Annotated in this window: 212 protein-coding genes, 1 other RNA gene, 3 pseudogenes and 1 riboswitch (2 of these 217 cut by a window edge); of the genes and pseudogenes, 97 read left to right on the top strand and 119 right to left on the bottom strand. The window is 60.9% G+C overall.

The genetic code is table 11. The annotated features are described in order from the left end of the window. On the top strand, positions 1-1374 hold the 3' portion of the coding sequence (locus BOP93_RS05430) for a dermonecrotic toxin domain-containing protein (RefSeq protein ID WP_104501820.1). 3807 nt of this gene lie to the left of the window's left edge; 1374 of the gene's 5181 nt are visible here — the last part of the coding sequence; its start codon lies beyond the left edge, outside the window; the stop codon is at positions 1372-1374. Here BOP93_RS05430 and BOP93_RS05425 read toward each other — a convergent pair whose 3' ends face one another. From BOP93_RS05425 to BOP93_RS05405, 5 genes are all read right to left on the bottom strand, one after another. Continuing rightward, positions 1375-1857 carry a CS1 type fimbrial major subunit gene (locus BOP93_RS05425; protein ID WP_104505240.1) on the bottom strand — a complete coding sequence of 161 codons (483 nt, stop codon included), beginning with the start codon at positions 1855-1857 and terminating at the stop codon, positions 1375-1377. 5 nt (positions 1858-1862) lie between these two features. Further along, the gene (locus tag BOP93_RS05420) at positions 1863-2621 is read right to left on the bottom strand and encodes a pilus assembly protein (RefSeq protein WP_104501819.1); all 759 of its coding nucleotides are present in this window, start codon (positions 2619-2621) and stop codon (positions 1863-1865) included. A gap of 59 nt (positions 2622-2680) precedes the next feature. Further along, positions 2681-3913: a hypothetical protein gene (locus tag BOP93_RS05415; RefSeq protein ID WP_104501818.1), complete on the bottom strand. Its 1233-nt coding sequence runs from the start codon at positions 3911-3913 to the stop codon at positions 2681-2683. A 31-nt stretch (positions 3914-3944) separates the two neighbouring features. Further along, a complete protein-coding gene (locus BOP93_RS05410; protein WP_104501817.1) occupies positions 3945-6467 on the bottom strand; it encodes a CS1-pili formation C-terminal domain-containing protein in 2523 nt (840 codons plus the stop codon). 108 nt (positions 6468-6575) lie between these two features. Beyond that, the gene (locus tag BOP93_RS05405; RefSeq protein WP_104501816.1) at positions 6576-7073 is read right to left on the bottom strand and encodes a CS1 type fimbrial major subunit; all 498 of its coding nucleotides are present in this window, start codon (positions 7071-7073) and stop codon (positions 6576-6578) included. A 493-nt stretch (positions 7074-7566) separates the two neighbouring features. Here BOP93_RS05405 and BOP93_RS05400 point away from each other — a divergent pair, with 493 nt between their 5' ends. Further along, positions 7567-8076: a PadR family transcriptional regulator gene (locus BOP93_RS05400; RefSeq protein WP_104501815.1), complete on the top strand. Its 510-nt coding sequence runs from the start codon at positions 7567-7569 to the stop codon at positions 8074-8076. Next, positions 8073-8840: a siderophore-interacting protein gene (locus BOP93_RS05395; RefSeq protein WP_104501814.1), complete on the top strand. Its 768-nt coding sequence runs from the start codon at positions 8073-8075 to the stop codon at positions 8838-8840. The genes BOP93_RS05400 and BOP93_RS05395 overlap by 4 nt, the downstream gene beginning before the upstream one ends. Position 8841: 1 nt before the next feature. Here BOP93_RS05395 and BOP93_RS05390 read toward each other — a convergent pair whose 3' ends face one another. Together BOP93_RS05390 and BOP93_RS05385 are read right to left on the bottom strand one after the other, a co-directional pair. Continuing rightward, positions 8842-9465 carry a Pr6Pr family membrane protein gene (locus BOP93_RS05390; RefSeq protein ID WP_104501813.1) on the bottom strand — a complete coding sequence of 208 codons (624 nt, stop codon included), beginning with the start codon at positions 9463-9465 and terminating at the stop codon, positions 8842-8844. Positions 9466-9469: 4 nt separating this feature from the next. Continuing rightward, a complete protein-coding gene (locus tag BOP93_RS05385) occupies positions 9470-9703 on the bottom strand; it encodes a VF530 family DNA-binding protein (RefSeq protein WP_065885949.1) in 234 nt (77 codons plus the stop codon). A 169-nt stretch (positions 9704-9872) separates the two neighbouring features. Between BOP93_RS05385 and BOP93_RS05380 the strand changes: the two genes are divergently transcribed. Next, complete coding sequence (locus BOP93_RS05380) at positions 9873-11891, top strand: TonB-dependent receptor (RefSeq protein WP_104501812.1); 2019 nt, start codon at positions 9873-9875, stop codon at positions 11889-11891. A gap of 452 nt (positions 11892-12343) precedes the next feature. Next, the gene (locus tag BOP93_RS05375; protein ID WP_104501811.1) at positions 12344-14761 is read left to right on the top strand and encodes a glucose/quinate/shikimate family membrane-bound PQQ-dependent dehydrogenase; all 2418 of its coding nucleotides are present in this window, start codon (positions 12344-12346) and stop codon (positions 14759-14761) included. A gap of 116 nt (positions 14762-14877) precedes the next feature. On the opposite strand, the gene BOP93_RS05370 is transcribed toward BOP93_RS05375, so the two are convergent. The 8 genes from BOP93_RS05370 to BOP93_RS05335 form a co-directional block, all read right to left on the bottom strand. After that, a complete protein-coding gene (locus tag BOP93_RS05370) occupies positions 14878-16053 on the bottom strand; it encodes an ABC transporter substrate-binding protein (RefSeq protein ID WP_104501810.1) in 1176 nt (391 codons plus the stop codon). Further along, positions 16050-17024, bottom strand: a complete 975-nt coding sequence (locus BOP93_RS05365) for a CobW family GTP-binding protein (protein ID WP_104501809.1) — start codon at positions 17022-17024, stop codon at positions 16050-16052. Before BOP93_RS05365 ends, BOP93_RS05370 begins: the two co-directional genes overlap by 4 nt. Continuing rightward, complete coding sequence (locus tag BOP93_RS05360) at positions 17021-17320, bottom strand: hypothetical protein (protein WP_104501808.1); 300 nt, start codon at positions 17318-17320, stop codon at positions 17021-17023. Before BOP93_RS05360 ends, BOP93_RS05365 begins: the two co-directional genes overlap by 4 nt. 13 nt (positions 17321-17333) lie before the next feature. Next, on the bottom strand, positions 17334-18083 hold the full coding sequence (locus BOP93_RS05355; protein ID WP_104501807.1) for an SDR family NAD(P)-dependent oxidoreductase: 750 nt from the start codon (positions 18081-18083) through the stop codon (positions 17334-17336). Positions 18084-18219: 136 nt separating this feature from the next. After that, positions 18220-18981 carry an SDR family NAD(P)-dependent oxidoreductase gene (locus tag BOP93_RS05350; RefSeq protein WP_065885942.1) on the bottom strand — a complete coding sequence of 254 codons (762 nt, stop codon included), beginning with the start codon at positions 18979-18981 and terminating at the stop codon, positions 18220-18222. Positions 18982-18991: 10 nt separating this feature from the next. After that, positions 18992-20332: an MFS transporter gene (locus BOP93_RS05345; protein WP_065894857.1), complete on the bottom strand. Its 1341-nt coding sequence runs from the start codon at positions 20330-20332 to the stop codon at positions 18992-18994. A 143-nt stretch (positions 20333-20475) separates the two neighbouring features. After that, complete coding sequence (locus BOP93_RS05340) at positions 20476-21354, bottom strand: polysaccharide deacetylase family protein (protein ID WP_065894856.1); 879 nt, start codon at positions 21352-21354, stop codon at positions 20476-20478. 11 nt (positions 21355-21365) lie between these two features. Next, complete coding sequence (locus BOP93_RS05335) at positions 21366-22688, bottom strand: amidase (RefSeq protein ID WP_104501806.1); 1323 nt, start codon at positions 22686-22688, stop codon at positions 21366-21368. Between the two features lie 334 nt (positions 22689-23022). Between BOP93_RS05335 and BOP93_RS05330 the strand changes: the two genes are divergently transcribed. The 5 genes from BOP93_RS05330 to cmoB all read left to right on the top strand — a co-directional run bounded on the left by BOP93_RS05330 (position 23023) and on the right by cmoB (position 29450). Continuing rightward, the gene (locus BOP93_RS05330) at positions 23023-24012 is read left to right on the top strand and encodes a GntR family transcriptional regulator (RefSeq protein WP_104501805.1); all 990 of its coding nucleotides are present in this window, start codon (positions 23023-23025) and stop codon (positions 24010-24012) included. A 158-nt stretch (positions 24013-24170) separates the two neighbouring features. Continuing rightward, entirely contained in the window at positions 24171-26588 is a 2418-nt protein-coding gene (gene lon, locus BOP93_RS05325) for an endopeptidase La (RefSeq protein ID WP_104501804.1), read from the top strand. Between the two features lie 637 nt (positions 26589-27225). Then, on the top strand, positions 27226-27615 hold the full coding sequence (locus BOP93_RS05315) for a protease inhibitor I42 family protein (protein ID WP_104501803.1): 390 nt from the start codon (positions 27226-27228) through the stop codon (positions 27613-27615). Positions 27616-27753: 138 nt separating this feature from the next. Beyond that, entirely contained in the window at positions 27754-28497 is a 744-nt protein-coding gene (cmoA, locus tag BOP93_RS05310) for a carboxy-S-adenosyl-L-methionine synthase CmoA (RefSeq protein WP_104501802.1), read from the top strand. Next, positions 28494-29450: a tRNA 5-methoxyuridine(34)/uridine 5-oxyacetic acid(34) synthase CmoB gene (gene cmoB / locus BOP93_RS05305; RefSeq protein ID WP_104501801.1), complete on the top strand. Its 957-nt coding sequence runs from the start codon at positions 28494-28496 to the stop codon at positions 29448-29450. Before cmoA ends, cmoB begins: the two co-directional genes overlap by 4 nt. 140 nt (positions 29451-29590) lie before the next feature. Here the strand turns inward: cmoB and tadA are convergent, their stop codons facing one another. From tadA to lptF, 10 genes are all read right to left on the bottom strand, one after another. After that, positions 29591-30085 carry a tRNA adenosine(34) deaminase TadA gene (gene tadA, locus BOP93_RS05300; RefSeq protein WP_104501800.1) on the bottom strand — a complete coding sequence of 165 codons (495 nt, stop codon included), beginning with the start codon at positions 30083-30085 and terminating at the stop codon, positions 29591-29593. After that, on the bottom strand, positions 30085-31467 hold the full coding sequence (locus BOP93_RS05295) for a multicopper oxidase family protein (protein WP_065885933.1): 1383 nt from the start codon (positions 31465-31467) through the stop codon (positions 30085-30087). Before BOP93_RS05295 ends, tadA begins: the two co-directional genes overlap by 1 nt. A gap of 209 nt (positions 31468-31676) precedes the next feature. After that, positions 31677-32420: a pyridoxine 5'-phosphate synthase gene (gene pdxJ, locus BOP93_RS05290; protein ID WP_104501799.1), complete on the bottom strand. Its 744-nt coding sequence runs from the start codon at positions 32418-32420 to the stop codon at positions 31677-31679. 51 nt (positions 32421-32471) lie between these two features. Then, on the bottom strand, positions 32472-33161 hold the full coding sequence (recO, locus tag BOP93_RS05285; protein WP_104501798.1) for a DNA repair protein RecO: 690 nt from the start codon (positions 33159-33161) through the stop codon (positions 32472-32474). Between the two features lie 141 nt (positions 33162-33302). Continuing rightward, complete coding sequence (gene era, locus BOP93_RS05280) at positions 33303-34205, bottom strand: GTPase Era (RefSeq protein ID WP_005785147.1); 903 nt, start codon at positions 34203-34205, stop codon at positions 33303-33305. After that, positions 34198-34887 carry a ribonuclease III gene (gene rnc, locus BOP93_RS05275; RefSeq protein ID WP_003188856.1) on the bottom strand — a complete coding sequence of 230 codons (690 nt, stop codon included), beginning with the start codon at positions 34885-34887 and terminating at the stop codon, positions 34198-34200. The genes era and rnc overlap by 8 nt, the downstream gene beginning before the upstream one ends. 147 nt (positions 34888-35034) lie before the next feature. Beyond that, positions 35035-35889: a signal peptidase I gene (gene lepB, locus BOP93_RS05270; protein ID WP_104501797.1), complete on the bottom strand. Its 855-nt coding sequence runs from the start codon at positions 35887-35889 to the stop codon at positions 35035-35037. A 5-nt stretch (positions 35890-35894) separates the two neighbouring features. Continuing rightward, positions 35895-37694, bottom strand: coding sequence for a translation elongation factor 4 (lepA, locus tag BOP93_RS05265; RefSeq protein WP_003210439.1), 1800 nt, complete (start codon positions 37692-37694; stop codon positions 35895-35897). Positions 37695-37950: 256 nt separating this feature from the next. Next, positions 37951-39030 (bottom strand): LPS export ABC transporter permease LptG, encoded by a 1080-nt coding sequence (gene lptG / locus BOP93_RS05260; RefSeq protein ID WP_057724724.1) that lies wholly within the window; start codon positions 39028-39030, stop codon positions 37951-37953. Next, complete coding sequence (gene lptF, locus BOP93_RS05255; protein ID WP_104501796.1) at positions 39023-40141, bottom strand: LPS export ABC transporter permease LptF; 1119 nt, start codon at positions 40139-40141, stop codon at positions 39023-39025. Before lptF ends, lptG begins: the two co-directional genes overlap by 8 nt. Positions 40142-40426: 285 nt before the next feature. Here lptF and BOP93_RS05250 point away from each other — a divergent pair, with 285 nt between their 5' ends. From BOP93_RS05250 to rlmF, 5 genes are all read left to right on the top strand, one after another. Further along, positions 40427-41917 carry a leucyl aminopeptidase gene (locus tag BOP93_RS05250; RefSeq protein ID WP_104501795.1) on the top strand — a complete coding sequence of 497 codons (1491 nt, stop codon included), beginning with the start codon at positions 40427-40429 and terminating at the stop codon, positions 41915-41917. 148 nt (positions 41918-42065) lie between these two features. Next, positions 42066-42494: a DNA polymerase III subunit chi gene (locus BOP93_RS05245; protein ID WP_104501794.1), complete on the top strand. Its 429-nt coding sequence runs from the start codon at positions 42066-42068 to the stop codon at positions 42492-42494. 7 nt (positions 42495-42501) lie between these two features. Continuing rightward, positions 42502-42876 (top strand): DNA polymerase III subunit chi, encoded by a 375-nt coding sequence (locus BOP93_RS05240; protein ID WP_104501793.1) that lies wholly within the window; start codon positions 42502-42504, stop codon positions 42874-42876. 211 nt (positions 42877-43087) lie between these two features. Continuing rightward, on the top strand, positions 43088-45934 hold the full coding sequence (locus BOP93_RS05235; protein WP_104501792.1) for a valine--tRNA ligase: 2847 nt from the start codon (positions 43088-43090) through the stop codon (positions 45932-45934). Between the two features lie 238 nt (positions 45935-46172). Continuing rightward, the gene (gene rlmF / locus BOP93_RS05230) at positions 46173-47189 is read left to right on the top strand and encodes a 23S rRNA (adenine(1618)-N(6))-methyltransferase RlmF (RefSeq protein WP_065885923.1); all 1017 of its coding nucleotides are present in this window, start codon (positions 46173-46175) and stop codon (positions 47187-47189) included. Positions 47190-47370: 181 nt separating this feature from the next. On the opposite strand, the gene BOP93_RS05225 is transcribed toward rlmF, so the two are convergent. Then, positions 47371-47652 (bottom strand): HU family DNA-binding protein, encoded by a 282-nt coding sequence (locus BOP93_RS05225; protein ID WP_005785131.1) that lies wholly within the window; start codon positions 47650-47652, stop codon positions 47371-47373. 397 nt (positions 47653-48049) lie between these two features. Between BOP93_RS05225 and yejK the strand changes: the two genes are divergently transcribed. Both yejK and BOP93_RS05215 read left to right on the top strand, forming a co-directional pair. After that, positions 48050-49054, top strand: coding sequence for a nucleoid-associated protein YejK (yejK, locus tag BOP93_RS05220; RefSeq protein WP_065885922.1), 1005 nt, complete (start codon positions 48050-48052; stop codon positions 49052-49054). After that, a complete protein-coding gene (locus BOP93_RS05215) occupies positions 49054-49404 on the top strand; it encodes a glutaredoxin family protein (RefSeq protein ID WP_104501791.1) in 351 nt (116 codons plus the stop codon). The genes yejK and BOP93_RS05215 overlap by 1 nt, the downstream gene beginning before the upstream one ends. Positions 49405-49636: 232 nt before the next feature. Here the strand turns inward: BOP93_RS05215 and BOP93_RS05210 are convergent, their stop codons facing one another. From BOP93_RS05210 to BOP93_RS05190, 5 genes are read right to left on the bottom strand one after another with little or no spacing between them, the layout of a single operon-like run. Then, positions 49637-50614: a FecR family protein gene (locus BOP93_RS05210; protein WP_104501790.1), complete on the bottom strand. Its 978-nt coding sequence runs from the start codon at positions 50612-50614 to the stop codon at positions 49637-49639. Continuing rightward, on the bottom strand, positions 50611-51189 hold the full coding sequence (locus tag BOP93_RS05205; protein ID WP_104501789.1) for an RNA polymerase sigma factor: 579 nt from the start codon (positions 51187-51189) through the stop codon (positions 50611-50613). The genes BOP93_RS05210 and BOP93_RS05205 overlap by 4 nt, the downstream gene beginning before the upstream one ends. A gap of 7 nt (positions 51190-51196) precedes the next feature. Next, entirely contained in the window at positions 51197-51523 is a 327-nt protein-coding gene (locus BOP93_RS05200) for a DUF3325 domain-containing protein (protein WP_104501788.1), read from the bottom strand. Further along, entirely contained in the window at positions 51524-53098 is a 1575-nt protein-coding gene (locus tag BOP93_RS05195) for a PepSY-associated TM helix domain-containing protein (RefSeq protein WP_104501787.1), read from the bottom strand. Continuing rightward, positions 53095-53397, bottom strand: coding sequence for a DUF3649 domain-containing protein (locus BOP93_RS05190; protein ID WP_065894836.1), 303 nt, complete (start codon positions 53395-53397; stop codon positions 53095-53097). Before BOP93_RS05190 ends, BOP93_RS05195 begins: the two co-directional genes overlap by 4 nt. Before the next feature lie 170 nt (positions 53398-53567). Between BOP93_RS05190 and BOP93_RS05185 the strand changes: the two genes are divergently transcribed. The 3 genes from BOP93_RS05185 (at position 53568) to fecA (ending at position 57421) form a co-directional block, all read left to right on the top strand. Then, entirely contained in the window at positions 53568-54056 is a 489-nt protein-coding gene (locus BOP93_RS05185; protein ID WP_065894835.1) for a sigma-70 family RNA polymerase sigma factor, read from the top strand. Continuing rightward, positions 54053-54994 carry a FecR domain-containing protein gene (locus BOP93_RS05180; protein ID WP_104501786.1) on the top strand — a complete coding sequence of 314 codons (942 nt, stop codon included), beginning with the start codon at positions 54053-54055 and terminating at the stop codon, positions 54992-54994. Before BOP93_RS05185 ends, BOP93_RS05180 begins: the two co-directional genes overlap by 4 nt. A gap of 90 nt (positions 54995-55084) precedes the next feature. Beyond that, complete coding sequence (fecA, locus tag BOP93_RS05175; protein ID WP_104501785.1) at positions 55085-57421, top strand: TonB-dependent Fe(3+) dicitrate receptor FecA; 2337 nt, start codon at positions 55085-55087, stop codon at positions 57419-57421. Positions 57422-57591: 170 nt separating this feature from the next. Here the strand turns inward: fecA and BOP93_RS05170 are convergent, their stop codons facing one another. Next, complete coding sequence (locus BOP93_RS05170; RefSeq protein ID WP_104501784.1) at positions 57592-58464, bottom strand: LysR family transcriptional regulator; 873 nt, start codon at positions 58462-58464, stop codon at positions 57592-57594. A 104-nt stretch (positions 58465-58568) separates the two neighbouring features. Between BOP93_RS05170 and BOP93_RS05165 the strand changes: the two genes are divergently transcribed. Next, complete coding sequence (locus tag BOP93_RS05165; protein WP_104501783.1) at positions 58569-60080, top strand: MFS transporter; 1512 nt, start codon at positions 58569-58571, stop codon at positions 60078-60080. Positions 60081-60134: 54 nt separating this feature from the next. On the opposite strand, the gene BOP93_RS05160 is transcribed toward BOP93_RS05165, so the two are convergent. Both BOP93_RS05160 and BOP93_RS05155 read right to left on the bottom strand, forming a co-directional pair. Next, on the bottom strand, positions 60135-60545 hold the full coding sequence (locus BOP93_RS05160) for an HPF/RaiA family ribosome-associated protein (RefSeq protein WP_016978251.1): 411 nt from the start codon (positions 60543-60545) through the stop codon (positions 60135-60137). Between the two features lie 213 nt (positions 60546-60758). Next, positions 60759-61706, bottom strand: a complete 948-nt coding sequence (locus tag BOP93_RS05155) for a LysR substrate-binding domain-containing protein (protein WP_104501782.1) — start codon at positions 61704-61706, stop codon at positions 60759-60761. A gap of 137 nt (positions 61707-61843) precedes the next feature. On the opposite strand from BOP93_RS05155, the gene BOP93_RS05150 reads away from it, so the two are divergent. After that, positions 61844-63220, top strand: a complete 1377-nt coding sequence (locus BOP93_RS05150; RefSeq protein WP_104501781.1) for an L-serine ammonia-lyase — start codon at positions 61844-61846, stop codon at positions 63218-63220. A 305-nt stretch (positions 63221-63525) separates the two neighbouring features. Then, positions 63526-63843: a DUF3509 domain-containing protein gene (locus tag BOP93_RS05145; RefSeq protein WP_065895761.1), complete on the top strand. Its 318-nt coding sequence runs from the start codon at positions 63526-63528 to the stop codon at positions 63841-63843. Here BOP93_RS05145 and BOP93_RS05140 read toward each other — a convergent pair. After that, a pseudogene (locus BOP93_RS05140) lies at positions 63840-64094 on the bottom strand (phosphate-starvation-inducible PsiE family protein); the annotation flags it as partial. The gene BOP93_RS05145 and the pseudogene BOP93_RS05140 sit on opposite strands and share 4 nt — an antisense overlap. Before the next feature lie 346 nt (positions 64095-64440). On the opposite strand from BOP93_RS05140, the gene BOP93_RS05135 reads away from it, so the two are divergent. Then, complete coding sequence (locus BOP93_RS05135; RefSeq protein ID WP_104501780.1) at positions 64441-65406, top strand: DGQHR domain-containing protein; 966 nt, start codon at positions 64441-64443, stop codon at positions 65404-65406. After that, positions 65403-66350 carry a hypothetical protein gene (locus BOP93_RS27275; protein ID WP_157943445.1) on the top strand — a complete coding sequence of 316 codons (948 nt, stop codon included), beginning with the start codon at positions 65403-65405 and terminating at the stop codon, positions 66348-66350. The genes BOP93_RS05135 and BOP93_RS27275 overlap by 4 nt, the downstream gene beginning before the upstream one ends. A 385-nt stretch (positions 66351-66735) precedes the next feature. On the opposite strand, the gene BOP93_RS05130 is transcribed toward BOP93_RS27275, so the two are convergent. From BOP93_RS05130 to BOP93_RS05105, 6 genes and pseudogenes are all read right to left on the bottom strand, one after another. Next, a complete protein-coding gene (locus BOP93_RS05130; protein WP_104501779.1) occupies positions 66736-67692 on the bottom strand; it encodes a hypothetical protein in 957 nt (318 codons plus the stop codon). A 63-nt stretch (positions 67693-67755) separates the two neighbouring features. Beyond that, the gene (locus tag BOP93_RS05125; protein WP_104501778.1) at positions 67756-68205 is read right to left on the bottom strand and encodes a phosphate-starvation-inducible protein PsiE; all 450 of its coding nucleotides are present in this window, start codon (positions 68203-68205) and stop codon (positions 67756-67758) included. An 85-nt stretch (positions 68206-68290) separates the two neighbouring features. Then, a pseudogene (locus BOP93_RS05120) lies at positions 68291-68590 on the bottom strand (phosphate-starvation-inducible PsiE family protein); the annotation flags it as partial. Between the two features lie 168 nt (positions 68591-68758). Then, positions 68759-69028, bottom strand: a complete 270-nt coding sequence (locus BOP93_RS05115) for a type II toxin-antitoxin system RelE/ParE family toxin (protein ID WP_104501776.1) — start codon at positions 69026-69028, stop codon at positions 68759-68761. After that, positions 69018-69206 (bottom strand): type II toxin-antitoxin system RelB family antitoxin, encoded by a 189-nt coding sequence (gene relB / locus BOP93_RS05110; RefSeq protein WP_104501775.1) that lies wholly within the window; start codon positions 69204-69206, stop codon positions 69018-69020. The genes BOP93_RS05115 and relB overlap by 11 nt, the downstream gene beginning before the upstream one ends. 153 nt (positions 69207-69359) lie before the next feature. Continuing rightward, on the bottom strand, positions 69360-69605 hold the full coding sequence (locus tag BOP93_RS05105; protein ID WP_104501774.1) for a DUF6124 family protein: 246 nt from the start codon (positions 69603-69605) through the stop codon (positions 69360-69362). Between the two features lie 426 nt (positions 69606-70031). Between BOP93_RS05105 and BOP93_RS05100 the strand changes: the two genes are divergently transcribed. Continuing rightward, complete coding sequence (locus BOP93_RS05100) at positions 70032-70292, top strand: YebG family protein (RefSeq protein ID WP_003171979.1); 261 nt, start codon at positions 70032-70034, stop codon at positions 70290-70292. Between the two features lie 54 nt (positions 70293-70346). Here the strand turns inward: BOP93_RS05100 and BOP93_RS05095 are convergent, their stop codons facing one another. Beyond that, positions 70347-71366 (bottom strand): Leu/Phe/Val dehydrogenase, encoded by a 1020-nt coding sequence (locus BOP93_RS05095; RefSeq protein WP_104501773.1) that lies wholly within the window; start codon positions 71364-71366, stop codon positions 70347-70349. Positions 71367-71553: 187 nt separating this feature from the next. Between BOP93_RS05095 and BOP93_RS05090 the strand changes: the two genes are divergently transcribed. Beyond that, on the top strand, positions 71554-72357 hold the full coding sequence (locus BOP93_RS05090; RefSeq protein WP_104501772.1) for a SirB1 family protein: 804 nt from the start codon (positions 71554-71556) through the stop codon (positions 72355-72357). Between the two features lie 85 nt (positions 72358-72442). Here the strand turns inward: BOP93_RS05090 and BOP93_RS05085 are convergent, their stop codons facing one another. From BOP93_RS05085 to hmgA, 4 genes are all read right to left on the bottom strand, one after another. Beyond that, positions 72443-73816 (bottom strand): MFS transporter, encoded by a 1374-nt coding sequence (locus BOP93_RS05085; protein WP_237140398.1) that lies wholly within the window; start codon positions 73814-73816, stop codon positions 72443-72445. A 145-nt stretch (positions 73817-73961) separates the two neighbouring features. Continuing rightward, the gene (maiA, locus tag BOP93_RS05080; protein WP_104501771.1) at positions 73962-74597 is read right to left on the bottom strand and encodes a maleylacetoacetate isomerase; all 636 of its coding nucleotides are present in this window, start codon (positions 74595-74597) and stop codon (positions 73962-73964) included. A 12-nt stretch (positions 74598-74609) separates the two neighbouring features. Next, complete coding sequence (gene fahA / locus BOP93_RS05075; protein WP_104501770.1) at positions 74610-75896, bottom strand: fumarylacetoacetase; 1287 nt, start codon at positions 75894-75896, stop codon at positions 74610-74612. A 3-nt stretch (positions 75897-75899) separates the two neighbouring features. Continuing rightward, entirely contained in the window at positions 75900-77183 is a 1284-nt protein-coding gene (gene hmgA, locus BOP93_RS05070; protein WP_104501769.1) for a homogentisate 1,2-dioxygenase, read from the bottom strand. Positions 77184-77301: 118 nt separating this feature from the next. On the opposite strand from hmgA, the gene BOP93_RS05065 reads away from it, so the two are divergent. Beyond that, positions 77302-78081 (top strand): IclR family transcriptional regulator, encoded by a 780-nt coding sequence (locus BOP93_RS05065; RefSeq protein WP_104501768.1) that lies wholly within the window; start codon positions 77302-77304, stop codon positions 78079-78081. 1 nt (position 78082) lies between these two features. Here the strand turns inward: BOP93_RS05065 and dacB are convergent, their stop codons facing one another. The 8 genes from dacB to BOP93_RS05025 form a co-directional block, all read right to left on the bottom strand. Beyond that, positions 78083-79540: a D-alanyl-D-alanine carboxypeptidase/D-alanyl-D-alanine endopeptidase gene (gene dacB / locus BOP93_RS05060; protein ID WP_104501767.1), complete on the bottom strand. Its 1458-nt coding sequence runs from the start codon at positions 79538-79540 to the stop codon at positions 78083-78085. A gap of 229 nt (positions 79541-79769) precedes the next feature. Continuing rightward, positions 79770-82184, bottom strand: a complete 2415-nt coding sequence (locus tag BOP93_RS05055; RefSeq protein ID WP_104501766.1) for a TonB-dependent siderophore receptor — start codon at positions 82182-82184, stop codon at positions 79770-79772. Positions 82185-82289: 105 nt separating this feature from the next. Further along, on the bottom strand, positions 82290-83225 hold the full coding sequence (locus tag BOP93_RS05050; protein WP_104501765.1) for a glutathione S-transferase family protein: 936 nt from the start codon (positions 83223-83225) through the stop codon (positions 82290-82292). 71 nt (positions 83226-83296) lie between these two features. Next, positions 83297-83572 carry a GIY-YIG nuclease family protein gene (locus tag BOP93_RS05045; protein WP_104501764.1) on the bottom strand — a complete coding sequence of 92 codons (276 nt, stop codon included), beginning with the start codon at positions 83570-83572 and terminating at the stop codon, positions 83297-83299. A gap of 36 nt (positions 83573-83608) precedes the next feature. Further along, on the bottom strand, positions 83609-84079 hold the full coding sequence (locus BOP93_RS05040; protein WP_104501763.1) for a nuclear transport factor 2 family protein: 471 nt from the start codon (positions 84077-84079) through the stop codon (positions 83609-83611). A gap of 98 nt (positions 84080-84177) precedes the next feature. Beyond that, positions 84178-84819 (bottom strand): DUF1120 domain-containing protein, encoded by a 642-nt coding sequence (locus tag BOP93_RS05035; RefSeq protein WP_237140397.1) that lies wholly within the window; start codon positions 84817-84819, stop codon positions 84178-84180. A gap of 207 nt (positions 84820-85026) precedes the next feature. Beyond that, a complete protein-coding gene (locus tag BOP93_RS05030) occupies positions 85027-85662 on the bottom strand; it encodes a response regulator transcription factor (protein WP_104501761.1) in 636 nt (211 codons plus the stop codon). A 197-nt stretch (positions 85663-85859) separates the two neighbouring features. Next, on the bottom strand, positions 85860-86675 hold the full coding sequence (locus BOP93_RS05025) for a response regulator (RefSeq protein WP_104501760.1): 816 nt from the start codon (positions 86673-86675) through the stop codon (positions 85860-85862). A 395-nt stretch (positions 86676-87070) separates the two neighbouring features. Between BOP93_RS05025 and BOP93_RS05020 the strand changes: the two genes are divergently transcribed. The 8 genes from BOP93_RS05020 (at position 87071) to BOP93_RS04985 (ending at position 94754) form a co-directional block, all read left to right on the top strand. Then, a complete protein-coding gene (locus BOP93_RS05020; protein ID WP_104501759.1) occupies positions 87071-87700 on the top strand; it encodes a DUF1120 domain-containing protein in 630 nt (209 codons plus the stop codon). A gap of 40 nt (positions 87701-87740) precedes the next feature. After that, complete coding sequence (locus BOP93_RS05015; protein ID WP_104501758.1) at positions 87741-88355, top strand: DUF1120 domain-containing protein; 615 nt, start codon at positions 87741-87743, stop codon at positions 88353-88355. 11 nt (positions 88356-88366) lie between these two features. After that, a complete protein-coding gene (locus BOP93_RS05010) occupies positions 88367-88987 on the top strand; it encodes a DUF1120 domain-containing protein (RefSeq protein WP_104501757.1) in 621 nt (206 codons plus the stop codon). Positions 88988-88990: 3 nt separating this feature from the next. Next, positions 88991-89641 (top strand): DUF1120 domain-containing protein, encoded by a 651-nt coding sequence (locus BOP93_RS05005; RefSeq protein WP_104501756.1) that lies wholly within the window; start codon positions 88991-88993, stop codon positions 89639-89641. 32 nt (positions 89642-89673) lie between these two features. Continuing rightward, on the top strand, positions 89674-90378 hold the full coding sequence (locus tag BOP93_RS05000; RefSeq protein ID WP_104501755.1) for a fimbria/pilus chaperone family protein: 705 nt from the start codon (positions 89674-89676) through the stop codon (positions 90376-90378). 119 nt (positions 90379-90497) lie between these two features. After that, positions 90498-92933, top strand: a complete 2436-nt coding sequence (locus BOP93_RS04995) for a fimbria/pilus outer membrane usher protein (RefSeq protein WP_205885793.1) — start codon at positions 90498-90500, stop codon at positions 92931-92933. 11 nt (positions 92934-92944) lie between these two features. Next, positions 92945-94084, top strand: a complete 1140-nt coding sequence (locus BOP93_RS04990) for a DUF1120 domain-containing protein (protein WP_205885789.1) — start codon at positions 92945-92947, stop codon at positions 94082-94084. Positions 94085-94109: 25 nt separating this feature from the next. After that, positions 94110-94754: a DUF1120 domain-containing protein gene (locus tag BOP93_RS04985; protein ID WP_104501753.1), complete on the top strand. Its 645-nt coding sequence runs from the start codon at positions 94110-94112 to the stop codon at positions 94752-94754. Here the strand turns inward: BOP93_RS04985 and BOP93_RS04980 are convergent. Further along, entirely contained in the window at positions 94751-96016 is a 1266-nt protein-coding gene (locus tag BOP93_RS04980) for a CynX/NimT family MFS transporter (protein ID WP_104501752.1), read from the bottom strand. The two genes, BOP93_RS04985 and BOP93_RS04980, sit on opposite strands and share 4 nt — an antisense overlap. Positions 96017-96278: 262 nt before the next feature. On the opposite strand from BOP93_RS04980, the pseudogene BOP93_RS28095 reads away from it, so the two are divergent. Next, positions 96279-96395 (top strand): annotated as a pseudogene (locus BOP93_RS28095) (type II toxin-antitoxin system MqsR family toxin); the annotation flags it as partial. Continuing rightward, positions 96392-96871, top strand: a complete 480-nt coding sequence (locus tag BOP93_RS04970) for a type II toxin-antitoxin system MqsA family antitoxin (protein ID WP_104501751.1) — start codon at positions 96392-96394, stop codon at positions 96869-96871. The pseudogene BOP93_RS28095 and the gene BOP93_RS04970, both read left to right, overlap by 4 nt. 51 nt (positions 96872-96922) lie before the next feature. On the opposite strand, the gene BOP93_RS04965 is transcribed toward BOP93_RS04970, so the two are convergent. The 4 genes from BOP93_RS04965 to BOP93_RS04950 all read right to left on the bottom strand — a co-directional run bounded on the left by BOP93_RS04965 (position 96923) and on the right by BOP93_RS04950 (position 101092). Further along, positions 96923-97687, bottom strand: coding sequence for an amino acid ABC transporter ATP-binding protein (locus tag BOP93_RS04965; RefSeq protein ID WP_003171943.1), 765 nt, complete (start codon positions 97685-97687; stop codon positions 96923-96925). A gap of 11 nt (positions 97688-97698) precedes the next feature. Continuing rightward, a complete protein-coding gene (locus BOP93_RS04960; protein WP_016978216.1) occupies positions 97699-98796 on the bottom strand; it encodes an amino acid ABC transporter permease in 1098 nt (365 codons plus the stop codon). A gap of 10 nt (positions 98797-98806) precedes the next feature. Next, complete coding sequence (locus tag BOP93_RS04955) at positions 98807-99988, bottom strand: amino acid ABC transporter permease (RefSeq protein ID WP_104501750.1); 1182 nt, start codon at positions 99986-99988, stop codon at positions 98807-98809. A gap of 72 nt (positions 99989-100060) precedes the next feature. Continuing rightward, positions 100061-101092 carry an amino acid ABC transporter substrate-binding protein gene (locus tag BOP93_RS04950; RefSeq protein WP_016978213.1) on the bottom strand — a complete coding sequence of 344 codons (1032 nt, stop codon included), beginning with the start codon at positions 101090-101092 and terminating at the stop codon, positions 100061-100063. 345 nt (positions 101093-101437) lie between these two features. Between BOP93_RS04950 and BOP93_RS04945 the strand changes: the two genes are divergently transcribed. After that, a complete protein-coding gene (locus BOP93_RS04945; protein WP_104501749.1) occupies positions 101438-102094 on the top strand; it encodes an alpha/beta hydrolase in 657 nt (218 codons plus the stop codon). Positions 102095-102189: 95 nt separating this feature from the next. Next, a complete protein-coding gene (rhlB, locus tag BOP93_RS04940) occupies positions 102190-103650 on the top strand; it encodes an ATP-dependent RNA helicase RhlB (protein WP_104501748.1) in 1461 nt (486 codons plus the stop codon). Positions 103651-103715: 65 nt separating this feature from the next. Here the strand turns inward: rhlB and BOP93_RS04935 are convergent, their stop codons facing one another. The 7 genes from BOP93_RS04935 to BOP93_RS04905 all read right to left on the bottom strand — a co-directional run bounded on the left by BOP93_RS04935 (position 103716) and on the right by BOP93_RS04905 (position 113937). Continuing rightward, complete coding sequence (locus tag BOP93_RS04935; RefSeq protein WP_104501747.1) at positions 103716-108473, bottom strand: RHS repeat-associated core domain-containing protein; 4758 nt, start codon at positions 108471-108473, stop codon at positions 103716-103718. A 42-nt stretch (positions 108474-108515) separates the two neighbouring features. After that, positions 108516-109532, bottom strand: a complete 1017-nt coding sequence (locus BOP93_RS04930) for a hypothetical protein (RefSeq protein ID WP_104501746.1) — start codon at positions 109530-109532, stop codon at positions 108516-108518. A gap of 229 nt (positions 109533-109761) precedes the next feature. Further along, complete coding sequence (gene moaE / locus BOP93_RS04925) at positions 109762-110211, bottom strand: molybdopterin synthase catalytic subunit MoaE (RefSeq protein ID WP_104501745.1); 450 nt, start codon at positions 110209-110211, stop codon at positions 109762-109764. Between the two features lie 2 nt (positions 110212-110213). After that, on the bottom strand, positions 110214-110456 hold the full coding sequence (locus tag BOP93_RS04920; protein ID WP_104501744.1) for a MoaD/ThiS family protein: 243 nt from the start codon (positions 110454-110456) through the stop codon (positions 110214-110216). Beyond that, complete coding sequence (moaC, locus tag BOP93_RS04915; protein WP_046071003.1) at positions 110453-110926, bottom strand: cyclic pyranopterin monophosphate synthase MoaC; 474 nt, start codon at positions 110924-110926, stop codon at positions 110453-110455. Before moaC ends, BOP93_RS04920 begins: the two co-directional genes overlap by 4 nt. 151 nt (positions 110927-111077) lie before the next feature. Then, positions 111078-112472, bottom strand: a complete 1395-nt coding sequence (locus BOP93_RS04910; protein WP_032877681.1) for a PhoH family protein — start codon at positions 112470-112472, stop codon at positions 111078-111080. Between the two features lie 340 nt (positions 112473-112812). Beyond that, entirely contained in the window at positions 112813-113937 is a 1125-nt protein-coding gene (locus BOP93_RS04905) for a polysaccharide deacetylase family protein (protein ID WP_104501743.1), read from the bottom strand. A gap of 244 nt (positions 113938-114181) precedes the next feature. Between BOP93_RS04905 and yaaA the strand changes: the two genes are divergently transcribed. From yaaA to BOP93_RS04820, 16 genes are all read left to right on the top strand, one after another. Continuing rightward, a complete protein-coding gene (gene yaaA / locus BOP93_RS04900) occupies positions 114182-114961 on the top strand; it encodes a peroxide stress protein YaaA (RefSeq protein WP_104501742.1) in 780 nt (259 codons plus the stop codon). An 878-nt stretch (positions 114962-115839) separates the two neighbouring features. Then, on the top strand, positions 115840-117156 hold the full coding sequence (locus BOP93_RS04895) for a nucleotide sugar dehydrogenase (protein WP_057724657.1): 1317 nt from the start codon (positions 115840-115842) through the stop codon (positions 117154-117156). Between the two features lie 83 nt (positions 117157-117239). After that, positions 117240-118721 (top strand): mannuronan synthase, encoded by a 1482-nt coding sequence (gene alg8, locus BOP93_RS04890; RefSeq protein ID WP_162303207.1) that lies wholly within the window; start codon positions 117240-117242, stop codon positions 118719-118721. A gap of 36 nt (positions 118722-118757) precedes the next feature. Next, a complete protein-coding gene (locus BOP93_RS04880) occupies positions 118758-119924 on the top strand; it encodes an alginate biosynthesis protein Alg44 (RefSeq protein WP_104501740.1) in 1167 nt (388 codons plus the stop codon). A 131-nt stretch (positions 119925-120055) separates the two neighbouring features. Continuing rightward, the gene (algK, locus tag BOP93_RS04875; protein ID WP_104501739.1) at positions 120056-121432 is read left to right on the top strand and encodes an alginate biosynthesis TPR repeat lipoprotein AlgK; all 1377 of its coding nucleotides are present in this window, start codon (positions 120056-120058) and stop codon (positions 121430-121432) included. After that, positions 121429-122916 carry an alginate export family protein gene (locus BOP93_RS04870; RefSeq protein ID WP_104501738.1) on the top strand — a complete coding sequence of 496 codons (1488 nt, stop codon included), beginning with the start codon at positions 121429-121431 and terminating at the stop codon, positions 122914-122916. Before algK ends, BOP93_RS04870 begins: the two co-directional genes overlap by 4 nt. Then, complete coding sequence (gene algG, locus BOP93_RS04865) at positions 122916-124484, top strand: mannuronan 5-epimerase AlgG (protein ID WP_065885858.1); 1569 nt, start codon at positions 122916-122918, stop codon at positions 124482-124484. Before BOP93_RS04870 ends, algG begins: the two co-directional genes overlap by 1 nt. Positions 124485-124495: 11 nt before the next feature. Next, a complete protein-coding gene (locus BOP93_RS04860) occupies positions 124496-125944 on the top strand; it encodes an alginate O-acetyltransferase (RefSeq protein WP_065886443.1) in 1449 nt (482 codons plus the stop codon). Positions 125945-125952: 8 nt separating this feature from the next. Then, positions 125953-127062, top strand: coding sequence for a mannuronate-specific alginate lyase (locus tag BOP93_RS04855; protein WP_065885857.1), 1110 nt, complete (start codon positions 125953-125955; stop codon positions 127060-127062). A 219-nt stretch (positions 127063-127281) separates the two neighbouring features. Next, on the top strand, positions 127282-128814 hold the full coding sequence (locus BOP93_RS04850; protein WP_104501737.1) for an MBOAT family O-acyltransferase: 1533 nt from the start codon (positions 127282-127284) through the stop codon (positions 128812-128814). Positions 128815-128825: 11 nt separating this feature from the next. After that, on the top strand, positions 128826-130013 hold the full coding sequence (locus BOP93_RS04845; protein WP_104501736.1) for an alginate O-acetyltransferase: 1188 nt from the start codon (positions 128826-128828) through the stop codon (positions 130011-130013). A gap of 16 nt (positions 130014-130029) precedes the next feature. Continuing rightward, positions 130030-130686 (top strand): alginate O-acetyltransferase AlgF, encoded by a 657-nt coding sequence (locus BOP93_RS04840; protein WP_043049782.1) that lies wholly within the window; start codon positions 130030-130032, stop codon positions 130684-130686. A gap of 221 nt (positions 130687-130907) precedes the next feature. Next, on the top strand, positions 130908-132359 hold the full coding sequence (locus BOP93_RS04835; protein ID WP_065895311.1) for a mannose-1-phosphate guanylyltransferase/mannose-6-phosphate isomerase: 1452 nt from the start codon (positions 130908-130910) through the stop codon (positions 132357-132359). A gap of 449 nt (positions 132360-132808) precedes the next feature. Next, a complete protein-coding gene (locus tag BOP93_RS27765) occupies positions 132809-133024 on the top strand; it encodes a DUF3077 domain-containing protein (RefSeq protein WP_346330234.1) in 216 nt (71 codons plus the stop codon). Positions 133025-133191: 167 nt separating this feature from the next. After that, a complete protein-coding gene (locus tag BOP93_RS04825) occupies positions 133192-133656 on the top strand; it encodes a multidrug transporter (protein ID WP_104501735.1) in 465 nt (154 codons plus the stop codon). Between the two features lie 14 nt (positions 133657-133670). Next, complete coding sequence (locus BOP93_RS04820; protein ID WP_104501734.1) at positions 133671-134483, top strand: SDR family oxidoreductase; 813 nt, start codon at positions 133671-133673, stop codon at positions 134481-134483. Here BOP93_RS04820 and BOP93_RS04815 read toward each other — a convergent pair. Further along, positions 134480-135337 carry a LysR family transcriptional regulator gene (locus BOP93_RS04815; RefSeq protein ID WP_104501733.1) on the bottom strand — a complete coding sequence of 286 codons (858 nt, stop codon included), beginning with the start codon at positions 135335-135337 and terminating at the stop codon, positions 134480-134482. The genes BOP93_RS04820 and BOP93_RS04815 overlap by 4 nt on opposite strands. A gap of 111 nt (positions 135338-135448) precedes the next feature. On the opposite strand from BOP93_RS04815, the gene BOP93_RS04810 reads away from it, so the two are divergent. Further along, a complete protein-coding gene (locus BOP93_RS04810; RefSeq protein WP_104501732.1) occupies positions 135449-136633 on the top strand; it encodes an MFS transporter in 1185 nt (394 codons plus the stop codon). After that, positions 136630-137031, top strand: coding sequence for a DUF4440 domain-containing protein (locus tag BOP93_RS04805; RefSeq protein WP_104501731.1), 402 nt, complete (start codon positions 136630-136632; stop codon positions 137029-137031). The genes BOP93_RS04810 and BOP93_RS04805 overlap by 4 nt, the downstream gene beginning before the upstream one ends. 119 nt (positions 137032-137150) lie before the next feature. Here the strand turns inward: BOP93_RS04805 and BOP93_RS04800 are convergent, their stop codons facing one another. From BOP93_RS04800 to BOP93_RS04785, 4 genes are read right to left on the bottom strand one after another with little or no spacing between them, the layout of a single operon-like run. Beyond that, the gene (locus tag BOP93_RS04800; RefSeq protein WP_104501730.1) at positions 137151-138011 is read right to left on the bottom strand and encodes an efflux RND transporter periplasmic adaptor subunit; all 861 of its coding nucleotides are present in this window, start codon (positions 138009-138011) and stop codon (positions 137151-137153) included. Between the two features lie 10 nt (positions 138012-138021). Continuing rightward, positions 138022-138222, bottom strand: a complete 201-nt coding sequence (locus BOP93_RS04795; protein ID WP_057724643.1) for a DUF1656 domain-containing protein — start codon at positions 138220-138222, stop codon at positions 138022-138024. Continuing rightward, the gene (locus BOP93_RS04790) at positions 138212-140389 is read right to left on the bottom strand and encodes an FUSC family protein (RefSeq protein ID WP_104501729.1); all 2178 of its coding nucleotides are present in this window, start codon (positions 140387-140389) and stop codon (positions 138212-138214) included. The genes BOP93_RS04795 and BOP93_RS04790 overlap by 11 nt, the downstream gene beginning before the upstream one ends. A gap of 10 nt (positions 140390-140399) precedes the next feature. Next, positions 140400-141911, bottom strand: a complete 1512-nt coding sequence (locus BOP93_RS04785) for an efflux transporter outer membrane subunit (protein WP_104501728.1) — start codon at positions 141909-141911, stop codon at positions 140400-140402. Between the two features lie 230 nt (positions 141912-142141). On the opposite strand from BOP93_RS04785, the gene BOP93_RS04780 reads away from it, so the two are divergent. From BOP93_RS04780 to BOP93_RS04755, 6 genes are all read left to right on the top strand, one after another. After that, complete coding sequence (locus tag BOP93_RS04780) at positions 142142-144337, top strand: hypothetical protein (protein WP_157943444.1); 2196 nt, start codon at positions 142142-142144, stop codon at positions 144335-144337. 74 nt (positions 144338-144411) lie between these two features. After that, on the top strand, positions 144412-145380 hold the full coding sequence (locus BOP93_RS04775) for a LysR family transcriptional regulator (RefSeq protein WP_104501726.1): 969 nt from the start codon (positions 144412-144414) through the stop codon (positions 145378-145380). Positions 145381-145592: 212 nt separating this feature from the next. After that, complete coding sequence (locus BOP93_RS04770) at positions 145593-146567, top strand: 2-hydroxyacid dehydrogenase (protein ID WP_104501725.1); 975 nt, start codon at positions 145593-145595, stop codon at positions 146565-146567. A gap of 193 nt (positions 146568-146760) precedes the next feature. Next, entirely contained in the window at positions 146761-147663 is a 903-nt protein-coding gene (locus tag BOP93_RS04765) for a chemotaxis protein CheV (RefSeq protein WP_104501724.1), read from the top strand. A gap of 3 nt (positions 147664-147666) precedes the next feature. Beyond that, positions 147667-148149, top strand: coding sequence for a GNAT family N-acetyltransferase (locus BOP93_RS04760; protein ID WP_104501723.1), 483 nt, complete (start codon positions 147667-147669; stop codon positions 148147-148149). 109 nt (positions 148150-148258) lie between these two features. After that, the gene (locus BOP93_RS04755; protein ID WP_104501722.1) at positions 148259-149002 is read left to right on the top strand and encodes a YkgJ family cysteine cluster protein; all 744 of its coding nucleotides are present in this window, start codon (positions 148259-148261) and stop codon (positions 149000-149002) included. Here BOP93_RS04755 and BOP93_RS04750 read toward each other — a convergent pair. Then, positions 148980-149789 (bottom strand): transporter substrate-binding domain-containing protein, encoded by an 810-nt coding sequence (locus BOP93_RS04750; RefSeq protein ID WP_104501721.1) that lies wholly within the window; start codon positions 149787-149789, stop codon positions 148980-148982. The genes BOP93_RS04755 and BOP93_RS04750 overlap by 23 nt on opposite strands. 164 nt (positions 149790-149953) lie before the next feature. Then, positions 149954-150169: a hypothetical protein gene (locus BOP93_RS04745; RefSeq protein WP_065892608.1), complete on the bottom strand. Its 216-nt coding sequence runs from the start codon at positions 150167-150169 to the stop codon at positions 149954-149956. A 213-nt stretch (positions 150170-150382) separates the two neighbouring features. Between BOP93_RS04745 and BOP93_RS04740 the strand changes: the two genes are divergently transcribed. The 6 genes from BOP93_RS04740 to BOP93_RS04715 all read left to right on the top strand — a co-directional run bounded on the left by BOP93_RS04740 (position 150383) and on the right by BOP93_RS04715 (position 160097). After that, positions 150383-151549, top strand: a complete 1167-nt coding sequence (locus tag BOP93_RS04740; protein WP_104501720.1) for an efflux RND transporter periplasmic adaptor subunit — start codon at positions 150383-150385, stop codon at positions 151547-151549. Then, a complete protein-coding gene (locus BOP93_RS04735) occupies positions 151546-154641 on the top strand; it encodes a multidrug efflux RND transporter permease subunit (RefSeq protein WP_104501719.1) in 3096 nt (1031 codons plus the stop codon). Before BOP93_RS04740 ends, BOP93_RS04735 begins: the two co-directional genes overlap by 4 nt. Before the next feature lie 31 nt (positions 154642-154672). After that, complete coding sequence (locus BOP93_RS04730; RefSeq protein ID WP_065892611.1) at positions 154673-155350, top strand: heavy metal response regulator transcription factor; 678 nt, start codon at positions 154673-154675, stop codon at positions 155348-155350. Then, positions 155340-156704 carry a heavy metal sensor histidine kinase gene (locus BOP93_RS04725; RefSeq protein WP_104501718.1) on the top strand — a complete coding sequence of 455 codons (1365 nt, stop codon included), beginning with the start codon at positions 155340-155342 and terminating at the stop codon, positions 156702-156704. Before BOP93_RS04730 ends, BOP93_RS04725 begins: the two co-directional genes overlap by 11 nt. 387 nt (positions 156705-157091) lie before the next feature. Continuing rightward, entirely contained in the window at positions 157092-158414 is a 1323-nt protein-coding gene (locus BOP93_RS04720; RefSeq protein ID WP_104501717.1) for an OprD family porin, read from the top strand. A gap of 186 nt (positions 158415-158600) precedes the next feature. Continuing rightward, entirely contained in the window at positions 158601-160097 is a 1497-nt protein-coding gene (locus BOP93_RS04715) for a sensor domain-containing diguanylate cyclase (RefSeq protein ID WP_104501716.1), read from the top strand. 85 nt (positions 160098-160182) lie between these two features. Here the strand turns inward: BOP93_RS04715 and lpxC are convergent, their stop codons facing one another. The 18 genes from lpxC to rsmI form a co-directional block, all read right to left on the bottom strand. Further along, a complete protein-coding gene (gene lpxC, locus BOP93_RS04710) occupies positions 160183-161094 on the bottom strand; it encodes a UDP-3-O-acyl-N-acetylglucosamine deacetylase (RefSeq protein WP_003171886.1) in 912 nt (303 codons plus the stop codon). A 112-nt stretch (positions 161095-161206) separates the two neighbouring features. After that, positions 161207-162412 (bottom strand): cell division protein FtsZ, encoded by a 1206-nt coding sequence (ftsZ, locus tag BOP93_RS04705; protein ID WP_012722300.1) that lies wholly within the window; start codon positions 162410-162412, stop codon positions 161207-161209. A 75-nt stretch (positions 162413-162487) separates the two neighbouring features. Further along, positions 162488-163750, bottom strand: a complete 1263-nt coding sequence (gene ftsA, locus BOP93_RS04700; RefSeq protein ID WP_057724626.1) for a cell division protein FtsA — start codon at positions 163748-163750, stop codon at positions 162488-162490. A 15-nt stretch (positions 163751-163765) separates the two neighbouring features. Continuing rightward, positions 163766-164635: a cell division protein FtsQ/DivIB gene (locus BOP93_RS04695; RefSeq protein ID WP_065885829.1), complete on the bottom strand. Its 870-nt coding sequence runs from the start codon at positions 164633-164635 to the stop codon at positions 163766-163768. A gap of 3 nt (positions 164636-164638) precedes the next feature. After that, positions 164639-165595, bottom strand: a complete 957-nt coding sequence (locus BOP93_RS04690; protein ID WP_065885828.1) for a D-alanine--D-alanine ligase — start codon at positions 165593-165595, stop codon at positions 164639-164641. After that, positions 165592-167037: a UDP-N-acetylmuramate--L-alanine ligase gene (murC, locus tag BOP93_RS04685; RefSeq protein WP_065936815.1), complete on the bottom strand. Its 1446-nt coding sequence runs from the start codon at positions 167035-167037 to the stop codon at positions 165592-165594. The genes BOP93_RS04690 and murC overlap by 4 nt, the downstream gene beginning before the upstream one ends. After that, entirely contained in the window at positions 167030-168100 is a 1071-nt protein-coding gene (gene murG / locus BOP93_RS04680; RefSeq protein ID WP_065892616.1) for an undecaprenyldiphospho-muramoylpentapeptide beta-N-acetylglucosaminyltransferase, read from the bottom strand. The genes murC and murG overlap by 8 nt, the downstream gene beginning before the upstream one ends. Then, on the bottom strand, positions 168090-169313 hold the full coding sequence (gene ftsW / locus BOP93_RS04675; RefSeq protein WP_104501715.1) for a putative lipid II flippase FtsW: 1224 nt from the start codon (positions 169311-169313) through the stop codon (positions 168090-168092). Before ftsW ends, murG begins: the two co-directional genes overlap by 11 nt. Continuing rightward, positions 169310-170656 carry a UDP-N-acetylmuramoyl-L-alanine--D-glutamate ligase gene (gene murD / locus BOP93_RS04670; RefSeq protein WP_104501714.1) on the bottom strand — a complete coding sequence of 449 codons (1347 nt, stop codon included), beginning with the start codon at positions 170654-170656 and terminating at the stop codon, positions 169310-169312. The genes ftsW and murD overlap by 4 nt, the downstream gene beginning before the upstream one ends. Before the next feature lie 6 nt (positions 170657-170662). Beyond that, positions 170663-171745 (bottom strand): phospho-N-acetylmuramoyl-pentapeptide-transferase, encoded by a 1083-nt coding sequence (gene mraY, locus BOP93_RS04665; protein ID WP_057724619.1) that lies wholly within the window; start codon positions 171743-171745, stop codon positions 170663-170665. After that, a complete protein-coding gene (locus BOP93_RS04660; protein WP_104501713.1) occupies positions 171745-173115 on the bottom strand; it encodes a UDP-N-acetylmuramoyl-tripeptide--D-alanyl-D-alanine ligase in 1371 nt (456 codons plus the stop codon). Before BOP93_RS04660 ends, mraY begins: the two co-directional genes overlap by 1 nt. Further along, on the bottom strand, positions 173108-174571 hold the full coding sequence (locus BOP93_RS04655; RefSeq protein WP_104501712.1) for a UDP-N-acetylmuramoyl-L-alanyl-D-glutamate--2,6-diaminopimelate ligase: 1464 nt from the start codon (positions 174569-174571) through the stop codon (positions 173108-173110). The genes BOP93_RS04660 and BOP93_RS04655 overlap by 8 nt, the downstream gene beginning before the upstream one ends. Continuing rightward, positions 174571-176313: a peptidoglycan D,D-transpeptidase FtsI family protein gene (locus BOP93_RS04650; RefSeq protein ID WP_167400622.1), complete on the bottom strand. Its 1743-nt coding sequence runs from the start codon at positions 176311-176313 to the stop codon at positions 174571-174573. The genes BOP93_RS04655 and BOP93_RS04650 overlap by 1 nt, the downstream gene beginning before the upstream one ends. Next, positions 176313-176606 carry a cell division protein FtsL gene (gene ftsL, locus BOP93_RS04645; protein ID WP_057724615.1) on the bottom strand — a complete coding sequence of 98 codons (294 nt, stop codon included), beginning with the start codon at positions 176604-176606 and terminating at the stop codon, positions 176313-176315. Before ftsL ends, BOP93_RS04650 begins: the two co-directional genes overlap by 1 nt. Continuing rightward, a complete protein-coding gene (gene rsmH, locus BOP93_RS04640) occupies positions 176603-177550 on the bottom strand; it encodes a 16S rRNA (cytosine(1402)-N(4))-methyltransferase RsmH (RefSeq protein WP_065936818.1) in 948 nt (315 codons plus the stop codon). Before rsmH ends, ftsL begins: the two co-directional genes overlap by 4 nt. Further along, entirely contained in the window at positions 177547-178002 is a 456-nt protein-coding gene (gene mraZ, locus BOP93_RS04635; RefSeq protein ID WP_004371993.1) for a division/cell wall cluster transcriptional repressor MraZ, read from the bottom strand. Before mraZ ends, rsmH begins: the two co-directional genes overlap by 4 nt. Positions 178003-178356: 354 nt before the next feature. Beyond that, positions 178357-178710, bottom strand: an RNA gene (rnpB, locus tag BOP93_RS04630) — RNase P RNA component class A. 96 nt (positions 178711-178806) lie between these two features. After that, entirely contained in the window at positions 178807-179679 is an 873-nt protein-coding gene (gene rsmI / locus BOP93_RS04625; protein ID WP_104501710.1) for a 16S rRNA (cytidine(1402)-2'-O)-methyltransferase, read from the bottom strand. Positions 179680-179887: 208 nt separating this feature from the next. On the opposite strand from rsmI, the gene BOP93_RS04620 reads away from it, so the two are divergent. The 4 genes from BOP93_RS04620 to BOP93_RS04605 all read left to right on the top strand — a co-directional run bounded on the left by BOP93_RS04620 (position 179888) and on the right by BOP93_RS04605 (position 183334). Further along, the gene (locus BOP93_RS04620; protein ID WP_104501709.1) at positions 179888-181699 is read left to right on the top strand and encodes a penicillin-binding protein activator; all 1812 of its coding nucleotides are present in this window, start codon (positions 179888-179890) and stop codon (positions 181697-181699) included. Then, entirely contained in the window at positions 181699-182070 is a 372-nt protein-coding gene (locus tag BOP93_RS04615; protein ID WP_104501708.1) for a YraN family protein, read from the top strand. Before BOP93_RS04620 ends, BOP93_RS04615 begins: the two co-directional genes overlap by 1 nt. Before the next feature lie 92 nt (positions 182071-182162). Then, positions 182163-182756 carry a phosphoheptose isomerase gene (locus tag BOP93_RS04610; RefSeq protein WP_003216190.1) on the top strand — a complete coding sequence of 198 codons (594 nt, stop codon included), beginning with the start codon at positions 182163-182165 and terminating at the stop codon, positions 182754-182756. Then, on the top strand, positions 182753-183334 hold the full coding sequence (locus tag BOP93_RS04605; RefSeq protein WP_065885819.1) for a BON domain-containing protein: 582 nt from the start codon (positions 182753-182755) through the stop codon (positions 183332-183334). Before BOP93_RS04610 ends, BOP93_RS04605 begins: the two co-directional genes overlap by 4 nt. Positions 183335-183456: 122 nt before the next feature. Here BOP93_RS04605 and BOP93_RS04600 read toward each other — a convergent pair whose 3' ends face one another. Continuing rightward, the gene (locus tag BOP93_RS04600; RefSeq protein ID WP_065933758.1) at positions 183457-184230 is read right to left on the bottom strand and encodes an OmpA family protein; all 774 of its coding nucleotides are present in this window, start codon (positions 184228-184230) and stop codon (positions 183457-183459) included. Between the two features lie 272 nt (positions 184231-184502). On the opposite strand from BOP93_RS04600, the gene BOP93_RS04595 reads away from it, so the two are divergent. The 4 genes from BOP93_RS04595 to BOP93_RS04580 are packed head-to-tail and all read left to right on the top strand — an operon-like array spanning position 184503 to position 187939. Continuing rightward, positions 184503-185093, top strand: coding sequence for a paraquat-inducible protein A (locus tag BOP93_RS04595; protein WP_104501707.1), 591 nt, complete (start codon positions 184503-184505; stop codon positions 185091-185093). Beyond that, positions 185090-185734: a paraquat-inducible protein A gene (locus BOP93_RS04590; RefSeq protein ID WP_104501706.1), complete on the top strand. Its 645-nt coding sequence runs from the start codon at positions 185090-185092 to the stop codon at positions 185732-185734. The genes BOP93_RS04595 and BOP93_RS04590 overlap by 4 nt, the downstream gene beginning before the upstream one ends. Then, entirely contained in the window at positions 185715-187364 is a 1650-nt protein-coding gene (locus BOP93_RS04585) for an intermembrane transport protein PqiB (RefSeq protein WP_104501705.1), read from the top strand. Before BOP93_RS04590 ends, BOP93_RS04585 begins: the two co-directional genes overlap by 20 nt. Beyond that, positions 187361-187939 carry a PqiC family protein gene (locus tag BOP93_RS04580; RefSeq protein WP_237140396.1) on the top strand — a complete coding sequence of 193 codons (579 nt, stop codon included), beginning with the start codon at positions 187361-187363 and terminating at the stop codon, positions 187937-187939. Before BOP93_RS04585 ends, BOP93_RS04580 begins: the two co-directional genes overlap by 4 nt. A gap of 9 nt (positions 187940-187948) precedes the next feature. On the opposite strand, the gene BOP93_RS04575 is transcribed toward BOP93_RS04580, so the two are convergent. The 5 genes from BOP93_RS04575 to BOP93_RS04555 form a co-directional block, all read right to left on the bottom strand. Next, positions 187949-190678: a LuxR C-terminal-related transcriptional regulator gene (locus BOP93_RS04575; protein ID WP_104501703.1), complete on the bottom strand. Its 2730-nt coding sequence runs from the start codon at positions 190676-190678 to the stop codon at positions 187949-187951. A gap of 251 nt (positions 190679-190929) precedes the next feature. Continuing rightward, positions 190930-192294 (bottom strand): DUF1329 domain-containing protein, encoded by a 1365-nt coding sequence (locus BOP93_RS04570; protein WP_104501702.1) that lies wholly within the window; start codon positions 192292-192294, stop codon positions 190930-190932. 42 nt (positions 192295-192336) lie between these two features. After that, positions 192337-194196, bottom strand: coding sequence for a DUF1302 domain-containing protein (locus BOP93_RS04565; RefSeq protein ID WP_104501701.1), 1860 nt, complete (start codon positions 194194-194196; stop codon positions 192337-192339). 334 nt (positions 194197-194530) lie between these two features. After that, positions 194531-196213 (bottom strand): fatty acid--CoA ligase, encoded by a 1683-nt coding sequence (locus BOP93_RS04560; protein ID WP_104501700.1) that lies wholly within the window; start codon positions 196211-196213, stop codon positions 194531-194533. Between the two features lie 267 nt (positions 196214-196480). Beyond that, positions 196481-197113: a LysE family translocator gene (locus tag BOP93_RS04555; protein ID WP_104501699.1), complete on the bottom strand. Its 633-nt coding sequence runs from the start codon at positions 197111-197113 to the stop codon at positions 196481-196483. Positions 197114-197197: 84 nt separating this feature from the next. On the opposite strand from BOP93_RS04555, the gene BOP93_RS04550 reads away from it, so the two are divergent. From BOP93_RS04550 to BOP93_RS04540, 3 genes are all read left to right on the top strand, one after another. Continuing rightward, a complete protein-coding gene (locus tag BOP93_RS04550; RefSeq protein ID WP_104501698.1) occupies positions 197198-198163 on the top strand; it encodes a 2-hydroxyacid dehydrogenase in 966 nt (321 codons plus the stop codon). A gap of 30 nt (positions 198164-198193) precedes the next feature. Then, complete coding sequence (locus BOP93_RS04545) at positions 198194-199192, top strand: class I SAM-dependent methyltransferase (RefSeq protein WP_104501697.1); 999 nt, start codon at positions 198194-198196, stop codon at positions 199190-199192. Positions 199193-199242: 50 nt separating this feature from the next. Beyond that, a riboswitch (yybP-ykoY riboswitch) is annotated at positions 199243-199364 on the top strand. A gap of 88 nt (positions 199365-199452) precedes the next feature. Further along, positions 199453-200037: a TMEM165/GDT1 family protein gene (locus BOP93_RS04540; RefSeq protein ID WP_005784895.1), complete on the top strand. Its 585-nt coding sequence runs from the start codon at positions 199453-199455 to the stop codon at positions 200035-200037. A 150-nt stretch (positions 200038-200187) separates the two neighbouring features. On the opposite strand, the gene BOP93_RS04535 is transcribed toward BOP93_RS04540, so the two are convergent. The 4 genes from BOP93_RS04535 to BOP93_RS04520 form a co-directional block, all read right to left on the bottom strand. Beyond that, positions 200188-201006 (bottom strand): M48 family metallopeptidase, encoded by an 819-nt coding sequence (locus BOP93_RS04535; RefSeq protein WP_057724598.1) that lies wholly within the window; start codon positions 201004-201006, stop codon positions 200188-200190. A gap of 122 nt (positions 201007-201128) precedes the next feature. Further along, positions 201129-201749 carry an SOS response-associated peptidase gene (locus BOP93_RS04530; RefSeq protein WP_104501696.1) on the bottom strand — a complete coding sequence of 207 codons (621 nt, stop codon included), beginning with the start codon at positions 201747-201749 and terminating at the stop codon, positions 201129-201131. 37 nt (positions 201750-201786) lie between these two features. Beyond that, complete coding sequence (locus BOP93_RS04525) at positions 201787-202047, bottom strand: putative signal transducing protein (RefSeq protein WP_104501695.1); 261 nt, start codon at positions 202045-202047, stop codon at positions 201787-201789. A 14-nt stretch (positions 202048-202061) separates the two neighbouring features. Beyond that, entirely contained in the window at positions 202062-202244 is a 183-nt protein-coding gene (locus tag BOP93_RS04520) for a CPXCG motif-containing cysteine-rich protein (protein WP_104501694.1), read from the bottom strand. A 131-nt stretch (positions 202245-202375) separates the two neighbouring features. Between BOP93_RS04520 and BOP93_RS04515 the strand changes: the two genes are divergently transcribed. Continuing rightward, entirely contained in the window at positions 202376-203539 is a 1164-nt protein-coding gene (locus tag BOP93_RS04515) for a 1-acyl-sn-glycerol-3-phosphate acyltransferase (protein WP_162303206.1), read from the top strand. A 118-nt stretch (positions 203540-203657) separates the two neighbouring features. Here BOP93_RS04515 and BOP93_RS04510 read toward each other — a convergent pair whose 3' ends face one another. Then, on the bottom strand, positions 203658-203906 hold the full coding sequence (locus BOP93_RS04510; protein ID WP_104501692.1) for a hypothetical protein: 249 nt from the start codon (positions 203904-203906) through the stop codon (positions 203658-203660). A 182-nt stretch (positions 203907-204088) separates the two neighbouring features. Here BOP93_RS04510 and BOP93_RS04505 point away from each other — a divergent pair, with 182 nt between their 5' ends. Next, positions 204089-204298 carry a hypothetical protein gene (locus BOP93_RS04505; RefSeq protein WP_065885804.1) on the top strand — a complete coding sequence of 70 codons (210 nt, stop codon included), beginning with the start codon at positions 204089-204091 and terminating at the stop codon, positions 204296-204298. A gap of 57 nt (positions 204299-204355) precedes the next feature. Here the strand turns inward: BOP93_RS04505 and BOP93_RS04500 are convergent, their stop codons facing one another. Next, a complete protein-coding gene (locus BOP93_RS04500; protein ID WP_057724591.1) occupies positions 204356-204940 on the bottom strand; it encodes a YajG family lipoprotein in 585 nt (194 codons plus the stop codon). 182 nt (positions 204941-205122) lie between these two features. On the opposite strand from BOP93_RS04500, the gene BOP93_RS04495 reads away from it, so the two are divergent. Further along, on the top strand, positions 205123-205356 hold the full coding sequence (locus BOP93_RS04495) for a hypothetical protein (RefSeq protein WP_065951627.1): 234 nt from the start codon (positions 205123-205125) through the stop codon (positions 205354-205356). A gap of 701 nt (positions 205357-206057) precedes the next feature. Continuing rightward, entirely contained in the window at positions 206058-207596 is a 1539-nt protein-coding gene (gene mqo / locus BOP93_RS04490) for a malate dehydrogenase (quinone) (protein ID WP_104501691.1), read from the top strand. A 103-nt stretch (positions 207597-207699) separates the two neighbouring features. Here the strand turns inward: mqo and BOP93_RS04485 are convergent, their stop codons facing one another. The 3 genes from BOP93_RS04485 to BOP93_RS04475 all read right to left on the bottom strand — a co-directional run bounded on the left by BOP93_RS04485 (position 207700) and on the right by BOP93_RS04475 (position 209204). Continuing rightward, positions 207700-207987: a PA4642 family protein gene (locus BOP93_RS04485; RefSeq protein WP_065933746.1), complete on the bottom strand. Its 288-nt coding sequence runs from the start codon at positions 207985-207987 to the stop codon at positions 207700-207702. A gap of 188 nt (positions 207988-208175) precedes the next feature. Next, positions 208176-208643 carry a WbuC family cupin fold metalloprotein gene (locus tag BOP93_RS04480; RefSeq protein WP_104501690.1) on the bottom strand — a complete coding sequence of 156 codons (468 nt, stop codon included), beginning with the start codon at positions 208641-208643 and terminating at the stop codon, positions 208176-208178. Between the two features lie 3 nt (positions 208644-208646). Next, complete coding sequence (locus tag BOP93_RS04475) at positions 208647-209204, bottom strand: hypoxanthine-guanine phosphoribosyltransferase (RefSeq protein WP_065885799.1); 558 nt, start codon at positions 209202-209204, stop codon at positions 208647-208649. Between the two features lie 163 nt (positions 209205-209367). Here BOP93_RS04475 and upp point away from each other — a divergent pair, with 163 nt between their 5' ends. Beyond that, positions 209368-210006: a uracil phosphoribosyltransferase gene (gene upp / locus BOP93_RS04470; RefSeq protein ID WP_003188608.1), complete on the top strand. Its 639-nt coding sequence runs from the start codon at positions 209368-209370 to the stop codon at positions 210004-210006. A 2-nt stretch (positions 210007-210008) separates the two neighbouring features. Next, entirely contained in the window at positions 210009-211283 is a 1275-nt protein-coding gene (locus BOP93_RS04465; RefSeq protein WP_104501689.1) for a uracil-xanthine permease family protein, read from the top strand. Between the two features lie 128 nt (positions 211284-211411). Here the strand turns inward: BOP93_RS04465 and hisC are convergent, their stop codons facing one another. From hisC to BOP93_RS04415, 10 genes are all read right to left on the bottom strand, one after another. Further along, entirely contained in the window at positions 211412-212464 is a 1053-nt protein-coding gene (gene hisC / locus BOP93_RS04460) for a histidinol-phosphate transaminase (protein WP_104501688.1), read from the bottom strand. A gap of 3 nt (positions 212465-212467) precedes the next feature. Further along, on the bottom strand, positions 212468-213784 hold the full coding sequence (gene hisD, locus BOP93_RS04455) for a histidinol dehydrogenase (protein ID WP_104501687.1): 1317 nt from the start codon (positions 213782-213784) through the stop codon (positions 212468-212470). A 128-nt stretch (positions 213785-213912) separates the two neighbouring features. Continuing rightward, positions 213913-214548, bottom strand: a complete 636-nt coding sequence (gene hisG, locus BOP93_RS04450; RefSeq protein WP_003188599.1) for an ATP phosphoribosyltransferase — start codon at positions 214546-214548, stop codon at positions 213913-213915. A gap of 216 nt (positions 214549-214764) precedes the next feature. Then, the gene (gene murA, locus BOP93_RS04445) at positions 214765-216030 is read right to left on the bottom strand and encodes a UDP-N-acetylglucosamine 1-carboxyvinyltransferase (RefSeq protein ID WP_104501686.1); all 1266 of its coding nucleotides are present in this window, start codon (positions 216028-216030) and stop codon (positions 214765-214767) included. A gap of 23 nt (positions 216031-216053) precedes the next feature. After that, the gene (locus BOP93_RS04440; RefSeq protein WP_104501685.1) at positions 216054-216293 is read right to left on the bottom strand and encodes a BolA family protein; all 240 of its coding nucleotides are present in this window, start codon (positions 216291-216293) and stop codon (positions 216054-216056) included. Between the two features lie 115 nt (positions 216294-216408). Next, positions 216409-216714, bottom strand: coding sequence for an STAS domain-containing protein (locus BOP93_RS04435; RefSeq protein WP_104501684.1), 306 nt, complete (start codon positions 216712-216714; stop codon positions 216409-216411). Further along, the gene (locus BOP93_RS04430) at positions 216711-217358 is read right to left on the bottom strand and encodes an MlaC/ttg2D family ABC transporter substrate-binding protein (protein WP_104501683.1); all 648 of its coding nucleotides are present in this window, start codon (positions 217356-217358) and stop codon (positions 216711-216713) included. The genes BOP93_RS04435 and BOP93_RS04430 overlap by 4 nt, the downstream gene beginning before the upstream one ends. A gap of 11 nt (positions 217359-217369) precedes the next feature. Further along, positions 217370-217837 carry an outer membrane lipid asymmetry maintenance protein MlaD gene (gene mlaD, locus BOP93_RS04425; protein WP_057724579.1) on the bottom strand — a complete coding sequence of 156 codons (468 nt, stop codon included), beginning with the start codon at positions 217835-217837 and terminating at the stop codon, positions 217370-217372. Then, a complete protein-coding gene (gene mlaE, locus BOP93_RS04420; protein WP_104501682.1) occupies positions 217837-218634 on the bottom strand; it encodes a lipid asymmetry maintenance ABC transporter permease subunit MlaE in 798 nt (265 codons plus the stop codon). Before mlaE ends, mlaD begins: the two co-directional genes overlap by 1 nt. Further along, positions 218634-219443, bottom strand: coding sequence for an ATP-binding cassette domain-containing protein (locus BOP93_RS04415; RefSeq protein ID WP_057724577.1), 810 nt, complete (start codon positions 219441-219443; stop codon positions 218634-218636). The genes mlaE and BOP93_RS04415 overlap by 1 nt, the downstream gene beginning before the upstream one ends. 309 nt (positions 219444-219752) lie before the next feature. Here BOP93_RS04415 and BOP93_RS04410 point away from each other — a divergent pair, with 309 nt between their 5' ends. The 10 genes from BOP93_RS04410 (at position 219753) to BOP93_RS04365 (ending at position 226761) form a co-directional block, all read left to right on the top strand. Next, positions 219753-220727, top strand: coding sequence for a KpsF/GutQ family sugar-phosphate isomerase (locus tag BOP93_RS04410; RefSeq protein WP_104501681.1), 975 nt, complete (start codon positions 219753-219755; stop codon positions 220725-220727). Continuing rightward, positions 220728-221252, top strand: a complete 525-nt coding sequence (locus tag BOP93_RS04405; protein WP_005784847.1) for a KdsC family phosphatase — start codon at positions 220728-220730, stop codon at positions 221250-221252. Between the two features lie 8 nt (positions 221253-221260). Beyond that, positions 221261-221833, top strand: coding sequence for an LPS export ABC transporter periplasmic protein LptC (gene lptC / locus BOP93_RS04400; protein ID WP_057724575.1), 573 nt, complete (start codon positions 221261-221263; stop codon positions 221831-221833). Further along, on the top strand, positions 221820-222353 hold the full coding sequence (gene lptA / locus BOP93_RS04395) for a lipopolysaccharide transport periplasmic protein LptA (RefSeq protein WP_034102200.1): 534 nt from the start codon (positions 221820-221822) through the stop codon (positions 222351-222353). Before lptC ends, lptA begins: the two co-directional genes overlap by 14 nt. Next, positions 222353-223078 carry an LPS export ABC transporter ATP-binding protein gene (lptB, locus tag BOP93_RS04390; RefSeq protein ID WP_104501680.1) on the top strand — a complete coding sequence of 242 codons (726 nt, stop codon included), beginning with the start codon at positions 222353-222355 and terminating at the stop codon, positions 223076-223078. The genes lptA and lptB overlap by 1 nt, the downstream gene beginning before the upstream one ends. A 184-nt stretch (positions 223079-223262) precedes the next feature. Further along, complete coding sequence (locus BOP93_RS04385; RefSeq protein WP_104501679.1) at positions 223263-224756, top strand: RNA polymerase factor sigma-54; 1494 nt, start codon at positions 223263-223265, stop codon at positions 224754-224756. Between the two features lie 76 nt (positions 224757-224832). Beyond that, on the top strand, positions 224833-225138 hold the full coding sequence (gene hpf / locus BOP93_RS04380; RefSeq protein WP_065885787.1) for a ribosome hibernation-promoting factor, HPF/YfiA family: 306 nt from the start codon (positions 224833-224835) through the stop codon (positions 225136-225138). Positions 225139-225147: 9 nt separating this feature from the next. Then, the gene (gene ptsN / locus BOP93_RS04375) at positions 225148-225612 is read left to right on the top strand and encodes a PTS IIA-like nitrogen regulatory protein PtsN (RefSeq protein WP_104501678.1); all 465 of its coding nucleotides are present in this window, start codon (positions 225148-225150) and stop codon (positions 225610-225612) included. A gap of 2 nt (positions 225613-225614) precedes the next feature. After that, positions 225615-226472: an RNase adapter RapZ gene (gene rapZ, locus BOP93_RS04370; protein WP_065951618.1), complete on the top strand. Its 858-nt coding sequence runs from the start codon at positions 225615-225617 to the stop codon at positions 226470-226472. A 16-nt stretch (positions 226473-226488) separates the two neighbouring features. Then, positions 226489-226761, top strand: coding sequence for an HPr family phosphocarrier protein (locus BOP93_RS04365; protein ID WP_104501677.1), 273 nt, complete (start codon positions 226489-226491; stop codon positions 226759-226761). 37 nt (positions 226762-226798) lie between these two features. Here BOP93_RS04365 and BOP93_RS04360 read toward each other — a convergent pair whose 3' ends face one another. The 3 genes in view from BOP93_RS04360 to BOP93_RS04350 are tightly spaced (at most 32 nt apart) and all read right to left on the bottom strand, a layout consistent with a single transcriptional unit that may run on beyond the window. Further along, positions 226799-227692 (bottom strand): ZIP family metal transporter, encoded by an 894-nt coding sequence (locus BOP93_RS04360; protein ID WP_104501676.1) that lies wholly within the window; start codon positions 227690-227692, stop codon positions 226799-226801. Positions 227693-227724: 32 nt separating this feature from the next. Then, entirely contained in the window at positions 227725-228336 is a 612-nt protein-coding gene (locus BOP93_RS04355) for a superoxide dismutase (protein ID WP_104501675.1), read from the bottom strand. Position 228337: 1 nt separating this feature from the next. After that, on the bottom strand, positions 228338-228643 hold the 3' portion of the coding sequence (locus BOP93_RS04350) for a hypothetical protein (protein ID WP_065892644.1). Its footprint extends 123 nt past the window's final position; 306 of the gene's 429 nt are visible here — the last part of the coding sequence; the start codon falls outside the window, past its right edge; its stop codon occupies positions 228338-228340.

Below are 228643 nucleotides of genomic sequence, written 5' to 3'. Positions count from 1 at the left end.
GGCAACCCATTGGGGCAACCGCCGGATATCAGCCAGATGCCAAACTTGACCTTGCTGAACCTGCGCGACACACAAATCAAGGATTGGCCTGCCGGGCTGGTGGGCCAATCCCGCCCACGGGGGTTCCAATTGGACCTGAGCGAGAACCCGATCACCCAGTTACCCCATGTGGCGCCAGGCTCGGATGATGCCGACATCATCGCTCGTACACGCCTGGACCAAGGCAAGCTCACCTCGGACTTTCAAGACTTGCTCGCCGAATACCGCGAGTCCGTGGGGTTGGACCCGCTGCGCTTCTACGCCCCCAAAGGCGAGAGCACGCCCTGGCTCACCTACATCAAGCCTGAAGAGGTTGAACGTCACCGGCAACTCTGGAATGAGATTGAAAAAGAGCCGGGCTCCCAGGGCCTGTTTGAAGTGATCAAGTCCCTTGAGGAGCCGGATGCATTTCAAGCCGAGGCGGACCGCTTGGCCTACCAGAGCAATCGCCCTGAACTGAGCCAGAGAGTCTGGCGACTGCTCAGAGCAGTGGAAGCCGACAGTGAATTGCGCGAACGCGTGTTCAAGGATACCCGCTACCCTGGATTGTGCCCCGATGCGGGCGCGCTGATCTTTCAGAAACTGGGCATCGAAGTACTCGCCAGCGAAGCCTATCGAACCAGCACATCACCGGCGGAGCTTGAGGCCAGGCTGGTGGTATTGGCCCGCGGAGCCGCGCGCGATGCTTATATGGGCAAAGCCATTGGCGAAGATATCGCCCACCGCCTCAAACCCAAAGAACAGGGCGGGCTGGGACAACGACTGTGGTCGCAGGTCGTCAACGGCGAGCATGGAGAGGTCGATGAGGCCGGCATTCACCTGGCCTATCGCAGCACATTGGCAGACCGCCTGGAGCTACCGTGGCTATCTACCCATATGACCTACCGTACCCTGGCTGATGTCACACCCGAGCAGATCGAAAAAGTTGCCAGCGCAGTCGCCAGGCTTGAAGAAGGTGACGGGCTGGTGAATCAGATGCTGCTGGACACCGGCTGGGAGCGTTACCTCGAGCAGCACTACCCCACCGCCAAATGGAACAATGACACCGCCTTCGACCTGAAATATGCTCAGCTCGACGAACTGCAAGCGCTGCAACAGCAATACGCAGACTCGCAAGACCTGCCTGAGACCGATCTGGAACCCCAGCGGGAAAAGCTGCGCAGCTTGGCATGGGTGCTGGAGTTGGACGAAAGCAGCGTGTTATCCGGTAACCCCATGAGCTCGACACTGTACGATACGACTCTCAACGAGCTGGGCTACCGTCACAACCAGTGGCTGCGAGATCTGACCCGCGAAGCGTTGAACCGCGCAGGCCCCCGCAAGAAACGGACTTGATCAAGGCGCCGGAAAATCAAACACCAGCTGCACCGTGCCGTAATACTCGCCGCCCTTGTAACCGTCCGCCGGTTCGATGGCGGCAATTTCCAGCTCGGCGCGGCGGCCGGTACGTGCCTCGTCGGCGCTGAGGACCTGGGTCGAATCCAGCGTCAGCGGCACCCGGTTGAACAACACCTGCAGTTCGATACGGTTGCGGCCACTCAACAGGTAAGGCGTATCCCCCAGGCGCGCGGTCACCCCGCCATTGATGTTTTTCACGTCGAAATTCTTGCGCAGGCGGCCCAACCGGGCAGTCGCCAGGTCCCAGGCCAGCACCTGGTCATGCCCCATCCAGTCGGGCTCGGAGGGCAGCACATAAGCCTCATGGATCGGGATGGTCACCGACACATCGAACGTGTGGCGCTCCTGGAACGCCAGCGCCCGCTCGCCCATCAGCACGGGCGCCATCAGTACCGCCAGTACCGTCAGTTGCTTGAACATAGTCATCACCCGTTACTGCTGACCGACATCGGTTTTTTGTTGCGGCCCTCGATCATCTGGAAGTTGAACTGGCGCCCCGGCTTTTTCTCGAGCACCAACTGGCGACCGGGCAGGATGTGGTGCTTGGTGGTGGCCTCACAGTCGGTCTTTTTCGCCACCGAACAATCGCGGAACTCATCAAGCACCACCACGCTGTTGCCGGCATTACGCAAGCTGTACTGGCTGGCGGTCTCGCTGATCCGGGTATCAAAACGGGTGTCTTGCGGACGCACGAAGAACACCGTGCCATACCCGGCCATGACGTTGACCCCGGCTGCCAGGGCGTTCTTGTATTCGGCGCGCTCGGCATCGGTGACAGCGAAGTCATCTTCCTTTTCCGGCACCACCGGAATGAAGCGCACGCGGAAATAGCGCTCCTTGTCTCGCTGGCCCATGTACAGCAAACGCGTGCCCTGACGCCCGCCGGCCGGTACGATCAGACGCGCCGGGCTGGCCATCAGGCCGTCGCGATTGGTGGTGCTGCCTTTGGCGTCGGTCATCGACGCGACGGGCACTTCCCGGGACGTGCCGTCGGCGTTGTAGACGATCTCCAGCACATTGACCTTGATAAACGCGGTACTGGTGCCGCCGTTGTAGACCCGCTTGAGGTAGGAACTGCGATCGCCCTCCAGGTAGTCATAGACCACCCCAACGTTGATCGCCGGCCCTGCATAAGCGCTCAGCGACATCAGGAACAGTCCCACCGATAACACTGCATGTTTCATGTTTGATTACGCCTTATTGAATGAGCCCAGCCAGGGGCTGAGATGCGGCCAATACCCGCTCAGACTTCTGAATCCCAGATCACCGTGACCACGCCCGAATAGGTGCTGCCCGGATGTTCGAGCATCCCTTTGACGTCGTCGTTTTCGACTTCAAAGTGCAGTTTTCCGGAGCGGTTGTTCACATAAAACACCGGCTGGAACAGCTCGGTGCCCACGCCATCCAGGCGCAGGGGCAGCTTGTTGACGGCTTGCCCGGCCTGGTCCTGCATGCCAAATGGCAGGCTGACAGCCACCTGCAACGGCACCTGGTCCCCCGCGTCATTGCGCAAGCCACAGGTGTTGCCCACCGCAAGGCCGCATTCGAGCTGCATCTTGAAACGCCCACTGGCGGAAATGACGAAGGTCTGGTCACGGAATAACCGCGCTGGCTGGCGCCCACGGTTGAGCCAGGCTTGCCAGCCACCTTCGGGTAGCAATTCGATGCGGTTGCCGCCTGGCGGCAGGTCAACCTTGAGGTTGTGCTCGACCGACAAGGTAAAGTTGAAGGTGAGTACGTTGTCATCCGGGATCATCGCATCGCCGAAATCGACGTCACCGCCCGGCCCCATACTGTAAGTGATGCTCCCCTCATACACACCGGCGTCCATCCCCAGCGGGTTGGGAGTCTTGAGTTCATAGCCATACTCAAGCGTGGAGTAGCTCATACGCGCGATTTCGTAACCGTTGGTCACACTGCAAGCCCCGGCGTTTTCAGGCACGATCCAGAAAAACAGCGCGAAGTTGGTCCCTGCCGCAATGTAATTGATCGGCATACACGGCGAGGGCGCCCCGTACCAGTAGCGGTTCCAGCTTGCATCCGTAGTCGCCCAAGAAGATACCGGCGCATTCCACCGCCCTCCAATTCCAGCCATGCGCATCTGTACCGTTTCCACTCTGCCGGTGCCTCTGTGCGTCACTTGCAGATCACGGAATGCTGAAGGCACCTTGAAGTAGGCGCTCTTGCGTGGGTCGTCGGGATAGGCCGGTATGGGTCCAGTCGAATAGGCCCTGAACGAGCTATTACGAATACTGAAGGTATTGACCGCCTCACATTTGGCCGGAACGTGCCAAGGGCATAACCCACTTTGCGGCGTCGTGTTGATGAACTTGTTGCTCATGGGGTTAGAGGGGTCAGGGCGAAAGACTGCGGTAATCTCCTCCACGATGGCCAGCGCCGGCTGGCTGAACGCCCCCAGGGCCACCGCCAACACGCAAGGTCCTGCGAACTGTTTGATTGCTGTATTAACACTCATAAAAATCCCGGTTCTTTTATCCGAACCGCCGTTAACCAGCGGTTTCGGCGTTGTGGGTCGCTTCTGCGAGCGTGTCCTTGGTGCAGCGCAAATCGCCGATCATCAACACGTCGTTTTCGTTCGGCGCATTGCTGGGGTCCAAGCGAAACTGGCAAAGCAACTGGTTTTGGTAGCGCACTTGCAAGGTGGGTGCGCTGGAACTCATTTCCATCGAGAAGAACCCGTCCACTTCGCTGACTCCACGGCTGGCATGGTTGATCACGTGATGGCCCTTGAGCGGTGCACCGCGTTCATCCAACAAGCGGCCGAGCACGGTGACGGTTTTCATCACGGTGATTTTCCGGTAGTCCACGCCGCCTTTGTTCAGGTGATAGCTGGCGCGGGTCGGCTGGATATTGGCGGCGGGCGGATGATTGCCTTCAAAGTCGAAGCTCACACTGCTGCTCTTGTAGGCCGAGACCGGTACGTAATTGCGCCCCGGACGCAAGATTGCGCCACCACCGCCGAGGTCGTCGGCGCGCAGGGCGATTTCGTCGAGGTCGGTTTCCACGTCGATGATCATGCCGGCGCCGTTGCCTTGGTATTGGCTACTCAGCAGCATCTTGCCGGCACCGGCAACGAAGGTGCTGTTGAGGTTCAAGCCACCGCTGAGGTCGCCATTGAAGGAACTGCGCTGTACAAAACCGTCACCGCTGAGCGCGTCCGTATTGAAGCTGGCCATGCTCGACAGGCCGACGCCATAGGTGTCGGTGATCGCCGTCGCCGAAACGCTTTGCAGGAAGTGATCGGAGAGGTCCTGGCGCAAGGTCACCGAGGCGTTATTATCGCGCCCGCCATCACGGGCAGTCCGTGTGCCGATGCTGCCGGAAATCTGCCGGCCTTCACTGCCCAGATTGACACTCACGCTCACATCCACACCCCGGTTGCGCGCGTCGTTGGTACCGGCGCTGCCGGGTCGGTCGAACACCGAAAAACGCCAGTTGGCATCGCTGCCGAACAGGTTGTCGTGGCGGCTCCAGCCCAGGTCAAGCCCCGCGCCCTCGATATTGCCCTCACTGTGGGACAGGCGCATGTTCAGGGTGTTTTTCGCGTCGAGCCGGTGGTTGACCGACAACGCGGTGTTGCTGGCCTCACCCACGAAGGTATTGCGGCGCAGACGCGTACCGTCCGGCAGTGTTTCGTAGGTGTCACGAGTGTCCAGCCAACTGCGGTTATGGCTGAACACCAGGTTGGTTGAGCCCAGGGTGTAGAGCCCTTGCAGGTCCATGCCGATGCCATGTTCCTGGGTCTGGTACAGGTTGGCATAGACGCTGGTGTTATTGGCCACCGTCCAGTCCATCGACCCGCCGTACTGGAGTTGCTCGCGCACCTGGCGGGCCGACAGGCCGAGGATCACGCGCGGGTGTATCAGATAGTTGAGCGACGCACCGGCCGTCATCGCGCCCGAGGCCTGCTCATCCCAGTTGCTGAAGAGTTTGGTCTCGCGCCCGGCGAACAGGTTGTAGCGCCAGCGGTCTTCGGCGTTGCGCCAGTTGCTGGGCTTGTAGACCAACTCCTGGGTAGTACTGGTGGTCAGGCCGTCTTCCACCAGGCGCACTTCCACTTCATAAATGCCGCCGGGCAGTGGCCGGGTATCCAGGGTTTGCAGGCCGGCCGCTACCGCCTGAGTGTTGATCAACAAGCCGTTGCGGTAGATCTCCACCGCCGCCTGGCGGTTGGCGGTGACGTAGATCGGGTACACGCTGGGCTTGGAATTGTTGATGGCCAGGCTGTCGGAACTGCCATACATCAGGCCCAGCGCCGTATCGGGGCTGGCGCCGAAGCTGCGCAATTGACGGGTCAGACCATCGGAATTGGGGGTGAAATGGCCAAGGCGGAAAAACTGCCCTTCCAACTCACGCTGGGTATACAGCTCGTGGATCGCATGGCGCACTTGTTCTTCATCGCCACTCTGCCGCGCCAGTTGCAGGTTGAGCACCTGGCTCCAGTTGCCAAGGCTGGAGCTGGCTTGCAAGCCGTAGCGACCGCCCAGGCTGTCTTCCTGGCTGCCGTTGAGGTTGAGCTGGTTGTTAATGATCAGCCCCAGGCTGCCGCCTTCGGGTTGGTCATAGAAACGCGGAATGTCGTCACTGCGTTCGACGTCCTGGGTGAGGATCGACAACTGCGAGCTTTCCAGGTTGTAGAACGCCGAGATCATTTTTTCCGGGCAGGCCTGGGTGCAGGCGCCCAGGGCCACGCCTTTTTCCAACAGGGCTTGCCAGGTATCACGGGTAGCGGCCGGGACTTTGCTGTCGCCGGTGTCGGTGAATTCGAGCAAGGTCACGCGATCATCCCGTGACAGCACAATCAGAGCCTCGCCCAGCGGTTGCTGGTCAAGGTCCACCCGCACCGCCAAAGGCACGTCGAAAAAGTGATCACTGAAACCTGCGGGCAGGCCTTGGGCCTGGGTAATCAAGCTGCCAGGGGTTGCAGCGCCGGAGGCAGCAGGTGCAGCCAGCGCACTCGTACACATCAACAGCGCAAGCGCAGCCGCGATAGGCGTCATCGGAAACATGAACGGATACCCTGAATGCCAAGAGATAAAAAAACCAGGTCGGCGGACAGAGAAGGGAATCAGCCGACCTGCAAGTGAATGCCCGTGATTAACAGGCACTCATTGGCATCACAGGGCTGGCAGTACGGCGTCGAATACCAGCGGTATCACGGCAGTGTAGGAACCACGCTGAGTCGCCGTAGGCTTGGCAGCGGAGATGTGCAGTTCAACACCCGCACCTGGAGTGGAGTCGGCTTCGTTGAGCACTTCCTGCGGGGTGCCGGACAGGGTCACACGATTGAGGGTGGTGGTAACCGGGATGTTCTGCGCGGCATCACCGTTGAACAGCACCGCCGGGCCACCTTCGATGTAGGCGGCAACCGAACCGTTGGTGTTCTTGATGTCGTAGATGGCGCTCAAGGGAGCCAATTCACCGCTGACCAGGTTGTAGGTCATGGTCTCGTCACGGCCCCAGTTCGGATCACGCGGCTGGGCGTGGAAAACGGTGGTCGGGATGTTTGCCTTGAGGTTGACGGTGTGGCTGGCTTCACCGGCAGCGATAGCGGTTACCGAGGAAGACAGCGCCAGAACAGCCAGGGGAACAGCAACAGCAAACTTCTTGAACATGGTCAATACCTGTAGTTGACAACATTGATTGGTTCATTGCCAAGGACATCCCCAACAACGAATTACATTGCCGATTAGTTGGAACAAGCAATGCCAAACAATGATCAATCGAAACTAGAGGCAGGTATGCAGGCGCATTCTAAAATGAGCGTAGCCCTTGTAAACAAGGGTTGAGCGAAAAAGATGGCATTTCGCCAAAACTTTAAAAGTATCCGTAGGAAACAAGCTACACACTTAAAAACACGATAAGGAAGTTACTGTAAGAGGCAGACCACACAAAGTAAAAAGCGCCTGCGCAATACCGGACCAGACAAGAATTCGAGCTATAACTCTAATTAAAGTTATAGCTCTATAAATAAAAAAGGTCCAATCGGACTTGTTTCACTTATGACCGAAACCCGTGCCTACCCCATTGACCGTTGGTCGCCAAGGACTATCCTCCACGTAAAGATATATCTTAAGTTATATCTAAACCTGTACAGAGGACTTGCGCATGAAACACGAGCATCGCGGCGAATTTGAAAAACGCGGCGGCCGCGGCCCACGGGTATTCGCTCCCGGCGACCTGAAGCTGCTGCTGTTGTCATTGATCGCCGAGCAACCTTGCCATGGCTACGACCTGATCCGCCGCATCGAGAGCCTGTTCGACGGCGCCTACAGCCCCAGTCCCGGCGTGATCTACCCCACCCTGACCTTTCTTGAAGAGAGCGAGCTGATCAGCGGCGACGCCGATGGCGGAAAAAAACGCTACACAATCACCGACGCCGGTCGTCTCTTCTTAAGCGAACAAGCCGTTGCCCTGGAGGGTGTGCGCATGCGCCTGGATGTCAGCAAGCGCTCGCTGCGTGGCCACGACCGCCCACCCCAGATCCATGAGGCGGTGCACAACCTGCGCCACGCCTTGCATTCGCACAACGGGCACTGGAGCCCGGAAGAAATCATTCGTGTCGCGGCGCTGCTCAATCGCACCGCTCAAGCCATTGCCGACGGGACAGACCAATGAACACACAAGCCATTCATCGCGTGACCCACGAAATCAAACGCCGCCGCCTGGAAGTTCTGCGGGTGGTGGACATCACCCCACGCATGCGTCGCATCACACTGGGCGGGCCTGAACTGGAGGGCTTTATCAGCCTGGGCAGCGACGATCACATCAAGCTGCTGTTCCCGCAGAACGCCGCCGAGCAAGCAGCGCTTGAAAGCCCGACGTTCGCCATCAAGGGCGACGGCCCGCAACCGGCCATGCGCGACTACACGCCACGGCGCTACGACCTAGAAATCGGCGAGCTGGATATCGACTTCGTGCTGCATGGCGATGGCCCTGCGTCCACCTGGGCCGAGCAGGCGCAGGTCGGGCAGCACCTGTATATCGGTGGGCCACGGGGCTCGATGATCGTGCCGGACATTTTCGACAGCTACCTGCTGATCGGCGATGAAACCGCCCTGCCCGCCATTGCGCGGCGCCTGGAGGAGTTGCCCGCTGGGCGCAAGGTGCTTGCGGTGATTGAAATCGCCGATGCGGCGGAACAACAGACGCTGCAAAGTGCGGCCGATGTGGAGGTGATCTGGGTGCTGCGTGGCCACGATGACCTGCTTGAGGTGGTGCAAAACCTGAAGCTGCCCGGCGGCAAGCTGTACATCTTCGTGGCGACCGAAACCAGGTTGTCGCGCCAAGTACGGCGGGTGCTGCTGGACACCTACGAAGTCAATGAAGAATACCTCAAGGCCGTGGGTTACTGGCGCGCCGACGGCAGCCCGCAAGAGTGAGTCAGGACCGGGGCTTGATGAATTTATCCAGCCCCACCATCACCAACGCTGTCGCCACAAACCCCGCCAGAATCCCCCCGGCATTCACAAACACTTGTGGATAACCGAGGCGGTCCACATCGATGAACGGGTACTGATATTGCCCAAGCAAACGCCCACGCATCAGCACATACGCGAAGTACATCAATGGGTAAATCACCCAGGCGCCGATGTGCTTGAGGCGCAGATACCCCTTGGGCACACAGCGCCACCAATAAATCAGAAACAGCAACGGCATCACGTCGTGCAGCAATTCATCGGCAATAAATTGAAAGCCTTCAGGGCTCCACAAATGCCGCAGCAGCAGGTTGTAGGCCAGGCTCACCACCACAATGCTCACGGCGACTCCACTGCTGATGTGAGGTGCCAGGAAAAACCGTTTGCCGGCTGACTCCCGGTTGACCCAGGCGTAGCTCAACACCACCACCACCAGGGTGTTGGTCAACACGGTGAAGAAACTGAAAAAACTCACCACCCCACCCAGCAGGCTGGCTTCAATGGACCAGCGTGAATAAAGGATCAGGTATTGCTGGATCGCCAACCCCACCCAGCCGGCAAGCGCCGCCGTCGCGACAAAACGCTTCATGGGTTCAGTCCAGCGGGCGTTTGGTGCGCATCAGCTTGACGTACAACCCTTCGACTTTTTCACGGGCCCAAGGGGTCTTGCGCAGGAAGGTCAGGCTCGACTTGATACTGGGATCGCTCTTGAAGCAGCGGATATCAATACGCTCGGCCAGGCCGCTCCATTCGTAATGCGCCACCAGCGTGGTGAGGACGTGTTGCAGGGTCACGCCGTGGAGTGGGTCGTTGCTTGTCGCGGTCATGCCGGGCCTTTTGCAGGAGAGGAAACACAGCCGCGCACCTTAGCCGACGGGGCGTAACGGTGGAAGCACTGCATTGAATATAGCCGGCCGGAAAAAGTTCCCCTTCTCAGGCTAAAAAGAGATGTTATATTGTAACATCTCTTATCAAAATCCTGCCAAGGAATGTCCGATGTCCGTCTCCTGTTTCTGGCGTTTGTCCCCGCTCGCCGCCGCCCTGCTGATCTGCTCCGAAGCCCACGCCCTGGAGCTGCAACCGCAAATCATCACCGCCAATCCCCTGGGCAGCGAACAGCTCGCCTCGCCCACCACCGTGCTGGAAGGCGATGAGCTGACCCTGCAGCAAAAAGGCAGCCTTGGCGAGACCCTGAACAGGCAGCCGGGGGTGTCGTCTTCCTACTTTGGCCCGGGCGCCAGCCGGCCGATCATTCGTGGCCAGGACGGTGACCGTATTCGCCTCCTGCGCAATGGCGTGGGTGCGCTGGATGCATCGTCGCTGTCCTATGACCATGCCGTGCCGCTGGACCCGATCAACGTCGACCGCATTGAAATCGTGCGCGGCCCGGCGGCCTTGCTGTACGGCGGCAGCGCCATCGGCGGCGTGGTCAATACCTTTGACAACCGCATCCCCACCGCCGCCATCGAAGGCATCCACGGTGCCGGTGAACTGCGCTACGGCGGCGCCGACACCACCCGCAGCAGCGCGGGCAAGCTGGAGGCCGGCGATGGCACCTTCGCCTTGCACCTGGACGCCAACGCGCGGGAATTCAACGACTTGAAAATCCCGGGCTCTGCGCGTAGCCGCCATGCCCCCGACACCGAGGATGGCCCCGGCAAGAACGGCCGCCTGGGCAACAGCGACGGGCGCCAGGATGGCGGTGCCGTAGGCGGTTCCTACACTTGGGATGACGGCTACGCGGGGCTGTCCTACAGCAACTACGACAGTAACTACGGCTCGCCGGCCGAGCAGGATGTGCGCATCCGCATGCAGCAGGAGCACTACGCCTTCGCGTCCGAGATCCGTAACCTGCAAGGGCCGTTCACCTCGGTGAAACTCGACGCGGGCTATACCGACTACGAACACCGCGAAATCGAAGGTGGCGAGACGGGTACCACCTTCAAGAACAAAGGCTATGAAGCCCGCGTTGAAGCCCGTCACCAGCCTGTCGGCCCATTCGATGGCGTGGTCGGCGCCCAGGTGACCCGCAACGAGTTCTCGGCCCTGGGCGAAGAAGCCTTCGTGCCCCAGACCGACACCAACGCCGGTGCACTGTTTATCCTTGAAGAGATGCAAGCCAGCGAACGCCTGAAGCTCAGCCTCGGCGGGCGCCTGGAACACACCAGCGTCGACCCGGATGCCAAGGGCAACGCGCGCTTCGCCAATGCCGACAAGGCCAGTGACTTCACCGCGGGCAGCCTGTCCTCCGGCGCGGTTTACAGCCTGACGCCGATCTGGTCCCTGGCTGCAACGTTGGGCTACACCGAGCGTGCGCCCACGTTCTACGAGCTGTACGCCAATGGTGCCCACGTCGCCACCGGCACCTACGAATTGGGCGATGCCAACCTGTCCAAGGAAAAAGCCGTGTCCAGCGACCTGGCCCTGCGCTTCGACAACGGCACCCATAAAGGCAGCTTCGGCGTGTTCTACAGCCGCTTCTCCAATTACATCGGCTTGCTCGGCACTGGCCGTACGTTGAACGACGAAGGTGAAGAGGACGCCGGCGGTATTCCCGAGTACAGCTATTCGGGCGTACGCGCCCGTTTCGCCGGCTTCGAAGCCCAGGATCACTGGAAACTCGGCGAAGGCGCCTACGGCAAGTTCGCCCTGGAGCTGTCGGGCGACTACACCCGCGCGACCAACCTGGACACGGGCGAAGCCCTGCCGCGCATTGCGCCGCTGCGCGTGAACAGCGGGTTGCTCTGGGAACTGGACCGCTGGCAGGCGCGTATCGACGTAGAACACGCCGCCGGCCAGGGCCGTGTGCCGAGTAACGAAAGCGGCACCGATGGCTATACCACCCTCGGCGCCAGTGCGGGTTACCACTTCAATGTGGGTGGCAGCCAATGGCTGGCGTTCGTCAACGGTGAAAACCTGACCAACCAGACGGTGCGCTATGCCAGCTCGATCCTGCGCGACATCGCGCCGGCACCGGGGCGCAGTGTGCAGTTCGGCATCCGCACCACCTTCTAACCCCCACCTCGCCTCCTGTAGGAGCGAGCTTGCTCGCGAAAACCGTCAACGATAACGCGTGCTTCCTGAACACACGCGGCGCCAGTGGTTTTTTCGCGAGCAAGCTCGCTCCTACAAAGGCTATTCAGGCAGCGACTATCTGTCACTGTTACCAAATCTGAAATGATGCATCTTGCGATTCACCCTTTCTCAAAATGCCCCGCCGCATTATCCTTCGCAACAATCTGAAACGCCTCACCTCCCGGTCGACCCTTTTTGCCGAACCTCCCTGTACGCAAAGACAGCGCTGTCTGAAATAGACCTGCGCATGGGGTGTTATTGCTTGCCTGTGGATAACCCGTTTATCCACAGAAAAAACCAAAAAAAACGATGAACCAAGCCCGTGCCGAATCGTCATCTACAGTGAATGAAGCACGGGGTTACATAATTCCAACGTAACGGAGAAACACACTATGAGCACTGATGGTGCCTCAAGCCCAAGCCGCCTGCTGCCCAGGTTGCTGGGCGTATTGCTGCTGATCATGGGGCTGGCCTTACTGGCCGGTGGGGTCAAGCTGAGCATGCTCGGCGGCTCGCTGTATTACCTGCTGGCCGGTATCGGCATCGCCCTGACCGGCGTATTGCTGCTGGCCACCCGCCGTGCTGCGCTGGGCCTGTACGCATTGGTGCTGTTCGCCAGCACCGTGTGGGCACTGTGGGAAGTGGGCCTGGACTGGTGGCAACTGGTGCCGCGCCTGGCCCTGCTGTTCGCCCTGGGCATCGTCATGTTGCTGCCGTGGTTTCGCCGTCCGTTGCTGCGTGGTCAGGCCGCGCCGCTGGGCACCGGCGCGCTGAGCGTAGCCGTGGTGCTGGCGGGCGCTACCGCCCTGGCCAGCCAGTTCACTAATCCAGGTGAAATGGTCAAGACCGGCCAACTCGACCGCGACGCGGTGCCTGGTATGGCCAGCGCTGCGCCGACCCAGGCCGACGGTGACTGGAATTCCTATGGCCGCTCGGCCTTCGGTGACCGTTACTCGCCACTGGCGCAGATCACCCCGGAAAACGCGCACAAGCTGGTGCCGGCCTGGACCTTCCGTACCGGTGACATTCCCGGCGCGGGCGATCCCGGTGAAACCACCGCGGAAAACACCCCGCTGAAAGTCAACGGCATGCTGTACGTGTGCACCCCGCACAGCCAGGTGATTGCCCTGGACCCTGACACCGGCAAGGAAATCTGGCGTTTCGACCCGAAGATCACCACCCAGGGTGCTGAAAACTTCAAGGGTTGGGCACACATGACCTGCCGTGGCGTGTCGTACCACGACGACGCCGCCTATGCCTCCGAGCAGAGCCCGACCGGCAGCGCCAGCCTCGCCGCCGCGCCGAACGCCTGCCCGAAACGCATCTTCGTGCCGACCGCCGACACCCGTCTGATCGCCCTGAACGCCGACACCGGCAAGATGTGCGAAGACTTCGGTGACAAAGGCCAGGTCGACCTGCGTGCCAACATCGGCAGCTTCGCGCCAGGCGGCTACTACTCCACCTCGCCACCGGCCGTGACCAAAAACCTGGTGGTCATCGGCGGTCACGTGACCGACAACGTTTCCACCGACGAGCCAAGCGGCGTGATCCGTGCGTTCGACGTGCACACCGGCAAGCTGGTGTGGAACTGGGACAGCGGCAACCCGGACGACACCACCCCGTTGGCCGAAGGCAAGACTTACACCCGCAACTCGCCGAACATGTGGTCCATGTTCGCCGTGGATGAAAAACTCGGCATGCTCTACCTGCCGATGGGCAACCAGATGCCCGATCAATACGGCGGCGACCGTACTGACGACTCGGAAAAATACGCTGCCGGCCTGACCGCCCTGGACATCGACAGCGGCCATGTGAAGTGGACCTTCCAGTTCACCCATCATGACCTGTGGGACATGGACGTGGGCGGCCAGCCGTCGCTGATCGATATCAAGACTGCTGACGGCGTCAAGCAAGCAGTGATGGCATCGACCAAGCAAGGCAGCATCTACGTGCTGGACCGCAGCAACGGTCAGCCAGTGGTTCCGATCAACGAAATCCCTGTACCGCAAGGCGCAGTGGCCGGTGATCGCACGTCCCCGACCCAACCCAAGTCTGACCTGAACTTCATGCCACCGCCCCTCAAGGAGCGTGATATGTGGGGCGTGACGCCGTTCGACCAACTGATCTGCCGGATCGACTTCAAGTCGCTGCGCTACGACGGCCCGTTCACCCCGCCATCGTTGCAAGGCTCGATCGTTTATCCGGGTAACTTCGGTGTGTTCGACTGGGGCGGCATCTCGGTTGACCCGGTGCGCCAGATCGCCTTCGTGAACCCGAGCTACATGGCGTTCAAATCGAAGCTGATCCCGGCCGCCGACATCGCCAAACAAGGCCCGCGCGTCAGCGAAACCGAAGGCATACAGCCAAACAAAGGCGCACCGTACGGTGTGATCCTCGAAGCGCTGCTGTCGCCGATGGGCCTGCCGTGCCAGGCGCCGGCGTGGGGTTACGTGGCAGCGGTCGACCTGACCACCCATCAGACCATCTGGATGCACAAGAACGGCACCGTGCGTGACAGCTCGCCGATCCCGATCCCGCTGACCATGGGCGTGCCGAGCCTGGGCGGTACGTTCACCACCGCCGGTGGCGTCGCGTTCCTCAGCGGCACCCTCGACCAGTACCTGCGTGCCTACGACGTGAAAAACGGCAAGCAACTGTGGGAAGGCCGCCTGCCTGCAGGCGCGCAAACCACCCCGATGACGTACACCGGCAAGGACGGCAAGCAATACGTGCTGGTCATGGCCGGCGGTCATGGCTCCCTGGGCACCAAGCAGGGTGACTACGTGATGGCGTTCAAACTGCCGGAATAAGCAAGACTGGCGGTATTAAAAAGGCGGTTACCTTCAACAGGTAACCGCCTTTTCTTTGCGCCGCTGAAGGCTCGTTCCCTTGCTCCGCGTGGGAATGCATCCCGTGACGCTGCGCGTCAGCCTCGCCGGGCCCGCATGAAATCCCCCCAGCGCCGCACCAGGTAGTTGTGCTCATCCATGACCGAATTCCATACCGCAATATGCCCCATGCGCTGTTCATAGGAGCCGCCGTCGCGCACTTCGCCAATATCGATCAGCGGCAGACCATCGCTTCCCGGCAGTTGCTCTCGCGCAGGCTTGCCCGCGTACCAGTAATCCCACTCCGCACGGCTCAAGTGATCGCGACTGCGCGCCGGATTACCGATGTAATAGCCCTGCCGAGCCATCACCGCCCCGGGCCAGCCCGACAGCCACCAATTCAAGTAAGCATAGGCCGCATCCAGCACCGCGCCTTGGGCATGGCGCGATAATGACAACCCACCAAACCAGGCCCGATAGCCTTCACGTGGCACCGCCAGGCGGTATTTCACCCCGGCGCGGTGCAGGCGCATCAAGGTCGGCGACCACAGGCTCTGGATATCGATGCTGGGGCTGAGCATCAATTGCGCGGCTTCTTCGTCATCGGACCAGAACGCCGCAAAGTGGCCTTCCTTCTGCTTGCGCACCAGGACGTCGGCCAGCAAATCGATCTCTTCGATGCTCATGTTGCCGATGTCCTTGAAGCTGGCCAGCCCTGCCCCCTGCACCGCCAAGGCGGCGTCCAGGGCGCCGATGGCGGCGTCGCTTTGCAAGGCCGTGCGCGCGCGCCACGCGGGGTCCAACAGCCAGCCCCAGCTTTCATTGCCGTGGCAAAACCCGTCGGGCATACGCTCGGGACGGTAGGCAAAGCTGTCGGCGTTGTGGGTCAGGGGCAGCATGCTGATGCGCTCGGTAACCGTGCTGCCCAGGCTGCCATCGCGCTGCACGAACAACCGCTCGCTGGGCACGCTGCCGCTGCCCAGGCGATCATCGGGCGACAGGCGTCCGCGCTTGGGCAGGTCATTGATCTCGTGCCACAACGCGACGCGCCGGGTGTCGATGGGTTGGATCGCCCGGGCCGGCCACACGAAATCGACATTGTGAAACCACTGGTCGTACAGGTCGTAGCTTTCGGGCTGCATCACCGCGATGCGCTGGGCCTGTTCAACGTCGTGCACCTGATACACCAGGCGGATACCCAGTTCCTGCTCGGCCCGCACGCGCAGGCATTCGAGCAAGGTGACCGACGTGCCGAGGACCCTCAACGTGATCATGCTGCGAACCGCCGCGAGAACACATCAAAGGAGCGGCGCAACAGCGCAGGGTCGAGGCCGCGCAGGATAAACACCAGGCGCGATTGCCGGTCGCTGCCCGGCCACGCAGGCAGATGCACCGGCGCATGCAGGCAGTGCTGCACGCCATGAATGACGATGGGGGTGTTACTGGCGTTCACGTTGAGCAGTCCTTTGACACGAAGGATTCGTTCGCCGTGGCATCTTAACAGCATCGACAACCACACCCCGAAACCGACCCAATCCAAAGGCTGGTCGAAGGTCAGGCTGCACACTTGCGCGGTGCCGTGGCTGGCCGTGGTGGTCTGATGCAACTGCCAGCGGCTGACTTCAATGGCCGGTTCGGCGCTGCGCAGGCCTTCGCCAAGCAGCAGTTGGTCGCCGCTGTGAATGGCATGGGTATCGAGGATCGGCGTGCCGGCATTGAGCGCCCGCAAATGTGCGCGCAGTGCCGTGCAGTCGCCCGCCAGATCGGTCTTGCTCACCAACACACGATCCGCCGCCGCCACCTGGGCCAGCCACTCCGGGTGCAGGCGTTCCTGCAGGACGGCGTGGCTGGCGTCCACCAGGGTAATCACCAAGCCGATGTGCAAACGCCCGCGCAGTTGCACGTCGTTATTCAAGGTGGCGAGGATGGGCGCCGGGTCGGCCAGGCCGGTGGTTTCCAGGATTACCCGCTTGAATGCCGGGATTTCACCGCGCTCGCGACGTTGCAGCAAGGTCAGCAGCGCCTCCTTCAGCTCGCCACGGATCGAGCAGCACACGCAACCGCTGGGCAGCAGCACCGTGTCGGGCGCGATGTCTTCCACCAGCAGATGGTCGATGCCGACGTCGCCGAATTCGTTGATCAGCAACGCGGTGTCGCCCAGGCTTTCACCCTGCAACAGGCGCTTGAGCAAGGTGGTCTTGCCGCTGCCGAGAAAACCGGTGATGACGTTGAGGGTGATGCTCATGGGGTGGACTCCAAGTGATCCAACAGGCGTGGGTCGAGGGGGTCCAACGGACGACCGAGCATGTCCTGGGCCGCCTGCCACAGCTGATCCAGGCCGCTGGCCAGGGCCTGTTTGCCGGTAGCGCCCAGCAGCAGATAGGACGCACCCTGGAAGTCTTCAACCTTGAGCCGGAACACCGCCAGCACCTGGTTGATCGCCGCGATCCGGCGCAGGCGTTCGCGGCGCCTGGGCAACTCGTCGCCCAGGGGGTCGCTCCAGTGCAGGTCTTCGCCGAGCAATCCGCAGAGTCCGCACATGGCTACACCCCGCTCATGGCATGACATCGCCGGAATTCGGGCCCAGGGTCTGGCCGACAAACAGGTTGCCACCCGGCTCGCTGGCCAGCAGCACTGCCGTCGGCCCCACTTCGTCGGCCAGCCCGAAGCGGCCCAGGGGCAGCTCCCTGGCCTTGGCACGCTTCCAGTCATCGCTGATGCCGCTGACCAATGGCGTCTCAATGGGGCCGGGGGCGATGGCGTTGACCAGCACATTGTCCTTGGCGACTTCCAGCGCCAGGGACTTGGTAAAGCCAATCACGCCGGCCTTGGCGGCGGCGTAATGCGTCAGTTCGGCGCCGCCCTTGATCCCCAGTTGCGAGGCGACATTGATGATCCGCCCCCAACGCTGCGCAACCATGTGCGGCAAGGCGCGCTGGCTGGCGACGAAGACGCTGGTGAGGTCGACGCGCAGCATGTCGTTCCACATCGCGATGGACAGGTCGACGCAGCGCGCCTGGGTGAGCATGCCTGCGTTGTTGACCAGGATATCGATACCGCCCAAGTGCTCGACGCAACAGTCGACACTGGCCTGGGCGCCTTCGACGGTGCCGACGTCAGCCAGGCATTCGAACACCTCGGCACCGAGGTTACGGCAGGTGATCGCGGTTTCGGCGAGGCTGGCGGCGTTGCGGTCGGCCAGCACCAGGCGTGCGCCTTCAGCGGCGTAGGCGCGGGCGATAGCGGCTCCGATGCCGCTGCCGGCGCCGGTGATCACGGCGCGGCGGTGGGCGAGTTGGTTCATGTAGACGATCTCCCGAATAAACACAGTTCCAATGTGGGAGGGGCTTGCCCCCGATGGCGATGGCTCAGAAAAACAACTGTGGCTGACCCACCGTCATCGGGGGCAAGCCCCCTCCCACATTTTTGAGCCAGTACAGTCAGTCAGGCCAGCGTACGGTCAGGCCACCATCAATTACGATGCTCTGCCCGGTCAGGTAACTCGATGCATCACTGGTTAAAAACTGCACCAATGAAGCCACTTCATCCGCGCGCCCTACCCGCCCCAGCGGAATCGCACGCGCTGCTTTCGCCAGGCCCTGCGGCCCCAGCGAGTTCTTCGCATCCAGCGACTGCGGCGTCTCGATCAACCCTGGAATTACCGCATTACAGCGTATGCCCTTTGCCGCCAACTCCACCGCCAACGAGCGGCACAACCCCGGCACGCCGGCCTTGGCGGCCGCGTAATGCGAATGCTCTTGCCAGCCATACACGCCTCCGGCAATCGACGAAATCGCCACCAACGCGCCGCCTTCGTGCATGTGCCGGGTCGCCGCGCGAAAGGTGCGCATGACCCCCGTCAGGTCGACATTGAGCATCTCGTCCCACAGCGCATCGGTCATCTCCAGCAACGGCGCACGACGCAGCAACCCGGCGTTGGCCACGGCGTAATCCAGCCGACCAAAATGCTGCACGCCCTGCGCGGCCAGGGCATCCACCGAGGCGGTATCGCCCACGTCCAACGGCAACATCAGGCATTCGCCGCCGGCGGCCTGCACCAGGCTGACGGTGGCCTGCGGGTCATGGGGGTCCGCCGGGTAGTACCCGCCGACCACCGCCACACCGTGGCGCGCATAGGCCACGGCGAGGGCTTGGCCGATGCCGCTGGCGGCACCGGTAATCAAGGCAACTTTACGGCTCATCATTGACTCCTTACTGAACGGTTTCCGGACGCACATGGCGTGCGGCAAACATCAACAGGCCGGACAAAAAGCACGGCACGGCGCCGAACCACAGTGCGGCGGTCTGCCAGTCACTGCCGGCGGACAGCACCTGGGTTGCACCAAAGCCTGCGACCACCGCACCGATCGGGCCCATGGCATGGATGATCGCGCCGCCGGTGGCGCGGATGCTGGTAGGGAAACTCTCGCTGATAAAGAACAGCGCCGCCGAATACGGCCCGATCAGGAAAAACAGGCCCAGGCTGTACAGCCCGACCACCATCGCCATGTTGCTCGGGCCGAACAGCATCCCGGCGAACGACAGACCACCGAGCATCCAACCCAGGCCGATCACGTTGCGACGGCCGATCTTGTCGCCCATCCAGCCATGGCTCAAGTAGCCGCAATAACCCACCAGGTTCGACAGCACGAGGATGATCAGCGAGTTCTCGAACGAGATGTGGTGCACGCTGACGATCACCGAAGTCCCCAGCACGCTGAACACCTGAATCGCCGCCCAGTTGAGCAACAACGCGGCGCCGATCACCAACGTGGCACGGCGAGCCGGCCCACGGAACGCGGCCTTGAGACCGGCCTTGCTGTGCTCGTCATAGTCCACGCCATAGGTCTGCGCTACGTTCTGCGCGTCGCTCACCGCGCCGCTTTTACGCAGCCGGCTGATGCGTTCGTGGATCTGGAACTGCGGGCTCTCCTTGAGCTTGCGCGCCATGATCGCGATCACGACAGCCGGGATCGCCGCAAAAACGAAGCAGCCCTGCCAGCCGATGATCGGCAGCAACAGCGCGGTCAATCCGGCGGCGATCAACGCGCCGACCGGCCAGCCGCCCTGCACCAGGCTGTAGATGAAGCCGCGACGCTTGGTCAACCGCGGATCTTCCGAGGCGCCGTACAGCTCGGTCAGATAGGTGGCGTTGACGGTTTCCTCGGCATAGCCCAGGCCGCCCAGCGAACGGATCAGGATCAGCGGCGATTTGCCCCACGCCCCGCCTATCGCAGTCAGCGCCGAGCACAACGCGGAACCGGCTACGGTGAAGATAATCCCTTTGCGTCGCCCCAGCTTGTCCACGATCGGTCCGATGGCCAGGGCGACCACGGCGGTGCCGACCGCCACCCAGGTCGCGATCTCGGCCTGCTCCACTTCACCCCATCCAAAGTGCCGGCCAATCTCCGGTAGCAGGGTGCCGAACAGGATGAAGTCGTACACCGCAAACACCCAGGCGAAAAACGCGATCCAGGTGGCGAAGCGCACCTCCCGGGAAGTCAGCTGCCGGGGTTTCCAGCCAGTCAGGTCAAGCTTGTTGTAGATGGACATAGATCGCGCCTCAAGGGGATGGGTGGACCCTGTAGGAGCGAGCTTGCTCGCGAAAATCGTCAACGATGACGCGGGCATCCTGGATGCACGCGGCGCTCTCTGGTTCTTCGCGAGCAAGCTCGCTCCTGCAGGGTGACGCTGGTTCAGGTACGCGGCTGGCGGCGGATGAAGTCATCGGCAATTTCGTCAAAGGTGACGAAGCGCACGCCGGCATGGCTCTGGATGTGTTCGATCAGACGCTCAAGCATCAGCAGCACTTGCGGGCGGCCGGACACGTCGGGGTGGATGGTCATGGTGAACACGGCGTGTTCGTGTTCGCGGTAGACCCAGTCGAACTGGTCGCGCCACATTTCTTCCAGGTGACGCGGGTTGACGAACCCGTGGCTGTTGGGAGCTTTTTTGATGAACATCATCGGCGGCAGGTCGTCGAGGTACCAGTTGGCCGGGATCTCCACCAGGTCGGTTTCTTCGCCGCGCACCAGGGGCTTCATCCAGGTATCGGGGTGCTGGCTGTAGTCGATCCTGGTCCAGGTATCGCCCTTGCGCACGTAGTAAGGGTGGAAGTCGTTGTGCATCAGGCTGTGGTCGTACTTGATGCCTTTTTTCAGCAGCAGTTCGTTGGTCACCTTGCTGAACTCCCACCACGGCGCCACGTAGCCGGTGGGGCGCTTGCCGGTGACCTGGGTGATCAGTTCGATGGACTTGTCGAGAACGATTTCTTCCTGCTCGGCGGTCATCGCGATCGGGTTTTCGTGGCTGTAGCCGTGCACGCCGATCTCGTGGCCGGCGTCGGCCACGGCCTTCATCTGCTCGGGGAAGGTTTCCATCGAGTGACCGGGGATAAACCAGGTGGTGCGCAGGCCGTAGCGTTCGAACAGTTTGAGCAGGCGTGGCGCGCCGATTTCACCGGCGAACAGGCCGCGGGAGATGTCGTCCGGCGAGTCTTCACCGCCGTAGGAACCGAGCCAGCCGGCGACGGCGTCAACGTCGACGCCAAATGCACAGAGGATGTCTTTAGCCATGGTGTGTCTCCTTAGATAGTCAGTACGGATTCGACGGACAACGCCGCGCGCAGCAGGCGCGCGTCTTCTCCCGTCGGGGCGCTGAGCAGCAACCCGGTGGGCAGGCCCTGGGCATCGAGGCCGCTGGGCAGGGTCACGCCTGGCATGTCGAGCAAACTGCCGGGCATGGTCAGGCGCAGGGTGGCGAGGTTGGTTGTGACGAACAGCTCATCGTCGGCTTCAAGCGCCGCCAACGCCGGGGCGACGTGGGCGACGGTCGGGGTGATCAGGACGGCGCCGTCGAGGTCTTCGATCAGTTGCTGTTGCAGGCGTCGGCGCGCCTCGGTCAGGTGGATCAGTTGGCTGGCCGGCAGTGAACGCGCGGCTTCCAGGCGGCGGCGCACGCGGGGGTCGAGTTGGTCGGCGTCGGGGCTGTCGAGCAACGCCTGGTGCAGGGCGAAGGCTTCGAAGGCGCCGAGCCAGCCATGGTCTTTGATCAGCTCCAGCGTCGCCTGGAAGGCCGGGCATTCGCGCTCTTCGACCAGCGCGCCGTGGGCCTTGAGCTGCTCCACCGCGCGCAGCAGGTTGTTGCGCACGGCGGGTTCGACCTTCTGCTGCGCCAGCACGAAACGCTGGCCCTTGAGGCTGCGGGCGACGTGGCTGTGGCTGCGGCCATGCAGCAAGTCGTCGACGACCAGGGCATCACGCACGCTGCGGCTTATCGGGCCGAGGCTGTCGAGGCTGTGCGCCAGTGGAAATACGCCGTCGCGGCTGTAGCGCCGACTGCTGCTGCGGTAACCCACCAGGCCGTTGAACGCCGAGGGGATGCGAATGGAACCGGCCGTGTCGGTGCCCATGGCGATGGGCACGATGCCGGCGGCCACGGCCACAGCCGAGCCCGAGGAAGATCCGCCGGGGATGCGCGGTTGATCCTTGCCATGGGGATTGTGCGGCGTGCCGAAATGAGGGTTCAGGCCCAGGCCGGAATAGGCCAGTTCGCTGAGGTTGGTCTTGCCGACGCTGACCATTCCGGCACGACACAGCAGGCCGACGGTGGGTGCATCGAGCAACGCGACGGGCGCATGGCGGCGATAGGCGGCGCCAGCCGTGGTGATGCTGCCGGCCACGTCGAACAGGTCCTTCCAGGCCAGCGGCACGCCATCGAACAGGCTCAACGGCTGGCCGGCGCGCCAACGTGCGGCAGAGGCTTGGGCTTCACGACGGGCGCGCTCGGGCATCAGGCTGATGAATACCGACGGAACCTGGCTGGCTTTGTCGAGTGCCTGTTCGAGGGCTTGCACCGGGTCGCTGCGACCACTGGCGAAGTCCTCGGCCATTGAAGTGGCGTCTGACATCAGGATGACCCTCATAAACGTACATATTAATAAAATGTACATTTTATAAAGGCAGCTTTCGTGCCAGTCTGTGCTCAACGAATTTTGCGCAGGCAGCTGTTTTCGGCCAGAACCGCGAGGTAGAGGGTGTTAGACCAGGTAAAAAATCCGGGCAGGCGGTGACTCAGGCGCCTCAACGAAATAATGTACTTTTTATTAATAAATACATTTTGGTGCAGAAAAGTAACAGGTCGACTTCCGAAGCCCCAAAAACGTGCCGCCGACGTGGCGCAGAGTGACAGGCGCATCTATGAGAGAATCCCCGGTCAACGGTCCCTCCACCTCTGAGAACGCAATGAAAGCAGTGTCCGCCTCGGCCTCCCGTTACGCGATGATTCACAAAGTGATGCGCGACGCGATCGTCAACGGCACCGCCCGCCATGGGCTGGTGTTGCTCGAAGCGCCGCTGGCCGAATTGTTCGGCACCAGCCGCGTGCCGGTGCGCAAGGCCCTCGACCTGCTGCATGACGAAGGCTTGATCTGCCGCTTCAACGGCCGGGGCTACCTGATCAATCCGCAAGGCCTGGCCATGGAGCCGTTGCGCCTGCCCCTGAGCCATGCCCACCTGGGTCTTAACGGCGAGGACGAGTTGGTGGACACGCGGCCGCTGGGCGAACGCATCGTCGAGGAAATCGGCGCGGCGTTGTCCACCTGCATTGCCTTCGGCCACTACCGCCTGGACGAGCAAGCCGCCGCCGACCACTACGGCGTCAGCCGCGCGGTAGTGCGTGAAGCGCTGATGCGCCTGCGCGACCGTGGCCTGGTGGAGAAAGAGCCCTACTCCCAATGGCTGGCCGGGCCTTTGACCGCGCGGGAAGTCACCGAAGACTACGAACTGCGCGCCTGCCTTGAGCCCGAAGCCCTGCGCCAGAGCGCGCCCAACCTCGATCGCGAGCTGCTTGAAGCCATGCTGCAACGCGTGCTGGACGCCCAGGACAGTGCGCAGTGCAGCCTGGAGGCCATCGAGCAGATCGAGGAAGACTTGCACCAACGCTGCCTGGCCGGCCTGCAGAATCGCAAGATCGCGGCGCTGATTCGACAAGGGCAGAGCCCGATGATCATCAGTCGGATTTTTTATCGGTTGCTGGGGATTGGCGCCGATCCGGCGATGTTGGCCGAACATCGACTGATTCTGGAGTTGCTGCTGCACGGCGCGGTTGATGCGGCGGCGCTGAATCTGCGTGAGCATTTGCAAAGGGCCAGTCAAAGGATGTTGCAGCGGTTGAAAGTGTTGTCGGTGCTGCCCGAACAACCGCTGCCCGCCTACCTGCACAAAATCAGCTGATCCAACACAGACCAAATGTGGCACGGGGCTTTCCCCTCCCACACGACTCCAGCGTCGTTCTGAAAATTTCATGCAATATGTTGCTATCTCACCCCCACCATTGAAACCACCACTGCCCTGCCCCATCTAAGCACCATACTTCCTGATGCAGGTGCCCCATGAGCGACCAGCAAGACATCCCTGATTACGACCTGAACGACTACGCCGACCCCGAAAACGCTGAATCCTCGTCCAACACCGGCCTGGCCCTGCCCGGGCAGAACCTGCCGGACAAGGTCTACATCATCCCGATCCACAACCGGCCGTTTTTCCCGGCGCAAGTGTTGCCCGTGATTGTGAACGAAGAGCCCTGGGCCGAAACCCTGGAACTGGTGAGCAAATCCGACCACCACTCCCTCGCCCTGTTTTTCATGGATACACCGCCCGAAGACCCGCGCCACTTCGACACCTCGGCCCTGCCGCTGTACGGCACGCTGGTCAAGGTGCACCACGCCAGCCGCGAGAACGGCAAACTGCAATTCGTGGCCCAGGGCCTGACCCGCGTGCGCATCAAGACCTGGCTCAAGCATCACCGCCCGCCGTACCTGGTGGAAGTGGAATACCCGCACCAGCCGAGCGAGCCGACCGACGAGGTCAAGGCCTACGGCATGGCGCTGATCAATGCGATCAAGGAACTGCTACCGCTCAACCCGCTGTACAGCGAAGAGTTGAAGAACTACCTCAACCGCTTCAGCCCCAACGACCCGTCGCCGCTTACCGACTTCGCCGCCGCGCTGACCTCGGCCACCGGTAACGAGTTGCAGGAAGTGCTCGATTGCGTGCCCATGCTCAAGCGCATGGAGAAAGTGCTGCCGATGCTGCGCAAAGAGGTCGAAGTCGCGCGCCTGCAGAAAGAACTGTCTGCCGAAGTGAACCGCAAGATCGGCGAGCACCAGCGCGAGTTCTTCCTCAAGGAACAGCTCAAGGTCATCCAGCAGGAGCTGGGCCTGACCAAGGACGACCGCAGCGCCGACGTCGAACAGTTCGAGCAGCGCCTGGAAGGCAAGGTGCTGCCGGCCCAGGCGAAAAAACGCATCGACGAAGAACTTAACAAACTGTCGATCCTCGAGACCGGCTCGCCGGAATACGCAGTGACGCGCAATTACCTGGACTGGGCCACCTCGGTACCCTGGGGCGTGTATGGCGAAGACAAACTCGACCTGAAACACGCGCGCAAGGTGCTGGACAAGCATCATGCGGGCCTGGACGACATCAAGAGTCGCATCCTCGAATTTCTCGCGGTGGGTGCCTATAAAGGCGAAGTCGCCGGTTCCATCGTGCTGCTGGTAGGCCCGCCGGGCGTGGGCAAGACCAGCGTGGGTAAATCCATCGCCGAATCCCTGGGCCGACCGTTCTACCGCTTCAGTGTCGGCGGCATGCGTGATGAGGCCGAGATCAAGGGCCATCGCCGCACCTACATCGGCGCCCTGCCCGGCAAGCTGGTGCAGGCGCTCAAGGACGTGGAGGTGATGAACCCGGTGATCATGCTCGACGAGATCGACAAGATGGGCCAGAGCTTCCAGGGCGACCCGGCGTCGGCACTGCTCGAAACCCTCGACCCGGAACAGAACGTCGAATTCCTCGACCACTACCTGGACCTGCGCCTGGACCTGTCCAAGGTACTGTTCGTGTGCACCGCCAACACCCTGGACTCGATTCCCGGCCCGCTGCTCGACCGTATGGAAGTGATTCGCCTGTCGGGCTATATCACCGAAGAAAAAGTCGCCATCGCCAAGCGTCACCTGTGGCCCAAGCAACTGGAAAAAGCCGGCGTCTCGAAAAACAGCCTGAGCATCAGCGACGGCGCCTTGCGTGCGCTGATCGACGGCTATGCGCGGGAAGCCGGTGTGCGTCAGTTGGAAAAGCAACTGGGCAAACTGGTGCGCAAAGCCGTGGTCAAGCTGCTGGATGAGCCGGACTCGGTGATCAAGATCGGCAACAAGGACCTGGAAAGCTCCCTGGGCATGCCGGTATTTCGCAATGAACAAGTGCTGTCCGGCACCGGCGTGATTACCGGCCTGGCCTGGACCAGCATGGGCGGCGCCACCCTGCCGATCGAAGCGACGCGCATCCACACGCTCAATCGCGGCTTCAAACTCACCGGGCAGTTGGGTGAAGTGATGAAGGAGTCCGCAGAAATCGCCTACAGCTTCATCAGCTCGAACCTGAAGTCGTTTGGCGGTGATCCGAAGTTCTTCGATGAAGCCTTCGTCCACCTGCACGTGCCGGAAGGTGCCACGCCCAAAGACGGCCCGAGCGCCGGTGTGACCATGGCCAGCGCGTTGCTGTCACTGGCACGCAACCAGCCGCCGAAAAAAGGCGTGGCGATGACCGGCGAACTGACCTTGACCGGGCATGTGCTGCCGATTGGCGGAGTACGCGAGAAAGTCATCGCGGCGCGGCGCCAGAAAATTCACGAACTGATCCTGCCGGAGCCCAACCGTGGCAGCTTTGAAGAGCTGCCGGAGTACCTGAAGGAAGGCATGACCGTGCACTTTGCCAAGCGCTTTGCGGATGTGGCGAAGGTGCTTTTCTGACAGTTATGTAGTGCCTGAGCTGGCCTCATCGGGGGCAAGCCCCCTCCCACATTTTGACTGCATTCCAAAGGATGTACTCGGTCAAGTGTGGGGAGCTTGCTCCCGATGAGCATAGGTATCTACAACTCTGTAGCGCCCAAACGTAACCACGATGCGAAGCGAGTCGCTCTTGATCTTGATCTTAGGCGCCCCGTTAAACCACGCTGGCCGAACGCAGGCTTGAATCCGTGGGTAACCCGGCAGGACGCCGGGTTAGCCGCACTGGGCCATGGATGGCCCATTGCGGCGGCCCACGGATTCAAGCCGGAGAGAGGGCACACCGAGCATTAGCGAGGTGCCGAGTGGTGGGGCAAGAGCGTTTTGCTTACTTTTGCGCTTTTCAAAAGTGAGCCGCTGTAAAAGCGGAACCATTAGCAGCCGTTACCGCAGAAACGGATATGTACTCGGTCTGATCCAACATCCTGGTCGGCCCTGAGGCCGCCATCGGGGGCAAGCCCCCTCCTACACTTCAATGCGTTCACAAATCAACATCTGGGATGGCCCCGATGAGGCGAGACCTGTCAACACACCCCCTCCTGTCACACCTTGTCTCATCTTCGGTTATGCTCGCCCTTCGTCGTGTATAAACGGAGCCCCCATGACCGCTGCCCGCCTGCTTCTCCCCTTGAGCCTTGCACTGCTGGCCGCGTGCGCCAGTGCGCCGAAGCAAAACGTCACCGTGGAAGATCAGAGCGCCTGCCCGCTCCAGCTTAAACCTAACCAAACCCTGATCCTCACCCTGCCCAGCAATCCCACCACCGGCTATCGCTGGGCCATCCAGGACTCCGCCGGCGGTGTACTGCGCGCATTGAGCCCCGAGGTCTACAGCAGCAGCGAATCCGGCGTGATCGGCGGTGGCGGCCAGTCGACCTGGCGCTTCCAGGCGTTCGCCCCAGGCCAGGGCCGTTTGCGCCTGACCTCCCAGCAACCGTGGGAACCGGAAGCCGAGCCTGTGGAAACGTTCGACTGCGCCATTACGGTGAACTGATGGGCCAAGGCTTTGGTGACGTGCTGATTCCGGCACCGCGTTCATCCAGAATGTCTGCGTAATCGTTGACGACCATCGCAGGCAAGCCAGCTCCTACGCTAAAATGCCGGCCTTTCCCCCTTCGTCGCCGGAACAACCGTGAGCAAAGAACCCGATCGCCTATTCGCCCAGCCCCTGCCCCAGGTGCCGGACTTCGCCTTTAACGAGGACGTGGTGCGGGTGTTCCCGGACATGATCAAGCGCTCGGTGCCCGGTTACCCGACCATCGTCGAGAACCTCGGTGTGCTCGCCGCCCAGTTCGCCCAGCCCAACAGCGTGCTGTATGACCTGGGCTCATCCCTGGGTGCGGTCACCCAGGCCCTGCGCCGCCATGTGCGCACCGAGGGCTGCCGGGTGATCGCGGTGGATAACTCGACGGCGATGGTCGAACGCTGCCGCCAATACCTCAATGGCCAGGACTCGATGTTCCAGGAGTTACTGCCGGTGGACGTGATCGAGGGCGATATCCTTGCCCTGCACTTCCAACCGGCCTCGGTGGTGGCGCTGAACTTCACCCTGCAATTCATCGCCCCCGATGAGCGCCTGGCATTGCTCGGGCGTATCCGTCAGTCGCTGCTGCCGGGCGGCGCACTGATCCTCTCGGAAAAGCTGCGTTTCAACGATGTTGAAGAACATGGGTTGCTGACCGACCTGCATATCGCGTTCAAGCGCGCCAACGGCTACAGCGAACTGGAAATCGCCCAGAAGCGCAGCGCCATCGAAAACGTCATGAAGCCCGACAGCCTCGAAGAACACCGCGAACGCCTGCTGGCGGCCGGTTTCTCGAAAGTCGTGCCATGGTTCCAGTGTCTTAACTTTGCCTCGTTGATTGCCTTGCCATGATTGATTTGTCTCCTCTCGCCCGCCATCTGGTTGGTACTCCTCTGGCCGTATGGGCCCAGGGCCTGCAAGCGCAGCTCGATAGCAAGATGGAAAAAGGCCACGGCGACCTGGAGCGCTGGCAGAGTGCTTTGGACGCGCTGCCAAACATCCAGCCCAGTGAAGTGGACCTGTTGAACGGCCTGGTGCTGGACACGGATTGCGACGACGAGACTCGCGCACAGATGCACACGGCGCTCATGGGGCTGAGCCCCTGGCGCAAAGGCCCGTTCCACCTGTTCGGCGTGCATGTGGACACCGAATGGCGCTCGGACTGGAAATGGTCCCGGGTTGCGCCGCACCTGGACTTGAAGGGCAAGCGCATCCTCGATGTGGGTTGCGGCAATGGCTATTACATGTGGCGCATGCTCGGCGCCGGCGCCGACAGCGTGATTGGCGTGGACCCCAACTGGCTGTTCTTCTGCCAGTTCCAGGCGGTGCAGCGTTACCTGTCCGAACCCAGGGCCTGGCACCTGCCGTTCCCGTTCGAAGACCTGCCGGCGAACCTGGAAGGCTTCGACACGGTGTTTTCCATGGGCGTGTTCTACCACCGTCGTTCGCCGATCGAACACTTGCTGGCGCTGAAAGACACGCTGGTCAAAGGCGGTGAGCTGGTGCTGGAAACCCTGGTGGTGGACGGCGATCAGCAGCAAGTGCTGGTGCCGGAAGACCGCTATGCGCAGATGCGTAACGTGTGGTTCCTGCCGTCGGTTCCGGCGCTGATGCTGTGGCTGCGCCGCGCGGGTTTCAGCGATGTGCGCTGCGTGGATGTAAGCGTGACCACGGTTGAGGAACAGCGCGGGACGGCGTGGATGAAGTACCAGTCGCTCAGTGACTTCCTCGATCCGCAGGATCACAGCAAGACCATCGAAGGGCTGCCGGCGCCGATGCGGGCGGTGATCATCGCCAGGAAGTAGCGACACGCTCCCTGAAAAAAACGCAGGGCAAAATGTGGGAGGGGGCTTGCCCCCGATAGCGGTGTATCAGCCATGGATGTGGTGACTGACACTCTGCTATCGGGGGCAAGCCCCCTCCCACATTTGATCACCTGTGTTGGCTAGATATGAGGCTTGGCGCGGCGAGCCTTGAAGAATTCACTCAACACTGTGCCGCACTCCTCGGCCAGCACCCCGCCTTCAAACAGGACCCGATGGTTGAGAAAACCCTGGGTAAAAAACTGCCCCTGGCTCTGCACGATCCCGGCCTTGGGCTCGAGTGCGCCATAGACCACCCGTGCAATACGCGAATGCACGATCAGGCCCGCGCACATGCTGCACGGTTCCAACGTCACATAGAGGGTGCTGCCCGGCAGGCGGTAATTGCTGACGGCGTGGGCAGCCGCGCGGATCGCGACCATCTCGGCATGGGCACTGGGGTCATTGCCGCTGATCGGGCAGTTGAAACCGCGGCCGATGATCTCACCGTCCTGCACCAGCACCGCGCCCACCGGCACTTCACCCAGCGCCGCGCCCTGGGCGGCGAGTACCAGGGCTTCGCGCATGAAGTCCTGGTCGCGGCTGCGGTCGATGATTGCCGGACGAACCTGGCGCATCACGCCACCTCGATGGCAGCCATCAGGCCGGTTTCCATATGGTCGATCACATGGCAGTGGAACATCCAGACCCCCGGGTTATCCGCCACCAGCGCTACACGGGCGCGTTCGTTCTTGCCCAAGAGATAGGTGTCGGTGAAATACGGGATGACCTTGTGGCGGTTCGACGCAATGACCTTGAAGCTCATGCCGTGCAGGTGGATCGGGTGCTGGTACTGGGTCATGTTCTTCAATTCGAAAATGTAGCTCTTGCCCTTCACGAGCTTGGCAATGGGGCGGTCGGCGCAGGTCTTGTCGGTGATGTCCCAGGCCTGGCCGTTGATCTGCCACAGGCTCGGCGGCTTGCCGTTGTCGACGTTGACCGACACCGAACCGACCCACTCGAAATTGAAGTTGAGTTTCTCGGCATTGGCCAGGTCCGGTTCGGCAACCGGGTTGGCCGGCAGTGCCGGGGGCCACTCGGTGGGCGCGTCGGTATTGGCCACCGAACGGAACGTGCCCAGGCGCACCGGGCCATTGCGGATCGACAGCTCTTCGCCGGCCGGCGGCGCCTTGATCGCCAGGCAGATACGCATGCCAGGGCCCAGCCAGTACTCCTTGCCCAGCGGGCGCGGCTCGATGGGGTTGCCGTCCAGCGCGTAGATCTGCGCGTCGACATCCGGAATGTTGATGCGATACGTCAGGGTGTTGTCGAGGTTGAGCAGGCGCACCCGGGTGATCTGCCCGGCCGGCAGGTCGATCACGGCCTGGGACACGCCATTGATGGTGGATAAACGCCCCGCCGTACCGCCACGCGCCGCCTCACGGGGAATGCTGAAGGCGACAAAGGCGCCCTCTTCGTCCACGTGCCAGCTTTTCAGGCTGAGGGTGCGTTCGTGCTTGAAACCGGTGGGTTCGCGCTCCTCGATGATCAGCGGTCCGACCAGGCCCCGGCCGAGTTCTTCGCTGCTGTTGACGTGGGGGTGATACCAGTAGCTGCCGGCGTCGGGCACACGGAACTTGTAGTCGAAGTATTCCCCCGGCAGGACCGGCAATTGCGAGACGTAGGGCACGCCGTCCATCTCCAGCGGCAGGCGGATGCCATGCCAGTGGATGGTGGTGGCGACCGGCAGGTGGTTGATAAAACGCACCCGCAGCCACTCGCCCTGGCGTACGCGCAGCTCGGTGCCGGGCGCCGAAGGGCCGAACGCCCAGGCCTGGGTGGTGTGGCCCGGCACCAATTCCACGTCCAGGGGCGCTGCGATCAACTCGTAATCGTGCCCCGCCTCGGATTCAGCGACCTTCCCCAGCCAATAGCGGTAGCCGCCACCGGCACCGACGCCCACTACGGCCAGGCCTGCAAGACCACCCAGGATTTGTCGACGGGAAAAGGATCGGGACACAACAACCTCACGTATCTGCCACAGGCACAGGGCCTGCAAAGGGCGGATACGATACACCCACAGGCGCTAAACAGTAAGGGTTCGCATGTGGGAGGGGGCTTGCCCCCGATAGCGGTGGGTCAGCAGCAGAGAAGTTGACTGACACACTGCCATCGGGGGCGAGCCCCCTCCCACATTTTGATCTGCATTGGGTCCTATAGGGTGTTCGCTCAGGCCCTGGCGGCCGCCAGGATCAGCGCCTTCATTTCGGCCACGGCGCCCTTGAAACCGACGAACAGCGCATGGGCCACCAGCGCATGGCCGATGTTCAGTTCGTTGATGCCCTTGATCGCCGCCACGGCTTCGACGTTGTGGTAGTGCAGGCCATGGCCGGCGTTGACGATCAGGCCTTCTTGAAGACCGCAGTTCACGCCATCGATGATGCGCTGCAGCTCGTCGGCGACTTCGCTCGGGGTGGTGGCATCGGCATAGCGACCGGTGTGCAGTTCGATGGCGGGGGCGCCGACGCGGCGTGAGGCCTGGATCTGACGCTCGTCGGCGTCGATGAACAGCGACACTTCGCTGCCGATTTTCGACAGGCGCTCCACGGCGGCCTTGATCCGTGCTTCCTGGCCGGCCACGTCGAGGCCGCCTTCGGTGGTCAGCTCCTGGCGGGTTTCCGGCACCAGGCAAATGTGCGCCGGGCGGATGCGCTCGGCGAACTGCATCATTTCTTCGGTGACGCCCATTTCGAAATTCATGCGGGTCTGCAGCACATCCTTGAGCAGCAGCACGTCGCGCTCCTGGATATGGCGGCGGTCTTCGCGCAGGTGCACGGTGATGCCGTCGGCGCCCGCTTCTTCGGCGTCCAGCGCGGCCTTGACCGGGTCCGGGTAACGGGTGCCCCGGGCCTGGCGCAGGGTGGCGACGTGGTCGATATTGACGCCAAGAAGAATGCGATTGCTGGTGGTCACGGAAGCGCTCCTGAAAAGGGAAAGAATCGGTGCACAGCATACACGGGGATATCAGGGCTTTCGAAACAACTCGCGACTGACCAGCGGCCGGCCACCCAGGTGCACAGCCAGGGCCTGGCGCATCAGGCGCTTGGCGGCGGACAAGGCACCGGGGGCCGTCCAGTCCGCTTCGCTCATGGCGAGCAACTCGGCGCCCTGGAACAGGCCGGGTTGCAACAGGTACACGCGCTCGAGGCCCGCGTCCACTTGCAGGCGATACAGGCCGTCGGCGGCGATTGGATCACCGTGCAGGTCGTTGGCCAGTTCAAAACCGTAGCCCAGGTCATCCAGCAGGCGCCACTCAAAGGCCCGCAGCAGCGGCTCCAGGGGGCGGCCTTCAGCGAGGGCGAGCAAGGTGGCGGCGTAGTGATCGAAGACGGCCGGGTGCGGGTCCTCGGCGGGCAGCAGGCGGATCAGCAATTCATTGAGGTAGAGCCCGCTGAACAGCGCATCGCCATTGAGCCAGGCGGACGTGCCGACGCTTTCCAGGCGGCCGACATTCTTCAGCTCGCCCTTGCCGCGAAACTCCACGTCCAGGGCCACGAACGGCCGCGCCAGCGTACCGGCCTTGCCCCTCGCGCTGCGCAGAACCGCGCGCAGACGGCCCTGGGGCGTGAGGAAGTCCACCAGGGCGCTGGTCTCACGGTAGGCGCGGCTGTGCAGCACATAGGCGAGCTGGCTGGGAGGCGGGGATTGGGACATGGGTTCTCGATCTTGAAAACAACATCAACCGAATGTGGGAGGGGGCTTGCCCCGATGGCAGTGTGTCAGTCACTTATCCATTAACTGATCCACCGCTATCGGGGGCAAGCCCCCTCCCACATTTTCTGACCCTGCGGTGTCTTACAGGTCGCCATAGCCCAGGGAGCGCAACGCGCGCTCATCATCGGACCAGCCACCCTTAACCTTCACCCACAGGTTGAGCATGATCTTGGAATCGAACAGCAATTCCATGTCCTTGCGCGCCTCGGTGCCGATGCGCTTGATGCGCTCGCCCTTGTCGCCAATGATGATTTTTTTCTGGCCGTCACGCTCAACGAGGATCAACGCATGGATGTGCAGGGTTTTGCCCTGCTGCTTGAACTCTTCGATTTCAACGGTGATCTGGTACGGCAGCTCGGCGCCCATCTGGCGCATGATTTTCTCGCGCACCAGTTCCGCAGCAAGGAAGCGGCTGCTGCGGTCGGTGATCTGGTCTTCCGGGAAGAAGTGCTCGTTCTCCGGCAGGTAGCCGGCAATCACGCGCTCCAGGGCTTCGAGGTTGTGGCCGTGCTGCGCCGAGATCGGCATGATCTGGGCATTCGGCAGTTGTTCCTGCAGCCAGGTCAGGTGCGGCATCAGTTCGGCTTTGTCTTCGATACGGTCGGTCTTGTTCAGCGCGACGATCAACGGGCCGGTGACGTACTGCACGCGCTCCAGAACCATCTGGTCTTCGTCGGTCCACTTGGTGCGGTCGACCACGAAAATCACCACGTCGACGTCTTTCAACGCCGCCGAAGCGGTCTTGTTCATGTAGCGGTTAAGCGCCTTTTCACCGCCCTTGTGCATGCCGGGGGTGTCGACGTAGACCGCTTGCACGTTGCCTTCGGTCTTGATGCCCAGCATGTTGTGGCGGGTGGTCTGCGGCTTGCGCGAGGTGATCGCGAGCTTCTGGCCGAGGATGTGGTTGAGCAGCGTGGACTTGCCCACGTTGGGGCGGCCGACGATGGCAACATAGCCACAGCGTGTTGCGGTTGAATCAGTCATGGCCATTCTCCACGCCCAGGGCAATCAGTGCTGCAGCGGCCGCTACCTGTTCGGCAATACGACGGCTCACACCCTGACCTCGGCTTTTTTCGTTCAGTAAGGTGATTTCACATTCCACGAAGAACACGCGGCAATGCGGCTCACCCTGGATATCCACCACTTCGTAGCGTGGCAGTTCGCAACCGCGCGACTGCAGGTATTCCTGCAGGCGGGTCTTGGGGTCCTTGTTGGTGTCGACCAGCGTCAGGCTTTCGATTTCCGAAGCCAGCCAGGCGACCACGCGCTCCTTGGCCGTCTCCATCCCTGCATCGAGGTAGATCGCACCGATCAAGGCTTCCAGGGCATCAGCCAGGATCGACTCGCGACGGAAACCGCCGCTTTTCAACTCTCCGGAACCGAGGCGCAGGTACTCGCCCAGGCCGAAACCGCGAGCCAGCACGGCCAGGGTCTCGCCTTTCACAAGGCGTGCGCGCAGGCGCGACAGCTGGCCTTCGCGCGCTTGAGGGAAACGCTCGAACAGCGCCTCACCGGCGGCGAAATTGAGAATGGCGTCACCGAGGAATTCCAGGCGCTCGTTATTGCGCCCTGCAAAGCTGCGGTGTGTGAGGGCAAGGACCATCAATTCCTGGTCCTTGAAGGTGTAGCCGAGCTGGCGCTCGAGACGACTCAGAGAAACGGTCACGGTTTATCCATATCTAGTTGGTGGCACCGGCGGCCATCGACGATTGACGCAGTGTTCAAATTCAAATCCTGACTGGTGCCGCAGGGCGTCGGAAAATGTCCAAGCCCCAGAAAAGCATTCGGCGCTGTGTTCACAGCGCCGCCTGTATTACCTGATCAGCCCCACCCGCGAGAAGTTCGGCAGGTGGCTGAGCTTGGGTTCCGGCCAACTCATCCAAACCGCGAAGGCTTTGCCGACGATATTCTCGTCGGGCACCATGCCCAGCAGGTCCTTGGGAATATTGGGGTCGTCCCAGTAGCGGCTGTCGTTGGAGTTGTCGCGGTTGTCGCCCATCATGAAGTAGTGCCCGGCAGGCACTTTCCACTGGCCATCGGGCATCGCGCGGTAGCGGCTCATTTCCTTGCGGATCTGGTGCTCTACCGCACCGAGTTTTTCCTGGTACAGCTCGGCGCTGCCCAACGTGTTCGGCTCGGCGCCCAACAGTTTTTCGGCCACCGACTCACCGTTGATGAACAGGCGCTTGTCGCTGGTGTAGCGGATCACGTCGCCCGGCAGGCCGACCACACGCTTGATGTAGTTGACGTTCGGGTCGCTCGGGTAGCGGAACACCATCACATCACCGCGCTGCGGGTCACCGACCTCAATCACCTTCTTGTCGATCACCGGCAAGCGGATCCCGTAGGAAAACTTGTTCACCAGGATGAAGTCGCCGACGTCCAGGGTAGGTTTCATCGACCCCGAAGGGATCTGAAACGGCTCCACCAGGAACGAACGCAGCACCAGCACGATGAACAATACCGGGAAGAACGATTTGCCGTATTCAACCAGCAAAGGCTCTTTGTTCAGCTTCTCGACCACCACGGCATCAGGCTGGCTGACGCTGCCCTGATAGGACGCGATAGCCGCCCGCCGACGCGGGGCGAAGAACACCAGATCGAGCAACGCCAGGAAACCACAGACGGCAACGGCGATGACCAGCAACAGCGGGAAATTTAGCGACATAGGACCTAACTATCCAACCTGAGCACCGCAAGGAAGGCTTCTTGTGGAATTTCCACATTGCCCACTTGCTTCATGCGTTTTTTACCGGCCTTTTGCTTCTCAAGCAGCTTGCGCTTACGGCTGACGTCGCCACCGTAGCATTTGGCCAGTACGTTCTTTCTGAGTGCCTTGACGGAGGTCCGCGCAATGATCTGCCCGCCAATGGCGGCCTGGATCGCAACGTCGAACATCTGACGCGGAATCAGTTCTTTCATCTTCTCGGTCAACTGGCGACCTTTGTAGTGCGCATTGTCCTTGTGCACGATCAGTGCCAGGGCATCAACCTTGTCGCCGTTGATCAATACATCCAGCTTCACCAGATTAGCCGACTGGTAACGGTCGAAATGGTAGTCCAGCGAAGCATAGCCGCGACTGGTGGATTTGAGACGGTCGAAGAAGTCCAGGACCACTTCGTTCATCGGCAAATCGTAGGTCACTTGCACCTGGGTACCGAGGAACAGCATGTCGTGCTGCACGCCACGCTTTTCGATACACAGGGTGATGACGTTGCCCAGATGCTCCTGCGGCACCAGGATATTGGCGCGCACGATCGGCTCACGCATGTCTTCGATGGAAGACAGGTCTGGAAGCTTGGAGGGGTTGTCGACGTAAATCGTTTCACCGGTTTTCAGCGCCAGCTCGAAAATAACCGTTGGCGCGGTGGTGATCAGGTCCAGGTCGTATTCGCGCTCCAGGCGCTCCTGGATGATCTCCATGTGCAGCATGCCGAGGAACCCGCAGCGGAAACCGAAGCCCAGGGCGTCGGAGCTTTCCGGGGTGTACTGCAACGACGAGTCGTTGAGGGTCAGCTTTTGCAGGGCTTCGCGGAAGTCTTCGAAGTCGTCGGAGCTGACCGGGAACAGGCCGGCATAGACCTGCGGCTGAATGCGCTTGAAGCCTGGCAGTACGTCGACATCCGGCGTGGAGCTCAGGGTCAGGGTGTCACCGACCGGCGCACCGTGGATGTCCTTGATACCGGCGATGATGAAGCCTACTTCGCCGGCTTTCAGATCAGTGGTGGCGGTATGCTTGGGGTTGAACACGCCGACGCTGTCCACCAGGTGGATCTTGCCGGTGGACTTGACCAGGATCTTGTCGCCCTTCTTCACGCGGCCATGGCGCACGCGCACCAGGGAGACAACGCCCAGGTAGTTGTCGAACCAGGAGTCGATGATCAACGCTTGCAGCGGATCTTCGTAATTGCCGGTCGGCGCGGGGATGGTCTTGACCAGGCGCTCGAGCACTTCATCGACGCCCAGGCCGGTCTTGGCGCTGCACTCGACGGCGTCGGTGGCGTCAATGCCGATGATTTTTTCGATTTCTTCCTTGACGCGGTCCGGATCGGCCTGTGGCAGGTCGATCTTGTTCAGCACCGGCATCACTTCCAGGCCCTGCTCGATGGCGGTGTAGCAGTTGGCCACGGACTGGGCTTCTACGCCCTGCCCCGCGTCCACCACCAGCAGCGCGCCTTCGCAGGCGGCCAGGGAACGGCTGACTTCATAGGTGAAGTCGACGTGGCCCGGGGTGTCAATGAAGTTGAGCTGGTACTTGATACCGTCTTTGGCGGTGTAGTACAGGGTAACGCTGTGGGCCTTGATGGTGATCCCGCGCTCGCGTTCGAGGTCCATGGAGTCCAGGACCTGGGCTTCCATTTCACGCTCGGCAAGGCCGCCGCACATCTGGATGAATCGATCGGCCAGCGTCGACTTGCCATGGTCAATGTGGGCGATGATGGAGAAATTGCGGATATGACTCAAATCACTCACGGATCAACACTCAAAAAGGCTGCAGGCAGATTGCCCGCTGAAAAATAGCCGGGAATTGTACCTGATGCTCGGGCCAGACGTCATCTTTGCTGACGAACACAAAAAAGCCCCGTCTCCACGGGGCCCGATGTTGTAGGAGCGAGCTTGCTCGCGAAGATCGCCAACGATAATGCGCTCATCCTGGATGAACGCGGCGCTTTGCAGATTTTCGCGAGCAAGCTCGCTCCTACAGGGCGAGCATTTAGTGTGCGCGCAATCAGCCGGCTCGGCGCAACAACCAGAACCCGGCCACGGCGCAGATAAACGTCGGTACCAGCACCGCGAACAACGGCGAGAAACCGAATACCAGGCTCGACGGGCCCAGCAAATCCTGGGCGATACGGAAGGTAAAGCCCACCAGTACCCCGGTGAATACCCGCTGGCCGAGGGTCACGGAACGCAACGGGCCGAAGATGAAGGAGATCGCCATCAATACCAGCGCGGCGGTGACCACCGGTTGCAACACCTTGACCCAGAACGCCAGCCAGTAGCGGCCATTGTTCAGGCCCTGGTCCTTGAGGTAGTGGATATAGCTCCAGAGGCCCGAGATCGGCAGGGTTTCCGGGACCATGATCACCGTGTTGAGCAGCTCCGGCTTCAGCGCGATGTCCCAGGCCTGGGTAGGCGCATTGACCACTTCGGTACTGGCATTGACCCCCTGGCCCACGTTGTGGAACAGCGTGGTGGTGACGTCGGTCAGTTGCCATTGCGCGCCATCGTACTGCGCGCGCTTGGCGAAGCTGGAGCTGAGCATGTGTCGCTCTTTGTCAAACGTGTAGCGTGTGACCCCGATCAACAAGCCGCCGGGCTGCACAGCGTTGATGTGGATGAACTGGTCGCCCTGGCGGTGCCACAGGCCGTGCTTGGAGCTCTGCGCATCGCCCGAACCCTGGGCCAGGGCGCGATTGGCCTGGGCGGTGGCTTCGGACGGTGGCGCGACGTATTCGCCGATCAGCACGCTGCACGCCATCAGCAGCAGCATCGGCTTCATGACCGCCCAGACGATACGCCCGATGGACACGCCCGCCGCGCGCATGATGGTCAATTCGCTGTTGCTAGCCAGGGTGCCCAGGCCGATCAGGCAGCCGATCAGGCCGGCCATCGGCATCATGTCGTAGAGACGACGCGGCGCGGTCAGCGCCACGAAGCTCAGTACGTCGGTGACGGTATAGGTATCGGTGACGTTGCCCACTTCATCAATGAAGGCAAACAGCGAGGCCAGGCCCAGGATGATGCCCAATACCGCCAGGATGGCGATCAGTACGCTGCTACCAATGTAGCGATCGAGCTTAGCCACGAGCCAACTCCTTCAGGCCACGACGGCTCTTCATTTTCAAACGGATAGGCTCCCAGTAGAGCAGCCCCAGGCCAATCACCAGGAAAATCCCGTGCACCCACCACAGGCCCAGGGCGGGCGGCAACTTGCCCTTCTCCAGGGAGCCACGGGCGGAAATCAGGATGGTCAGGTAAGCCATATACAGCAGGATCGCCGGCAGCAGCTTGAGGAATCGGCCCTGGCGCGGGTTGACGCGCGACAGCGGCACCGCCATCAAGGTCACGATAAACACCAGCAGCGGCAGGGACAGGCGCCATTGCAGCTCGGCGATGGAGCGCAGTTCCTGGCTGCCGAACAGCGAGGCGGTGGGCAGCGCATCGCGGTCGGTGACCTCTTCGCTGATATCGGGTTTGGGCAGCATGACGCCGTAGGTGTCGTATTTGATCACGCGGTAATCGGCCAGGCCCGGGCTGCCATCGTAGCGATAGCCGTTATCCAGGATCAGGTAGCGGCTGCCGTCGGGGCGCACTTCCTGGCGGCCGCCGTCGGCCACCAGGATCGAGATGCCACGGTCTTTCTGGTCCTTGCCGAGGTTTTTCTGGGAAATGAACACACCGCTCAGGTTGGAGCGGTCTTCGGTCATTTCTTCGGTATAGGTCACCCGCGTACCGTCGTTGAGCGCCTGGAAACGCCCGGGTTCGAGGGTGTCGAACTCGGTCATCGCGTCCTGCTTGTTCAGCAGCAGCTGGAACTGCATCGCCCCTTGAGGCGCGAGGCTCAGGCTCAACCAGGCCACTACCAGGGCAACGCCGGCGGCCGGCACCATGGTCATCGCCAGCAGACGCTGCTGGCTCATACCGGTGGCGGACAGCACGGTCATCTCGCTTTCGAGATAAAGCCGGCCATATGCCAGCAGAATGCCAAGGAACAGGCCGAGCGGCAGGATCAGTTGCAAAAAGCCCGGCAGGCGAAAGCCCATGATCAGGAACAGCGAGCCCGGATCCAGGGCGCCGGAGGCAGCCTGCGCAAGGAATTTGACGAAACGACCACTCATGATGATGACCAGCAACACCGCACTCACGGCACTCAGGGTCAACAGGACTTCGCGGGATAGATAACGGAAGACGATCAAACCAGACACTCCAGGGTTGTCAGGCTAAGGCGGCCAAACAAGCAAGCATACCGAGTCGACCCGTTTATCACGGGTCGGCTAAAAAGATGGCGCATTATCCTGTGATTGACCGCGCCTGTCACTGCGCAACCTCATGCGCATGCACAAAGCGTGCTTCGAGGGTTGTCAGGCTTCGCCTGCGAGGTTCAAACTGCGGCCTTTGTCGCTGGCGGCTTACAAGGCTGCCGCGCTTTTAAAGCCTGGGTAAAAACGCCAGGCTCACCGACCTTTATAAGGGACCCGAAAATGGAATTGGTTGTAAAAAGCGTTAGCCCCGAAACGTTGAAAACCGCCACCCTCGTGGTCGCTGTTGGCGAAGGCCGCACACTCGGCGTTGCCGCCAAGCAACTGGATGAACTGAGCGGCGGCGCCATCAGCGCCGTGCTCAAGCGCGGCGACCTGGCCGGCAAAGTCGGCCAGAGCCTGCTGCTGCACAGCCTGCCGAACCTCAAGGCCGAGCGCGTGTTGCTGGTGGGCGTGGGCAATGACGCCGAACTGGGCGACCGTCCGTTTCGCAAGATCATCAGCGCCATCCTCACCACGCTTAAAGGCCTGGGCGGCAGCGACGCGGCACTGGCACTCGACGAAATCGTCATCAAGGGCCGTGACAGCTACGGCAAGACCCGCCTGCTGGCCGAAAGCCTGGTGGACGGCGGCTACGTCTTCGACCAGTTCAAGAGCCAGAAAGCCGACCCCCGTGCCCTGAAGAAAATCACCCTGCTGACCATCAAGGCCGCCCAGGCTGAAGTCGAGCGCGCCGTGACCCACGCCACCGCGATCGCCAACGGCATGTCGTTCACCCGCGACCTGGGCAACCTGCCGCCGAACATCTGCCACCCCACCTACCTGGGCGAACAGGCCAAGGCGCTGGGCAAGGAGTTCAAGGGCCTCAAGGTTGAAGTGCTGGACGAGAAGAAGATCAAGGAACTGGGCATGGGATCGTTCTATGCCGTGGGCCAGGGCAGCGACCAGCCGCCACGCCTGATCGTGATGCAATACAACGGCGGCAAGAAGTCCGAGAAGCCTTACGCCCTGGTCGGCAAAGGCATCACCTTCGACACCGGCGGCATCAGCCTCAAGCCGGGCGCCGGCATGGATGAGATGAAGTACGACATGGGCGGCGCCGCCAGCGTGTTCGGCACCCTGCGTGCCGTGCTGGAACTCAAGCTGCCGATCAATCTGGTGTGCATCCTGGCCTGCGCCGAGAACATGCCGAGCGGCGGCGCTGCCCGCCCAGGCGATATCGTCACTACCATGAGCGGCCAGACCGTGGAAATCCTCAATACCGACGCCGAAGGCCGCCTGGTGCTGTGCGACGCGCTGACCTACGCCGAACGCTTCAAGCCGCAGGCGGTGATCGACATCGCCACCCTGACCGGTGCCTGCGTGGTTGCCCTGGGCGCCCACACCTCGGGCCTGCTGGGCAACAACGACGAGCTGATCGAGCAACTGCTCAGCGCCGGCAAGGCTGCCGACGACCGCGCCTGGCAGCTGCCGCTGTTCGATGAGTACCAGGAGCAACTGGACAGCCCGTTCGCCGACATCGCCAACATCGGCGGCCCGAAAGCCGGCACCATCACCGCAGCCTGCTTCCTGTCGCGGTTCGCCAAGAACTTCAACTGGGCGCACCTGGACATCGCCGGCACTGCATGGACCAGCGGCGGCAAGGACAAAGGCGCCACCGGCCGTCCGGTGCCATTGCTGACCCAATACCTGCTGGACCGCGCCAAGGCCTAATCCCTGTAGGAGCAAGCTTGCTCGCGATGGTCGTTCACGATGACTCGGGAAACCAGGTTGATCGCGGCGACCTTGCGCTTTTCGCGAGCAAGCTCGCTCCTACAAATTCCGAGACGGTCATCGCGCCGTCCCGGTCTCAGGAACCGCAATGACCCAAGTCGACTTCTATATATTGCCCAGCGCCGACCCATCCGCGCGCCTGGACTTTGCCTGCAAGCTCACCGAAAAGGCCTGGCGCATGGGCCATCGCATTTACCTGCATTGCAGCGATGCCGCCCAACGCGAGGACCTCGATGGCCGCCTGTGGCGCTTCAAAGGCGAAAGCTTCGTACCTCACGGCCCCGCCGAATCGGAACCCGACGGCGTGGTAGTGCTGGGCCTGGGTGACAGTTGCGGCGACCACCATGACCTGCTGGTCAACCTTGACCTGAAGGTACCGGCCTTTGCCAAGGCTTTCGCCCGTGTGGCGGAAGTGGTGGTGGAAGACCCGGCTATTCGTCAGGCCGCGCGGGAGAGTTTCCGTTTCTACCGCGAACAGGGCTATCCTCTGCAGGACCACCGGCTACAACGACTTTGAGCACATGATGGACACGCCCAATCCGCTGAAAAAAGACGACCACCTGCTGGACGACCTCGAGTCGATCCGCCAGCTGCTGGGTGATGATGGCTTGCAACCGCCGCTGTTGACCGAAACGGCCGATGGCGAGATACAGATTCCGCTGTTGTTCGACATGGTCGGCAACAAGTCTGCTGCGCCGCAGCCAGCCATTGCAGAACCCGCCCCCGCTGCCGAAAAGGCCCCTGACGCCCTGCTGCTGCATCTGGACAACGAACTGCGCGCTGCCGCGCAATTGATCATGCAGGATGTGATCGATGATTTTTCGCCGCATATTGAAGCCGAGATCAAACGGCGAATGGATGCGCGGATGGAGCGGCTGCTGAGCCAGTACCAGTCTTAAGCCACACAGAGATCCCCTGTGGGAGGGGGCTTGCCCCCGATAGCGGTGAGTCAGCAGTCTATTTGAAGCTGACAGACCGCCATCGGGGGCAAGCCCCCTCCCACATTTGGTTGCATACACCTTAAGCCCTGTCTTCGCCTCGCCCTGCGCTCTATCCCCCGTTATACTTGCCGGCTTTCCTGAATAAATGCCAACTAGGGTCCCGCCGCGCATGGATAAGACCTACCAGCCCCACGCCATCGAAACTTCCTGGTACAACACCTGGGAGTCCGAGAACTATTTCGCCCCACAAGGTGCGGGCGACTCGTACACCATCATGATCCCGCCACCGAACGTCACTGGCAGCCTGCACATGGGCCATGGCTTCAACAATGCGATCATGGATGCATTGATCCGTTTCCGCCGTATGCAGGGTCGCAACACCCTCTGGCAACCGGGTACCGACCACGCCGGCATCGCCACTCAGATGCTGGTGGAGCGCCAACTGGAAGCCACCGGCCAGAGCCGTCATGACCTGGGCCGCGAGAAATTCCTGGAAAAAATCTGGGAATGGAAAGACCAGTCCGGCGGCAATATCAGCCGCCAGATCCGTCGCCTGGGTTCGTCCGTGGACTGGAGCCGCGAGCGCTTCACCATGGACGACGGGCTGTCGGAAGCCGTGAAGGAAGCCTTTGTGCGCCTGCATGAAGACGGCCTGATCTACCGCGGCAAGCGCCTGGTCAACTGGGACACCAAGCTGCACACGGCGATCTCCGACCTCGAGGTGGAAAACCACGACGAGAAAGGCTTCCTGTGGAACCTCAAGTACCCGCTGGCCGATGGTGCCAGGACTGCTGAGGGCAACGACTACCTGATCGTCGCCACCACCCGTCCGGAAACCATGCTGGGTGACGCCGCCGTCGCGGTTAACCCGAATGACGAGCGCTATCAGGCACTGATCGGCAAGTTCGTCGAGCTGCCATTGGTCGGCCGTCGCATCCCGATTATCGCCGACGACTACTGCGACCCTGAATTCGGCACCGGCTGCGTGAAAATCACCCCGGCCCACGATTTCAACGACTACGAAGTCGGCAAGCGCCACAACCTGCCGCTGCTGAACATCTTCGACAAGAATGCCGCCGTATTGCCGGCCTGCCAGGTGTTCAACCTGGACGGCACGCTGAACGACAGCGTCGACGGCAAGGTCCCGGCCGAATATGCCGGCCTGGACCGCTTCGAAGCGCGCAAGCAGATCGTTGCCGCCTTCGACGCTGCCGGTTTGCTGGTGAGCGTTGATGACCACGGCCTGAAAGTACCGAAGGGCGACCGCTCCGGCACCGTGATCGAGCCGTGGCTGACCGACCAGTGGTACGTGTCCACCAAGCCGCTGGCCGAGCCTGCCATTGCCGCCGTGGAAGACGGCCGCATCCAGTTCGTGCCGAAACAGTACGAAAACATGTACTTCTCGTGGATGCGCGACATCCAGGACTGGTGCATCAGCCGTCAGCTGTGGTGGGGCCACCGTATTCCGGCCTGGTACGACGAATCGGGCAAGGTGTATGTAGGCCGCGACGAAGCCGAAGTGCGCGCCAAGCACAACCTCGGTGCCGACATCGCCCTGCAACAGGACAACGACGTACTGGACACCTGGTTCAGTTCGGGCCTGTGGACCTTCTCGACGTTGGGCTGGCCGCAGCAGACCGAGTTCCTGAAGAAATTCCACTCCACCGACGTGCTGGTCACCGGCTTCGACATCATTTTCTTCTGGGTTGCCCGGATGATCATGCTCACCATGCATTTGGTGAAGAACGAAGACGGCACCCCGCAGGTACCGTTCAAGACCGTGTACGTGCACGGCCTGGTTCGCGATGGCCAGGGCCAGAAAATGTCCAAGTCCAAGGGCAACGTCCTGGACCCGCTGGACATCATCGACGGCATCGACCTGGAAACCCTGGTGCAGAAACGCACCTCGGGCCTGATGCAGCCGAAACTGGCGAAAAAGATCGAAAAGCAGACCCGCGACGAATTCGCCGACGGCATCGCCAGCTACGGCACCGACGCCCTGCGCTTCACTTTCTGCTCGCTGGCCTCCACCGGTCGCGACATCAAGTTCGACATGGGCCGCGTCGAAGGCTATCGCAACTTCTGCAACAAGATCTGGAACGCCGCACGCTACGTGCTGGATAAAGGCGAAGACTGCGGCCAGAACGGCGAAGCCTTCGAACTGAGCCTGGCCGACCGCTGGATCATTTCGCAGCTGCAGCGCACCGAAGCCGAAGTGACCCGCCAGCTCGACCAGTTCCGTTTCGACCTGGCCGCCCAGGCCTTGTACGAGTTCATCTGGAACCAGTATTGCGACTGGTACCTGGAACTGTCCAAGCCGGTGCTGTGGGACGAAAACGCGCCCGTCGAACGCCAGCGCGGCACCCGTCGCACCCTGGTGCGCGTGCTGGAAGTGGCATTGCGCCTTGCGCATCCGTTCATGCCGTTCATCACCGAAGAAATCTGGCAGCGCCTGGCGCCGCTGGCCGGTATCGAAGGCAAGACCATCATGCTGCAGCCTTGGCCGGTGGCCAATGAAGCCCGTATCGATGAGGCCGCCGAAAGCGATATCGAATGGCTCAAGACCCTGATGCTCGGCACGCGCAACATCCGCGCCGAGATGAACATCGGTCCGGGCAAGCCGCTGGCGGTGTTCGTCAAGAACGCCAGTGCCGAAGACCAGCGTCGCCTCAGCGAAAACGATGCGCTGCTCAAGAAGCTGGCCAAGCTGGAGTCCATCACCGTATTGGCCGATGGCGCCGAAGCACCGCTGTCCGCCACTGCGCTGGTCGGCGATATGGAAGTGCTGGTGCCGATGGCCGGCCTGATCGATAAAGGCGCGGAACTGGCCCGTCTCGACAAGGAAATTGCGCGTCTGCAAGGCGAAGTGCAGCGCGTGGGCGGCAAGCTGTCCAACGCGGCGTTCGTCGACAAGGCGCCGGCGGAAGTGATCGAGAAAGAACGCGCCAAGTTGGCCGAGGCTGAACAGGCCTTGGGCAAGTTGGCGGAGCAGCATGCGCGGATTTCCAGCCTGTAAGGCTTGAGTCGCGTAAAAAAAGAGACCTTCGGGTCTCTTTTTTTTGCCTGATCGTTCCCGATGTCCTGCTGTGAATGCAGTCAATGTGGGAGGGGGCTTGCCCCCGATGGCGGTGGGTCAGTTAACAGATAATTGACTGACACACAGCCATCGGGGGCAAGCCCCCTCCCACATTTGAACGAGTTGAGCTCAGGATGTGTGACAATGGCCGCCACTTTGAGCCAACACCAGAATCAACATGACCGCCCCCAGCACACCCAAACCACCGCGCAAGAAGCCTAAAACCGCCGCCACGGCCAAACCCGTCGCGCCACGCAAAGAGGCTACCCTGCACCCGCGCAACCGCCACACAGGCCGTTACGACTTCCAGGCGCTGATCAAGACCACGCCGGAACTGGCGCAATTCGTGATCATCAATCCCTATGGCAAAGAGAGCATCGACTTCGCCAGCCCCGACGCGGTGCGGGTGTTCAACCGGGCGCTGCTCAAGTCGTTCTACGGCATCCAGCATTGGGACATCCCGGCCGATTACCTGTGCCCGCCGGTGCCCGGGCGCGCCGACTACGTGCACTTCCTTGCCGACCTGCTGGCCAGCGTCAACGACGGCAAGATTCCGCGCGGTTCCATCGTCAAGGTGCTGGATATCGGCATGGGCGCCAACTGCGTCTACCCGCTGATTGGCTACATGGAGTACCGCTGGAACTTCCTCGGCTCGGAGGTCGACCCTATCGCCGTGGCGGCTGCCAAGGCCATCGTGCAGTCCAACGACTTGAGCAAAGTCATCGAGTTGCGCCAGCAACCCAACCCCAAGCACATCCTGTTGGGCCTGCTGGAGCCTGCCGAACGCTTTGACCTGACCATGTGCAACCCGCCGTTCCACGCGTCCATGGACGAAGCCACCAAGGGCAGCGAGCGCAAGTGGCGTGCCCTGGGCAAAGCCGACCCCAAGCGCAAGTTGCCGGTGCTGAACTTCGGCGGCCAATCGGCCGAACTGTGGTGTGAGGGCGGCGAAGCGCGTTTCGTGACGCAACTGATCGCCGAAAGCGCGCATTTTGCCCACAAGGTGCTGTGGTTCAGCACACTGGTGTCAAAAGCGTCAAACCTGCCCGCGATCGAGACGGCATTGAAAAAGGCCGGCGTGCTGGAAAGCCAGGTGGTGGAAATGTCCCAGGGGCAAAAGCAAAGCCGCTTCGTCGCCTGGACCTTCCAGACCAAGAACGAACAGCAGATCTGGCGCCAGCGCTGGGTGCGCTGACGCCCACACTGTAGGAGCGAGCTTGCTCGCGAAAAACGCCAAGGCGCCGCGTTCAACCAGGACGGGCGCGTTATCGTTAACGTCTTTCGCGAGCAAGCTCGCTCCTACCGTTGCAAACAAAATCGCAGGCAACAAAAAACCGTGCCCGGATCACTCCGGAGCACGGTTTTTTTACGGCGTCTTACTTGTTAACAGCGTCGGTCAGGCCTTTGGCCACAACCAGCTTGATAACTTTCTTGGCAGCGATTTCGATGGCAGCGCCAGTCGAAGGGTTACGGCCGGTACGGGCAGGACGCTCGGTCACTTTCAGCTTGCCGATACCTGGCAGAGTGATTTCGCCGCCGTTTTCCAGCTGATCGGCAACGATCTGGCCCAGTTGGTCCAGCGCTGCGCGCGCGGTGGTTTTCGGCGCGTCGATAGCTTCAGCGATATCAGCGATCAGTTGGTCTTTAGTCAAAGCCATTGTGGTGTTCCTTCCCTATCAAATTCATATGGATTGCAGAGTGCAGTGTCAGCCGTCGAGCCCGACCGTGTCGGCCTGGCGCCCCGGCTATAACCTTTGGAGAACGGGGTTATAGATGCTTGAAACGGGGATTGGTTCGACCTGACAAATGCTGAATGCACGCTTAACGCCGAGACTTGGCGTAAGACGGGGCAAAACTAGCACAGAGACGGGGAAATATCCGCCTCAACATACCCATTTGGTCAGCTTTATCGCTCTAAAGCGTGAAAAAACCCCATATGCACGGTGGGAGAACATCCAAACCGCCCTTCCAGGCGCGTCTTGACCAACGGGTGCGGTACACTGGGCAACTTTTTGCGGGAGGCTCAACGCTCCCCTTCAACCAGCCGAGAAGCCTATGCCGATCCGTCATTGCATCGTCCACCTGATCGACAAAAAACCCGACGGCACACCCGCAGTTCTGCATGCCCGTGATTCAGAGCTGTCCGAGTCGGCCGCCATCGAGAACATGCTTGCCGACCTCAACGAGAGCTACAACGCCAAACAGGGCAAGGCCTGGGGTTTCTTCCATGCCGAGTCCGGCGCGCACCCGTTCAGCGGCTGGTTGAAGGAATACTTTGACGGTGGTCAGGATTTCACCACCTTCAGCCGTACCGCAGTGGAACATCTGCAGAAGCTGATGGAGGAGTCCAACCTGTCGACCGGCGGTCACGTACTGTTCGCCCACTACCAGCAAGGGATGACCGACTACCTGGCCATCGCCCTGCTGCACCACAGCGAAGGCGTGGCGGTGACCGACGAGCTGGACGTGACGCCCTCGCGCCACCTGGACCTTGGCCAACTGCACCTGGCAGCGCGGATCAACGTGTCCGAGTGGCAGAACAACAAGCAGTCCAAGCAGTACATCTCGTTTATCAAGGGCAAGAACGGCAAGAAGGTCTCGGAGTATTTCCGCGACTTTATCGGCTGCCAGGAAGGCGTCGACGGCCCGGGCGAAACCCGCACCCTGCTCAAGGCGTTCAGTGACTTCGTTGAAAGCGAGGACCTGCCGGACGAGTCGGCGCGCGAGAAAACCAAGACCCTGGTGGACTACGCCAGCAGCCAGGCCAAGCTTGGCGAGCCCATGGGCCTGGAAGAACTGTCCGGCCTGATCGATGAAGAGCGGCCCAAAGCGTTCTACGACCATATTCGCAACAAGGACTACGGTCTGTCGCCGGAAATTCCTGCCGACAAACGCACCCTCAACCAGTTCCGCCGCTTCACCGGCCGCGCCGAAGGCTTGTCCATCAGCTTTGAAGCCCACCTGCTGGGCGACAAGATCGAATACGACGAAGCCGCCGGCACCTTGATCATCAAGGGCCTGCCGACCCAACTGACCGACCAGCTCAAGCGCCGCAACTGATGCTTGGCGGGGTCTTGAAGAAAGTCCTGCTGGTGTTGCTGGTGGTGGTGGTGATTCAGAACTGGGGTAAGATCGAGCGACTGCTCAACCCCTCGCAGGTGGCATCCGAGCAGGTACGCGCCTCGGCGCGCGTGGTGCTCTATTCCACCGAGTGGTGCGGCTATTGCAAGCAGATTCGACGTTTTCTGGACCAGAAGGGTATTCCCTACCAGGCCTTCGATATCGAGAAGGATGCCCAGGCGCGCAAGGCGTATGAAGCGTTGGGCGGCGGCGGGATTCCGTTTGTGGACGTCAACGGCACCTTGATCCGCGACTACAACCCCGAGGCCATCATGGCCGCCCTGAAATAACCCGACCCTCGAAAACACCGCAGATCAAATGTGGGAGGGGGCTTGCCCCCGATTGCGGTGTATCAGCTACAGATAGGCTGACTGACACAATGCTATCGGGGGCAAGCCCCCTCCCACATTTGGTTTGTGGCAGCCTAAGAAACTAGCTTCGAGCGAGACCCTCGCCGCGTGTAACCTTCTAGTGACAGATTCTGGTGATTGCGATGACGGTTCGGTAAACGGCGCCGTGCGCCTAGCGCAACACAATCACTCGCCCCAGCAGCGTGTATTGCTCGAAGCCGAGGACCGCTTGCAAGGCCTTCAACACGGCGGCAGGGTCGTCGCTTGGAAAGCTGCCGCTGACGCGCCTGGCGCCCATCTCGGCATTGAGCAGGAGGATGCGGCCCGGGTAGTAACGTGCGAGGTCCCTGACCACCTCGGCCAGCGGCGCCTTGTAGTAATTGAGCCAACCGTCGCGCCAGGCCAGGCGTGATTCGCTGTCCACCGAGTGCAGCGGCTCGGCTACACCGTCGGCGTAGGCCACTTGCTGGCCTGCCGTCAGAATTTGCTGCGGTGCCTGTGCGGACGGCGTCACGCCAACCTGGCCGGACAGCACGGTCACCTGGGCCCCTGCCGGTTGCAGGCGCACTTCGAACTGTGTGCCCAGCACCCGCGTTTCTCCATCGCCCGCCTCGACCACGAAGGGCTGGCCGGTGTGGACAACGCGGAAAAAACCGGCCCCGCGACGCAATTGGATATGCCGCTCGCCGTGACTGAAATCCACCGCAATCGCGCTGTCGGCGTCGAGGGTGACGTGGGACTGATCGGCCAGGGTGACGGTCCTCACCTGCCCTGGCGCCGTCACGTAATCGGCGCCAAGGTCATCGACCCAACGCGACGGCTGCCAACCGGCGCCCATCGACACCATCAACAACAAACAGGCCGCCATGGCCAGGGCGCCGGCCCCACGCACCAGGCGCGAGCGCCCGGAACGGCGCATCGCATCGAGATAACCCTGCAAGGCCTGTGCGTCTTCGTCGGCCAGGGTGCGTGCCGGCACCTCGCTCAACTCCCACAGCACCTGTGCCTGGGCGTAGGCTTCGATATGGGCGGGGTCGGCGCGCAGCCATCGGCTGAAGGAGGCTTGATCGCCGCTGCCGGGCTGGTCGTGCAGCCGGCTCAGCCAGTCGAGCGCGGCCTGTTCCTGGGCGGGCGTAGGAGTGACGTTCACGATGCGTTCCCTGGCGTACGTGGGACTGACGGTTCGCGCAGGCTCGCCTTGCACGCGTGCAGGGCACGCATCATGTGTTTTTCCACGGCGCTTTGGGACAGGCCCATGGCCTTGGCGATCTCTGCGTATTTGCGCCCGTGAATGCGGTTGAGCAGGAAAATCTGCCGGGTGCGCTCGGGCAGACTGCGCAAGGCGGCTTCGACATGGCGCAGGTCATTGCCCGCTTCGAGAGCCGCCTGGGGTTCCCAGCTCTGGTTGTCTTGTTGCTCCGGCAACCAGCCCTCATTGCTGCGCACGCGGGCGCCCTCGCTGCGCAAATGGTCGATGGCGATATTGCCGGCGCAGCGCAGCAGGTAGGTGCTGAGTTCTTCGACCTGCACCAGCGGACGGCGCCAGAAGCGCAGGAACAGGTCCTGCACCAGATCAGCCGCCGTGGCGCGGCAACCGACACGACGACTGACCAGGGCCTCCATCTGCGAACGCTGGGACAGGAACACCTGGAGGAAATGCGCACGCCCACCGGCCGCGTTCGGGTGCGAACTGTCTTGGGGTTCGGGCGGCGGGCTGATCACCATGGGCCGCTCAGAAAAGCCCAAACGCCGCGACAGGGCTGGCCAGCAGGCCGACGCCCGCAAGGATCAAAGCCAGCCGTGGCCGGTACGGCAACAGCAGCACCAAAAGCAGGGCGCTGAGCATGAGCACCGCGCACCACTCCACCAGGCCCTGACCCCAACCGGTGACGGCCACCGCCGGCCAGATGGACAGGGTCAGCAGCAACCAGCCGAGCGCACGCAAGCCCAGGCGCCGTGCAGGCGTGGGTTTGCTGCGCAGCAACTCGCCGTGATGACGATCGGTGGCCAGGCACAGCGCGGTAAACCCGGCGTAGCACAGCAGCAGCGCGAGCAACATTCAGCCGGCCTCCTGCTTGAACGCCAATGCACGCGCGCGCTCTGCCTTGGGCTGCAACGCGGCGCGGCGCTGCATCTTCCAGGCCGCCCATGCCAGGAACAGGCCGCTGAACAAGCACGTCAGGTCGAAGCCGGCCATGGCCCAGTCACCGCTCATCAGCGAAGTGCCCAAGTGATAAGGCGTAGTCAGGGCATTAATCAACGGGATGGCCACAAACAGCAGCGCGCCCAGGCTCAACTGCTCGACCCAGCCCTGGCGACCGCGCCGCAACGCGGCATGGAGCAGGCTCAGGCCCCAGGCGATAAAGAAGCTCTGCACTTCCCAGTCGGAACGTTCGGCCACACTCACCGGCAGCAGTCGATTGGCCCAGAAAAACGCCGCGATGGCGATCATCAGCCCCGACATACTGGCGATGTTCAGCACCTCCACCAACCGCAGTTCAAAGGGCATCACACCGGTTTTGGCGTGCTTGAGCTGACGCTTGCCAAGCCATATCACCAGGCCTGTGCCGATCATCGCCGTGCCTGCCAGGCCGCAGATGAAATACAGCCAACGCAACACCGGGCCGGCGAAATGGCCCATGTGCAAGCCGTAGAAACTGCCACCGATGACCGACGGCAGGGACGGTTCGCCACTGACCCGCAACACCTGCCCCGTGGTGCCGTTGAACGAAACGGTGCTGCCGAAATCATGCACCACGCTGTCGGACCCGGCGCGAAACACATTCACCGAAGCGTTGACGTCGCTCGGATTATTCACCGCCAGGCGCCCCACATGCCCACCCGCCCACTGTTGCTGCGCCTGCTGGTACAGCGGCCACAACGGCAGCAACGTACCCGGCTGGCCGAGTGCGGGCGCATTATCGGAACTGGGAAACACTTCATTGAAGAAGGCACGGCTGTCATTGCCATAGGAGGCCACGATCGGCGCCGGCATGACCATGCTCATGAAAATCACCAGGCTGCTGTAGGTGATCATCAGGTGAAACGGCAGCACCAGCACGCCCACCGCGTTGTGCCCGTCCAGCCAGGAGCGCTGGCCCTTGCGCGGGCGGAAGGTGAAGAAGTCCTTGAAGATTTTCTTGTGGGTAATGATGCCGGTGATCAGCGCCACAAACATCACCATGGCGGCGAGGGTCGACAGCCAGCGGCCCCATGGGTAAGGCATCTGCAGTTGGAAGTGGAAGCGGTAGAAGAATTCACCGCCCATGCTTTCGCGGGCCTGGACCGCCTGGCCGCTGACCGGGTCGAGGACTTTCTGGATGAAGTTGCCGCGCTTGCCGGGGTCGACCTTGTCTTGCCACATGACTGACAGGCCGGGGTCGCGAGGGGTGGGCAAGGTAATGAACCAGCGCGCGGCCGTGGGCGCCTGTTGCTGCAGGTAGTCTTGCGCTACGGCGAGGCTGCGCGCGTCGTCCAGCGGATGGGCCTGGACTTCGGGCTGCATCCAGTGGGTTATTTCATCCTTGAAATAGGCCAGGGTGCCGGTCAGGAAAATCGCAAACAGCAGCCAGCCGAAAATCAATCCGGCCCAGGTGTGCAGCCAGGCCATGGCTTGGCGAAAACCCTCTTTCATGTGCGCACCACCCAGAACCCAATGCCCGCCAGGGTCGCGAGCAGGGCGCTGGGCAGCATCACCCCCGCCCACGCACGCCACGCGGTGCGGCAGGCGAAACACCAGAGCACCGCCAGCAGGTAGAACACGAATGAACTCATCATGCCGACAATCACCGCGTCGGCGCGCGTCGTCGGCAGCCACAGCGCAAGGCAGATCGCGGCCAGCGAGGCCGTCAGATATCCACCGACCACAGCCGCCAGTACACGCGAAGTGACGGCGAGGCGATAAGAGGCGGGCAGTGAGGTTTTGCTTTTCATGCGGCAGGCGCCAAGTTCATCAGCGCGCAATATTAATGATAAATATTCTCATAAGCAAAAGAGAACGGATAAATCACCTGCTCGGGTCGATTGCCGAACCGTGTTTGCGGCCCTACAATGCGAACAATTCTTGTTCTCTAAAGCATGCCGATGCTGATGGAGTGATCACGTTGCCGCCGTCCAACACCGTCGAAGTTCTGTACAACGACCATCACCACTGGCTCACCGGCTGGTTGCGACGCAAGCTCGGCTGCCCGCAAAGCGCCGCCGACCTGGCGCACGATACCTTCATTCGCGTGCTCAGCGCGCGGGAAGCGCCCACGCTGATCGAACCGCGCGCCTTTCTCACCACGGTCGCCAAACGCGTACTGTTCAACTACTACCGTCGCCAGGACCTGGAACGCGCCTACCTCGACGCCCTGGCGCAAATGCCGGAGCACGTCGCGCCGTCGGAAGAAGACCGCGCAATCATCCTGCAAACCCTGGTGGAACTGGACCAACTGCTCGACGGCCTGCCGGTGCAGGTCAAACGCGCGTTCCTTTTGGCCCAGCTCGATGGCCTGACCTACGCACAGATCGGCGCGCAACTGGGCATTTCCATTGCCACGGTCAAGCGCCACCTGCATAAAGCCGCCCTGCGCTGCTACTTCGCCCTATGAATGTCTCGACCCAGGTTGCCGAACAGGCTGTGCACTGGTTGCTGCAAATGCAGCAAGGCGCGCTCGACCCGCGCCAGCAGGCGGCCTGGCAGCAATGGCTGGAGGCGCATAGCGAACATCAGCGTGCGTGGGACCAGATCCAGCGCGTCAACCAGCGCCTGCGTGGCCTGCCTTCGCCCCTGGCGCACGCGGCGTTGAATGCACCGACCTCCACCAGCCGGCGCCAGGCGCTGAAGCTGTTGTTGATCCTCGGCGCAGGTTCGGCGGCAGCCTGGAGCCTGCGCCAGCAACATATTTTGCCGCCGTTGACGGCGGACTACCGCAGCCCTGTCGGCCAGCGTCGCCGCGTGCAGCTGGCCGACGGCAGCCAGTTGCAGCTCAACACCGGCAGTGCGGTGGATGTGCATTTTGATGGCCAGCAGCGCCTGATCCGCCTGCTCGAAGGTGAAATCCTGCTGACCGCCCGCGCAGGAGCCACGCCGCTGCGCGTGCTGACCGGCCAGGGCTTGCTCAGCAGCCAGGCGGCGCGCTTGAACGTGCGGCAGTTCAATGACCATACCCAATTGGCGGTGCTCGATGGCCGTGTCGACGTGATGCCCAACCACTACAGCGGCCTGCCGCTGAGGGTGGACGCCGCGCATCAGGTCAATTACACCCGCAAGGGCTGGGACAGCCCGCGCGCTATCGACGCCAACAGCGGCGCCTGGGCTGACGGCATGCTGGTGGCCGCGCATATGCGCCTGGAAGACTTCCTCGGCGAACTCGGGCGCTATCGCCGGGGCCAGCTCAACTGCGACCCGCAGGTGGCAAACCTGCTGCTGTCCGGCAGTTATCCGCTGGATGACAGCGAACGCATTCTCGATCTGCTGGAAGTCAGCCTGCCGGTAAAAGTGCGACGCTTTACCCGCTATTGGGTGACGGTTCAGGCCCGTGCGTGAAGTTTTTTGAAAAACGCTGAGCCGTTTTCCCTACGTCGCGTGACAGAGAAGGAAAGCCACCTTGATCCTTCCTTCTCAGGACCACCCTTCATGCCCCTGCAACCGACGCTTCTTGCCCGTACCCTGCGCCAACTCTTGCTCGGCGCCAGCCTCAGCCTGGCCGCGCTGCCCCCGGCGATGGCGGCCGACACCAAGGCCTATCACATCGCGCCGACGAGCCTGGAAGCGGCCCTGAACCAGTTCGGCCGTGAGGCCGGGGTGCTGGTGTCCTTCGGTTCCGAGGTCACCGCCGGTCGGCAAAGCCCCGGTTTGACGGGCAACTACAACACCGCCGAAGGCCTGGATAAACTGTTGGAAGGTAGTGGCCTGCAAGCCCGCGCCGAGGGTGACAACGCCTACAGCCTGCAACCGGCCGGCGCCCCGGCCACCCTCGAGTTGCAAACCTCCAACGTGGTCGGCGACTGGCTCGGCGATGCGGCGCAGACCAACGTGTTCGAGCACCCCGGCGCCCGTGACGTCATCCGCCGCGACGAATTCGAACGCCAGGGCGTGACCCAGGCCCGCGACGTGCTCAACCGCATCCCCGGCGTCAATGCCCCGGACAACAACGGCACCGGCAGCCATGACATGGCGCTGAACTTCGGCATTCGCGGGCTCAACCCACGTCTGGCATCGCGCTCCACGGTGTTGATGGACGGCATTCCCGTGCCCTTCGCCCCCTATGGCCAGCCGCAACTTTCGTTTGCACCGATCAGCATGGGCAACATGGACGCAGTGGACGTGGTGCGCGGTGGCGGCGCGGTGCGCTACGGTCCGCAGAACGTCGGTGGCATCGTCAACTTCGTGACCCGCGCGATTCCGGATGCGCCCACCGTCAAAGGCGGCCTGCAGACCGAAACCAGCCCGTCCTCCAGCCACGACGGCTTCAAGACTACCGGCAACCTGCTGGCCGGCGGCACCGCCGACAATGGCCTGGGCGGCGCACTCCTGTACTCCGGCACCCGTGGCGGCGACTGGCGTGAAAACAGCGACACGCGCATCGATGACCTGATCCTCAAGGGTAAATACCAACTGGATGACGCCAACAGCTTCAACGCCATGGCGCAGTACTACGACGGCCAGGCCGATATGCCCGGTGGCTTGAACGTCAAGGACTACAAGGCCGACCCGTACCAGTCGACCCGCCCCTACGACAAGTTCTGGGGCCGCCGCACGATGTTCAACGTCGGCTACCGCTACGAGCAGGATCGCCGTGAGTTCACGGTCAACAGTTTCTTCACCAAGACCCTGCGCAGCGGTTACCTCGATCAAGGCAACTTCCTCTCGCTGTCACCCCGCGAGTATTGGGTGCGCGGCCTGGAAACCCGCTTTGCCCAAGGCTTCGACCTCGGCCCCACCAGCCACGAAGTCGGCGTCGGCTACCGCTACATCAACGAAGCCGGCCACGAGTTGCGCTACCGCACGCCGATTGCCGCCAACCAGCAAATCCCCACCACCGACAGCCGCAACGACCGCGACACCCGTGGTGGCACCGAAGCCAATGCGTTCTTCATCGACGACCGTATCGATATCGGCAAGTGGACCCTCACGCCGGGCATCCGCTACGAAATGATCGAGTCCCAACAGACCAACAACCTGAGCAACGTCAAATACAAGGGCGACTACAACACCGCGCTGCCGGCGTTGAACGTGCTCTACCACCTCACCGACGACTGGAACCTCTACGCCAACACTGAAGGCTCGTTCGGCAGCGTGCAGTACAGCCAGATGCCCAACCGCGTGAACAGCGGCGAAGTGAAGCCGGAAAAAGCCCGCACCTGGGAGCTCGGCACACGCTATGACAACGGCAGCCTGCGCGCGGAAATCGGTGCGTTCCTGATCAACTTCGACAACCAGTACGACAGCAACCAGACCAATGACACCGTGATCGCCCGCGGTGAAACACGCCACCAGGGCATCGAGTCGAGCATCAACTATGCCCTCGACGGCGTGAGCCCGGCGCTGGCCGGCTTCGACGTGTATGCCACTTATGCCTATGTCGACGCGACCATCCGTGAAGACGGCCCGAACAAAGGCAATCGCGTGCCCTTCTCGTCCAAACACAAAGGCACCCTCGGCGTGGGGTACACCGAAGGCCCGTGGAAGCTCAACCTGGACAGCAGCTACCAGAGCAGCCAGTTCGCCGACAACGCCAACACACAGGCCGAAAGCGCCGACGGCGCCAACGGACGCATCCCGGGCTACATGCTGTTCAGCAGCCGCGCAGCCTATGACTTCGGCCCGCAGCTGTCGGACTTGAACCTCGCGGTCGGGGTGAAGAACATCTTCAACAAGCAGTACTACACGCGCTCGTTCGACGATAACAACAAGGGCAAATACGTGGGTGAACCGCGCACGGTGTATGTGCAGACGTCCATCGCGTTCTGACTGTCAGCCTTCAATTTGCAGGCCACAACACATCCAATTGTGGGAGGGGGCTTGCCCCCGATGGCAATGTGTCAGTCAGCTTATCTGTAGCTGACCCACCGCTATCGGGGGCAAGCCCCCCTCCCACATTTGATCCTCAGTGTGTTCAGGACTGGCGTGCATCCGAAGCTCTAACTGCCCGCCAGGCAACTGGGCGTGGCCGCGACCAGTGCATCAATGGCGCAACGTGTCTTGGCCGGCATGTGCGGCGCCGTCGGCCAGATCACATGGATGGGGGCCGGCTGTTCGCGGTAACCGGGCAGCACCGCCTCCAGTTGCCCGCGCAGCGCATAGTGGGCAATCAACCAACTCGGCAACCAGGCCAGGCCCACGCCCGCAATCGCCGCGTCGGCCACGGCCTGAAGATCGTCCAGCACCAGGGGCGTGACCAGGCGCGAACGATGGGCGTTGTTGCTGCGGTAGGCAATGCCGCGATGCAGCGCCAAGTCCTCGATACGTTCAATTCGCCCCCTGCGCTGCAGATACGCCGGTGACGCCGTCAGGCCCATGACCTGCTCCCCCAGACGCCGCGCAATCAGGCGGTCGGTATCCGGCAACGGGCCGATACGCACGGCAATATCGAAGCCTTCCTGCGTCAGATCGATCATGCGGTCGGAGAAGCAAATCTCGATCTCGAGTTCCGCATAGCGATCCATCAAGCCCCACAGGGCAGGCGCGGCATAGTGGTGACCAAACGCCAGCGGCAAACTCGCGCGCAAGCGTCCGCGCGGCTGCTGGCGGCCGCTTTCCAGCACGGACTCGGCGGCCTCCAGCTCCGCCAGCGCGCGCAGACAGTGCTCGTAGTAGGCCTGCCCATCCTCGGTCAGACGCTGGCGGCGTGTGGAGCGTTGCAACAGGCAGGTGCCCAGGCGCGCTTCAAGCCGCGCCAGGCCCTTGCCCACCGCCGAACGCGTGAGGTTCAGCCGCTCGGCGGCGGCGCTCAGGCTGCCGCTCTCAACGACTTGCAGAAACAGCTCGACACCATCGAAACGTGGGGTAGACATCGCAGATTGTCGCCTTGAATTCCCTTATCAAAGGAAAAGTTATCGCAAATAAAGAACTCTATTCCCGAGAGAATAATCCCTCCCTCTCTCTTAAGGAACTGCGTATGCCACCCGCCGCCGCTCTACCGGCCCTAAGCCCGGCGCATGCCGCCAGAAATGGCCTGGCGCTCACCGCCGTGTGCCTGGTGGCCCTGATGTTCGGTCTGGAAATTTCCAGCGTACCGGTCATCCTGCCCACCCTGGAACGCAAATTGGGCACGGGGTTTCAAGATGCCCAGTGGGTCATGAATGCCTACACCCTGGCCTGCACCAGCGTGCTGATGGCGGCGGGCACCCTGGCAGATCGCTTTGGCCGTCGACGCGTGCTGGTGCTGTGCCTGTGGGTGTTCGGTCTGGCTTCACTGGCGTGTGGGCTGGCCAATGACGCTTCCACGTTGATCGTGGCGCGCTTCGTCCAGGGCATCGGCGCCGGCGCGATGATGATCTGCCAGTTCGCGATTCTGTCGCACTTGTTTCGTGAACCGGCGGCACGTGCCCGGGGCTTCGCGATCTGGGGCGTGATTGCCGGCGTGGGCCTGGGGTTCGGGCCGATGGTCGGTGCGCTGATCCTGGCAGTCGCCGATTGGCGCTGGGTGTTTCTCGCCCACGTGCCGCTCACTCTGCTCACCCTGGTGCTGTTGCGCATCAGTGTGCAGGAATCCCGCAACCCGGCCAGCCATCGCCTCGATATCGCCGGCATGCTGACCTTGACGCTGTCGGTGTTCGCCCTGGTCTACTTCATCACCCAGGGCACCGAGCACGGCTTCGCCACACCGGCCATGCTCGGCTGGGCGGGCCTGGCGCTGGTGGCGTTGCTGCTGTTCGTCGTGGTTGAAAAGCGCAGCGCCCATCCGATGTTCGATTTCTCGGTGTTCCGTATCCGGCGCTTCAACGGTGCGCTGATGGGCTCGATCGGCATGAACTTCAGCTTCTGGCCGTTCATGATCTACCTGCCGCTGTATTTCCAGGCGGGCCTGGGCTACGACACCCTGACCACCGGCGGCGCCCTGCTCGCCTACACCCTGCCGACCTTGCTGGTGCCCCCATTGGCCGAACGCCTGGCCCTGCGCTACGGCGCCGAACGCATCATCCCGCTGGGCCTGGCGACCATGGGCGCGGGGTTTCTGGCGATGACCGTGGCCAATCTCGCGGCACAGCCGGACAGCCTGCTGATACTGCTCGGTTGCGTGATGGCCGGCACCGGCCTGGCGCTGACCAACTCGCCCACCACCAACACCACCACCGGCGCCGTCTCGGCTGATCGCGCAGGCATGGCCTCGGGCATCGACTTCAGCGCCCGCCTGATCACCCTGGCGCTCAATATCGCGCTGATGGGCCTGGTGCTGTTGTTGGGGATCAGCCATCACCTGGCCGATGTACTGCCGCCGGGCACGGCAATGGAATGGCCTGCCCTCAGCCAGCAACTCGCGGCGGGCAAGCTGGATGCGCCGGGATTGGCGCTCAACGAGGCCCGTGCGGCTCTGCGCAGCGGTGCCGGTTGGGCCATGCTCTTTGCAGGCTTGGGTGCGTGCGGACTGGCGCTGCTCAGCGGGTATTTCTTCAAACAGCGCCGTTAAACGAAAACGGGCCTGCATGCGCAGGCCCGTCTTCAATGGGGAGTCAAAAAACTGTCAGCCGTTGAATACGGCCCGTTCTTTTTCCAGAAACTCCTGTTCAAGCTCATCTTCATTGACTTTGGTGGTCGGCTGGTTTTTACCGGCAGCGCGGGGCTTGCCTTGCAGTTTGCCGAACAGATGTTCCAGCGCATGGTCGAGCTTGGTGGCCGCGCCATCGATCGCTTGTTCCAGCGTATCGGCCTTGTGCAGCACCGAAAGCGGTTGGTGGCCTTTTGGCCGGGCCTCGAGGCGGCAACTTAAATCGTGGGGACCGGGCTTGTCGCCGTTCTCATCCCGCAGGTAGACCTCCACACGGGTCAGGTCTTCTTCATAACGTTCGAGCGTGCTCTCAATGGTGGTACGTACCCACTCCTCCAGTCGGATGCTGCTTTCAATATGGTTATCGCTATTGACTTGGATTTGCATAGTTCTTCCCTTATTTCAGCTAGCTCGCCAGAGATCACAAACTGCAACACCGGGGTGGTGAAACCATGACCTCTTGGTTACACAATTGAGCACCTGCTGAAACATTTCAACCCCTTTGCAAAGATAAATCCTACATTACAAATTAACCCTGACGACGAGCAAGAACGCTGGTAGGGTGGGGAGTTAGTTACAACTTCTTACGTCCTGTTTTCCTCACAATGGCGCCGCTCCCAACGGGTGCAAGGCGCGAAAAATCCCCGCTTCTTCCACCAGCCAGTCGTGCACCGCCCGCACGCCGGGGTGACTCAATGCACCCGGCGCATACAGCAGCACGTAGCGTTTATGGTTGGGCACGGCCAGGCCAAACGGCACGATCAGGGTCCCTCGCTCCAGCTCATCATTGAGCAAGGTGCGCCGCGCAATGGCTACGCCCATGCCGGCAATGGCGGCTTCGATGGTCAGGTGATTGCGGTTGAAGGTGTGCCCGCGACGCACATCGGCATCGCGGTAACCGATTTCATTCAGGTAGAACTCCCACTCGGCATACTCATAACTCCCACGCCAGGCGGTGATGTCGTGCAGCAACGGAAAGTGGGCAAGGTCGGCCGGTCCATGCAGTGGCGGCCGGCCACGCAACAGGCTGGGGGCGCACACCGGAAATATCTGCTCATCCAACAGGGCTGTGGATAACAATCCGGGATAGCTGCCGTCGTTCAGGTCGATGGCCAGGTCGAAGTCGCCCTCGTGCAGCGCGACGCTGCTGTCTTCGGCAACCATGCGCAACTGAATATCCGGAAAACGCTGCTGCAAGCGTGGCAGGCGCGGGGTCAGCCACTTGCCGAGAAACGACGGAATCGAGCGCAGGCGCAAGGTGCCGCTGATCATCCCGGCGTCCAGACGCTGCAATTCGGCGTCGATGCTGCCGTAGGCCTCCCCCACCACCGTCGCCAGGCGCTGCCCTTCGGCGCTGAGCTCCACACCGCGTGCGCGGCGGTGAAACAGCCTGAAGCCCAGGCGCTCTTCCAACTGACGGATCTGCTGGCTCACCGCCCCCGGCGTGATGTGCAGTTCTTCGGCGCAACGGGTAAACGAAAGGTGCCGCGCAGCACAGGAAAAAACATGCAGCCAGACGTAGGTCTGGCCATGGAGGGGCCGGGTCATAGCGTTTAGTCCTGCTAAAGGGTGTCTTAGGATAATTCGTTGGTCAGTGCCGATCCAGAGGCTCAGTATCGCGCCAATTCCGCCTGCTCTACAAAACATGGCAGCGATTCCTACTCCATTGCTTGTAAGGCTTTAGCATGGCTATCAGTGTCTTTGATCTATTCAAGGTGGGCATCGGCCCGTCCAGCTCCCATACCGTCGGCCCGATGCGCGCTGCGGCGACCTTTGCCCAGGCGCTGACCGACCAGCAGTTGCTCAGCGAAACTCGCCGCGTCGAAGTGCGTTTATACGGTTCGCTATCCGCCACCGGCGTCGGCCACGCCACTGACCGCGCCTGCGTGATGGGCTTGATGGGCGAATGGCCGGATCAGGTCGACCCCACTTCGATCAACGCGCGCATTCAGCAACTGCGCGAGTCCGGCCAGTTGTTACTCGCCGGCCAACAGGCCATTGCCTTCGACTGGCACACCGACCTGCTCCTGCTCGTCGAAAGCCTGCCATACCACCCCAATGCCATGTCCCTGCACGCCTACGGCGACGGGGGCCTGTTGAGCGAGCAAACCTACTATTCGGTGGGCGGTGGTTTCATCATCGAAGCGGCCGAAGCCGCATCGGGCATTGCGCCGACCAGCGACGTTGAATTGCCCTACGACTTTTCCAGCGCCGTTGAACTGCTGGCCTTGTGCAACAAGCACGGCCTGCGGGTTTCGGAATTGATGATGGCCAACGAACGCGCCTGGCGCAGCGACGAAGCCATCCGCAGCGGCCTGCTGCATATCTGGTCGGTGATGCGCGCGTGCGTGGAACAGGGTCTGCGCGATGAAGGCATTCTGCCCGGTGGCTTGGACGTCCCGCGCCGCGCGGCGAAATTGCACCGCAGCCTGCTGGAAATCGGCAAGCCCAATGTCATCACGTCAACCTTATCGGCCATGGAGTGGGTCAACCTGTTCGCCCTCGCCGTCAACGAAGAAAACGCCGCCGGCGGGCGCATGGTCACCGCGCCGACCAATGGCGCGGCGGGGATCATTCCTGCCGTGCTGCATTACTACATGAAGTTCAATGCCGACGCGTCTGACGACGACGTGGTCAATTTCTTCCTGGCCGCCGCCGCCGTCGGCATCCTCTGTAAAAAGAACGCCTCGATCTCCGGTGCCGAAGTCGGCTGCCAGGGTGAAGTCGGCTCGGCCTGCGCCATGGCCGCCGCCGGGCTGGCGGATATCCTTGGCGCCACCCCCGAACAGTTGGAAAACGCCGCCGAAATCGGCCTGGAACACAACCTCGGCCTGACCTGCGACCCCGTCGGCGGCCTGGTGCAGGTGCCGTGCATCGAGCGCAACGCCATCGCAGCCGTCAAGGCGATCAACGCCACCCAAATGGCCCTGCGCGGCGATGGCAAGCACTTCATTTCCCTCGACCGGGTGATCCGCACCATGCGCGACACCGGCGCCGATATGCATGACAAGTACAAGGAAACTTCACGGGGCGGCCTGGCGGTCAGCTGGGTGGAATGCTGACTGCGCTGTCTGCGATCGTTTTCTCGATACTGCCCTGAAACAGGTCACTTCCCCCAAGCACAACACAGTTCAAATGTGGGAGGGGGCTTGCCCCCGATAGCGATCTTTCAGCCAAGTATTCATTGGCTGATGCACCGCCATCGGGGGCAAGCCCCCTCCCACCTTAAAAGCCCAGCACCTGTACGGCACGCCCCTTGCTGTAGAGCTTTTGAGGAAAACGGACTTTGGCCGGTGGTCAGGCAACGCGAACTATTCCCGACACCGGTCGTCAATGACTGCATGTTCTTATCAGGCGGTAACGCACCATGGACAACCCTTTTCAGATCATCACCGACACCTTCAGCCCACAATACCGCGTCAACCTGAGCATCCAGCGGCTGGACGGCAGCATCATGCTCACCCTCTCCGATGACAGCGGCGTAGTGGCCAAGCGCATGATCAGCGCCGAACAACGCAACGACCCGCAACGGCTCAAGCGCCTGGTGCAAAGCATCCAGTTCGGTATTGCCATCGAGCAGGGTCACAGCGCCATGGAAATCCTGGCGGTGATGACGGATGGGGACAATCACAAGCTGTTGCAGCGACCGCCCACCCGCCACCTGCCTTTCAGCGTCGGGCTCTAAAGCTCGCCCTTCTCGGTCTCCAGGCTCGCCTCGCCCTTGCGACGCGGGCCTTCGACTTTCACCGAAGGAAACGCCGACGACGCGTAGCGCACTACCAGAATCGCGAAGGCCAACAGCAGAATCCCACCGCACAAGTAGATAATGCCCACGTCCGGCGGATTGTGATGGGACACGTTGGAGATCAGCAGCCGCGTCAGCGCGGTGATGGCCACGTAGATCAGGAAGCGCACGGGCATGTGGTTGGTCTTGAATGCGTAGCTTCCCTAATTATCCGTAAAAAACTAATCTTTGCGCCCAGATTAGACCAAAGAAGCTACACCAGACTCGCTCCCTACCCAGCCATAGACAGAAGTCTGGTCGGTTGAGAGTCTTGACGATCGCCGTTTGAAAAGTCTCGTACGCGACAACCGAACGGACTAAGCTTTGCACCGTATTTCGCAAAATCAGGGCAAAAAATAGGCAGCTCCTCATCTCGACGCAGTGAGCCCATGTCCCGTGATCGACTAACCCTATGAGCTAGGGATACGAGCACCGCTTCGGGCAGACTGGATGTGGTAGGATCTTTGCTATAGATAGCCCTTTGACATGGTGCCAGAAATGACAGAAAAGACTCGACACTCGATTAGTCTTGTTACTCAAGGCAAACATAAGTTTTATACGTTAACTATCCCCAGTGACATCCTCGCTAAATGCTGCTTTGCTACCAGCCGACAGGAAGATCCTATTGAGGGGTTTCAACGTGTTTTAGACAAAAAACGCGCGGAAGAAATTGCAAAGTATATCGACTCTGGGCTAGGTACCATTCCGAGTTCTATTGTTTTATCCGCTCAACCCGAGGCTGAGCTTGAGATAATTGGCAGGGGAAAAACTGCGGAATTCAATATCTCACCAAAATCTTTTCTAATATTAGATGGTCAGCACAGAGTCTATGGCTTTACTCTAGCAAAATCAGAGCTGAGGGTTCCAGTTGTAATATTTAACGGTCTTAGCCGAAAAGACGAAACCCGTTTATTTATTGATATAAACTCAAAGCAAAAAGGTGTACCCAACGAGCTTCTTCTAGACATTAAAAGTCTTGCGGAATACGAAGGAGATCCAGAGCAGCGTCTGCGAGAACTCTTCGACACAATGGATGAGGATGCAGAAAGCGCTCTTTATAATAAACTCTCAAGATCAGCGAAAGCAAAATTAAAAATCTCCCGCGTTACATTTAACACGGCAATGAAACCACTACTCCCTATGTTCGAAGGGAAAGATCAAGATGAAATTTTCTCAACCATCAACAATTATCTAATCGCTTTCGCCTACAACTTAAAATCTATTGACTGCGAAGATCAGTTGACTAACTCAACCGTTTTCAAAGCTTCGACAGCTTTTTTCCCTTCTGTCGCGTCAAAACTTAAAGATAGATTCGGACCAATTTACACTCCAGACAATTTCAACGAAGTTCTCTCCACAGCATTTAAAGGATCAAGCGCTTCCAAATTCAAAAAACCTGGAAACTCGTTCAACGAATTAGCTCTACACTTGGAAGGAAAATTAAAATCTGGCTTCACGCTATGATCGACTTCAAATTATTTCGACCTTTGTACTCTACAAAAATCTCTCAAAGCCTTGGGCATTCCTTGTGCGATTTTAAATCTTGGATCGCTCAAGGAAGGTATCAAGTATCTAGCATTTTGCCTAATGGAGATATAACATTATATATTCTAGACCACGACTCGTTAAACGAAACCTTAGGATACGATCTCGCAAGATTTACATGTGCAGCTTTCGAGTCGATGCTTGATATAAATGAAGACATACAGTTCCCAAAAGCAACGGCTTGGCCGGGCATAAAAACATATTACGCTTCTTTTTTTAGCGCCCACGCCTTGTTAAGATTGTTCGGAGTATCGTGCTCACAAATCGAGTCCACGCAAGCCGCATTACTATCTAAGTATGCAAAAATTTACGGAGTAACTTGTAACGCACAAGCTGGCTTTTATGTCGCCAATTTCTCCCCTAGCACAAATTCTTTAACATTAAAAAAAATGAAAGACACCCATGGAGACACATGGAAATCTTTTAACAATCAACTCATTGCACTGAGCAACGAAGTACTTCAAGTACCGGGCATCGCACAAAACAAAAGTGACACATCCGCATTCCTCCTAAAACTTTCTGATTCTCTTTGCGGCTCTGGGAGAATGCCTGAAGGCAATTGGCCTTCATCTTACAGAAACAATCTTAACTACAAACAGGACTATCAAGCTTGGTATCCCTACCACAAAACATCGATCAAAATAAAAAACATAAGAAACTATCTCACAAAATGGGCAAGTGTAGAATTCAATCCAAATCTGGGGCTTCTCGAAAGCGACGAACGCCTTAGATTTTTCGGGACTTGCTCAGCGATATTGCATTTGCTTGCAAACCTATCTACAGAAATTTCTAGTACAGCAAAAAAGGGCTCCATTCATAAAAAAAGAACATCAAAGCTACTTTCTCTTACTAGTAAACCTTAAACAGCAAGACACCCACAGCAGTATAGAAAAGACCAGATTCAAGGATTCACTACACGGCTAATTTTTTTGCACTTCGATAAATATCAAGTCTGCATTTCACAAATAACCGCGTACATAATCGTCAACCAAAAACACGAGCGTCGGCTTTCGGAAACTGCTGAGTAAGCCATTTACCAAAAATCAAGAAACCTGTGCCTTATTCATCAACACTTACAACGACACCAATACACCCCCTTCACTTCTACCTAATCACAGCCCAAGAAATCCAACTTACAGCACTCACCATAGCCCATTAAAATTAGTTGTTTAAAAACATGACTCAACCTCCAAGCATGACTTTTACAAAAACGGTATAACAGTTTAAACCAATAAAATTTAAGCGCACTTAAGAAACTCTTTCTGGATGTCCATATTCGATAACATCCCAAGGCGCATTCCTAAACTGAAAATCATATTCCGTAAAGGGCATTTTATCCGAAACTCCTAGATAGTATCCAAATAGCAACCTGCTTACATTCTGGGCCAATTTAAACATTGAAAATTTACTTACCTCTAGACTTCTCTCAAGTAGCTCATCTCTAAACCATTTTCGCTTACCTCTTTTACGTTCAAAACCATGCTTAACCATCCACTCGGAAAGACATAGCGACAACTTCCTTCGGTGCTCGACATCATAAATCAACCCATGTCCGTAGAAGGCGTTCCTCACATGGGAGATAACATCAATCTCTTGATCTATGAATTTTATATTAGCCTTAATTATTGCACGTCGCTCGGGATCGTTATTCTTATACTTAAAAGCCTTATTAATTATTTTCTTGTAACCCTTGTTACCTAGCGTACTGTATTTCCCCCGAACATCAAGCGCGGCATTTGCCAAACACTCTATTGACAAAGCGAAAAGTCCAATTGTGTAAGGCATATACAAATCTGCCATTTGCACTCCCAAACAGTAGTTTGCAAGCGCCTTATGGATATAGTTATTTTTCCATTTAGAATTTGACTTCAAAGGTCTAACCTCAACCTTTTTAATATATTTTATAAAATCCTCATATTTGAAATACAAATCACCTCTCACGAACGAACATGTTGAATTCGTGACCGCATACGGATCTGTAGCAGACTCACCAAAATAAAGAGTCAACCACATTAATAGATCATACTCAACAGCCTCCCCATCTATCCTACAGACTAAATAGCCATGATTTTTTTTAACTCTGACATCAGAAAAATCTAAATAGTATTCAATATTTCTGTAGCTAAATTTAAAAACCCAACTATCTCCGAGCACCACCTTACACATGTTAAAGTGCGAAAGATTCTCGTTTATTTCTAGCTTCACCTTAGTTCCTACCCGACTATTTATTTTGAGTTCTGTCTACTAGGGCCCGTAAGTTTTTAGTTCTCAATCACTCCTCTCTTTCACTGAGGGGTATTTTGATGAAGAATATCGAACAACCAGAATCGAAACAGCCAGCAGCAACACACCACCACAGACATAAAGAATCCCAGTATCAGGTGCATTGTGATGAGAAACATCACTGATCAACAATCGAATGAGTGCGGTCACGCCAATATATAAAAGAAAACGCAAAGGCATATGATTTGTTTTAAAATAGATGCCCGCCATGGCCAACAATTCAAGATAGATAAATAGCAATAAAATATCATCAATTGTAATTTTCGGCTGCTGAAGCATACCTATAAATGTAGAAACTCCAGCCCAAACAGTGATTAATCCAATTGCAAAAAGGGCGAGGTAGTGAAACGTTTCTACAAATAAATTACCAATTGAATCAGCACCACCATGCAGCTTTTTGCGCAGGCTTTCAGCCCATTTCACTTCTTGCGTCATCGTACCACCACTGTTCAAAAATTGAGCGAATCAAGCCAACTACTTTGCGCGTCCGAAGCGGGTCATGCACACCACGCCCCTAAATTATCAGGACTTGCAACGTTTTTCTGAGCGGCAAAAAATTGTTAGAAACGTGTACCTTGGTCTTGAAATAAATCCCGACCATCGCGCCCAATTCCAAATAGATGAACAGCAGCAAGATGTCATCAATCTTGATGTGCCCGTTCTCCAGCATCCCCAGAAATCCCATCACCGCCGCCCAGGCAGTCACTGCACCAATGGCGAGCAGCGCCAGGTAATGGAACGACTCCACAAACAGATTGCCCAGCGACTCGGCCAGCCCATGGACTTGCCGGCGCAGCTTTTCGGCCCAGTTGATTTTCACGATGTTGCTTCCTTAGGTCGGTGCGACCGGATAATGCGGGGTGCAGGTGACGGTTGTTCTGCATGCAGAAAAAAGGCCAGCGGTGTGCATAAGATGATGGCGGGGTGACATGAGGCACGTACGACGATGAACAGAGTAAGTGCTCTGCTCATCCGCGAAGCAGATGTATCAAGGATATCGCTGGCGAGCGTGTAAAACTGAGAGCACCCGAACGCTGTCTGTTACCTGATAGACAACCAGATAATTCGGGTGTACCACCATCTCTCGCGTACCAATAACGCGCCCTGGGCGATAGAGATGGGGTCTACGGGAGAGCGCCAAAACTGAGGCTTCTATTGCTTGGTTTAGCTCAAGCGCTGCAACTGGATTGCGGTCGCTGATGAAATCAGTAATTTGCCGGAGTTGTGCCCGCGCTGCGGGGGCCCACTCAATCAGCATCGCCTTGCTTGCGTTTTGATTCAATCAGCGCACGCATTTCCGCCATCACCTCATCATGAGGAATGCCAGGGTTTGGATCATCAAGAGCAGCCTGTACCTTGGCACGAAACCAGCGGTCGTAGCTGTCGGCCTGCTCTTCGTTATCTGCTTGGATATCAGAGGAAAAGGAAGTGTCCATAAAAACCTCCGTTGTCGACGAGGAAGGAGTCTAGTCGCTGGCGTTTTCGCTGTCGTGCTCCGAGCGATGAAGTGAGTAACAGAAAAAATCCGCTCTCCACCAACCAGTTTTTTAGACCGTTCCCACGGGCGTGGGAACGATCAGGCCTTAGCATCAAGCTGGTGCGACTTGCTCAAGCGCCCGGTCGACTAGCAGACCGCCCATTTCAACCAGTTGGTGAATTGCCAGGACCAAGCTTCGCTGTGGACCTTCAAGGTCGAATGCAAGCGTATTAGCCATTTCACGGGCGCTGTTCAAGGTTTCGCTGGCGTTTGCCAGCAAGGTTTCTGTATCAGCTTCAGGCGTGACACTGAACAGCGTCGAATCGCTAGATGGGGGATTGGGAGTAATTTTTTTCATTGGGCAAAACCTTTCGTAGGGGTAACAGGCACCGCCTGCCGCCAAGCAGGTTGGATGACGGATTGCACAAGGTTGGCGGACCGGTACGAAAGAAACCCGGCACCCCGAAGGGTCCGTGCGCAACCCGCCATGACACAGAAAATCAAACGCCATTAGCGCCTGCATCTGATTAGAGCGTTATTGCGCCTTTCGTATCGGGCCGCCAAGCCCGCTCGCTGCAAATGCAGCGCCCGAGGAAGGTAAGCCACCGGACAATTCCAGCGCAACCCCGGCAAGTTGTCAGAAATTTCCGGTGTAGCAAACCCCCATTTCCCAACTACATTAAAAACCTGCTATCCAAACCCCGGCGTTTGGCTTATGCTTTTAGCTGTATATAAATACAGTAGTCGCAAAAGACAACTATCGTGAAGGCATGTGAGGTGGTGAATGGCCGTCGAAGTGGTATACCGCAGCAGCCGAGATCTGGAGCGTTTGTTCATGGATAAAGCCGAAGCTGATCGTCATGACAAGATGCTTGAACTCGCTGAGTTGCTGGCAGAAGTGTTGCAGAAAGCCGTGCCGTCCTTGAGCGAGCAGCAGGTGGAGGAAGCCGGGATCTACATGGCGAAGAACCGCGATGTGTTTGCCAAGGCGTTCAAGAGCCAGCCGGACGCGTTGTCCGAGTTGCTGAACGCGGCGGCGGAATAAAGCCCGAATTGAACAGGCCCTGAATCATCGATTCAGGGCCTTTTTAATGCCGGGTCAGGGGTAGAGCAGGCGCTCGGCGAGTTCGTCCGCGACCCGTGCCGGGGAACGTTTTTCGGCTTGGGCGTGGGCGTAGATTTCGGTCAGGCGCCTGCCGATGTTGGACAGGTGCGCGGTGATGCTCGGCAGCTCGGCGCCGCTATGTTTGAGTGCGACGTAGATCAGGCCGCCGGAATTGATCACGTAGTCGGGCGCGTAGAGGATGCCGCGGCCTTCCAGTTGATCGGCGATGTCCAGGCTGGTCAACTGCGCGCTGGCGGAACCGGCCACGGCGGCGCAGCGCAGTTGGCCCACGCTCTGGCGATTGAGCACCGCGCCCAGGCCGCACGGGGCTAGGATGTCGCAGGGGGTGCTGAGCAAGGCGTCGTTGGCGATGGGGTGCGCGCCCAGTTGCTCCATGGCCAGTTGCACCTTGCCGTGGTCGATATCGCTGACCAGCAGTTCGGCGCCCGCCGCATGCAGCTGTTCGGCCAGGGCGTAACCGACATTGCCCAGGCCCTGCACCGCCACGCGCAGGCCTTCGAGGTTATCGCTGCCCAGGCGGGCCATGGCGGTGGTGCGGATGCCGGTGAACACACCCATTGCAGCGTGGGGCGCCGGATCGCCGGCGGCACTGGTGCTGGTGACAAAGCGGGTGTGTTGGGCGATGCAATCCATGTCGGCGACCGAGGTGCCGCTGTCGATGGCGGTGATGTAGCGACCGCCGAGCTGCTCGACACAGCGACCGAAGGCTTCAAACAGCGCCGCACGACTCTCCACATGGGCAGGGCGCAGGATCACCGCTGTGCCGCCGCCTACCGGCAGGCCGGCCAGGGCGGCTTTGTAGCTCATGCCCTGGGCCAGGCGCGCGGCGTCGGCCAGGGCTGTTTCATCGTCGGGATAGGCCAGGTAGCGGCAGCCGCCCAAGGCAGGGCCCAGGCGGCTGTTATGGATGGCGATGATCGCCTTCAGCCCGGTCACCGGGTCGACGCTCAGGTGCAGCGATTCCAGGCGGGTGCTGTGCATGAGCGCAAACATCGTCGTGCTCCCGAATCACTTCTGGTGGTGGATCCAGTATAGGCTTGCGGCAGAAAAGTGCTGGATTGCACTGGAATAAGCCGCCCAATTTCGTAGGTTCTGCGACATAAGCGAGCGGGATATTTCTTAAGGCGCTGGACGAAAATTCCCAGCAAGGCTAAAACGAGAGCATCCGCCGGAGAATGCAATGAATCCCCGCACAGCTTTTTTCGCCTGCCTGGAGCGTTCACCCCCTGCGCTGTTCGAAGCCGCGCTGTGGGTTGCCGCCGAACACGACGCCGCCGTGCAGCCGTTGCTGATCCTGCAGGCAGTCGGCCTGTTGCAACAGCAGGTCAGCCTGGGCATGCCGCTGCTGCCGGCCGACGAACTGGGCCAACCGTTGCTGCGGCGCATGAATGACCTGGGGTTTGCCCAGGATGATTTGACCCCTTTGCGCCCCGCCGCCGCCTTGCTGGACAAGGTGTTGCAGCGCAAGCGCGGGCAACCCTTGGCCATGGGCCTGATCGCCCTGGAACTGGCGCGGCGCCTGGATATCCCCATGGTGGGCGTCAATTTCCCCGGCCACTTCCTGCTGCGGGTGCCCGGTGCCGATCACCTGCTGGACCCCTGTGGTGGCCGACGCCTGTATCCCAACGACTGTCGCGAACTGTTGCACCGCCAATACGGGCCGAATCTCAAACTGCAGGCCGAGCACCTGCATACCGCCGAGCCTCGCTCGATCCTGCAGCGGCTGTCACGTAACCTGCGCCAACTTTACCTGGCCAACGACGAACCGCTGGCCGCCTTGGTGGATGCCGAGCGCGTGCTGGAACTGGGCAATGCCAGCGCCGCCGATTACCTGGCACGCGCCAGCCTGTATCAGCGCCTGGACTGCCCGAGCGCCGAGCGCTTTGATCTGGAACACGCATTGATGCTCAGCGAAGACCCGATCCAGCGTCTGCGCCTGACCGAGCGACTCGGCCATCTGCCGCCCAATTCAGTGGTGCATTGACCCAACTCCCACTGTAGGAGCGAGCTTGCTCGCGAAAAAACCCAGGACACCCCGTCTAACCAGGATGCCCGCGTTATCGTTATCGTTAACGTTTTTCGCGAGCAAGCTCGCTCCTACAGCCAGGCAATGGGGTGTTCGGTGCAGTGGGTCCCGGCGAGCGCACCTGGATAATCAGCAATGCTGCAATCACCGCAGGAATCGCGCAGAAAAAGAAGATCTGCTGCACCGGTATATGCATCGCCAGCAACAGGCTGCCGAACAACGGCCCCAGGATTGATCCGAAACGCCCTACCCCCAGCGCCCAGCCTGTGCCGGTGGCGCGCACGTGCGCCGGGTAGAAATTGCTGGCGAACGCATTGAGGGTCAGTTGCCCGCCGATGATGCAGAACCCGGCGGCAAACACGCAGGCCACCAGATAGCCTGGGTTGTCATGATTCAGGCCCAGCAACACGGTGCACGCCGCAGCCGCCGCCAGCACCCCGGACAGCAGTCGCACCTTGCTTTTCAGATGGTCGGCAAACCAGGCCATGAGGATGGCGCCCAAGGTGCCGGCGAACAGGAACATCGAGGTCACCAGATTGGCCTGGTTCAGCGCCAGGCCGCTTTCGAGCAGCAGCGAAGGCAACCAACTGATCATGAAGTACAGCAGGATCAGGCTGACGAAAAAGGTCGCCCAGATCAGCAACGTCGGGCGTGCGTAGCCATTGCGAAACAGCTCCAGCACCGTCAGTTGGCTGCCCTGCTCCTGACGGTTTTCGGCTTCGCTGGCAGGCGGCGGTTGCCAGTCGGGCAACAGGCGCGCGGTGACTTTGCGCAAACGCAGGTAGGGCGGCGCATCCCGCAGCAAACGAGGCAGGGACTCGGGCAGCAACCACAGCAGGAACGGGAACAGCAGCAACGGCGTCACTCCACCCGCCAGAAACACCGCCTGCCAACCAAAACCGTCGATGAACCCGGCTGCGACAAAACCACCCGCCGCGCCGCCGAACGAGAAACCACAGGCCGCCAGGGTCACCATGAAGGTGCGCATGCGTGGCGGCGAATATTCCGACATCAGGGCCATGGCGCTGGGCATCGCGCCGCCCATGCCGATGCCGCAGATAAAGCGGGCGGCCATCAACGTGGTCAATGAACTGGCAAACACCATCAGCACGGTGAGGCTGGCGTAAATCAACACACAGCCCAGCAGGATGCGTCGCACGCCGAAGCGGTCCGCCAGCGGCGTTACCAGCAGCGAGCCGAGTGTCAGGCCGAGGAGGTTGGCGCTGAACACCGGCCCGAACGCGGCTTTTTCCAGGCCCCAGTCCCTGGCCAGGGCCGGCACGACATAGCCCAGCACCTGGGCGTCGTAGCCGTCGGTCACCAGCAGCAATGCCAGCAACACAAGGATCAACCACTGGTAGCGCGACACCGGACGGGCGTCGAGTGCTGCGCGAAAGCTGGCAATCTGATTGTGCATCGCAAGGTACCTTTATTTTTATTAGGTTGGCACGATCAAATGTGGGAGGGGGCTTGCCCCCGATAGCGGTGTGTCAGTTGATAAATTTATTGCTGATACACAGCAATCGGGGGCAAGCCCCCTCCCACATTTGGACCCATGCAGTCTATGGGGTATCAGGTTGGTTGGCGGGGTGGGCCTGCATGAAGGCTTGATGTTGGGCCGCCAACGCCGCCACTCGGCCGATGCGCGGGTACGCACCCAATGGCACCTTGAAACGTTCGGCGGCATACAACTGGGGAATCAGAAACGCGTCCGCCATGCCCGGCTGCTGGCCAAAGCAGAATCCTGTGTCGCCAATCAACTGCTCCACCGCGCCCAGGCCCTGGCTGATCCAATGCCCAATCCACTCCAGCAATTGCTCCTCATCGTGCCCCCACTTGCGTAGCAGGTTCTGAGTACTGGAGTTATGCAACGGATGGATATCGCAGGCGATGATCGACGCCAATGCGCGTTCATGGGCTCGAGCGACCAGGTCTTTTGAGAGCAACGGCGCCTGTGGATAACATTCCTCCAAGTACTCGATGATCGCCTGTGACTGGATCAGCAGCGCCCCCTCATCAATCCGCAAGGCCGGCACGCGCCCTTGCGGATTGATCGCCAGGTACTCGGGCTGGCGATTGGCGCCGCCGGCCGGCACCAGCAAATTGACCGGCACCGCCGTGAAATCCAGGCCCTTGAGGGCCAGGGCGATGCGCACCCGGTACGACGCGGTAGAACGGTAGTACGTATACAGTTCCATAATCCTGCCCTCTCAGCGTGCGGCGACCACGATGCCACGGCATTCACCGAAACCGATGGAGGCGAAGCCTTCACGATGGCAGCGGGCACGCAGGATAATTTCATCGCCGTCTTCGAGGAACTTGCGCACCTCGCCGGACGCCAGTTCAATCGGCTTTTTGCCGCCTTCGGTGATTTCCAGCAGGCTGCCGAACTGCCCCGGCTGCGGCCCCGACAAGGTCCCCGAACCAAACAGGTCACCGGCTTGCAATTGGCAACCGTTGACGCTGTGGTGCGCCACCATTTGCGCCACGGTCCAATACATATGCTGGGTGTTACTCAAGGTCAGGCGATGGGCCGGCAGGTTCTGTTCACGCATTGATGCGGTGGTCAGCAGCACTTCCAACTCGATATCGAAGGCGCCGGCCTTCTGGTCGCGAACGTCCAGCAGGTACGGCAGCGGCTGCGGATCGCCTTCGGGGCGCGGCGGTTGCGCCTTGCGAAATGGCTCCAGCGCTTCGGCCGTGACTACCCACGGCGAGATGCTGGTGATGAAGCTCTTGGACAGGAACGGCCCGAGCGGCTGGTATTCCCAGGCCTGGATATCCCGCGCCGACCAGTCGTTGAGCAGGCAGAAGCCGGCGATATGTTCGGCCGCATCGCCAATGGCGATTGAGTCGCCCATGGCATTGCCCTGGCCGATCCAGATACCCAGTTCCAACTCATAGTCCAGGCGTGCGCAGGGGCCGAACGTCGGCTCGGACTGGCCGGCGGGCAAGGTCTGGCCTTTGGGACGACGCACCTCGGTGCCCGAGGGGCGAATGGTCGAGGCACGGCCGTGGTAGCCAATCGGCACGTACTTGTAGTTGGGCAACAGCGGGTTGTCGGGACGGAACAGTTTGCCGACGTTCTGCGCGTGTTCGATACCAACGTAGAAGTCGGTGTAGTCATTGATCCTGGCTGGCAGGTGCATCTGGCAATCGGCGGCGCGGTGCAAGACCCGCGCCTCACGGGTTTGCAGGGTGCTGTCTTCGGCCAGCAGTTCCAGCAGGCGCTCGCGCAACGCCACGCGGGGACCGCGACCGAGTTCAAAAAAGGCGTTCAACTGGCCACCGGCGGTGGCTTCCACTGCGCGCCGGGCCTCACCCTCAAATGCGTCCAGCGCCGCGTGCAGGTCGAGGATCGCGTCGCCAATCGCCACGCCACTGCGCGGCGCCGAACCATTGATGCTGAACACACCCAGCGGCAGGTTCTGCAGGGGGAAGTCCGCGTGACCGTTGGCCGAGGCCACCCAGCTGCGGGTCTGCGTTGGTTGAGTCATGGGTTATCTCCGATTCGGATTGAAGGTGGCGGGCAGCGCGGCCCAGCATGCGTCGTAAGAGGGCTGCAATTGCGGACATTGCAAGGCGAACTGGGTGGGGCGCAGCACCTGGCTGGTCTCGAACATGAAGGCCATGGTGTTATCGATCTTGTGCGGTGCCAGCTCGGCATTGATCGCCCGGGTGCAGGTTTCGCCATCCGGGCCATGGGCGCTCATGCAGCTGTGCAACGACGCGCCACCGGGCAGGAAGCCCTCGGCCTTGGCGTCGTACGCGCCCTGGATCAGGCCCATGTATTCGTTCATCAGGTTGCGGTGGAACCACGGCGGCCGGAAGGTGTTCTCGGCCACCATCCAGCGCGGCGGGAAGATCACGAAGTCGAGGTTGGCCAGGCCATGCACGCTGGTGGGCGAGGTCAGGACGGTGAAAATCGACGGATCCGGGTGATCGAAGCTCACCGTGCCGAGGGTGTTGAAGCGGCGCAGGTCGTATTTGTACGGCACGTTGTTGCCGTGCCAGGCGACCACGTTGAGCGGCGAATGGTCGAGCTCGCAGGCCCACAGCTCGCCAAGGAACTTCTGCACCAGGGTGGTCGGTTGCTTGAGGTCTTCGTAGTGCGCGACCGGCGTCAGGAAGTCGCGCGGGTTGGCCAGGCCGTTGCTGCCGATCGGGCCAAGGTCCGGCAGGCGCAGCGGCGCGCCGTGGTTTTCGGCGACGTAGCCGCGTGCCTGGGCGTCGAGCAGTTCGACGCGAAATTTGAGACCGCGTGGCAACACCACAATTTCCAGCGGCTCGACTTCCAGCACGCCCAGCTCAGTGACGATACGCAACCGGCCCTGTTCGGGCACGATCAACCATTCGCCGTCGGCGTTGAAAAACACCCGTTCCATCGACCGATTGGCACGGTAGTGGTAGATGCTGATGCCTGAGGGTTTTTCCGACCCGGCGTTGGCTACCATGCCTGCGAGCCCGTCGATAAAGTCGGTCGGCTCACCTGGCACTTCCAACGGGTTCCAGCGCAACCGGTTGGGCGTCACCGCGCCCAGGGGCCCGCCGGCCAATTGCCGCTCCAGCTTGATAAAGGCCGGGTGATTGGCCGACGGCTGGATGCGGTACAGCCAGGTACGCCGCGCTTCGCTGCGCGCCATGGTAAATGCGGTGCCGGAGAACAGTTCGGTGTAGAGCCCGTAGGGCGCTTTCTGCGGCGAGTTCTGGCCAACGGGCAGCGCGCCAGGCAAGGCTTCGCTGGCAAATTCATTGCCAAAGCCCGACAGGTAGTCGAGGTTCATGGAGCATCCTCTGGGTCAGTTGTTTTTATCGTAATCCAGTTACGCATAACGTAATTTGATCGTCAGAGAGCGTCAAGCTATAAAGACGCCCACTTATCTCTCGGATTCTCGCTCCCCCATGGAAAAGCCCCGCGACACCGGTAAACAGAAAGTCCGCTCGGCCGAGGTGGGCACCGATATCCTCAAGGCCCTGGCGCAACTGTCGCCCTCCACCTCGTTGTCGCGCCTGGCCGACCATGTGCAGATGCCGGCGAGCAAGGTCCACCGCTACTTGCAGGCGCTGATCGCGTCGGGCTTTGCCGAACAGAACACGGCCACCAACCACTATGGGCTGGGCCGTGAAGCGTTGCGCGTGGGCCTGGCGGCGCTGGGCAGCATGGATGTGTTGAAGGTCGGCGCACTGCCGCTGGCGGAGCTGCGCGATGAGTTGAATGAAACCTGCTTTCTGGCGGTGTGGGGCAATCAGGGGGCGACTGTGGTGCAGATCGAACCGGCGGTGCGCGCCGTCACCGTGGTGACACAGCTGGGTTCAGTCTTGCCGCTGCTCAGCTCATCCACCGGCCTGGTGTTCAGCGCCTACCTGCCGGCGCGGGAGACCGTGGAATTGCGTGAACGCGAGATTCAGGCCGGCACCGCCCACGCCTTGGCGGACGATGCGGCCTACGCCACGCTCTGCGAACAGATCCGCAGCCGTGGCCTGCATTTTGTGCATGGCTTGCTGATGCCCGGGGTGGATGCGTTATCAGCGCCCGTGTTCAACGCGACCGGGCACGTGGCGGCGGTGATGACGGTGGTCGGCCCCACCTCGCTGTTTCACGCCGATGAAGACGGTGCGGCGGCGCAGCATTTGCTGGCGGCGACCCGGGCCGTGAGTTGGCGCATGGGCTATCAACCCTGACTCAATCGTCCCAGCGCGCCAGCGCCACTGCCATGCGGTCTTCCAGCGCTTTGATCTGCGCGCCGTCCACCACATAGTTGTTGCTCAGCATCGAGAACACCAGCCTGCGCCCATGGGCGTCGGTGACGTAGCCGCTCAGTGACGACACGCCGCCCATGGAGCCGGTCTTGGCATGCAGGTTGTTTTCCACCGGCGTGCCGCGCAAGCGATAGCGCAGGCTACCACCGGTCATGCGGTCGGTGTTGCCGGCAATCGGCAACGCGTTGTACCAGGCGTTGAACCACGGCTGTTTGCCGGCGGCCAGCAGCACCTCGGTAAGGGATTGCGACGACACCAGGTTACGCCGGGACAGGCCGGAGCCGTCGACCTGACTGAGCGTCGTGGTGTCCAGCCCCTGGCGTTTGAGAAAGCCGGCCACCGCCACTGCGCCCGCCGCCGCCGTGCCGCTGTTGGCGGTCTGGCGCCCCATGGCCTTGAGCAAGGCTTCGGACATGCTGTTGTTCGAGAGTTTGAGCAGCGGCACGATCAACGCCTGCAACGGCGCCGATTGATGCTCGGCCAGCATCGTCACCGCCGCCGGGCTCGCCCCGCCCATCACGCGACGCCCCTGCACCGTAATGCCCTGTTGTGCCAGGGCGTGTTCAAACAGATTGGCTACCAGTTGCGTCGGCTCCCAGACGCTGACCAGTTGCTGGCTCTGCCGCCCCGGTGCCACCGCGCCGCTGAGCTGCAACAAGTTGGTGCCATGCCGGCGGTTTATCCCATAGCTGTTGCCCGGCCCACTGACGGCGCCGTTGCTCAGTTGCAGGTAATGGGTAGGCGGATAGATGTCCACGCTGACAGGCTGGCCAACCCGCACCGGCGCCTTGGCGGTGACCAACACGCTGCCAGCATCAAAATCCGTGTTGGGCGCCACCGTCAGCGCGGAAATCTGCGCGCCGTAGTAGGTAGTTTCATCATCATGGGACCAGTCGACACCCAAGCGCTCAGCATCGAACCAGGTGTCGTCAAACACCAGGTCGCCCTGCACCTGACGCACGCCCTGGCTGGCCAATTGCGCCGCCAGCGCCTGATAGTCGGCGTACTGAACAGTCGGATCCCCCAGGCCGCGCAGGTAGAGATTGCCGGTAAGACGGTCGCCCTGGCGGATGCCATCGCTCAACAGTTGCGTGGCGAAACGGTATTGCGGGCCCAGCACATCCATCGCTGCGGCGGTGGTCAGCAGCTTGAGGTTGGACGCGGGCACCAAGCGTGTGCGTGGGTTGTGCTGATAGAGCGTGGCCCCAGTGCGGGCATCGCGCACCATCAGCGAGACGGTGGCGCCTTGCAGCGCCGGGTCGGCCAGCAGCTTGTCGAGCGTCGCGGTAGTGGTGGTTTGCGAAACATTGGCGCAGCCGCCCAGTAAAAAACTCAAGCCGGCCAGCAGGGCGCCGGTGTGTAACCATTTGGCAAAAGACATCAGTCGCGTTTTCCGTAAGCATCGAATGCCCGCAACGCTAACAGCTCAGGTGTCAATGTGGGAGGGGGCTTGCCCCCGATAGCGGTGTGTCAACCAACATTAGTGTTTGCTGACACACCGTCATCGGGGGCAAGCCCCCTCCCACATTTGATCCTCGCTGCTTTAAGCATTTCGTTCGCTTAACTGACTGGCATCAGGGCAAGCCCCTCCCACATAAAGCGAACCGCGGTCAGAAGGTAAGGGTGCTGGACACCGATACCTGCCGTGCATCGCCGATGGACACGAACTGCGTGTTCACCGACGAGGTGTAGTAGGTGCGGTCAAACAGGTTCTTCACATTGAGCTGGAACTTAACCTTCTGCCCGTCGAGCCGGGTGTCATAACTGGCGAACACATCGGCCACGGTATAACTCGGCAGTTCGAAACTGTTGGCCGCATCCCCTGCCCGTTCACCGACATAACGCGCGCCGGCACCGACGCGCAGTTGATCACCGCCCAGGATACTGCCGAAGTCATACACCGCCGACAGCGAGCCGGTGTTTTTCGCCACGTTCTGCAAGCGATTGCCTTTAAGGCTCGGGTCTTCGGTGACCTCGGCATCGGTGTAGGCGTAACTGCCGATCAGGCTCCACTTGTCGGTCAACTGGCCGCTGGCATCCACTTCCAGCCCACGGGAGCGCACCTTGCCCGCCACACTGTAGACCGAAGTCAAGCCGTCGCCCACCTGTACCAGCACATTGCGCTTATCGATGGTGAACAGCGCCGCGCTCGCGGTGATACGCCCCGGCAAGTCGAACTTGGTGCCCAGCTCCCAGGCCTTGGATTCTTCAGGGTCCAGGCTGCCATCCAGTACGGTCTTGTTGGCCAGCGGCGCAATGGTGGAGTTGGGTTTGAACGACTCGGTGTAGCTGCCATAGAACGACAGCTCATCGGTGTAGCGATACACCAGCCCGGCACGCGGCACCCATTTCTGGCCGTTGCCATCGGTGTTGGCGGTGAACGGCACGCCTTTGCCGGCGTATTGGTCGTACATCTGGTAGCGCGCGCCGCCGACCAGGATCCACTGATCGTTCAGGTGAATGGCGTCCTGGAAGAACAACGAGTCGCTACGCAGCAGGTCGGTCTGGTTGCTGTCCGGCGCGCTGACTTTGGAGCCTGCCACTTCGTTGCCATACACCGGGTCGTTGTAGTTGAAAACGCCACGCGGCGTCTGGCGGATCAGGTCGGCGCGGTAGATTTTGCGGTACTCGTCATCCAGGCCGAACACCAGGTCGTGCTGCATGCCTGCCACATTCACCTTGCCTTCAAGGCTGGCGGTGGCGAAGCGGTCGGTGGTCAGCGCGCCCTGGGTGCCGTCCATGCTGCGGGTCAGGGTGCCGTTGGTGTTGACCTTGACCACGCGTACCTGGCTGGCGTCGTAGGTTTCGCGGTTCCAGCTATAGCCAAAATGGGCTTTCCAATCGTCGTTGAGATCATGATCGACGTTGAGGCGATACAGATCGGAGCGGCCTTCCATGTTGTTGAACGGCTCATCCAGACGGCGAGTGGCGGGGATGTTTAGCGGATGGTTGGTCTTGGGATCGATGGCGGTGCCACGGTCGAACGGCGAAAGAAATTCGCGGTGCTCATAGGCCAGCACCACTTGGGTGGTGTCGCCGTACCATGCCAGCGACGGCGCCAGCAACGTCTCGCGGTGGGTACCGTAGTTACGCCAGTAGTCTTCATCTTCATGGTCGACGATCAGGCGATAGGCCAGGCCGCTGTCACCCAGGGGGCCGGTGGTGTCCAGGCCGCCACCGCTGCCGTTCTTGCCGCTGCCAAAGGTCGAGCCCCGCGCCGTCAGGGAGGTGGACTGCACCAGTTCGGGCTTTTTGCTGACGATATTGACCACGCCGCCGGGGTCCTGGATGCCATACAGCAACGACGACGGCCCCTTGAGCACTTCGACACGCTCGGCCGTCGCGTTCAAGGCACGGCCCTGCACCACCGGCATGCCGTCCTTCATGATCGAGCCGTTACGGTTGTCGCCAAAACCTCGCAACATCACCGCGTCCTGGGTACTGCCGAGGGTGTTGGACTGGGTGATACCACTGATATTGCCCAGCGCGTCATCCAGATTGCGCGGTTGTTGATCGCGCAGTACTTGAGCCGGGACCACGTTGACGGTCTGCGGGGTTTCCAGCAGCAGGCCATGGGAACGCATCACCGAGCTGGTCGGCGGCGGCTGGTAACTGGTGCTGTCCTGGGTGAGGTTGGCGCCGCTGATGGTGGTAGCGCCGAGATTGACCGCGCCGTCGGTAGGCACAGGTTCCAGGGCCAGGGTGCGGGCGTCGATCTGGCGGAAGGTGAAACCGGAATTGCCCAGCAGGCGTTGCAAGGCCTGGGTCGCGCTCATCTGTCCGCTGACTGCCGGAGCGCTGAGGCCGTAAGGCGCTTCATCGGTGTAAATCACGCTGATCCCGGTGACCCGGCTGAAATCGCTCAGCGCCTGAGGCAGCGGTTTGGCCGCCAGGGCAAACGTGAACTGGGCGCGTTGCTGCTCCTGCGCCTGCGCCACGGCCAGGGGCAGCAATGCCAGCCCCGTCACCGTGAATACCGAGGCTCCCAGCCACTGTTTGACCCAACCGCCCGCCGTTGATTTCATGCTGTGAGCACCCGTGTAGAAAACGCTGTTAATGCGAATTGATCGCAGTTTCAAGCACTACACGGATGGGCTGGTGGTTTACCTCATCTTTATTTGCAAATTTTTTTATTGCGCCTGGATGCGAAAACCAAAGCGTGGGAAATGTACATGCACGGTGCCGGCGCGTTCGTCGGTGCGGCGCAGGATCAGCTCTTCGCGCCCGGCAAACAGCAGTTCTCCGGCCACCGGATCGACGCCATAGTCGATGGCGGCAATCGTGACCTGCTGGCCGGCCTTGAAGCCATTCAAATCCTCGAAAACCTCATCGGGCAACGCTGCCGGGGTAGCGTTGCGGGCAACCTCCAGCGCCCGCTCAGCGCTCATCTGGCTTGCGGTGCCGTGGCCGAAGCCCAGCACGCGCCCCAGCCATGCCAGCACCGCCGGATAAGCGTCCACCAACGGCGAAGTCACGGGAGTGGCCTTGAGGAACCACAGCGAGTGGGCCAAGGCAAAGTCGGCAATCGACGGCGCGCCGAACAGGAAGTCCCCCGGCTCGCGCTGCAACTGTTGCTCCAACCGCGCCATGATCGCCGGCCACTGATGCTTGGCCAACTCAGCCGGAAGCTTGCTCGCCGTGCCGCCACTGAACAGTGCGGCGCGGTCGGCGATGAAGGCCTTGATGGCCTCCGGCGGTAATTTGCCAAAACGCACCGCCACCGACTCGGGCTGGAACACCAGGCTGACGGCGTGGGCGAACACCACGCTGTCGGCCCAAGTGGCGAAGGTCTGGGTGATCATTTCCTGGCCCAACGGAAACAAGGCTGGCGAGGACTTTTCCTGCTCCAGTCGGCGAGCGATCAGGGCGGTGTCGCAATAGATATCCGCACCGATTTGCAGCACCGGGGTTTTGCGGTAACCGCCGGTCAAGGCCGTCAGATCGGGCTTGGGCATCACCGGCGAGATGTGTACGGAATGCCAGGACAAGCCTTTGAAGCCCAGCAACAGCCGCGCTTTTTCCGCGAAGGGTGAGGTCGGGTAATGGTGCAGGATGAGCTCAGACATACGGGGTTCCGCTTGGCGAGTGAGCGAGCAGATTACCGCGCAAAAGCCCTCGGCGGTGTGATGGGAACCTATCAGTCAGCGTGATGAACACTCGCCGCCAGGCACTCCTTGGCGCTCTTCTTCAATTTCTTGATCAAGCGCTCCTGGCGCAGCGCCTCACCCTTGCTCGCGCATTGCTCGGTGTACACCAGCGCAATGGCGGGGCTGGAGAGGAAAAACCGTGCGCCCCTGCCGCTCTGGTGCATGGCAAAGCGGCGCACCGGGTCATTGCTGATGCCGCAATACAGCGAGCCATTGGCGGCGCGTACCAGGTAGACGAACCAGGGTTTGGGTTCAGGCGTATTCACAGATGGGTTCAGCAACGCTAAGGGGCGCCCAGTTTATCAACGACTGGCCTGGAATGCCTTCAGCCCTTTATTCGCCTGGGCCCTCACGGCGTTCTTCACCAGCGGCGTCCACCCCAGCAACACGCCCTTGGCGCCCAGCGCCTGCCGCGACCAGCGCCACAGGTCGAAGCTGTCGTGGTGTTCACAGATCTTGCCGTCGCGAAACACAAAGCGTGCCTGGATATCGTTGACCACCGTATTGCCGGTCGCGCTGAACAGGTACGTCGCCACCCAATGCGCACTGCCGGCGGCCTCATCACTGCGCACGCTGTCGAAGGTCAGGGAAAAATCCTTGGCCCGGGTGGTGAGCATGCGCCACATATCCCCGGCATCACGCCCGCGCAGTTCGCCGAAGGCCGGGTCGCTGAACAGCACATCGTCGGTGTAGCAGGCGGCCATGGCTTCGGCGTCCAGGCGCTGGAAGGCGCGGTAGAACTCGGTAATCAGGGCGTTATGGGCATCACTCATGGGCAGGCACCGTGCTAGTCAGGGGTGCTGAACGATAATCCGCGTCACACTGGAAAGCCATTGCTATTCGCCATGGGAATGAGTGATGCCCGGCGCGGTCAGAGGTAGACCACATCCAAGGTGGCGCTGCCGTCGATCTGGATTTCCTCGGTAATCGGCAGAGACCGCTTGGATGCGAGAACTGTGTCCAGCAACAGGTCTGCCTTGAAGGTCGTCACGGCCATGGGTGTGAGTCCGCCACTACTGACGGAGCGCATCCAGCCTGGTTGCCAGACCGCCACATCAGCCCCCATCCAGGTGGTTTGGTCCACGGACTCGATCACGGCGGCGGGGTTGCCATCGGCTGTAGCATTAGCCGTCCTGAACGTGTATCTACCGATCTTTTCACCACCACTGGCCAAGCCCAAACCATAAACGGAGCGCGGATCAACGTACGAGTAAACATTCGCAGTTCCGGCACGGTTATCCGTACTCTTGACCGCCATCAATAGCGGCCCATCACAAATAACCTCCAGTTGCAGGGTAGCCTGTGGCAGTACCATTTCGTTAGCCGGGAAGTCCTGAACCGAAAGTTTTCCATGGTCCACCACCCCGCTGTTGGACAAGGTCGGTGTACAGGCCGAAGGCGTGATCACGCCGACAACACTTAGATCTACGCTGGACGCGGCGATCACATTGGAAACACTCCCCAGCAATAACGTAACGGTAATAAGTGCACGAGACGGCATATCAATGCTCACTTTAGGTCGCTTGTTAACAGGCTTAAACAGACACACATAAGCGCCTCACCAAACCTGTAAGTTCGACTCAATTAATAGATAAATAACCACTGCAACAGCAGGGCGACCGTGCCAAGTTACTGGAGACTTAAATAAACCCAAATACAAGTAATACGAATCGCTACTGGCGCACTCATCAACCCAAAGCCGTCATATAACTGTCACTTTCTACGGCACCATCCCCGCATCACGCGCATAGGCAAACAAATCGACATCCGTCGAGATACTCAGCCGCTGCATGGCCGTGCTCTTCTGTTTGCTGATAGTAGAAATACTCCGATTGACCTGTGCCGCGATCTGGCTGACGGTCATGCCGCTGGCCAGCATGCGCACCACCTCGCGCTCCTTGTCGGACAACTGCGGCTGCCGGGACTGGTCACCCACCCCCGCCTCCACCAGCTGCGCACGCAGGGATTCGCTGGTGAAGGTCTGGCCGGCACACACGGCCTTGACCGCCAGGGGCAACTCTTTGGCCGAAGCGCTCTTGGCGACCACCGCTCTTACACCGTGGGCAAAAGACGCACGCAATATGGCGATATTGGCGAACATCGTCACCACGATGACCGGCACCTGCGGATACTGACGGTGCAGCAGCCCCAACAAGCCATAGCCATCGGCCTGCTGACCGCCTGGCATGGCAAAGTCCGTGACCAGCACGTCGCACGGGGTTTTACTCAACACGTCAAGCAACTGATCGGGTCCGTCGGCTTCACCGACCACTTTGCATCTGCCATTCGCCTCGATTACTACCCGTTGTCCGACACGAACAATGGGGTGATCGTCAGCAATAATTACTCGAAGCATAGGTACCCACGAATGATGGCAACTTGAATCCGCGCAAAATACATCTACCAGCGATCATCAACAACAATTAACAAAGAGCCCCTTGCAGCCATGCCCAATGTTCAGTACTGGCTAATCTTTGGACTACAGCACAACAGGAAAAAGCCTACAGCCAAAACCAGCCCGACAAAGAACTGAAAACTTTTGCAGCGCAGGTTTCAAATGCTGGACAAATATTCCAGATAGACGCACAAACGTGCCTGGAATACCTCCAGTTGTACCTTGTGGAACGCAATATCATCGCGCTGGAGCTGTTCGATCAATTGCATTGCAGTTAACTCAAGGTCGGTACCACCCAGAAACACCAGGCTACCCACCAGGCGATGCAGGCGTTCGGCAGCCAGTGCCGCGTTCAGGGTTGAACAAGCATGACGCAACACACGATGGTCTTCCCACGCTTCGACCAGCAGGCTTTCCAGCAACTGATCGACCATCAGGTCGCTGCCAAATGTGGCGACAAGCGTGGCGCGGGTCGGCCAGCTCGCAGCGGCTTCAGCCTGCTGGCCGGCTTGCGGACCGGTATCGCCAGGCAACCAGCGCAGCAGTACAGCGTGCAGTTGTTCAAGGGTCAAGGGTTTGAGCAGCCAGGCATCCATGCCGGCTTCGCGGCAGCGCCTGGGGCTGTCGTTTTGCAAGTTGGCGGTCAAGGCGATGATCGGCACGCGCCTCGTCCGGTAATCACGCTCATGCTGTCGAATGGCGCGGGCCATGCTGTAGCCGTCCACCAAGGGCATCTGGCAATCACTGATGACCAAGTCAAAGGACCGGCTGGTGAACGCCATCAACCCCATGAATCCGTCTGCGACCAACTCATGCCTCAGGCCCAATTTCTGTAGTAACCAGCCCAGCACCAGGCGATAGGCTGCGTGGTCTTCCACCACCAGGACACTCAGTCGCTGCCAATGAAGGGGGGGAACAACAGGCGACTTCGGCTTGCGGCTCGTTCCTGCGCTTGAACCTACCCGCGAAACCATCCGTACCTCTTCATGGCTATTGATCCGGCGGCAACGCATCACACTGATGCAACAGCCATGCAGGCCTATTGCGCAGTGAGGGTCGCCACATTCTTTTGATGGTTATCGGCCTGAAACAAATAACCTTTCGGATGCCTGTAGCCGATACAACAACTACGAAAGAGGCACATATTTCATAGGTGCCCGCCGCACCAAGCCAGTGTCGTATTAGTTGTATTTCCCCTACGCAGGTCCCTCGCTAAATTGTGCCCTCCCCGATAGAGGGACCGCTTGCCACCCCCCGGCAACCGTCAATAACCATCGAGACCGTCGCCCAGCAAACCACCCACCTCTAGAGAAGGGGCGCTGGCCTGCACGCGCCTTGATATCCGCCAATCTGCGATGGACAAACTGAAATGAAAACCCCTGTACGCCTGATGAGCGGTGCCCTGTTGCTCGTCATGAGTTCATCCGCGCTCGCCGCCAGCAGCGTGGACCTGACCGTCAAGGGGCTGATCACGCCCAGCGCTTGTGCTCCCGGCCTTTCAAGCGGTGGGGTTATCGACCACGGGAAAGTTGCGGCCAAGGATTTGAAACCGGACAACTGGACCTTGCTCGGCAATCACACCCTGCAACTGGCGATCACCTGCGATGCGCCGACCCTGCTGGCCCTGAAGGGCGTCGATAATCAAGGGAACGCCCATGACCCGATGAACAGCTACGGCCTGGGCCTGGTCAGCGGAAAAAAATTGGGCGGGTACACCCTGACGTTAGAAAACCCCATGGCCGACGGCGCGGCGATCACCTTACTTGAGTCCTCCGATAATGGCCTCACCTGGCGGGATGTTGTCCCAGGCGACATATGGCCGGTCTCCTACCTTACTTCGTTTGGCGTTCGCTCGACAGGCAGTTGGGCACCCACTCCGGTCCAGCAGGTGACGGCAGACCTCGACGTGCAAACCATGATCGCTCCAACAGCCGGCATGGACCTGACCACGGAGGTCGCCATCAACGGCTCCGCCACGATTGAAGTGAAATACCTGTAATGCCTTAACCATTCCCAATGCCTAAGGAGATCCACTGACCATGAAGGTTTTCGCCCCCAGCTTGTTAAGTGCCTTGCTGTTATGCCCCGCAGCATTCGCCGCCAGCAACACCGAGTTGCTCGTACGCGGCAGCATCACCCCCGCCGCCTGCGCGCCCGTGGTTTCCGGCGGCGGGGTCGTCGACTTCGGCAAGGTGTCGGTCAAAGACCTCAATACCGACACCTACACCGACCTGCCCCGAGAAACCATGCACTTGAGCGTGCGCTGCGAGGGGCCGACATTTTTCACCCTGAACACCATCGACAACCGCGCGGGCACCACCGCCAGTCACTTCAGCTGGCATGGCTTGGGCATGACGCCTAACGATGAAAAAGTCGGCGATGCAGGGCTTGGCCTGTACATGCCGGTAGCCGATGGCGTACCGGTACGCACCATCACTTCCAGGGATGGCGGTGTGACCTGGATGCCTTCGGTAATGCTCAGCCACACCTTGTTGACGGCGGTCGCCGACAACGACGGCCTGACGCCGATTGCGGTGCAGGAGCTGGACGCAGAAATACGTCTGATCGCCCACATTGCCCCCGCCAGCAACCTCACCCTGACCGACGAAGTGCCCATCGACGGCCACGCCACCGTGCAAGTCAATTACCTCTAAGGAGCCTCCCGATGAAAACCTGTTTGACCACCCTGGCCGCCAGTGTACTGCTGCTCAGCTCGGCCAATGCCTTCGCCGCATCCAGCGTGGACCTGACCGTCAAGGGCCTGATCGTGCCGAGCGCCTGCACGCCAAGCCTGTCCGCAGGTGGTGTGATCGACCACGGCAAGATATCTGCAAAGGATTTGAACCCAGACAAAAATACAATCATCGGCAACCACACTCTGAGCATGGCGGTCAATTGCGATGCCCCGATCCAGTTTGCCGTGCACTCGATTGACAACCGTGCAGCCTCAGGTTCCTCGCTTAGCTATGGGCTGGGCTTTATCAACGAGACCCAGCGGCTTGGTGGCTACAGCCTTACCTTGGTCAGCCCCGTCGCCGAAGACGGAGTAGTGGTGCAGCCCATCGCATCGGGTGACCAAGGCAATACCTGGTACCGCGAGAAATTCTGGGATCCGGGCCTGTACATGTCGGTGGCCTCAATGGAGGACGACAGTCAGCCGCTGGCAGTCAAGGATTTGCGAGTCGATCTGCAGGTGCAGACCTTTGTCTTTCGTGCCGATGGCCTGGACCTGAGCAACGAAGTGAACATTGACGGCTCCGCCACCCTTGAAGTGAAGTACCTGTAACCCATGGCTGCCCATCCCTTGTACGTTGGCAGGCATGGGCTGCGCCTGGCGTTGCCCGTGCTTTGCCTGGCCGCGATGACCGGTGCCCACGGGGCGTCGGCCGTGGACCTCACGGTCACCGGCCGAGTCACCCCGGATGCCTGCTATATCGAGCTGACCCATGAAGGCACTGTTGATCACGGCAAGATCCCTTCCCACAGCCTCAATGCCGATGAGTTCACCGTGCTGCCTATCCAGGTGCTCGAACTGCGCGTGCGGTGCGCCAGGCCCATGCTGTTTGCGTTGGTCGGTATCGATAATCGCGCCGACTCCTCCTCGGCCCCCGACTATTTCTACGGCCTGGGCAGGAATATCCACGTCCCAGAGGAGCGCCTGGGTTCGGTAGCCTTGTCCTATCGCAACGCGGTGGGCGATGCGCAGCCTATGCAGGTATTGGCCTCCACCGACAACGGCGAAACCTGGACGCAGGAGCCCAATGCCTACCCACGCACCCATATGGCCTTTGCGCCGCCAGGTGACCGTCAACCCGACTTCATCAGCCAGTTGACCGTCCAGCTTCAGGTGAGCACGGCCATCAACTTTTCGCAGTACCTGACCCTGAACCAGGAAGTTCCGCTTGACGGCGCCATCGTCCTGGACCTGCGCTACCTCTGACCGATCCCTTTTTTGGCTAATGGAAACCCGTCATGACGACGACATTCTCGAACACCGCTGTCGGCCTCATTGCCTTGCTGCTAGTGCTCGGCAATCAGGTAAAAGCCGACGGCATGGTCCCGGACACCTCCGTGGTGATCGTGCATGAAGAGGACGGCGAAGCGTCCGTGTCGGTGACCAACACCGACAGCCAACTCGCCCTGTTGCATGTGACCTTGCAGGACATACCGGAAGACACCGAACCGCTGTTGGTGGTGACACCGCCGCTGTCACGGGTGGAAGCATCCAAGTCCCAGTTGGTGCGTTTCATTTTGCAAAATCAGCAGCCATTACTGACCCAGCGACTTAAACGCGCGGTGTTCGAAGGCATGCCCCAGGGCCGCGCCGCCACCGCCGCCGGGCATGCCCGCGTGGGCGTGACCGTGCGCCAGAACCTGCCGGTGATTGTGCACCCAAAGGGCCTGGCCCCCAACCGCACGCCCTGGACCGACCTGACCTGGACACTGCGCGAAGGCCAATTGCAAGTGCGTAACGACACGCCGTACGTGGTGCGCCTGGCGCAGGAGCTGCAACTGCTGCCCGGTAACGGCAAGGCGTTGCTGCCACGGACCTATGTGCTGCCCGGCGAAGCCTTGAGCGTGCCGGCCAGCAGCAGCCAGGCCAAGACGGTCAGGCTGCAGCCGGCCACGGTGTACGGGTTTGCGGTCAAGGCTTACGACGCCCCCATCAGCTTCTGACGGAACACCCCAGGCGGCGTACCTCCCTGCGCCGCCTGAGTAACGAAGTGACGGCTTATTGATCGTCACCAGAACGCCAGGCTCACGGGGCCTGCGCGCTCACTACTCGAGTACCTTGCGTGAAAACAGTATTGAGTTACCGTGACGGCGAAGCCGTGCCCGATCCCTCTGCCAGCCCTGCCCTGGTGCTGGTGTTGCTGCTGTGTGCGCTGATACCCGCCAACGTCTGCGCCGAAGATTCAAGCCCGTCCGGCTTCGATGCCCAGACCTTGCAACAACGCGGTATCGACCCACAGCTGGCCAGCCTGTTGCTGGCCGCACCGCGTTACGCGGCCGGCCAACACACCGTCAACCTGCGCGTCAACGGTCAGCGCCGTGGTCGGTTGGCGGTGAACTTCGATCAGCAAGGCAATCTGTGCTTTGACCGCGCTTTGCTGGACGCCGCCAATCTGATGCCGCCCGGTGAAACCGAGGACTGCCATGATTTTCTTGCGCGGTATCCGCAAACCCTGGTGGAACCAGACCCGGCGACATTGACGGTGTCGCTGGTGGTGCCCACCGACGCCCTGCGCCCCGTACAGCAGGACATCTCCGGCTACGAAACCGGCGGGTTTGCCGGGCTGCTCAACTACGACCTCAGCGGCTTCTACAACCGCTTCGGCGATGACGCCAGCCGCTTTGGTTCGGCCAATACCGAGGTGGGGTTCAATGCCGGCGACTGGATCGTGCGCAGCCGCCAGGTGCAGACCTGGCAGGACGGGCTGTCACGCAGCAGCCACCTGGAAACCTACGCACAACGTACCTTTGCCAGCCACCAGGCCGTGTTGCAGGCCGGCCAGATCAATCTCTACAACCCCGTGCTGTCCGGCGCGCAAATCACCGGGGTGCAGGTGCTCACCGAGCATGCGCTGCAGGAACAGGGCCAGGGCGCGCTGATTCAAGGTATCGCCAATAGCCCGGCACAAGTGGAAATCCGTCAGAACGGCGCGTTGATTCACTCCACCGTGGTGCCCGCCGGGCCCTTTGCCCTGACCGATGTGCGTCGTTTGAATACGCGCTCGGACGTTGAAGTCACGATTAAGGAGAGCGTCGGCGGTGAACGACGCTTCACCGTGCCCGCCGCCATGCTCGGGCTCGGGTTGCCAGCCCCGGGTTACTCCGTGGCAGCGGGCCGGGTGCGCAATGTGGGCGATGCCAAAGGCGAGGATCCGTGGGTAGTCAGTGGCGGCTGGACCGGCGCCCTGCACCCGCAATTGACCCTCGGCACGGGCGTGCTGGCGGCCAGTGAATACCGTTCGGTGGGCGCCGGCCTGGGCTGGTTGCCGTGGCTGGACAGTCAGATCCAACTGTCCACGCAAGTGTCCAATAGCCAGGCACGGGAAAAGGTCTCCGGCGTGCAGACCGATCTGTCCTGGTCCCAGCGCCTGGGCGAACAATGGTCGATCAGCGCCGCCAATTCCTGGCGCAGCATCGGCTACCGCGAACTCGAAGAAAGCACTTACACGCGCGACGACAGCAACCGTGATTCACGCTACCGCGACCAGCAAAGCCTCAACCTGGGCTGGTCCCATCCGCGATTGGGTGCATTCAGTGCCGGTGTTTCACGCTCGGCCAATTTTGCCGGTGACAGCAGCAGCCGTGCGCTGGCCTCCTGGGGCACGAGCATTGGGGCCGTGTCGTTGTCGGCCAGTGCCGAATGGCAAATGGGCGGCCGCCAGCAGCAGGACAACGCGGTGTACTTCAATATCAGCGTACCGCTGGGCGAGAGTCGCCGGCTGCGCAGCTGGGTGCGCAACTCCGGCGGCGAGAACCGCGCCGGCCTGGGCATCACTGAACAGATCGACGACCAGCTCAGCTATCGCGTCAGCGCCGAGCACGACAGCAGCGACCATCAAGTGGAAACCACCCTGGGCATCTCCGCGCTGCCGCGCTACAGCCAGCTGGATGTCAGTTACAGCCGCTCCGATGCCGAGCGTTCCAGCTATCAAGGCGGTGCGCGCGGCGGCGTGGTGCTGCATGGCGACGGCGTGACCTTTTCCCCCTATCCGGTGCGCGACACCTTCGCCCTGGTGTCAGTCGGCGACATGAGCGGCATCAAGCTCAGCACTCCCAGCGGCCCTGTGTGGACCGACTGGCAAGGCCAGGCCGTGGTGCCGCAGGTCGCCGCCTACGGACGCAGCCCGGTGGAAGTGCAGACCCGTTCACTACCGCGCAATGCCGATATCACCAACGGCCTGGCCATGATTTCGGCCGGACGCGGCGCCGTGGACCGCGTCGAGTTCGGCGTCGGCCTGACCCGCCGCCTGCTGCTCACCGTCAGCACCGACCAGGGCGCGCCGCTGCCGGCGGGTGCCTCGGTCAGCAGTGCCGAAGGTGAGTTCATCACCCTGGTGCAGGACGGCAGCCAGGTGTTTCTACCCAATGTGCTGGGCCAATCGACGCTGTGGATCACCACGCCCCAAGGCAGTCGTTGCCAATTGCGTTACTCGCTGCCGGAAAAAGCCGACCCCTCGGTGTACTTCGAAACGGCCCCCGCACGCTGTCACGCCCCGTGAGGATTCCCGCCATGCCCCTTGCAAGCTGTTTGCGCCCCCTGTGCCTGTGGCTGTTGATCGGCGCCGCCGGCACAGCCCAGGCTTTTGAAGAGTGCCAACTGAACGTCAGTGAACCATTGCTGGATCTCGGCCTGATGAGCCGCCTGGCCCAAAGCGACAGCGCACCGCAGCGCCTGCTCGGCGAGCGTCGCTTGAGTGTGACCGTCAGTTGCCCCCAGGCCGAAGACCTCAGCCTGTTCTACCGTGCGCAAGCCGCCAGCCCGCAGCGCTGGCAGTTTACCGAGCACGGCAGCTATGCCATTGAAGTCGGTAATGCCCTGCTCGACGGCCGCGCGGTGGAGCTGGGTGTGCTGCCCGCCGTGGGGCAGGCGCCCGTCGCCACCGGCAGCGTCATGGAATGGCGACCCGGCCACGGCATAGCACCCGTCGAACGAGGCACAGTACTCAGCGGAAAAACCCTGGCGCTGCAATTGACCCTGCGCGCCTGGGCCGCCCCTGCCGCCACCCAAGTACGCGATGCGACCACGTGGGAAGTCTCAGGCATGTTGTACGGCGCGCACCACGGGCGCTACCGGGAACTGACACTGCGCGCGCACTTCGCGCCTATCGCCTGCCTGCCAACCTTGTCCGATCAAGGCGTGGTGGACTACGGCACTCTGTACGCCAAAGACCTCAACGCCAGCACTGAAACGCCCCTGCCCACCCGCACCTTGCGCCTGAGCGTGACCTGCGACGCGCCCATCCGCTTCGCCCTGCGCATGAAGGACAACCGCGACGGTTCTGCCACGGGCGGCACCGATGAAACGGCTTATGGCCTGGACCTGGATGCCAGCCGCAACAAGATCGGGCGCTTTTACCTGACCATCGACCCGGCCGAATTCAGCGCCGATGCCTTCCCCACGCTGTACCGCACCGACTCCACCAGCAATGGCGTGGCGTGGAGCCGTTCCACCGCGCGGCAAATCCCCATGGCCGCCAACAGCATCATGGGTTTTACCGACAAAACCGGCGTCACTACCGGGCCGGTCGCCCTGCAGGCGCTGACCGGCACGATGCGCATCAAGACTTACCTGGCGCCGATGCAAACCCTGGACCTGCGAGACGTGGTGCACATCAACGGTTCCGGCACGCTCGAAATCGTCTACCCCTGAGCCCCCCCTGTAAGGAGTCCGTCCCATGAAAACCCGTATCCCTTTTAGTCTGTTGCTCCTGGCGTGCTTGCCCGCTGCGTGGGCCACTTCGGCAGTGGACCTGAATGTCCAGGGCCTGATCGTTCCTGCCGCCTGCCTGCCGCAGTTCCCCGGCGGCGCGCTGATCGACTACGGCAAGATCGCCCAGCAGGACTTGAACCTGGAGACCGGCACACGCCTGCCCGCCAAGACCCTGCGTTTCGCCATCGCCTGCAGTGGCCCCGTCCGCTACGCCCTGCGCATGCGTGACAACCGTGACGGTTCGGCCATGGTCAACAGCGAGATTTACTACGGGCTGGGGTTCGATAAGAGCGGTAACCGCCTGGGTGTCTATTCCATGACCTTCGACCCACGCCAAACCCAGGCCAGCAACACCGCGCAGGTGTACGGCACCGAGTCCACCACCGGCGGCCTGGCGTGGCGCACCTCCAATCTCGACCCCATCGATATTGGCTCGCGAAGCTACCTGGGCTTTACCGACGTGGAGGGCAGCGTCAGCGGGCCCACGGCCATCGGTACCCTGGGGGGCAATGTCACGGTGCAGACGGTGATCAATGCCCGCCAGAATCTGGATTTGAGTGTGGAAACCCCGCTCGATGGCTCGGCCACGCTGGAAGTGGTGTATCTCTAAACCTTCTCGCTGGTGACCTGCACATAGCGCGCACGCCCGGCGCCCAGCCCGGCAATGATGGCCCCCAGGCCGATCACCGCGAAGATCCAGCCAATGGCTGCCCAGCCGCCGGTCCAGTCATGCACCAGGCCGACCGCAAACGGGCCGAGAGAGGCCAGGGTGTAGCCGATGCCCTGGGCCATGCTCGACAGGTTGGCGGCCACATGGGAATCGCGCGAGCGCAACACGATCAGGGTCAGCGCCAGGCTGAAGGTGCCGCCCTGGCCCAGGCCCAGCACAATCGCCCAACCCCACAGGCCATCCAGTGGCGCATAGAGGCAACCGAACAGCCCGCCAAGGGTCAGCAGCATCACCACCACAATCGCCAGCCGCTGGTCCTTGCCCCGCGTAGCCAGCCAGGGAGCCGCGAGGGAACTTAACAATTGCACGATGATAGAGCCGGACAGCGCGAGCCCGGCCTCAGTCGCACTCAGGCCGCGACCGATCAGGATCGATGGCAACCAGCCGAACACGATGTAGGCCAGGGACGATTGCAGGCCCATGTACAGGGTCACTTGCCACGCCAACGGATCACGCAGCAAGCCCCTCACACGGTAGGCGACTCGGTGGGCGCCGTGTTTTTGCCCGACTTGGGGCAACCAGAACAGCGCCGCCACCAGGGCCGGCAGGATCCAGAAACCCAGGCCGATGGTCCAACTGCCACCGAAATAATGGCTCAACGGCACAGTGGCACCGGCGGCCAGGGCGGCCCCCAGACACAGGGCCATGGTGTAGACCCCCGTCATGGCACCGGCCTGCCTGGCGAAATCACGCTTGACGATGCCCGGCAGCAACACGCCGATGATACCGATACTCGCACCGGCAATCAGGCTGCCGGCAAACAGCCCCACCTCGCCGAACGAACTGCGCAGGATGATCCCGGTGGCCAGGGTCAGCAAAATGCCCAACACCACGCGCTCGGCGCCAAAACGTCGCGCCAGCAGCGGCGCGGTGGGCGCGAACAGGCCCAGGCACAGCACCGGCAAGGTGGTCAGCAAGCCGGCCTTGGCCGCCGACAAACCCAGGCTGCTGGAGACTTCGGCCAGCAACGGCGACAGGCTCGACAACGCCGGGCGCAGATTCAGTGCCACCAGGACCAGGCCGAGCAACAGCAACCAGGGTCGCACCACACTCGGCTGCGCGTGTTGCACACCCTCATCGTCGGCCTCGGCGTCAATCAGCAGCTCTTCAAGTTCAGTCTTGCGTTGCGTTTCAGGGGTCATTGATCAACTGCCGGCAGAGGGATTTGGCGCGTTGCGGATCTTGCCGAGCGCAGTGCCTGCAGCTCGCCTGCAGGACGGCCAATCATGGGATGAATTTTCCCACAGGCTATTCGCAGCTGCCTACAAAGGCAACGCACTAGGGTTCTTGGGCAGGAAAAGGAGCAGTATTTTCGATTGGTAAAATACCCTTAGAGGGTAATTATTGGCTTCAGGTGTCTTATGGAAAAGTACACACCTCATTACAACTTGGCGGTGATAAAGGCGGGTCTGGCAGGACGTGTACCACATCAGTTCACACGGCATGGAGATTTACATAAAGGTCACTTACTGCATAGGCGGCACCCCACCGGTAATCTCCTTCAAGGAGCGCAACTCATGAAAACCCAACAATGCTGCATATGCGGTGCGCCCGAAGGAATGACACGCTTCGAGGGGCGCAGCGAAACCCTTAGTGTCAAAGGGATGGAGCGTGGTGTTGATGACCTTTCCGGCTGGGAATGCCATGTATGCCGGGACGGCATGTATGACCCCGATAGCTCAGCGCGCCACGCGAAAGCAGGTGATGAACTCATCCACGCTGCACGAAAAATGATCGGCACCGAGATGAAACGCATCCGCCGTAAGCTGCACCTCACACAAAAAGAAACGGTGGAGCTTTTGTCAGGCGGTGGCCACAACGCGTTTTCACGCTACGAACGCGGTGAGCTCCTGCCACCCAAACCGCTGGTGCTACTGATGCGGTTGTTGGATCGCTACCCGCACCTGCTAGCTGATGCCAAGGTATTGGCCGAGGGTGCTGACATGCGGGGGTTCACCCATACCGTCAACACAGAGCATGAGGCGAAAATTTCATAGCCCTCAAGCAATAAACCCGGCACCAGGCCGGGTTTATTTTTCACCCATCGATCAATGCAAAATCTGGCTCAGGAACAACTTGGTCCGATCATTCTGCGGATTGTCGAAGAAGTCATTCGGCGCCGCCTGCTCAACGATCTCGCCCTTGTCCATGAAGATCACGCGGTTGGCCACGGTGCGCGCAAACCCCATCTCATGGGTCACGCACAACATGGTCATGCCGTCTTCGGCCAGGCCGATCATGGTGTCCAGCACCTCCTTGACCATTTCCGGGTCGAGTGCCGAGGTCGGCTCGTCGAACAACATGATCTTGGGCTTCATGCACAGCGCGCGGGCAATCGCCACACGCTGTTGCTGGCCACCTGAAAGCTGCCCCGGAAACTTGTGGGCCTGCTCCGGAATGCGCACGCGCTCCAGGTAATGCATGGCGATTTCCTCGGCCTTGCGCTTGGGCATCTTGCGCACCCACATCGGCGCCAGCGTGCAGTTCTGCAGGATGGTCAGGTGCGGGAACAGATTGAAGTGCTGGAACACCATGCCGACCTCGCGACGGATCGCTTCGATCTGCTTGAGGTCGTTGGTCAGTTCCACGCCATCGACCACGATGCGGCCCTGCTGGTGCTCTTCCAGACGGTTGAGGCAGCGGATGGTGGTGGACTTGCCCGAACCCGACGGGCCGCACAGCACGATACGCTCGCCCTGCTTGACGTTGAGGTTGATATCTTTCAACACGTGGAACTGGCCGTACCACTTATTGACGCCCTGCATCTGGATAATGCCTTCAGGGCTCACAGGCTGTTTGATCGCTTCGCTCATAACAACAACTCCTAACGCTTGTGGCCTGTGTCGAGCTTGTGTTCCAAATGAATGGAATAGCGCGACATACCAAAACAGAAAATCCAGAACACCAGAGCGGCGAACACGTAGCCTTCGGTGGCCATGCCCAGCCATTTGGGGTCGGCGGCGGCTTGTTTGACGCTGTTGAGCAGGTCGAACAGGCCGATAATGATCACCAGGCTGGTGTCCTTGAACAACGCAATAAAGGTGTTGACGATGCCGGGGATCACCATCTTCAGTGCTTGCGGCAGAATCACCAGGCCCATGCTGCGCCAGTAACCCAGGCCCATCGCCGCGGCCGCTTCGTACTGGCCCTTGGGAATCGCCTGCAAACCACCGCGCACCACCTCGGCCACGTAGGCCGACTGGAACAGGATCACGCCGATCAATGCGCGCAGCAGCTTGTCGATGCCCATGCCCTCGGGCAGGAACAGCGGCAGCATCACCGAGGACATGAACAGCACGGTGATCAACGGCACGCCGCGCCAGAATTCGATGAAGGTCACGCAGACCACCCGAATCGCCGGCATGTTCGAACGCCGCCCCAACGCCAGCATGATGCCCAGCGGCAACGCGCCGGCAATGCCCACGGTGGCGATGACCAGGGTCAGCATCAAGCCGCCCCACTGGCTGGTGGCCACGTTGGTCAGCCCGAACGCGCCGCCGTGCAGCAGGAAGAACGCGATGATCGGGTACAGCACCAGAAAGCTCAGGCCGTAGACCGCCTTGCGTTGAAAACGCGAGATGAACAACGGCGCCACGCCGACAATCGCCAGCCATACGGTGAGGTCCACGCGCCAGCGCAGATCGCCGGGGTAGTAGCCGTACATGAACTGGCCGAAGCGCTGTTGGATGAATACCCAGCAGGCGCCTTCCTTGGTGCAGTCGGCGCGGGTAGTGCCGACCCAGTTGGCATCGATGATCGCCCAGCTGAGGATCGGCGGCACTACCAGGTAGATCAGGTAGAACGCCAGCAACGTCAGCAGCGTGTTGAGCCAGCTGGAGAACAGGTTGGCGCGCATCCATGCCATCGGCCCGAAGACTTTGTTCGGCGGCGGCATATCAGGTTTGAACGTATGTGAACTCATGGGCGTTTCCTCACCGCTCGATCAGCGCAATGCGCTTGTTGTACCAGTTCATCAGCAGGGAAATGCTGATGCTGATCGCCAGGTACACGCTCATGGTGATGGCAATGACTTCGATGGCCTGGCCGGTCTGGTTGAGCACCGTGCCGGCAAACAGCGAAACCATTTCCGGGTAACCGATACCGGCGGCCAGCGAGGAGTTTTTCGCCAGGTTCAGGTATTGGCTGGTCAGCGGCGGAATGATCACCCGCAGGGCCTGCGGGATGATGACCTTGCGCAGCGTCGGCCCGGGGCGCAGGCCCAGGGAACGTGCCGCTTCGGTCTGGCCATGGCTGACCGACTTGATGCCCGACCGTACGATCTCGGCGATGAACGCAGCGGTGTAGACGGTCAGCGCCAGGGTCAACGCGAGCAGTTCGGGAATCAGTACCCAGCCGCCGACGAAGTTGAAACCTTGCAGCTTGGGCATTTCCCAATGCAGCGGCGCACCGAAGATCAACGCGCACAGTGCCGGGATCACGATGAACAACGCCAGGCCCGCCCAGAACTTATGGAACGGCACACCGGTCGCTTCAAAGCGCTTGTTGGCCCAACGCGCCATCAGCACGATTGCCGCAATGGCAACCACGATGCTGACCACAAACGGCCAGAAACCATCAGCTGCAATCGCCGCCGGCATATTCAGGCCACGGCTGCTGACAAAGAAAGTGTCGCCGAAATTGTGACTGTTGCGCGGCCCCGGCATGGTCAGGAACACCGCGAAGTACCAGAACAGGATTTGCAGCAGCGGCGGAATGTTGCGGAATACTTCCACATACACGGTCGCCAGCTTGTTGATCATCCAGTTCGGCGACAGCCGCGCCACGCCGATGATGAAGCCGAGCAGGGTCGCCAGGACCACACCGATCACGGTCACCAGCAAGGTGTTGAGCAAACCGATCACAAACACCCGGGCATAGCTGTCCGACTCGGTGTAATCGATCAAATGCTGCGCGATGCCGAAGCCGGCACTGCGCTCAAGAAAGTCGAAACCCGAGGTAATGCCCCGGTGCTGCAGGTTGGTCTGGGTGTTATTGAAGAGGTACCAGCCCAGCGAGACCACCGCCACAATCGTGATGATCTGGAAGAGCCACGCACGCACTTTGGGATCGCTGAAGCTGAGCTTCTGCTTGGGTGCGCCGATTTGATTTTGCATGAAGTGCCCCGAAAAGAATGGAACAGAACATCACCCGGCGGTTGGCCCACCGGGTGACAGAACCATCAGCGATCAGCGCACAGGCGGTGCGTATTGAATGCCGCCGTTGTTCCACAGCGCGTTCAGGCCACGGTCGATTTCCAGCGGGGTGCTCTTGCCCAGGTTGCGCTCGAACACTTCACCGTAGTTACCGACTTGCTTGACGATCTGTACCACCCAATCCTTCTTCACTTTCAGGTCTTTGCCGTATTCGCCGTCGGCACCGAGCAGACGGGCAACGTCCGGGTTCTTGGTGGACTTGGCTTCAGCTTCAACGTTTTTGGAGGTGATACCGGCCTCTTCAGCGTTGAGCATGGCGTAGCCAACCCAGCGCACGATGGCCAGCCACTCGTCGTCGCCGTTACGCACGACCGGGCCCAGGGGCTCCTTGGAAATGGTTTCCGGCAGCACCACGTAGTCCTTCGGCGCGGCCAGCTTGCTGCGCTGGGCGAACAGTTGGGACTTGTCGGAGGTCAGCACGTCGCAACGCCCGGATTCCAGCGACTTGGCGCTTTCATCGGAGGTGTCGAAGGTGATTGGGGTGTACTTGAGGTTGTTGCCACGGAAGTAGTCGGAAACGTTCAGCTCGGTGGTGGTACCGGCCTGGATGCAGATGGTTGCACCGTCCAGTTCCTTGGCGCTTTTCACGCCCAGCTTGTTGTTAACCAGGAAACCGATGCCGTCGTAGTAGGTGATGAAGCCCGGGAATTTCAGGCCCATGCCCGCATCGCGGGAGCTGGTCATGGTGGTGTTGCGCGACAGGATGTCGACTTCGCCCGATTGAAGCGCGGTGAAACGCTCCTTGGCGTTCAACTGGCTGAACTTGACCTTGGTCGCGTCGCCGAAAACGGCGGCGGCGACGGCACGGCACACGTCAGCGTCGATCCCGAGGATCTTGCCGCTGGCATCCGGCACCGAGAAACCCGGCAGGCCGTCACTCACGCCACATTGTACAAAGCCTTTCTTCTGCACGGCGTCCAGGGTGGCGCCAGCCTGGGCAAAACCACTGACACCCAATACAGCGGCCGCGGTCACGATGGCCAGGGTGGATTTCAATACCTTCATTCAAACCTCCAGTTGCTCTTGTTGTGTCGGAGCTCCAACCTCAGCGCACCCTTATGAGGCGATATCGACCCGTGTTGGCTTTTTTTGGGGTCAAGCAGCATGAGATCTTTGCGGTAATTCCAGTTGCTTCCCCACAAGCGGCACTCACTGATAGTGTTACCGCCGTCGGAGAGTTCTGACATCGACCTACACATAGCAAGGCCCGTACCAGAGTGCCGGCTGGGTCGCTGAGCGCCCTGTTCAATGGCAAAAGATTCAACCTTGCGACATTCTCTTAACAGATCAACCTATCGCGCACCGTTGCGACGCACCCAATCGGAGCGCCCGCACATCTATGGAGCAGACATGACCGAACCCTTGATTCTAGAGCCCGCCAAGCCCGCAGACGCCTGCGTTATCTGGCTGCATGGCCTGGGCGCCGATCGCTACGACTTCCTGCCGGTGGCCGAAGCGCTGCAGGAAACGTTACTGACCACCCGCTTCGTTTTACCCCAGGCACCCACCCGGTCGGTGACGATCAACGGTGGCTATGAGATGCCGAGCTGGTACGACATCAGGGCCATGAGCCCGGCCCGTTCGATCAGCCTGGAAGAACTGCAAGCGTCGACCGAAATGGTCACCGATTTGATTGAGGCACAGAAGAGAACCGGAATAGACGCTTCGCGCGTTTTCCTGGCTGGCTTTTCCCAGGGTGGCGCGGTGGTTTTCCACACTGCGTTTAAACACTGGCAGGGCCCACTGGGTGGCGTCATCGCCCTCTCCACTTACGCGCCGACCTTCGACGATGAGCTGGAATTATCCGCCAGCCAGCAACGCATCCCTGCCCTGTGCCTGCACGGTCAGCACGACGAGGTGGTGCAGAACGCCATGGGCCGCAGCGCCTTCGAGCATTTGAAGAGCCGTAGTGTCACCGTGACATGGCAGGAATACCCAATGGGCCACCAAGTGTTACCCCAAGAGATACACGATATCGGCACCTGGCTGGCTGAGCGCCTGCGCTGATCCCCGCGTTTATGTAGTTGTATGACAGACGCACTACGCCGCGCCCGATTCTTGCATTACACTGGCCGGCGTACATTCCTTAACCAATTAATGAGATGACCGTGCTCAAAGCACTCAAGAAGATGTTCGGCAAAAGCGAGGCTGAGCCGCTCGCGCCTGTTCCCAGTGCTCCCGTCCCGCCAACCGGCAGCCGCAATGGCGGCCAGCAGCCCGCCCGGACGGCACCTGTTGCCCAGGCGAACGTGACAGCGCCGGAACAACCAAAACCGATTGAGGTCGCTGCCGCGCCGGTCGCGCCAAAGCCTCGCCGCGAGCACGCCCCAAAGCGGGTCGTCATCCCATGGAAACTCGAAGACTTCGTCGTCGAGCCCCAGGAAGGCAAGACCCGCTTCCACGACTTCGACCTGGCCCCGGAACTGATGCACGCCATCCAGGACCTGGGCTTTCCGTACTGCACGCCGATCCAGGCGCAGGTGCTGGGCTTCACCCTGGCCGGCAAAGACGCCATTGGCCGCGCCCAGACCGGCACCGGCAAGACCGCCGCGTTCCTGATCTCGATCATCACCCAGCTGCTGCAAACGCCGCCGCCCAAGGAACGCTACATGGGCGAACCGCGCGCACTGATCATCGCGCCTACCCGGGAGCTGGTGGTGCAGATCGCCAAGGACGCCGCCGACCTGACCAAGTACACCGGCCTCAACGTCATGACGTTCGTCGGCGGCATGGACTTCGACAAGCAGCTCAAGCACCTCGAGGCGCGTCACTGCGACATCCTGGTCGCCACCCCAGGCCGCCTGCTCGACTTCAACCAGCGTGGCGACGTGCACCTGGACATGGTCGAAGTGATGGTGCTGGACGAAGCCGACCGCATGCTCGACATGGGCTTTATCCCACAAGTGCGCCAGATCATTCGCCAGACCCCACCAAAAGCCGAGCGCCAGACCCTGCTGTTCTCCGCGACCTTCACCGAAGACGTGATGAACCTCGCCAAGCAGTGGACCACCGACCCGTCCATCGTCGAGATCGAAGCGCTCAACGTTGCCAGCGAAAACGTCGAGCAGCACATCTACGCCGTGGCCGGTGCCGACAAGTACAAATTGCTCTACAACCTGATCAACGACAACGGTTGGGAACGCGTGATGGTCTTCGCCAACCGCAAGGACGAAGTGCGCCGTATCGAAGAACGCCTGGTGCGCGATGGCGTCAACGCCGCGCAACTGTCCGGCGACGTGCCGCAGCATAAGCGCATCAAGACCCTGGAAGGTTTCCGCGAAGGCAAGATCCGCGTGCTGGTGGCCACTGACGTGGCCGGGCGCGGGATTCACATCGACGGCATCAGCCACGTGATCAACTTCACCCTGCCGGAAGTGCCGGACGACTATGTGCACCGCATTGGCCGTACCGGCCGTGCCGGGGCGGCGGGTGTGTCGATCAGCTTTGCCGGCGAGGATGACTCGTACCAGTTGCCATCCATCGAGGCGTTGCTGGGGCGCAAGATCAGCTGTGAGACGCCGCCGACGCATTTGTTGCGGGCGGTGGAACGCAAACGCCCTTAACTCTGGCCACTCTTAAAGCAGGCCGGTGAGCGCCTGCTTTTTTGTCCAGAACCGACCTCTGGCTTTTATGCACCTGTGTAGATCTCACGCAAGATTGGCTCACGGATACGTATGGCCTCCTCTCTGAACGTCTGGTAGTAACCCGCGACGCTTTCTGTCATGCCGCCCCATTGCTGCTGCATCGGTTCTGACTGTGGGTTCACCGGATACGACTGATTCCTGGAGTCGTCCTTTGGGCCACTGGACTTGGGAGTCAAAGCGTCATAACGCGAATTTGCCGTGCGCATCAAGTTGACCGTTCTGATGACTGCCCGAGTTGAACCGAACGTCTTACTGCCAGTGCTGAGCTTGGTTCCGAATTTAAAATTTCGACCCGCGAGCGACTTGAGGGCTGCGTTCACACCGTCACGCAGGGGAACATCGATTGTCATCGGACCTGCAGGCGTTTTCCCTATGCCCGTCACTTTCGCCGCATCATAGACTTTGCTTGCGGCGTTCCACGCTTTGTATGCGTTAATTCCCCAGGAGGCCATTGAAAACCCGAACGCCGCCCATCCCAGATTTTGAATGTGATGCGAACGATCCCAGCCTTTCGCTTTATCAACCGCCTCTATGCTCAGCGCGGTCACCCCCAGCGTGCTGGCAACGATCCCTGAAGCCGTTCCGAGCAACCCCACAATCTGCATCGCAGTAGCGGCGGCCCACCCAACAGCCACGATGCCAGCCACGCCACTCGCCAAGGCCACCGTCCCTAATACCAGTGCAGCCCCCGTTAACACCCACTTCATCCAAACAGGCAACCAGCCGCTGGGATCCATCAGGTTGACCGGGTTACAGGCACAGTAGGCATAGCTGTTGATCCCGCCCTCATCAAATGGGCTCAGTGGATCAGGCTGGAGAAAGATCATCAGTTCCGGAATATAGATACGCCGACCGTTACCCAGGAAATAAAGCTGGGCCGCCGCATCCAGACGCTCGCCATTGAATGCCGGTAATTGCAGATCTGCCAGAGTTCGCGCCTTGCCGTCATCCAGGGCAATGTGGGTGATGCCGTACGGTGTGTAATGACGCGACACCGGTGCCTCGTTCAGACTCGAAATACCGCGTACGCTGCCCGCCGCATCGAGGGTATGCAGTTGCGGCCCGTCGACGCCGCCGCTGCGCGCCATCGCCTGCTTATCCCGTTCGTGATAACGGATCTGTCTGCTCCCTTCAACCAGCGTATCGAGGCGGTTACCGGCGTACGCCAGCATGACGGGTGTTTCGTCGCCGCGGTTCATCAGCACTTGGCGCGATTGGGCATCATAGCAATAGTGGTAATCAAAGGTGTCGTCCTGCACAGAGGCCAATTGTTCATAGCCATTGAAGGTATAAACCTGGCCCGTAGGGCCTGCCTGCAGGTTACCCGCCGCATCGTAAGTCAGGGTGAGATCCTGTGCCGGACGAGTATGAGTCAAGCGCGTCAGCTGAGTCGGATCATTCCCGGTAAAGAAGCGCTGACACGTGTCCTGAGTGCCGTCGGCAAAAAAAGTCACTACCCGGGTGATGTTGTTAAGGCCGTCAAAGCTGAAATCCTGCCCCACGATGCCTCGCCCCTGCCGATCCTTCGGCTGCTCAAGCCCTTCGCACCGGTAGGTCTTGAGTCGTAGATAAGCGTCGTAAGTAAACGTCTCGCCGATAACCAATTGTGCGTTCGCATCCCGCAGAAAACGGGTCGCCAGCATGCCGTTGACGTAATAGGTGCTGGCCATGACCTTCAAGAGCACACCGTTTTGCTCAATGCGGCGTTCGGCTTCGCGTCCCAGTGAGTCGTAGGACAGTTGCATCAGAACCCGCAAACTCTCCCATGTGGTGGTGAAGTTGCGGGGGCGGCCGAAATTGTCATAGCTTTGTTCGATAATCAGCGCGCCGCTGGTCATTTTGCAGAACCGGCCACGAGTATCGTACTCAAGATCACTGCGCTGACCATCGGCCCTGCTTTGATGCAGCAGGCGCCCACCGGGGGAATGACTGAACTCAGTGGTCAATGTTGTGCCGTTGGCTGTTTGAATCTCTCTCTCTGGGTGACCATATGCATCATGGGAAAACTCATGAATAAAACCACCGGCCTGCGAACGATCCAATAGGCCGCTGGGCATGCTGTACACATAAGTACTCGCCGGGAGGCCGGTCATCTCGATACGCGAGGGCACGGCCAACTCTCTGTCGTATTGCATGGTCTGACGATCACCACGAGGAGAATTCATCGCAATCGGCTCCATCCAATTGGCCTCATATTCCCACGTCGTCGCCACCCCTGCTCCGCGTGCCTGGCTGGTCATTCGGCCCAGGCTGTCGTAGGTACGAACGCCCAATCGCTTGCCGTCAATAGAAATTGCGCTGACCAATTCACTGCTGTTGCCGGGAACATAGTGGGTTTCTTGCAAACGTGGGGCGGCACCGTCTGCCGGTGTTTGCCGAGTGGTCAACACCCGATCATAAGCGTCATGACTGAACTCAGTGAGGGTTGCGTTCACATCCCGTGCCGACAGACAGCGACCCCACCCATCATAGGTACGTGACTCAATTTCAACGCTCGCATCGTCAGCGTCGACTCGTTCAATCCTGACCGGCTGATTGTGCTCGTTGAAATAGGTAACCCGCCGCTCGCCGCCCTCAACACCCTCAATCTTGATATTAAGCTGCGGATCGTACTCATCAATCGTCACGCTGCCATCGGCGTGGGTTACACGGCTGGGGTTGCCCCAACGGTTGTAGGCGTAAGTGCTTGTCAGCGAGCGCACCCCGTCAGGCAGGTAGTCGGTATCGACCATCTCAATGGTCCGCCCCTGCGCGTCATAGCGCCAGGTCCGGGTGACGCGCTCCTGCTCCTCGCTTAATTTCTGGGCTTGGGATACCTGTCGTCCGAGGCCATCGAAGTAGGTGATGACCTGGTTATCCTGACCGTCGGTGGTAATCAGATGGGCACGTTTTGCTTGCGTTGCAAAGTGATAGGCATAGCGACGTGCGGCTTGTTGGGCTTTAGCGGGGGAAACCGTTTCCGCTGTCAGACGGCCACTGACATCGAACGTCAGGGCCAGAATGCTGCCACCGTCTCTCGTCATCGATAGCAGACGTCGATTGACCCGGGAGAGTATGCGCGTCGATTCGAGCCATTGCCCTTCGCGTCCCTGCATACGCCGGGTTTCACTGAGGTTGTCTCCCACAATGGCATAACTGAATTCACTGACTAACGAAAGCCCATCAATCGTGCTGGTCGTACTTTTGATCCGGCCTGTCAACTCCACGGGAGTATCGAAGTAAGTTTGTTCTGTGTTAAACGTGCCGGCCTGATTGCAGGACGCCTGCAGAACCAAGTAACGGGCTCCGGTTCTGGGCACCCGAGTATGGGTGTACTCGGTAAGTCGACCTGTAGAAGTCTCTCCTACGGGGATCAGGCGTTCGTGCTTCAAGTAACGCTGAAACAACTCATGAGGATCACCCGGGCATTTGCCACTCTCACCTGCAACCGCATAATAGTTGTACTCGGTGCGAACGCCAGAAGGCTCGATGCGACTAAGAACGTTACCGTATTCATCTGTTTCCGACACTTGCACTTCTTCACGCGCGGTGCCACCTGCGACCAGTTCGAAACGCTTAGTGATCTGCCGAGGAAGTTGCAGGTTGGCTGGCTGGTCTGGGAACAGTTTTCCGGGGTCAACGTTATAATCGTATACCGTAATGACTCGCGTACCTTCGCGCGTCACCCGTTCCTCGCTCAACAGATGAAATTTGTTATAAGTAGTGCGCGTAACACAGAGAACGGCGTCATTGTTGCTGGTATCGATCAAAGTTTCGTCGGTCCAATAATCGTAGTCTCCAGTCACCAGATACAAATTGTCCTCACCAGGTCGATAAACGCTTCCAGAATGATAGCCCGTGAAGTTAAGCGTTGGACTATAGCTGTAGACGCTAGCGATAGGAGGCTGACCAGCACCCGGCGTTCGCCGCCACCCCGTCACATACGGGATAAACTGGCCAGTTGCATAAGTGTGGCCATTCTCTTCATAACTGATTAGTTCGGTACCCCCCATCGGCGATTTAACTTCAGTGATCGCAATCAACCCATTCCGAAACGGCTGGCGATAGATGAAATTGAAGGACGCTGTGCCTGGCGGAACCTGTGTGCTGTCATACGGCACCGTGACGCTCACCAGTTGGTTGTTGGCATTACCATAATTTATTCGAGTACGCGCATAACGTCCCCCCTCAATCCGCGCATCAGCCATAACGAGCAAACCATCAATGTAAGTCAGCACAAGCATCTCTCGTCCATCTTGGTCAAGAATGCGCTCCAGTGGCCCACCATCAAGATAACGAAAGTTCCAACGCTCTCCGTTTTCAAATGCGATCGCCATAATTTTGAAAGGCCCGGAACTGATAGGACGACCCAGTATTTCGACCGTACCCTCTTTGTAGATGACATGCAGTTCCGACTCGGCGATGCGCTTGACCACCACGTCTTTAAGTTTGCAATCCTTAATCACCAGCGTGCCACCGACGGACGGTAGACTCTGGGTCTGATAACGCTCACCTGTTATGAGCGTGAGTGATGAAGTTGCCAAGTCGAGCTCGGTATTGCTCAGACTCCATCCGGCGCCATAATGCCCTGACTTATCGGAACTCAACATCGAGAAGGACAGCGCAATATCGCGACTGACATCCAACGCCCCTTGTGGATATAAGGTGCCCAGGTTGATACGGACAGTATATTGCCCGGTGCGGGTATCGACTGCCCCATTGAGGTGGGTACTGAAATTAAATGCATTGGAATAAATATTCATGGCGGTATTTCCCTCTGCCTTCGAATAGCCGTCATATTTGAATTAATCCAGATCCTCAAAACCAACATCCTCTAATCGCAAAAAGTTTCTGCTGCTGCCATAGGCAACCCGGTATACATGCTCGCAGCCGAAGTTATCCAGTAACCGCCACGGACTCATGGGTTCTCTATTAGGGCTGTCAATCCAGCCGTCGTACCGTATAGCTCGCATGATCGTCGCGTAACGGTTGAACTCGATGAGGGGGTTATTCCCAGAGGGTCGTTGAACATCATCCACTCGCAACTGCAGTCCCAGCGTGTCTTTCTTCCAAATAATCCCACCTTTTTCGCGGTTACCACCACTATAATTATAAATAAAAGACGTTTGAAAATAGGCACCTTCAAGCGTGACGGGTACCGGGTTATCCAACCCCTTGTTTTCGATGAACCGCAAACCAGACGGGGGCATCCAGTAATAGACATCAATATCAATTTTATTGTTTTCAACAATTCCGCTGAAGGCATGGAGGTCGTGATATTCGGTCAGGTCGCGCACCAACAGCCGAATCGTAAGCATGGGAAAAATATCCACATAGGTATAAAAAATCGTCCCCCCCGCGCTGCCGTTGGTCGTAAACACCTTACCACCTAGAGTAATACGCCCCATAAACCTTACGGGGTCATCACGAACGCTGGTAGCAGCACGCATATACCGAGGTATCAATTCGACAACAGTCGCTTCAGGCACAGATTCGACAGGTTCAGACGCTTGGGTACATTGCTCGCCTGAATCCGCACGACGCCAAAGACCAGCGTCAAATTTATTTTTCTCAGTATCACAGTACCAGCCCGGCGGTAACGGTTGATTTGGCGTACCAAACTGGGTGATGGTAGCACTTGCGCGCTCGACTTCGGTTAAGGGTGTTTCAACCCAAATTCCGCGCTCATCTTCAACAATTTTGACAACCAACAAACTCACACGGCATTGATGCCTCCCGTTGGCGTAAAGCTCCCGGGTCACCAACTCACCACTCGGAAGCTCAATATCAAACCGTTTTAAACTAATATCACCAGCGGCCATGTCCTTACTCCAATGCGTATATTAATAGTTACTCCAACCCTTTCAGCTTCACGATTAAAATACTGATCTAGTCGCAACCAGTTGACACCCAAAAAAAAGCCCCGGCTACTGTCATAGTTGACAGTAGCCGGGGCTTTTCAATAACAAAATGCACTTAATAGATGTTTTTATAGGCCTTATTTAACCAGCTTATGGCAAGGCATGCTTAGAGCGTTCAAAACCTCATATTTTATATCCATCGTTTCGCTGCTAAATGATCTGCCCCTCGCCCCTCGACCCAACGTGGGCCGTCGGGGGTGTTTTCCTTTTTCCAGAACGGCGCCCGCGTCTTCAGGTAATCCATCACAAACGCACAGGCATCAAACGCTGCCTGGCGATGCGCACTGGCCGTGCCGACAAACACAATCGGCTCGCCCGGCTCCAGCGCGCCAATACGATGCAGCACCTCCAGCTTGAGCAACGGCCAGCGCTGCTCGGCTTCCACGGCGATCTTGGCCAGGGCTTTTTCGGTCATGCCGGGATAGTGCTCCAGAAACATCCCCGACACTTCACGCCCATCGTTGAAGTCGCGCACATAGCCGACAAAACTCACCACCGCGCCCACGCCCGCATTGGCCGCGTGCATGGCGTTGACTTCGGCTCCGGGATCAAAGGCCTCGACCTGCACACGAATGGCCATGATCAGCCTCCGGTTACGGGCGGGAAAAACGCGACTTCGTCACCCGCTTGCACCGGTTCATCAAGGCCGCAGAGTTCTTCATTGCGTGCGCACATCAGGCTGAACTCGTTGAGCACCGCAAACTCCGGGTCACCGGCCAGCGCCAGGCGCACAGCATCGACGGTGGCGAAATCGCCCTCCATCTCCAGCGAATCAAAGCCCACCGCTTCGGCATAACGCGCAAAAAACAATACGTTGATGCTCATACCTGATCCGCCTTGAAATGCCCGCTTTTACCGCCAAGCTTTTCCAGCAGGCGAATGCTTTCGATGGTCATGCCACGGTCCACCGCCTTGCACATGTCGTAGATCGTCAGTGCCGCGACGCTGGCGGCAGTCAGTGCCTCCATCTCCACGCCGGTCTGGCCTGAGAGTTTGCAGCGCGCCAGAATATGCACGGCATCCACGCCATCGGCGCGCAGTTCGACCTTGACGCCAGTGAGCATCAGCGGGTGGCACAGGGGGATCAAGTCACTGGTTTTTTTCGCCGCCTGGATCCCGGCGATACGGGCCACGGCAAATACGTCGCCCTTGGGGTGGGCGCCGTCGACAATCATTGTCAGGGTTTCGGGCAACATGCGCACCCGCGCTTCGGCCACGGCTTCACGGAACGTCACGGCTTTGTCGGTGACGTCGACCATGTGGGCGCGACCTTGGGAATCGAGATGAGTCAGCACAGCGATACTCCTGATCAGGAGCAGCGATTGTAAACCCAACACGGAACAAAATGTGGGAGGGGGCTTGCCCCCGATTGCGGTGGGTCAGTCAACAGAGATGTTGAATGTGCCACCGCTATCGGGGGCAAGCCCCCTCCCACATTGATCGCGTTTACAAATGAGACTCGGCGTACTCGGCCAGAATCGAACGTGGTACGCCCTGCAGCGCGATGTGCACGCCGTTCGGGAAGTCCTTGAAGCGTTCCGTCAGGTAAGTCAGCCCGGAGCTGGTCGCGGACAGGTAAGGGGTGTCGATCTGTGCCAGGTTGCCCAGGCACACCACTTTGGAACCGGCGCCGGCACGGGTGATGATGGTTTTCATCTGGTGCGGGGTGAGGTTCTGGCATTCGTCGATCAAAATCAGGCTCTGCTGGAAGCTGCGACCTCGAATGTAGTTGAGGGATTTGAACTGCAACGGCACTTTGCTGAGGATGTAGTCGACGCTGCCATGGGTGTTTTCGTCATCCATGTGCAAGGCTTCGAGGTTGTCGGTGATCGCCCCCAGCCACGGCTCCATTTTTTCCGCCTCGGTGCCGGGCAAAAAGCCGATTTCCTGGTCCAGGCCCTGCACGCTGCGGGTGGCGATGATGCGGCGGTAGCGCTTGGTCACCATGGTCTGTTCAATGGCGGCAGCCAGGGCGAGGATGGTTTTCCCCGAGCCTGCAGCGCCGGTCAGGTTGACCAGATGGATGTCCGGATCGAGCAGCGCATACAGCGCCAGGCTCTGGTAGATGTCACGCGGTTTCAGGCCCCAGGCTTCCTGGTGCAACAGGGGTTCCTGATGCAGGTCGAGGATCAGCAGCTTGTCGACCTGGATCTCTTTGATCCAACCCACGAAGCCCTGCTCGTCGACGATGAATTCATTGATATGCACCGCCGGCAGGTTGTCGATCAACTGCACCTGATGCCAGGTACGCCCGTGATCCTGGCGGGTTTCGACCTTGCTGACACGGTCCCAGAACGAGCCGGTCATCATGTGATAACCACGGGACAGCATCGACACGTCGTCGACCAGTTGGTCGGTGCTGTAGTCCTCGGCCGCGATCCCGCATGCCCGGGCCTTCAGGCGCATATTGATGTCTTTGGTCACCAGCACCACGCGCAAGTCCTTGTCGCGCGCGTGCAGGTCGATCAGTTGGTTGATGATTTTGTTGTCGTTGAGGTTTTCCGGCAGCAGGCTGTTGGGCTCGCTGCGCTTGCTCATCAGGATCGACAGCAACCCCTTGGGCCCGCTCTTGCCACGCTGGATCGGCACGCCGACTTCAACGTCCTCGGGTGAGGCTTCGCCCAGGGTCTTGTCGATCAGGCGGATGGCCTGGCGGCATTCGGCGGCGACGCTGTGGTGGCCGCTTTTGAGTTTGTCCAGTTCCTCCAGCACGATCATGGGGATGGCGACGTGGTGTTCTTCAAAGTTAAGCAGTGCGTTTGGATCGTGAATCAGTACGTTGGTATCAAGCACATAAAGGATTGGCTGGTCGGAAGAAGGGGTGCGTCCATGATCATCCATACTCGGTCACCTTTGTGGGAGCCAGTCGACGCAATACCTGGGCGGTGCTGCGCCTCGATTCGACCACCGACTGCACCTTGAGTAAGGTCAAGTGCAGTACCCACATGAGGAGTCTTGGAAGACGCCACCTGTGCTGCAGGTTTCGGCGGTCTGACTTCGTAATACCGCAAAACCCATGACAGGAAAAAGCACTTTGACGCTTTTTTGAAGTTTATTTTTCAGGATGACGAATAGCACTAGCCGAGTGCCATACACCCCGTTAAAGTCGGAAGTCCGCCTGCATCGAAATGTCGCAGAAAATCACCCCGAAAATCCCCCTCAACCAACAGGACCGGGCATTTCATCGAAATGCTTCACGACAGTCCTGCCAACCCAAGCCACTCTGCGCCGTCGACTGCAACAACATTGGCAATGCCACCCGCGCCTTGTCCTGGGGATCGTGGAACACAATCACGCCTTTGCGCCACAGCAGCATCAGCGTCAGCACCCGTTGCGCCGACTCTTCGGCCTTGAGCTTGCCCGGATCGTCCTGGGAATCGATGTCCCATAGCGCCACTTGCAGACCCTGGGCCTGGAAGAATCCCTGACTGTCCGCACGCCGTTGCCCGTAAGGCGGCCGGAACAGCGGCAGGTAGTTTTCCGGCAGCAGGTTTTGCACCAGTGACGCGCTGCGGGTGATGGAATCCTGCCAGTCGACCCAATGGCTGTGAGAACGATACTGCCAGCCCTGGATTCCCACGCACTGCCCTTGGTACAGCGCCTGCACATCCGCGGCGGAACTGCGCTCCACACGGGTTTGCAGACTGCTGCCAAGGGTGAAGAACGTGGCGTTCATCTTTTGCTTGCGCAGGTAGTCGGCGAGCCAGTCGGTATTGCCGCCGACCGTTGCCGGGCCGCCGTCGAAGGTCAGCAGGAACATGCGATCGTTGAGCTCGTCGCCATTGCGTTCGTGGTCACCAAAGCGCGCCACTTCGCTGCTGATCTGCGGCAGCAGCGCGGCCTTGCGCAGCAGTTCATCGAGATAGCGTTCGTGAAAGTGCCGGCTGGGGGCGGCCCAGCCTATATAGAAAGAGTCGTCACTGACTTCGAACTTGCCGGCCTGCTCGCGCAGGTCATCCATGTTTTCCACCAGGTAGCAGAACGAAGCGTCTTCTTCGCAGCTTTGCTGGGCGAACGTGTAGTTCTCCAACAACCGTTGCCAGAGCTGGCGACGCAGATCGTCGATGGCGGCCAGGTTGATGATCTTCAGCCCCAGGCGCTGCTTGAGCGCGGTGTCGTCCAGGGCTTCGCTGACCAACAGGCCGTGGGCAAACATCAGGATTTCCGCGCGCGAGGCCACATCGAACAGCGCCGGGCTGGCGAGTTTTTCCGGCCAGGTGGCGCGGTCGAGGCTGGCTACGTCCACCGGCGCGGCCTGGGCATTCAGGCACAGCAGGCAAGCCGACAATAAAAGCGCTAATCGCACACGAGATCTCCCTCTGCGAAGTTACCGCCCATCATAGCGGACTGCCCCGCCCTTTTTGTGCAGGAGCGAGCTTGCTCGCGAAAAACGTCTGGACATCGCGTTTATTCAGCCAGGCAGCGTTATCGTTGACAACTTTCGCGAGCAAGCTCGCTCCTACACAAAAACCGGGGCCTATTGGCTTGATAGGTGGAGTCAAACGCTCTAACCCCCTAGAATCCAGCCCACGATTCCAGGAGCCAACTTCATGCTGATGGTGATTTCCCCCGCCAAAACCCTCGACTTCGAGTCCAAGCCGGTCACTGCGCGCTTCACCCAGCCGCAGTACCTGGACCATTCCCAGGAACTGATCGAGCAACTGCGCGAACTGAGCCCGGCGCAGATCAGCGAGTTGATGCACGTCTCCGACAAGATCGGCGGCCTCAATGCCGCCCGCTTCGGCAGCTGGACGCCCGCTTTCACCCCGGCCAACGCCAAGCAGGCGCTGCTGGCGTTCAAGGGCGACGTCTATACAGGCCTGAACGCCGAGACCTTCAGCGATGCCGATTTCAGCTACGCCCAGGATCACCTGCGCATGCTCTCGGGGCTCTACGGCCTGTTGCGCCCGCTGGATTTGATGATGCCGTACCGCCTGGAGATGGGCACCAAGCTGGCCAATGCCCGTGGCAAGGATCTTTACGCGTTCTGGGGCGCGCGCATCAGCGAGTGGTTGAATGAAGCACTGGCCGCGCAAGGCGACGACGTGCTGCTCAACCTGGCTTCCAACGAGTACTTCTCGGCGGTCAAGCGCACGGCGCTGAACGCACGGATCATCAACACCGAGTTCAAGGACCTGAAGAACGGCCAGTACAAGATCATCAGCTTCTACGCGAAGAAAGCACGAGGCATGATGAGCCGGTTTGTGATTGAAGAACGCATCAACGATCCGGCGAAGCTCAAGCAGTTCGATGTGCAGGGCTACCGCTTCAATGCGGCGCAGTCCAAGCCGGATAACCTGGTGTTCTTGCGCGATCACGCACCGGAATAAGGCCTTACAGACACCGATGATCAAATGTGGGAGGGGGCTTGCCCCCGATGGCGGAGTGTCAATCACCGAAGTATTGACTGCTCCACCGCTATCGGGGGCAAGCCCCCTCCCACATTTGTTTTGTATTTCAAATCAGAGAATCGTCATTTATTTGGCGCCAGAAAAACACCCAGACACAACCCTAACGATTTATTCACTCGACATTCATCGTTTTTTTTCGTAGTGGCACCACTTTTTTTATTCAGTAGTGGCACAAAACTATCCCCCCGCGCCAACTCCCCACAACTACTGGTCTAAATAGCAAGTGCTATCAATATACTACTAGTGCCATCTTTCCCAATATTTCAAGAAATTTCCGGAAACAGGATGAGCGGGCTGGAACTTCATCCTGAAGCACCGCTCATACCACCGGTAACGAAATTCTCTACGCCTGTAAGAGATGACTTACATAACGACCAATGGAAGCAGTCAAGTTGTCTTAAAACACTTTGACTCTATGGTCATAACATCAACTGATCGAGTTAAGGGTGGCGATAAGTACGCGTTGCTATCCCCTACAGGCCAAGGAAGCGCTGACCTAAATGAGCCCGTGCAAACACACAAGGCATTGATAAAAAAGGCAATTTGCCTACATCGATACCCTTGCCGCACCGGTGCCGGAGCCTTCCTCCAAGGAAGCACGGCTGCATTTCAGGGCAAGCCCCAATAATAAGGCCTGGTTGCGCACAACTTGAGTGCAATAGTTAGTCACTCGTTATTCAACATGCCTGCACGCGGCAAGTCGGCGTCTATTCGCCCAACTTTCGCGGCATCAGTGACGCTTGCAAACATGAACTCCAGCCATCTAATGGCATGATTTAAATACAGAGGTAATTGCGATGCGCATCAGCATATTTGGTTTGGGTTACGTTGGCGCCGTGTGTGCCGGTTGCCTGTCTGCCCGTGGCCACGAAGTGGTCGGCGTAGACATCTCCAAGGAAAAGATCGACCTGATCAATGCCGGTAAGTCGCCGATCGTTGAGCCGGGTCTGGGCGAGCTGTTGAGCCAGGGCATCCAGACTGGCCGACTGCGTGGCACCACCAACTTCGCCGAAGCCATCCGCGATACCGACCTGTCGATGATTTGCGTAGGCACGCCAAGCAAGAAGAACGGCGACCTGGAACTCAACTACATCGAGTCGGTATGCCGCGAGATCGGTTTTGTCCTGCGTGACAAGACCACCCGCCACACCATCGTGGTACGCAGCACCGTACTGCCGGGCACCGTAGCCAATGTGGTGATCCCGATCCTCGAAGACTGCTCCGGCAAGAAAGCCGGCGTCGACTTCGGCGTTGCGGTCAACCCGGAGTTCCTGCGCGAATCCACCGCCATCGCCGACTACGACCTGCCACCGATGACCGTGATCGGCGAGTTCGACACCGCCTCCGGCGATGTCCTGCAGTCGCTCTACGAAGAACTCGACGCGCCGATCATCCGCAAGGACATCGCCGTCGCCGAAATGATCAAGTACACCTGCAACGTGTGGCACGCCACCAAAGTCACCTTCGCCAACGAGATCGGCAACATCGCCAAAGCGGTCGGCGTCGATGGCCGTGAAGTGATGGACGTGGTCTGCCAGGACAAGACGCTCAACCTGTCCCAGTACTACATGCGCCCGGGCTTTGCTTTCGGCGGCTCGTGCCTGCCCAAAGACGTGCGCGCCCTGACCTACCGCGCCGGCTCCCTGGACGTGGAAGCGCCGCTGCTCAACTCGCTGATGCGCAGCAACGAGTCCCAGGTGCAGAACGCCTTCGACATCGTCTCCAGCCACGACAAGCGCAAAGTCGCCCTGCTGGGCCTGAGCTTCAAGGCCGGTACCGACGACCTGCGTGAAAGCCCGTTGGTAGAACTGGCGGAAATGCTGATCGGCAAGGGCTACGACCTGAGCATCTACGACAGCAACGTCGAGTACGCCCGCGTGCACGGTGCGAACAAGGACTACATCGAAGGCAAGATCCCCCACGTCTCGTCCCTGCTCAACTCGGACTTCGATGATGTGATCAACAACTCCGACGTGATCATCCTCGGTAACCGTGACGAGAAGTTCCGTGCCCTGGCGCACAACGCGCCGGAAGGCAAGCAAGTGGTCGACCTGGTGGGCTTCATGTCCAAGGCCACCAGCGTGAGCGGCCGTACTGAAGGTATTTGCTGGTAACAGCAACGGCAAGTTTCAGGCTGCCAGTGGCTTAATCCCCAGCGCTTGCAGCCTGAAGCCTCCTCCCCTTCCGGATGACGCTTATGTCCAAGTTAAAACATGTATTGCTGCAAGCCGCCGGCTGGCTGTTGTTTCTCAGCCTGCTGATGGGACTCGCCCTGCTGTTGCCGGCGAGCACCTTCGATTCGCAATCGAAGAATTTTATTTTCCTGATTGGCGCCGTCGGTATCTGGCGCTACTCGATGGGTGCAACGCATTTCTTTCGCGGCATGCTGTTCCTGTACGTGGTGTACCCGCACCTGCGCCGCAAGGTGCGCAAGCTGGGCAAGGCCGCCGACCCCTCCCATGTGTTCCTGATGGTCACCAGCTTCAGGATCGATGCGCTGACCACTGCGCAGGTCTACAGCTCGGTGATTCGCGAAGCCATCGAATGCGGCTTCCCCACCACCGTGGTCTGCTCGCTGGTGGAAATGTCCGATGAGCTGCTGGTCAAGAGCCTCTGGGAAAAAATGAACCCACCGGCTCACGTCAAGCTCGACTTCGTGCGCATCGCCGGTACCGGCAAGCGCGACGGCCTGGCCTTCGGTTTCCGCGCCATCTCGCGCCACCTGCCGGATGACCGCGCCGTGGTGGCCGTGATCGATGGCGACACCGTGCTGGCCGAAGGCGTGGTGCGCAAGACCGTGCCGTGGTTCCAGCTGTTCGGCAATGTCGGTGGCCTGACCACCAACGAATTCTGCGAAGTGCGCGGCGGCTACATCATGAGCGAATGGCACAAGCTGCGCTTCGCCCAGCGCCACATCAACATGTGCTCCATGGCCCTGTCCAAGCGCGTGCTGACCATGACCGGGCGTATGTCGGTGTTCCGCGCCAGCGTGGTGACTGACCCGGGCTTTATCGCCGACGTGGAAAGCGACTCGCTGCAACACTGGCGCCTGGGCCGCTTCAAGTTCCTCACCGGTGATGACAAGTCCAGCTGGTTCAGCCTGATGCGCCTGGGCTACGACACCTTCTACGTGCCGGATGCCGCGATCAACACCGTGGAACACCCGCCGGAAAAGAGCTTTATCAAGGCCAGCCGCAAGCTGATGTTCCGCTGGTACGGCAACAACCTGCGCCAGAACTCCCGCGCCCTGGGCCTGGGTGTGCGCCGCCTCGGTGTGTTCACCAGTGTGGTGCTGTTCGACCAGCGCGTGTCGATGTGGACCTCGCTGCTCGGCCTGACCGTGGCAATCATCGCCACCTTCAAATACGGCGGTGCCTTCATCCTCGCGTACCTGCTGTGGATCGGCATCACCCGCCTGATCCTCACGCTGCTGCTGTCGTGCTCCGGCCACAAGATCGGCCCGGCCTATCCGCTGATTCTCTATTACAACCAGATCATGGGCGCGCTGGTGAAGATCTACGTGTTCTTCCGCCTTGATCAACAGTCCTGGACCCGCCAGGACACCAAACTGACCCGCGATTTGGCCAGCTTTCAACGTTGGTTCAACACCTGGTCGTCTCGGACCATGACCTTCTCCGCCGGCAGCATTTTCGTCGCCGTGTTGCTGATGATGGTCTGACCCTGCCAAGCCTGAATTAACTTAAGGAATGCCCTGATGAACAGCCAAGTAAACGCCAACGTAGTCCACGAATCCGAAGCCCAGCGCCAGCACGCCCGGGTCAAAATCCCGGCCAAGCTGCGCTTCTTCAACAGCGACCGCACGCCGACCGAAGCCAAGGTCATCGACCTGTCCGCCGGCGGCCTGGCCTTCACCGCCACGCAGCCGTTGACCATCGGCCAGGTGCACAAGGGTCGCCTGCAGTTCGTCATCGATAACCTTGGCCTGGCGATGGACGTGGAGCTGCAGATCCGCTCCTACGACCGCCAGACCGGCCGCACCGGTTGCCAGTTCCAGAACCTCGATGCCCAGGATATTTCCACCCTGCGCCACCTGATCACTTCGCACTTGTCCGGCGACATCGTGACCATGGGCGACGTGCTGGCCACCCTGCAACGCGACAACTTCACCAAGGCGCGCAAGGTCAAGGACGGCGGCAGCGGCATGACCGCGTTCGGGCGTCTGCGCGCCGTGACCTTCAGCCTGGCGATTTTCCTGGTGGGCCTGGCCGCCTTCGGCTTTGTGTTCAAATCGCTGTACGGCATGTATTTCGTCAGCCACGCCCAGGCCGGCCTTGTAAGTGTACCGGGCATGAACGTGACCATGCCGCGTGACGGCACCGTGCAAAGCCTGCTCAAGGGTGACGCGGTAGCGGCCAAAGGCGCGCCGCTGGCGACCTTCAGCACCAGCATGCTCGATGTGCTCAAGGGCCATCTGGACGAAGACCAACTGCAACCGGCCAAGGTTGAAGAACTGTTCGGCAAGCAAATGACCGGCACCCTGACCTCGCCGTGCGATTGCGTGGTCGCCCAGCAACTGGTTGCCGACGGCCAGTACGCCAGCAAGGGTGACGTGATCTTCCAACTGGTGCCACGCGGTAGCCAGGCCAACGTGGAAGCGCGCTTCAGCTATCGCCAGTTCGGTGATGTGCGCCCAGGTACGCCGGTGAGCTTCCAGGTCGCCGACGAAGACCAGGTACGCACCGGCACCATCGTCAGCAGCACCAGCTTGAACAGCGCCGACCTGTCCTCCGACATCCGCGTGCAGATCAAACCGGACGCCCCGCTGGACAGCACCTACGCCGGCCGCCCGGTGGAAGTCACCAGTGACCGCGGCCCTTCGCTGAACTGGCTGATCGATAAAGCCATGGCTCACGGTCTGTAAGCGAGGACATGCCTGTGAACCCTATTTCAAGAACAACACAATCCCTGTGGGAGCGGGCTTGCTCGCGATGGGATCAGCGCGGTTTGCCTGATGCACCGAGTCGCCTGCATCGGGGGCACGCCCCCTCCCACATGGGTTCGGTGGCGTTGCTGGCGGTTGCGGTGAGCCTGGCCGGTTGTGCCGGCCTGCCCGACCAACGCCTGGCCAATGAAGCGCTCAAGCGTGGCGACACCGTCACCGCCCAGCAGAATTACCAGCAACTGGCAGACCTGGGCTACAGCGAGGCCCAGGTGGGCCTGGCTGATATCCAGGTCGGTACCCGCGATCCGGCGCAAATCAAACAGGCCGAGGCCACCTACCGCGCGGCGGCGGACACTTCGCCCCGTGCCCAGGCGCGCCTTGGCCGCCTGCTGGTGGCCAAGCCCGGCGCCACCGAAGCCGAACACCATGAAGCGCAAATGCTGCTGAAAAAAGCCTTTGCCAATGGCGAAGGCAATACCCTGATCCCGCTGGCGATGCTGTACCTGCAATACCCGCACAGCTTCCCCGACGTGAACGCCCAGCAGCAGATCAGCCAATGGCAGGCCGCCGGTTATCCGGAAGCCGGCCTGGCCCAAGTGCTGCTGTATCGCACCCAGAACACCTACGACCAGCATCTGGATGACGTGGAGCGCATCTGCAAAGCCGCGCTGAACACCACCGATATCTGCTACGTCGAGCTGGCCACCGTCTACCAGAAAAAAGCCGAGCCGGAAAAACAGGCCGAGCTGCTCAAGCAGATGGAAGCAGGCTACAGCCGTGGCACCGTCACCGCCCAGCGCGTCGACAGCGTCGCCCGCGTACTCGGCGATGCCACCCTCGGCACGCCGGACGAGAAAACCGCCCAGGCGTTGCTGGAAAAAATCGCCCCGGGTTACCCCGCGTCCTGGGTCAGCCTGGCGCAACTGCTCTACGACTTCCCCGAACTGGGCGACGTCGACCAGATGATGAAGTACCTGGACAACGGCCGCGCCGCCGACCAGCCACGCGCCGAATTGCTGCTGGGCAAGCTCTACTACGAAGGCAAGTGGGTACCGGCCGACGCCAAGGCTGCCGAGGCGCATTTCGAGAAAGCCGTGGGCCGTGAAGTGGCCGCCGATTACTACCTCGGCCAGATCTACCGTCGTGGCTACCTGGGCAAGGTCTACCCGCAAAAAGCCCTGGACCACCTGCTGACCGCAGCGCGCAACGGCCAGAACAGCGCCGATTTCGCCATTGCCCAACTGTTTTCCCAAGGCAAGGGCACCAAGCCCGACCCGCTCAACGCCTATGTCTTCAGCCAACTGGCCAAGGCCCAGGACACGCCGGAAGCCAATGAGCTGGCCACCCAGCTCGAAGCCCCGCTGACGCCTGAGCAACGCGCCGAAGGCCAACGCCTGGTGCAACAGGAGCTGGCCGCCCGCGGCACCCTGGCCCAGAGCACGCTGCAACTGCACGCCCTGCAAGAAGACGGCGAGGAATCCCTATGAAGCTCAACCCATTCGTCAAGGCCGGCATCGGCCTGTCCTTCGCCCTGCTGTGGTCGTGCCCGACCCTGGCCGCGCTGACCGAAGCCAAGAACTTCGGCCTGGAAGTCAAAGCCACCGCGCAGTCCGAAGACGACCGCGACCTGGGCACCCAGAAAGGCGGCGACGTCAACGGTATCGGCCTCGACCTGCGCCCGTGGATCTACGGCGAAAGCGGCGCGTGGAGCGCCTACGCCATGGGCCAGGCGGTGGTGTCCAGCGACATTATCGAGACCGACACCCTGCAACCGTCGGCCGATGACACGACCGAACAATCGAGCAACGACGACCGCAAGGCGAAGAAAAACTACCTGGCCCTGCGCGAGTTCTGGGTCGGCTACAGCGGCTTCACGCCCTACCCCGGCGAGATCCTCAAGTTCGGTCGCCAGCGCCTGCGCAATGACGACGGTCAATGGCGCGACACCAACATCGAAGCGCTGAACTGGACCTTCGACACCACCCTGCTCAAGGCCAACGTCGGCGCCGCCGAACGCTTCAGCGAATACCGCACCGACCTCAAGGAACTGTCGCCGGTCGACAAGGACCGCCAGCACTTCTACGCCGACGCCGCCTACCAATGGACGCCGGGCCAGTGGATCGGTCTGCGCGGCCACCACACCCACGACGACGGCAAGCTCGACTACGCCGAACCGGGCGTGGCCAGCGACCCATTGGACAAGCGCGAAAACGGCGACCTGACCTGGCTCGGCATCGAAGCCAACAGCGACGCCTATAACTGGCGCAACACCAACACGGTCAACTACTGGGCCAGCATCACCGGCATGAAGGGCGACCGCGACACGGTCAACACCTTGAACGCCGATGGCAGCCGCCCGACCAATGGCAAGCGCAGTGATGACGTCAGCGGCTGGGCCACCGATATCGGCGTGCGCCTGCGCCTGGACCCGCAGTGGCAAGTGGGCGCGGCCTATTCGCGCGCCAGCGCCGAGTACGAACAGAACGGCCTGCAAAGCAACCGTTCGAACTGGACCGGCACCCAGTCCCGCGTGCACCGCTTCGGCGAGGCGTTTCGCGGCGAGATGAACAACATGCAGTCCATGAGCCTGTTCGGTTCCTGGCAGCTGCGCGAGGACTACGACGCCAGCCTGGTGTACCACAAGTTCTGGCGCGTGGACGGCAACAAGCCGGTGGGCAGCAACGGCATCGACGCGGTGCAGAACAACACCGACGACGTGACCGGCGCGATCCTCTCCAGCACCTCCCTGCCGCTTGAAGACGGCAAGAAGGACCTCGGCCAGGAGATGGACCTGGTCGTCACCAAGTACTTCAAGAAAGGCTTGCTGCCCGCCGCGCTGAGCCAGTCGATCGACGAGCCCTCGGCCCTGGTGCGCTTGCGTGCCGGCGTGTTCAAGCCGGGCGACGCCTATGGCAGCCAGGTCGACTCCTACATGCACCGCGCCTTTGTCGACGTGGTCTGGAAATTCTGATGGGAGCCTGCGCAATGAATGCTCAAAGCCTACTCGTCGCGGCAATGCTGGTGGCCAGTGCCCCAGCGTTTGCCGACACGGCGGCCAAGGCGCCGACCATCGCCAAGGAACTGCAACAGGCCAAGACCTACACCATTTCCAGCCCGCCCACCGCGCCGCTGGAAATGGCCAAGCCGGCGCTGCCCGACCTGTCGGGCTACACCGCTGCGGCCATGGAAAAAAAGATCGTCAGAAGCAAACCGGGCAAGATCAGCATCCGCCGCATGATGCAGGAAGACGCGCTCAAGGACTTTATCGGCGGCGACAACAAGATGGCCGAATGGGTGGTGCGCCAGCATGGCATTCCCCAGGCGATCTTTGTCGACGACGGCTACATGAACCTCAAGGACCTGCTGGGCAAGGTGCCCAAGCAGTACTTCAGCGAGACATCGCCCGGTGTGTTCCTGGCCAAGTTGCCGATCGTGGTCGGTCGTAAAGGCATCCTCGATATCGACAAGAACACCCAGGAACTGCGCCTGTCCCAGCAAGCCGGTTCGTTCCTGATCAACGACGGCCAACTGTTCGTGCGTGACACCAAGGTCACCGGTTGGGATGAAAAAACCAACGGCCCGGCGCTGTTCAAGTCGCCCAAGGAGTTCCGCCCGTTCCTGCTGGCCTGGGGCGGTACCGAGACCTATATCTCCAAGACCAAGATGGCCAGCTTCGGCTATGCCAACAGTAAGTCGTACGGGGTGAGTATTTCCCAGTACACGCCGAACATGGCCAAGGTGCTCAAGCGTCCAGAGCCGACCGGCTGGATCATTGATTCCGAGTTCTCGGACATGTGGTACGGCTTCTACTGCTACGAGACCACAGGCTTTGTGATCAAGGGCAATACCTACAAGGACAACATCGTCTACGGCATTGACCCCCACGACCGTTCCCACGGCCTGATCATCGCCGACAACACCGTGTACGGCACGAAGAAGAAGCACGGCATCATCATTTCCCGGGAAGTGAACGACAGCTTCATCTTCAACAACCGCAGCTACGACAACAAACTGTCGGGCCTGGTGATCGACCGTAACAGCGTGAACAACCTGATCGTCGACAACGAGATCTACCGCAACCACACCGACGGCATCACCCTCTATGAGAGCGGTGACAACCTGCTGTGGGGCAACAAGGTGATCAGCAACCGTCGCCACGGCATCCGCGTGCGTAACAGCGTGAACATCAAGCTCTACGAAAACACCGCCATGGCCAACGGTCTGACCGGTGTGTACGGCCACATCAAGGACTTGACCGACACCGACCGCGACATCGCCCTCGACCCGTTCGACGCCAAGGTCTCGCTGATCGTGGTCGGCGGTGAGCTGGCGGGTAACGGCAGCGGGCCGCTGTCCATCGACTCGCCGTTGAGTATCGAGCTGTACCGCGTGTCGATGCTGGCGCCGACCAAATCCAGCGGCATCAGCTTCTCCGGCATTCTGGGCGAGCGCCAGGAAGAGATTCTCGACCTGCTGGTGCGCCAGCAGAAAGCCGTGCTGATCGACCCCGTCGAACGCCAGACCGAACTGCAGGACTGAGGATGACCCTTATGCACCCACACATGATCAAACTGCTGAGCCTCTCGGGTCTGACCCTCGGCCTGCTCGCGGCCAGCCAGGGCGTGCGCGCCGATGAAGTGAAGGCACCGACCTTTACCGCTGAACCCTGCTGCAGCCTGTGCCCGGCCGCCCACGATGCGAAGAACTACACCACGCGCTACCAGCAGAACTTCACCACCCTGGTGCAAGCCCAGGGCGACTGGCTGTTTCGTACCCAGGAAGACCTGCGCACCGAATTCGACACCACGCCGGCCGGCTACAAGCGCATGCAGCAGTTGCACGATGCGTTCAAGAGCAAGGGCGTGGAACTGGTGGTGGTCTACCAGCCGACCCGCGGCCTGGTGAACCGCAACAAGCTCAACCCCGAAGAAAAAGCCAGGTTCGATTTCGACAAGGCCCTGGGCAACTACAAAACCATGCTCGGCCGTTTCGCCAAGATGGGCTATGTGGTGCCGGACCTGTCGCCGCTCACCAACGAGCAATTGCCCGACGAGTTGCCGGCCCATGATTTCTACTTCCGTGGCGACCAGCACTGGACCCCGTACGGCGCCCAGCGCACCGCCAAAATCGTCGCGGCCAAGGTCAAGCAGATGCCGCAATACGCGGAAATCCCCAAGCGCGAATTCGAGACCAAGCGCTCGGGTCGCATGGGCAAGACCGGCACCCTGCACAACATGGCCGGGCAATTGTGCGGCACCAGCTACGCGATCCAGTACATGGACCAGTTCACCACCGAACCCAAGGGTGAAGCCGGTGACGGCGACCTGTTCGGCGATTCGGGCGACCCGCAGATCACCCTGGTGGGCACCAGCCACAGCGGCAAGAACTACAACTTTGCCGGCTTCCTGCAGGAAGAAATCGGTGCCGACATCCTCAATGTCGCCTTCCCTGGCGGTGGTCTGGAAGGCTCAATGATCCAGTACCTGGGCAGCGAAGAGTTCCAGAAAAACCCGCCGAAGATCCTCATCTGGGAATTCTCGCCGCTGTACCGTCTCGACCAGGAAACCATCTACCGCCAGATGATGGCGCTGCTCGACAACGGCTGCGAAGGCAAGACTGCGCAGATGTCGGCCAGCACCACATTGAAACCGGGCAAAAACGAACTGATGGTCAACAGCGCGAACAAAGACCTGCGCAATGCCAACCATCAGGTCGATATCCGCTTCGCCGATCCGTCGGTGAAAACCTTGCAAGCCACCCTCTGGTACATGAACGGGCGCCACGAGGACATCAAGATCGAGAAACCCGAAACATCCGATACAGACGGGCGTTTCGCCTTTGAACTGCGCACCGATGAAGACTGGGCCTCGCAGAACTTGCTGGCCGTGGAAGTGCAGGGCCCGGAAAAGGGCGCTGCCGCGCAGAAAGTCGAAGCGAAAATTTGCACACGCAACGTATTCCCAAGCGGTGGTCAGCAGACCGCCCAACTCGGGAAGTGAGGTTACCTATGCAAAAGTTATTGCTCCCTACCCTGCTGGGCCTGGCCATGTTTGCCGGCGCCGTGAATGCGGCCGCGCCACTGCGTCCGCCCCAAGGCTATTTCGCCCCGATCGAAGCGTTCAAGACCGGCGACTTCAAGGAAAACTGCGACACCATGCCGACGCCCTACACCGGGCCGTTGCAGTTTCGCAGCAAGTACGAAGGCTCGGACAAGGCTCGCTCGACACTGAATGTGCAGTCGGAAAAAGCCTTTCGCGACAGCACCGCCGACATCACCAAGCTGGAGAAAGACACCAGCAAACGCGTGATGCAGTTCATGCGCGACGGCCGCCCACAGCAGCTCGAATGCACGCTGAACTGGCTGGTGTCGTGGGCCAAGGCCGATGCCTTGATGTCCAAGGACTTCAACCACACCGGCAAGTCCATGCGCAAATGGGCACTGGGCAGCATGGCCTCGGCCTATGTGCGTTTGAAGTTCTCCGAGTCGCACCCGCTGGCCAACCACCAGCAGGAATCGCAACTGATCGAAGCCTGGTTCAACAAACTGGCCGATCAGGTGGTGAGCGACTGGGACAACCTGCCGCTGGAAAAAACCAATAACCATTCCTACTGGGCCGCCTGGTCGGTGATGGCGACCTCCATCGCCACCAACCGTCGCGACCTGTTTGACTGGGCCGTCAAGGAATACAAGGTCGGTGTGAACCAGGTTGACGACCAGGGCTTCCTGCCGAACGAACTGAAGCGTCAACAACGCGCCCTGTCGTACCACAACTACGCCCTGCCGCCGCTGTCGATGATCGCCAGTTTTGCCCTGGTCAACGGCGTGGACCTGCGCCAGGAAAACAACAGCGCGCTCAAGCGCCTGGGCGACAAGGTGCTGGCCGGGGTCAAGGACCCGGACATCTTCGAACAGAAGAACGGCAAGGAGCAGGACATGAAGGACTTGAAGCAGGACATGAAATTCGCCTGGCTCGAGCCTTTCTGCACCCTCTACACCTGTGCCCCGGAAGTGATCGAGCGCAAGCACGGCATGCAGCCGTTCAAGACCTTCCGCCTGGGCGGCGACCTGACCAAGGTCTACGACCCGACGCATGAAAAAGGCAACAAAGGTTCCTGACCAAACGCGGTAAAAAATGTGGGAGGGGGCTTGCCCCCGATGGCGGTGTAACAGTCGCCATCTGTGTTGAATGACACACCGCTATCGGGGGCAAGCCCCCTCCCACATTTTTGAGCCGGTTTCGACAGTGAGATTGCAACACAACCCTCCCCGAATTTCGTGGGGGGGTTTGGGGGGGCTGCGGCCCTTGACTGTTGGTTTAAACATGGAGAGATCGGGATGGTTTTCTCGTCCAACGTGTTCCTGTTTCTGTTCTTGCCGATCTTTCTCGGCTTGTACTACTTGAGCGGGCAACGCTATCGCAACCTGCTGCTGCTGATTGCCAGCTACGTGTTCTACGCCTGGTGGCGAGTGGACTTCCTGGCGCTGTTCGCCGCCGTCACGCTGTGGAACTACTGGATCGGCCTCAAGGTCGGTGCCGCCGGTGTGCGCACCCAACCGGCGCAGCGCTGGCTGCTGCTCGGCGTGGCCGTCGACCTGTGCATCCTCGGCTACTTCAAGTACGCCAACTTCGGCGTCGACAGCATCAATGTGATGATGAAGTCGGCGGGCCTGGAGCCGTTTATCCTCACCCACGTGCTGTTGCCGATCGGAATCTCGTTCTACATCTTCGAGTCCATCAGCTACATCATCGACGTGTATCGCGGCGACACCCCGGCAACGCGCAACCTGATCGACTTCGCGGCGTTCGTGGCGATCTTCCCGCACCTGATCGCCGGCCCCGTGTTGCGCTTTCGCGACCTCGCCGACCAGTTCAACAACCGCACCCACACCCTGGACAAGTTCTCCGAAGGCTGCACGCGGTTCATGCAGGGTTTCATCAAGAAAGTCTTCATCGCCGATACCCTGGCGGTGGTGGCCGACCACTGCTTCGCCCTGCAAAACCCCACCACGGGTGACGCCTGGCTCGGCGCGCTGGCCTACACCGCGCAGCTGTACTTCGACTTCTCCGGCTACAGCGACATGGCCATCGGCCTGGGCTTGATGATGGGGTTCCGCTTCATGGAAAACTTCAAGCAGCCGTACATCAGCCAGTCGATCACCGAGTTCTGGCGGCGCTGGCACATCAGCCTGTCCACCTGGCTGCGTGACTACCTGTACATCACCCTGGGCGGCAACCGCAAAGGCACGCTGACCACCTACCGCAACCTGTTCCTGACCATGCTGCTCGGTGGCCTGTGGCACGGCGCCAACATCACCTACATCGTGTGGGGCGCCTGGCACGGCATGTGGCTGGCGATTGAAAAAGCCATCGGCCTCAATACTGCGCCGCGCAGCTTCAACGTGCTGCGCTGGGCCTTCACCTTCCTGCTGGTGGTGATGGGCTGGGTGATCTTCCGCGCCGAAAACCTGCACGTCGCCGGGCGTATGTACGGTGCCATGTTCAGCTTTGGCGAGTGGTCGCTGTCGGAACTCAACCGCGCCAACCTCACTGGCCTGCAAGTGGCGACCCTGGTGGTGGCCTACGCAACGCTGGCGTTCTTTGGCCTGCGCGATTTCTACCGCAACCGCCCTGCCGAGAAATCCAAGCCGAGTGATCCGAGCCTGATCAAGGCCGTACCCGGCGACAACCCCGGCAGCATCCACGAGCCCGGCTTCAGCGTGGGCCGTGACGCCGCCGTGCAACCGGCCTACTGGACCGCTGACTGGCCACGCTACGCGATGCGTGCGGCGGTGCTGCTGCTGTTCGTGGCGTCGATCCTGAAACTGTCGGCGCAGAGTTTCTCGCCGTTCCTTTACTTCCAATTCTGAGGGAGCCGACCATGACCCGTTCATTACGCATCCTCTATATCAGCCTGTTCCTGGTGCTGCTGCTGGCGCTGGGCGCCTGGTCACTGCGCAGTTTCCTGGGCTTCAGCACCAACGCCGATGCCACGGTGCTCAACGGGCGCTGGACCAAGGCCGTCGAGACTCATTACGACGAGGCGTTCCCGATCAAGCGCCTGGGCACCAACCTGTGGGCGGCGCTGGACTACAAGCTGTTCAACGAAGGTCGCCCTGGCGTGGTGCTGGGCCGCGATCACTGGCTGTACAGCGACGAGGAATTCAACCCCGCCGTCAATGAAGACCAGAACCTGCAAGGCAATTACGCACTGGTCGAAGGCGTACGCCAGAAACTCAAGGCCCAGGGCATCCAACTGGTGATGGCGATCGTGCCGGCCAAGGTGCGCCTGTACCCGGAACACCTGGGTGAGGTGAAACCAGCAAGCATCCACGCCAACCTGTACCAGGATTTCCATGCCCGTGTGGCCGCAGACAACATCCCTGCCCCGGACCTGCTCGGCCCGCTGCAAAAGGCCAAGCTCGCCGGCAAGCAAGTGTTCCTGCGCACCGATACCCACTGGACCCCGGACGGCGCGGAAATCGCCGCCAAGCAACTGGCCAGGGCGATTGCCGACAAGACTCCGCTGAGCGGCGAGCCGCAGCGCTTCGTCACCGAAGCGGAAAAGACCGAACCGCATAAAGGCGACCTGCGCCTGTTCCTGCCCCTGGACCCGCTGTTCGAAAACCTGATGCCGCCCAAGGAGCCGCTGCAAAAACGCGTCACCCACCTGGCCGAAGAGAAAGGTGATGACGCGCTGTTCAGCGACAGCGAAACCCCGGTGGCCCTGGTGGGCACCAGCTACAGCGCCAACCCCAACTGGAACTTCGTCGGCGCCCTCAAGCAAGCCCTGGGCAGCGACGTGGTCAGCTACGCCGAAGACGGCCACGGCCCGATCCTGCCGATGCTCAGCTACCTGAAAAGCGACGACTTCAAGAACAACCCGCCCCAGGTGCTGATCTGGGAGTTCCCCGAACGCTATCTGCCCGTCAACAACGAAATCGGTGATGCCGACCCCGCGTGGGTTGCGCAGCTTAAACAAGCCGGTTCGCGCCAACAGAACATGGCAAGCAACACCCCTGCTTTTAAAAATCAGAAATCCGAGACGCCCGACCGGGCGCAAAACTGAAAGAGAGGTAACTCACATGACTTTCACTACAACTCCTCGTCGTCTCGCCAAGACCCTGGCTATCGCCGCCGGCCTGAGCTTCGTATCCATGTCCGCCTTCGCCGGTGGTGATGCCGCGCTCTACGGCCCAACGGCGCCGAAAGGCTCGAGCTTCGTGCGCATCTACAACGCTTCGAACCAGGAAGTCAGCGCGACGGTTGGCAGCACCAACCTCAGCGACGTTGCGCCGCTGGCCAGCAGTGATTTCAGCTTCATGCCGGGCGGCGACTACAGCGCCAAGGTCGGCAGCCAGACCGTGCCGGTCAAGCTTGCCGCCGATCACTACTACACCCTGGTCAACAACAGCAGCGGCCAGCCGCAACTGATCGAAGAGCCGCCGTTCAAGAACAAGCAGAAATCCCTGGTTCGCGTGCAGAACCTCAGCGACAAGGCCCTGACCCTGAAGACGGCCGACGGCAAGACCGACGTAGTCAAGTCGGTGGCCGCCAAGGGCCGTGGCGAACGTGAAATCAACCCGGTGAAGGTGAGCCTGGCGCTGTATGACGGCGACAAAAAGGTCGGCGATGTGAAGCCGGTTGCCCTGGAGCGCGGTGAGGCAGCGGTGCTGTACGTCACCGGTTCGGGTTCGAGCCTGTCGCCGGTCTGGGTGAAACGCCCAGTGTCGACCCGCTGATTATTTCCCGAACTGAACGCAATCTACTGTAGGAGCGGGCTTGCCCGCGAAGAACGTCAACGATGACGCAGCGCCTTTGGTTATCGCGCTGCTCTCGGGTTTTTCGCGAGCAAGCTCGCTCCTACAGGGGATCGAGGCGCCGGTTCGGACCGAGACAAAAACAAGAGTGAAACGACAAACCTTCGTAGCTCTGACCCAAACTGATTCAAGGAGAAACACCCATGATTCCAGTCATCCTTTCCGGTGGTAGCGGCTCACGTCTTTGGCCGCTTTCGCGTAAACAGTTCCCCAAGCAATTCCTGGCCTTGACCGGCGAGCACACGTTGTTCCAGCAAACCCTGGAACGCCTGGTGTTCGAAGGCATGGACTCCCCCATCGTGGTCTGCAACAAGGACCACCGTTTTATCGTCAACGAGCAACTGAGCGCGCGCAAGCTTGAGTGCCAGCGCATCCTGATGGAGCCGTTCGGCCGCAACACCGCGCCGGCCGTAGCTCTGACCGCGATGATGCTGGTCAATGAAGGCCGTGACGAGCTGATGCTGGTGCTGCCTGCCGACCACGTGATCGACGACCAGAAAGCCCTGCAACGCGCCCTGGCCCTGGCCACCGTGGCCGCCGAGCGCGGCGAAATGGTGCTGTTCGGCGTGCCGGCAACCCGTCCGGAAACCGGTTACGGCTACATCAAGTCCAGCAACGATTCGCTGCTGCCTGAAGGCGTAAGCCGCGTGCAGCAGTTCGTGGAAAAACCCGATGAAAAACGCGCCGTCGAGTTCGTCAAAAGCGGCGGCTACTTCTGGAACAGCGGCATGTTCCTGTTCCGCGCCAGCCGCTTCCTGGAAGAGCTGAAAAAGCACGACCCGGACATCTACGACACTTGCGTGCTGACCCTGGAACGCAGCGAGCAGACCGCCGACACCGTGACCTTCGACGAAGCCACCTTCGCCTGCTGCCCGGACAACTCCATCGACTACGCCGTGATGGAAAAAACCCAGCGCGCCTGTGTGGTGCCGTTGAGCGCCGGCTGGAGCGACGTGGGCTGCTGGGCCTCGCTGTGGGCGGTCAATGACAAAGACGCCAACGGCAACGTGAGCAAAGGCGACGTGGTGATCCAGGACAGCCGCAACTGCATGGTGCATGGCAATGGCAAGCTGGTGTCGGTGATCGGCCTGGACAACATCGTGGTGGTGGAAACCAAGGACGCGATGATGATTGCCCACAAGGACAAGGTCCAGGGCGTCAAGCAGATGGTCAACACCCTTAACGAGCAAGGCCGCAGCGAGACCCAGAATCACTGTGAAGTCTATCGTCCGTGGGGTTCCTACGACTCGGTGGACATGGGCGGGCGTTTCCAGGTCAAGCACATCTCGGTCAAGCCGGGCGCCTGCCTGTCGCTGCAGATGCACCATCACCGCGCCGAACACTGGATCGTGGTCAGCGGCACCGCTGAAGTCACCTGTGACGACAACGTGTTCCTGCTCTGCGAAAACCAGTCCACCTACATCCCGATCGCCTCGGTGCACCGCCTGCGCAACCCGGGCAAGATCCCGCTGGAGATCATCGAGGTGCAATCGGGCAGCTACCTGGGCGAAGACGATATCGAGCGCTTCGAAGATATCTACGGTCGCTCCACGCCGATCGAACGTGGCGTGTCGGTGAAAACTATCGCGCAGTAAAACAGTCGTACAAGAAGCCCTCACCCAGCCCATTGCGTCCCCTATCCGCAGTGGGTTGGGTGGGGGCTTTTTGTTTGGGGGTTTGTGGTGCCTGCGATGGCGCCCGAAAGCACAACCTCCATCATTGACCAGTGCGTCCATCCTGCCTATCCTCGCGCCTGTCACGACTCATTCGTGATGAGGTTTGACGGCCTCGCTGTTCTCAAGATGCATAGTCCCTTTTCTTTGCTCGTGCACTCATGTGCCCGCAGCACAGCGTTATGGCGACTGTGCGTGGGGCACCTTCGGGTGCGCCGGGTTCTTGAGACCGGTCCGTCAACCTGCGCACAGTTGCCACCCAATCGTTTGACGGCGATCAGAGGCAGCTTCTTTTTCTCAAGGAGCAAGATAATGTCCAAACAAACCACCCGCCCCACCCCTTTCGGCGTCTGCGACCGGAATGAGGCACCCTGTTTTCCGTACAACCCGGCATCCCCATCGAACATGCGCTGGAACATGCCAGCCATGTACTGGGCACCGCCCGAGTCCTCACCCTGGCCGCTCAGGATTTATGCACTGAACACCAGAGCTGCCTGAATTGGGCGAGCCTGCAATTGGCCGAAACCGGCTTGGCATTGGTCGAGGCCTCCATCGAAGGCTTGCAGGTGGACGCTGCGGCTCAGTAAGTAAGTCATCGGGGGCAAGCCCCCTCCCACCTTTGAGTTGTGAACACATTCAAATGTGGGAGGGGGCTTGCCCCCGATGAGGCCCGCACGGCCACCACAGCAATCAAGCTAACCAATCCCACCTACGCTTAAGTTAGGATGCTCATTCCCAATTCGAGGTGGTCTCCATGTTTTTCGGCGTTCTCCTGATCATCACCTGGCTGATCCTGCTGCTGCGCTACCCCGCCAAAGCCCTGCCGGTATCGCTGGCCGCCGCCGTCGGCCTGGGTTTGGTCGCCGTCTGGGTAGTCTGGCTGGACAACCGCGAAGCCGCGCAACTGGCGCGCCTTGAGCTGCGCATCACCTACACCCCACAGGAATGCCCCGCCGAACGCCCCCTGAAGCTGACACTCAACAACGGCAACGACGTACCGCTCACCGAACTTCGCTGGCGCGTCGCCGCGTATGCCCCGGGCGATACGGTCAACCTGGCCGACAACGTCTACGCCGCCCCACGCTATCGTGGCCCTGGTGAACTACAAGCGGGCGCCACCTGGGAAGACTGCCTGCCCGCCCCGCCACTGCGCCCCGGCTATCGCCCACAAACCCTGGAATTTCGCGCCGAGCACCTGCAAGGCAGTTTCTCGGACTGACAAAGGATAGCCCCATGCCCAACGTACTGATCACCGGTTGTTCCAGCGGCATTGGCCGCGCCCTGGCCGACGCCTTCAAAGCCGCAGGCTTCCAGGTGTGGGCCAGCGCCCGCCGCACCGATGACGTCGAAGCTCTCACCGCCGCCGGTTTCAACGCCGTGCAACTGGACGTCAACGACCGCGCCGCACTGCAACGCCTGGCCGAACAGTTGGACGAGCTGGATGTGCTGGTCAACAACGCCGGCTACGGCGCGATGGGCCCGCTGCTCGACGGCGGCACGGAGGCGATGCAGCGTCAGTTCGAAACCAATGTGTTTTCCATCGTCGGCGTGACCCAGGCGCTGTTCCCCGCGCTGCGCCGCAGCAAGGGCCTGGTGGTGAATATCGGCAGTGTTTCCGGCGTATTGGTCACGCCGTTCGCCGGCGCCTATTGCGCGTCAAAAGCCGCCGTGCATGCCTTGAGCGATGCGTTGCGCATGGAGCTGGCGCCGTTCGGTGTACGGGTCATGGAAGTACAGCCCGGCGCAATCAATACAAGCTTTGCAAAAAACGCCGGCGCCGAGGCCGAATTGCTGATCAACGAACAATCACCCTGGTGGCCGTTGCGCGAAGGTATCCGTGCGCGCAGTCAGGCGTCTCAGGACAAGCCAACCCCAGCCAGTGAATTTGCGGCGGATGTACTCAAGGCCGTGCAACACACGCAGCCCCCGCGCCTGTTGCGCTCGGGCAACGGCAGCCGCGCGTTGCCGTTGATGGCGGCGCTGTTGCCCAAGGGGTTGCTGGAGAAGGTGTTGAAGAAGCGCTTTGGGTTGGATGGCAAGCTCTAGCCCTTCATAAAATCAATAAACGCCCGCACTTTCAGCGGCAAATGCCGCGTGTCCGGATACATCGCATACACCCCTTGGGGCGCGAAGCGATGATCCGCCAACACGCGCACCAGCCGACCGGCATCCAGATCCTCCCGCACCAGCCATTGCGGCAGGACCGCCACACCGTGGCCACGTACGGCAAACGCCTGGAGCACCGCCGCGCTGTCGGCCACCAACGCGGCAGGGCCGGCGCGGTAGTGGTGTTCACTGCCTGCCGGGTCGGTCACGCTCAACTCGGTCAAGCGGCCGTGGCCAAGCCGGGGGACCTGCTGCAACTCATCCAGGGTACGAATCCCGGCAAACTGCGGTGCCGCAACGGCAAACACCTCGAACCTCGATAACTGCACGGCGCGGTGGGTGGAGTCCAACAGCCGCCCCAGGCGTATTGCCACGTCAAAACGCTCTGAAATCAGATCGGCATGGGTGGAGGATGTGGATAAGTGGATATTCAAGTCCGGGTGCAGGCGGCGAAAGGCTTCCACTGCCGAGGCGACCACGGCCAGGGCATATTCGACGGTGGTGGTGATGCGCAGCGTGCCTTTGAGCTGGGCGTGTTCGGAGCGGGCTTCCTCCACCGCCAGACGGGCCTCTTCGAGCATACGCGTGCAGCGCAGGTAGAAGCGTTCGCCCGCGTCGGTCAGTGCCAACTGGCGGGTATTGCGCGTGAGCAGGGTAACCCCCAGCTCCGCCTCCAGGCGCTTGAGGTTGAAGCTGACTACGGCGCGTGTTTGCCCGAGCAAATCGGCCGCCGCCGTCAGTGAGCCGGCTTCGACCACGGCCTTGAAGGTATCGAAACGATCCAGGCTGACCATAGGCCGCGCCCTCCTTTGTCAAAATATTTTTGACAAACTAGCAGGCAAACCGACGTAGCCCAAGCCGCTTATCGCGCCTACCCTGCCCGCTTCACTCGCAGGACCGCATTCATGACCTACCGCTCGAAAGTCGCCTGGATCTTTTTATTGGGCTTTGCCCTGGACTTGGTGAATATGTTTGTCGCCACGGTCGCTTACCCGGACATCGCCCGTGAACTGCACGCTTCGGTCACGCAGTTGGCCTGGATCAGCAACGCCTACATGCTCGGGCTGACCCTGATCATCCCCTTGAGTGTGTGGCTGGCGGCGCTGATGGGCGAACGCTCGCTGATCGCCATGAGCCTGCTGCTGTTCGCCGGGGCCTCGGTGATGGTCGGCCAGGCCGGTTCGATTGACACGCTGATCGGCTGGCGTGTCCTGCAAGGTCTCGGTGGCGGTTTGCTGATTCCCGTGGGGCAAGCCATGGCGTATCGGCACTTTCCTGTGGCCGAGCGCAGTTACCTGACGGCGCGGGTGATGTCGGTGGCCTTGCTGGTGCCGGCCCTGTCTCCGGCACTGGGCGGGGTCATTGTCGACAGCCTGTCCTGGCGCTGGATTTTCTACGCCAACCTGCCCCTGGCCTTGATCACCCTGGCGCTGGCCTTGCTGTGGATAAAACCTGATGTGCCCGTGAAGGTGCGTGCGACCCTGGACCTGGGCAGCATTGTCAAACAGCTCGCCAGCCCGATGCTGCGCGTAGCGATGCTGGCCTACCTGTGCATTCCCGGGGTCTTTATCGGCACCAGCCTGATTGCCATTCTGTATGTGCGCGGCCTCGGCTATGACGCCACCCAGACCGGCGCGCTGATGTTGCCGTGGGCCATGGCGTCGGCACTGGCGATTTATCTGAGCACGAAGCTGTTCATTCGCTGCGGGCCCAAACCCCTGCTGCTGGTGGGCATGGCGCTGCAATGCGGCGGTATCCTGTTGCTCAACCAGCCTGCCCTGATTATTCCGGCCTACACCCTGATGGGCCTTGGCGGCAGCCTGTGCAGCAGCACCGCGCAGACCCTGGCCTTTCTCGACATTCCCGCCGAGCGCATGGGCCACGCCAGTGCGTTATGGAATATCAATCGGCAACTGAGCTTCTGCATAGGCGCCGCCGTGCTCAGCGCAGTGCTCTCGGCCTTGGATTCTTTCGCCATAACCTTCACGATGGCAGCAGCCCTGACCCTGTTGCCCGTTTTCGCAGTGCTGCGCCTGGATGCGTCCCGCGTACACGCACTGCTTCACCCCTCCAGCGAGCCTGACCGATGATTGATTACAGCGATTTTTTTGAAGAAGTGATCCAGACCCACGTCGAGATCGAGCAATGGTTTGCCGGCGTTGCGCCCGAGGGCACATTGCAGAACTTGCTGGCGCGCTTCTCGCCTGAGTTCAGCATGGTTGCGCCTGCCACCGGCACGCGGGTCAATGCGGCAGGGGTCAACGCGCTGTTCACACGCCTGGGCGGAATGCGGCCGGGCTTGAAAATCACCTTGAGTGAAATGACCGGGATAGACCGGCACGCGCGCGGGGCCACGGTGACTTATCGCGAGCATCAGGTGGATGACAGCGGCACCCGCACGGATCGCCGCGCCACGGTAGTGTTCGAGAAGCAGGCCAGTGGCGCGCTGCTTTGGCGGCACTTGCATGAGACTTTTATCAAAGCCTGACGCGGTCAAAATGTGGGAGGGGGCTTGCTCCCGATAGCGGAGTGTCAGTCACTGAATCTATGACTTCATAACCGCTATCGGGAGCAAGCCCCCTCCCACATTTGAATCTCCCACATTTTTTAGTTTTGTGTTGGGTTGACGATAACGGTGCAGGTAATGCCTGCCGCCAACAACACACCTTCCGGCACTTCATCAATGTGGATCCGCACCGGCACGCGCTGGGCCAGGCGCACCCAGTTGAAGGTCGGGTTCACATCAGCGATCAGCTCGCGGCTCTCGGGGTTGTCGCGGTCGTAGATGCCACGGGAGATGCTTTCCACGTGGCCCTCGAGGGTCTCGCCGCTCATCAATTGCATATCAGCCGTGTCACCGACCTTCACGTGGGGCAACTTGGTTTCTTCAAAGAAGCCATAGACCCAGAACGAGTTCATATCCACCACGGCCATCTTCGCCTCGCCGATGCGCGCGTAGTCGCCGCGATGCACATTGAGGTTGGTGACATAACCGTCGACCGCCGCCACGACGTGGGTGCGTTTCAAGTTGAGTTCGGCGGCCTCCAGTTGCGCCAGGGCATGCTGATAGTCGGCCAGGGCCGAGTCGGCGATGTTGCTGGCGTCGTCGCGGTTTTCTTTGGAGATTACCAAGGCATCGAGGTCGGCGCGGCGGTGGGCGTTAACCTTGCGCATTTCCCAGGTGGCTTTGCGTGAAGCCACCAGCGACTGCGCCTGCTTGACCGCAATGCGGTAATGCTCGGGGTCGATCTGCATCAGCAGGTCGCCCTTTTTTACCAACTGGTTATCGCGCACCGGCACGTCGACCACTTCGCCAGTCACGTCGGCGGCAACATTGATGATATCGGCACGCACGCGCCCGTCGCGGGTCCAGGGTGTCTGCATGTAGTGCACCCATAACGTGCGGCCAATCCAGATCGCCAACGCCAGCACCAGCAGGGTTGCGAGCAGGCTGAAAAACTTTTTCATCGGGGCATTCTCAACGGTAGACGCTCAGCGCCAGGGCGCCGAACAGGCAAACGAACAGGCTCAGGCGCAGCAACGCCGGGTGCCAGAAAAACCGGTACAGGTCGAACCCGGCCAGGAAGCGGTCCAGGGCCCAGGCCAGGACGGCCGCGACCAGGAACATCAGGGTCATGGTCGGCATGTAAAGGCCGTGGAAGGCAATTTCACGGGGCATTTGCAGATCCTTTCAGCGCCGCCAACGGCGATTGCGGGTCCATCAATGAGGTGCGGATAAAGTGCAGGTAGCTCTTCACCCGGCGCAGGGCCGACGTGTCGAAGTGCGGCGCGAACGGTTCGTCGGTGGCCTGCACGCGGCTGATCGCATGGTCGACGGCGATCAGCCCGCGCTCCAGGTTGCTGGCGCTGGGTTGCAGGAACAACCGCACCAACGAGCGACCCATCACGCGGATCGCCTGGCGCCACGGCTGGGATTCGGCGTACGCCGGATGCACCGGCAGGATCGCCTGTTCCTTGCGCAACTCGATGATCGCGTGCCCCACCTCCAGCACCACAAACATCCAGCGCAGCAGGTCGCGCTGCACCCGCGGCTGGCCGGCGGCGAGGCCATAGGCCTGGTGCAGCAGGTCACGGGTGCGGCTTTCAAAGCTCGACGCCAGGCCCTTGAGCTTGCCGCTGATCGCGTACACCACTTGCTCGCGCAGGTCCTGCTCCAGGCGCTGCCACAGCCAGCGGCTGTTGGGCGGCAGGATGATCGCTCCGGCTGCCGCGCACACCAGCATGCCGATGACCATGGCGATGTAGTCGTTGATAAAGAGGTAGGGGTTATAGACCGTCAGGTTATCCGGCACCGAACCCGTGCTGAAGAAGATCAGCAAGCCCACGCCGACCCCAGCGTACTGCGGGCGGGAGGCGAGGAAGGCGCCGAAGATGATCACCGGCGCGAGCATCACGCACAGCAGCGGGAAGCCATCGATCAAGGGAAACACGAAGAACATTTCGACAAAGCCCACCAGCGCACCGATCAAGGTGCCGCACGCCATCTGGAAGGCCATGCGCTTGGGGTTGGGCGTCGCAGCGGACAGCCCGACCGTGGCGGCTGCGATCAGGGTCATGGTTGCACCACTGGGCCAGGCAGTGGCCACCCAGTAGCTGCCGAGCACGATCAGGATGAACGAGGCGCGTATACCGGCGGCAGCGCAGGCAAGCCAGTTGGTTTTCGGCGTATAGACCTCGTTCCAGTCTTCCCGTGCGTGACGGTGATCGGCCAGGGAGGCGTGGGTTTGCGCATAGTTGTGCAGGTCGTCGACAAAGCGGTACAACAACTCGTAGGCGGTATGAAAGTCTAGCTGCTCGGCTTCGGTGGGCTCGCCTTCCTGAAAGGTCGCGCGCAGGCTGCGCACCTTGGCGGGCAAGCTGTCCTTGTAGGCGCTGAGCAAATTGACCAGCCGCGCCGCGTCGGGGCTGGTCAGGGCGCGTGCGGAAAAACCGTCGAGCACTTCGGCCAGGTCCTGCAGGCCAGGCTTGATCGCCGCCGCCACATGATCGGCGGCGTCGGCGCGCAGTCGCGCCAGCAACTGATGCAAGGCGTTGAAGCGTGTGGTGAGGCTCATGAATTCGCTGTTAAGGCGACTGAGCCGCCCGTTGCGCCGACGCATGTGCGGGTCTTCGAACACGGTGACGCTGCGCAGGCCCTCCAGACCAACCGCTTCGGCGATAAAGCGCACGTTGGCGCTTTCAAAGGCTTCACGCCGGCTGCGTCCGCGCAGGCCGTCGGTGACAAACAGCGCGAACACCCCGAAACGTTGATAGAGCGCATTGCGCATCGCGGCGCTGGAGGTCTGTGGCAGGATCGCGGCGCTGACCAGCGTCGAGCAGAGAATCCCCAGGGAGATTTCCAACACCCGCCACACCGCCGCCATAAAGGCGCCGTCCGGGTGGGCCAGGGCCGGCAAACCGACCATCGCCGCCGTGTAGCCGGCGAGCACAAACCCGTAGGCGCGAAAATTGCGATTACGCGTGGCGCCGGCGGTGCAGATGCCCACCCAGATGGCCAGGGCGCCGAGGAACAGTTCGGTGTTCTGCGCAAACAATGCGATCAGCAGCACCATCACCGCAGACCCCGCCAGCGTACCGAGGAAGCGGTAAAAGCTCTTGGCAAACACCTGGCCGCTCTGCGGTTGCATCACGATAAACACCGTGATCATTGCGGTGCGCGGCTGCGGCAGTTCCAGGCGCATCGCCAGCCACAGGGTGAGGAATGCGGCGAGCAGCACCTTGAAGATATACACCCAGGTCACGCCATCGCTGCGTGCCCAGTCGAAAAAACCACGGCGCCACTCAAGGGCGTGCAGCCGGCGCAATGGTGCAGGCAAGGAGGTCATCGCCATTTACTCAGTGATCGAATACGGCCAGCGCCGCAGGAGTCTTGCTGGGGAAGGTCTTGTCGTTACGCGGAGTATCGTCGCCGGCACCGAGGCCACCGCCCAGGGCGGTGACCAGTTCGGCGTGGGCACTCAGGCGCGCGGCCTGAACCTGTTGCTCCATCTGCTGCTGACGAAACAGCAGGGTCTGGGCGTTCAGCACATTGAGGTAGTCGGTGAGGCCGCGTTGGTAGGCGATGGTGGCGATGTCGTAGGTTTTCTGCGCCGACGCCACCGATTGCGCGGCAAACGACGCCTGCTTGTCCATGGACTCGCGGCGGATCAACTGGTCACTGATGCCCTTGAGCGCATTGACCAGGGTCTGGTTGTACTGCGCCACGGCACTGTCATAACCGGCGCTGGCTTCACCCAGCTCGGCACGCAGACGCCCACCGTCAAAGATCGGCAGGGTGATTGCCGGGCCGACGTTGTAGTTGAATTTCTTGCCCGCCAGGAACGCCAGCATGCCGCCACCGGTGGCCATGTAACCGAGGCTGCCGACCAGGTCGACGTTGGGATAGAAGCCCGCGTGGGCGACATCAATACCCCGCGCCTGGGCCGCCACCTGCCAGCGACGGGCGACGATATCCGGACGCTGGCCCAGCAACTGCGCGGGCAAGGTCGAGGGCAACTTCAACGGGGCGGCAAGCGACAGGCTCGGGCGTTGCAGCTGCGCGCCCTGCCCCGGCCCTTTGCCGGCCAACGCCGCCAGCTGGTTGCGGCTCAGGGCGATTTGCTCATCGAGCGCATCCAGTTGACGGTGGGTTTCCGGCAGTGGGGTTTCGGCCTGGCTGACCTCCAGGTGCGTGCCGATCCCGGCGTTCAGGCGCTTGTTGGCCAGATCCAGGATCTGGTGTTGCTGGGCCAGGGTGGCCGCGACGATATCGCGCTCGGCGTAGTGCAAGGACAACTGGATATAGACGCGCACCAGGTTGTTCTGCAGCTCGAGCTGGGCCTGGCGCGCCTGGGCGACACTCATATGGGCCAGGTCGACGGCACGCTCGGTGGCATTGCTTTCACGGCCCCACAGGTCGAGGGCATAACTCAAGCCCAGGGACGCGTTATTGTCCCACGTGTTCGCACCGCTCAACTCGCCGGGGCCGTAAAACTGATCCTTGGGCCAGTTGTGGCGTTTGAGCGTGGTGTCGCTGTTGATCTGCAGGGACTCTGCCGACTCGGCCACCCCGGCCAGCGCGCGCGCTTCACGCACCCGTGCGGCGGCCACGGCCATACTCGGGCTGTCTTGCGTGGCGAGTTCAACCCAGCGGTTGAGCTGCGGATCGCCGTAGGCTCGCCACCATTGCGCGGTGGGCCAATGGGCGTCGCTGGCGGCGCTCTGGATCGCTTCGTCGGTGGCCAGATCATTGGCGTCCAAGGCCTGGCCCCGGGGGCCGATGCCAGAGGTTCCGATGCAGCCGCTTATTGCTAACGATAAGGCCCAAACACTGAGAGTCTTCAGCTCTCTGCTGATGCGACGCGGCACGGCTTGCGAATTCCTGAGGTGGTTGACGCGGGGAAAGTGGCGCAATTCTAGGGGGCACGACCGGGAACGATAAGCGGGCATTCCTGTGAATCTTTGTTACCGTTCCGACGATAATCCAAGTGGGGCCTGCACGGTTCAGACGGTTTTCCAGAGACCCAAGAACTCCTCCTACATCGCCCTGCATTACCAGCCTTCACAATCCTGAGCCCGTCCGGCCTCAGGAACATCCGATGCTTCGCGTCCACAGCCCAGTGTCGACTCATCCGCCCCTGTATGACACCGCCGCAGTGCTGCACAGACAATTGCGCATGAATCCCCGGGCTTTGAGCCCCGGCACGCTACCCCTGCAGAGAGATGTACGCTGGATCGCCGACCACATAGTGGAAAAGCTGGAACCGCTTGGCGGCGATCAACGCCACCGGCTCGCCATCGAGGCGCTTCACCAGCGACTGTGCAACAGCGAACAACAGTTGGAACTGTCGGCCAATGAGCTACCGGGTTTCTACGCCTTCTTCAAAAAGGCCGAACATCTGCTCAAGCAACATCGCACCCGCCAACACCCGGATATCGAGGCGGACTACACACTGTGCCGCGCCTTGAAATGGCAGTTTCGCGCAGCGATCAGCGACGGCCGGCATCAACGCCTGACGCAACGGTTACTGACGTCGCTGGCCTACGTGCGCAAGGGTGGAGAACGCAGCAACCATCGTCATATCGGCATCGACTACCCATTGGAGTCAACGCGCCAGCTCAGTGCAGGCCCGCACCTGGCCATCGACTCGCACCTGCACACCGGCCCGGACCAGCGGGCTCACAGCACCCGTGTGATCGCCCTGCAAGGCAAACTCAAGTCCACGCTGACGGAACTGAGTGAGGGCCGGTCTGAGCAGCACCTCAGCCTGGGACATGTGATGTCCCGCACGTATGCCAGCCTGGAGCATTACGCCGACAGCCGCAGCGGCTCGCTACGCACGTCGCTGAGCGAAAGCATCGGGCGTACGCTCGGGCAATTGCGCGAGCAGGTGAGCGACCATCGCCACCTGCATCGACACCGGGCCTATTCGGCGCTGAGCCAGCCCTACGTTCGCCAGGCACTGGCGCATGCAGGCCTGGCCGCAGTGGAATTACCCGTCCTGCACCCGCCCTCGGCGCCGATCATCCGCGAAAAAGGCATCGCACTGACTGTACACAGCAAGGTGGCGATGGATTTTTTCAGCGTATTGAACGTGAATTCCACCCTGACGCTGACCCTGCAACGCACCCGCCTGAGCAAAGTGCTGGATATCCTCGGCCTGCACGACATGGCGCCGACCCTGGCGCTGCAACACATGGCCGGTTCCAAACGCCAGGACGACGATGCAGTGACGCTGCTCACTGCGATGAACACCCACGTGGCCGACAGCAGCCGGCGGTTCACCCTGCGGGCCAGTGCGCGCCTGCCGGCATCCGCATTGAACCGCGGCCTGAGCGCAGACCACCGACACGCCTGCTCGCTGCTGGAACGCTATGTGCGGCTCAAGGCCAACTCGCGTATCGATCCCGAGCAGGACAACGCCATTCGGGCCCTGATCGATCAACATCGCGTATTGCTTCGACCCGATTCGTTAAAGGTGTACACGCTCACAGCCCCCTCCCGGACGCTGAGCGGCTCGTCCGGCATCACGGCGTCGTCACAGGCAGGCAGCGGCAAAGGGGTGACGATTGAAATCAGCCACCGCAAACGCGATGACCCGCATCTGAGCGGCGATTACCTGACGATCGACATCGCCCCGCTCAAACCAGCCGATGCGCTGAAAAAAAGCCTGCGCCAGGCGTTGTCGGCGATTGGCGAGCAGACCTTCGAGTGGGACCACCTGATCCGCTCGATCAGCGAGTCGCTGCTCAACCCCGCCAAGCCGCCGCACACTCAGGTGCTGGTTAAAATCAAGTACGGGGAGCCGGTGATCCTGCTCACCCGGCATACGGTGAGCAAAGCGCGTGACCTGACGCTGCCGGCTCCAGTCAAGCAGCACAGCGGCCTCGACCTGCAGTCCTTGCGCACCCGGCAGGCCTTGCGCAAGGAGCAAGTGGGCAACCAATCCCTGGACCATCTGCTGCCAATAGCCCGGAACTGCCTGCAATCGCTCGGCCAACCACCCGCCTGGGACGCTTACCTGCAGCAGCACGCCGATGACATTCAGGCACTGCTCGACAGGATCGGCGAGCAACACCCTGGCACGGTGCTGAGTAGCGAACTCGACGCGCTCAAGCGCATCAGTCCGGCGCTCGCCTCGGCGGTTGAACGATTGACCCGGCAGGCGCGCACCGCCACTGCGGCCCCCACGCTTGAAAACCGCAGCAGGGCGCTCGCGGCGTTCAATCAGATGCTAGCCGCCTACCTGCCGCACTATGAGGCAAAAGTCAGTGAGGCCTGGACCCTGTCCTGAAGCGCCGGGCCGAGCAGATACACACCTGCGCGCAACTTCATGTCACAATTTGCCATCTCCCTTGAGAACACCCCATGGACACCTTGCAAAACATGCGCGCGTTCAGTTGCGTTGCAGAGGCCGGCAGCTTTACCGCCGCCGCTGTGCAACTGGACACCACCACCGCCAACGTCTCGCGCGCGGTCTCAAACCTTGAGGCCCACCTGCAAACCCGCTTGCTCAACCGCACCACCCGCCGCATCGCCCTCACAGAGGCGGGCAAACGCTATCTGCTGCGCTGTGAGCAGATCCTCGCCTACGTCGAGGAAGCCGAAGCAGAAGCCAGCGACGCCCACGCGCGCCCCGCCGGGCAATTGAAAGTGCACACCATGACCGGTATCGGCCAGCATTTCGTTATCGACGCGATTGCCCGCTATCGCCGTACCCACCCTGACGTGACCTTCGACCTGACCCTGGCCAACCGCGTGCCGGACCTGCTCGATGAAGGCTATGACGTGTCCATCGTCCTGGCCAGCGAACTGCCGGATTCGGGTTTCGTCTCGCAACGCCTGGGCATCACCTACAGCATTGCCTGCGCCTCGCCGGAGTACGTCAAAGCCAAGGGTTGCGCACAACGGCCCCAGGATTTGCTCAACCATGCCTGCCTGCGCCTGGTCAGTCCGGTGATCCAACTGGACAAATGGACCTTCAACGGCCCGGAAGGCCAGGAAAGCGTCGCGATCAACACCTCGCCGTTCCTGGTGAATTCGGCCGATGCGATGAAAACCGCCATCACCAGCGGCATGGGCGTCGGCCTGCTGCCGGTGTACGCCGCCATCGAAGGGCTGCGCAACGGCACGCTGGTGCGCGTGATGCCGACCTACCGTTCCCAGGAGTTGAACCTGTACGCCATCTACCCGTCGCGCCAATACCTGGATGCGAAGATCAAGACCTGGGTGGAATACCTGCGCGGTTCGCTGCCGGAAATCCTCGCGGCGCACCAGGCGGAGCTGGTGGCGTATGAGTTGAGCGGTGGTTTGGGTGGCGTGCGGATGGCGAACTGATTCTGCCTGACCACACGGATCAACTGTGGGAGGGGGCTTGCCCCCGATAGCAGTGGGTCAGTTTGAGCATCTTTGACTGACACACCGCCATCGGGGGCAAGCCCCCTCCCACATTAAGAACCTGCCCACTTTAGAGCTGCGGTGTCCTGACAATCAACGGCGGGAATGTTAGCGTGCCAGGCATTCTTTCGTCGTCGATGAGCCCGCCAGCCATGAAAAAGACTGTCCTCGCCTTCAGCCGTGTCACGCCGCAGATGATCGAGCGCCTGCAACAGGATTTCGAGGTGATCGCGCCCAATCCAAAGCTGGGCGACATCAACGCGCAATTCAACGAAGCCCTGCCCCATGTCCATGGCTTGATCGGTGTGGGCCGCAAGCTGGGCCGTGAACAGCTTGAAGGCGCGCGCCAGCTGGAGGTGGTGTCCAGCGTGTCGGTGGGCTACGACAACTACGATGTCGCGTACTTCAATGAGCGCGGGATCATGCTCACCAATACCCCTGACGTGCTCACCGAAAGCACCGCCGACCTGGCCTTCGCCCTGTTGATGAGCAGCGCGCGCCGCGTGGCCGAGCTGGATGCCTGGACCAAGGCCGGCCAGTGGAAAGCCAGCGTTGGCGCACCGTTGTTCGGCTGCGATGTGCACGGCAAGACACTGGGCATCGTCGGCATGGGCAATATCGGCGCAGCCGTGGCCCGGCGTGGGCGCCTGGGCTTCAATATGCCGATCCTGTACAGCGGCAACAGCCGCAAGAACGCGCTGGAACAGGAACTGGGCGCACAGTTTCGCAGCCTCGACCAGTTGCTGGCCGAGGCGGATTTCGTCTGCCTGGTAGTGCCCTTGAGCGACAAGACCCGTCACCTGATCAGTCGCCGGGAGCTGGCGCTGATGAAGCCCGGTGCCATCCTGATCAACATCTCCCGTGGCCCGGTGGTGGACGAGCCGGCACTGATCGAAGCCCTGCAAACCCAACGCATTCGTGGCGCCGGGCTGGATGTGTATGAAAAGGAACCGCTGGCCGAGTCGCCACTGTTCCAACTGAGCAATGCGGTGACCCTGCCGCACATCGGTTCGGCCACCGGCGAAACCCGCGAAGCCATGGCCAACCGCGCGCTGGACAACCTGCGCAGCGCCTTGCTCGGACAGCGCCCCCAGGACCTGGTGAACCCGCAGGTGTGGAAGGGCTGACAGAAATCCAATGTGGGAGGGGGCTTGCCCCCGATGAGGGAGTGTCAGTCAGCACATCTTTGACTGACACACCGCCATCGGGGGCAAGCCCCCTCCCACATTGGGACTCGACAAAAATCCGGTTAAAGCCCAGGCCCCTCAAGTCGATAACCTTCCATAGAAGATCGTCATCCCTGATCCCCAGAAGGTTTTTATGTCCACCACCAAAGCCCGCGCAGACTCACTCTCGCTTCTGCTCTTTACCTTGCGCAGCGGCAAGCTGATGGCGATCAACCTGCTGAAAGTCAGCGAAATCATCCCCTGTCCGCCGCTGACCAAACTGCCGGAGTCGCACCCCCACGTCAAAGGCATTGCCACGTTGCGCGGTAACTCGTTGGCCGTGATCGACCTGAGCCGCGCCCTGGGCGAGATGCCGTTGCTGGACCCGAACGGCGGCTGCCTGATCGTCACCGATGTCAGCCGCTCCAAGCAGGGCTTGCATGTGCAGGCGGTGAGCAAGATCGTGCATTGCCTGACCACCGACATTCGTCCGCCGCCCTATGGCTCCGGCGGCAATCGCGCGTTCATTACCGGGGTCACCCAGGTGGAAGGTGGCCTGGTGCAAGTGCTGGATATCGAAAAAGTCATCCATGCCATCGCCCCGGCGCCGATTGAAGTCGCGCCGACCGACCTGACCATGGAAGAAGCCGAAGTCCTCGGCAATGCGCGCATTCTGGTGGTCGACGACAGCCAAGTGGCGCTGCAGCAATCGGTGCACACCTTGCGCAACCTCGGCCTGACCTGTCACACCGCGCGCAGTGCCAAGGAAGCCATCGATGTTCTGCTGGAACTGCAAGGCACCGGCGAGCAGATCAATGTGGTGGTGTCGGACATCGAAATGTCCGAGATGGACGGTTATGCCCTCACCCGCACTTTGCGCGAAACCCCGGACTTCCAGCACCTCTACATATTGCTGCACACCTCCCTGGACAGCGCGATGAACAGTGAGAAAGCGCGCCTGGCCGGTGCCGATGCGGTGCTGACCAAGTTTTCCTCCCCTGAGCTGACCAAGTGCCTGGTGGTCGCTGCGCAAACCGTGGCGCAAAAGGGTTTGTAAGCCTTGGCGGAGTATTTCCAGCTGCTGCGTCGCGATCTCACCGGTAGCCTGCCCGCCCCGCAGTGGCCGGTCGGTACGCAACTGGATCACTACCGCGATGAATTGGCCCCGGCCATTCACGCGGTATTGCGCATGACCCAGGATCAGGGCGGTGGCCGTGTGGTGAGCCTTGAGCCGTGGCGCCGGCAATTCGTCACCGATGCCGAGTTCGACCCCAGGCTGTGCCTGGTGGCCAGCAATGCCGATGGCATCCTCGGCGTGGCCGTCTGCTGGACCAGCGCCTTTATCAAGAACCTCTCGGTACACCCCTGCGCGCAGGGCCAGGGGCTGGGCCGGGCGTTGTTGCTGCATGCCTTCCACGTGTTCAAGCAGCGTGGCGAACCTTACGTGGATCTCAAGGTGCTGGAGCGTAATCTGCGCGCGCGGCAATTGTATGAAAGCGCAGGCATGGGCTTTGTCCTGCGCGACGTGGTTGCCGCGGACTGACGTTCACTGGCGCATAACTTGCTTCCAGATAGGCCAAGCGGTGAACAGAGGTCAAAACCCGTCACCGCTCACGCTTGCCTTCTGACCTTGCCTGGTGACAGATCACGCCATGAACACTCACTTTTCCTGCGTAGGTTGCGGCAAATGCTGCTCCGATCACCACGTCCCCCTGACCCTCGAAGAAGCCCGTCACTGGGCGGCGGACGGCGGTAACGTGATCGTGCTGGTCGAGGGTTTTCTGGCCAGCGGCCTGGGGTTGCCCCAGCAGCAACGTGAACATGCCGAGCGCCGTTCAGTGGTGGTCCCCAGCGGCAATACCGAGGCCTTTGTGGCAATCACCTTCGCCGCGTACAACGCCGGGCGCTGCCGGAATCTTGACGAAGACAATCGCTGCCGCATCTACGAACGACGCCCGCTGGTGTGTCGGATCTATCCGATGGAGATCAATCCGCATATCCCGTTGAACCCGAGCGCCAAGGATTGCCCACCGGAGTCGTGGGAACAGGGACCGGCGTTGATCGTTGGTGGTGAGTTGATGGACGCTGAACTGGCTGAACTGATCCGCCGTTCGCGCCAGGCCGACCGTGATGATGTGCACACCAAGGAGTCCGTGTGCGCCTTGCTGGGCATTCGTACCGCGGCGCTCAAGGGCGACGGGTTCACCGCGTACCTCCCGGATATGCAGGCGTTCGCCCAGGCCATTGACGCGGCGACTGCCCAGCCGGCGCCGGCCAATCAGTGGGTGTTTCATGTGTCCGCCATGGACATTGCCGAACAACTGCTGGACGCCGGCGCGCAGATTGCCACCGAGGTGCCGGCCAATTACGCGTTTATCCCGTTGCGGGCGGCCTGAGCGTCGCTGGATCAATAGGGGTTGTGTCGAGGCGGTAGGGCTGGAGAATGCGCTGGTATTCGCCGTTTTGCTTGAGTTGCTCCAGGGCGCGGTTGAGCTCGGTACGCAGGACGGTATCGGTCTTGCGTAAGGCAATCGCGACACTGCTGCCCAACAGCTTGGACAACACCGGGGAGCCCATGAAAGCGAAATCCATACCTTCGGGCTTGTCGAGCAGGGCTTCGCGGATTTCCACCGCGCCTTGCAGGGTGGCATCGATCTCGCCCGCGAGGAGGCTGCCCACCAGTTGGTCATTGAGCCAGAAACTCTTGATGTACACGCCCGAAGGCGCCCAGCGTGACAGGGCAAAGGCTTCCCGGTTGCTCCTTAACAGAACCCCGACACGCTTGCCCTTGAGTGACTGCCTGTCCGGGCTCAAGCCTGAATCCCTGTGTGCCACCAGGCGCGTGGTGATCGGGTAAAGATCATCGCTGAAATTGACCCATTGCTGTCGGCTCGAGGTCGGCGCCATCCCCATGATCGCGTCAAATTGCCGGGCGTCGAGGGCGGGAAAATTTTCCATGACGACCTGGTCGACCCAGGTGCACTGCACATTGAGCTGCACGCACAAGGCGTTCCCCAATTCGATATTGAGCCCCACCAATTGCCCTTGCGGGTTGCGGCTTTGAAAAGGCGGGAAATGCGCCGCGACGGCGAAGCGGATTTCGCGTCGCGGCGGCTCGACGGCGACCACCGCCGCCACCGACAGCAGGAGGGCAAGCGTCACACAAAGGTGTATCAGGGCCACGGGAAACGTCCTTTTCCAGAGAGAGCGGCATCGCCATGTCCCGGTACAGCTGATCAGGGCATGGCGATGCTGGGCAAGCTTTCAAGAAACGGTTGCGGACCTACAAGCAGAAATATCAACGCGAGTTGTAGGCAAATGCCTATACGAACTTACAGGCGCTACTCTCAACGTTTACCCATTGAACGGCGTGTACCCGGCGGCGCCATACCGGGTGTCTTGGTATGGCCGTTCCTGGCGCCACCTTTGTACCAAGGCTGGCCGGCCTGCTTGGCCCCGGCCAGTTCTCCCGGTTTGAAGGGAAACTTGAACGCCGGGATTTCGGCTTTTTCAACGCCGTCGGCGTCGACCGCTTCAACGGGGGGTTGGATCGGGGAAGTCATGGGTGCTCCGAGGTGCGCAAAAGATAAAGCGGGCCGGACAAGCGGGCCACACTGGCACGCAGTATACCTGCGCGTTCCAGATCTTTATGCGTTGGCGTACGAATGGTCGCCGCTTAACTGACAGCGCTGTCAGACAGCCGTCACTGTGCTGACCCGATCAAAGGTCTATAACGGTCGTTTCATGCTTTCAATCCTTTGCCTGGCGCCGTACCTATGCACATAAAACGAAACACGGCCCTGCTGGTGGGCGCCCTTCTGGTTATGGCAGTGACGGCCTGGACGCTGACTCGGCCCGCCAAGACCCGGCTGGCGGCCCCCAGCGCGATTCCAGTACGCGTGGTGAGCGTGGTGCAACAGGACGTGCCCCGCTTCGTCAGCGGCATCGGCTCGGTGTTGTCGTTGCACAGCGTGGTGATCCGTCCGCAGATCGACGGCATCCTCACTCGGTTGCTGGTCAAGGAAGGCCAGCGGGTCAAGGCCGGGGACTTGCTGGCAACCATCGATGACCGCTCGATCCGCGCCAGCCTCGACCAGGCCAGGGCGCAACGGGGGGAAAGCCAGGCGCAGCTGCAAGTGGCATTGGTCAACCTCAAGCGCTACAAGGCCCTGAGTATCGACGACGGTGTGTCGAAGCAGACCTACGACCAGCAACAAGCACTGGTCAATCAGCTCAAGGCCAGCGTCCAGGGTAACCAGGCTGCGATTGATGCGGCTCAAGTACAACTTTCCTACACGCAGATTCGCTCCCCCGTCAGTGGCCGCGTGGGCATTCGCACGGTAGATGAAGGAAACTTCCTGCGCATGAGCGATACCCAGGGGTTGTTCTCGGTCACCCAGATCGACCCGATTGCGGTCGAGTTTTCCCTGCCGCAGCAGATGCTGCCGAGCCTGCAAGGCCTGATCGCCGCGCCCGAGAAAGCCAGCGTGAATGCCTACCTGGGCGCCGACACCGACGGCCAGACCGGCGACTTGCTCGGCGAAGGCCACTTGAGCGTGATCGACAACCAGATCAGTTCCAGCACCGGCACCCTGCGTGCCAAGGCCGAGTTCGCGAACGGCGCGCAGAAGCTGTGGCCGGGACAACTGGTGACCATCAAGATCCAGACCGCGCTCGACAGGGACGCCCTGGTGGTGCCGCCAACGGTAGTGCAGCGTGGCCTGGACTCGCATTTCGTCTACCGGCTCAACGGTGACCATGTCGAAGTGGTGCCGGTGCAGGTCAGCTACCAGAACAGCGAGATGAATATCATCAAGGGCGTGCAGGCCGGGGATGTGCTGGTCAGCGACGGCCAGTCGCGGCTCAAGGCCGGCGCGCGGGTGGAAGTGCTCAAGGAGCCGCCGCAAATCATCCAGACCGCCGACGCCAGGGTGCAGCCATGAGCGGCAGTCGCTCGCCCTCGGCCTGGTGCGTTGATCACCCGGTCGCCACCCTGCTGCTGACATTTGCCCTGGTGCTGCTGGGCATCATTGCCTTCCCGCGCCTGGCCGTCGCGCCACTGCCGGAAGCGGAATTTCCGACGATCCAGGTCACGGCCCAGTTACCCGGCGCCAGCCCGGACACCATGGCTTCCTCGGTGGCGACGCCGCTTGAGGTGCAATTCAGCGCCATCCCCGGCATGACCCAGATGACCTCCAGCAGCGCCTTGGGCTCAAGCCTGTTGACCCTGCAATTCACCCTGGACAAAAGCATCGACACCGCCGCCCAGGAAGTGCAGGCCGCGATCAACACCGCCTCCGGCAAGCTGCCCGGCGATATGCCGAGCCTGCCGACCTGGAAGAAGGTCAACCCGGCCGACAGCCCGGTGCTGATCCTCAGCGTCAGTTCCGCCAGCATGCCCGGCACCGAACTGAGCGACTACGTGGAAACCCTGCTGGCGCGCCAGATCAGCCAGATCGACGGTGTCGGCCAGATCAACATCACCGGCCAGCAACGCCCGGCGATTCGCGTGCAGGCCTCCCCCGACAAACTCGCGGCGGTCGGCCTGACGCTCGCGGACATCCGCCTGGCCATTCAGCAGTCGAGCCTGAATCTGGCCAAAGGCGCGCTCTACGGCGCCGACAGCGTGTCGACCCTGTCGACCAACGATCAACTGTTTCACCCCGACGAATACGGCCAGTTGATTGTGTCCTACAAGAATGGCGCACCGGTGCAGTTGCGTGATATCGCCAGGGTCATCAACGGTGCGGAAAACGCCTACGTGCAGGCCTGGTCCGGCGATACCCCGGGGGTCAACCTGGTGATCTCGCGCCAGCCGGGCGCGAATATCGTCGACACGGTCGACCGCATCCAGCAGGCACTGCCACGCCTGGAAGCGATGTTGCCGGCCTCGGTGCAGGTCAGCGTATTGACCGACCGCACCAAGACCATCCGCGCCTCCCTGCATGAAGTGGAAATGACCCTGCTGATCGCCATCCTGCTGGTGGTGGCGGTGATGGCGCTGTTCCTGCGCCAACTGTCGGCGACGTTGATTGTGTCGGCCGTGCTCGGTGTTTCGCTGGTGGCCACTTTCGCGCTGATGTATGTGATGGGCTTCAGCCTGAACAACCTGACCCTGGTCGCCATCGTGATTGCCGTGGGCTTTGTGGTGGACGATGCGATTGTGGTGGTGGAGAACATCCATCGGCACCTGGAGGCCGGGTTGGGCAAGCGCGAGGCCGCGATCAAAGGCTCGGGCGAAATCGGCTTTACCGTGGTCTCCATCAGCTTCTCGCTGGTGGCGGCCTTCATTCCACTGCTGTTCATGGGCGGTGTGGTCGGGCGGCTGTTCAAGGAGTTTGCGCTGACCGCCACCTCGACCATCCTGATTTCGGTGGTGGTCTCGCTGACCCTGGCGCCCACCCTCGCGGCACTGTTCATGGGTGCGCCGACCCATCCCGCCCATGCCAAACCCACGTTCAGCGAGCGCCTGCTGGCCGGTTATGCGCGCAACCTGCGCCGCGCCCTGGCCCATCAACGCAGCATGGCGGCGATCTTCGTGGTGACCCTGGCCCTGGCCGTGGTCGGCTACGTGTTTATCCCCAAGGGATTCTTCCCGGTGCAGGACACCGGTTTTGTGCTCGGCACCAGCGAGGCGGCGGCCGATGTGTCGTACCCGGACATGGTCGCCAAGCACAAGGCCCTGGCCGAGATCGTCAAGGCCGACCCGGCGGTGCAGGCGTTCTCCCACTCGGTGGGGGTGACCGGCAGCAACCAGACCATCGCCAACGGCCGCTTCTGGATTGCCTTGAAAGACCGCGCCGACCGCGACGTGTCCGCCAGCCAGTTCATCGACCGCATCCGCCCGCAACTGGCGAAGGTGCCGGGCATCGTCCTGTACCTGCGCGCCGGCCAGGACATCAACTTGAGCTCCGGCCCCAGCCGCGCCCAGTACCAATACGTGCTCAAGAGCAACGACGGTCCGACACTCAACACCTGGACCCAGCGTCTCACCGAAAAACTGCGCACCAACCCGGCGTTTCGTGACCTGTCCAACGACCTGCAACTGGGCGGCAGCATCACCCACATCACGATCGACCGCCAGGCCGCCGCGCGTTTCGGCCTGAGCGCCACCGATGTCGACCAGGCGCTGTACGATGCCTTCGGCCAGCGCCAGATCAACGAGTACCAGACCGAGATCAACCAGTACCAGGTGGTGCTGGAGCTGGATCGCCAACAGCGCGGCAAGGCCGAGAGCCTGAACTATTTTTACCTGCGCTCGCCGTTGACCAACGAGATGGTGCCCTTGTCGGCGCTGGCCAGGGTAGACCCGCCGACCGTGGGGCCGTTGTCCATCAGCCATGACGGCATGTTCCCCGCCGCCAACCTGTCGTTCAACCTGGCCCCCGGGGTGGCGCTGGGCGACGCGGTGATCATGCTCAACCAGGCCAAGAACGACATCGGCATGCCCGCTGCGATCATCGGTAACTTCCAGGGCGCGGCCCAGGCGTTCCAGAGTTCGCTGGCCAGCCAGCCGTGGCTGATCCTCGCGGCACTGGTGGCGGTCTACATTATCCTGGGCGTGCTGTACGAGAGTTTCGTGCACCCGCTGACGATCATTTCCACCCTGCCCTCGGCAGGCCTGGGCGCGTTGATCATGCTGTGGCTGTTGGGCCAGGACTTTTCGATCATGGCCCTGATCGGCCTGGTGCTGCTGATCGGTATCGTCAAGAAAAACGGCATCCTGATGATCGACTTCGCCCTCGAGGCCCAGCGCGTGCGGGGCCTGCCACCTGAGGACGCGATCTACGAAGCCTGTGTCACGCGGTTCCGGCCGATCATCATGACCACCCTCGCCGCCTTGCTAGGCGCGGTGCCGTTGATGCTCGGTTCCGGCCCCGGCGCGGAGCTGCGCCAACCGCTGGGCATCGCGGTGGTCGGTGGCTTGCTGGTGAGCCAGGCGCTGACGCTGTTCACCACGCCGGTCATATACTTGTACCTTGAACGTTTTTTCCACAGGCCCAAACCGGCGCTCGCGCTGGCGACCACACACTGAGGCCAAGGCCCCGCCCTGGAACAAAAGGCTGATGCGCGTCCTGATTATTGAAGATGAAGAAAAAACCGCGGACTACCTGCACCGCGGCCTGACGGAGCAAGGCTACACCGTCGACGTGGCGCGCGAAGGCGTCGAGGGTTTGCACCTGGCGCTGGAGAACGATTACGCGGTGATCGTGCTGGACGTGATGCTGCCGGCGCTCGACGGCTTCGGCGTGTTGCGCGCCTTGCGTGCGCGCAAACAGACCCCGGTGATCATGCTCACTGCCCGCGAACGCGTGGAAGATCGCATCCGTGGCCTGCGCGAAGGCGCCGACGACTACCTGGGCAAGCCGTTTTCCTTCCTGGAACTGGTGGCGCGCCTGCAAGCACTGACCCGACGCAGCGGCGGCCATGAGCCGGTGCAGGTGACGGTGGCCGACCTGTGGATCGACCTGATCAGCCGCAAGGCCAGCCGCAACGGCGTGCGCCTGGACCTGACCGCCAAGGAGTTCTCGCTGCTCAGCGTATTGGCGCGGCGCCAGGGCGAAATCCTGTCCAAGACCGCGATTGCCGAGATGGTCTGGGACATCAATTTCGACAGCGACGCCAACGTCGTCGAAGTCGCAATCAAACGCCTGCGCGCCAAACTCGACGGGCCCTTCGAGCACAAGCTGCTGCACACCATCCGTGGCATGGGCTACGTGCTGGAGAACCGCAGTGTCGGCTAACTCCATCGCCCTGCGCCTGAGCGGCATGTTCAGCCTGGTGGCGCTGCTGATCTTCGTGCTGATCGGCGGCGCACTCTACCAGCAAGTGGACCGCGGCCTGGGGCTGTTGCCGGGGGCCGAACTGGATGCGCGCTACAGCGTGCTGGAATCCTCGGTGAACCGCTTCGGTACGCCCGAGCATTGGGTCAAGATAAAGGCCAAGCTCAAGCTGCTGGGCGAAGAAGACAAGCGCATTCGCTTCTGGGTGGTCAGCAGCGACCCGGGTTACGAATACGGCGAGCCCGATGCGCAGATTCGTGCGTTTGCCCAGGGCCCGACGGGTAAACGCGACCTGCGCCTGCCCGGCCATGATTATCCGTTCAAGGTGCTGGTCAGCCAGTTTGCCGCCAAGGAGCAACGCCCACCGCTGCGCTTCATGATCGCCATCGACACCGAGAATTTCCGCGCCACCCAGCACCATCTGCTGGTGGCGCTGGTCAGCCTGGCGCTGGTCGGCGTGATCATGGCCTCGCTGCTGGGTTTCTGGGTGTCGCGCATCGGCCTCAAACCCCTGGAAAAACTTTCGGCCGAAGCGCGCAAACTCGCGCCGCCCAAGCTCTCCGGGCGCCTGCAACTGTCACCGCTGCCGCCGGAACTGAGCCAGTTCGTCAACTCGTTCAACGCCACCCTCGACCGTGTGGAACTCGCCTACTCACGCCTGGAATCATTCAACGCCGACGTGGCCCATGAACTGCGCTCGCCGCTGACCAACCTGATCGGCCAGACCCAGGTCGCACTGACCCGCGGGCGCTCGGCCGAGCATTATTTCGAGGTGCTGCAATCGAACCTGGAAGAACTGGAGCGGCTGCGCTCGATCATCAACGACATGCTGTTCCTCGCCAGTGCCGACCAGGGCAGCAAGGCCACCAAGCTGATCGAAAGCGCCCTGGCCGATGAAGTCGCTACCACCCTCGATTACCTGGACTTCATCCTTGAAGACGCCCGGGTCGAAGTGCGCGTGCACGGTGATGCACGGGTACAGATCGAAAAGGCCCACCTGCGCCGCGCGCTGATCAACCTGCTGAGCAACGCGGTGCAACACACCGCGCCCGGACAGGTCATCGACGTGCACATAGCGGTGCAGGGACATCAGGTGATGATCGGCGTGACCAATCCCGGCGAGGCGATTGCCGACGAACACCTGCCGCGCCTGTTCGAACGTTTTTATCGAGTGGACGCGTCCCGCAGCAACAGCGGCGCGAATCACGGGTTGGGGCTGGCCATCGTGAAGGCGATTGCGCTGATGCATGGCGGGGATGTGTTTGTGCGCAGCGAGGGTGGCGGCAATACCTTCGGCATGACCCTGCCTGTCTAGAACACTTCAATCAAATGTGGGAGGGGGCTTGCCCCCGATTGCGGTATGCCAGCTACAGATGAGTCGGCTGATCCACCGCCATCGGGGGCAAGCCCCCTCCCACAGTTAGAATAGGCATACCCGTGGAAACTGTTGCGATTTGGGCAACAGTCATTATCTTGTTACACTCTGTATCGCAGCGCTCGCCTGCGTTACTTTGACGCATCGATGAGCGCGACGGCAAAGGCAGCTGACCCTCACCCGAATTTCCCTCGACTTATTTCCAGGGCTCTACACTGGGAATCTGTCTTAAAGCCGCTGACTTCAGCGGCTTTTTTTTGCCGTGAAAAAAGGCCGGGCACACCCCACGACACTGGCCGTTCATGTTTGACCAAAGGAGCTCCACCGGTGAAGAACTCGCTGACGTTCACCCCGTTATTCCTCGCAATTGCAGCAACGATCACCTCCCTTGCCCACGCGGCAGACACCGCACCCGCCGAAGGTTTCGTCGAGGGCTCGCACCTCACGCTCAACACCCGCAACTACTACATGAACCGCGACCGCCGCGACCTTCACACCGATGACAGCAAGGAGTGGGGCCAAGGCTTTATCGGCACCTTCGAATCCGGCTACACCCAGGGCGCGGTCGGTTTCGGCCTGGACCTCAACGCCATGCTCGGCCTCAAGCTCGACGGCGGTGGCGGTACCGACGGCTCCACCATCCTTCCGTACGGCAGCGGCAACGGCAAGGCACCCGGTGCGTTTTCCACCGCTGGCGGCACCTTGAAAATGCGTGCGTTCGATACCGAGTTGAAGGCCGGCGACCTGTTTCTCAACAACCCGGTGATCGCCGGCGGCATGACGCGCATGCTGCCCCAGACGTTTCGCGGCGTAAGCTTGAGCAACCACAGCCTCGACGGCTGGCTGTTCGAAGGCGGCCAGGCCAGCTTTACCAAGCTCTACAACCAGAGCGGCCACCGGCGCATCGGCACCAGCTATGGCGCGTTGCCGGCCAACGCCGACAGCCGGCACCTGAACTGGGCCGGTGTCTCTTTCAGCGCAATCCCGGCGCTGACCAGCAACCTGTACGCCGCCGAGCTCAAGGACGTATGGCACCAGTACTACTACGACCTTGAATACACCTATGCGCTGAACGACCTGGTCAGCCTGACGCCCGGCCTGCACTACTATCACACCCAGGACACCGGCCAGGCATTGCTGGGCGATATCGACAACAACACCTACAGCCTGCATGTCACCCTGGGCGTGGGCAACCATAGCGTCACCGCCGCGTATCAGCGGGTCAACGGCAATACGCCGTTCGACTACATCACCCAGGGCGACAGCGTGTACCTGGACAACTCCCAGCAATACTCGGACTTCAACGGCCCCAACGAGCGTTCGTGGAAGCTCAAGTATGCCTACGATTTTGCCGGTGTCGGCCTGCCCGGCCTGACGTCCGCCGTGTCCTATATCAGCGGCAAGACCGACCTGACCCGCGTCGACCCCAACAGCCGCGGCTACGGCAGCTGGTACAGCGCCGATGGCAAAAATGCCAGGCACTGGGAGCGGGACATCGACCTGAAGTACGTGGTACAGGGTGGCAAGGCCAAGGACCTGGCGGTGCGCCTGCAATGGGCGACCCACCGGGGTGGCAATGGCTATTCGGCGGTGGACCGGGATGTGGATGAGTACCGGGTGATCGTGGACTACCCGATCAACGTGTTCTGAGCACGATCGTGCTGACGATGAAGATCCAATGTGGGAGGGGGCTTGCCCCCGATAGCGGTGGGCCAGTCAACATATCATTTGCTGACACTCTGCTATCGGGGGCAAGCCCCCCTCCCACATTTGGATCTGCGCCATATTCCGGAGTTGCTACTACGCTAAGGGCATCTCAACGCAGAAGTACGTCCGATGAGCCCAAGCCCTGCCCGCCCTACCCGCCGCCCGGAGCGCTTGCTGATCCTGGGCAGCACCCTCACGGTATTGCTGATCGTAGGCATCGTCACCGCCTTGTTGATTCGTGAACACGCCAATACCTTGCAGACCGCCAAGCGCACCGCCAACACCATCACTCAATTGATCGACGCCGATGTGCTGCGCAACGTCGAGCTGTATGACATGGCGTTGGAAGGCCTGATCGCCGCGACCGCGCGCACCGACCTGCAGGACCTGCCCGCCAGCATCCGGCACCTGGTGCTGTTCGACCGCTCCAACGCAGCGCCCTACAAGGGCGACATCCTGCTGCTGGATCCAGGCGGCGAGGTGATTGCCGACTCTTCCCTGCTCACACCCAAGTCCGGCAACTTCGCCGACCGCGACTATTTCCAGATTCACCGTGGCAATTCCGACATCGGGCTGTATATCAGTCGCCCGTTCATGGCCCGCTGTGAATGCGAAGACCCCTGGCGCATTGCATTCAGCCGCCGCCTTTCATCGGCGGACGCGCGCTTTCAAGGGGTGGCAGTCGCCTCCATGCGTCTTTCGTACTTCCACCAACTGTTCAGCAGCCTGAATATCGGCGCCGGCAGCACCATCACTCTGCTCAACCATCAAGGCATCCTGTTGGCGCAGGAGCCTTTGCTGGAAGCGGACATGATCAACAAGGACCTGAGTGCGCGGCCCAATGTGGCACGCATGCTGCGCGAGCGGGACGGCAATTTTCGCAGCGTATCCAGTGTCGATCATCGGGGGCGGCTCTACAGTTTCTCAAGTGTGGGCAATTTGCCGCTGATCGTCGCGGTGGCCCTGGCCAGCGATGAGGTATTCGCGCCCTGGCGACGCGCAGCGTGGTTGGTCGGCCTCGCAACGGGGGTGTTGTGCACTGGCCTGCTATGGCTGACCTGGGCGCTGAGCAAGGAGCTGCGCCGGCGCCACCGGGTCGAGCAGGTGCTGTCAGAACTGGCAGGAACCGATGCCCTTACCGGTCTGGCCAACCGTCGCACCTTGGACGAGCGCCTGCGCCTGGAATGGGACCGCGCCCAACGCTCGACCGAACCGCTGACGGTGCTGATGATCGATGTCGACCACTTCAAGGCTTTCAACGACCGCCATGGTCACCAGGGCGGAGATGATGCGCTGCGCGCCGTGGCGCAGGTGATAGACAGCAATATCCGCCGCCCGGCCGACCTGGCGGCGCGTTATGGCGGTGAAGAATTTGCGGTAGTGCTGCCCCACACCGATGCCAAGGGCGCGTGGGTGATTGCCGAGCGTATCCGCCAGAGCGTCCAGTACTTGCCACGGATGGCCGGGGATGATCAGCCGATCACGGTGAGCATCGGCATGAGCACCTGGCACAAACACAGCCGTAATACCCTTGAGGATCTGCTGTTCAAGGCCGACCAGGCGTTGTACGAGGCCAAGCACAGCGGGCGCAATCGGACGATGGATGCGGCAACCCTGCCTGTGTAGGAACGATCTATCACACCTGCGCAATGGGCATAAAAAAAGGCCACCCGAAGGCAGCCTTTAAAAACTAAAGAAAGAGAGTTGTTACTTACACCGCCGCAACGGGACGCATGTAAGAGATCGGTGCGGTGCTGGCATCTTCGAAGGTCACGACTTCCCAAGCGTCTGTCTGCTCAATCAACTTGCGCAGCAGCTGGTTGTTAAGGGCGTGGCCCGACTTGAAGCCTTTGAACTCGCCTATCAGGCTATTGCCCAGCAGGTAGAGGTCACCGATTGCATCGAGGATCTTGTGCTTGACGAATTCGTCTTCGTAGCGAAGGCCGTCTTCGTTCAGTACACCATCCGCGTCGACCACAATGGCGTTTTCAACGCTGCCGCCGAGTGCGAGGTTGTGCTTGCGCAGGTACTCGATGTCACTCATGAAACCAAAGGTACGGGCGCGGCTGACTTCTTTTACGAACGAAGTGCTGGAAAAGTCCACGCTTGCACTTTGGGTGCGGTCACGGAATACCGGGTGATCGAAATCGATCTCAAAGCTCACTTTAAAGCCTTCGAACGGGACGAAGGTGGCGCGCTTGTCGCCGTCTTCCACTGTCACTTCCCGCAGAATGCGAATGAACTTCTTGGCTGCGTCCTGTTCTTCCAGGCCGGCAGATTGAATCAGGAATACGAAAGGTCCAGCGCTGCCATCCATGATTGGGACTTCGGACGCGGAGAGCTCGACGTAGGCGTTATCGATGCCCAAACCGGCCATGGCCGAGAGCAAGTGCTCCACCGTATCCACTTTGACGTCACCGTTGACCAACGTGGTCGACATAGTGGTTTCGCCAACGTTTTCCGCGCGAGCAGGAATCTGCACCACAGGGTCCAGGTCGGCACGCACAAACACGATGCCGGTGTCGACAGGTGCAGGCTTGAGGGTCAGGTATACCTTCTCCCCGGAGTGCAGACCTACACCTGTGGCACGAATAATATTCTTCAGGGTGCGTTGTTTAATCATGGCTTGGACCGCTTGAGCGCAAATTGCGAACTGGTATCAACAAAGGCTGGCGATAATAGCAGACCAGACCTTTGCTGAACACCAATCACCTTCATAGCCCTGATACATTCCATTAATCGGCCTGACGACGCAGGAATGCCGGGATATCCAGGTAGTCCAGATCGTCTTGCGGATTCGGGCTGCGGGACGCCGCAGCACCGGCCTGAGCCTGGTTGCGCATCACGGTCGGACGGTCCAGGTCACGGTAGTTCACCGACGGCAGTTCCTGGCGCGAAGGCGCTGGAGCGGCAGCCGACTGGCTGGCGTGGCTGGCCTGGCTGTTGTGCAGGGTGTTGTCGATGACCTTCACAGGCTTCTCGATTTTCGCACCCAGGCCGGTCGCAACCACGGTCACGTGCAGCTCGTCGCGCATGTCCGGATCGATAACGGTACCGACCTTGACCATGGCGTGCTCGGAAGCGAAGGCTTCGATGATGCTACCCACGTCGGAGTACTCACCCAGGGACAGGTCAGGGCCGGCGGTGATATTCACCAGGATGCCGCGTGCACCTTGCAGGTTCACGTCTTCGAGCAGCGGGTTGCGGATGGCCGCTTCGGTGGCTTCGCGTGCACGGTTCGGACCGCTGGCGCAGCCGGTGCCCATCATCGCCATGCCCATTTCGCTCATGACGGTACGTACGTCGGCAAAGTCAACGTTGATCATGCCTGGACGCTTGATGATGTCGGAGATACCGCGAACGGCACCGGCCAGTACATCGTCAGCCTTGGCGAACGCGGACAGCAGGCTTGCGTCCTTGCCCAGGATGGTCAGCAGTTTCTCGTTGGGAATGGTGATCAACGAGTCGACGCTTTCAGACAGCAGACGGATACCTTCGTCGGCGATCTGCATGCGCTTGCGGCCTTCGAACGGGAACGGACGGGTCACGACAGCAACCGTCAGGATCCCCATTTCCTTGGCCACTTCGGCAATGATCGGCGCTGCACCGGTACCGGTACCGCCGCCCATGCCGGTGGTGATGAACACCATGTTGGTGCCTTGCAGCACTTCGGCAATACGCTCGCGGTCTTCCAGAGCGGCTTGACGGCCGACTTCCGGGTTGGCGCCAGCGCCGAGGCCCTTGGTCACGGCTGTGCCCAATTGCAGGATGGTCCGCGCGCCGATGCTTTTCAGCGCCTGGGCATCAGTGTTGGCGCAGATGAATTCAACGCCTTCAATGTTGCTCTTGACCATATGGTTGACAGCGTTGCCGCCGCCACCGCCGACACCGATTACTTTGATAACCGGGCTAGCGGGGATGTTGTCTACGAGTTCAAACATGTTCCCTCTCCTTTCGTTTTCTCTAGTTTTTTCGCCTACTGCTTGTTACGGGTGTTGCGGTGTCACGGTAAGTCTTTAGAAATTGCCTTTAACCCACGCCTGCAGCCGCTCGAACAACGGCGCCTTGGCTTCGTCATCGCTGCGGTAACTGTCACGGATACTCGGGCCCGACAGGGAAATGCCGTCGGTCTGCTTTTGCAGTCCGTACAACAGCAAGCCCACACCGGTGGAATAAATCGGGTTGCGCACCACGTCGCCCAGGCCCTTGACGCCATGGGGCACGCCCAGGCGCACCGGCATGTGGAAGATTTCCTCGGCCAGTTCGACTGCGCCTTCCATCTTCGAGGTGCCACCGGTCAGCACGATGCCGGCCGGGATCAAATCTTCGTAGCCGCTGCGGCGCAGCTCGGCCTGGATCAGGGTGAACAGTTCGTCGTAGCGCGGCTCGACCACTTCGGCCAGGGCCTGGCGCGACAGTTCGCGCGGCGGACGGTCGCCGACGCTCGGCACCTTGATGGTTTCACCGGCACCGGCCAGCTTGGCCAGGGCGCAGGCGTAGCGGATCTTGATTTCCTCGGCGTACTGGGTCGGTGTACGCAAGGCCATGGCGATGTCGTTGGTGACCTGGTCGCCGGCGATCGGGATCACGGCGGTGTGACGGATCGCACCCTCGGTGAAGATCGCGATGTCGGTGGTGCCGCCGCCGATATCAACCAGGCACACGCCCAGTTCTTTTTCGTCGTCGGTCAGTACCGAATACGCGGACGCCAACTGCTCGAGAATGATGTCGTCGATTTCCAGGCCACAACGGCGCACGCATTTTTCAATGTTCTGTGCAGCGTTGACGGCGCAGGTCACCACGTGGACCTTGGCTTCCAGGCGCACGCCGGACATGCCCAGCGGCTCGCGCACGCCTTCCTGGTTATCGATCACGTAGTCCTGCGGCAAGGTGTGCAGCACACGCTGGTCAGCCGGGATCGCCACGGCCTGGGCGGCGTCGAGGACGCGCTCGAGGTCGGCCGCGCTGACCTCACGGTCGCGGATCGCCACGATGCCGTGGGAGTTCAGGCTGCGGATATGGTTGCCGGCCACGCCGACGAACGCCGAGTGAATCCGGCAACCGGCCATCAGCTGCGCTTCTTCAATGGCGCGCTGGATCGATTGCACGGTGGACTCGATGTTCACCACCACGCCCTTCTTCAGGCCCCGGGACGGATGCGTGCCAATACCGACGATTTCGATCGTGCCGTCTTCACCGACCTCGCCGACCAGCGCCACCACCTTGGAGGTGCCGATATCGAGACCGACGATCATTTTGCCGCTTTGCACGTTTGCCATGGGTCCTGCCTCTTCTTAATTCTTCGCGACAGCGGGTTGTGCTGCCGTGGGCGCCGCCGGTACACGCCAACCGACGGCCAGGCCGTTGGCGTAACGCAGGTCGACGCTCGCAATGTTCGTGATCTGTTCTTTCAAGGTTTTTTCATAGATGGCAATAAAGCGGCGCATCTTTTCCACCAAGCGGTCGCGTCCCAGCAACAACTCGATGCCCGGGCCGGAACTGCCTGCCCCGGTCGTCAGAAACCAGCTGCCCCGCTCACGCAATTCCAGGCGTGCAATGGAGAAGCCCAGTGGCCGCAGCATCTGGCTCAAGGCCTGATACTGCTGCATCACTTGCTGTTGCGCCCGCTGCGGCCCGAAGAGCTGCGGCAGGTGCTCATAGTTCGCCACTTCACGCGGCGCAAACGCCTGCCCCTGGTTGTTCAACAGCGCGCCATCGCCCCAACGGGCCACGGGCAGTTGTTCTTCCAGGCGGATCGTGACCTGGTCCGGCCACACGCGACGGACTTCGGCGTGGGCGATCCACGGCATCTGTTCCAGCTCGGCGCGCATGCCGGCCAGGTCGATGGTGAAGAAGCTCGCCGCCAGGAACGGGCTGATGCGCTGCTGCACCGCTTGCTGGCTGATGTAGCTCAAGTCGCCCTGCACGCTGATCTTGGTGATCGGCCGGTCGGCATACGGCAACAGGCGCTGCGCGCCCTCGTAGGTGCCAAAACCCAGCACCACCAGCAACACCGGCCAGAACAGCGCCTTGATGAAACCAAAGTTGGCTTTGGGCAGGCGCGCCGACATCGGCTCTTTGGCCACCATACGGCTGGCACCCCGTGGCACCGGCTTGCGGCTCGGTGCTTGTGGGGGCTGATGACGAAGCGATGCGCCTTTCATGTCTTAGCCTCTTGGCTCGATGCTGGCGGCCAGTATCGCCAGCACCAACTGCTGGAAATCCAGGCCGGCGGCACGGGCGGCCATGGGGACCAGGCTGTGGTCGGTCATGCCCGGTGCGGTGTTGACTTCCAGGAACCAGAAATTGCCCTGGTCATCCTGCATCACATCTGCCCGCGCCCAGCCGGCGATACCCAGCGCCTCACAGGCTTTCGCCGTGAGGTCCATCAAGTGTTGTTCCTTGGTTGCGTCAAGACCGCAGGGAATCCGGTACTGGGTATCGGAAGCCACGTACTTGGCGTCGTAATCGTAGAAAGTGTGGGGCGTGCCCAATGCGATGGGCGGCAATACCTGGCCACGCAGGGTGGCGATGGTGTACTCGGGACCCTGGATCCACTGTTCCACCATCACTTGCGAATCGTAGGTGCTTGCCGCTTTCCATGCGTCGATCAATTCGGCGGCCGAGTTCACTTTGGCCATGCCGATACTGGAGCCTTCATGGGCTGGTTTGACGATCAAAGGCAGGCCCAGTTCCTTGGCCGCAGAAATACAATCGTCTTCGCTGCACAGCACGGCGTGACGCGGGGTTGGAATCCCCAGGCTGTGCCACACCTGCTTGGTACGCAACTTGTCCATCGCCAGCGCCGACGCCAGGATGCCGCTGCCGGTATAGGGAATGCCGGCGCATTCGAGCAGGCCCTGCATGCTGCCGTCTTCACCGCCACGGCCATGCAGAATGATGAAGGCGCGGTCGATCTTTTCGGCCTGCAGACGGGCGAGGAAGTCATCGCCCACGTCGATGCCGAACGCATTCACGCCGGCGCTTTGCAGGGCTTGCAGCACGGCATTGCCGGACTTGAGCGACACTTCGCGCTCGGCGCTCTTGCCGCCGAACAGCACCGCGACGCGGCCGAAGTCGGCAGGCGCGACCGTGGAGAACAGGGAGGCGTAGTCAGTGATCATTTCGATGCTCCCTTCTCAGCGGCGAACAAAGGACTCGCGAGCAGTTTGGGTGCAAGACCACCGATATCACCGGCACCCTGGCACAGCAGGATGTCGCCGGCGCGCAGCAGCGGCTTGACGATCGGCGCCAGGTCCACGCCACGCTCGATGTAGATCGGGTCCAACTGCCCGCGCTGACGGATGCTGTTGCACAGCTTGCGGCTGTCGGCGCCCGGGATCGGTTCTTCACCGGCCGGGTAGACCTCCATCAGCAGCAGCACGTTGGCATCGGCCAATACATTGACGAAGTCGTCGTACAGGTCGCGGGTGCGGCTGTAGCGGTGCGGCTGGTAGACCATCACCAGGCGGCGCTCCGGCCAGCCACCGCGCACGGCCTTGATCACGGCGGCGACTTCGGTCGGGTGGTGACCGTAGTCGTCCACCAGCATCACGTCGCCGCCTTCGACCGGCAGTTGACCGTAGACCTGGAAGCGTCGGCCGACACCGGCAAAGCGCGACAGGCCTTCGACAATGGCTTCATCGCTGACGCCCTCGTCGGTGGCGATGCAGATGGTCGCCAGGGAGTTCAGTACGTTGTGGTTGCCCGGCATATTCACCGAGACATCCAGCGGCTCGCGATCGGGGCGCAGCACGGTGAAGAAGGTCTGCATGCCTTGCTGGCGTACATTGATCGCGCGCACGTCGGCGTCTTCGCTGAAGCCGTAGGTCACGGTCGGGCGCTTGACCTGCGGCAGGATTTCGCGCACCACCGGATCGTCCAGGCACACCACCGCCAACCCGTAGAACGGCAGGTTGTGCAGGAAGTCGACGAAGGTTTTCTTCAACTTGTTGAAGTCACCGTCGTAGGTCGCCATGTGGTCTTCGTCGATGTTGGTGACGACAGCGACCAGCGGTTGCAGGTGCAGGAAGCTCGCGTCACTTTCATCGGCTTCGGCGATCAGGTAGCGGCTGGTGCCGAGCTGGGCATTGGTGCCGGCTGCATTCAGGCGGCCACCGATGACGAAGGTCGGGTCCAGGCCACCGGCGGCGAACACCGAGGCGATCAGGCTGGTGGTGGTGGTCTTGCCGTGAGTACCGGCGACGGCGATGCCGTGACGGTAGCGCATCAGCTCGGCGAGCATCTCGGCGCGCGGCACCACGGGGATACGCCGTTCGAGGGCGGTGGCCACTTCCGGGTTGGAGGTATTCACAGCGCTGGATACCACCAGCACATCAGCCTCGGCGGCGTTCTCGGCGCGGTGGCCGATAAAGATCTGCGCGCCAAAGGACTTCAGGCGCTCGGTGACCGGCGACTCTTTCAAATCGGAGCCGGACACCTGATAGCCCAGGTTCAGCAATACTTCGGCAATGCCGCACATGCCCACGCCGCCGATACCGACGAAGTGGATGCGACGGATGCGGCGCATTTCCGGTTGCGGCATGGCTTTCTGATTCTCAACCATGGGCCACCTCCAGGCAGATATCGACCACGGTGCGGGTTGCGTCAGGTTTGGCCAGTCGGCTTGCGGTGCTCGCCATGCTGTTGAGTCGTTCCGGTTGCATCAAAACCTCGGTCAGGCGTGCGGCCAAATCGGCGGCGCCAGTCGTTCTTTGCGGCAGCAGGAAGGCAGCGCCCTCCCCGGCCAAATATTCGGCGTTGCGGGTCTGGTGATCGTCGATTGCATGGGGCAGAGGCACCAGCAACGACGGCAGACCGGCGGCGGCCAGTTCACTGACGGTCAGCGCACCAGCGCGACAGACCACCAGGTCGGCCCAGCCATAGGCTTGGGCCATGTCTTTGATGAAGGGCTGTACGTTCGCCTCGACACCGGCTTCGCGATAGCGCGTGGCGGTGACTTCATCGTGGTTTTTGCCGGCCTGGTGGAAGATTTCCGGACGCAGCGCTTCAGGCAGTTGCGCAACGGCTTCAGGCAGCAATTTGTTCAGTGGCTCGGCGCCCAGACTTCCGCCGAGGATCAGCAGATGTGCCTTGCGTCCGGCCAGCGCTTCACGTGCGATGGCCATGAACAGTTCGGTACGCACCGGGTTGCCGGTGGTGCGAAGCTTGTCCGAAGCCGCGAACGTTTTCGGGAAGGCTTCACACACCCGCGCGGCCAACGGCACCAGCAGGCGATTGGCGGTACCGGCAACGGCGTTCTGTTCATGGACAATCACCGGTACGCCGGCGAGTTTCGCCGCCACGCCACCGGGGCCGGTCACATAACCGCCAAAGCCGAGCACGCACACCGGCTTCAATTCGCGGATGATCTTGCGTGCCTGCATGACCGCCTTGAGCAACACGAACGGCGCCTTGAGCAGGGACAATTTGCCCTTGCCACGCAGGCCGGTGACGTTGATCAGGTGCAGCGGCAAACCGGCGTTTGGCACCAGTTCGTTCTCGATGCCACGCGGCGTGCCCAGCCAGTGCACGCTGTAGCCACGGCTCTGGAATTCACGCGCGCAGGCCAGGGCCGGGAACACATGGCCCCCGGTGCCGCCGGCCATGATCAGCACGTTAGCGCCCATGGGTCGGCTCCTCGGCGAAGTCGCTTTCGCTGAACTCCATCTCTTCGCTGCCCAGGTGCGTACGACTTTCCCACTCGATGCGCAGCAACAAGCCCAGGCAAGCGCAGCAAATCACCAGCGAACTGCCGCCGTAACTGAGGAACGGCAGGGTCAGGCCCTTGGTCGGCAGCAAGCCGACGTTCACACCGATATTGATCAGGAACTGGCCGATCCACAGGAACGACAAGCCGTACGCCACATAAGCGGCGAAATACTGTTTGGCTTTCTCGGCCCACAAGCCGATGTACATGCCGCGCACGCACACAAATACGAACAGCGCGACGGTGCACAGCGAACCGACCACGCCCAGTTCCTCGGCGAGTACCGAGAACACGAAGTCGGTGTGCGCTTCCGGCAGGTAGAACTGCTTCTGCACGCTGTTGCCCAGGCCCACGCCCAGCCACTCGCCGCGCCCGAACGCGATCAACGCCTGGGTCAGTTGATAGCCGGAGCCGAACTGGTCGGACCACGGGTCGGTAAAGGTAATCAGGCGCGCCATCCGGTAGGGTTGCGCCTGCACCAGGATCGTCACGGCCGCGACGGCCAGCAGCACCATCAAGGTGAAGCGGAACAGACCGACACCGCCGAGGAACAGCATCGCGGCGGCAGCCCCCATCATCACCACGGTGGCGCCGAAGTCGGGCTCCATCAGCAGCAGGCCGGCCATGGGCAGCAGCACGATGAACGGCTTGAAGAAGCCCATCCAGCTTTCGCGCACTTCCTTCTGACGGCGTACCAGGTAGCCGGCCAGGTAAATCACCACGAACACCTTGGCGATTTCCGACGGCTGTACGTTGAACGCACCGAAGCCGATCCAGCGCATCGAACCGTTCACCTCGCGGCCGATGCCGGGCAGGATCACCATGACCAGCAAGCCGAACGCGCCGATCAGCATCAGCCAACCCAGGCGCTGCCAGGTGGCGATCGGAATCATCATGGTGACGATGCACGCACCGAGGCCGATCACCAGGTACACCAGGTGGCGGATCATCATGTACAGGGTGTTGCCCGACTGCACGGCGGCCACTTCGGAGGATGCCGAGGTGATCATCACCAGGCCCAGGCCGAGCAGCGCCAGGCAACCGGCGAGCATTGGGAAGTCAAGGTCGATGCCGCGCCCGGTAATGATCGGCGACGGGTACGGCTTGATGATGTTCTTCAGGTTGAGGCTCATGCCAAAGCCTCCACGGCGCGGGCGAACAGCTGGCCGCGCTCTTCATAGTTCTTGAACATGTCGAAACTGGCGCAGGCCGGCGACAGCAGCACCGCATCACCGGGCTGGGCCAGGGCCTTGCACCGGGCAATCGCGTCATCCAGGGAGGCAGCGCGTACTTGCGGCACGGCGTCACCCAGGGCGGCGGCGATCAGGTCCGAATCGCGACCCATCAGCACCACGGCGCGGCAATGCGCAGCCACCGGGCCTTTAAGGTCCTTGAAGTCGGCACCCTTGCCGTCGCCACCGGCGATCAGCACCACCTTGCCGTCGATATCGGCACCCAGGCCTTCGATGGCCGCCAGGGCAGCGCCGACATTGGTGGCTTTGGAATCGTTGTAATAGCTGACGCCATCGAGGTCGCGCACCCACTGGCAGCGATGCTCAAGACCGCCGAAGCTGCGCAGGGCCGACAGCATCGCGTCGAACGGCAGGCCAACCGCGTGGCCGAGCGCTAGGGCTGCCAGGGCATTGGATTGGTTATGCGCGCCACGGATTTTCAGTTCGCGCACCGGCATCAGGTTCTGGAATTCGAAGGCCAGGTATTTCTCGCCGTTCTCTTCGCGAATGCCGAATGCCTTGAAGTCGGGCTTGCCCAGGCCGAAGGTCCAGCACGGCATGCCCTCGCCGATCAGTGGACGGCTCAGGGCATCCTGGCGGTTGACCACAAACTGCCTGGCACCGCGGAAGATCCGGTGCTTGGCCAAGTGATAAGCCGGCAGGCCGCTGTAGCGGTCCATGTGGTCTTCGCTGACGTTCAACACGGTGGCCACTTCGGCACCCAGCTCGTGAGTGGTTTCCAGCTGGAAACTCGACAGCTCCATCACGTACAGCTCGACGTCGTCGCTGAGCAGGTCCAGCGCAGGCATCCCCAGGTTGCCGCCCACCGCCACGCGCTTGCCGGCAGCCGCTGCCATCTCGCCGACCAGGGTGGTCACGGTGCTTTTTGCGTTGGAACCGCTGATGGCCACGATCGGCGCCTTGGCGTTGCGCGCAAACAGGTCGATATCGCCGGACAGCTTCACGCCCCGCGCCGCAGCGGCTTGCAGGGCCGGTGTAGCCAGCGCCAGGCCGGGGCTCACGTAGAGCTCATCGGCGCGGCACAGAAACTCGACATCCAGTTCGCCACAGCGCACTTCCACATGCGGGTAGTCACGGCGCAGCGTGACCAGCTCCGGTGGATTTTCCCGCGTATCGGCCACGGCGAACGACGTGCCCCGGTTCGCCAGGAAGCGAACCAGGGACATGCCGCTCTTGCCGAGGCCGACAACGATGCGGAAGTGGTCTGAAGCGATCAGGGACACTCGTTTCTACCTCAGTTTCAGGGTGGCAAGGCCGACCAGTACCAGAATCACGGTGATGATCCAGAAACGGACGATCACGCGTGGCTCGGGCCAGCCCTTGAGTTCAAAGTGGTGGTGAATCGGCGCCATGCGAAATACGCGGCGCCCGGTCAATTTGAAGGAGGCCACCTGGATGACCACCGACAGGGTTTCCATCACGAACACACCGCCCATGATGAACAGCACGATTTCCTGACGCACGATCACCGCGATGGTGCCCAGTGCCGCGCCCAGCGCCAGTGCGCCGACGTCGCCCATGAACACTTGCGCCGGGTAGGTGTTGAACCACAGGAACCCCAGGCCGGCGCCAATCAGCGCGCCGCAGAACACAATCAACTCGCCCGCGCCCGGCACATAGGGAATCAGCAGGTATTCAGCGAATTTCACGTTACCCGACAGGTAGCAGAAGATGCCGAGCGCACCGCCCACCATCACCGTCGGCATGATCGCCAGGCCGTCGAGGCCGTCGGTCAGGTTCACCGCGTTGCTGGAGCCGACAATCACGAAATAGGTCAGCACCACGAAGCCGATGCCCAGTGGAATGCTGGCGTCCTTGAGCATCGGGATGATCAGGGTGGTTTCCACGGCGCTAGGCGCGGTGGTGTAGAGGAAGATCGCCGCCGCCAGGCCGAATACCGATTGCCAGAAATACTTCCAGCGGCTTGGCAGGCCCTTGGAGTTTTTCTCGATCACTTTGCGGTAGTCATCGACCCAACCGATGGCGCCGAACAGCAGGGTCACCAGCAGCACCACCCACACATAGCGGTTATGCAGGTCCGCCCAGAGCAGGGTGCTGACGCCGATGGACGACAGGATCAACGCACCGCCCATGGTCGGGGTGCCGGACTTGGACAGGTGCGACTGCGGGCCGTCATTGCGAACCGATTGACCAATTTGCAGGTTCTGCAGGGTGCGGATCATCCACGGGCCCAGGAACAGCGACAAACACAGCGCGGTCAGCACACCCAGGATCCCGCGCAGGGTCAGGTACTGAAAGACCGCGAAGCCTTTGTGGAACTGTTGCAGATACTCAGCCAGCAGCAGCAGCATTAATGTTTCTCCGTACTTGAGCCACACAAGGCTGCGACGACGTTTTCCATCACCGCGCTGCGCGATCCCTTGATCAAAATGGTTGTGTGTTTATCGTGCTCGGTCGCAGCCAACGCCTGGATCAATTCGGCCTGGGTCGCGAAATGGCGCGCGCCGGGGCCGAAGGCGTCTACCGCGTGAGCCATGTTCGGGCCGACCGCGTAGAGCGCGTCGACTTTGCCGGCGGCATAGGCACCGACTTCGCGGTGGCCTTGCTCGGCCCAGTCGCCCAGTTCGCCGATATCGCCCAGTACCAGCACTTTGCGCCCATCGAAGCCGTTGAGCAGGTCCACGGCAGCATTGATGGAAGACGGGTTGGCGTTGTAGGTGTCATCGATCACGCGCATGCCGTTGCTGGCCAATTGCGCCACGGTGCGCCCCTTGACCGGCTGCACCGCGCCCAGGCCTGTGGCGATGCCAAACAGCGACACACCCAGGGCGTGTGCGGCAGCGGCGGCGGCCAGGGCGTTGGCGACGTTATGGTTGCCCAGCAGGTTCAGTTGCACGTGCTCATTGCCTTGCGGCGTGTGCAAGGTGAAGGACGGGCAACCCCGTGCATCAACGGTAATGTTGGAGGCGTGGAAATCGGCCGCAGCGTTCAGCACGGCAAACGTCAGTACCTTGCGACCGGCAGCGCGTGCACGCCAGGTCTCGAACGCCTTGTCATCCAGATTCAGTACAGCAGTGCCCGAAGCGTCGAGGCCTTCAAGAATTTCACCCTTGGCTTCGACGATTTTTTCCGGGCCACCGAACTCACCGACATGGGCGGTCCCGGCGTTGTTGATAATCGCGACGTGAGGCTGGGTCAGCGCCACGGTGTAGGCAATCTCGCCGATGCGTGAAGCGCCCAGCTCGATCACCGCCGCCGTGTGTTCCGGCGCCAGCTCGAGCAGGGTCAGCGGTGCGCCGAAATCATTGTTCAGGTTGCCACGGGTAGCGAGCACCGGCCCGCGCGTGCGCAGTACACCGGCCAACAGCTCTTTGACGGTGGTCTTGCCACTGGAACCGGTGACGGCGGCAACCGGCTTGTCGAAGGCGGCGCGGTTCAGCGCGCCCAGTTGGCCCAAGGCCAGGCGGGTGTCGGCAACCAGCAACTGCGGCAAGGTGGCGTGCGCCACTTCACGTTGCACCAGGGCACCCACGGCACCTTTGGCGGCGACCTCATTAAGGTAGTCGTGACCATCGAAACGCGGGCCTGCGAGGGCGACGAACAACTGGCCGGGCTTGATATTGCGGCTGTCGATACTGACGCCATCGAACGTGCAATCGCTGGACAGCACGCGGGCCGACAAGGCATGGGTCAGTTCGCTGAATGTCATCCTCTTAAGCATGGGCGGCCTCCCAGGCAGTCAAGGCGCGATCGGCCTCGACCAGATCGGAAAAGGCATGGCGCTCGCCGTTGATTTCCTGGTAGTCCTCATGCCCCTTGCCGGCCAGTACCACTACGTCATCCGCGCTGGCGCTGGCGATCAATTGAGCGATGGCTGCGCCGCGACCGGCCACGAAGGTGACGTTGGCGGTGTCTTTGAAGCCTTCGCGGATATCGTCGAAAATCCGCCCCGGGTCTTCGCTGCGCGGGTTGTCGTCGGTCACCAGCACACCGTCAGCCAGGCGCTCGACAATCTCGGCCATCAACGGACGCTTGCCGCGATCGCGGTCGCCGCCGCAGCCGAACAGGCACAACAGCTTGCCCCTGGCATGGGGGCGTAGCGCCAGCAGGACTTTTTCCAGGGCGTCAGGGGTGTGAGCGTAGTCGACCACCACCAGCGGTTGTGTGCCGCCACCCAGGCGCTGCATGCGACCGGCCGGGCCTTCCAGCTTCGGCAACACCTTGAGGATTTCGTCGAGGGCGTAATCCAGGCCGAGCAGCGCGCCGATAGCGGCGAGCACGTTGCTCAGGTTGAAGCGACCGAGCAAGGTGCTGCGCAAATGGTGTTCGCCCTGAGGCGTAACCAACGTAGCGCGCACGCCTTCGTCATTGAATTGGGCCTCACGGCAATACAGGTAGGCGCTGGAATCTTCCAGGCTGTAGCTGATCAGGCGCGCTTCGCTGTCTTGGGCAGCCAGCTGGCGGCCAAACGCGTCGTCGAGGTTGACCACCCGGCATTTCAGGTCATTCCAGGCGAACAGCTTGGCCTTGGCGGCGGCGTACGCCTCCATGGTGCCGTGATAGTCCAGATGATCCCGGGACAGGTTGGTCATCACGGCCACATCAAACGCCAACGCCGTCACGCGGCCCTGGTCCAGGCCATGGGACGATACTTCCATGGCAACCGCCCTGGCACCGGCCTTTTTCAGGTCGGCCAGGGTCGCCTGCACGGCAATCGGGTTCGGCGTGGTGTGCAGGCCGCTTTGCAACGCGCCATAAAAGCCGGTGCCCAGGGTACCGACGATGCCGCAATGCTGGCCCAGCAGGTCAAGCGCCTGGGCGACCAGTTGGGTCACGCTGGTCTTGCCGTTGGTGCCGGTTACGCCCACCAGGTTGAGGTGGCGGCTCGGCTCGCCATAGAAGCGCCCGGCGATGTCGGACAGCTGGGCGGCCAGGTTCTTCACCGGAATCAACGGCACATCGGTGATTGGCAGCACGGTGGCGCCATCCACTTCATAGGCCACGGCGGCAGCGCCACGCTGCAGGGCATCGGCGATGTGCGCACGGCCATCGAATTTGCCACCGGGCACAGCCAGGAACAAGTCACCGGCGCGTACCATGCGGCTGTCCAGGCTCAACTCGCGGATCAACAGATCGCGGCCGGCGTGGGCAAAAATCTTGTTCAGGCTAAGAGACATCAGCCGCGCCCTCCATTGGCTTTTACAGCGGCTACCGGCGGTGCGGCGTTCGCTTGCTGGGTCGGCGGCAGATTGTCCGGCGTGATGTTCATCAGGCGCAGGGTGCCGGACATGACTTTGCTGAACACCGGCGCCGAGACCAGGCCACCGAAGTAACCGGCCTTGCTCGGCTCATCGATCACCACGACGATGGCGTAGCGTGGGTCGCTCATCGGGCCGAAGCCGGCGAACAGCGAGCGATAGGAATTTTCCGCATAGCCCTTGGTGCCGACCGAGGTTTTACGTGCGGTACCGGACTTGCCGGCCACGTGATAAGCCGGCACCTGGGCGCGGAATACACCACGCGGCGCCTCGATCACTTGTTGCAGCATGCCTTGCATGGTCTTGGCGACTTTTTCCGGGATCACCTGGGTGGCTTTCGGCGCTTCGTCGACATGGATCAGGCTCAGCGGAACCATGCGGCCGTTATTGGCCAATACAGAGAAAGCATGGGCCAGCTGGATCGCGGTCACCGACAGGCCGTAGCCGTAGGACAGCGTGGCGGTCTCGGCTTTTTTCCAGTCGCGGTAGTTCGGCAGGTTGCCTACGCGCTCACCAGGGAAGTCGAGACCGGTGGGTTGACCCAGGCCTATTTTTTGCGCCAGGTGGTAGATGGTCTCGCCGCCGATATCAAAGGCGACCTTGCTCATGCCCACGTTACTGGAGTTGATCAGGATGCCGGTCAGGTCCAGCACCGGGCCCTCGGTACGGGACACGTCACGAATGGTGTATTTGCCCAACTGCAACGTACCTGGATACACCTCGACCTTATCGCTGGGCTTCCAGCGTCCGGTTTCCAGGGCGGCGCTCATGGAGATGGCTTTCATGGTCGAACCCGGCTCGAACACGTCGATCATGGCGCGGTTGCGCATCATCGCCGGTTGCAGGTTGCGACGGTTGTTCGGGTTGTACGTCGGCTGGTTGACCATGGCGAGGATCTCGCCGGTCTTCACGTCCATGATCACCAGGCTGCCGGCCTTGGCGCCGTTCTCGATGATCGCATTACGCAGTTCGCGGTTGGCCAGGTATTGCAGACGCAGGTCAATCGACAACGCCAAGGGCTTGCCGGCCTTGGCGTTCTTGGTGACCTGTACATCCTTGATCAGTCTGCCGCGCCGGTCCTTGATGACCTGGCGCTTGCCCGGAACCCCGGCCAGCCACTCGTCGTAGGCCAACTCGACGCCTTCGCGGCCATGGTCATCGATATCGGTAAAACCGACCATGTGCGCAGTGGTTTCCCCGGCGGGGTAGAAACGACGAAATTCCTCGATGCCATAGACACCGGGGACTTTAAGGTCGAGCACTTGCTGACCCTGTTCAGGGGTAAGCCCGCGCACGAGATAAATGAATTCTTTGTTGGCCTGGGCTTCCAGGCGCTCGGTCAGCGTTTTGCGGTCCTGCCCCAGGGCGGCGGCGAGTTCGGGCCACTTGTCCTTGGCAACCTGCAATTCCTTGGCGTTGGCCCACAGGGTGGTCACCGGCGTGCTCACGGCCAGGGGCTCACCGTTTCGGTCGGTGATCAGGCCGCGGTGTGCGGGAATCGGGATATGCCGCAGGCTACGGGCGTCGCCCTGGCCGATCAGGAAGTCACGGTCGACCACCTGCAGGTCGAAGATCCGCCAGACAATCGCGCCGACCATCAATGCCAGCAAGCCGAGCATCAGGCGGAAGCGCCATGGGTAGAGTGCGCCCTCAAGCTTCATCATGGCGCCACCATGCGAACGTCGGCAGCGCCCGGAATGTGCATTTTCAGCTGTTCGGTGGCCAGCACTTCGATACGGCTATGGGCCGTCCAGGTGCTCTGCTCCAGGATCAGCCGACCCCATTCCGCCTGGGCCTTGTCGCGCACGCTCAACTCCCCATAGAGGGTGTTGAGCAACTGGCGATTCCAATGCGCGCTGTAGGACACCGCAATCGCGGACACCAGCACGCCGACAAACAGCAGCAACATAAAGAAGCTGCCGCCCGGCAGGGGTTTGGCGAAAAGCTTGCTCACCGCAACTTCTCCGCGACGCGCATGACGGCGCTGCGGGAACGCGGGTTGGCCTTGAGTTCGGCGTCGGAGGCGAACTGCGCTTTGCCATGGATTTTGATTTTCGGCACAAAGGCTTCGAAACGCACCGGCAGGTTGCGCGGCAGGTTGTCGGATTCGCCCTTGACCAGGCGACGCATGAACAGCTTGACGATGCGGTCTTCCAGGGAATGGAAACTGATCACCACCAGGCGACCGCCCACTTCCAGTGCCTCGAGGGCGGCCTCGAGGCCGGCCTCCAGATCGCCCAATTCGTTGTTGACGTGAATGCGCAAGCCCTGGAACGCACGGGTCGCCGGGTTCTTGCCCTTCTCCCAGGCCGGGTTGGCGACCTTGAGCACTTCGGCCAGGTCGGCGGTGCGTTCGAAAGGCTGGATCTCGCGGCGCTCGACCACGGCGCGGGCCATGCGGCCGGCGAAGCGCTCTTCACCGTATTCCTTGAACACCCGGGCGATTTCTTCGACTGGCGCGGTGGCGATGAACTGCGCGGCGCTGACGCCACGCGTCGGGTCCATGCGCATGTCGAGGGGGCCGTCGTTCATGAAGCTGAAGCCGCGCTCCGGGTCATCGAGCTGCGGCGAAGACACGCCCAGGTCGAGCAGAACCCCGGCCACCTTGCCCGCCATGCCGCGCTCGGCGACTTCGGCGCCAAGCTCGGCAAAGCTGCGCTGCACAACGACAAAGCGGCCGTCTTCGGCCGCTAGCGCTTGCCCGGTGGCAATCGCTTGAGGGTCTTTGTCGAACCCGAGGAGTTTACCGTCGGGCCCGAGCTGGCTGAGTATCAACCGACTGTGCCCGCCCCTGCCGAAGGTGCCATCCAGATAGCAGCCATCCGCGCGTACGGCGAGAGCCTCAACGGCTTCGTCAAGCAGTACGGTGATGTGGTTAAAGCCGCTATCAATAGTCACAGGATCAAATCACGCAGTTCATCAGGCATGGCGCCCGGTTGTTGAATAGCAGCCAGGTCAGCTGCAGAAACAGCATCCCAGGCATCTTCGTCCCACAATTGGAACTTGTTCAATTGGCCTACCAGCATCGCGCGCTTGTCGAGCCTGGCGTATTCGCGCAACCGCGGAGGCACCAGGAAACGACCGCTGCCATCGAGTTCAAGGTCGACGGCATTACCGATCAGCAAACGCTGGAGGCGGCGGTTTTCTTCACGCAATGAAGGCAGCGCGCGCAACTTGGTTTCGATCAACTCCCACTCATCGAGGGGGTAAACACATAAACAAGGGTCAACAGCGTCAATCGTGATGATTAACTGCCCTGAACTTCGCGAAATGAGCTCGTCACGATACCGGCTCGGCATAGCGAGACGGCCTTTTGCATCAAGACTGATAGCGTTAGCTCCGCGAAACACAGATGCGTTTCTCCAAATTTTAGCGTTTTACGTTCAAAAAACCCACTTTGTGCCACTTTCCGCCACTTGCGCACACTATAGGAATGCGCCCACCACACCGTCAAGGCGCGGATAGAAGGAAAAGCCTTACAGAACGGAGATTTACGAGCGTAAAGAGAGGAGAAACCCGACTTCAGCGTTGTTTTTGACTCAACAAGCGCAGCCAACTCAAAGAGCTGAAGCTCAAAGTTAAAGTAATTTATTAAGAGTAAGATTTTTTTGGTATTACGAAGACGCATCTGCCAATGATTTGGCAGGGAGGGATTCTTGCGTTACTACCGGTTTCCACCCGAGGTACGGATGGAAGGAAAAAAGGTGGAGAGTCGATCTGTAAGCCGGGTTCTGTCTTGAACAGTCATTCGTCTACGATGGCCATCACTGGACATCTTTAGCAACCTACCCGGTCCCAGCGCGGGCCACGCCTTGGGACCCTATTTGGTCTTGCTCCAAGTGGGGTTTACCTAGCCACGAACTGTTGCCAGTCGTGCGGTGCGCTCTTACCGCACCTTTTCACCCTTACCGGCACCGAAGTGCTTAGGCGGTTATTTTCTGTGGCACTTTCCGTAGGCTCACGCCTCCCAGGCATTACCTGGCACTTCGCCCTATGGAGCCCGGACTTTCCTCCCCCCCCTAATTTTCATAGAGGGCAGCGACTGTCCAATCGACTCTCCGCCGCGCAGGTTAACGGCACGACGGCGTCAGGACAAGTATTAAAAGTGCAGCATTGCCATCACGTTCGGACGAAACACCGGCCTGGCCCCGGAACTATTCGGCTTTCTGTTTATCGAGCGCGGCCTGATACAACACATTCTTGCGCCCCCCGGTAATTTCCGCCGCCAGGGCAGCGGCGCGCTTGAGCGGCATTTCCTTGAGCAGCAAGTCCAGGATGCGCATGGCTTCGCTACCGACCGCGTCTTCACTCTCTGGCGCCGTCCAGCCGGCCACCAGCACGACGCACTCGCCACGCTGCTGATTGCTGTCGCCTTCGACAAACCCACGCAGTTCTTCCAGGGGCAAGCCTTTGAGGGTTTCAAAGGTCTTGGTCAACTCTCGCGCCAGCAGCGCCAGGCGCGCGCCGCCGAATACCAGTTCCATATCCTGCAGACACTCCAGGATGCGGTGCGGCGCTTCGTAGAAAATCAGGGTGCGCGGCTCTTCCTTCAACGCCTGAAGACGGGCGCGACGCCCTACCGTCTTGGCAGGCAGAAAGCCTTCGAAGATAAAACGGTCCGACGGCAACCCGGCTGCAGATAATGCGGCAATCAGCGCGCACGCTCCCGGAACAGGCACTACATTGATACCAGCGGCGCGCGCCTGGCGGACCAGATGGTACCCAGGATCGGAAATCAGCGGCGTGCCCGCATCGGAGATCAGCGCAACATCATCACCGGCCAGCAGACGGGTGATAAAACGGCTGCCCTCCTCGCGCTCATTATGTTCATGGCATGCCGCCAGTGGCGTGCTGATTCCAAAATGCTGCATTAACCGTTGGGAGTGCCGCGTATCTTCTGCCGCGATCAATTTGACCTCGCGCAACACCTTCAAGGCCCGGGCACTGATGTCGTCCAGGTTGCCAATCGGCGTCGCCACGACAAAAAGCGAGCCTGCAGTGGAATTCAAAGGACCTGGAGCAGTCAAAACGCACACCTCGATGATTGGCAAAGCCACATTGTAGCGCGTCGACGGGCTGAAAATATGCCATCACGGCGGAAGTCGTTTCAGCCACTCTTAGCAAGTCGCAACAATTGCACGACCTAAATCCACGGTTTCACGCCACGAACATCGCGCCTGGGCCAGTGCTTGGGTACACTTCCACGCTAATTTGATCGGTATCAGGAACACTTACATGATCGCTTGCCTGCGGCTGCTCTCCGCCCTCTGCCTCGCTGCCTTGCTGGCCGCTTGCGCCAGCTCGCCCTCGTCGAGTCTTGGCGACCTCCCACGCACCCCGGATGCCAGTATCGAGCAATTGCTTGAACAGGCCACCGCCGCCAGCACGCCGGAAAAGGCCGCATTGCTGCGCCTGAGTGCGGCTGACCTGGCCTACCGGCAGAACAATGCTGGTCGTTCCTCGCAGATCCTGGCCCAGGTGCCCCTGAATGTGCTGAAGCCAGCCGGGCAGATATTTGCCAGCACCCTGGCAGCGGAACTGGCGATGACCCGCAACCAGCCCAAGGCTGCCTTGACGGCGCTGGACCATCCCAGCCTGCAAAGCCTGAAGGAGCTGCCGGCCGATCAGCAGGTCCGCACCGGCACCGTGCATGCCCGCGCCTATGAAGCCGACGGCCAGACCCTGGCTGCGGCGCGCGAGCGTGTCGCCATGGCGCCTCTGCTCAGCGGCGATGCTGCCAACAACAACCACGAAGCGATCTGGGCGCTGATTGCCGCACTGCCGTCCGAGCAGTTGCAAGCGACCGGCAACCCGACGCTGGACGGCTGGATCACCCTGGCCCAGGCGGTCAAGGGCGCCGGCACACTGGAACAACAGCAAACCGCCATCGACACCTGGCGTGCGCGCAACCCGGGCCATCCGGCGGCGGTGCAATTGCCGACGCCGCTGACCAAACTCAAGGAACTGGCCAGCCAGCCGCTTAACAAGATCGCCCTGTTGCTGCCGCAGGAAGGCGCCCTGGCGTCAGTCGGCAAGGCGCTGCGTGAAGGCTTCATGGCCGCTCACTACCAGGCCGAACAGGCCGGGCAGAAGCCGCCCGTGATCGAGTTTTACGACAGCTCGCGCCTGACTTCCATCGACGACTTCTACGCCAAGGCCCAGGCCGCCGGCGTGCAACTGGTAGTCGGTCCGCTGGAAAAACCGCTGGTCAAACAGCTCAGTGCTCGCCCGCAGTTGCCGATCACCACCCTGGCGCTGAACTACAGCGAAACCGATCAAGGCCCGGCGCAACTGTTCCAGTTCGGCCTGGCCGCTGAAGACGAAGCCCGCGAAGTGTCACGCCGCGCCCGTGCCGACGGCCTGCATCGCGCCGCCGCCATGGTGCCCCGTGGCGAATGGGGCGAGCGTGTCTACAAAGCGTTCCGTCAGGATTGGGAAGCCAATGGCGGCACCGTCATGGGCGTCGAGTATGTCGATCAGCCGGTGGCACTGGCCCAGCAGATTGCCGACCTGTTCCAGTTGCGCAAAAGCGAAGGTCGCGCCAAGAGCCTGCAAAGCACCGTCGGTACCGACGTTGCCGCCCAGCCGTCGCGTCGCCAGGACATCGAGTTCATCTTCCTGGCCGTCACCCCGCAACTGGCCCAGCAGATCAAGCCGACCCTGAACTTCCAATACGCCGGTGATGTACCGGTCTATGCGACTTCCCACGTATTCAGCGCCAGCGGCGACCGCAACCAGTACCTGGACATGACCAACGTGATGTTCTGCGAAACCCCCTGGTTGCTCAACACCACCGACCCGCTGCGCAACCAGGTTGCCGCACAATGGCCGCAAGCCAACGGCAGCCTGGGCCGCCTCTACGCGATGGGCGTCGATGCCTATCGCCTGGCGCCACGCCTGGGCCAGCTCAAGGCGCTGCCGGACACCCGTGTCGACGGCCTCTCCGGTAACCTGGGCATCAGTGCCAATCAGCGCGTTGATCGCCAGATGCCATGGGCCAAGTTTGTCGGCGGCGAGATCCAGCGCCTTCCGGACACCCCGCGCTGATGCCCCAGCGGTCCAGCGCACAAAGCGGCAAGGATGCCGAACTTCAAGCGTTGAGCTACCTGCAACAACAGGGTCTGCGCCTTCTGGCGCAGAACTGGTTATGTAAACGCGGTGAGCTTGATCTGGTCATGCTTGACGGCGATACAGTAGTATTCGTCGAAGTCCGCTACAGAAAACACGCACAATGGGGTGGCGCGCTCGCCAGTATCGATGGGCGCAAGCGTCAGAAGCTGATACTCGCCGCGCAGTTTTTCCTGCTCAAAGAGCATCGCTGGGCCAACTCCCCCTGCCGTTTCGATGTGGTTGCCATAGAAAGCACACCGTCGGGTCCTGCTGATCTGAACTGGCTCAAAGATGCCTTCGACAGCTGATTCACCCGGCACCTTCACCACACACTTTTGCTCTTTGCTTTGCGGGCTGCACATTTCCGTGTCAAACAGCCGCGCTAATTAAGGTCACACAGATGGACATGCAATCCCGAATTCGCCAGCTTTTCCAGGCCAGCATCGACACTAAGCAACAGGCGATGGACGTACTTGCACCGCACATCGAGCAAGCCAGTCAGGTCATGGTCAATGCCTTGCTCAACGAAGGCAAAATGCTTTCGTGCGGTAACGGCGGCTCGGCCGGAGACGCCCAGCATTTTTCCTCCGAGCTGCTCAACCGCTTCGAGCGCGAGCGCCCGAGCCTGCCGGCAATCGCCCTGACCACCGACACGTCGACGATCACTTCGATCGCCAACGACTACAGCTACAACGAAATCTTCTCCAAACAGATCCGTGCCCTCGGCCAGCCGGGCGATGTGCTGCTGGCGATTTCCACCAGTGGCAACTCGGCGAACATCATTCAAGCGATCCAGGCCGCACATGATCGTGAAATGATTGTCGTAGCCTTGACCGGACGCGACGGCGGCGGCATGGCCTCATTGCTGCTGCCTGAGGACGTGGAGATTCGCGTCCCGGCCAATGTCACTGCACGCATTCAAGAAGTCCACCTGCTGGCGATCCACTGCCTGTGCGATCTGATCGACAGCCAACTGTTCGGGAGTGAAGAATGACCGTTAACCGCCTTAGCCTTTTGGCCATCACGCTGTGCCTCGCCATCAGCGGTTGCAGCACGGCAATCACCGCAACACGGGACACCCCCATCCAGGACGACCGGGGCACACGCACATTCGGCAGCACCATCGATGACTCGCTGATCGAAACCAAGGTCAAGGTCAACGTCGCCAAAGCGGCTACGGACCTGGGCAATGGCGCATCGCGCATCGTCGTGACCAGCTTCAACGGCGTCGTGCTGCTGGCCGGTCAGACTCCGCGCGAAGAGCTCAAGGCCCAGGCCGAACAGGCTGCCTCGACGGTGCAGCGGGTCAAGAAGGTGCACAACGAACTGCAGGTCATGGACCCGATCACCCTGCTGGCGATCAGCAACGATGCGTTGCTGACCACCAAGATCAAGGCGCAGATGCTTACCGACAGCGCCGTGCCGGGCTCGCGCATCAAGATCGTCACCGACAACGGCATCGTCTACATGATGGGCCTGCTGACCCAGGCTGAAGCCACTCGCGCGGCCAACCTGGTACAGGGCGTGTCGGGTGTGCAGAAAATCGTGAAGGTGTTCGAATACATCGACTGATGTAACCAGTGTCTAGTTGATGATCGTTCCCACGCGGAGCGTGGGAATGATCCATGTAACCGTCAGCCACGAAAAAAGGCGCCGTGCATTGAATGCACGGCGCCCTTTTTTGTATCGGTTGTTTACTGGTATTGCGAGTACGGGTTGCCCTGGAACTGGTTGTTCTGCTGCGGCGCCTGTTGCTGGGCGCCCGGCTGGCCGTACTGCTGGCCCGGGATCGGACCAAGGTTCACTTCTACGCGACGGTTCTGGGCACGACCATTGACGTCGGCGTTACTGGCAATCGGATTATCCGGGCCGGCACCGCGTGCGCTCAGGTTGGCGGCGCTGACGCCCTGGGAAGTCAGGTAGTTGGCCACGCTCTGCGCACGGCGCTGGGACAGGTCCATGTTCAACTGGCGGCTGCCGGTGCTGTCGGTGTAGCCAACGATCTGGATGGTGTTCTGGTTGAACTGCTTGAGGGAGTTGGCCAGGTTGTTCAGCGGCTGGTAGAAGCTGCTGGCGATGGCGTCGGAGTTGGTGGCGAAGGTGATATTGCCGGGCATGATCAACTTGATCTGATCGCCCTGGCGCTGCACTTCAACCCCGGTATTGGCCATGCTTTCGCGCAGTTTTTTCTCTTGCTGGTCGGCGTAGTAGCCATAGCCGGCAGCGCCGGCGCCCGCGACCACTGCGCCAATCAGCGCGCCCTTGCCACGGTGGTTATGGTCGATGGCCGCACCGGCCAATGCCCCGGCCAGCGCGCCGAGGCCGCCGTACTTGGCGGTCTTGCTCATGCCGCTTTCGGAACCATTGCCGGCCTGTCCCTGGCTGCCATCATAAGGATTAGGTGAAGCGCAGCCGGACAACAGGGCTACGGCGGTAGCAACAACAAGCAGACGACGCGGAGTGAACATGAAGGAAGCTCCTACTTTTGCATTCTGTGATGCAGAGGACATGGGCAACGGACCTGTGCCGGGTTTGGAACACGACAAGCGGTAAAAATTCCGTGAGAGTGGCGCAAAGCGGATTCATCCAGGCCCTGGAGATTCAAGTGTAGGAGGGGTAGCGCCCGCCCGCAGCATCAGATGCGCACAAAAGGATAATCGAGCCTGCGGGCTGCTAAGCTACCCGAACTCAGCCCACGGCAATGACCACACCGCAGTCAGGCGTATCTGGAGCAACACGTATGGCAACCCGACAGGTCATCTGCGAACACTGCGACTGCGTGTACCAGAAAGTCACGCTCGCCCGGCATCAAAAAGCCCTGTGCCTACGCTGCGACGGGGTACTGCAGCGTTATAACGGCCTGTCGGTGCAACAGCGCCTCGCGTTGACGGTCACCGCTGCAGTGCTGTGGGCGTTCGCCAATTTCTATCCGGTGATGAGCATCAGCCTGCAAGGCTTGAAGAACAGCGCGACGCTGTGGGATTCGGTGGTTGCGCTGAGTCTGGGGCCGATCACGTTTATCGCCCTGGTGGCGGCGATTTCCATCATCATCGCGCCGGTGTTCCAGTTGCTGCTGCTGACCTGGGTATTGAGTTTCGCCCTCACCGGCAGACGCTCGCCGGCCTTCAAGCTGTGCATGCGCTGGCTGGAAGCACTCAGGCCGTGGAGCATGCTGGAGGTGTGCCTGCTGGGCGCAATGGTGGCGGTGTTCAAGCTGGCCGGCATGCTCGATGTGATACCCGGCATCGGCCTGTTCGCGCTGGCCGTCCTCAGCCTTTTGCTGATCCGCATCGCCGGGCGCGATGTGCGCGACCTGTGGGACACCCTATGAATTCACCGCCCACCGCCCGCCAGCTCAACCTGTGCCTGTGCCACACCTGCGGCCAGCCTTGCGACATGCGCTTTGAGCCCACCGAGTGCGACCGTTGCGGCGCGCCCTTGCACCGACGCAAGGTCCAATCCTTGACCCGCACCTGGGCCTACCTGCTCACCGCGCTGGCCTTTTATGTGCCGGCGAACATATTGCCGGTGATGAACACCACCATGCTCGGCTCCGGGGCGGACAGCACCATCATGAGCGGCGTGCTGGAATTCTGGCAGCATGGCGCCTGGGACATTGCCCTGATCATTTTCATTGCCAGCATTGCCGTGCCGGGCATCAAGTTCGTGTCACTGGGGTTGCTGCTGATCACCGTGCAGCGCAATAGCCAGTGGGCGCGCAAGGAGCGCTCGAAGCTGTTTCGGTTCATCGAGCTGATCGGCTACTGGTCGATGCTGGATGTGATCGTGGTCGCACTCGTCGCCGCGCTGGTGAAGTTCCAGGCCCTGGGCAACATCGAGCCGCGCCTGGGTATCCTGTTTTTTGGTCTGGTGGTCGTGTTCACGATGCTGGCCGCCATGAGTTTCGATCCCCGGCTGATCTGGGAAAATCCACACAATGAGGAGACCTCGGATGAGCTCATCCAAGGCTGACAACACGGCGGGGCAACCCGCGATCAAGACACGTCGCTTCAGCGTTTCGCTGGTATGGATCGTGCCGATTGTCGCCGTACTGGTGGGCCTCTCACTGGTGGTTCACAGCATGCTGCAGGAAGGACCGACCATCACCCTCAACTTCAAGACCGGCAGCGGGCTGGTCGCCAACAAGACCGAAGTGAAATACCGCAATGTGGTCATTGGCCAGGTGACCGGTGTCGCCTTGAGCGATGACCAGAAAAGCGTCAACGCCACCGTCGAACTGGTCAAGCAGGCCGAAAGCTTCACCCGTGAAGACTCCAAGTACTGGGTGGTGCGCCCGCGCATCGGCGCCGGTGGCGTGTCCGGTATCGATACGCTGCTGTCCGGCGACTATATCGGTGCCGACATCGGCCAGTCCGATACCCGCGCCAAACAGTTCAAGGGCCTGGAAAACCCGCCGCCCATCACCTACGGCGAGCCCGGCAAGCGCTTCACCCTGCATACCCAGGGCCTGGGGTCGCTGGATATCGGCTCGCCGGTGTATTACCGCAAGATTCCGGTCGGCCAGGTGGTTGCGTACGCACTGGACAGCGAGGGCAAGGGCGTGAATATCGAAGTGTTCGTGCATGCGCCCAATGATGCGTACGTCACCGAAAACACGCGGTTCTGGAACGCCAGCGGGGTCGACCTCAGCGTCGGCGCCAATGGCTTCGAGATGAAGACCGAATCGGTGTCGTCGATGTTGATGGGCGGTATCTCCTTCCAGGCACCGCCCTACAGCCCCAACGACAAACCGGCCGGGGAAAATCAGAACTTTGAGCTGTTCGAAGACCAGCAAAGCGCCCTTGCCCCGCCCAATGGCAAAGGTCAATACATGGTGCTGCGCTTTGATCAGGCCCTGCGTGGGCTGAAGGTCGGCGCGCCGGTCGAGTTCCTCGGGGTCGAATTCGGCAAGGTGGTCTCGATCAACCTGGATTTCGACGCCCGCAAACGCAGTTTCCCGGTCAACGTCGGCATCGTGATCTACCCGCAACTGCTCGGCCAGGCGCACACCAAGCTGCTCAAGGCGATGAACAACAACCCTGACGATGAGGCCGCCGGCGTGCGGCTGATCGGCAGCTTCATCGAAAACGGCCTGCGCGCCCAGGCCCGCAGCGGCAACCTGCTGACCGGTCAGCTGTACATTGCTCTGGACTTCTACCCCAAGGCCGAGAAAGTCGCGTTTGACCCGAACCAGCGTCCCGTGGGCATCCCCACCCTTCCCGGCAACCTGGAACAGTTGCAGGAGAAATTCGAAGGCATCGTCAACAAACTCAGCCAACTGCCTGTCGAGCGCATCGCCGGCAACCTCGACGCCAGCCTGGTCGAGCTGCGCAAGGGGCTGGCCCAATTCAACGCCAAGACCCTGCCTGGCGTGCAGACCACCCTGGGCGACGTGAGCAAGACCCTGCAGTCGGCCAGTTCCACCCTGGCCGAAGACTCGCCGCAGCGCGAACAACTGACCCAGACCCTGGATGAACTGGCGCGCATGTCGCGCTCCTTGCGCGAGCTGTCGGATTACCTGGGCCGGCATCCGGAATCACTGATTCGCGGGCGCGCCGATAACGCCGCGCCTCTGGACCTGCAAGGGCCACCCCGCAAATGACTATTGGAGCCGCCATGACGTTGCCGTTGAAAATCACCTGGGTGACCGCCCTCTTGCTGCTGGCGGCGTGCCGCAGCGAGCCGATTGCATTCCACACCTTGACCCCTGGGCACTGGAACAACGCCACGCGCGCGGACGCCGGTGGAATACGCATTGAAAGCATCACTGTGCCGCCTCAGGTCGACCGAGCACAGATCGTGATCCGCGAGGGCGACAGCGGCCTGGCGATTCTGGAAACCCAATGGTGGGCGGCCAGCCTCGCCTACGAGCTGAAGAGCGCGCTGGTGGACCAGTTGGCCAGCAGCGATGCCCGGCAAGCGGTGTCGTTGCGTGTCGAGGTGCAGCGCTTTGATTCGGTGCCTGGGCAATACGCGCTGCTGGATGCGCGTTGGCGCCTCAGGCCGGTCGGCGGCGGTGATCGCCCCGGGCTGACCTGCCGCTCAACCCTGCAGTCACCCGCCGGCCCGAGCATTGATGATGTGGTGGTGGCTCACCAGAACAACCTCAAGCGCTTCGCCGCGCTGATCAACAGCGCCGCAGGTTCGTCCCTGACGCAGTGCCCGAGCGCACAATGAGCGGCGCAATCAGCCCAGCAAGCCCATCGACTTGGCCCGCGCCACCGCCTGGGTGCGGCGCTCCACGCCGAGCTTGCTGTTGATATGGCTGGCGTGGGTTTTCACGGTGTGCAAGGAAATGAACAGCTGGTTGCTGATCTCCTGGTTTGAACAGCCCTGGGCGATCAGTTGCAACACTGCCAGTTCCCGTGCGCTCAGGGTTTCATGGTGAGGCACGCTCTCAACGGCGACGATTGCCGGTAGCAGTGCCAGCAAGGCTTGGTTCAGCAAACTATGTGAATGCTTGCCCAACTGCTCGCGCATCCAGTCCGGGTACTGCTCCAGCAACCGCTGGAACGGTTGCAACGCGCCCCCCGCGCCGGCTTCGAGAGCGCGGGCCAACACCGGTCCGGCCGTGCTGTCCTGACCACACGCCAGCAGCAAATGCGCCTGCTGGGTCAGGGCCATCAGGGCAATCATCTGACGGCCGCTGTTGAGCGCCTCTTGCGCCAGGTCTTCAAGCCGTTGCAGCGCCATGTCCGGTTGGTGGCGAATGGCATCCAGCGCGGCCTGTTGCAGCGCCACATGTTGCGGCAGGTGCGGATGAAACTCCGGTGCGGCGGCAGCCTGCTCACCGGTGTAGGTCTGGCCCAGCCGGGTCAGCCAGGCGTCCGCCAGGTCAATGCGGCCCTGGGCCAGCCACAGCTCGCATTTGATCAGGGTGATCATCGCCAGGTAGTAGATCGGCGGCACGTCCCAGATATGCATCAAGCGTTCAGCCTCGGCCAGCTCGGCAAAGGCCGTGGAAAAATCGCCACGCCGGCCTTCGAAGCTGGCGATCACACAATGCCCGATCAGCACGCTGATATCCCGACAGGCCCGCGCTTCAGTCAGGCCGGCACGCAACCGCGCAAGGCCGGCTTCGGGCTGGTAGCGCAACAGCAACAAGTAACCTTCATAGAGCGACAGTCGCGCGCGTACGGCATACAGCCGCTGAGCCGCCAGCCCGTGCAGGCGCTGCAGGCCCTGGCGCACTTCGTCCAGGGCACGCAGGACCTCACCGCGCGCCTGCAGCACCCGGGCCCGGTCGTAATGGGCCAGGGCTTCGAACAGCGGGTTACCGACACGCTGCGCCAACTCCAGGGATTCGCGGTTCAGGCCACGGGCACGCCACAGATCGGCGTCGACAATCGCCAGGTTGGACAAGGTCGACAGGCACATCAGGCGTTGGCCGTAGCGCTTGTGCGGCAGGCTCTCCAACGCCTCGTTGCAATAGCGCAGGGTCAACTCGCGATCACCGCGTCCACGGGCGATGATCCCGCTCAGTGCCAGCCACTGGGCCAGCATGGATTTCTGCGCGGTGGCCGACGGCGCCGGCAGGAAGCGACTGAGGTAGCTGGATAATTCCTGCGCCGCATCCAACTGGCACGCCAGCCCCAGCGCCCAGCTGTACAGCACGATCAAGCGCGGGGTGCTGATCAGCAGGCTGTCGGGCAAATCCATTTTCCAGCGCAGCAACATGCCGACATTCTGTTCCGCCAGCAACTGCTCCTCGGACAGGTTCTGTACCAGGTTCGCCGCCACGTCCAGATGACCGGCCCGCAGCGCCTGCTCCACCGCCTCATCGATCAAACCCTGGGCGTTGAACCAGCGACAAGCCCGCAGGTGCAGGCTGGCCAGGGGCAACGTGCTGCTCTTCTCGCGACGGGCACGCAGCAGGTCGGAAAACAAATGGTGATAACGGTACCAGTGACCCTGCTCATCCAGCGGCACCAGGAACACTTGATGGGCCTGCAGGTAGCGCAGGATTTCCAGGCTGTCATGGGCCTCGCGGATCGCGTCGCACAGCTCGCTGCAAAAGCGCTCCTGAGGCGCGGTGTCATACAGGAACGCCTGCACCTGGGCAGGCAGACAGTCGATGACTTCCTCCAGCAAATAATCGCGAATCAGTCCTTCGCCGCCGTTCAGACCTTGGGGCAAGGCACCGTCGCTGCCGGCTTCGGAGGCCGCCAGCAACCAGAAGCGCAGGCCGGCGACCCACCCCTCACTGCGACGGATCAGGTTCTCCAGGGCCTCACCGCGCAGTGAACTGCTGTGCCGATGGAGCACAGCCAGGGATTCGTCATGGGTCAGGCGCAGGTCTTGCTCGTGCAATTCCTGCAGGTGCCGCGACAGGCGCAGGCGCGCCAGGTGCCAGTCCGGACGCTGGCGGCTGGTGACCAGCACCACCAGGCCATCGGGCAAATGATTGAGGAAAAATTGCAGGCAACGGTCCAGCACCGGGCCCTGGGCCAAATGGTAATCATCGAGCACCAGCAACAGCGGCGCCTGGACGGACAAGTGCACCGCCAGCTCATCGAGCAGGCCATCGAGCCATTCTTCAAAGGCGAAGGGTTGGTGCCGCTGACGCATTTTCAGCAGGCCCAGGGACTGGGCACCCAGTTGCGGGAAATACGCGCGCAAGCCTTCGAGCAGGCGCTCGAGAAAACGGCCAGGGTCGCTGTCCCTGGGGCTCAGGCCCAGCCACAGGTTTTGCCAGTGGGCCGGCAGGCTCTGGCAGAACTCGACCGCCAGGGAACTCTTGCCGAACCCTGCCGGCGCGCTGACCAGCAACAGTCGCCCTTGCAGACCGGCGCCCAGGCGTTCGCACAGACGGGGGCGCGGCACGTAGCCATCAGGCAGCGGCGGCCTGTAGAAACGGCCTTCCAGGCTTGGAATCACCGCGCCGGCAGGCCCCTGGATTCGGGACAGATCAGTCATCGCCGGGCTCTTGTGGAAGGCTGTTGTCGGCACTGCAGATGTGCGCAGACTAGCGGTAAAAGCGGCGCGATTGTAGATCTTTGCAACAAATGCCTGAAAAAGAACTGCGACAAAAAATATCCCCACAGACACCCCAAACAAAATGTGGGAGGGAGCTTGCTCCCGATGGCGGTGCGTCAGTCAATACCTGCATCGACTGTCGCGCCGCTATCGGGGGCAAGCCCCCTCCCACATTTGAGGATCAGCGCAGGTTAGCGAACGCCGTCCTGGCGCAGGGCTGCCGGGGTGAAGTCGCTGGTGGTGGCGGTGAAGCCGAAGTCATAGGCCTGCTTCTCTTCGTTCTTCATGCCCAGGGCCAGGTAGCGGCCCGATTGCAGGTCGTAGAGGGTTTCCAGGGCATACCACGGCACTTGCTTGTCGTAGTAGTTCTCGGCATGGGCTTCGGCGACGCGCCACAGTTGGCCACGGCCGTCGTAATGGTCGATCACCGCAGCTTGCCAGGTGTCCTCGTCGATGTAGAAGTCACGTTTGGCATAGATGTGGCGCTGGCCTTCCTTCAAGGTCGCGACCACATGCCAGACGCGGCGCAGCTCGTAGCGCGTCAGGTCCTGGTTGATGTGGCCGGCCTTGATGATGTCGGCGTATTTCAACTTCGGATCGTCGATCTTGTAGCTGTTGGCGGCGATGTAGATTTCCTTCTTGCCTTCCAGTTTCCAGTCGTAGCGGTCCGGCGCGCCGTTGTACATGTCGAGGTTGTCGGAGGTGCGCAGGCCATCGGCGGCCGTACCCGGCCCGTCATAGGAAACTTGCGGCGCCCGACGCACGCGGCGTTGCCCGGCGTTGTAGACCCACGCCGAACGCGGTTCCTTGACTTGGTCCAGGGTCTCGTGCACCAGCAGTACACCGCCGGCCAGGCGCGCTGGTGCGGTGACTTGCTGCTTGAAGTAGAACAGCACGTTGCCTGGGTTTTTCGGGTCGAAGTCCTTCATTTTGTCGCGGAACACAAACTGGTCGCGGAAGTACACCAGGCTGTAGGAACCGTTGGTTTGCGGCGTGGCCTGGGTCACCAGGCGGGTAACGCTGCCACCGCGATAACGGGTGATGTGGTTCCAGATCACCTCGACGCCGCTTTTCGGAATCGGGAACGGCACCGCCGTCTCGAAGTTTTCCAGGCCGTTGCCGCCGGACACCAGGTTGGTGGTGGTGGCGTTCTTCTTGATGGAGGCGAATACCTCAGCCGGCACCGTGGCGCCGCGATGGCTCGGGTACACCGGCATCTTGAAGCTGTCCGGGTAACGCTTGAACATCGCGTACTGCCCGGGGGCCAGTTTGTCTTTGTATTGCTCGACGTTCTGCGCGGTGATGGTGAACTGCGGTTGTTCGCTGGCGTACGGGTTGGCCAGGAAACCCTTGGCATCCACCGCCCCTGCGTTCACCGGCATCGGTGACCATTTCGGAATGGTACCGGCCGCGTTCCCGGCCATTTCGGCGCCCATCGGGGTCAGGCTGGTGCCCAGCTTGGCGGCTTCATCCGCCGACACTGCCGCCATGACGTTGCTCGCCAGGATCGACAGTCCAAGCACACCCACATGCAACAGACTTTTAGTTATTTTCATGTTCTGGACTTCCTGAATACATACCACTTGAAAAGAGTGTGCTTAGAAGTTGGCGCCAAAGCTCAACGCGACAAAGTCACGGTCATCCACGGTGCTGAACTTGCCACCAAAGAAGTTGGTGTAGGCCAGGCTCGCGGTGTAGGTGTTCTGGTATTCGGCATCCAGGCCCAGGCTGACCGCCTTGCGCCCTTCTTCGAAGTTGCCGCCAGGGCCTGGCGAGTAACCTTTGACGTCATGGGACCAGGCGACGTTGGGCTTGAGGTTGACGCCGGCGAACACGTCCGGGTACTCCCAGATGGCACGGGCGCGGTAGCCCCAGGACGTTGCGGTGGTGTAGCCATCGTTGTTGCAGTTGGTGTTCAGGCCGGCTGCGTTGGGCAGGCCGGCACCGGTTGCGGTGGAGTTGTTGAGGGCGTTGCAGAACCCACCTGGCAAGGTGCCTGGGCCAAATACCGGGTCGCGGCCATAGCGGGCCTGGGATTTGCTTTCGAGACCGCCCACATGGGTCACACCGATTTCACCGACGGTGGTGAGGCGGCTGGCGCCCATCACCTGGTCGAAGAAGTGCGTGAAGGTGGTCTGGAACTGGGTCACTTCCTTGCGGTTGTAACCGTGCAGGTCCTGGCCCGGCGTGCCCTTGAGCACGGAGGCATTGCCAAAGCCCGGGATCGGCGTGACGCCGGCGAACAGAATGTCGGTGGTGCTCAACTGCACCGGCGCATTCGGCCGGTAGCTCAACTCACCGCTCCAGGCGGTGCCGGTGGGCAAGGTGGTGGAGAAACTCAGACCGTAGAGGCGGATATCTTCCGGATACTCGACGAAGTAGTTGGAACTGCCCGCCACGATCAGCGGACGCAATGCCCCCAGCGGCCCCAACGGACGGGTGTAGGCCGCCGATGGCGCACCCTGTGCGCTGAAGATCGGCGCACGGCTGTGGTAGTTCATGAAGTAGGCGCCGAACTCGGTGTCCAGCGGCTCGAAGTTATAGTGCATGGCCACGCCGAACTGGCCGCTGTCGCGGGCATCACGGTCCGGGCCACGGCGCACGAGCACGCCTTCGCTGTTGACGTCCACACCCAGGGCGCCCAGGGTCGGCAGTGCTGCGGCAGGGATGGTCGAACGCTTGTTCAGTACCCGCAGGTTGTTGCTGCAGCCGTCGGAAATCACGTCCGGCTGCGAGAAGAAGGTGCCGCAGTTATCGGTGACGGTCTGGTCCCATTCCAATTGGTAAAACGCCTCGGCCGACAGGTTGTCAGTGAGGGTCTGGGACACGTAGAACATGTTGACCGGAATCAGGCCTTCCTTGATCTCGGCCCCCGGACGACGAAACGCTGATACGTCGATCGGGTTGATGGAGTTGATCCCGCCGCCGATGAAGGTACTTTCGCCCCAGCTCACCACCTGCTTGCCGAACCGCACGGAACCCGGCGCATCGGCGATCGAGTAGTTGTGGTAGACGAACGCATCGAGGATCTGCCCGCCGGAAGACTTGGCGCCTTCCTTGCGGTTGTTGTCGCTGATGTCCTTGAACGGACGGCTTTCGTCCTTGAGTTCAAAGTCGTACCAGTACTTGCCACGCACAAACACACCGGTGTCGCCGTACTTCAGTTCCAGGTCGTGGATGCCCTTGAAGATCTTCGAAAAGGTTTCTCCACGCTTGAAGTTCAGGTGCCCGTCGTCGGAGGTCTGGGACAGGCCCCTGCCGCCGTTGTTGGCGCCGATCAGGTCGCGATTGGCCTTGGACGTGCTCCAACTGGCGCCTACCGACAGGGATGAGTCAAAACTCCCTTCGATTTCACCGATGTTGAAACTGACGCCGAATGCGGGCCCGGCGAGCGTAGAAGCGAGACTGACGGCCAGGGGCAGACGTGCCCGGCGCCAGAACTGGTTTACTGAGGTCATCGACGCTACTCCATGTGCATTTTATTGTTATGGCAGCGAGCTCTTTCGGAAGATGCATGTAACGGCCGGGATACAACGATTCCAATGCCGAGCGACAACCGGGCCACCTTCACCCGAAGCGCAACATCCGCGAAAAACTCTGGAAGGGACTATAGCCAGCAGGGGGTAGTGCTTGATCCCTCTAAAGTGTGATTTGCATCACCAACCCGTCTGCCCCGACCCTTTCGCCACGCCGACGAAGGTCGACGCGGCAAGGATGGCTGAAATTCCACAAATCACAAGTAAAGGCCTGAGATAGAGCATTGCCGTCCCCGAACGGGCACGGCAAGCGGCGTCACAGGGTCGACAGGAACGTGCTGTTGTTGGCCTGCCATTCGATGATGTCGATACGGATACGTTTTTTGTCGAGCTTGCCGACGCTGGTCTTGGGAATTTCAGTAACAACGGCGATCTGGCTCGGAATCGCCCACTTGCTCAAGTGCCCCAATTCAACGAACGGCTTGAGGTGTTCCTTGAGTTCACGGGCCCCTATCACATGGCCATCACGCAACACCAACAGGGCAAACGGGCGCTCGCCCCACTGCGGGTCGGCAATGCCCACCACCGCTACTTCGCGTACCGCCGGGTGGCGGCTGACCAGGTCTTCCAGAGCCAGGGAAGAGATCCACTCGCCGCCGGTCTTGATCACATCCTTGATGCGGTCACGGATATCGATCACGCCAAACGCGTCCAGGGTGGCGACATCACCGGTGTGCATCCAGCCACCGGCCCACAGCTCGGCGCCCTTTTGCGGCTCGTTGTAATAACCCTCGGTGAGCCAGGGCGCGCGCAGTACCAGCTCGCCCTGGGATTCGCCGTCGGCAGGCAGGAAGTTGCCGTCGGTGTCCATGATCGCCGCCTCCACCAGCGGCCCGGGTACACCGGCCTTGATCCGATAGGTGGTGCGTTCGTCTTCGCTGCCGGCCATCAGTTCTTCATTAAGATGAGCACAGGACACCAGCGGCCCGGTCTCGGACATGCCGTACGCAGCCGTCAACTGGATGCCGCGGGCCTTGGCGGCTTCGTACAGCGAACGATTGAGGGCGCTGCCGCCGATGACGATTTTCCAACCGCCGAAATCCACGTCCTGGGCGGCCTTGGCATTGAGCACCATTTGCAGGATGGTCGGCACACAATGGGAGAAGGTGACCTTTTCCTTGCGCCATAGCTCCACCAGGTATTCGGGGTCGTAGCGGCCGGGGTAGACCTGCTTCAAACCGAGCATGGTCGCCACGTAAGGCAGGCCCCAGGCGTGCACGTGGAACATCGGTGTGATGGGCATGTACACATCGTTGGTGCCGAGCAAACGCACACTGTCGACACTGCCCATGATGGTCGCCACGCCGATGGTGTGCAGCACCAGTTGGCGATGGGTGAAATACACGCCCTTGGGGTTGCCGGTGGTGCCGGTGGTGTAGAAGGTGGTGGCCACGGAGTTCTCGTCGAAATCCTCGAAATTGTACGTCGGGCTCGCGGCGGCCAGCAGGGCTTCGTACTCGCCCACCAGGTTGGGCAGGTCGGCCGTCTTGCTGTCGCCGTCAGTGATCAGCAAGGTCTTGTCGACGCTGGTGAGCTGCCCGGCGATCGCCTGGTAAAGCCCCACGAATTCGCTGTTGACCAGCACAAAGCGGTCGTCGGCGTGGTTCATGGTGTAGAGGATCTGTTCCGGCGACAGGCGCACGTTGATGGTATGGATCACCGCGCCGATCATCGGGATGGCGAACATGCATTCCAGGTAACGATGGCTGTCCCAGTCCATCACCGCCACCGTGTCACCGGCCTTGACCCCGGCTTCGGTCAGTACGTTGGCCAGGCGCGCGACGCGCTCGATCAGCGTCGGGTAGGTGTAGCGCAGTTTGTCGCGGTAAATGATTTCCCGGGTTTTCTCGTAACGCGCCCCGGACATCAACAGGCGTTTGATCAACAGCGGGTATTGGTAAGCGCCTTCGGCGGGTGGGATAACACGGGTCTGCAACATACGAATCCCTTTTATGACTGCGCGGTCTTGGCGTGAAGACCTGCACTGTAGAGAGGTTATGTTGCAGCTAAATCAGCCAAAGGAATGATTTGCAGGGTCCGGCAAATGCTAGCTTTTGGCGATGATCTTGGACGCATGAAGATCCAATGTGGGAGGGGGCTTGCCCCCGATGGCGGTGGATCAGCTGATTGATACTTGGCTGAAACACCGCTATCGGGGGCAAGCCCCCTCCCACATTTTGACCGTGCCGGCTTGAGTGAGCGGCGCTTATTTCATGCTGGTAAATGCCAACTTCACCCCAATCGCAATCAACACCGCGCCCATGGTCCGATCAAACCAATGCCCCATCTTCGCAAACCCGGCGCGCACGCGCTGCTGGCTGAACAGCCTGGCCACCAGACAAAACCACAGCGCTGTCACCACTGCCAGGTACACGCCATAACCGGCCTGCACCGCCAGCGGTGTGTGCGGGTTGATCACCACGGTGAACAGCGACAGGAAAAACAGCGTGGCCTTGGGATTCAAACCGTTGGTCACAAACCCTGCGGTAAACGCGCCACGGGGCGTGCGTTCGCCCGCCTCGCGATGCAGCTCGCCTTGCGCCGGCGGCTTGACCGGTTGCGCACGCAGCGCCTTGAAGCCGATATACAGCAGGTACGCCGCCGCCGCCCATTTCAGCGCATTGAACAGCACAATGGACTGGGACACGATCAAGCCGATACCCAGCAGCGAGTAGCCGACGTGAAGAAAGATCGCCGAACCGACGCCCAGCGCAGTCCAGGTGCCGGCGCGACGGCCATGGGTCACGCTTTCACGCACCACCACGGCGAAGTCCGGCCCGGGGCTGGCCACCGCCAACAGGTGGATCAAGGCTACGGTCAAAAACTCGGCGACGTACATACGCACTCCATTAAGTAACGGATTATTTCATCTGATAGGCTCAAGAGATTACGCTTTCGACCCCCGCCGCAAAAGGTACAGTTGATGATGAACAATCGCCGCGCCGTCTTCCTCGATCACCCCTCCCTGGACCTCGGCGACCTCGACCTCAGCGAGTTGCATGACTGCTTCAGCGAGCTGCAGCTGTTTGAGCAGACCACGCCGCAGAATCTGCTCGAACGCGTGCAAGGCGCCCAAGTTGTCATCAGCAATAAAATCCCGCTCGGCGCCGAGACCCTGGCGGCCTGCCCCGAGCTCAAGCTGATCCTGGTGTCGGCCACCGGCACCAATAACATCGACCTTGAAGCCGCCCGCGCCCAGGGCATCACTGTGAGCAACTGCCAGGATTACGGCACGCCGTCGGTGGCGCAGCACACGATCATGCTGCTGCTCAACCTCGCCACGCGCCTGAAGGACTATCAGCGCGATGTGGCAGCCGGCAAATGGCAGCAGGCCAGGCAGTTCTGCCTGCTGGACTATCCGATTGTCGAGCTGGAGGGCAAGACGTTAGGCCTGCTCGGCCATGGCGAACTGGGCAGCGCCGTGGCGCGCCTGGCCGAAGCCTTCGGCATGCGCGTGGTACTGGGTGCGATTCCCGGGCGCCCTGCCCGCACCGACCGCGTGCCGCTGGATGAACTGCTGAGACAGGTCGACGCGCTGACCTTGCATTGTCCGCTCAACGAGCATACCTGCGATTTTATCGGGGCTCGCGAACTGGCGCTGCTCAAGCCCGGCGCGTTTATCGTCAACACCGCACGCGGCGGCTTGATCAACGAACAGGCCCTGGCGGATGCATTACGCAACGGGCACCTGGGTGGTGCGGCCACCGATGTGTTGAGTGTCGAACCTCCGGTAAACGGCAACCCGCTGCTGGCCGGTGATATCCCTCGGCTGATCGTCACGCCCCATAATGCCTGGGGCAGCCGTGAAGCGCGGCAGCGGATCGTCGCGCAATTGAGCGAAAACGCCCTGGGCTTTTTCAACGGTGCCCCGCTGCGCGTCGTCGCTTGATAAACTGCGCCCCTTTTCAAGGAGCAGACCATGGATCCGCGCAGTGAAGTACTGCTTCGCCAGGCCGAACTTTTTCAAGGCAACCTGCTGCTGGTCGGTTTGCCTGCCGACGATTTGCTCGGCCGCCTGCCCAACGCCCACGGCTGGAACTGGCATGCCGGCGATCAGGCGGCGTTGGAGGCGCGTTTTCCCGAGCGCAGCCAGTTCGGCGTGAAGGTGCCCGAGCGCGCATTTGATGCCGCTGTGATTTTCCTGCCCAAGTCCAAGGACCTCACCGACTACCTGCTTAACGCCGTGGCCGCGCGCCTGCCCGGCGCCGAGCTGTTCCTGGTGGGCGAAAAAAAGGCCGGCATCGAAAGCGCGGCCAAGCAGATGATCGCCTTCGGCAAACCGCGCAAGCTGGATAACGCACGGCACTGCCAGCTCTGGCAGGTCACGGTGGGCAACGCGCCGCAGGCGCCCGACCTGGAGAGCCTGGCGCAGACCTTCGAGGTACCGCTGGTCGACGGGCCGCTCAAGGTGGTGAGCCTGCCGGGCGTGTTCAGCCATGGTCGCCTGGACCGGGGCACCGAACTGTTGCTGGAACACCTGGACAAGCTGCCCAGCGGGCATTTACTCGACTTTGGCTGCGGCGCCGGCGTATTGGGAGCAGCGGTGAAACGTCGCTACCCGCACAATACCGTGACCCTGCTTGATGTGGACGCCTTCGCCGCCGCCAGCAGCCGCCTGACCCTGGCTGCCAATGACCTGGAAGCCGAAGTACTGACCGGCGATGGCATTGACGCCGCTCCAATGGGGTTGACCGCGATTTTAAGCAATCCGCCGTTCCATGTCGGGGTGCACACGGATTACTTCGCCACGGAAAACCTGCTGCGAAAAGCAGGCAAACATCTGGCAAAAGGCGGAGAACTGCGCCTGGTCGCCAACAGCTTCCTGAAATACCAGCCGCTGATCGAAGAGCATCTGGGCATCTGCGCGATCAAGGCCGAGGGCAATGGCTTTCGCATCTACCGGGCCAAGCGTCCCTGACGGGCGTTTGAAAAAGAAGGCTTGCCGAATGGGTTTTGCCTAGGCAGAATCCGCTCCGTCCTAGGGGAGTAGTCTCCCACGAGCGCCATGCTCGTCCGGCATACGTCAACATACTTGGTCAGCAGACCATGGCGTATGCGACCCAGGAGTCCGCACAGACGGACCGGGGTCTGACAAGACCTATGACACGCACACCTTACCCGGGGCGGGAAGGCTGTACGTGTCATAGCCGTGTCGGCCCGCCCCTGGAAACCTACCTGATGCTGGATTCACTGCTCGTTCCTACCGCAATCGTTGCCTTGGCCGAAATCGGCGACAAGACGCAACTGCTCGCGCTTATTCTTGCCGCTCGCTTTCGCAAGCCCTGGCCCATCATCGCCGGCATCGTCGCCGCGACCCTGGCCAACCATGCGGCCGCCGGTGCGGTGGGGGCCTGGTTCGGGAGTTTCTTCTCCGACGCGGTGCTGCACTGGATTCTCGCGGCGAGCTTCTGCGCCACGGCGCTGTGGACACTGGTGCCGGACAAACTCGACGATGACGAAGCCAGCACCACGCGCAAGTTCGGGCCGTTCCTGACCACGCTGATTGCGTTCTTCCTCGCGGAAATCGGTGACAAGACCCAGATCGCCACGGTGATGCTGGCAGCGCAGTATCCGGAGTTGTGGCTGGTAATTATCGGGACCACGCTGGGCATGTTGATTGCCAACGTGCCGGTGGTGCTGGCGGGGAATTTTGCGGCGGAGAAGCTGCCGCTGACCTTGATTCGGCGCTTGGCGGCTACGGCATTTTTTGTATTGGCGATTGTGGCGGTGTACAAGGCCATGCAGAGCAGTGGCTGGATCTAAGTAACCAGGGCTGTAAACCCAATCCGATGTGGGAGGGGCGGTGCGACGATTCGACTTGCCCCCGATAGCGGTGTGTCAGCTGATGAATACTTGGCTGAGAGGCCGCCATCGGGGGCAAGCCCCCTCCCACATTTTGATCTCGATCAGGCCTTAGGATTTCTTGGCCTGTTGGTACAGCGGCATGACCTTCGGAATCGCCGCCTGCAACGAGGCAATGCGGCTATCAGACGCCGGGTGAGTGCTCATGAACTCCGGCGGCGCGCCTTCCGAGGCCTTGGCCATCTTGTTCCACAGCGTGATGGCCGCGTTCGGGTTGTAACCGGCGCGGGCGGCCAGTTCGAGGCCGATCAGGTCGGCTTCGTTCTCATTGCTGCGGCTGTTGGGCAAGGTCATGCCGTAGTTGGCCACGGTATCGGCCAGCGCCAGGCTGTCCTGGCCGAGCCCGAATATTGCACCGGCGCCCTGCTTGGCCATCTCGATGCCGTAGGCCTTGGACATGGCTTCGCGGCCGTGTTCACGCAAGGCATGGGCGATTTCATGGCCCATCACGGCGGCCAGTTCATCATCGGTGAGCTTGAGGTTGTCGATCAACGCGCTGTACACCAGGATCTTGCCACCCGGCCCACAGTTGGCGTTCATCTCATCGCTCTTGATCAGGTTCACTTCCCACTTCCATTGCGCCGCATCCGGGCGGAAGGTCGGGGCCTGGGCGATCAGGCGATTGGCGATGGCCTGCACGCGCTTGGCGTTGGCACTGGTCTTATCCAGAACTCCTTTGCCACTGGCCTCGCCCAGGGTCTGCTGGTAGGACTGGGCATACATCTGGTCGACTTCCTGGCTCGACAGCATGCTGAACATGTACTGCTTGCGCTCAACTCCAACCGCGCCGCCGCTGGTGGTATTGACCGACTGACACCCTGCCAGCAGCATCGCTGCAACCAACCCACTTACCGCCAATGACTTCTTCATGAACACGCTCCCTGGAAACATGGCGCGTATCGTAGGCGGACATTTGTATCGGCGCCAGATACATCAGACGTTTAACTGCTGTATTTCGGATCCAGCTCACGTGCCGGCAGGTAAGTTCAGGGTCAGGCCGGGGTCAGGCACTCAGGCCCATTGAGCTTGGGATCGTTGACCATGTTGGCCAGCACCCGCTCGCGCAACGCGGCGGGCTCACTGGCCAACAGACTTTGCAGCACATGCAGCGGCGTCTCGGGATCCAGCCAGGCCGCCTGCCCGGCTTGATCCAGAATCAACGGTCGGCGCTGGGCCTGCGCCGCTTGAGTGACCACCGCCGTACTCAACCACACCTGCTCCTGCACCGGATACGCTTCCCAGATCGCCGCGAAAAACAGCGTGGAGCCTTCCCCTGGCGTCAACCAGTACGGGCGCTTGCGCTGGGTGCCGCGCCATTCGTAAAACCCGTTGGCCGGCAGCAGGCAACGGCGCTGGCGGAATGCTTCGCGAAACATCGGTTGCTCGGCCAGGGTTTCGGCGCGGGCATGGGCGGGCGTGCGGGACAGGTCGGTGAGCCACGGCGGCGTCAGCCCCCAGCGCGCGCGCGCCAGGCTGAGCTGGCCGTCGATGGCGCGCTGGATCAGTACCGAATCATTGGGGGAGATATTCCACTGGGCCTGCTGGTCAGCGGGAAAGCCCGGCAAGGCAGCAAAGGCGGGGTTCCAGCGAAACAGGGCATAACGTCCACACATTGGGCAACACGACTCTTGGGGTAAACCGACCGACAGCCTAACAGACCAGTACGTCGGGAAAACTGTCGGGTTCATCCCCGGGTATGGGTTGCGCGCCGATATAGGCCGTGATCAGCTCGCGGGCACTGGCAGCCTGGTCATTATCGACTTCCAGCCCGAGCAGGCCGAATATCGGCAGTTCGCCGGTGCCACCGAGCAAATGGCGGCCCACCAGGTGCGCCTCGATGCCTTCGCTGGCAAGCATCTGTTGCAGCAGCTCGCCTTCCATGAGGTTTTCCGGTTCGTAGATTCGCTGCATGGAAATACCTGTTGTTATTCGTTCTCGCTGCGGGTTTCGAGCATCCACTCGTCCCCATGAACCTGCAGATCGAAAGTGATCGGTCGGCAACACACCTGGCAGTCCTCTATATACACCTGATCACCACCGGACAAATCCACCGTCGCTTCGACCTCTTCCCCACAATAAGGACAATCGTACAGCGCAGGTTCCAGCATCGCAGTCTCCAAGGTGACTTGTGCGTATAATCGCCGGTCTATTGACAGGGTTATTTCCGGCTGAGCCCGTTTACTCACGCCGCCCCTGGTATTTCCTTTAATTACCTAGCCGTTTCCAACAAGAGAGCATGATGGGCGAATTCGATACCATCCGACCTTACAACGACAGCGAAGTCCCGGCAGTGCTGGACCGGCTGTTCAGTGACAAGGCCTTTCTGGACATCCTGACCCACTTCCGCTTCCCGCGCTTTGCCGGCGCGCTGGGCTGGCTGCTCAAGCCGATGATCGCACGCAAGCTGCGCCGTGAATTCGCCGGCGTCACCACCGTGGCGACGCTGCAGGATAAAGTCGAGTATTACGTCGACCATACCATCGATCGCGCGACTGATGGCGTGACCTATACCGGCGTCGAACAGCTGAAATCCGGCACTGCCTACCTGTTCCTGGCCAATCACCGCGACATCGTGATGGACCCGGCCTTTGTCAACTATGCCGTCTACCATGCCGGCCTGCCGACGCCGCGCATCGCCATTGGCGACAACCTGCTGCAAAAACCCTTCGTCAGCGACCTGATGCGCTTGAACAAGAGCTTCATCGTGCACCGCTCGATCACCGGGCGAAAGGAAAAGATGGCGGCCTACCAGTTGCTGTCGGCCTACATCAACCATTCGATCCGCAACGACTGCCAGTCGATCTGGATCGCCCAGGCCGAAGGCCGGGCCAAGGACGGGGATGATCGCACCGAATCGGCGATCCTCAAGATGTTCCACGTCAGCCGCAAGGACGAGCCGTTCGCCGAAGTCATCCAGTCGCTGAACCTGACGCCGGTGTCGATCAGCTATGAGTATGATCCGTGTGACGCCGCCAAGGCCCGCGAGCTGTATATCCGCGCCACCACCGGCACCTACTGCAAAGCGCCGGGCGAGGATGACGTAAGCATTGCACTGGGCATCACCGGCTACAAGGGGCGAGTGCACGTGAATTTCGCGCCGCCGATTACCGAGCGCTTCGAAGACACCAAACTGCTGGCGGCCGAAATGGACCGGCAGATTCTCGGTGGTTACCGGCTGTTCCCGGTGCACTACCTGGCGTACGCCCAATGGCACGATGCCGACCCGCAATTGGATGTGCCCAGGGCCGAAGACGTATTCCCGGCCGATGAGCTGGCCAAGGCGAAAGCCGAGTGGCAGCGGCGCCTGAACGAATGTCCGTCCGAGCATCGTCCTTACCTTGTGACGCAATATGCAACGCCAGTGCGCAATCAATACCGGGTCAAGGCCGGGATCGCGCTGTAAACATCGATCCAATGTGGGAGGGGGCTTGCCCCCGATAGCGGTGGGTCAGATACAGATAGGCTGACTGACACCCTGCAATCGGGGGCAAGCCCCCTCCCACATTTGAATCCCAGTGTTCTTAAAAGTGAGTGCTGAGCCAGGACATGGCCAGCGCCACTCCCAAGCAGGCGAACCCGACACGGTAAGCCTGGCGATGCGCCCGTTCGGTGCGCCTGTCGAGAAAGAGCATCGGCTGGTCAATCGCGCGCTCTTCACTTTGCGCGGTGAGTTCGGCCAGCGCCCGTTGCGCCAGCAGGCGAGTGAAGAACAGCAGTATGGCGCCGCAGCAGGCAACCATCAGGGCAATCGCATTGATCAGCAGCGCCATCGCGAACCTCGGCGAGACCGTATTCGGGTATCGGTCCAGATACGAACCTGAACGATAGTGGCTCCCTGCGCCTTTAGTGCTCCCTCCCCGTCGACGGTTAATGTATCCAGTAATTTACAGCGTCACCTGAACGTCACCTTAACAGGCCACTCTGTTGCCCTTCGACGCTTGAGGAGCTTGTCATGCTGCACGCGCAAAACCAGGATCGGCTGTATCTGATCGCCCCGAGTGATGAACAGGAAGCCTTGATCGGCGGCCTTGCCTTCAATGTCCAGGACCGCCATTGGCTGGTCTATTGCGCCCTCGCCGGGCACCCCCATGCCGACTTGCCGGAGCTGGATTTACTCACGGGCGTGAGCATGCTGGATTTTTACGTCGATACCGCCGCCTGAAAGCAACAGGCATAAAAAAACCGGGCTCAGCCGATGAGCCCGGTTTTTTTGAACAGCTTATTGCGAGCTGAGCAACTGGCCGATGCTTGGGTCCTTGAACAGCCGGGTCAGGGCATCGCTGAGCACGTCGCTGACCAGCTTGGTGTTGGTTTCCTGATTCGGCGACATGCCGAAGCGCTGGTTGAGGGACGCGGCATAGCGGCCGCTGTAGCGGCGGGTACCGGCGCTGACGTCGGACTTGAAAGTTGCGCCGATGGACGCTTCGGTCACATACAGGCCTTCCTTGGGCGACTGGTACTTCAGCTCGGCCAGGGTCACGGTCAATTGCGGTGCGCCTGGCGAATTGGTCGGGGTAAAGCCCAGCAAGCGCACAGCAGCTTCAGCCTGGGCCTGCAGCTTGGGCAGCACGTCCTGGCCGGTCACCGAAATCAGCGCGGTCTCCGGGTACAGGCCACCACGGGAACCGAGGGTCGGTGACGGACGACCGTCCACTACACGCACCGATACGGGCTGGCCGTGACCGACCGGGGCCAACTGCGCCGTGACTTTAGGTTGCGGGCTGAGTTGTTGCGGGCTGTTGGCGCAGCCAACCAAAGCCAAACTGGTCACAGTGATCAAACCGAACAACAGGCGTTGCAACATACTCATTTCTCCAGGACTAGGCGCACACAGGCCGCCAGTATAACGGTGCACGCGCATCACCCACCAGCGATCCTGAACCGCAGCTGAAGGCATCTGCAAATTACAATTTCCCATCAAAACGTCATTCCCCTGTCATGCCAGACTGACAACCTTCAAGCATGTAACGCAACCGGTACACAGCCATGCGCCTTCTCAAGTCACTGTTCCTGTCACACAGCCGCCACCGCCACTTTGCCCTGCTCGATGCCCACGGCCATTGCCTGGCGTTCAAGCAATGCAGCCTGCCGCCCGTCGGTGAAGGCTGGGTCGAGGTCGCGGAAACGCATCTGGGCTGGATGCACCGTCCGCTGCCGGCCAGCGCCAGGGTCAGCCCTCAGTTTGTACGCGCACAATCACGCCAAGCGTTGGCCTCCTGACCGGCGCACTAATAAAAGTCATAAAACACGCCCATTTCCGTGGCGTTCTTCGCTACAATCTCCCCCCGATTATAAGGACGTCTCCTGATCGGGCCTCGCAGCATCGTTATTGCCTCGGCATAACCCCCAAATCGCCCACAGAGAGCCGCCCACACAGATCGAGTGAAGCTGGCGTGCTTGCTGTTTCCTGTGCAAACCACCCGTCTTTATCGAATCTGCCAGAGCTGCCATTGCGCTCGGCCACTTGAGTTGTTTGCCCGTTTCGCGGGCCAGGTGCCAGGCTGGGGCAGCCCTTTTTTGAGGTTCACGTCTTCAAAAGAGCGTGAAAAAAACGGGTTTTCACAACTTCACAAGAGTGTGGCGAGCAAATGAATAGTTTGGCGTTTGTACAAGCACCATCAGCGTCTGAAACAGCCCAACACAGGACCGAGCGTTCCTCAATAAGCGGAGCTTGAGCCTGTCCGCTACGGATTGGTTGCACGAATCGCACGCTTTGACCATAAGTCGAATTGCCACAGGCGCCCATGAATGCGTTCATAGGCAGATTAGCCGGGCAGGAAGCGTGCGCTGAAGTTGCAAAGAATTGCGAAACGGACATGGCGATCCTGGCCATGGGTAACCTGGGGCAACACGTGAACCGCCCCGTCACTCCTGGCAGCCATGCCGTCAATTTGGTGCTGCAGATTTTGGAGACGCGTTAAATGGCGCATAACGAAGCAGTCGACGTAGTTCTGGTAGGGGCCGGCATCATGAGTGCCACCCTGGCCGTACTGCTCAAAGAGCTCGACCCCGGCCTCAAGCTGGAAGTCGTTGAGCTGATGGATTCGGGTGCCGCGGAGAGTTCCAACCCGTGGAACAACGCCGGTACCGGCCACGCCGGGCTCTGTGAGCTGAACTACACGCCGCAGGCCGCCGATGGTTCCATCGACATCAAGAAAGCCGTGCACATCAACACCCAGTTCGAGGTGTCGAAACAGTTCTGGGCGTACCTGGCCAAAAAGGGCACCTTTGGCTCGTGCAAGTCCTTTATCAGCCCGGTCCCGCACTTGAGTTTCGTGCAGGGCGACAACGGCGTTGCCTTCCTCAAGAAGCGTTTTGAAACCCTCAGCCAGCACCATGCGTTTTCGGACATGCATTACACCGAAGACCGCAGCGAAATGGCCGAGTGGATGCCGCTGATGATGCCGGGCCGCCCGCTCGATGAAAAAATCGCCGCCACCCGCGTGATGAATGGCACTGACGTCAACTTTGGCGCCCTGACCAACCAACTGCTCAACCACCTGACCAGTTCGCCGGACGCCCAGGTCAAGTACTGCAAGCGTGTCACCGACCTCAAGCGCAATGGTGCGGGCTGGACCGTCAGCATCAAGGACGTCAACAGCGGCAACAGCCGCGAAGTGGACGCCCGCTTCGTGTTCCTCGGCGCCGGCGGCGCGGCCCTGCCGTTGCTGCAGGCTTCGGGCATCGAAGAAAGCAAAGGCTTCGGCGGTTTCCCGGTCAGCGGCCAGTGGCTGCGTTGCGACAACCCGGACGTGGTCAAGCACCACCAGGCCAAGGTCTATAGCCAGGCGGCCGTGGGTTCGCCACCGATGTCAGTGCCGCACCTGGACACCCGCGTGGTGGATGGCAAGAAGTCGCTGCTGTTCGGACCCTACGCCGGGTTCACCACCAAGTTCCTCAAGCACGGCTCGTTCCTGGACCTGCCGATGTCGATCCGCGCCGGCAACATCGGTCCGATGCTGGCTGTGGCCCGCGACAACATGGACCTGACCAAGTACCTGGTCAGCGAAGTGCGCCAGTCCATGGAGCAGCGCCTGGAATCCCTGCGCCGCTTCTACCCCGAAGCGAAAGCCGAAGACTGGCGCCTGGAAGTGGCCGGCCAACGCGTGCAGATCATCAAGAAGGACCCGAAGAAAGGCGGCGTGCTGCAATTCGGCACCGAGCTGGTTGCCGCCGCGGATGGTTCGCTGGCGGCGCTGTTGGGCGCCTCGCCGGGCGCTTCGGTGACGGTGTCGATCATGCTGGATTTGATCGAGCGCTGCTTCCCGGAGAAAGCCAACGGTGAATGGGCGACCAAGCTGCACGAGATCTTCCCGGCGCGCGAAAAAGTGCTGGAGACGGATGCCGAGCTGTATCGCAGGATCAATGCGCAGAACAACATCAGCCTGGAGCTGGTGGAACCTGTAGGAGCGAGCTCGCTCGCGAAAAACGTCAACGATAACGCAGCGCAAGTGGATTAACGCGGCGCTCTCAGGTTCTTCGCGAGCAAGCTCGCTCCTACCGTTAAAAGCGAAACGCCCCGGACTCTTATGAGGCCGGGGCGTTTTTGTATGGCTTGGATAATCAGCCGCGCGCGTTGTCGATCAGCGCGATGTACTCGGCGGCGTTGCGCTGGTCCTTGATCAGGTCGACAAAGGTCTGGCCATGCTCGTCCTTGCCGTCCAGGTCCAGGCCGGCAGCCTTGAAGAACCCCAGGAAGCGCTCGAAGTCGTCGATACGCAGGCCGCGATAGGCCTTGATCAGTTTGTGCAGGGACGGAGAAGTCGCATCGACCGGTTCGAAGTTCAGGAACAACTTGATCTGGTCGTCGCCGATCTCGTCACCGATCACCTGTATTTTATCTTTACGCATTACCGACTCCAGCCTGCAGACATTGACACGGGGTTTGAAGTCTACCTGTGGTGCACAGGCTTCGAAAGCGTTGAAGAGCCAATGTGGGAGGGGGCTTGCCCCCGATAGCGGTGTGTCAGCCCATACCTGTGTGCCTGACCCAACCTCATCGGGGGCAAGCCCCCTCCCACATTTGGATCTTGGTCAGTTCAATCGAACTGCGCAAGTATCCAGCGTTGGTAGTCGGCCACACCTGCATCGCCTTCGCGCGGTGCCCAGGTGGCCAGCTCACCCTCACCCACCGGCCGATAAGGCCCGGCCTTGCATTCGAACATCACCGTATCGGGTTCCAGCACTGCCAGGCCATGGAATACGCCGGGCGGCAGGTCGACGCCCGCGCACTCGCCGCCCGCCTGCATGACGCGCTTGGCGATGACTTCACCGGTTTCGCTGAATATCAGCAAACCCAAGCGGCCCTTGAGCACCAGCAAGGTTTCCGCCTTGTCCGCGCTCAGGTGCCGATGAGGCGGCACATAGGTACTCGGTTGCAGGGCCACGGCGAGGCGATGACACGGCTCTTCCATCTGGTGGAAGTTGTGATGGTGCCGGCCACGGGGGCTGTCGCCCGCTTTCTCGGCCAACTCTGCAAATAAGGTCTGATCAAGAAAACGGGCCATCGATTACATTCCTTTAACGGCGTAGATGCCATTGGCGTTACGCCAGTAGCCCTTATAGTCCATGCCATAACCGAAGATATAGCGGTCGATGCACGGCAGCCCGACGAAATCGGCTTTCAGCTCGGGGCGCGCCTTGCGATCGTGGTCTTTGTCGATCAACACGGCGGTGTGCACTTTACGCGCGCCGGCATGTTTGCAGAAGTCGATGATCGCGCCCAGGGTATGCCCTTCGTCGAGGATGTCATCGATGATCAGCACGTCACGGTCGATAAATGACACTTCCGGCTTGGCTTTCCAGAACAGATCGCCGCCACTGGTTTCGTTGCGATAGCGGGTGGCGTGCAGGTAAGAAGCTTCCAACGGAAATTGCAGATGGGTGAGCAATTTGCCGGCGAAGATCAGGCCACCGTTCATCACGCAGAAAACCACTGGGTTGGTGTCGGCCATTTCGCGGGTGATGTGCGCGCCGACCTTGGCAATCGCTGCTTCGACTTGCGCTTCGGTGTACAGGCAGTCAGCCTCGTGCATGATTTGACGGATATGCTCGAGATCAGCGGACATGGCGCTCTCCAGGGGGTGCTGTGGCAAGAAAAGCGGGCGAAGGTACGCTTCTACTGCGCTCCAATCAAGCCTTTATGGACTAACGTACTTGATGTCTATAGGACAACACCCTCGGATAGATTAATCTAGGCCGGTTTTTTTGCCCGCCGCCGGAGCCTTTCCCATGCCCACTCGCGAGATCCGCCACCCGCTGATCCGACACAAACTCGGCCTTATGCGCCGCGCCGACATCAGCACGAAGAACTTCCGTGAGCTTGCTCAGGAAGTCGGAGCGCTGCTCACTTACGAAGCCACCAAGGATTTGCCCCTGGAGACCTACGAGATCCCCGGTTGGGCCGGTCCCGTACAAGTGGAGAAAATCGCCGGTAAGAAAATCACCGTGGTCCCGATCCTGCGCGCCGGTATCGGCATGCTCGAAGGCGTGCTCAGCCTGATCCCGGGCGCCAAGGTCAGCGCCGTGGGCGTGGCCCGCAATGAAGAAACCTTGCAGGCCCACACCTACCTGGAAAAACTCGTCCCGGAAATCAACGAGCGCCTGGCAATGATCATCGACCCGATGCTCGCCACCGGCAGTTCCATGGTCGCCACCATCGATTTGCTGAAAAAAGCCGGCTGCCGCGACATTCGCGCCATGGTGCTGGTGGCCGCCCCCGAAGGCATCGCCGCCGTCGAGAAAGCGCACCCTGACGTGCAGATCTACACCGCCTCCATCGACGAACGCCTGAATGAACACGGCTACATCATCCCGGGCCTGGGCGATGCCGGTGACAAGATCTTCGGCACCAAGCAGAAGGACGCGTGACCATGCAGGATGAATTCAACGACCCGCTTTGGCGCCAGATCCTGTCTGGCGCACAGATGCTCTTCGTAGCATTTGGCGCGCTGGTGTTGATGCCGCTGATCACAGGTCTTGATCCAAACGTCGCACTGTTCACCGCAGGCCTGGGCACGTTGTTGTTCCAGGTGGTGACGGGACGGCAGGTGCCGGTGTTCCTGGCATCGAGCTTTGCGTTCATCACCCCGATCATTCTCGCCAAGGGCCAGTTCGGCCTGGCGGCGACCATGGGCGGGGTGATGGCGGCGGGTTTCGTCTATACCTTCCTGGGCCTTGCCGTGAAGGTCAAAGGCACAGGTTTCATCGACCGACTGCTGCCGCCGGTCGTCATCGGCCCGGTGATCATTTCCATCGGCCTGGCCATGGCGCCGATTGCCGCCAATATGGCCATGGGCAAGTCCGGCGACGGCGCCGAGTTGATCCACTACCAGACGGCGATGCTGATCTCGATGCCGGCACTGCTGACCACCTTGATCGTCGCGGTGTTCGGCAAGGGCATTTTCCGCTTGGTGCCGATCATCTCCGGCGTGCTGGTGGGTTTTGCCATGTCGTTCTACTTCGGCGTGGTCGACACGGCGAAGATCGCCGCCGCACCGTGGTTCGCCCTGCCCCACTTCACCGCGCCGGAGTTCAACTGGCAGGCGATCCTGTTTATCGTGCCGGTGGCCCTGGCCCCTGCGATCGAACATATCGGTGGCGTGATTGCGGTAGGCAGCGTGACCGGTCGCGACTACCTGAAGAAGCCCGGCCTGCATCGCACCTTGCTGGGTGACGGGATTGCCACCACGGCCGCCGGCCTGTTTGGCGGCCCGCCCAATACCACCTACGCCGAAGTGACGGGCGCGGTGATGCTGACCAAGAACTACAACCCGAAAATCATGACCTGGGCCGCGGTATTCGCGATCAGCCTGGCGTTCATCGGCAAGTTCGGCGCGCTGCTGCAAAGCATTCCGGTGCCGGTAATGGGCGGGATTCTGTGCCTGCTGTTCGGCTCGATTGCGGCGGTGGGGATGAATACGCTGATCCGCCACAGGATCGACCTGGGTGAAGCGCGCAATCTGGTGATTGTGTCGGTGACCCTGGTGTTCGGGATTGGTGGTGTGCTGGTAGGCACCGGCACCGGCCCGGACGATTTCGGCCTCAAGGGCATCGCCCTGTGTGCGGTGCTGGCGATTGGTTTGAACCTGCTGCTGCCGGGCAATGATGGCTGGAAGAACAAGAAGCCTGATGAACCGCTGCTCTAACTAACACCCTGGAACCCAATGTGGGAGGGGGCTTGCCCCCGATGGCGGAGTGTCAGTCAACAGATGTATTGGCTGACACACTGCCATCGGGGGCAAGCCCCCTCCCACATTTTTATCTCCAGTGTGGCTTAGAGCTCGCCCAGGCCATCGATCAGCGCCTGGTTCTGCTCAGACGTGCCGATGCTGATCCGCAGGAACTGGGCAATCCGCTCCTGCTTGAAGTGCCGCACGATCACCCCTTGTTCACGCAATTTCGCCGCCAGGCCAGTAGCGTCGTGCCGTGGGTGACGAGCGAAGATGAAGTTGGCGGCTGACGGCAGCACTTCAAAGCCCTTGGCTTGCAGCTGCGCGACCAGCTTCTCGCGGCTGTCGATCACCCACCGGCACGTCTTCTCAAAGTATTCACGGTCATCGAAAGCGGCGGCTGCGCCAGCGACTGCCAGCCGATCCAACGGATAGGAGTTGAAACTGTTCTTGACCCGCTCCAGTGCCTCGATAAGGTCCGGATGGCCCACGGCCAGGCCCACCCGCAAACCGGCCAGTGAGCGCGATTTGGACAGGGTCTGGGTCACCAGCAGGTTCGGATAGCGGTCCACCAGGCTGATGGCCGTCTCGCCGCCGAAATCAATATAGGCTTCGTCGACCACCACCACCGAGTTCGGGCTGGCCTTCAGGATCTGCTCCACGGCGTCCAGCGCCAGTACGCAGCCGGTCGGCGCGTTCGGGTTGGGGAAAATGATCCCGCCGTTGGGCCGCGCATAATCAGCCACGCGAATCCGGAACTGCTCATCCAATGGCACCGCGTCGAACGTGATGCCATACAGGCCGCAATACACCGGATAGAAGCTGTAGCTGATATCCGGGAACAGCAGCGGCAGGTCGTGCTGGAACAAGCCGTGAAAGATGTGTGCCAGGACTTCGTCGGACCCGTTGCCGAGGAATATTTTGCGCGCATCAATCCCGTAATAACCGGCAACGGCCTGTTTGAGCAGATCGCTGTTGGGGTCCGGGTACAGACGCAAGTTGTCGTTCAACTCGGCCTGCATCGCCGCCAGCGCTTTGGGCGATGGGCCGTAGGGGTTTTCGTTGGTGTTGAGCTTGACCAGCTTGGTCAGCTTCGGTTGCTCACCAGGTACGTAAGGCACGAGGTCCTTGACGAAAGAGCTCCAGAATTTGCTCATGCCTCACTCTCCCTTGACGATGCGGTATTCGGCGCTACGTGCGTGAGCGCTGAGGGATTCGCCACGGGCCAGCACCGAGGCGGTCTTGCCCAGTTCGGACGCGCCCTGGGGCGAACAGAAGATGATCGACGAGCGCTTCTGGAAGTCATACACCCCCAGCGGCGACGAAAAACGTGCGGTGCCGGAGGTCGGCAGTACGTGGTTAGGGCCTGCGCAGTAGTCGCCCAGGGCTTCACTGGTGTGGCGCCCCATGAAGATCGCGCCGGCGTGACGAATCAACGGCAGCCAGGCCTGTGGGTCCGCCACGGACAGCTCAAGGTGCTCCGGCGCGATACGGTTGGCCACTTCGATGGCTTGCTCCATGTCGCTCACCAGAATCAACGCGCCGCGGCCATTGATCGATTTCTCGATGATCTCGGCGCGCTCCATGGTCGGCAACAGCTTGTCGATGCTGGCGGCAACCTGGTCGAGGAAGTCGGCGTCGGGGCTGACCAGGATCGCCTGGGCGTCTTCGTCGTGCTCGGCCTGGGAGAACAGGTCCATGGCGATCCAGTCCGGGTCGGTCTGGCCGTCACACACCACGAGGATCTCCGAAGGCCCGGCGATCATGTCGATACCGACCTGGCCGAATACATGGCGCTTGGCGGTGGCGACGTAGATATTGCCCGGCCCCACCACTTTGTCGACCTTCGGCACGCTTTCAGTACCATAGGCCAGGGCAGCCACTGCCTGGGCGCCGCCGATGGTGAACACGCGGTCGACGCCGGCGATGCAAGCGGCGGCCAATACCAGTTCGTTGAGTTCGCCACGGGGGGTCGGCACCACCATGACCACCTCGGTCACGCCCGCCACTTTGGCCGGGATCGCGTTCATCAATACCGACGACGGGTACGAGGCTTTACCGCCCGGCACATACAGGCCGGCGCGGTCCAGCGGCGTGACCTTCTGGCCCAGCACGGTGCCGTCGGCCTCGGTGTAGCTCCAGGAGTCCTGCTTCTGTTTTTCGTGATAGCTGCGCACCCGCGCCGCCGCCACTTCCAACGCTTCACGCTGGGGCGCGGTGATACGCGTCAGGGCCAGTTCCAGGCGTTCACGGGGCAGGATCAGGTCGGCCATGGACTTGACGTCCAGGCCGTCGAACTGACGGGTGAAGTCCACCAGTGCAGCATCGCCGCGCTCGCGCACGGCCTTGATGATGTCGAGCACTCGCTGGTTGACCGAGTCGTCGGACACGCTTTCCCAGCTCAGCAGATGATCCAGATGATGGGCGAAATCCGGGTCGGCAGCGTTGAGTCGGGCAATTGCAGTGGACGTGGTCATAGCGAGGGCCTCAATAGAATTGGCAAAAACTCAGGTGCCCTAAACTAGCAGTCGTTTCCGCTTGGGCACCTGAGAATTCTGGCTATGAGGCGGATAGACGGGCGCAGTCTTTGGGCTACGCGGGTTAGTCAACCGCGGTGTCGAGACTCCACTGCCTTGCGCAGGGTGTCGATCAACGCCTGGATACGGGCGTGCTGCATCTTCATCGATGCTTTGTTGACGATCAGGCGCGAGCTGATGTCGGCAATGAAATCCTGGGGTTCGAGACCGTTGGCGCGCAGGGTGTTGCCGGTGTCGACCACGTCGATGATCTTGTCGGCCAGGCCGATCAGCGGCGCCAGCTCCATCGAGCCGTAGAGCTTGATGATATCGACTTGACGGCCTTGTTCGGCGTAGTAGCGCTTGGCGACGTTGACGAACTTGGTCGCCACGCGCAGGCGGCCCTTGGGTTCGACGTCGCCGACACGGCCGGCGGTCATCAGTTTGCACAGGGCGATACGAAGGTCCAATGGCTCGTAGAGACCCTGGCCACCGTATTCCATCAGCACATCCTTGCCGGCGACACCCAGGTCGGCGGCGCCATGTTCAACATAGGTCGGCACGTCGGTAGCCCGCACGATCAGCAGACGCACGTCGTCCTGGGTCGTGGGGATGATCAGCTTGCGGCTCTTGTCCGGATTCTCGGTCGGCACGATGCCCGCTTCAGCCAGAAGCGGCAACGTGTCGTCAAGGATGCGGCCCTTGGACAGTGCGATGGTCAACATGGGAAATGTCAGTCCTTCATCAGGCTATTGCTGTCCGGTCGCAAATGGCGCCAGACACAGATCGAGGCCGTTACAGCCTCGACTTGAAACAAACCAGTGTGTGTGTAGGAGCGAGCTTGCTCGCGAAGAACGTCAACGATAACGCGTTCACTCAGAGTCAACGCGGTGTACATGAGTTTTTCGCGAGCAAGCTCGCTCCTACAGTGCAGCAGGGGTTTAGCCCGGGACGCGGCGGATTTTAGCGCCGAGCATCTGCAGCTTTTCTTCGATGCACTCATAGCCACGGTCTATGTGGTAGATGCGGTCGATCAGGGTATCGCCTTCGGCGCACAGTGCCGAGATGACCAGGCTGGCCGAAGCACGCAGGTCGGTTGCCATCACTGGCGCGCCCTTGAGCTTGTCGATGCCGGTGACGATGGCAGTGTTGCCCTCGACCTGGATCTTGGCGCCCATGCGGTGCAGTTCGTACACATGCATGAAGCGGTTTTCGAAGATGGTCTCGATCACGGCGCCGGTGCCTTCAGCGATCGCGTTCAAGGAAATGAACTGCGCCTGCATGTCGGTCGGGAATGCCGGGTACGGGGCCGTACGCACATTGACGGCTTTTGGCCGCTTGCCGTGCATGTTCAGCTCGATCCAGTCTTCACCGGTGGTGATTTCAGCGCCGGCTTCCTTGAGTTTTTCCAGGACGGCTTCGAGGATGGTCGGATCGGTGTCCTTGACCTTCACGCGGCCACCGGTCACGGCAGCGGCAACCAGGTACGTGCCGGTCTCGATGCGGTCAGGCATGACTTTGTAGGTGGCGGTGTGCAGACGCTCTACACCATCAATAGTGATGGTGTCGGTGCCGGCGCCGGAAACCTTCGCGCCCATGGCGTTGAGGAAGTTGGCCAGGTCGACCACCTCCGGCTCGCGCGCGGCGTTTTGCAGGACGCTGCGGCCATTGGCCAGGGCAGCGGCCATCATGATGTTCTCGGTACCGGTCACGCTGACGGTATCAAAGAAGAAATTCGCGCCACGCAGGCCGCCTTCCGGCGCCTTGGCCTTGATGTAGCCGCCTTCGACGTCGATGATCGCGCCCATGGCTTCCAGGCCACGGATGTGCAGGTCGACCGGACGCGAGCCAATGGCGCAACCGCCAGGCAGGGCCACTTCGGCTTCACCGAAACGCGCGACCATCGGGCCGAGCACCAGAATCGACGCACGCATGGTTTTCACCAGTTCGTACGGGGCGATCAGCGTCTTGATGGTACGAGGGTCGATTTCGACGGACAATTTCTCGTCGATCACCGGCTCGATACCCATGCGACCGAACAGCTCGATCATGGTGGTGATGTCGTGCAGGTGCGGCAGGTTGGCCACAGTCACAGGGCCGTCGCACAGCAGGGTCGCCGCCAGGATCGGCAAGGCGGAGTTTTTCGCACCGGAAATGCGGATCTCGCCATCAAGGCGGGCACCACCGGTAATAATCAATTTATCCATAAGAATCTCGACGCCTTGAGGGCTCAGGTGCGCTCGGCCCAGGCCGCGCGGCTGAAAAATTTCATAGTGACCGCATGGATGCTGCCATCGGTGATCCATGGGTTCAAATGGGCATAGATCTGCTGCTGACGCTTGACCGGGCTCAATGCCGCCAGTCCATCGCTAATCACGTTCAGCTGGAAATTGCAGCCTTCGCCTTCAACTTCAACAGTCGTTTCCGGCAGCTTTCCTTCAAGGAAGCTCTTAACTTCTAGGGCCTGCATGCTCAACCTCTATCGGCGCCCAGTGCGCACGGGTCGCACATCATACAAAAAAGCCCCGCGCCTGCGAACCCCGCATAGCAGGACTCTGACGGGGGGCTTTCGTGATAAATGTGTATTAAGGGTGTGCCAACAGCTCGGTCAAGCCGGAAACCTCGGCAATCTCGCGCATGTCTTCAGGCAATGCACGGATGCTGAGTGGCTTTTTTGCCGCTTGCGCATCGCGCATAAAGCACAGCAGCAACGACAGCCCGACACTGCTGGACTTGGTCACCGCCGAGCAATCGACCACCAGCGCAGGCGCGCTGCTGGCCTTGATCAGTGCCTGGCCCTGCTTGCGCAGGTCAGGCCCGGTGCGGTAGTCCAGCACGCCGCTGAGGAACAGCTCGCCGGCGTCGCCGATACGAACAGCCGACTCGGTCATTGCGCTGGCTTCCCGGCTTCCTTATCGGAAGTTTCCTTGGCCTTGGCCACTTCTCCGGCCCAACCATCGATGGTTTTGTCCAGGTTGTTGCCATTGCGCTGCATCGCGTCAGCGAACTGGTCGCGGAACAGCTTGCCGATATTGATGCCGTTGATGATCACGTTGCGCAGCTTCCACTCGCCGTTGACCTTCTCCAGGGTGTACTGCACAGGGTACACGGCGCCATTGTTACCCTTGACGGTCATGTTGACGCTGGTGCGATCACCCGACTCATCACCGGCCGGAGCCACGGTGATGCCCTGGTTGTTGTATTCAAGCAAGGCGTTGCCGTAGAACTGGAACAAGCCGCGCTTGAAGTTTTCCTGGAAACGCTGCATCTGCGCAGGTGTAGCCTTACGCGAATACTTGACGGTCATGATGCTGCGGGAAATGCCTTCGGCATCCACCACCGGACCGACAATGCTGTTGAGCGCGTTGTAGAACTGGCTCGGGTCCTGTTTGTACTTTTCCTTGTTGGCCGACAGATCAGCCAGCATTTTGTTGGTCGTGTCCTGCACCAGTTCGTGGGCGGAACCGGCTGCGTTGGCCATCAATGGCAGCGCTGCAAGCAGCACCAGAAGGCCGCGTCGCAAGGTAGAGATCATGAACAGATTCCTCATTTGGCGTCTTTATTGACCGTGTTGAGCAGGAATTTACCGATCAAGTCTTCAAGTACCAACGACGACTGTGTGTCGTGGATTGTCGAGCCATCCTTGAGCAGGGCTGTTTCCCCGCCAACGCTGAGACCGATGTACTTCTCGCCCAGCAGACCTGCAGTGAGGATAGATGCGGTGGAGTCAGTCGGCAGATTATCCACCTTCTTGTCCAGTTGCATCGTCACTCGCCCGGTGAAGCTGTCGCGATCCAGATCGATTGCCGTGACCTTGCCGACGGTCACGCCGGCCATGGTCACTTTAGCTCTGACCGTCAAACCGGCAATATTGTCGAAGTACGCATAAAGTTTATAAGTGTCGGCGGTGGGGCTGGCCGACAGGCCACTGACCCGCAGGGCCAGCAACAGTAAAGCCAGGATGCCAGCCAGCAAGAAAAGGCCGACACCGATTTCCACAGTGCGGTTTTGCATCAGAAATCTCCAAACATCAAGGCGGTCAAAATGAAGTCAAGGCCCAGTACCGCCAGCGAGGCGTACACAACGGTCTTGGTGGTGGCGCGACTGATCCCTTCTGAAGTGGGCTCACAGTCATAGCCTTGGAATACGGCGATCCAGGTCACTACAAAGGCGAAGACGATGCTCTTTATGATGCCGTTGAGCACGTCGCCCGTGAAGGTCACGCTGTTTTGCATGTTGGCCCAGTAGGAACCGTCATAGACGCCCAACCAGTCCACCGCCACCCACGAACCGCCCCAGATCCCGACCACGCTGAAAATCATCGCCAGCAGCGGCAGGGAAATGAAGCCGGCCCACAGGCGCGGGGCAACAATGTACTTGAGCGGGTCCACGCCGATCATTTCCAGGCTGGACAGTTGCTCGGTGGACTTCATGTTGCCGATTTCGGCGGTCAGCGCCGAACCGGCACGCCCGGCGAACAACAAGGCGGTGACCACCGGCCCCAGCTCACGCAACAGTGTCAGGGCGACCATCTGCCCTACCGCCTGCTCGGAACCGTAGCTGGACAGAATATTGAAGCCTTGCAGCGCCAGCACCATGCCGATGAACACCCCGGAGACCACGATGATCACCAGGGACATCACGCCGACCGCATGCAGTTGCTTGAGCAGCAAGCCAAAGCCGCCGCCGATACCGCCGCGGCCAAGCAAGGCGTGGAACAGGAATATAGTCGAACGCCCGAGGACTTCGACGATGTCGATGCCCGAGCGACCGAAAAGGCGAACCTTTTCGATAAAAGATGTTTTGCGCATCAGCGCTTCCCCAGAAGATCTGCGCGGTAGTCCGCTGCCGGAAAGTGAAAAGGCACCGGGCCGTCGGGATCGCCGGTCATGAATTGGCGAATGCGCGGGTTATCGGCGTTCATCAGTTCTTCCGGCGTACCCTGCCCCAGCACCTGGCCATCACCCACGACATAGAGGTAGTCGGCGATGCTTGCGGTTTCGGCCAGGTCGTGGGACACCACGATGCTGGTGATACCCAGTGCGTCGTTGAGCAGGCGGATCAGGCGCACCAGCACGCCCATGGCGATCGGGTCCTGGCCCACGAAAGGCTCGTCATACATGAGGATCTGCGGGTCCAGTGCGATGGCTCGCGCCAGCGCGACACGGCGCTTCATGCCGCCGGACAATTCGTCAGGCATCAGGTCGATGGCCCCGCGAAGCCCTACGGCCTGCAGTTTCAGCAGCACAATGTCGCGAATCATCTCATCGGACAGCTGGGTATGCACCCGCAGCGGGAAGGCTACGTTTTCGAACACATCGAGATCGGTAAACAGCGCGCCGCTCTGGAACAGAACCCCCATGTGCTTGCGCGCGTCGAACAGATCACTGCGCGACAGTGTCGGCAGGTTCTGGCCGTTGACCCATACTTCGCCGGCACTGGGGCGCAATTGCATGCCCATCAGGCGCAACAAGGTGGTCTTGCCGCAACCGGAAGGCCCCATGATGCCCGTGACTTTTCCGCGAGGAATGCGAATATCGACGTTATTGAAGATGCTGCGCGTACCGCGCTTGAAGGAAAGGCCCTTCAGCTCGACCGCGTAGGCGTTATCGGCACTCATCTAATCTCCTTGGGATGCAGCCTTTCACTCAGACACCATGCATGCGACTTTCGTTTGCCGCGAGTGCGCAAATGTTTGCGCCATGGGTTGGGCGGACCGAACTGGCCGCGAACTATATCACTGCTGGTGCAGAGCCCCCAAGGCCGGAACAGTGCTTGTTCAGATTCAGGACAGAGAAAAAACGTAGCGGGCTGTGATATTGAGACGAATCCGGGAGACCTTCGGAATAAAGCCTGACGAACTTGTGTGAGGGAATTGATCATTACCGCTATAATCGCCGACTTTTCGTCAGGCTATACGATTTCAGACATGAGCCAATCCAGCGACCTTGTTCAATCCGCACAACGCACCATCCGCCTCGAGCTGGAAGCCGTAGAAGGTTTGCTGGCCCATATCGACGCAGATTTCGTGCGCGCCTGCGAGATGATTCTGGCCAGCAAAGGCCGCGTTGTCGTGGTTGGGATGGGCAAGTCCGGCCACATCGGCAACAAGATCGCCGCGACGCTGGCAAGCACCGGCACCACGGCGTTCTTCGTGCACCCGGCCGAAGCCAGCCATGGTGATATGGGCATGATTACCCGGGATGACGTGATTCTGGCCCTGTCCAACTCGGGCACCACCAACGAAATCGTGACCCTGCTGCCGCTGATCAAGCGCTTGGGCATCAAGCTGATCAGCGTCACTGGCAACCCGGAATCAACGCTGGCCAAGGCTGCCGAAGTGAACTTGAACGTTCATGTCGCCCATGAAGCCTGCCCGCTGAACCTGGCGCCCACGTCCTCCACGACCGCGGCACTGGTCATGGGCGACGCCCTGGCGGTGGCATTGCTGGAAGCTCGCGGGTTCACGGCTGAAGATTTCGCCTTTTCCCACCCCGGTGGCGCCCTGGGCCGTCGCTTGCTGCTGAAAGTGGAAAACGTCATGCATGCGGGCGATGAATTGCCCCATGTCCAACGCGGCACCCTGCTCAAGGATGCGTTGATGGAAATGACCCGCAAGGGCCTGGGCATGACCGTGATCCTGGAAGCCGACGGGCGACTGGCCGGCGTGTTCACCGACGGCGATTTGCGTCGTACCCTGGACCGTACCATCGACATCCACACCGCGACCATCGATGCCGTGATGACGCCCCACGGCAAGACCGCTCGCCCCGAGATGCTTGCAGCCGAAGCCCTGAAGATCATGGAAGACCACAAGATCGGGGCGCTGGTAGTGGTCGATGACAATGACCGCCCGATCGGCGCCCTGAACATGCACGACTTGTTACGTGCGGGAGTGATGTAAATGACCAGCGACCTGCTGCAACGCGGTAAAAACATCAAGTTGGCGATATTCGACGTCGATGGCGTGCTGACCGATGGCCGCCTGTACTTTCTCGAAGATGGCAGCGAATTCAAGACGTTCAACACGCTCGACGGCCAAGGCATCAAGATGTTGATGGCCGCAGGCGTGCAAACCGCCATTATCAGTGGTCGAAAGACTCCCGTTGTGGAACGCCGCGCACAAAACCTGGGGATTGCTCACCTGTATCAGGGCCGCGAGGATAAACTGGTGGTGCTGGACGAGCTTCTTGGCCAACTCAACCTAAGCTATGAGCAGGTCGCCTATCTGGGTGACGACCTGCCTGACCTGCCGGTGATCCGCCGGGTCGGCCTGGGCATGGCCGTCGCCAACGCCGCAGCGTTTGTGCGTGAACACGCCCATGGCATTACCACCGCCCGTGGCGGCGAGGGGGCCGCCCGCGAGTTCTGCGAATTGATCCTGCGTGCCCAGGGCAGTCTTGAAGCGGCCCACGCCGCCTACCTATAGAGCCTTATATGCTGAGCAAAAAGATTCGCAACTTCCTGTTATTCGGGGTCATCGCCGCGCTGTTCCTCGCGGTGGGCTACTGGAATATCAGCCCGGAGCGCTTTCTCGACAAACCTGTCGTGCAGGTTGACGAAAGCATCATCGATAACTTTGCCACCAACACCCACACCGTGCAGTTCCTGCCCGATGGCAAGGTGCAGTACGTGCTGGCCTCCGACAAGGTCGAGCGCTTGAAAGCCTCGGAAGTCAGCCTGCTGACCAATCCGGACCTGAACCTCTACCGGGGCACCGAACTGCCGTGGCATGTCACCAGCCTGCGTGGCGAGGTCAATCCGGACGGCACTCAAATCGAACTGATCGACTCGGTACGCGTCGCACGTACAGACGCGCAGAACCGTGACACCATCATTACCAGCAGTCGCATGACGGTATTCCCACAACAGCAATATGCGCAGACCGAGCAAGACGTTAGAATCGACGGCGCTGGCGGTGTATCGACTGGCAAGGGAATGAAAGCGTATTTGAAAGAAAGCAGGATACACCTGCTATCGAACGTAAGAGGACAGTATGAGGCTCGTTAAAACCCTCCCTATTTTGCTCGGTCTGGGCGCAGCACTGGGAAGCGTGAGCGCCTGGGCTCTGCCGAACGATAGCCAGCAACCGATCCACATCTCGGCTGACGATGCGCAGCTGGATGACAAACAAGGCGTCGCGACCTACACCGGTGGTGTGATCATCACCCAGGGCTCGATGAAGATCACCGGCAATACGGTGACTCTGACTCGCACGCAGTCCGGCGACATCGACGTGGTGACTTCGGTGGGTAACCTGGCTTACTTCGAACAGAAGCAGTCGGCTACCGATACCGGCCCGATGAAGGGTTATGGCAAGACCATCCAGTATCACGCCCAGCAAAACCGCATCGTGCTGATCGACCAGGCCAAGGTGCTCAGCCCCGACGGCAACTCCACGGAAGGCGAGAAAATCACCTATGACACCGTGAAACAGGTCGCCAATGCAGGCCGCGCTACGGGCAGCAAGCTCAGCGCGCCACGCCCACGCATCGACATGGTTATCCAGCCGAAGAAGAAGGCCGAGTAATGGCAACCCTGAAAGCCCAGCATCTGGCCAAGGCCTATAAAAGCCGTCAGGTCGTGCGCGACGTCAGCCTGTCAATCGACAGCGGCCAGATCGTCGGCTTGCTCGGCCCCAACGGCGCCGGCAAGACCACCTGCTTCTATATGATCGTCGGGCTGGTCCAGGCGGACCAGGGACGCGTATTGATCGACGACCTGGACGTCAGCCACCAGCCAATGCACGGCCGTGCGCGCGCAGGTATCGGCTATCTTCCCCAGGAGGCGTCGATCTTCCGCAAACTGTCGGTAGCAGACAACATCATGGCGATCCTCGAGACCCGCAGGGAACTCGACCGCGACGGCCGCCGCCAGGAGCTGGAAAGCCTGCTGCAGGAATTCCACATAAACCACATTCGCGACAACCTTGGCATGAGCCTGTCCGGTGGTGAGCGCCGACGCGTGGAGATTGCCCGCGCACTGGCCACCGCCCCCAAGTTCATCCTGCTGGACGAACCGTTTGCCGGCGTTGACCCGATTTCGGTAGGCGATATCAAGCAGATCATTCATCACCTCAAGGCCAAGGGCATCGGTGTGCTGATCACCGACCACAACGTGCGTGAAACCCTGGATATCTGCGAAACCGCTTACATCGTCAACGATGGGCAACTGATCGCCGAAGGTGATTCCGCGACGATCCTGGCCAACGAACTGGTGAAAGAAGTTTACCTGGGTCACGAGTTCCGCCTGTAAACACGGTGCTATCGGGCCATTCGCGAGAGTGCGAGCGAGTCAATGAAAACCTCGGTTTTTTTATTGTCACCGCGCTCTAGGCAAAGGCCCCGATATCAGGCATATAATTTGCTTATGTTTGGCGCTCACGCGCCCTGTCGTGGATGGCGCATTGCGCCGGCGAATAAGGTGTTAAGCCCCTGCCATGAAACCATCGCTAGTCCTGAGAATGGGCCAGCAGCTGACGATGACACCGCAGCTGCAACAGGCCATCCGCCTGCTCCAATTGTCGACCCTGGACCTGCAACAGGAAATCCAGGAGGCCCTGGAGTCCAATCCGATGCTCGAACGCCAGGAAGAAGGCGACGACTTCGACAACACGGATCCTTTGGCCGATAACATCGAGCAAAAGCCCAATCCCGACGTACAGGAACCGTCCTACCAGGAAACCGCGCCGACGGTGGACAACCTCGAGGACGGCGAATGGAACGAACGCATTCCCAACGAGCTTCCGGTGGATACGGCCTGGGAAGACGTCTACCAGACCAGCGCCAGCAGCCTGCCCAGCAACGATGATGACGAGTGGGACTTCACTACCCGCACGTCCGTCGGCGAGAGCCTGCAGAGTCATCTGTTGTGGCAACTGAATCTGGCGCCGATGTCCGACACCGATCGCCTGATCGCCGTCACCCTGATCGATTGCATTAATAACCAGGGTTACCTGGACGAGACGCTGGAAGAAATTCTTGAGGCGTTCGACCCGGAGCTGGATATCGAGCTGGACGAGATCGAAGCCGTCCTGCACCGCATCCAGCAATTCGAGCCCGCCGGGATTGGCGCCCGCACGCTCAGCGAGTGCCTGTTGCTGCAACTGCGCCAACTGCCGACCAAGACGCCCTGGCTGGCTGAAGCCAAGCGCCTGGTCAGCGACTACATCGACCTGCTGGGCAGCCGCGACTACAGCCAACTGATGCGTCGGATGAAGCTCAAGGAAGACGAACTGCGCCAGGTCATCGAGCTGGTGCAGAGCCTCAACCCGCGCCCGGGCTCGCAGATCGAGTCCAGCGAAGCCGAGTACGTCGTACCTGACGTGATCGTGCGCAAGGACAACGAGCGCTGGCTGGTGGAATTGAATCAGGAGTCGGTGCCACGCCTGCGGGTCAACCCGCAATACGCCGGTTTCGTGCGCCGCGCCGATACCAGCGCCGACAACACCTTCATGCGCAACCAGTTGCAGGAAGCGCGCTGGTTCATCAAGAGCCTGCAAAGCCGCAACGAAACCCTGATGAAAGTCGCCACCCAGATCGTCGAGCACCAGCGCGGCTTCCTGGAATATGGTGACGAAGCCATGAAACCGCTGGTGCTGCATGACATCGCCGAGGCGGTCGGCATGCATGAATCGACGATTTCACGGGTGACCACGCAAAAATTCATGCATACCCCACGGGGTATATATGAGCTGAAATACTTTTTCTCCAGCCACGTAAGCACCTCCGAAGGCGGCGAATGCTCGTCCACGGCGATCCGCGCGATCATCAAAAAACTGGTTGCCGCGGAAAATCAGAAAAAGCCGTTGAGTGACAGCAAGATCGCTGGTTTACTGGAGGCACAAGGCATTCAGGTCGCCCGTCGAACCGTCGCCAAGTACCGCGAGTCCCTCGGGATCGCGCCTTCCAGCGAGCGTAAGCGTTTGATGTGACGGGCGGGGCATAGCGTTCCAGTGGCAGGCGCTTTTCGCCTGCCGCTTTATGCACTGGCAACGAAGGAGAAGCTGTATGCAAGTCAACATCAGTGGACACCATGTAGAAGTCACCCCTCCAATGCGCGAATACGTCGAACTGAAGCTGAAGAAGCTTGAAGGACATTTCGACAAGATCACCAACGTGCAGGTCATCATGAAGGTCGACAAGCTTCAGCAGAAAATCGAAGCGACCCTGCAGATACCCGGTGGCGAAGTGGTTGCTAATGCCGAGCATGAAGACATGTATGCATCGATCGACTTGCTCACCGACAAGCTTGACCGCCAACTCAAAAAGCATAAGGAAAAGAATCTGCACCTGATGCAAGGTACAGGTCGTTAACCCTCCCCCATGATCCAACTTCAAACCATCCTGACCCCCGGCCGTTCGCTCGTGAACGTGCCGGGCGGCAGCAAGAAGAAAGCCCTCGAGCAAATTGCCAACCTGATCAGCAGCCAAGTGCCTGAACTGGAGATGCAAGATGTATTCGAGGCGCTGATTGCCCGTGAAAAACTCGGTTCGACCGGTTTTGGCAACGGCATCGCCATCCCCCACTGCCGCCTCAAAGGCTGCGAAACACCGGTCAGCGCTTTGCTGCACCTGGATCACCCTATCGATTTCGATGCCATCGACGGCGCCCCGGTCGACCTGCTGTTCGTTCTGCTGGTCCCACAAGCCGCCACCGATGCGCACCTGGAGCTGCTTCGGCAGATCGCCAGCATGCTCGACCGCAAGGAAGTGCGCGAAAAATTGCGCAGCGCCAGCAGTAACGAGGCGCTGTATCAGGTCGTCCTTGATGAGCAAAACGGGCAGTAATCATGCGTTTGATCATCGTCAGCGGCCGTTCCGGCTCGGGTAAGAGCACTGCGCTTAACGTTCTTGAAGACAGCGGCTTCTATTGCATCGACAACCTGCCCGCCGGCTTGCTGCCGGAATTGGCGGAACGCGCCCTGATCCACACCGAACTGGCGCAACCGCTGGTCGCCGTGTCGATCGACGCGCGCAACCTGCCCAGCCACCTCTCACGGTTCCCCGAACTGCTCGAGGAGGTGCGCGCCAAGCATATTCATTGCGACGTGCTGTATCTGGACGCCGACGAGGAAACCCTGCTCAAGCGGTTCTCCGAAACCCGTCGACGCCACCCGCTCAGCAGCGCCAACCGTTCCCTGGCCGAAGCCATCGAGGACGAAACCAAACTGCTGGGGCCGATCATCGATCTGGCCGACCTCAAGATCAACACCACCAACCTGAACCTGTACCAACTGCGCGATGCGATCAAGCTGCGATTGCTGAACCAGCCGGAGCCTGGCACTGCGTTCCTGGTCGAGTCGTTTGGCTTCAAGCGCGGCATGCCGGTGGACGCCGACCTGGTGTTCGACGTGCGCTGCCTGCCCAATCCCTATTGGAAACCGGAGTTGCGCGATCAGTCCGGGCTTGACCAACCCGTGATCGACTACCTGGCGGCACAACCGGATGTGGAAGAGATGTTCCAGGATATCTCCACCTACCTGCTCAAATGGTTGCCGCGCTTTGCTGCCAGCAACCGCGCCTATGTCACCATTGCCATCGGCTGCACCGGCGGCCACCACCGTTCCGTCTACCTGACGGAGCGACTGGGCCAGGTGCTGCAACAAACCCTCAAGAACGTCCAGGTTCGCCACCGCGACCTTAGCTGAAAGGAACACCACTGCGATGCCGGCTCGGGAAATTGAAATCATCAACAAGCTGGGCTTGCACGCCCGCGCATCAGCCAAGTTTGTCGGTGTTGCCGGGCAGTTCCCCTGCCAGATCCGCGCCGGGCGTGATCCTGAATCGATGGTAGACGGCAAGAGCATCATGGCAATGATGATGCTCGCCGCAGGCAAGGGCACCAAAATCCATCTGAAAACCGAGGGTGAACAAGACCAGGAAGCGATGGACGCGTTAGTCGCGCTGATCAACAACTACTTCGACGAGGGTGAATAACGACTTCCTCTTGCGGGAGCGAACTGGCTCGCTCCTGCTATCCCAACGCCGTATCCATCACCATCATCAAGCAAAACCCGATGCACAATCCCAGGCTGGCGAGCTTGTCGTGACCGTTGCGGCGTGACTCAGGGATGACCTCATGGGTCACCACCAGCAGCATCGCCCCCGCAGCGAGTGCCAGGCCCAAGGGCAGCAGCACTTCGGCAAGGCTCACCAACCACGCACAGAGCACTGCAAATACCGGCTCTACCAATCCCGACGCTGCGCCGATCAGAAACGCCTTGACCCGCGACATTCCCGCCCCTGCCAATACCAGCGCAATCACCAGGCCTTCCGGTACGTCCTGCAGGGCAATGCCCATGGCGAGGCTGTCGGCATCCGCCATGCCGCCGCCGGCAGAAACACCCACGGCCATGCCTTCCGGGATGTTGTGGGCAATGATTGCGAACACAAAGAGCCAGATGCGTGGTGGGATAACCGGCTTATCCGGCGTACCCACCAGCATTTCCGGGCTCGCGCCTGAGACCTTGAGGTCCACCAGATACAACGCGAACGCACCGAGCATGATGCCGAAGCTGATCAAGCCTCCTGCGCCCCAGGGCGAGAGCCCCAGGTTCTCTGCGGCGGCAATCCCTGGCACCACCAGCGAAAAGGCGGTCGCCGCCAGCATCACCCCCGCACCAAACCCCAGCAAGGTGTCGCTCAATGCCGCCGGCATCCGGCGAATCACCAGCACCGGCACCGCGCCCAACGCGGTGCCGAGTGCGCAGATGGCCCCGCCCTGCAACGCACGCAAGATGCGCGGCTCCAAATCGAGCCAGGCCAGGCCATGAGCCACCAGTAATGCCGTACCGACTAATAGAAGCAGGGAGCCAAACGCGTAGCGAAATAATCGCACGCTGCTGATCGCCAGTGTTTCAGTGCCCATGGTCGGCCTTAGATCTTGTGATGGAGTGAATATCAGGCCAATGCAGCCTGGTAGCGTGCGGCAACCTCGGGCCAGTTGATGACGCTATAGAATGCATTGATGTACTCCGGTCGTCGGTTTTGATACAGCAGGTAGTAGGCATGCTCCCAGACGTCCAGGCCGAGGATAGGCGTATTTCCGCTCATCAACGGGCTGTCCTGGTTACCGCTGCTTTCTACCACCAAGGTCCTTTGCGGGGTCACACTCAACCAGGCCCAGCCGCTGCCGAAACGGGTCAACGCCGCCTTGGTAAAAGCGTCCTTGAAGCTGTCGAAGCCCCCCAGCTGCTCGTCGATGGCCTGGCCCAGAACACCCTCGGGCTTTCCGCCACCCGTAGGCGACATGACCGCCCAGAACAGCGAGTGGTTGGCATGACCGCCTCCTTGGTTGACCACGGCAGCGCGTAATTTCTCCGGTAATTTTTCAACGCTGGACACCAGCTTCTCCACCGGCCAGCCCGCGAACTCGGTGCCCTCGACCGCAGCATTAAGGTTATTGATGTAAGTCTGGTGGTGCTTGGTGTAGTGAATCTCCATGGTTTGCGCATCGATATGGGGTTCAAGCGCATCAAAGGCGTAAGGCAAGGCCGGCAGGGTGTAGGTCATATCAATGTGCTCCATATTGAGAGGGGGTCGGTTGCGTCGCAGCACCGCCCAGCAAACGATGGGTGCGCGGGTATTCGCCGTGATCGCTGATGAAATTCAACAGTTCTACATAGGTTTTGCTGCTCTGGCGCAGCGCTGCCTCACGCAACTGCGGACTGAGCCGTGGGTCCTGCATGGTCTGCAGCAGCCGTTGGTGAATGGCGCAGAGGTATTCCGCGCTTTCCTCTGGCTGGTTGAGACGCAGGTGCAGGTCTGCCAGGTTGTGGTGGGAGATAACGCAAGCCGCCACCGCTTCATCGGCATCCGC

This window comes from Pseudomonas orientalis, assembly GCF_002934065.1.
Taxonomy (GTDB): domain Bacteria; phylum Pseudomonadota; class Gammaproteobacteria; order Pseudomonadales; family Pseudomonadaceae; genus Aquipseudomonas; species Aquipseudomonas orientalis_A.
The sequence above is the reverse complement of the archived record's forward strand: the minus strand, read 5'-3'. Positions and strand labels throughout refer to the sequence as shown.

What these genes read in the sequence shown, in the direction of transcription:
- BOP93_RS04440 (WP_104501685.1), bottom strand. Translation starts at nt 216,293, where the DNA reads ATGCAGGCCCTAGAAGTTAAGAGCTTCCTTGAAGGAAAGCTGCCGGAA.
- BOP93_RS04895 (WP_057724657.1), top strand. Translation starts at nt 115,840, where the DNA reads ATGCGCATCAGCATATTTGGTTTGGGTTACGTTGGCGCCGTGTGTGCC.
- BOP93_RS04845 (WP_104501736.1), top strand. Translation starts at nt 128,826, where the DNA reads ATGACCCGTTCATTACGCATCCTCTATATCAGCCTGTTCCTGGTGCTG.
- mlaD (WP_057724579.1), bottom strand. Translation starts at nt 217,837, where the DNA reads ATGCAAAACCGCACTGTGGAAATCGGTGTCGGCCTTTTCTTGCTGGCT.
- BOP93_RS04520 (WP_104501694.1), bottom strand. Translation starts at nt 202,244, where the DNA reads ATGCTGGAACCTGCGCTGTACGATTGTCCTTATTGTGGGGAAGAGGTC.
- BOP93_RS04965 (WP_003171943.1), bottom strand. Translation starts at nt 97,687, where the DNA reads ATGAGCGAAGCGATCAAACAGCCTGTGAGCCCTGAAGGCATTATCCAG.
- BOP93_RS05005 (WP_104501756.1), top strand. Translation starts at nt 88,991, where the DNA reads ATGGCTGCCCATCCCTTGTACGTTGGCAGGCATGGGCTGCGCCTGGCG.
- BOP93_RS05380 (WP_104501812.1), top strand. Translation starts at nt 9,873, where the DNA reads ATGTCCGTCTCCTGTTTCTGGCGTTTGTCCCCGCTCGCCGCCGCCCTG.
- BOP93_RS04545 (WP_104501697.1), top strand. Translation starts at nt 198,194, where the DNA reads ATGGATCCGCGCAGTGAAGTACTGCTTCGCCAGGCCGAACTTTTTCAA.
- BOP93_RS05400 (WP_104501815.1), top strand. Translation starts at nt 7,567, where the DNA reads ATGAAACACGAGCATCGCGGCGAATTTGAAAAACGCGGCGGCCGCGGC.
- BOP93_RS04385 (WP_104501679.1), top strand. Translation starts at nt 223,263, where the DNA reads ATGAAACCATCGCTAGTCCTGAGAATGGGCCAGCAGCTGACGATGACA.
- maiA (WP_104501771.1), bottom strand. Translation starts at nt 74,597, where the DNA reads ATGGAACTGTATACGTACTACCGTTCTACCGCGTCGTACCGGGTGCGC.
- BOP93_RS04990 (WP_205885789.1), top strand. Translation starts at nt 92,945, where the DNA reads ATGCCCCTTGCAAGCTGTTTGCGCCCCCTGTGCCTGTGGCTGTTGATC.
- BOP93_RS04505 (WP_065885804.1), top strand. Translation starts at nt 204,089, where the DNA reads ATGCTGCACGCGCAAAACCAGGATCGGCTGTATCTGATCGCCCCGAGT.
- lptB (WP_104501680.1), top strand. Translation starts at nt 222,353, where the DNA reads ATGGCAACCCTGAAAGCCCAGCATCTGGCCAAGGCCTATAAAAGCCGT.
- BOP93_RS04945 (WP_104501749.1), top strand. Translation starts at nt 101,438, where the DNA reads ATGACCGAACCCTTGATTCTAGAGCCCGCCAAGCCCGCAGACGCCTGC.
- BOP93_RS04465 (WP_104501689.1), top strand. Translation starts at nt 210,009, where the DNA reads ATGCAGGATGAATTCAACGACCCGCTTTGGCGCCAGATCCTGTCTGGC.
- BOP93_RS05065 (WP_104501768.1), top strand. Translation starts at nt 77,302, where the DNA reads ATGGAAAAGCCCCGCGACACCGGTAAACAGAAAGTCCGCTCGGCCGAG.
- BOP93_RS04515 (WP_162303206.1), top strand. Translation starts at nt 202,376, where the DNA reads ATGGGCGAATTCGATACCATCCGACCTTACAACGACAGCGAAGTCCCG.
- hpf (WP_065885787.1), top strand. Translation starts at nt 224,833, where the DNA reads ATGCAAGTCAACATCAGTGGACACCATGTAGAAGTCACCCCTCCAATG.
- BOP93_RS05050 (WP_104501765.1), bottom strand. Translation starts at nt 83,225, where the DNA reads ATGTCTGAGCTCATCCTGCACCATTACCCGACCTCACCCTTCGCGGAA.
- BOP93_RS04560 (WP_104501700.1), bottom strand. Translation starts at nt 196,213, where the DNA reads ATGTTGCAGACCCGTGTTATCCCACCCGCCGAAGGCGCTTACCAATAC.
- BOP93_RS05335 (WP_104501806.1), bottom strand. Translation starts at nt 22,688, where the DNA reads ATGTCAGACGCCACTTCAATGGCCGAGGACTTCGCCAGTGGTCGCAGC.
- BOP93_RS04530 (WP_104501696.1), bottom strand. Translation starts at nt 201,749, where the DNA reads ATGTGTGGACGTTATGCCCTGTTTCGCTGGAACCCCGCCTTTGCTGCC.
- BOP93_RS05015 (WP_104501758.1), top strand. Translation starts at nt 87,741, where the DNA reads ATGAAGGTTTTCGCCCCCAGCTTGTTAAGTGCCTTGCTGTTATGCCCC.
- rlmF (WP_065885923.1), top strand. Translation starts at nt 46,173, where the DNA reads ATGACCGCCCCCAGCACACCCAAACCACCGCGCAAGAAGCCTAAAACC.
- BOP93_RS04800 (WP_104501730.1), bottom strand. Translation starts at nt 138,011, where the DNA reads ATGAAAAAGTTTTTCAGCCTGCTCGCAACCCTGCTGGTGCTGGCGTTG.
- BOP93_RS05245 (WP_104501794.1), top strand. Translation starts at nt 42,066, where the DNA reads ATGACCCAAGTCGACTTCTATATATTGCCCAGCGCCGACCCATCCGCG.
- BOP93_RS04715 (WP_104501716.1), top strand. Translation starts at nt 158,601, where the DNA reads ATGAGCCCAAGCCCTGCCCGCCCTACCCGCCGCCCGGAGCGCTTGCTG.
- BOP93_RS05040 (WP_104501763.1), bottom strand. Translation starts at nt 84,079, where the DNA reads ATGAGTGATGCCCATAACGCCCTGATTACCGAGTTCTACCGCGCCTTC.
- BOP93_RS05375 (WP_104501811.1), top strand. Translation starts at nt 12,344, where the DNA reads ATGAGCACTGATGGTGCCTCAAGCCCAAGCCGCCTGCTGCCCAGGTTG.
- BOP93_RS04415 (WP_057724577.1), bottom strand. Translation starts at nt 219,443, where the DNA reads ATGAGTGCCGATAACGCCTACGCGGTCGAGCTGAAGGGCCTTTCCTTC.
- BOP93_RS04735 (WP_104501719.1), top strand. Translation starts at nt 151,546, where the DNA reads ATGAGCGGCAGTCGCTCGCCCTCGGCCTGGTGCGTTGATCACCCGGTC.
- hmgA (WP_104501769.1), bottom strand. Translation starts at nt 77,183, where the DNA reads ATGAACCTCGACTACCTGTCGGGCTTTGGCAATGAATTTGCCAGCGAA.
- BOP93_RS04480 (WP_104501690.1), bottom strand. Translation starts at nt 208,643, where the DNA reads ATGGCCCGTTTTCTTGATCAGACCTTATTTGCAGAGTTGGCCGAGAAA.
- BOP93_RS05180 (WP_104501786.1), top strand. Translation starts at nt 54,053, where the DNA reads ATGAATGTCTCGACCCAGGTTGCCGAACAGGCTGTGCACTGGTTGCTG.
- BOP93_RS05170 (WP_104501784.1), bottom strand. Translation starts at nt 58,464, where the DNA reads ATGTCTACCCCACGTTTCGATGGTGTCGAGCTGTTTCTGCAAGTCGTT.
- era (WP_005785147.1), bottom strand. Translation starts at nt 34,205, where the DNA reads ATGACTGATTCAACCGCAACACGCTGTGGCTATGTTGCCATCGTCGGC.
- moaE (WP_104501745.1), bottom strand. Translation starts at nt 110,211, where the DNA reads ATGGCCATTCGTGTGCAGGTCGAGGCCTTTGATCCCGGAGCCGAAGTC.
- BOP93_RS05360 (WP_104501808.1), bottom strand. Translation starts at nt 17,320, where the DNA reads ATGTGCGGACTCTGCGGATTGCTCGGCGAAGACCTGCACTGGAGCGAC.
- BOP93_RS04655 (WP_104501712.1), bottom strand. Translation starts at nt 174,571, where the DNA reads ATGTCTCTTAGCCTGAACAAGATTTTTGCCCACGCCGGCCGCGATCTG.
- BOP93_RS04970 (WP_104501751.1), top strand. Translation starts at nt 96,392, where the DNA reads ATGAAAACCCAACAATGCTGCATATGCGGTGCGCCCGAAGGAATGACA.
- BOP93_RS04820 (WP_104501734.1), top strand. Translation starts at nt 133,671, where the DNA reads ATGCCCAACGTACTGATCACCGGTTGTTCCAGCGGCATTGGCCGCGCC.
- BOP93_RS04610 (WP_003216190.1), top strand. Translation starts at nt 182,163, where the DNA reads ATGGACATGCAATCCCGAATTCGCCAGCTTTTCCAGGCCAGCATCGAC.
- BOP93_RS04910 (WP_032877681.1), bottom strand. Translation starts at nt 112,472, where the DNA reads ATGGATGATCATGGACGCACCCCTTCTTCCGACCAGCCAATCCTTTAT.
- BOP93_RS05115 (WP_104501776.1), bottom strand. Translation starts at nt 69,028, where the DNA reads ATGCTGATTGAGTGGGCCCCCGCAGCGCGGGCACAACTCCGGCAAATT.
- yejK (WP_065885922.1), top strand. Translation starts at nt 48,050, where the DNA reads ATGCCGATCCGTCATTGCATCGTCCACCTGATCGACAAAAAACCCGAC.
- BOP93_RS05025 (WP_104501760.1), bottom strand. Translation starts at nt 86,675, where the DNA reads ATGGTTTCGCGGGTAGGTTCAAGCGCAGGAACGAGCCGCAAGCCGAAG.
- murC (WP_065936815.1), bottom strand. Translation starts at nt 167,037, where the DNA reads ATGGTTGAGAATCAGAAAGCCATGCCGCAACCGGAAATGCGCCGCATC.
- upp (WP_003188608.1), top strand. Translation starts at nt 209,368, where the DNA reads ATGCCCACTCGCGAGATCCGCCACCCGCTGATCCGACACAAACTCGGC.
- rapZ (WP_065951618.1), top strand. Translation starts at nt 225,615, where the DNA reads ATGCGTTTGATCATCGTCAGCGGCCGTTCCGGCTCGGGTAAGAGCACT.
- mqo (WP_104501691.1), top strand. Translation starts at nt 206,058, where the DNA reads ATGGCGCATAACGAAGCAGTCGACGTAGTTCTGGTAGGGGCCGGCATC.
- BOP93_RS04690 (WP_065885828.1), bottom strand. Translation starts at nt 165,595, where the DNA reads ATGATCACTGACTACGCCTCCCTGTTCTCCACGGTCGCGCCTGCCGAC.
- BOP93_RS05190 (WP_065894836.1), bottom strand. Translation starts at nt 53,397, where the DNA reads ATGAAAAGCAAAACCTCACTGCCCGCCTCTTATCGCCTCGCCGTCACT.
- BOP93_RS04790 (WP_104501729.1), bottom strand. Translation starts at nt 140,389, where the DNA reads ATGACCTCCTTGCCTGCACCATTGCGCCGGCTGCACGCCCTTGAGTGG.
- BOP93_RS04980 (WP_104501752.1), bottom strand. Translation starts at nt 96,016, where the DNA reads ATGACCCCTGAAACGCAACGCAAGACTGAACTTGAAGAGCTGCTGATT.
- BOP93_RS05330 (WP_104501805.1), top strand. Translation starts at nt 23,023, where the DNA reads ATGAAAGCAGTGTCCGCCTCGGCCTCCCGTTACGCGATGATTCACAAA.
- BOP93_RS05030 (WP_104501761.1), bottom strand. Translation starts at nt 85,662, where the DNA reads ATGCTTCGAGTAATTATTGCTGACGATCACCCCATTGTTCGTGTCGGA.
- BOP93_RS04525 (WP_104501695.1), bottom strand. Translation starts at nt 202,047, where the DNA reads ATGCAGCGAATCTACGAACCGGAAAACCTCATGGAAGGCGAGCTGCTG.
- BOP93_RS05055 (WP_104501766.1), bottom strand. Translation starts at nt 82,184, where the DNA reads ATGAAATCAACGGCGGGCGGTTGGGTCAAACAGTGGCTGGGAGCCTCG.
- BOP93_RS04880 (WP_104501740.1), top strand. Translation starts at nt 118,758, where the DNA reads ATGAACAGCCAAGTAAACGCCAACGTAGTCCACGAATCCGAAGCCCAG.
- BOP93_RS05365 (WP_104501809.1), bottom strand. Translation starts at nt 17,024, where the DNA reads ATGAGCATCACCCTCAACGTCATCACCGGTTTTCTCGGCAGCGGCAAG.
- BOP93_RS04510 (WP_104501692.1), bottom strand. Translation starts at nt 203,906, where the DNA reads ATGGCGCTGCTGATCAATGCGATTGCCCTGATGGTTGCCTGCTGCGGC.
- hisD (WP_104501687.1), bottom strand. Translation starts at nt 213,784, where the DNA reads ATGACCACGTCCACTGCAATTGCCCGACTCAACGCTGCCGACCCGGAT.
- BOP93_RS04755 (WP_104501722.1), top strand. Translation starts at nt 148,259, where the DNA reads ATGAACACTCACTTTTCCTGCGTAGGTTGCGGCAAATGCTGCTCCGAT.
- BOP93_RS04595 (WP_104501707.1), top strand. Translation starts at nt 184,503, where the DNA reads ATGGCAACCCGACAGGTCATCTGCGAACACTGCGACTGCGTGTACCAG.
- BOP93_RS04590 (WP_104501706.1), top strand. Translation starts at nt 185,090, where the DNA reads ATGAATTCACCGCCCACCGCCCGCCAGCTCAACCTGTGCCTGTGCCAC.
- BOP93_RS04605 (WP_065885819.1), top strand. Translation starts at nt 182,753, where the DNA reads ATGACCGTTAACCGCCTTAGCCTTTTGGCCATCACGCTGTGCCTCGCC.
- BOP93_RS04855 (WP_065885857.1), top strand. Translation starts at nt 125,953, where the DNA reads ATGCAAAAGTTATTGCTCCCTACCCTGCTGGGCCTGGCCATGTTTGCC.
- BOP93_RS05150 (WP_104501781.1), top strand. Translation starts at nt 61,844, where the DNA reads ATGGCTATCAGTGTCTTTGATCTATTCAAGGTGGGCATCGGCCCGTCC.
- BOP93_RS04930 (WP_104501746.1), bottom strand. Translation starts at nt 109,532, where the DNA reads ATGGCCGCTGGTGATATTAGTTTAAAACGGTTTGATATTGAGCTTCCG.
- BOP93_RS04745 (WP_065892608.1), bottom strand. Translation starts at nt 150,169, where the DNA reads ATGACTTCCCCGATCCAACCCCCCGTTGAAGCGGTCGACGCCGACGGC.
- BOP93_RS05160 (WP_016978251.1), bottom strand. Translation starts at nt 60,545, where the DNA reads ATGCAAATCCAAGTCAATAGCGATAACCATATTGAAAGCAGCATCCGA.
- dacB (WP_104501767.1), bottom strand. Translation starts at nt 79,540, where the DNA reads ATGTCTTTTGCCAAATGGTTACACACCGGCGCCCTGCTGGCCGGCTTG.
- BOP93_RS05090 (WP_104501772.1), top strand. Translation starts at nt 71,554, where the DNA reads ATGAATCCCCGCACAGCTTTTTTCGCCTGCCTGGAGCGTTCACCCCCT.
- BOP93_RS05155 (WP_104501782.1), bottom strand. Translation starts at nt 61,706, where the DNA reads ATGACCCGGCCCCTCCATGGCCAGACCTACGTCTGGCTGCATGTTTTT.
- BOP93_RS05340 (WP_065894856.1), bottom strand. Translation starts at nt 21,354, where the DNA reads ATGGCTAAAGACATCCTCTGTGCATTTGGCGTCGACGTTGACGCCGTC.
- BOP93_RS05315 (WP_104501803.1), top strand. Translation starts at nt 27,226, where the DNA reads ATGACCGCTGCCCGCCTGCTTCTCCCCTTGAGCCTTGCACTGCTGGCC.
- BOP93_RS05095 (WP_104501773.1), bottom strand. Translation starts at nt 71,366, where the DNA reads ATGTTTGCGCTCATGCACAGCACCCGCCTGGAATCGCTGCACCTGAGC.
- BOP93_RS04535 (WP_057724598.1), bottom strand. Translation starts at nt 201,006, where the DNA reads ATGAAGAAGTCATTGGCGGTAAGTGGGTTGGTTGCAGCGATGCTGCTG.
- BOP93_RS05240 (WP_104501793.1), top strand. Translation starts at nt 42,502, where the DNA reads ATGGACACGCCCAATCCGCTGAAAAAAGACGACCACCTGCTGGACGAC.
- BOP93_RS05215 (WP_104501791.1), top strand. Translation starts at nt 49,054, where the DNA reads ATGCTTGGCGGGGTCTTGAAGAAAGTCCTGCTGGTGTTGCTGGTGGTG.
- BOP93_RS04570 (WP_104501702.1), bottom strand. Translation starts at nt 192,294, where the DNA reads ATGAAAATAACTAAAAGTCTGTTGCATGTGGGTGTGCTTGGACTGTCG.
- BOP93_RS04620 (WP_104501709.1), top strand. Translation starts at nt 179,888, where the DNA reads ATGATCGCTTGCCTGCGGCTGCTCTCCGCCCTCTGCCTCGCTGCCTTG.
- BOP93_RS04410 (WP_104501681.1), top strand. Translation starts at nt 219,753, where the DNA reads ATGAGCCAATCCAGCGACCTTGTTCAATCCGCACAACGCACCATCCGC.
- BOP93_RS04775 (WP_104501726.1), top strand. Translation starts at nt 144,412, where the DNA reads ATGGACACCTTGCAAAACATGCGCGCGTTCAGTTGCGTTGCAGAGGCC.
- lpxC (WP_003171886.1), bottom strand. Translation starts at nt 161,094, where the DNA reads ATGATTAAACAACGCACCCTGAAGAATATTATTCGTGCCACAGGTGTA.
- lptA (WP_034102200.1), top strand. Translation starts at nt 221,820, where the DNA reads ATGAGGCTCGTTAAAACCCTCCCTATTTTGCTCGGTCTGGGCGCAGCA.
- lptC (WP_057724575.1), top strand. Translation starts at nt 221,261, where the DNA reads ATGCTGAGCAAAAAGATTCGCAACTTCCTGTTATTCGGGGTCATCGCC.
- BOP93_RS04870 (WP_104501738.1), top strand. Translation starts at nt 121,429, where the DNA reads ATGAAGCTCAACCCATTCGTCAAGGCCGGCATCGGCCTGTCCTTCGCC.
- BOP93_RS05145 (WP_065895761.1), top strand. Translation starts at nt 63,526, where the DNA reads ATGGACAACCCTTTTCAGATCATCACCGACACCTTCAGCCCACAATAC.
- algG (WP_065885858.1), top strand. Translation starts at nt 122,916, where the DNA reads ATGGGAGCCTGCGCAATGAATGCTCAAAGCCTACTCGTCGCGGCAATG.
- fahA (WP_104501770.1), bottom strand. Translation starts at nt 75,896, where the DNA reads ATGACTCAACCAACGCAGACCCGCAGCTGGGTGGCCTCGGCCAACGGT.
- BOP93_RS04600 (WP_065933758.1), bottom strand. Translation starts at nt 184,230, where the DNA reads ATGTTCACTCCGCGTCGTCTGCTTGTTGTTGCTACCGCCGTAGCCCTG.
- hisC (WP_104501688.1), bottom strand. Translation starts at nt 212,464, where the DNA reads ATGAGCAAATTCTGGAGCTCTTTCGTCAAGGACCTCGTGCCTTACGTA.
- BOP93_RS04770 (WP_104501725.1), top strand. Translation starts at nt 145,593, where the DNA reads ATGAAAAAGACTGTCCTCGCCTTCAGCCGTGTCACGCCGCAGATGATC.
- BOP93_RS05405 (WP_104501816.1), bottom strand. Translation starts at nt 7,073, where the DNA reads ATGTTCAAGAAGTTTGCTGTTGCTGTTCCCCTGGCTGTTCTGGCGCTG.
- yaaA (WP_104501742.1), top strand. Translation starts at nt 114,182, where the DNA reads ATGCTGATGGTGATTTCCCCCGCCAAAACCCTCGACTTCGAGTCCAAG.
- BOP93_RS04430 (WP_104501683.1), bottom strand. Translation starts at nt 217,358, where the DNA reads ATGATCTCTACCTTGCGACGCGGCCTTCTGGTGCTGCTTGCAGCGCTG.
- BOP93_RS04405 (WP_005784847.1), top strand. Translation starts at nt 220,728, where the DNA reads ATGACCAGCGACCTGCTGCAACGCGGTAAAAACATCAAGTTGGCGATA.
- cmoB (WP_104501801.1), top strand. Translation starts at nt 28,494, where the DNA reads ATGATTGATTTGTCTCCTCTCGCCCGCCATCTGGTTGGTACTCCTCTG.
- recO (WP_104501798.1), bottom strand. Translation starts at nt 33,161, where the DNA reads ATGTCCCAATCCCCGCCTCCCAGCCAGCTCGCCTATGTGCTGCACAGC.
- BOP93_RS05385 (WP_065885949.1), bottom strand. Translation starts at nt 9,703, where the DNA reads ATGACCGCGACAAGCAACGACCCACTCCACGGCGTGACCCTGCAACAC.
- BOP93_RS05425 (WP_104505240.1), bottom strand. Translation starts at nt 1,857, where the DNA reads ATGTTCAAGCAACTGACGGTACTGGCGGTACTGATGGCGCCCGTGCTG.
- BOP93_RS04765 (WP_104501724.1), top strand. Translation starts at nt 146,761, where the DNA reads ATGTCCACCACCAAAGCCCGCGCAGACTCACTCTCGCTTCTGCTCTTT.
- algK (WP_104501739.1), top strand. Translation starts at nt 120,056, where the DNA reads ATGGGTTCGGTGGCGTTGCTGGCGGTTGCGGTGAGCCTGGCCGGTTGT.
- fecA (WP_104501785.1), top strand. Translation starts at nt 55,085, where the DNA reads ATGCCCCTGCAACCGACGCTTCTTGCCCGTACCCTGCGCCAACTCTTG.
- ftsZ (WP_012722300.1), bottom strand. Translation starts at nt 162,412, where the DNA reads ATGTTTGAACTCGTAGACAACATCCCCGCTAGCCCGGTTATCAAAGTA.
- BOP93_RS04810 (WP_104501732.1), top strand. Translation starts at nt 135,449, where the DNA reads ATGACCTACCGCTCGAAAGTCGCCTGGATCTTTTTATTGGGCTTTGCC.
- BOP93_RS04950 (WP_016978213.1), bottom strand. Translation starts at nt 101,092, where the DNA reads ATGAAGGTATTGAAATCCACCCTGGCCATCGTGACCGCGGCCGCTGTA.
- BOP93_RS04580 (WP_237140396.1), top strand. Translation starts at nt 187,361, where the DNA reads ATGACTATTGGAGCCGCCATGACGTTGCCGTTGAAAATCACCTGGGTG.
- relB (WP_104501775.1), bottom strand. Translation starts at nt 69,206, where the DNA reads ATGGACACTTCCTTTTCCTCTGATATCCAAGCAGATAACGAAGAGCAG.
- BOP93_RS05000 (WP_104501755.1), top strand. Translation starts at nt 89,674, where the DNA reads ATGACGACGACATTCTCGAACACCGCTGTCGGCCTCATTGCCTTGCTG.
- rhlB (WP_104501748.1), top strand. Translation starts at nt 102,190, where the DNA reads ATGACCGTGCTCAAAGCACTCAAGAAGATGTTCGGCAAAAGCGAGGCT.
- BOP93_RS05410 (WP_104501817.1), bottom strand. Translation starts at nt 6,467, where the DNA reads ATGTTTCCGATGACGCCTATCGCGGCTGCGCTTGCGCTGTTGATGTGT.
- lon (WP_104501804.1), top strand. Translation starts at nt 24,171, where the DNA reads ATGAGCGACCAGCAAGACATCCCTGATTACGACCTGAACGACTACGCC.
- BOP93_RS27275 (WP_157943445.1), top strand. Translation starts at nt 65,403, where the DNA reads ATGATCGACTTCAAATTATTTCGACCTTTGTACTCTACAAAAATCTCT.
- BOP93_RS04795 (WP_057724643.1), bottom strand. Translation starts at nt 138,222, where the DNA reads ATGCCCCGTGAAATTGCCTTCCACGGCCTTTACATGCCGACCATGACC.
- BOP93_RS04500 (WP_057724591.1), bottom strand. Translation starts at nt 204,940, where the DNA reads ATGTTGCAACGCCTGTTGTTCGGTTTGATCACTGTGACCAGTTTGGCT.
- BOP93_RS04360 (WP_104501676.1), bottom strand. Translation starts at nt 227,692, where the DNA reads ATGGGCACTGAAACACTGGCGATCAGCAGCGTGCGATTATTTCGCTAC.
- BOP93_RS05200 (WP_104501788.1), bottom strand. Translation starts at nt 51,523, where the DNA reads ATGTTGCTCGCGCTGCTGCTGTGCTACGCCGGGTTTACCGCGCTGTGC.
- BOP93_RS04485 (WP_065933746.1), bottom strand. Translation starts at nt 207,987, where the DNA reads ATGCGTAAAGATAAAATACAGGTGATCGGTGACGAGATCGGCGACGAC.
- BOP93_RS05355 (WP_104501807.1), bottom strand. Translation starts at nt 18,083, where the DNA reads ATGAACCAACTCGCCCACCGCCGCGCCGTGATCACCGGCGCCGGCAGC.
- BOP93_RS04835 (WP_065895311.1), top strand. Translation starts at nt 130,908, where the DNA reads ATGATTCCAGTCATCCTTTCCGGTGGTAGCGGCTCACGTCTTTGGCCG.
- BOP93_RS04920 (WP_104501744.1), bottom strand. Translation starts at nt 110,456, where the DNA reads ATGAGCATCAACGTATTGTTTTTTGCGCGTTATGCCGAAGCGGTGGGC.
- BOP93_RS04740 (WP_104501720.1), top strand. Translation starts at nt 150,383, where the DNA reads ATGCACATAAAACGAAACACGGCCCTGCTGGTGGGCGCCCTTCTGGTT.
- BOP93_RS05350 (WP_065885942.1), bottom strand. Translation starts at nt 18,981, where the DNA reads ATGAGCCGTAAAGTTGCCTTGATTACCGGTGCCGCCAGCGGCATCGGC.
- BOP93_RS05415 (WP_104501818.1), bottom strand. Translation starts at nt 3,913, where the DNA reads ATGAGTGTTAATACAGCAATCAAACAGTTCGCAGGACCTTGCGTGTTG.
- BOP93_RS04780 (WP_157943444.1), top strand. Translation starts at nt 142,142, where the DNA reads ATGCTTCGCGTCCACAGCCCAGTGTCGACTCATCCGCCCCTGTATGAC.
- BOP93_RS04650 (WP_167400622.1), bottom strand. Translation starts at nt 176,313, where the DNA reads ATGAAGCTTGAGGGCGCACTCTACCCATGGCGCTTCCGCCTGATGCTC.
- BOP93_RS05020 (WP_104501759.1), top strand. Translation starts at nt 87,071, where the DNA reads ATGAAAACCCCTGTACGCCTGATGAGCGGTGCCCTGTTGCTCGTCATG.
- BOP93_RS04475 (WP_065885799.1), bottom strand. Translation starts at nt 209,204, where the DNA reads ATGTCCGCTGATCTCGAGCATATCCGTCAAATCATGCACGAGGCTGAC.
- murG (WP_065892616.1), bottom strand. Translation starts at nt 168,100, where the DNA reads ATGGGCGCTAACGTGCTGATCATGGCCGGCGGCACCGGGGGCCATGTG.
- BOP93_RS04550 (WP_104501698.1), top strand. Translation starts at nt 197,198, where the DNA reads ATGATGAACAATCGCCGCGCCGTCTTCCTCGATCACCCCTCCCTGGAC.
- hisG (WP_003188599.1), bottom strand. Translation starts at nt 214,548, where the DNA reads ATGTTGACCATCGCACTGTCCAAGGGCCGCATCCTTGACGACACGTTG.
- BOP93_RS05100 (WP_003171979.1), top strand. Translation starts at nt 70,032, where the DNA reads ATGGCCGTCGAAGTGGTATACCGCAGCAGCCGAGATCTGGAGCGTTTG.
- BOP93_RS04815 (WP_104501733.1), bottom strand. Translation starts at nt 135,337, where the DNA reads ATGGTCAGCCTGGATCGTTTCGATACCTTCAAGGCCGTGGTCGAAGCC.
- BOP93_RS04575 (WP_104501703.1), bottom strand. Translation starts at nt 190,678, where the DNA reads ATGACTGATCTGTCCCGAATCCAGGGGCCTGCCGGCGCGGTGATTCCA.
- BOP93_RS05165 (WP_104501783.1), top strand. Translation starts at nt 58,569, where the DNA reads ATGCCACCCGCCGCCGCTCTACCGGCCCTAAGCCCGGCGCATGCCGCC.
- BOP93_RS04585 (WP_104501705.1), top strand. Translation starts at nt 185,715, where the DNA reads ATGAGCTCATCCAAGGCTGACAACACGGCGGGGCAACCCGCGATCAAG.
- BOP93_RS05010 (WP_104501757.1), top strand. Translation starts at nt 88,367, where the DNA reads ATGAAAACCTGTTTGACCACCCTGGCCGCCAGTGTACTGCTGCTCAGC.
- BOP93_RS05395 (WP_104501814.1), top strand. Translation starts at nt 8,073, where the DNA reads ATGAACACACAAGCCATTCATCGCGTGACCCACGAAATCAAACGCCGC.
- BOP93_RS05225 (WP_005785131.1), bottom strand. Translation starts at nt 47,652, where the DNA reads ATGGCTTTGACTAAAGACCAACTGATCGCTGATATCGCTGAAGCTATC.
- BOP93_RS04615 (WP_104501708.1), top strand. Translation starts at nt 181,699, where the DNA reads ATGCCCCAGCGGTCCAGCGCACAAAGCGGCAAGGATGCCGAACTTCAA.
- BOP93_RS05195 (WP_104501787.1), bottom strand. Translation starts at nt 53,098, where the DNA reads ATGAAAGAGGGTTTTCGCCAAGCCATGGCCTGGCTGCACACCTGGGCC.
- murA (WP_104501686.1), bottom strand. Translation starts at nt 216,030, where the DNA reads ATGGATAAATTGATTATTACCGGTGGTGCCCGCCTTGATGGCGAGATC.
- BOP93_RS05085 (WP_237140398.1), bottom strand. Translation starts at nt 73,816, where the DNA reads ATGCACAATCAGATTGCCAGCTTTCGCGCAGCACTCGACGCCCGTCCG.
- BOP93_RS05205 (WP_104501789.1), bottom strand. Translation starts at nt 51,189, where the DNA reads ATGGTGATCAGCCCGCCGCCCGAACCCCAAGACAGTTCGCACCCGAAC.
- BOP93_RS05125 (WP_104501778.1), bottom strand. Translation starts at nt 68,205, where the DNA reads ATGACGCAAGAAGTGAAATGGGCTGAAAGCCTGCGCAAAAAGCTGCAT.
- BOP93_RS05420 (WP_104501819.1), bottom strand. Translation starts at nt 2,621, where the DNA reads ATGAAACATGCAGTGTTATCGGTGGGACTGTTCCTGATGTCGCTGAGC.
- BOP93_RS04860 (WP_065886443.1), top strand. Translation starts at nt 124,496, where the DNA reads ATGCACCCACACATGATCAAACTGCTGAGCCTCTCGGGTCTGACCCTC.
- BOP93_RS04695 (WP_065885829.1), bottom strand. Translation starts at nt 164,635, where the DNA reads ATGAAAGGCGCATCGCTTCGTCATCAGCCCCCACAAGCACCGAGCCGC.
- ptsN (WP_104501678.1), top strand. Translation starts at nt 225,148, where the DNA reads ATGATCCAACTTCAAACCATCCTGACCCCCGGCCGTTCGCTCGTGAAC.
- mraY (WP_057724619.1), bottom strand. Translation starts at nt 171,745, where the DNA reads ATGCTGCTGCTGCTGGCTGAGTATCTGCAACAGTTCCACAAAGGCTTC.
- BOP93_RS05250 (WP_104501795.1), top strand. Translation starts at nt 40,427, where the DNA reads ATGGAATTGGTTGTAAAAAGCGTTAGCCCCGAAACGTTGAAAACCGCC.
- BOP93_RS04435 (WP_104501684.1), bottom strand. Translation starts at nt 216,714, where the DNA reads ATGACCGAGTCGGCTGTTCGTATCGGCGACGCCGGCGAGCTGTTCCTC.
- BOP93_RS04540 (WP_005784895.1), top strand. Translation starts at nt 199,453, where the DNA reads ATGCTGGATTCACTGCTCGTTCCTACCGCAATCGTTGCCTTGGCCGAA.
- BOP93_RS04660 (WP_104501713.1), bottom strand. Translation starts at nt 173,115, where the DNA reads ATGCTTAAGAGGATGACATTCAGCGAACTGACCCATGCCTTGTCGGCC.
- BOP93_RS04355 (WP_104501675.1), bottom strand. Translation starts at nt 228,336, where the DNA reads ATGACCTACACCCTGCCGGCCTTGCCTTACGCCTTTGATGCGCTTGAA.
- BOP93_RS05390 (WP_104501813.1), bottom strand. Translation starts at nt 9,465, where the DNA reads ATGAAGCGTTTTGTCGCGACGGCGGCGCTTGCCGGCTGGGTGGGGTTG.
- BOP93_RS04960 (WP_016978216.1), bottom strand. Translation starts at nt 98,796, where the DNA reads ATGAGTTCACATACGTTCAAACCTGATATGCCGCCGCCGAACAAAGTC.
- BOP93_RS04825 (WP_104501735.1), top strand. Translation starts at nt 133,192, where the DNA reads ATGTTTTTCGGCGTTCTCCTGATCATCACCTGGCTGATCCTGCTGCTG.
- BOP93_RS05370 (WP_104501810.1), bottom strand. Translation starts at nt 16,053, where the DNA reads ATGATCACGTTGAGGGTCCTCGGCACGTCGGTCACCTTGCTCGAATGC.
- alg8 (WP_162303207.1), top strand. Translation starts at nt 117,240, where the DNA reads ATGTCCAAGTTAAAACATGTATTGCTGCAAGCCGCCGGCTGGCTGTTG.
- BOP93_RS04985 (WP_104501753.1), top strand. Translation starts at nt 94,110, where the DNA reads ATGAAAACCCGTATCCCTTTTAGTCTGTTGCTCCTGGCGTGCTTGCCC.
- BOP93_RS04805 (WP_104501731.1), top strand. Translation starts at nt 136,630, where the DNA reads ATGATTGATTACAGCGATTTTTTTGAAGAAGTGATCCAGACCCACGTC.
- ftsA (WP_057724626.1), bottom strand. Translation starts at nt 163,750, where the DNA reads ATGGCAAACGTGCAAAGCGGCAAAATGATCGTCGGTCTCGATATCGGC.
- BOP93_RS04935 (WP_104501747.1), bottom strand. Translation starts at nt 108,473, where the DNA reads ATGAATATTTATTCCAATGCATTTAATTTCAGTACCCACCTCAATGGG.
- BOP93_RS05345 (WP_065894857.1), bottom strand. Translation starts at nt 20,332, where the DNA reads ATGTCCATCTACAACAAGCTTGACCTGACTGGCTGGAAACCCCGGCAG.
- BOP93_RS04840 (WP_043049782.1), top strand. Translation starts at nt 130,030, where the DNA reads ATGACTTTCACTACAACTCCTCGTCGTCTCGCCAAGACCCTGGCTATC.
- BOP93_RS05135 (WP_104501780.1), top strand. Translation starts at nt 64,441, where the DNA reads ATGACAGAAAAGACTCGACACTCGATTAGTCTTGTTACTCAAGGCAAA.
- tadA (WP_104501800.1), bottom strand. Translation starts at nt 30,085, where the DNA reads ATGCGCCAGGTTCGTCCGGCAATCATCGACCGCAGCCGCGACCAGGAC.
- BOP93_RS04555 (WP_104501699.1), bottom strand. Translation starts at nt 197,113, where the DNA reads ATGTACGTCGCCGAGTTTTTGACCGTAGCCTTGATCCACCTGTTGGCG.
- BOP93_RS05105 (WP_104501774.1), bottom strand. Translation starts at nt 69,605, where the DNA reads ATGAAAAAAATTACTCCCAATCCCCCATCTAGCGATTCGACGCTGTTC.
- mlaE (WP_104501682.1), bottom strand. Translation starts at nt 218,634, where the DNA reads ATGCGCAAAACATCTTTTATCGAAAAGGTTCGCCTTTTCGGTCGCTCG.
- BOP93_RS04365 (WP_104501677.1), top strand. Translation starts at nt 226,489, where the DNA reads ATGCCGGCTCGGGAAATTGAAATCATCAACAAGCTGGGCTTGCACGCC.
- BOP93_RS04565 (WP_104501701.1), bottom strand. Translation starts at nt 194,196, where the DNA reads ATGACCTCAGTAAACCAGTTCTGGCGCCGGGCACGTCTGCCCCTGGCC.
- ftsW (WP_104501715.1), bottom strand. Translation starts at nt 169,313, where the DNA reads ATGAGCCTCAACCTGAAGAACATCATCAAGCCGTACCCGTCGCCGATC.
- BOP93_RS04730 (WP_065892611.1), top strand. Translation starts at nt 154,673, where the DNA reads ATGCGCGTCCTGATTATTGAAGATGAAGAAAAAACCGCGGACTACCTG.
- lepB (WP_104501797.1), bottom strand. Translation starts at nt 35,889, where the DNA reads ATGTCGCTAAATTTCCCGCTGTTGCTGGTCATCGCCGTTGCCGTCTGT.
- BOP93_RS04850 (WP_104501737.1), top strand. Translation starts at nt 127,282, where the DNA reads ATGGTTTTCTCGTCCAACGTGTTCCTGTTTCTGTTCTTGCCGATCTTT.
- BOP93_RS05235 (WP_104501792.1), top strand. Translation starts at nt 43,088, where the DNA reads ATGGATAAGACCTACCAGCCCCACGCCATCGAAACTTCCTGGTACAAC.
- BOP93_RS04955 (WP_104501750.1), bottom strand. Translation starts at nt 99,988, where the DNA reads ATGCAAAATCAAATCGGCGCACCCAAGCAGAAGCTCAGCTTCAGCGAT.
- BOP93_RS04495 (WP_065951627.1), top strand. Translation starts at nt 205,123, where the DNA reads ATGCGCCTTCTCAAGTCACTGTTCCTGTCACACAGCCGCCACCGCCAC.